The 226628-nt window shown below is 73.3% G+C and carries 219 protein-coding genes, 3 tRNA genes and 2 pseudogenes (2 of these 224 only partly in view); 136 read left to right on the top strand and 88 right to left on the bottom strand.

Annotation, left to right across the window (positions count from 1 at the left end; translation table 11 throughout):
- The 10 genes from COO58_RS03525 to COO58_RS03485 form a co-directional block, all read left to right on the top strand.
- Nucleotides 1-232, top strand: the end of a protein-coding gene (locus COO58_RS03525; RefSeq protein WP_098746069.1) for a hypothetical protein. The gene continues 260 nt to the left of window position 1, outside the view; 232 of the gene's 492 nt are visible here — the last part of the coding sequence; the start codon falls outside the window, past its left edge; its stop codon occupies nucleotides 230-232.
- A gap of 35 nt (nucleotides 233-267) precedes the next feature.
- A complete protein-coding gene (locus COO58_RS03520) occupies nucleotides 268-891 on the top strand; it encodes an RNA methyltransferase (protein WP_091582631.1) in 624 nt (207 codons plus the stop codon).
- Between the two features lie 89 nt (nucleotides 892-980).
- Nucleotides 981-1679, top strand: a complete 699-nt coding sequence (locus COO58_RS03515; protein WP_342672789.1) for a TFIIB-type zinc ribbon-containing protein — start codon at nucleotides 981-983, stop codon at nucleotides 1677-1679.
- A gap of 118 nt (nucleotides 1680-1797) precedes the next feature.
- A complete protein-coding gene (locus COO58_RS30080; RefSeq protein ID WP_013283898.1) occupies nucleotides 1798-1956 on the top strand; it encodes a hypothetical protein in 159 nt (52 codons plus the stop codon).
- 6 nt (nucleotides 1957-1962) lie between these two features.
- Entirely contained in the window at nucleotides 1963-2835 is an 873-nt protein-coding gene (locus COO58_RS03510) for a PH domain-containing protein (protein WP_091582625.1), read from the top strand.
- A 103-nt stretch (nucleotides 2836-2938) separates the two neighbouring features.
- The gene (locus COO58_RS29855) at nucleotides 2939-3769 is read left to right on the top strand and encodes a SigE family RNA polymerase sigma factor (protein ID WP_141561848.1); all 831 of its coding nucleotides are present in this window, start codon (nucleotides 2939-2941) and stop codon (nucleotides 3767-3769) included.
- On the top strand, nucleotides 3769-5052 hold the full coding sequence (locus COO58_RS03500; protein ID WP_098743789.1) for a hypothetical protein: 1284 nt from the start codon (nucleotides 3769-3771) through the stop codon (nucleotides 5050-5052). The genes COO58_RS29855 and COO58_RS03500 overlap by 1 nt, the downstream gene beginning before the upstream one ends.
- Nucleotides 5053-5062: 10 nt before the next feature.
- Nucleotides 5063-5929, top strand: coding sequence for a PHP domain-containing protein (locus COO58_RS03495; protein ID WP_098743787.1), 867 nt, complete (start codon nucleotides 5063-5065; stop codon nucleotides 5927-5929).
- A 31-nt stretch (nucleotides 5930-5960) separates the two neighbouring features.
- Nucleotides 5961-6575: a MarC family protein gene (locus COO58_RS03490; protein WP_091582616.1), complete on the top strand. Its 615-nt coding sequence runs from the start codon at nucleotides 5961-5963 to the stop codon at nucleotides 6573-6575.
- A 132-nt stretch (nucleotides 6576-6707) separates the two neighbouring features.
- On the top strand, nucleotides 6708-7553 hold the full coding sequence (locus tag COO58_RS03485; protein ID WP_255292680.1) for a PD-(D/E)XK nuclease family protein: 846 nt from the start codon (nucleotides 6708-6710) through the stop codon (nucleotides 7551-7553).
- 6 nt (nucleotides 7554-7559) lie between these two features.
- Here COO58_RS03485 and COO58_RS03480 read toward each other — a convergent pair whose 3' ends face one another.
- Both COO58_RS03480 and COO58_RS03475 read right to left on the bottom strand, forming a co-directional pair.
- Complete coding sequence (locus COO58_RS03480; RefSeq protein ID WP_098743784.1) at nucleotides 7560-8411, bottom strand: oxygenase MpaB family protein; 852 nt, start codon at nucleotides 8409-8411, stop codon at nucleotides 7560-7562.
- 35 nt (nucleotides 8412-8446) lie between these two features.
- A complete protein-coding gene (locus COO58_RS03475; protein ID WP_098743783.1) occupies nucleotides 8447-8875 on the bottom strand; it encodes a Fur family transcriptional regulator in 429 nt (142 codons plus the stop codon).
- A gap of 162 nt (nucleotides 8876-9037) precedes the next feature.
- Between COO58_RS03475 and COO58_RS03470 the strand changes: the two genes are divergently transcribed.
- On the top strand, nucleotides 9038-9520 hold the full coding sequence (locus COO58_RS03470; RefSeq protein ID WP_098746067.1) for a DUF2231 domain-containing protein: 483 nt from the start codon (nucleotides 9038-9040) through the stop codon (nucleotides 9518-9520).
- A gap of 6 nt (nucleotides 9521-9526) precedes the next feature.
- Here the strand turns inward: COO58_RS03470 and COO58_RS30590 are convergent, their stop codons facing one another.
- Nucleotides 9527-10156 (bottom strand): hypothetical protein, encoded by a 630-nt coding sequence (locus COO58_RS30590; protein WP_245666905.1) that lies wholly within the window; start codon nucleotides 10154-10156, stop codon nucleotides 9527-9529.
- Nucleotides 10157-10270: 114 nt separating this feature from the next.
- Between COO58_RS30590 and COO58_RS30075 the strand changes: the two genes are divergently transcribed.
- Nucleotides 10271-10447 (top strand): hypothetical protein, encoded by a 177-nt coding sequence (locus COO58_RS30075; protein WP_172967859.1) that lies wholly within the window; start codon nucleotides 10271-10273, stop codon nucleotides 10445-10447.
- A gap of 21 nt (nucleotides 10448-10468) precedes the next feature.
- On the opposite strand, the gene COO58_RS03460 is transcribed toward COO58_RS30075, so the two are convergent.
- Both COO58_RS03460 and COO58_RS31190 read right to left on the bottom strand, forming a co-directional pair.
- The gene (locus tag COO58_RS03460; protein ID WP_098743781.1) at nucleotides 10469-10951 is read right to left on the bottom strand and encodes a flagellar biosynthesis protein FlgA; all 483 of its coding nucleotides are present in this window, start codon (nucleotides 10949-10951) and stop codon (nucleotides 10469-10471) included.
- Nucleotides 10952-11130: 179 nt separating this feature from the next.
- Nucleotides 11131-11433 carry an FmdB family zinc ribbon protein gene (locus COO58_RS31190; protein WP_342672792.1) on the bottom strand — a complete coding sequence of 101 codons (303 nt, stop codon included), beginning with the start codon at nucleotides 11431-11433 and terminating at the stop codon, nucleotides 11131-11133.
- Here COO58_RS31190 and COO58_RS31185 point away from each other — a divergent pair.
- Complete coding sequence (locus tag COO58_RS31185; protein WP_342672793.1) at nucleotides 11363-11512, top strand: hypothetical protein; 150 nt, start codon at nucleotides 11363-11365, stop codon at nucleotides 11510-11512. The genes COO58_RS31190 and COO58_RS31185 overlap by 71 nt on opposite strands.
- 34 nt (nucleotides 11513-11546) lie before the next feature.
- Here COO58_RS31185 and COO58_RS03450 read toward each other — a convergent pair whose 3' ends face one another.
- Entirely contained in the window at nucleotides 11547-12194 is a 648-nt protein-coding gene (locus COO58_RS03450; protein WP_091582599.1) for a 5-formyltetrahydrofolate cyclo-ligase, read from the bottom strand.
- 82 nt (nucleotides 12195-12276) lie between these two features.
- Between COO58_RS03450 and COO58_RS03445 the strand changes: the two genes are divergently transcribed.
- From COO58_RS03445 to COO58_RS03420, 6 genes are all read left to right on the top strand, one after another.
- A complete protein-coding gene (locus COO58_RS03445) occupies nucleotides 12277-14466 on the top strand; it encodes a diguanylate cyclase (RefSeq protein ID WP_176558731.1) in 2190 nt (729 codons plus the stop codon).
- Between the two features lie 9 nt (nucleotides 14467-14475).
- Nucleotides 14476-15465: a UTP--glucose-1-phosphate uridylyltransferase gene (locus COO58_RS03440; RefSeq protein ID WP_098743779.1), complete on the top strand. Its 990-nt coding sequence runs from the start codon at nucleotides 14476-14478 to the stop codon at nucleotides 15463-15465.
- Nucleotides 15462-16775 carry a gephyrin-like molybdotransferase Glp gene (gene glp, locus COO58_RS03435; RefSeq protein WP_091582594.1) on the top strand — a complete coding sequence of 438 codons (1314 nt, stop codon included), beginning with the start codon at nucleotides 15462-15464 and terminating at the stop codon, nucleotides 16773-16775. The genes COO58_RS03440 and glp overlap by 4 nt, the downstream gene beginning before the upstream one ends.
- Nucleotides 16776-16883: 108 nt before the next feature.
- Nucleotides 16884-17525, top strand: coding sequence for a GNAT family N-acetyltransferase (locus COO58_RS03430; protein ID WP_091582591.1), 642 nt, complete (start codon nucleotides 16884-16886; stop codon nucleotides 17523-17525).
- A 179-nt stretch (nucleotides 17526-17704) separates the two neighbouring features.
- Nucleotides 17705-18487 carry a hypothetical protein gene (locus COO58_RS03425; protein ID WP_176558730.1) on the top strand — a complete coding sequence of 261 codons (783 nt, stop codon included), beginning with the start codon at nucleotides 17705-17707 and terminating at the stop codon, nucleotides 18485-18487.
- 185 nt (nucleotides 18488-18672) lie between these two features.
- Nucleotides 18673-18746, top strand: a tRNA-Ala gene (locus COO58_RS03420).
- A 349-nt stretch (nucleotides 18747-19095) separates the two neighbouring features.
- Here COO58_RS03420 and COO58_RS03415 read toward each other — a convergent pair.
- Both COO58_RS03415 and COO58_RS03410 read right to left on the bottom strand, forming a co-directional pair.
- Nucleotides 19096-19629, bottom strand: a complete 534-nt coding sequence (locus COO58_RS03415; RefSeq protein WP_098743778.1) for a hypothetical protein — start codon at nucleotides 19627-19629, stop codon at nucleotides 19096-19098.
- Nucleotides 19630-19790: 161 nt separating this feature from the next.
- Complete coding sequence (locus tag COO58_RS03410; protein ID WP_098743776.1) at nucleotides 19791-20177, bottom strand: VOC family protein; 387 nt, start codon at nucleotides 20175-20177, stop codon at nucleotides 19791-19793.
- Nucleotides 20178-20389: 212 nt separating this feature from the next.
- Here COO58_RS03410 and COO58_RS03405 point away from each other — a divergent pair, with 212 nt between their 5' ends.
- Together COO58_RS03405 and COO58_RS03400 are read left to right on the top strand one after the other, a co-directional pair.
- A complete protein-coding gene (locus COO58_RS03405) occupies nucleotides 20390-22504 on the top strand; it encodes a cellulase family glycosylhydrolase (RefSeq protein ID WP_098743775.1) in 2115 nt (704 codons plus the stop codon).
- A gap of 100 nt (nucleotides 22505-22604) precedes the next feature.
- The gene (locus tag COO58_RS03400) at nucleotides 22605-23474 is read left to right on the top strand and encodes an alpha/beta fold hydrolase (RefSeq protein WP_098743773.1); all 870 of its coding nucleotides are present in this window, start codon (nucleotides 22605-22607) and stop codon (nucleotides 23472-23474) included.
- Between the two features lie 6 nt (nucleotides 23475-23480).
- On the opposite strand, the gene COO58_RS03395 is transcribed toward COO58_RS03400, so the two are convergent.
- The 6 genes from COO58_RS03395 to COO58_RS03370 form a co-directional block, all read right to left on the bottom strand.
- Nucleotides 23481-23945 (bottom strand): hypothetical protein, encoded by a 465-nt coding sequence (locus tag COO58_RS03395; protein ID WP_091582574.1) that lies wholly within the window; start codon nucleotides 23943-23945, stop codon nucleotides 23481-23483.
- A gap of 70 nt (nucleotides 23946-24015) precedes the next feature.
- The gene (locus COO58_RS03390; protein ID WP_255292509.1) at nucleotides 24016-24603 is read right to left on the bottom strand and encodes a G5 domain-containing protein; all 588 of its coding nucleotides are present in this window, start codon (nucleotides 24601-24603) and stop codon (nucleotides 24016-24018) included.
- A gap of 475 nt (nucleotides 24604-25078) precedes the next feature.
- Nucleotides 25079-25270, bottom strand: coding sequence for a general stress protein CsbD (locus tag COO58_RS03385; RefSeq protein WP_091582568.1), 192 nt, complete (start codon nucleotides 25268-25270; stop codon nucleotides 25079-25081).
- A 313-nt stretch (nucleotides 25271-25583) separates the two neighbouring features.
- On the bottom strand, nucleotides 25584-26300 hold the full coding sequence (locus COO58_RS03380; protein WP_098743772.1) for a hypothetical protein: 717 nt from the start codon (nucleotides 26298-26300) through the stop codon (nucleotides 25584-25586).
- A 128-nt stretch (nucleotides 26301-26428) separates the two neighbouring features.
- On the bottom strand, nucleotides 26429-27523 hold the full coding sequence (locus COO58_RS03375) for a DUF4352 domain-containing protein (protein WP_098743770.1): 1095 nt from the start codon (nucleotides 27521-27523) through the stop codon (nucleotides 26429-26431).
- A gap of 75 nt (nucleotides 27524-27598) precedes the next feature.
- Nucleotides 27599-28255, bottom strand: coding sequence for a 4'-phosphopantetheinyl transferase (locus tag COO58_RS03370; protein ID WP_091582559.1), 657 nt, complete (start codon nucleotides 28253-28255; stop codon nucleotides 27599-27601).
- 179 nt (nucleotides 28256-28434) lie between these two features.
- On the opposite strand from COO58_RS03370, the gene COO58_RS03365 reads away from it, so the two are divergent.
- The gene (locus tag COO58_RS03365) at nucleotides 28435-28653 is read left to right on the top strand and encodes a hypothetical protein (RefSeq protein WP_342672788.1); all 219 of its coding nucleotides are present in this window, start codon (nucleotides 28435-28437) and stop codon (nucleotides 28651-28653) included.
- Between the two features lie 59 nt (nucleotides 28654-28712).
- Here COO58_RS03365 and COO58_RS03360 read toward each other — a convergent pair whose 3' ends face one another.
- The 3 genes from COO58_RS03360 to COO58_RS03350 all read right to left on the bottom strand — a co-directional run bounded on the left by COO58_RS03360 (nucleotide 28713) and on the right by COO58_RS03350 (nucleotide 32744).
- Entirely contained in the window at nucleotides 28713-29486 is a 774-nt protein-coding gene (locus COO58_RS03360; protein WP_098743769.1) for a peptidase, read from the bottom strand.
- Between the two features lie 2 nt (nucleotides 29487-29488).
- Nucleotides 29489-30778 (bottom strand): VWA domain-containing protein, encoded by a 1290-nt coding sequence (locus COO58_RS03355; protein ID WP_098743768.1) that lies wholly within the window; start codon nucleotides 30776-30778, stop codon nucleotides 29489-29491.
- Between the two features lie 280 nt (nucleotides 30779-31058).
- Nucleotides 31059-32744, bottom strand: coding sequence for a dolichyl-phosphate-mannose--protein mannosyltransferase (locus tag COO58_RS03350; RefSeq protein WP_091582541.1), 1686 nt, complete (start codon nucleotides 32742-32744; stop codon nucleotides 31059-31061).
- Between the two features lie 92 nt (nucleotides 32745-32836).
- Between COO58_RS03350 and rsmI the strand changes: the two genes are divergently transcribed.
- Nucleotides 32837-33676, top strand: coding sequence for a 16S rRNA (cytidine(1402)-2'-O)-methyltransferase (gene rsmI / locus COO58_RS03345; RefSeq protein WP_369700188.1), 840 nt, complete (start codon nucleotides 32837-32839; stop codon nucleotides 33674-33676).
- Between the two features lie 13 nt (nucleotides 33677-33689).
- On the opposite strand, the gene COO58_RS03340 is transcribed toward rsmI, so the two are convergent.
- Nucleotides 33690-34523, bottom strand: a complete 834-nt coding sequence (locus COO58_RS03340) for a hypothetical protein (protein ID WP_255292508.1) — start codon at nucleotides 34521-34523, stop codon at nucleotides 33690-33692.
- Between the two features lie 127 nt (nucleotides 34524-34650).
- Here COO58_RS03340 and metG point away from each other — a divergent pair, with 127 nt between their 5' ends.
- On the top strand, nucleotides 34651-36453 hold the full coding sequence (metG, locus tag COO58_RS03335; RefSeq protein ID WP_091582532.1) for a methionine--tRNA ligase: 1803 nt from the start codon (nucleotides 34651-34653) through the stop codon (nucleotides 36451-36453).
- A gap of 57 nt (nucleotides 36454-36510) precedes the next feature.
- Here the strand turns inward: metG and COO58_RS03330 are convergent, their stop codons facing one another.
- The gene (locus tag COO58_RS03330) at nucleotides 36511-37362 is read right to left on the bottom strand and encodes an alpha/beta fold hydrolase (protein ID WP_091582528.1); all 852 of its coding nucleotides are present in this window, start codon (nucleotides 37360-37362) and stop codon (nucleotides 36511-36513) included.
- A gap of 60 nt (nucleotides 37363-37422) precedes the next feature.
- Nucleotides 37423-38667: a hypothetical protein gene (locus COO58_RS03325; protein WP_091582525.1), complete on the bottom strand. Its 1245-nt coding sequence runs from the start codon at nucleotides 38665-38667 to the stop codon at nucleotides 37423-37425.
- 81 nt (nucleotides 38668-38748) lie between these two features.
- On the opposite strand from COO58_RS03325, the gene COO58_RS03320 reads away from it, so the two are divergent.
- The 6 genes from COO58_RS03320 to COO58_RS03295 all read left to right on the top strand — a co-directional run bounded on the left by COO58_RS03320 (nucleotide 38749) and on the right by COO58_RS03295 (nucleotide 44641).
- Complete coding sequence (locus tag COO58_RS03320) at nucleotides 38749-39654, top strand: TatD family hydrolase (protein ID WP_098743766.1); 906 nt, start codon at nucleotides 38749-38751, stop codon at nucleotides 39652-39654.
- 81 nt (nucleotides 39655-39735) lie between these two features.
- Nucleotides 39736-40605: a 16S rRNA (adenine(1518)-N(6)/adenine(1519)-N(6))-dimethyltransferase RsmA gene (gene rsmA, locus COO58_RS03315; protein WP_098743765.1), complete on the top strand. Its 870-nt coding sequence runs from the start codon at nucleotides 39736-39738 to the stop codon at nucleotides 40603-40605.
- 84 nt (nucleotides 40606-40689) lie between these two features.
- Entirely contained in the window at nucleotides 40690-41643 is a 954-nt protein-coding gene (locus COO58_RS03310) for a 4-(cytidine 5'-diphospho)-2-C-methyl-D-erythritol kinase (protein WP_091582514.1), read from the top strand.
- 64 nt (nucleotides 41644-41707) lie between these two features.
- Entirely contained in the window at nucleotides 41708-43507 is a 1800-nt protein-coding gene (locus COO58_RS03305; RefSeq protein WP_098743763.1) for an ABC-F family ATP-binding cassette domain-containing protein, read from the top strand.
- A gap of 87 nt (nucleotides 43508-43594) precedes the next feature.
- A complete protein-coding gene (locus tag COO58_RS03300) occupies nucleotides 43595-44050 on the top strand; it encodes a DUF4383 domain-containing protein (RefSeq protein ID WP_098743761.1) in 456 nt (151 codons plus the stop codon).
- Between the two features lie 114 nt (nucleotides 44051-44164).
- Nucleotides 44165-44641 (top strand): DUF4383 domain-containing protein, encoded by a 477-nt coding sequence (locus COO58_RS03295; protein ID WP_091582503.1) that lies wholly within the window; start codon nucleotides 44165-44167, stop codon nucleotides 44639-44641.
- Here the strand turns inward: COO58_RS03295 and COO58_RS03290 are convergent.
- Nucleotides 44631-45296, bottom strand: a complete 666-nt coding sequence (locus COO58_RS03290; protein WP_091582500.1) for a TetR/AcrR family transcriptional regulator — start codon at nucleotides 45294-45296, stop codon at nucleotides 44631-44633. The two genes, COO58_RS03295 and COO58_RS03290, sit on opposite strands and share 11 nt — an antisense overlap.
- 77 nt (nucleotides 45297-45373) lie before the next feature.
- Between COO58_RS03290 and COO58_RS03285 the strand changes: the two genes are divergently transcribed.
- The 9 genes and pseudogenes from COO58_RS03285 (at nucleotide 45374) to cysN (ending at nucleotide 53865) form a co-directional block, all read left to right on the top strand.
- Entirely contained in the window at nucleotides 45374-46234 is an 861-nt protein-coding gene (locus COO58_RS03285) for a helix-turn-helix domain-containing protein (protein ID WP_098746063.1), read from the top strand.
- A 15-nt stretch (nucleotides 46235-46249) separates the two neighbouring features.
- A tRNA-Gln gene (locus COO58_RS03280) sits at nucleotides 46250-46321 on the top strand.
- A gap of 76 nt (nucleotides 46322-46397) precedes the next feature.
- Nucleotides 46398-47960, top strand: a pseudogene (gene glmU / locus COO58_RS03275) (bifunctional UDP-N-acetylglucosamine diphosphorylase/glucosamine-1-phosphate N-acetyltransferase GlmU); the annotation flags it as partial.
- 55 nt (nucleotides 47961-48015) lie between these two features.
- A complete protein-coding gene (locus tag COO58_RS03270) occupies nucleotides 48016-48996 on the top strand; it encodes a ribose-phosphate diphosphokinase (RefSeq protein WP_091582494.1) in 981 nt (326 codons plus the stop codon).
- 283 nt (nucleotides 48997-49279) lie between these two features.
- Nucleotides 49280-49972, top strand: coding sequence for a 50S ribosomal protein L25/general stress protein Ctc (locus COO58_RS03265; RefSeq protein ID WP_098743758.1), 693 nt, complete (start codon nucleotides 49280-49282; stop codon nucleotides 49970-49972).
- Nucleotides 49973-50069: 97 nt separating this feature from the next.
- Complete coding sequence (pth, locus tag COO58_RS03260; protein WP_091582488.1) at nucleotides 50070-50660, top strand: aminoacyl-tRNA hydrolase; 591 nt, start codon at nucleotides 50070-50072, stop codon at nucleotides 50658-50660.
- Nucleotides 50661-50735: 75 nt separating this feature from the next.
- A complete protein-coding gene (locus tag COO58_RS03255; RefSeq protein ID WP_091582485.1) occupies nucleotides 50736-51569 on the top strand; it encodes an inositol monophosphatase family protein in 834 nt (277 codons plus the stop codon).
- Between the two features lie 80 nt (nucleotides 51570-51649).
- Entirely contained in the window at nucleotides 51650-52561 is a 912-nt protein-coding gene (cysD, locus tag COO58_RS03250) for a sulfate adenylyltransferase subunit CysD (protein ID WP_091582481.1), read from the top strand.
- Complete coding sequence (cysN, locus tag COO58_RS03245) at nucleotides 52561-53865, top strand: sulfate adenylyltransferase subunit CysN (RefSeq protein WP_091582478.1); 1305 nt, start codon at nucleotides 52561-52563, stop codon at nucleotides 53863-53865. The genes cysD and cysN overlap by 1 nt, the downstream gene beginning before the upstream one ends.
- 87 nt (nucleotides 53866-53952) lie before the next feature.
- Here cysN and galK read toward each other — a convergent pair whose 3' ends face one another.
- The gene (gene galK, locus COO58_RS03240) at nucleotides 53953-55122 is read right to left on the bottom strand and encodes a galactokinase (protein WP_098743756.1); all 1170 of its coding nucleotides are present in this window, start codon (nucleotides 55120-55122) and stop codon (nucleotides 53953-53955) included.
- Nucleotides 55123-55133: 11 nt separating this feature from the next.
- Complete coding sequence (gene galE, locus COO58_RS03235) at nucleotides 55134-56117, bottom strand: UDP-glucose 4-epimerase GalE (RefSeq protein WP_091582472.1); 984 nt, start codon at nucleotides 56115-56117, stop codon at nucleotides 55134-55136.
- A gap of 177 nt (nucleotides 56118-56294) precedes the next feature.
- Here galE and COO58_RS03230 point away from each other — a divergent pair, with 177 nt between their 5' ends.
- From COO58_RS03230 to COO58_RS03205, 6 genes are all read left to right on the top strand, one after another.
- Entirely contained in the window at nucleotides 56295-57311 is a 1017-nt protein-coding gene (locus tag COO58_RS03230; RefSeq protein WP_098743755.1) for a hemolysin family protein, read from the top strand.
- A 33-nt stretch (nucleotides 57312-57344) separates the two neighbouring features.
- Nucleotides 57345-58370, top strand: coding sequence for a tryptophan--tRNA ligase (trpS, locus tag COO58_RS03225; RefSeq protein WP_091582467.1), 1026 nt, complete (start codon nucleotides 57345-57347; stop codon nucleotides 58368-58370).
- 31 nt (nucleotides 58371-58401) lie between these two features.
- Nucleotides 58402-58977, top strand: coding sequence for a 2'-5' RNA ligase family protein (locus tag COO58_RS03220; protein ID WP_245666898.1), 576 nt, complete (start codon nucleotides 58402-58404; stop codon nucleotides 58975-58977).
- A gap of 56 nt (nucleotides 58978-59033) precedes the next feature.
- Nucleotides 59034-59975: a YhjD/YihY/BrkB family envelope integrity protein gene (locus COO58_RS03215; protein ID WP_091582460.1), complete on the top strand. Its 942-nt coding sequence runs from the start codon at nucleotides 59034-59036 to the stop codon at nucleotides 59973-59975.
- Nucleotides 59972-60346, top strand: coding sequence for a GntR family transcriptional regulator (locus COO58_RS03210; RefSeq protein ID WP_091582458.1), 375 nt, complete (start codon nucleotides 59972-59974; stop codon nucleotides 60344-60346). Before COO58_RS03215 ends, COO58_RS03210 begins: the two co-directional genes overlap by 4 nt.
- Before the next feature lie 73 nt (nucleotides 60347-60419).
- Nucleotides 60420-60863, top strand: a complete 444-nt coding sequence (locus COO58_RS03205; RefSeq protein ID WP_091582454.1) for a hypothetical protein — start codon at nucleotides 60420-60422, stop codon at nucleotides 60861-60863.
- A 149-nt stretch (nucleotides 60864-61012) separates the two neighbouring features.
- Here the strand turns inward: COO58_RS03205 and COO58_RS03200 are convergent, their stop codons facing one another.
- Both COO58_RS03200 and COO58_RS03195 read right to left on the bottom strand, forming a co-directional pair.
- The gene (locus COO58_RS03200) at nucleotides 61013-62647 is read right to left on the bottom strand and encodes a glycoside hydrolase family 13 protein (protein WP_091582452.1); all 1635 of its coding nucleotides are present in this window, start codon (nucleotides 62645-62647) and stop codon (nucleotides 61013-61015) included.
- A gap of 266 nt (nucleotides 62648-62913) precedes the next feature.
- Nucleotides 62914-63984, bottom strand: coding sequence for a LacI family DNA-binding transcriptional regulator (locus COO58_RS03195; protein WP_091582450.1), 1071 nt, complete (start codon nucleotides 63982-63984; stop codon nucleotides 62914-62916).
- A gap of 197 nt (nucleotides 63985-64181) precedes the next feature.
- Here COO58_RS03195 and COO58_RS03190 point away from each other — a divergent pair, with 197 nt between their 5' ends.
- The 4 genes from COO58_RS03190 (at nucleotide 64182) to COO58_RS03175 (ending at nucleotide 69928) form a co-directional block, all read left to right on the top strand.
- Nucleotides 64182-65435 carry a maltose ABC transporter substrate-binding protein gene (locus COO58_RS03190; protein ID WP_091582448.1) on the top strand — a complete coding sequence of 418 codons (1254 nt, stop codon included), beginning with the start codon at nucleotides 64182-64184 and terminating at the stop codon, nucleotides 65433-65435.
- Nucleotides 65435-67078 carry an ABC transporter permease subunit gene (locus COO58_RS03185; protein WP_091582444.1) on the top strand — a complete coding sequence of 548 codons (1644 nt, stop codon included), beginning with the start codon at nucleotides 65435-65437 and terminating at the stop codon, nucleotides 67076-67078. Before COO58_RS03190 ends, COO58_RS03185 begins: the two co-directional genes overlap by 1 nt.
- Nucleotides 67075-67974 carry a sugar ABC transporter permease gene (locus COO58_RS03180; protein WP_091582440.1) on the top strand — a complete coding sequence of 300 codons (900 nt, stop codon included), beginning with the start codon at nucleotides 67075-67077 and terminating at the stop codon, nucleotides 67972-67974. The genes COO58_RS03185 and COO58_RS03180 overlap by 4 nt, the downstream gene beginning before the upstream one ends.
- A 142-nt stretch (nucleotides 67975-68116) precedes the next feature.
- Nucleotides 68117-69928, top strand: coding sequence for a glycoside hydrolase family 13 protein (locus tag COO58_RS03175; protein ID WP_098743753.1), 1812 nt, complete (start codon nucleotides 68117-68119; stop codon nucleotides 69926-69928).
- A gap of 93 nt (nucleotides 69929-70021) precedes the next feature.
- On the opposite strand, the gene COO58_RS03170 is transcribed toward COO58_RS03175, so the two are convergent.
- Nucleotides 70022-70609, bottom strand: a complete 588-nt coding sequence (locus COO58_RS03170; RefSeq protein WP_218012334.1) for a TetR/AcrR family transcriptional regulator — start codon at nucleotides 70607-70609, stop codon at nucleotides 70022-70024.
- 97 nt (nucleotides 70610-70706) lie between these two features.
- On the opposite strand from COO58_RS03170, the gene COO58_RS03165 reads away from it, so the two are divergent.
- The 11 genes from COO58_RS03165 to COO58_RS03115 all read left to right on the top strand — a co-directional run bounded on the left by COO58_RS03165 (nucleotide 70707) and on the right by COO58_RS03115 (nucleotide 81845).
- Nucleotides 70707-71699 (top strand): hypothetical protein, encoded by a 993-nt coding sequence (locus COO58_RS03165; protein WP_098743750.1) that lies wholly within the window; start codon nucleotides 70707-70709, stop codon nucleotides 71697-71699.
- 56 nt (nucleotides 71700-71755) lie between these two features.
- Nucleotides 71756-72097, top strand: a complete 342-nt coding sequence (locus COO58_RS03160; RefSeq protein ID WP_098746061.1) for a hypothetical protein — start codon at nucleotides 71756-71758, stop codon at nucleotides 72095-72097.
- A gap of 277 nt (nucleotides 72098-72374) precedes the next feature.
- Entirely contained in the window at nucleotides 72375-73445 is a 1071-nt protein-coding gene (locus COO58_RS03155) for a BMP family protein (protein ID WP_176558848.1), read from the top strand.
- Between the two features lie 204 nt (nucleotides 73446-73649).
- Nucleotides 73650-75203, top strand: a complete 1554-nt coding sequence (locus COO58_RS03150) for an ABC transporter ATP-binding protein (RefSeq protein ID WP_091582421.1) — start codon at nucleotides 73650-73652, stop codon at nucleotides 75201-75203.
- Entirely contained in the window at nucleotides 75200-76558 is a 1359-nt protein-coding gene (locus COO58_RS03145) for an ABC transporter permease (RefSeq protein ID WP_098743747.1), read from the top strand. The genes COO58_RS03150 and COO58_RS03145 overlap by 4 nt, the downstream gene beginning before the upstream one ends.
- 2 nt (nucleotides 76559-76560) lie before the next feature.
- Entirely contained in the window at nucleotides 76561-77841 is a 1281-nt protein-coding gene (locus tag COO58_RS03140; RefSeq protein WP_098743745.1) for an ABC transporter permease, read from the top strand.
- A 91-nt stretch (nucleotides 77842-77932) separates the two neighbouring features.
- Entirely contained in the window at nucleotides 77933-78646 is a 714-nt protein-coding gene (locus COO58_RS03135) for a cytidine deaminase (RefSeq protein WP_176558728.1), read from the top strand.
- Nucleotides 78647-78788: 142 nt separating this feature from the next.
- Nucleotides 78789-80069, top strand: a complete 1281-nt coding sequence (locus COO58_RS03130; RefSeq protein WP_091582407.1) for a thymidine phosphorylase — start codon at nucleotides 78789-78791, stop codon at nucleotides 80067-80069.
- Between the two features lie 110 nt (nucleotides 80070-80179).
- Entirely contained in the window at nucleotides 80180-80860 is a 681-nt protein-coding gene (locus COO58_RS03125; protein ID WP_098743744.1) for a DUF4272 domain-containing protein, read from the top strand.
- A gap of 264 nt (nucleotides 80861-81124) precedes the next feature.
- Nucleotides 81125-81460 (top strand): hypothetical protein, encoded by a 336-nt coding sequence (locus tag COO58_RS29850; protein WP_141561847.1) that lies wholly within the window; start codon nucleotides 81125-81127, stop codon nucleotides 81458-81460.
- 115 nt (nucleotides 81461-81575) lie between these two features.
- Nucleotides 81576-81845, top strand: a complete 270-nt coding sequence (locus COO58_RS03115) for a hypothetical protein (RefSeq protein WP_091582394.1) — start codon at nucleotides 81576-81578, stop codon at nucleotides 81843-81845.
- Between the two features lie 123 nt (nucleotides 81846-81968).
- On the opposite strand, the gene COO58_RS03110 is transcribed toward COO58_RS03115, so the two are convergent.
- Together COO58_RS03110 and COO58_RS03105 are read right to left on the bottom strand one after the other, a co-directional pair.
- Nucleotides 81969-82820 carry a putative RNA methyltransferase gene (locus COO58_RS03110; protein WP_098743741.1) on the bottom strand — a complete coding sequence of 284 codons (852 nt, stop codon included), beginning with the start codon at nucleotides 82818-82820 and terminating at the stop codon, nucleotides 81969-81971.
- A 3-nt stretch (nucleotides 82821-82823) separates the two neighbouring features.
- Nucleotides 82824-83321: a MarR family winged helix-turn-helix transcriptional regulator gene (locus tag COO58_RS03105; RefSeq protein ID WP_091582388.1), complete on the bottom strand. Its 498-nt coding sequence runs from the start codon at nucleotides 83319-83321 to the stop codon at nucleotides 82824-82826.
- A gap of 56 nt (nucleotides 83322-83377) precedes the next feature.
- Here COO58_RS03105 and COO58_RS03100 point away from each other — a divergent pair, with 56 nt between their 5' ends.
- From COO58_RS03100 to COO58_RS03085, 4 genes are read left to right on the top strand one after another with little or no spacing between them, the layout of a single operon-like run.
- Entirely contained in the window at nucleotides 83378-84004 is a 627-nt protein-coding gene (locus COO58_RS03100; protein ID WP_091582384.1) for a YitT family protein, read from the top strand.
- Nucleotides 83992-84561 carry an NADPH-dependent FMN reductase gene (locus tag COO58_RS03095; protein ID WP_091582381.1) on the top strand — a complete coding sequence of 190 codons (570 nt, stop codon included), beginning with the start codon at nucleotides 83992-83994 and terminating at the stop codon, nucleotides 84559-84561. Before COO58_RS03100 ends, COO58_RS03095 begins: the two co-directional genes overlap by 13 nt.
- Nucleotides 84558-84971 carry a PPOX class F420-dependent oxidoreductase gene (locus COO58_RS03090; protein ID WP_091582376.1) on the top strand — a complete coding sequence of 138 codons (414 nt, stop codon included), beginning with the start codon at nucleotides 84558-84560 and terminating at the stop codon, nucleotides 84969-84971. Before COO58_RS03095 ends, COO58_RS03090 begins: the two co-directional genes overlap by 4 nt.
- Before the next feature lie 47 nt (nucleotides 84972-85018).
- Nucleotides 85019-86095, top strand: coding sequence for an adenosine deaminase (locus tag COO58_RS03085; RefSeq protein ID WP_091582371.1), 1077 nt, complete (start codon nucleotides 85019-85021; stop codon nucleotides 86093-86095).
- On the opposite strand, the gene COO58_RS03080 is transcribed toward COO58_RS03085, so the two are convergent.
- A complete protein-coding gene (locus COO58_RS03080) occupies nucleotides 86096-86533 on the bottom strand; it encodes an ATP-binding protein (protein WP_255292507.1) in 438 nt (145 codons plus the stop codon).
- 360 nt (nucleotides 86534-86893) lie between these two features.
- On the opposite strand from COO58_RS03080, the gene COO58_RS03075 reads away from it, so the two are divergent.
- The 4 genes from COO58_RS03075 to COO58_RS03060 all read left to right on the top strand — a co-directional run bounded on the left by COO58_RS03075 (nucleotide 86894) and on the right by COO58_RS03060 (nucleotide 92018).
- On the top strand, nucleotides 86894-90541 hold the full coding sequence (locus tag COO58_RS03075; protein ID WP_098743738.1) for a nitrate- and nitrite sensing domain-containing protein: 3648 nt from the start codon (nucleotides 86894-86896) through the stop codon (nucleotides 90539-90541).
- Entirely contained in the window at nucleotides 90538-90942 is a 405-nt protein-coding gene (locus COO58_RS03070) for a roadblock/LC7 domain-containing protein (protein ID WP_013283992.1), read from the top strand. Before COO58_RS03075 ends, COO58_RS03070 begins: the two co-directional genes overlap by 4 nt.
- Before the next feature lie 100 nt (nucleotides 90943-91042).
- Nucleotides 91043-91423 carry a DUF742 domain-containing protein gene (locus tag COO58_RS03065; RefSeq protein WP_013473970.1) on the top strand — a complete coding sequence of 127 codons (381 nt, stop codon included), beginning with the start codon at nucleotides 91043-91045 and terminating at the stop codon, nucleotides 91421-91423.
- Nucleotide 91424: 1 nt separating this feature from the next.
- Nucleotides 91425-92018, top strand: coding sequence for an ATP/GTP-binding protein (locus COO58_RS03060; protein WP_091582358.1), 594 nt, complete (start codon nucleotides 91425-91427; stop codon nucleotides 92016-92018).
- Between the two features lie 116 nt (nucleotides 92019-92134).
- Here COO58_RS03060 and COO58_RS03055 read toward each other — a convergent pair whose 3' ends face one another.
- The 3 genes from COO58_RS03055 to COO58_RS03045 all read right to left on the bottom strand — a co-directional run bounded on the left by COO58_RS03055 (nucleotide 92135) and on the right by COO58_RS03045 (nucleotide 96922).
- Nucleotides 92135-93355, bottom strand: a complete 1221-nt coding sequence (locus COO58_RS03055) for an ABC transporter substrate-binding protein (protein ID WP_098743736.1) — start codon at nucleotides 93353-93355, stop codon at nucleotides 92135-92137.
- 122 nt (nucleotides 93356-93477) lie between these two features.
- Nucleotides 93478-95892, bottom strand: a complete 2415-nt coding sequence (locus tag COO58_RS03050; RefSeq protein ID WP_091582350.1) for a transposase — start codon at nucleotides 95890-95892, stop codon at nucleotides 93478-93480.
- A gap of 40 nt (nucleotides 95893-95932) precedes the next feature.
- Nucleotides 95933-96922, bottom strand: coding sequence for a DNA primase (locus COO58_RS03045; RefSeq protein WP_091582347.1), 990 nt, complete (start codon nucleotides 96920-96922; stop codon nucleotides 95933-95935).
- Between the two features lie 116 nt (nucleotides 96923-97038).
- Between COO58_RS03045 and COO58_RS03040 the strand changes: the two genes are divergently transcribed.
- Entirely contained in the window at nucleotides 97039-97380 is a 342-nt protein-coding gene (locus COO58_RS03040) for a PadR family transcriptional regulator (protein WP_091582343.1), read from the top strand.
- 6 nt (nucleotides 97381-97386) lie between these two features.
- On the opposite strand, the gene COO58_RS03035 is transcribed toward COO58_RS03040, so the two are convergent.
- The 10 genes from COO58_RS03035 to deoC form a co-directional block, all read right to left on the bottom strand.
- A complete protein-coding gene (locus COO58_RS03035) occupies nucleotides 97387-98076 on the bottom strand; it encodes a permease prefix domain 1-containing protein (RefSeq protein ID WP_091582340.1) in 690 nt (229 codons plus the stop codon).
- Nucleotides 98077-98132: 56 nt separating this feature from the next.
- Nucleotides 98133-100010 carry a thiol reductant ABC exporter subunit CydC gene (gene cydC, locus COO58_RS03030; RefSeq protein WP_098743734.1) on the bottom strand — a complete coding sequence of 626 codons (1878 nt, stop codon included), beginning with the start codon at nucleotides 100008-100010 and terminating at the stop codon, nucleotides 98133-98135.
- Nucleotides 100007-101689: a thiol reductant ABC exporter subunit CydD gene (gene cydD, locus COO58_RS03025; protein WP_098743733.1), complete on the bottom strand. Its 1683-nt coding sequence runs from the start codon at nucleotides 101687-101689 to the stop codon at nucleotides 100007-100009. The genes cydC and cydD overlap by 4 nt, the downstream gene beginning before the upstream one ends.
- Nucleotides 101686-102693, bottom strand: coding sequence for a cytochrome d ubiquinol oxidase subunit II (locus tag COO58_RS03020; RefSeq protein ID WP_098743732.1), 1008 nt, complete (start codon nucleotides 102691-102693; stop codon nucleotides 101686-101688). Before COO58_RS03020 ends, cydD begins: the two co-directional genes overlap by 4 nt.
- A gap of 10 nt (nucleotides 102694-102703) precedes the next feature.
- Nucleotides 102704-103951, bottom strand: coding sequence for a cytochrome ubiquinol oxidase subunit I (locus COO58_RS03015; protein ID WP_098743731.1), 1248 nt, complete (start codon nucleotides 103949-103951; stop codon nucleotides 102704-102706).
- Nucleotides 103952-104054: 103 nt separating this feature from the next.
- Nucleotides 104055-104960: a M56 family metallopeptidase gene (locus COO58_RS03010; protein WP_098743730.1), complete on the bottom strand. Its 906-nt coding sequence runs from the start codon at nucleotides 104958-104960 to the stop codon at nucleotides 104055-104057.
- A 10-nt stretch (nucleotides 104961-104970) separates the two neighbouring features.
- Nucleotides 104971-105474: a BlaI/MecI/CopY family transcriptional regulator gene (locus tag COO58_RS03005; RefSeq protein WP_091582323.1), complete on the bottom strand. Its 504-nt coding sequence runs from the start codon at nucleotides 105472-105474 to the stop codon at nucleotides 104971-104973.
- Between the two features lie 216 nt (nucleotides 105475-105690).
- On the bottom strand, nucleotides 105691-106515 hold the full coding sequence (locus COO58_RS03000) for an aldehyde dehydrogenase family protein (RefSeq protein WP_091582320.1): 825 nt from the start codon (nucleotides 106513-106515) through the stop codon (nucleotides 105691-105693).
- The gene (locus COO58_RS02995; protein ID WP_098743729.1) at nucleotides 106508-107938 is read right to left on the bottom strand and encodes an aldehyde dehydrogenase family protein; all 1431 of its coding nucleotides are present in this window, start codon (nucleotides 107936-107938) and stop codon (nucleotides 106508-106510) included. Before COO58_RS02995 ends, COO58_RS03000 begins: the two co-directional genes overlap by 8 nt.
- 5 nt (nucleotides 107939-107943) lie before the next feature.
- Entirely contained in the window at nucleotides 107944-108903 is a 960-nt protein-coding gene (gene deoC / locus COO58_RS02990; protein WP_091582313.1) for a deoxyribose-phosphate aldolase, read from the bottom strand.
- A gap of 145 nt (nucleotides 108904-109048) precedes the next feature.
- Between deoC and upp the strand changes: the two genes are divergently transcribed.
- Entirely contained in the window at nucleotides 109049-109681 is a 633-nt protein-coding gene (gene upp / locus COO58_RS02985; RefSeq protein WP_091582308.1) for a uracil phosphoribosyltransferase, read from the top strand.
- Between the two features lie 120 nt (nucleotides 109682-109801).
- Nucleotides 109802-110476 carry a GPP34 family phosphoprotein gene (locus tag COO58_RS02980; RefSeq protein WP_098743728.1) on the top strand — a complete coding sequence of 225 codons (675 nt, stop codon included), beginning with the start codon at nucleotides 109802-109804 and terminating at the stop codon, nucleotides 110474-110476.
- A gap of 83 nt (nucleotides 110477-110559) precedes the next feature.
- Here COO58_RS02980 and COO58_RS02975 read toward each other — a convergent pair whose 3' ends face one another.
- Both COO58_RS02975 and COO58_RS02970 read right to left on the bottom strand, forming a co-directional pair.
- Nucleotides 110560-112224, bottom strand: a complete 1665-nt coding sequence (locus COO58_RS02975) for a phospho-sugar mutase (protein ID WP_098743726.1) — start codon at nucleotides 112222-112224, stop codon at nucleotides 110560-110562.
- 49 nt (nucleotides 112225-112273) lie between these two features.
- Nucleotides 112274-114283 carry a serine/threonine-protein kinase gene (locus COO58_RS02970; RefSeq protein ID WP_098743725.1) on the bottom strand — a complete coding sequence of 670 codons (2010 nt, stop codon included), beginning with the start codon at nucleotides 114281-114283 and terminating at the stop codon, nucleotides 112274-112276.
- A 203-nt stretch (nucleotides 114284-114486) separates the two neighbouring features.
- On the opposite strand from COO58_RS02970, the gene COO58_RS02965 reads away from it, so the two are divergent.
- Complete coding sequence (locus COO58_RS02965; protein WP_098743723.1) at nucleotides 114487-116070, top strand: methylmalonyl-CoA mutase; 1584 nt, start codon at nucleotides 114487-114489, stop codon at nucleotides 116068-116070.
- A gap of 559 nt (nucleotides 116071-116629) precedes the next feature.
- Nucleotides 116630-117889, top strand: a complete 1260-nt coding sequence (locus tag COO58_RS02960; RefSeq protein WP_091582289.1) for an amidohydrolase — start codon at nucleotides 116630-116632, stop codon at nucleotides 117887-117889.
- Here COO58_RS02960 and COO58_RS02955 read toward each other — a convergent pair.
- Nucleotides 117846-118805: a DUF4349 domain-containing protein gene (locus COO58_RS02955; protein ID WP_091582284.1), complete on the bottom strand. Its 960-nt coding sequence runs from the start codon at nucleotides 118803-118805 to the stop codon at nucleotides 117846-117848. The genes COO58_RS02960 and COO58_RS02955 overlap by 44 nt on opposite strands.
- A gap of 122 nt (nucleotides 118806-118927) precedes the next feature.
- Between COO58_RS02955 and COO58_RS02950 the strand changes: the two genes are divergently transcribed.
- The 4 genes from COO58_RS02950 to COO58_RS02935 are packed head-to-tail and all read left to right on the top strand — an operon-like array spanning nucleotide 118928 to nucleotide 122348.
- Nucleotides 118928-119557 (top strand): MBL fold metallo-hydrolase, encoded by a 630-nt coding sequence (locus tag COO58_RS02950; protein WP_091582279.1) that lies wholly within the window; start codon nucleotides 118928-118930, stop codon nucleotides 119555-119557.
- 3 nt (nucleotides 119558-119560) lie between these two features.
- Nucleotides 119561-120559: a hypothetical protein gene (locus tag COO58_RS02945; RefSeq protein ID WP_091582274.1), complete on the top strand. Its 999-nt coding sequence runs from the start codon at nucleotides 119561-119563 to the stop codon at nucleotides 120557-120559.
- 43 nt (nucleotides 120560-120602) lie between these two features.
- On the top strand, nucleotides 120603-121343 hold the full coding sequence (locus tag COO58_RS02940) for a hypothetical protein (protein WP_091582270.1): 741 nt from the start codon (nucleotides 120603-120605) through the stop codon (nucleotides 121341-121343).
- A gap of 42 nt (nucleotides 121344-121385) precedes the next feature.
- Nucleotides 121386-122348, top strand: a complete 963-nt coding sequence (locus COO58_RS02935; protein WP_098743722.1) for a GNAT family N-acetyltransferase — start codon at nucleotides 121386-121388, stop codon at nucleotides 122346-122348.
- Nucleotides 122349-122422: 74 nt separating this feature from the next.
- On the opposite strand, the gene COO58_RS02930 is transcribed toward COO58_RS02935, so the two are convergent.
- Entirely contained in the window at nucleotides 122423-122878 is a 456-nt protein-coding gene (locus COO58_RS02930; RefSeq protein WP_046566454.1) for a gamma-glutamylcyclotransferase, read from the bottom strand.
- A gap of 165 nt (nucleotides 122879-123043) precedes the next feature.
- On the opposite strand from COO58_RS02930, the gene COO58_RS02925 reads away from it, so the two are divergent.
- A complete protein-coding gene (locus COO58_RS02925) occupies nucleotides 123044-124447 on the top strand; it encodes an NAD(P)H-quinone dehydrogenase (RefSeq protein WP_091582260.1) in 1404 nt (467 codons plus the stop codon).
- 49 nt (nucleotides 124448-124496) lie between these two features.
- On the opposite strand, the gene COO58_RS02920 is transcribed toward COO58_RS02925, so the two are convergent.
- Nucleotides 124497-125234, bottom strand: coding sequence for a YafY family protein (locus COO58_RS02920; protein ID WP_098743720.1), 738 nt, complete (start codon nucleotides 125232-125234; stop codon nucleotides 124497-124499).
- 92 nt (nucleotides 125235-125326) lie between these two features.
- Between COO58_RS02920 and COO58_RS02915 the strand changes: the two genes are divergently transcribed.
- Together COO58_RS02915 and COO58_RS02910 are read left to right on the top strand one after the other, a co-directional pair.
- Nucleotides 125327-126229: an NAD(P)H-binding protein gene (locus COO58_RS02915; RefSeq protein ID WP_091584213.1), complete on the top strand. Its 903-nt coding sequence runs from the start codon at nucleotides 125327-125329 to the stop codon at nucleotides 126227-126229.
- 42 nt (nucleotides 126230-126271) lie between these two features.
- Complete coding sequence (locus COO58_RS02910) at nucleotides 126272-126655, top strand: VOC family protein (RefSeq protein WP_091582247.1); 384 nt, start codon at nucleotides 126272-126274, stop codon at nucleotides 126653-126655.
- A 31-nt stretch (nucleotides 126656-126686) separates the two neighbouring features.
- Here COO58_RS02910 and COO58_RS02905 read toward each other — a convergent pair whose 3' ends face one another.
- From COO58_RS02905 to COO58_RS02890, 4 genes are all read right to left on the bottom strand, one after another.
- Nucleotides 126687-127295 (bottom strand): DUF998 domain-containing protein, encoded by a 609-nt coding sequence (locus COO58_RS02905; protein ID WP_098743718.1) that lies wholly within the window; start codon nucleotides 127293-127295, stop codon nucleotides 126687-126689.
- A gap of 93 nt (nucleotides 127296-127388) precedes the next feature.
- On the bottom strand, nucleotides 127389-127721 hold the full coding sequence (locus tag COO58_RS02900) for a helix-turn-helix transcriptional regulator (protein ID WP_091582238.1): 333 nt from the start codon (nucleotides 127719-127721) through the stop codon (nucleotides 127389-127391).
- On the bottom strand, nucleotides 127718-128086 hold the full coding sequence (locus tag COO58_RS02895) for a type II toxin-antitoxin system RelE/ParE family toxin (protein ID WP_091582234.1): 369 nt from the start codon (nucleotides 128084-128086) through the stop codon (nucleotides 127718-127720). Before COO58_RS02895 ends, COO58_RS02900 begins: the two co-directional genes overlap by 4 nt.
- Before the next feature lie 119 nt (nucleotides 128087-128205).
- On the bottom strand, nucleotides 128206-128814 hold the full coding sequence (locus COO58_RS02890) for a DedA family protein (protein WP_091584210.1): 609 nt from the start codon (nucleotides 128812-128814) through the stop codon (nucleotides 128206-128208).
- A gap of 502 nt (nucleotides 128815-129316) precedes the next feature.
- On the opposite strand from COO58_RS02890, the gene thrS reads away from it, so the two are divergent.
- Nucleotides 129317-130534 carry a threonine--tRNA ligase gene (gene thrS, locus COO58_RS02885; protein ID WP_091582230.1) on the top strand — a complete coding sequence of 406 codons (1218 nt, stop codon included), beginning with the start codon at nucleotides 129317-129319 and terminating at the stop codon, nucleotides 130532-130534.
- 79 nt (nucleotides 130535-130613) lie between these two features.
- On the opposite strand, the gene COO58_RS02880 is transcribed toward thrS, so the two are convergent.
- From COO58_RS02880 to COO58_RS02865, 4 genes are all read right to left on the bottom strand, one after another.
- Nucleotides 130614-132674, bottom strand: coding sequence for an ABC transporter ATP-binding protein (locus COO58_RS02880; protein ID WP_098746059.1), 2061 nt, complete (start codon nucleotides 132672-132674; stop codon nucleotides 130614-130616).
- 206 nt (nucleotides 132675-132880) lie between these two features.
- A complete protein-coding gene (locus COO58_RS02875; RefSeq protein WP_098743717.1) occupies nucleotides 132881-134614 on the bottom strand; it encodes an ABC transporter ATP-binding protein in 1734 nt (577 codons plus the stop codon).
- Nucleotides 134608-135129 carry a MarR family winged helix-turn-helix transcriptional regulator gene (locus COO58_RS02870; RefSeq protein WP_098743715.1) on the bottom strand — a complete coding sequence of 174 codons (522 nt, stop codon included), beginning with the start codon at nucleotides 135127-135129 and terminating at the stop codon, nucleotides 134608-134610. Before COO58_RS02870 ends, COO58_RS02875 begins: the two co-directional genes overlap by 7 nt.
- Nucleotides 135130-135191: 62 nt before the next feature.
- Nucleotides 135192-135629, bottom strand: a complete 438-nt coding sequence (locus tag COO58_RS02865) for a MarR family winged helix-turn-helix transcriptional regulator (RefSeq protein WP_172968031.1) — start codon at nucleotides 135627-135629, stop codon at nucleotides 135192-135194.
- A gap of 138 nt (nucleotides 135630-135767) precedes the next feature.
- On the opposite strand from COO58_RS02865, the gene COO58_RS02860 reads away from it, so the two are divergent.
- Nucleotides 135768-137390, top strand: a complete 1623-nt coding sequence (locus COO58_RS02860) for a DHA2 family efflux MFS transporter permease subunit (RefSeq protein ID WP_098743712.1) — start codon at nucleotides 135768-135770, stop codon at nucleotides 137388-137390.
- 179 nt (nucleotides 137391-137569) lie between these two features.
- On the opposite strand, the gene COO58_RS02855 is transcribed toward COO58_RS02860, so the two are convergent.
- Complete coding sequence (locus tag COO58_RS02855) at nucleotides 137570-138013, bottom strand: DoxX family membrane protein (protein WP_098743710.1); 444 nt, start codon at nucleotides 138011-138013, stop codon at nucleotides 137570-137572.
- 89 nt (nucleotides 138014-138102) lie between these two features.
- Between COO58_RS02855 and COO58_RS02850 the strand changes: the two genes are divergently transcribed.
- The gene (locus tag COO58_RS02850) at nucleotides 138103-138651 is read left to right on the top strand and encodes a TetR/AcrR family transcriptional regulator (protein ID WP_091582208.1); all 549 of its coding nucleotides are present in this window, start codon (nucleotides 138103-138105) and stop codon (nucleotides 138649-138651) included.
- A gap of 4 nt (nucleotides 138652-138655) precedes the next feature.
- Here COO58_RS02850 and COO58_RS02845 read toward each other — a convergent pair whose 3' ends face one another.
- The gene (locus COO58_RS02845; protein WP_091582203.1) at nucleotides 138656-140095 is read right to left on the bottom strand and encodes a GuaB1 family IMP dehydrogenase-related protein; all 1440 of its coding nucleotides are present in this window, start codon (nucleotides 140093-140095) and stop codon (nucleotides 138656-138658) included.
- 125 nt (nucleotides 140096-140220) lie between these two features.
- Nucleotides 140221-141972, bottom strand: a complete 1752-nt coding sequence (locus COO58_RS02840) for a biotin carboxylase N-terminal domain-containing protein (protein WP_091582198.1) — start codon at nucleotides 141970-141972, stop codon at nucleotides 140221-140223.
- A 133-nt stretch (nucleotides 141973-142105) separates the two neighbouring features.
- Here COO58_RS02840 and COO58_RS02835 point away from each other — a divergent pair, with 133 nt between their 5' ends.
- The 4 genes from COO58_RS02835 (at nucleotide 142106) to COO58_RS02820 (ending at nucleotide 146040) form a co-directional block, all read left to right on the top strand.
- The gene (locus COO58_RS02835; RefSeq protein ID WP_091582194.1) at nucleotides 142106-142699 is read left to right on the top strand and encodes a PadR family transcriptional regulator; all 594 of its coding nucleotides are present in this window, start codon (nucleotides 142106-142108) and stop codon (nucleotides 142697-142699) included.
- A 121-nt stretch (nucleotides 142700-142820) separates the two neighbouring features.
- Nucleotides 142821-143780: an ATP-binding cassette domain-containing protein gene (locus COO58_RS02830; protein WP_091582191.1), complete on the top strand. Its 960-nt coding sequence runs from the start codon at nucleotides 142821-142823 to the stop codon at nucleotides 143778-143780.
- 17 nt (nucleotides 143781-143797) lie between these two features.
- Nucleotides 143798-144553: an ABC transporter permease gene (locus COO58_RS02825; RefSeq protein WP_091582186.1), complete on the top strand. Its 756-nt coding sequence runs from the start codon at nucleotides 143798-143800 to the stop codon at nucleotides 144551-144553.
- Nucleotides 144554-144669: 116 nt separating this feature from the next.
- Nucleotides 144670-146040 carry a sugar MFS transporter gene (locus tag COO58_RS02820; RefSeq protein ID WP_098743709.1) on the top strand — a complete coding sequence of 457 codons (1371 nt, stop codon included), beginning with the start codon at nucleotides 144670-144672 and terminating at the stop codon, nucleotides 146038-146040.
- A 66-nt stretch (nucleotides 146041-146106) separates the two neighbouring features.
- Here COO58_RS02820 and COO58_RS02815 read toward each other — a convergent pair whose 3' ends face one another.
- Genes COO58_RS02815 through COO58_RS02805 form a run of 3 tightly spaced genes read right to left on the bottom strand, consistent with a single transcriptional unit; the run spans nucleotide 146107 to nucleotide 148471 of the window.
- The gene (locus COO58_RS02815) at nucleotides 146107-146760 is read right to left on the bottom strand and encodes an O-methyltransferase (RefSeq protein ID WP_098743707.1); all 654 of its coding nucleotides are present in this window, start codon (nucleotides 146758-146760) and stop codon (nucleotides 146107-146109) included.
- Between the two features lie 9 nt (nucleotides 146761-146769).
- A complete protein-coding gene (locus COO58_RS02810; RefSeq protein ID WP_098743705.1) occupies nucleotides 146770-147426 on the bottom strand; it encodes a nucleoside triphosphate pyrophosphatase in 657 nt (218 codons plus the stop codon).
- Nucleotides 147427-147436: 10 nt separating this feature from the next.
- Nucleotides 147437-148471 (bottom strand): S8 family serine peptidase, encoded by a 1035-nt coding sequence (locus COO58_RS02805; protein ID WP_255292677.1) that lies wholly within the window; start codon nucleotides 148469-148471, stop codon nucleotides 147437-147439.
- Between the two features lie 845 nt (nucleotides 148472-149316).
- Here COO58_RS02805 and COO58_RS31180 point away from each other — a divergent pair.
- Nucleotides 149317-149940, top strand: a complete 624-nt coding sequence (locus COO58_RS31180; protein WP_176558727.1) for a hypothetical protein — start codon at nucleotides 149317-149319, stop codon at nucleotides 149938-149940.
- Here COO58_RS31180 and COO58_RS02790 read toward each other — a convergent pair.
- Complete coding sequence (locus tag COO58_RS02790; protein WP_091582168.1) at nucleotides 149913-150368, bottom strand: hypothetical protein; 456 nt, start codon at nucleotides 150366-150368, stop codon at nucleotides 149913-149915. The genes COO58_RS31180 and COO58_RS02790 overlap by 28 nt on opposite strands.
- A 101-nt stretch (nucleotides 150369-150469) precedes the next feature.
- Entirely contained in the window at nucleotides 150470-150682 is a 213-nt protein-coding gene (locus tag COO58_RS02785; RefSeq protein WP_091582164.1) for an acyl-CoA carboxylase subunit epsilon, read from the bottom strand.
- Between the two features lie 91 nt (nucleotides 150683-150773).
- Between COO58_RS02785 and COO58_RS02780 the strand changes: the two genes are divergently transcribed.
- Nucleotides 150774-152762, top strand: a complete 1989-nt coding sequence (locus COO58_RS02780) for a serine/threonine-protein kinase (RefSeq protein WP_098743702.1) — start codon at nucleotides 150774-150776, stop codon at nucleotides 152760-152762.
- 88 nt (nucleotides 152763-152850) lie between these two features.
- On the top strand, nucleotides 152851-153063 hold the full coding sequence (locus COO58_RS02775; RefSeq protein WP_091582158.1) for a hypothetical protein: 213 nt from the start codon (nucleotides 152851-152853) through the stop codon (nucleotides 153061-153063).
- Nucleotides 153064-153143: 80 nt separating this feature from the next.
- Here the strand turns inward: COO58_RS02775 and COO58_RS02770 are convergent, their stop codons facing one another.
- On the bottom strand, nucleotides 153144-153896 hold the full coding sequence (locus COO58_RS02770; protein ID WP_091582155.1) for a GH25 family lysozyme: 753 nt from the start codon (nucleotides 153894-153896) through the stop codon (nucleotides 153144-153146).
- 127 nt (nucleotides 153897-154023) lie between these two features.
- Entirely contained in the window at nucleotides 154024-154212 is a 189-nt protein-coding gene (locus COO58_RS02765) for a hypothetical protein (RefSeq protein ID WP_369700167.1), read from the bottom strand.
- Nucleotides 154213-154282: 70 nt separating this feature from the next.
- Between COO58_RS02765 and COO58_RS02760 the strand changes: the two genes are divergently transcribed.
- The 4 genes from COO58_RS02760 to COO58_RS02745 all read left to right on the top strand — a co-directional run bounded on the left by COO58_RS02760 (nucleotide 154283) and on the right by COO58_RS02745 (nucleotide 157564).
- On the top strand, nucleotides 154283-155026 hold the full coding sequence (locus COO58_RS02760; protein ID WP_098743700.1) for a M50 family metallopeptidase: 744 nt from the start codon (nucleotides 154283-154285) through the stop codon (nucleotides 155024-155026).
- Nucleotides 155027-155158: 132 nt separating this feature from the next.
- Nucleotides 155159-156142 (top strand): ketopantoate reductase family protein, encoded by a 984-nt coding sequence (locus COO58_RS02755; protein WP_098743699.1) that lies wholly within the window; start codon nucleotides 155159-155161, stop codon nucleotides 156140-156142.
- Nucleotides 156143-156204: 62 nt separating this feature from the next.
- Complete coding sequence (locus COO58_RS02750) at nucleotides 156205-156705, top strand: SigE family RNA polymerase sigma factor (protein ID WP_091582142.1); 501 nt, start codon at nucleotides 156205-156207, stop codon at nucleotides 156703-156705.
- Nucleotides 156698-157564 (top strand): hypothetical protein, encoded by an 867-nt coding sequence (locus COO58_RS02745; RefSeq protein ID WP_091582138.1) that lies wholly within the window; start codon nucleotides 156698-156700, stop codon nucleotides 157562-157564. Before COO58_RS02750 ends, COO58_RS02745 begins: the two co-directional genes overlap by 8 nt.
- A gap of 48 nt (nucleotides 157565-157612) precedes the next feature.
- On the opposite strand, the gene COO58_RS02740 is transcribed toward COO58_RS02745, so the two are convergent.
- Nucleotides 157613-159196 (bottom strand): acyl-CoA carboxylase subunit beta, encoded by a 1584-nt coding sequence (locus tag COO58_RS02740; RefSeq protein ID WP_091582135.1) that lies wholly within the window; start codon nucleotides 159194-159196, stop codon nucleotides 157613-157615.
- A 73-nt stretch (nucleotides 159197-159269) separates the two neighbouring features.
- On the opposite strand from COO58_RS02740, the gene COO58_RS02735 reads away from it, so the two are divergent.
- Together COO58_RS02735 and COO58_RS02730 are read left to right on the top strand one after the other, a co-directional pair.
- Entirely contained in the window at nucleotides 159270-160142 is an 873-nt protein-coding gene (locus tag COO58_RS02735) for a biotin--[acetyl-CoA-carboxylase] ligase (RefSeq protein WP_091582133.1), read from the top strand.
- Between the two features lie 142 nt (nucleotides 160143-160284).
- Nucleotides 160285-160854 (top strand): PH domain-containing protein, encoded by a 570-nt coding sequence (locus tag COO58_RS02730; protein WP_091582131.1) that lies wholly within the window; start codon nucleotides 160285-160287, stop codon nucleotides 160852-160854.
- A 50-nt stretch (nucleotides 160855-160904) separates the two neighbouring features.
- On the opposite strand, the gene COO58_RS02725 is transcribed toward COO58_RS02730, so the two are convergent.
- Nucleotides 160905-161606 (bottom strand): GtrA family protein, encoded by a 702-nt coding sequence (locus COO58_RS02725; protein ID WP_091582129.1) that lies wholly within the window; start codon nucleotides 161604-161606, stop codon nucleotides 160905-160907.
- Nucleotides 161607-161669: 63 nt separating this feature from the next.
- A complete protein-coding gene (locus tag COO58_RS02720) occupies nucleotides 161670-162560 on the bottom strand; it encodes a GtrA family protein (protein ID WP_245666890.1) in 891 nt (296 codons plus the stop codon).
- A gap of 136 nt (nucleotides 162561-162696) precedes the next feature.
- Here COO58_RS02720 and COO58_RS02715 point away from each other — a divergent pair, with 136 nt between their 5' ends.
- The 4 genes and pseudogenes from COO58_RS02715 to COO58_RS02700 all read left to right on the top strand — a co-directional run bounded on the left by COO58_RS02715 (nucleotide 162697) and on the right by COO58_RS02700 (nucleotide 167508).
- Nucleotides 162697-164538: a phosphoenolpyruvate carboxykinase (GTP) gene (locus tag COO58_RS02715; protein ID WP_098743697.1), complete on the top strand. Its 1842-nt coding sequence runs from the start codon at nucleotides 162697-162699 to the stop codon at nucleotides 164536-164538.
- A 40-nt stretch (nucleotides 164539-164578) separates the two neighbouring features.
- Nucleotides 164579-165368, top strand: a pseudogene (locus COO58_RS02710) (hypothetical protein).
- A 168-nt stretch (nucleotides 165369-165536) separates the two neighbouring features.
- Nucleotides 165537-166706, top strand: coding sequence for a geranylgeranyl reductase family protein (locus COO58_RS02705; RefSeq protein WP_098746055.1), 1170 nt, complete (start codon nucleotides 165537-165539; stop codon nucleotides 166704-166706).
- Between the two features lie 31 nt (nucleotides 166707-166737).
- A complete protein-coding gene (locus COO58_RS02700) occupies nucleotides 166738-167508 on the top strand; it encodes an isoprenyl transferase (RefSeq protein ID WP_091582120.1) in 771 nt (256 codons plus the stop codon).
- Nucleotides 167509-167612: 104 nt separating this feature from the next.
- On the opposite strand, the gene otsB is transcribed toward COO58_RS02700, so the two are convergent.
- From otsB to COO58_RS02685, 3 genes are all read right to left on the bottom strand, one after another.
- Nucleotides 167613-168437 (bottom strand): trehalose-phosphatase, encoded by an 825-nt coding sequence (gene otsB / locus COO58_RS02695; RefSeq protein ID WP_091582117.1) that lies wholly within the window; start codon nucleotides 168435-168437, stop codon nucleotides 167613-167615.
- Between the two features lie 70 nt (nucleotides 168438-168507).
- Entirely contained in the window at nucleotides 168508-168861 is a 354-nt protein-coding gene (locus tag COO58_RS02690) for a hypothetical protein (RefSeq protein WP_091582114.1), read from the bottom strand.
- A gap of 163 nt (nucleotides 168862-169024) precedes the next feature.
- Nucleotides 169025-169465, bottom strand: a complete 441-nt coding sequence (locus COO58_RS02685; protein ID WP_091584191.1) for a helix-turn-helix transcriptional regulator — start codon at nucleotides 169463-169465, stop codon at nucleotides 169025-169027.
- A gap of 264 nt (nucleotides 169466-169729) precedes the next feature.
- Here COO58_RS02685 and COO58_RS02680 point away from each other — a divergent pair, with 264 nt between their 5' ends.
- The 6 genes from COO58_RS02680 to COO58_RS02655 all read left to right on the top strand — a co-directional run bounded on the left by COO58_RS02680 (nucleotide 169730) and on the right by COO58_RS02655 (nucleotide 175068).
- Nucleotides 169730-170071 carry a hypothetical protein gene (locus COO58_RS02680; RefSeq protein WP_091582110.1) on the top strand — a complete coding sequence of 114 codons (342 nt, stop codon included), beginning with the start codon at nucleotides 169730-169732 and terminating at the stop codon, nucleotides 170069-170071.
- Nucleotides 170072-170111: 40 nt separating this feature from the next.
- Nucleotides 170112-170540, top strand: a complete 429-nt coding sequence (locus COO58_RS02675; protein WP_091582105.1) for a hypothetical protein — start codon at nucleotides 170112-170114, stop codon at nucleotides 170538-170540.
- Nucleotides 170541-170815: 275 nt separating this feature from the next.
- Nucleotides 170816-172231: a PhoH family protein gene (locus COO58_RS02670; protein ID WP_091582101.1), complete on the top strand. Its 1416-nt coding sequence runs from the start codon at nucleotides 170816-170818 to the stop codon at nucleotides 172229-172231.
- 313 nt (nucleotides 172232-172544) lie between these two features.
- On the top strand, nucleotides 172545-173234 hold the full coding sequence (locus tag COO58_RS02665; RefSeq protein ID WP_176558725.1) for a lytic transglycosylase domain-containing protein: 690 nt from the start codon (nucleotides 172545-172547) through the stop codon (nucleotides 173232-173234).
- Between the two features lie 102 nt (nucleotides 173235-173336).
- Nucleotides 173337-173996, top strand: coding sequence for a rhomboid family intramembrane serine protease (locus COO58_RS02660; protein WP_091582094.1), 660 nt, complete (start codon nucleotides 173337-173339; stop codon nucleotides 173994-173996).
- Between the two features lie 103 nt (nucleotides 173997-174099).
- On the top strand, nucleotides 174100-175068 hold the full coding sequence (locus tag COO58_RS02655) for an NAD(P)/FAD-dependent oxidoreductase (protein WP_098743694.1): 969 nt from the start codon (nucleotides 174100-174102) through the stop codon (nucleotides 175066-175068).
- An 11-nt stretch (nucleotides 175069-175079) separates the two neighbouring features.
- Here COO58_RS02655 and COO58_RS02650 read toward each other — a convergent pair whose 3' ends face one another.
- The gene (locus tag COO58_RS02650; RefSeq protein ID WP_098743692.1) at nucleotides 175080-175772 is read right to left on the bottom strand and encodes a TetR/AcrR family transcriptional regulator; all 693 of its coding nucleotides are present in this window, start codon (nucleotides 175770-175772) and stop codon (nucleotides 175080-175082) included.
- Nucleotides 175773-175912: 140 nt separating this feature from the next.
- Between COO58_RS02650 and COO58_RS02645 the strand changes: the two genes are divergently transcribed.
- Nucleotides 175913-176842 carry an NAD-dependent epimerase/dehydratase family protein gene (locus COO58_RS02645; RefSeq protein ID WP_098743690.1) on the top strand — a complete coding sequence of 310 codons (930 nt, stop codon included), beginning with the start codon at nucleotides 175913-175915 and terminating at the stop codon, nucleotides 176840-176842.
- On the opposite strand, the gene COO58_RS02640 is transcribed toward COO58_RS02645, so the two are convergent.
- Together COO58_RS02640 and glpX are read right to left on the bottom strand one after the other, a co-directional pair.
- Nucleotides 176839-177810 (bottom strand): DMT family transporter, encoded by a 972-nt coding sequence (locus COO58_RS02640; protein WP_091582073.1) that lies wholly within the window; start codon nucleotides 177808-177810, stop codon nucleotides 176839-176841. The two genes, COO58_RS02645 and COO58_RS02640, sit on opposite strands and share 4 nt — an antisense overlap.
- Nucleotides 177807-178838 (bottom strand): class II fructose-bisphosphatase, encoded by a 1032-nt coding sequence (gene glpX, locus COO58_RS02635; RefSeq protein WP_091582068.1) that lies wholly within the window; start codon nucleotides 178836-178838, stop codon nucleotides 177807-177809. Before glpX ends, COO58_RS02640 begins: the two co-directional genes overlap by 4 nt.
- Nucleotides 178839-178998: 160 nt before the next feature.
- Here glpX and COO58_RS02630 point away from each other — a divergent pair, with 160 nt between their 5' ends.
- The gene (locus tag COO58_RS02630) at nucleotides 178999-179739 is read left to right on the top strand and encodes a DUF4245 domain-containing protein (RefSeq protein ID WP_098743689.1); all 741 of its coding nucleotides are present in this window, start codon (nucleotides 178999-179001) and stop codon (nucleotides 179737-179739) included.
- A 91-nt stretch (nucleotides 179740-179830) separates the two neighbouring features.
- Nucleotides 179831-180673 (top strand): hypothetical protein, encoded by an 843-nt coding sequence (locus tag COO58_RS02625; protein ID WP_091582060.1) that lies wholly within the window; start codon nucleotides 179831-179833, stop codon nucleotides 180671-180673.
- Between the two features lie 94 nt (nucleotides 180674-180767).
- Here COO58_RS02625 and COO58_RS02620 read toward each other — a convergent pair whose 3' ends face one another.
- Both COO58_RS02620 and xseA read right to left on the bottom strand, forming a co-directional pair.
- Complete coding sequence (locus COO58_RS02620) at nucleotides 180768-180980, bottom strand: exodeoxyribonuclease VII small subunit (protein ID WP_091582057.1); 213 nt, start codon at nucleotides 180978-180980, stop codon at nucleotides 180768-180770.
- 13 nt (nucleotides 180981-180993) lie between these two features.
- Nucleotides 180994-182214 (bottom strand): exodeoxyribonuclease VII large subunit, encoded by a 1221-nt coding sequence (gene xseA / locus COO58_RS02615; protein WP_098743687.1) that lies wholly within the window; start codon nucleotides 182212-182214, stop codon nucleotides 180994-180996.
- Between the two features lie 98 nt (nucleotides 182215-182312).
- On the opposite strand from xseA, the gene COO58_RS02610 reads away from it, so the two are divergent.
- Together COO58_RS02610 and COO58_RS02605 are read left to right on the top strand one after the other, a co-directional pair.
- Nucleotides 182313-183299: a 4-hydroxy-3-methylbut-2-enyl diphosphate reductase gene (locus COO58_RS02610; protein ID WP_091582050.1), complete on the top strand. Its 987-nt coding sequence runs from the start codon at nucleotides 182313-182315 to the stop codon at nucleotides 183297-183299.
- Nucleotides 183300-183337: 38 nt separating this feature from the next.
- Nucleotides 183338-183742, top strand: coding sequence for a hypothetical protein (locus tag COO58_RS02605; protein WP_091582047.1), 405 nt, complete (start codon nucleotides 183338-183340; stop codon nucleotides 183740-183742).
- Between the two features lie 72 nt (nucleotides 183743-183814).
- Here the strand turns inward: COO58_RS02605 and COO58_RS02600 are convergent, their stop codons facing one another.
- Together COO58_RS02600 and COO58_RS02595 are read right to left on the bottom strand one after the other, a co-directional pair.
- The gene (locus COO58_RS02600) at nucleotides 183815-187117 is read right to left on the bottom strand and encodes a S8 family serine peptidase (RefSeq protein ID WP_091582044.1); all 3303 of its coding nucleotides are present in this window, start codon (nucleotides 187115-187117) and stop codon (nucleotides 183815-183817) included.
- Between the two features lie 148 nt (nucleotides 187118-187265).
- Nucleotides 187266-188444, bottom strand: a complete 1179-nt coding sequence (locus COO58_RS02595) for a DNA recombination protein RmuC (RefSeq protein WP_098743686.1) — start codon at nucleotides 188442-188444, stop codon at nucleotides 187266-187268.
- Between the two features lie 55 nt (nucleotides 188445-188499).
- Between COO58_RS02595 and COO58_RS02590 the strand changes: the two genes are divergently transcribed.
- Nucleotides 188500-189291: a hypothetical protein gene (locus tag COO58_RS02590; protein WP_091584187.1), complete on the top strand. Its 792-nt coding sequence runs from the start codon at nucleotides 188500-188502 to the stop codon at nucleotides 189289-189291.
- A gap of 81 nt (nucleotides 189292-189372) precedes the next feature.
- Here COO58_RS02590 and ppc read toward each other — a convergent pair whose 3' ends face one another.
- Together ppc and COO58_RS02580 are read right to left on the bottom strand one after the other, a co-directional pair.
- Nucleotides 189373-192159 carry a phosphoenolpyruvate carboxylase gene (gene ppc, locus COO58_RS02585; RefSeq protein WP_098743684.1) on the bottom strand — a complete coding sequence of 929 codons (2787 nt, stop codon included), beginning with the start codon at nucleotides 192157-192159 and terminating at the stop codon, nucleotides 189373-189375.
- Nucleotides 192160-192283: 124 nt separating this feature from the next.
- Nucleotides 192284-193321 carry a hypothetical protein gene (locus COO58_RS02580; RefSeq protein ID WP_091582032.1) on the bottom strand — a complete coding sequence of 346 codons (1038 nt, stop codon included), beginning with the start codon at nucleotides 193319-193321 and terminating at the stop codon, nucleotides 192284-192286.
- An 85-nt stretch (nucleotides 193322-193406) separates the two neighbouring features.
- Between COO58_RS02580 and COO58_RS02575 the strand changes: the two genes are divergently transcribed.
- Entirely contained in the window at nucleotides 193407-194447 is a 1041-nt protein-coding gene (locus COO58_RS02575) for a S66 peptidase family protein (RefSeq protein ID WP_098743683.1), read from the top strand.
- 22 nt (nucleotides 194448-194469) lie between these two features.
- On the opposite strand, the gene COO58_RS02570 is transcribed toward COO58_RS02575, so the two are convergent.
- Both COO58_RS02570 and COO58_RS02565 read right to left on the bottom strand, forming a co-directional pair.
- Nucleotides 194470-195381, bottom strand: coding sequence for a cyclase family protein (locus COO58_RS02570; RefSeq protein ID WP_091582024.1), 912 nt, complete (start codon nucleotides 195379-195381; stop codon nucleotides 194470-194472).
- A 264-nt stretch (nucleotides 195382-195645) separates the two neighbouring features.
- Complete coding sequence (locus COO58_RS02565) at nucleotides 195646-196560, bottom strand: AraC family transcriptional regulator (RefSeq protein ID WP_141561846.1); 915 nt, start codon at nucleotides 196558-196560, stop codon at nucleotides 195646-195648.
- Between the two features lie 131 nt (nucleotides 196561-196691).
- On the opposite strand from COO58_RS02565, the gene mfd reads away from it, so the two are divergent.
- The 4 genes from mfd to COO58_RS02545 all read left to right on the top strand — a co-directional run bounded on the left by mfd (nucleotide 196692) and on the right by COO58_RS02545 (nucleotide 204324).
- A complete protein-coding gene (gene mfd, locus COO58_RS02560) occupies nucleotides 196692-200348 on the top strand; it encodes a transcription-repair coupling factor (RefSeq protein ID WP_098743679.1) in 3657 nt (1218 codons plus the stop codon).
- A 215-nt stretch (nucleotides 200349-200563) separates the two neighbouring features.
- Nucleotides 200564-201355 carry a hypothetical protein gene (locus COO58_RS02555; protein WP_091584184.1) on the top strand — a complete coding sequence of 264 codons (792 nt, stop codon included), beginning with the start codon at nucleotides 200564-200566 and terminating at the stop codon, nucleotides 201353-201355.
- A gap of 2 nt (nucleotides 201356-201357) precedes the next feature.
- Nucleotides 201358-202350 (top strand): nucleoside triphosphate pyrophosphohydrolase, encoded by a 993-nt coding sequence (locus tag COO58_RS02550; protein WP_098743678.1) that lies wholly within the window; start codon nucleotides 201358-201360, stop codon nucleotides 202348-202350.
- 354 nt (nucleotides 202351-202704) lie between these two features.
- Nucleotides 202705-204324 (top strand): DUF885 domain-containing protein, encoded by a 1620-nt coding sequence (locus COO58_RS02545; protein WP_091582012.1) that lies wholly within the window; start codon nucleotides 202705-202707, stop codon nucleotides 204322-204324.
- 4 nt (nucleotides 204325-204328) lie between these two features.
- On the opposite strand, the gene nudC is transcribed toward COO58_RS02545, so the two are convergent.
- Nucleotides 204329-205177: an NAD(+) diphosphatase gene (gene nudC / locus COO58_RS02540; protein WP_098743676.1), complete on the bottom strand. Its 849-nt coding sequence runs from the start codon at nucleotides 205175-205177 to the stop codon at nucleotides 204329-204331.
- Nucleotides 205174-205866 (bottom strand): hypothetical protein, encoded by a 693-nt coding sequence (locus COO58_RS02535; RefSeq protein WP_098743675.1) that lies wholly within the window; start codon nucleotides 205864-205866, stop codon nucleotides 205174-205176. Before COO58_RS02535 ends, nudC begins: the two co-directional genes overlap by 4 nt.
- A gap of 213 nt (nucleotides 205867-206079) precedes the next feature.
- Between COO58_RS02535 and eno the strand changes: the two genes are divergently transcribed.
- The 15 genes from eno (at nucleotide 206080) to COO58_RS02460 (ending at nucleotide 218785) form a co-directional block, all read left to right on the top strand.
- Nucleotides 206080-207363: a phosphopyruvate hydratase gene (gene eno / locus COO58_RS02530; RefSeq protein ID WP_091582000.1), complete on the top strand. Its 1284-nt coding sequence runs from the start codon at nucleotides 206080-206082 to the stop codon at nucleotides 207361-207363.
- Between the two features lie 29 nt (nucleotides 207364-207392).
- Entirely contained in the window at nucleotides 207393-208028 is a 636-nt protein-coding gene (locus tag COO58_RS02525; RefSeq protein WP_091581996.1) for a septum formation initiator family protein, read from the top strand.
- Nucleotides 208029-208050: 22 nt separating this feature from the next.
- On the top strand, nucleotides 208051-208608 hold the full coding sequence (locus tag COO58_RS02520; RefSeq protein WP_091581991.1) for a DUF501 domain-containing protein: 558 nt from the start codon (nucleotides 208051-208053) through the stop codon (nucleotides 208606-208608).
- 1 nt (nucleotide 208609) lies between these two features.
- Nucleotides 208610-209122: an amino-acid N-acetyltransferase gene (locus tag COO58_RS02515; RefSeq protein WP_091581987.1), complete on the top strand. Its 513-nt coding sequence runs from the start codon at nucleotides 208610-208612 to the stop codon at nucleotides 209120-209122.
- A gap of 42 nt (nucleotides 209123-209164) precedes the next feature.
- On the top strand, nucleotides 209165-210094 hold the full coding sequence (locus COO58_RS02510) for a Ppx/GppA phosphatase family protein (protein ID WP_091584179.1): 930 nt from the start codon (nucleotides 209165-209167) through the stop codon (nucleotides 210092-210094).
- Between the two features lie 79 nt (nucleotides 210095-210173).
- The gene (locus COO58_RS02505) at nucleotides 210174-210506 is read left to right on the top strand and encodes a PadR family transcriptional regulator (protein WP_091581984.1); all 333 of its coding nucleotides are present in this window, start codon (nucleotides 210174-210176) and stop codon (nucleotides 210504-210506) included.
- Entirely contained in the window at nucleotides 210503-211417 is a 915-nt protein-coding gene (locus tag COO58_RS02500) for a hypothetical protein (protein WP_098743673.1), read from the top strand. The genes COO58_RS02505 and COO58_RS02500 overlap by 4 nt, the downstream gene beginning before the upstream one ends.
- Before the next feature lie 259 nt (nucleotides 211418-211676).
- The gene (locus tag COO58_RS02495; protein ID WP_091581978.1) at nucleotides 211677-212363 is read left to right on the top strand and encodes a dienelactone hydrolase family protein; all 687 of its coding nucleotides are present in this window, start codon (nucleotides 211677-211679) and stop codon (nucleotides 212361-212363) included.
- A gap of 19 nt (nucleotides 212364-212382) precedes the next feature.
- Nucleotides 212383-213096: a uracil-DNA glycosylase gene (locus COO58_RS02490; RefSeq protein WP_098743672.1), complete on the top strand. Its 714-nt coding sequence runs from the start codon at nucleotides 212383-212385 to the stop codon at nucleotides 213094-213096.
- Between the two features lie 20 nt (nucleotides 213097-213116).
- Nucleotides 213117-213848 carry a DUF4129 domain-containing protein gene (locus COO58_RS02485; RefSeq protein ID WP_098743670.1) on the top strand — a complete coding sequence of 244 codons (732 nt, stop codon included), beginning with the start codon at nucleotides 213117-213119 and terminating at the stop codon, nucleotides 213846-213848.
- Nucleotides 213845-214426, top strand: coding sequence for a hypothetical protein (locus tag COO58_RS02480; RefSeq protein ID WP_098743668.1), 582 nt, complete (start codon nucleotides 213845-213847; stop codon nucleotides 214424-214426). The genes COO58_RS02485 and COO58_RS02480 overlap by 4 nt, the downstream gene beginning before the upstream one ends.
- Nucleotides 214426-215424 (top strand): MoxR family ATPase, encoded by a 999-nt coding sequence (locus COO58_RS02475; RefSeq protein ID WP_091581964.1) that lies wholly within the window; start codon nucleotides 214426-214428, stop codon nucleotides 215422-215424. The genes COO58_RS02480 and COO58_RS02475 overlap by 1 nt, the downstream gene beginning before the upstream one ends.
- Entirely contained in the window at nucleotides 215424-216788 is a 1365-nt protein-coding gene (locus tag COO58_RS02470; RefSeq protein WP_098743666.1) for a DUF58 domain-containing protein, read from the top strand. The genes COO58_RS02475 and COO58_RS02470 overlap by 1 nt, the downstream gene beginning before the upstream one ends.
- On the top strand, nucleotides 216785-217348 hold the full coding sequence (locus COO58_RS02465) for a hypothetical protein (RefSeq protein WP_091581956.1): 564 nt from the start codon (nucleotides 216785-216787) through the stop codon (nucleotides 217346-217348). The genes COO58_RS02470 and COO58_RS02465 overlap by 4 nt, the downstream gene beginning before the upstream one ends.
- A 102-nt stretch (nucleotides 217349-217450) precedes the next feature.
- Nucleotides 217451-218785, top strand: a complete 1335-nt coding sequence (locus tag COO58_RS02460) for an NAD(P)/FAD-dependent oxidoreductase (RefSeq protein WP_091581952.1) — start codon at nucleotides 217451-217453, stop codon at nucleotides 218783-218785.
- Between the two features lie 53 nt (nucleotides 218786-218838).
- On the opposite strand, the gene COO58_RS02455 is transcribed toward COO58_RS02460, so the two are convergent.
- Entirely contained in the window at nucleotides 218839-220677 is a 1839-nt protein-coding gene (locus tag COO58_RS02455; protein ID WP_098743665.1) for a hypothetical protein, read from the bottom strand.
- Between the two features lie 90 nt (nucleotides 220678-220767).
- Here COO58_RS02455 and COO58_RS02450 point away from each other — a divergent pair.
- From COO58_RS02450 to COO58_RS02435, 4 genes are all read left to right on the top strand, one after another.
- Nucleotides 220768-220848: transfer RNA gene (locus COO58_RS02450), tRNA-Leu, on the top strand.
- 107 nt (nucleotides 220849-220955) lie between these two features.
- On the top strand, nucleotides 220956-221789 hold the full coding sequence (locus COO58_RS02445) for a Bax inhibitor-1/YccA family protein (protein ID WP_091581944.1): 834 nt from the start codon (nucleotides 220956-220958) through the stop codon (nucleotides 221787-221789).
- 125 nt (nucleotides 221790-221914) lie between these two features.
- On the top strand, nucleotides 221915-222673 hold the full coding sequence (locus COO58_RS02440; protein ID WP_098743663.1) for a Bax inhibitor-1/YccA family protein: 759 nt from the start codon (nucleotides 221915-221917) through the stop codon (nucleotides 222671-222673).
- Between the two features lie 17 nt (nucleotides 222674-222690).
- Entirely contained in the window at nucleotides 222691-223011 is a 321-nt protein-coding gene (locus COO58_RS02435) for a hypothetical protein (RefSeq protein ID WP_091581936.1), read from the top strand.
- Between the two features lie 275 nt (nucleotides 223012-223286).
- On the opposite strand, the gene COO58_RS02430 is transcribed toward COO58_RS02435, so the two are convergent.
- The 3 genes in view from COO58_RS02430 to COO58_RS02420 are tightly spaced (at most 58 nt apart) and all read right to left on the bottom strand, a layout consistent with a single transcriptional unit that may run on beyond the window.
- Nucleotides 223287-224771, bottom strand: a complete 1485-nt coding sequence (locus tag COO58_RS02430; RefSeq protein ID WP_091581933.1) for a CYTH and CHAD domain-containing protein — start codon at nucleotides 224769-224771, stop codon at nucleotides 223287-223289.
- Between the two features lie 40 nt (nucleotides 224772-224811).
- Entirely contained in the window at nucleotides 224812-226074 is a 1263-nt protein-coding gene (locus COO58_RS02425; RefSeq protein ID WP_091581929.1) for an acetyl-CoA C-acetyltransferase, read from the bottom strand.
- Nucleotides 226075-226132: 58 nt separating this feature from the next.
- Nucleotides 226133-226628: the 3' portion of an SGNH/GDSL hydrolase family protein gene (locus COO58_RS02420; RefSeq protein WP_091581925.1), read on the bottom strand. 320 nt of this gene lie beyond the right edge of the window; 496 of the gene's 816 nt are visible here — the last part of the coding sequence; its start codon lies beyond the right edge, outside the window; it ends in the stop codon at nucleotides 226133-226135.

Below are 226628 nucleotides of genomic sequence, written 5' to 3'. Positions count from 1 at the left end.
CGACGGGGCCGCCGTCCGGGACGAGCGCCTCACCGACCTGGTCGACCTGCTCGCCGCCGCGCGGGCCGCGGTACGGGTGCTGCGCCGCCGCGCCGATCCGGCGGACTCGGCCGCCTACCGGCAGTGGGTGGAGTCGGTGGCGGCCCGGGTGTGCCGGGCCGACGACCTTCCGCCGAGTCCCGCCGACCGCCGGTTTCTGGACCGGTTGGGCGGGGCGCTCGACCTGCGCTGACCGCCGGCGCCGGCGGGCCGTACCCTCTGCAGACCGTGACCGACGACCAGCTCGACGTGGGTGTGGGGCCCTGGCCCGGTGACCCGCCGGACGACCCGCGCTACGACCCGGAGCTGCTCGCGGCCGGCGACCGGCGCAACGTGGTCGACCGCTACCGCTACTGGCGGCGGGAGGCCGTGGTGGCCGACCTGGACCGGCGGCGGCACGACTTCCACGTGGCGATCGAGAACTGGCAGCACGACTTCAACATCGGCACCGTGGTCCGCAACGCCAACGCCTTCCTCGCCGCCGAGGTGCACATCGTCGGGCGGCGCCGGTGGAACCGCCGGGGCGCCATGGTGACCGACCGCTACCAGCACGTCCGGCACCACCCGACGATCGAGGAGTTCGTCGCCTGGGCGGCCGGGGAGCGGCTGCCGGTGGTCGGGATCGACAACCTGCCCGGCTCCCGGCCGCTGGAGACCAGCGTCCTGCCGCGCCGCTGCGTGCTGCTCTTCGGCCAGGAGGGCCCGGGGCTGTCCCCGGTGGCCCGGACGGCCTGCGACACGCTGTTCTCGATCGCCCAGTACGGCTCCACCCGTTCCGTCAACGCGGGCGTGGCCAGCGGCATCGCCATGCACGCGTGGATCCGGTCGCACGCGGGTCCGCCGCCGGACTGACGCGCCGCGGGTCCGCCGTCGGGCGGAAATCCCACGCCGGTCGGCCCGCCCCGCTTGACGCCTCGCCGGCCCGGGGTGACGGTGAGGACGTGACTGTCGCGGTGAGTTGTCCGAAGTGCGCGGGCCCGGTACGCGAGCCCGACCTGATGCACGGCGAGTACCGGTGCCTGCGCTGCGGGCCGGTCGCGCCCCTGCACGTGCCGGAGCACATCGGCGCCGAGATCATGGCCAGCGTGGTGGAGCGGGTGGCCGCCGACGGGGAGCCGGCCGACCGGCCCGGCATGCCGCTGTGGTGTCCGTGGCCACTGCCGCCGGGCTGGACGCTGACCGGGGTGGCCTGGGCCGGCGACGACCGGGCCGGGGTCCGCGCCACCGTGGTCGCCTGCGCCGGCCCGGCCCCGCTCGACGGTGGACCGGCCGACCTGATCTTCGTCGCCGAGGAACCCGGCGTCGGTCTCGGTTCCCGCTTCGCGGGACTGCCCGGCCCCGACCCCGGCCCGCAGGTCGAGGAGGCGCTGACCGATCCCGGCCCTGGTCACCCCGAGCGTCTGCCGCACGCGAAGATCCGGGTGGGCGGCCATCCCACTCCACTGTGGCTCGTCCGTTCCGAAACGGATCGAAGTGCGTACGCCGGCGAGGCTCGGGGAATGTGGCTCCATGCGATAGCCTGGCCGGCGAGTGCGGGTCACCTCCTCGCGGAAGAAGTCGTGCTGCACGACCTCACCGAGTGGACACCGCCCGAACTCGTGTACGGCGCACCGTCCCCGTACCTGCACGGGCAGGCCTGACCGGCCGGCACCGGCGAGTCGGGGAGCGGACGCAGATATTCACGGACAGACACCATGCTGATACTCTGGGTGCCGCTGCGGTAAACGGACCCGGCGCCGCGCGAGAGGATGGCCCGCTATGGTCAAGAAGGTCCTCACCTGGGCCGGCATCGCATTCTTGATCTTCTTCGTTGCGTACCGGCCCAACTCCGCCGCCGACGTCTTCAAGTCCCTGGGCGGCGGCATCATGGACATCGCACAGGGCTTCGGCGACTTCTTCACCAACCTGGTCGCCTAACCGCACATGGGAAGCCCCTCCGGTCCACCCTACGACCCGGACGATCCCGACCGGGCACGCCGGGAGCGCGACACCGAGCCGATCCCCCGGATCGACCCGGACGACGGTCCCGGTTACGGCGCCGGCCCCGCCTACGGCGGCGGACCCTCCCTGTCGGACGACGCCGCCTTCGGCGACGGACCCGGCTACGCGGGCGAGGGTCGCTCCGGTCGTGGCTGGGCGCGCGACCCGGAGGGCTACCCGGAGCAGCCGATCTCCGAGGAGGAGCTGGCCGGTCTCCGGGCCGACGCCTCCGGCATGGCGCCCCGCCGGGTGCTGCCGATGGAGGACGAGCCGAGCGCGCTGGCGGCCCGCTACCTCTTCCCGACCGAGCGCTTCCGCGGCGAGTGGAAACGCCACTGGGTGCACCTGACCACGCCGATCATCGTCGGCGTCGCGGCCACGTTCGTGCTCGGCTACCTCTCCGGCTTCCTCGCCGGGCGGGACGTCGGCGCGCTCACCACGGTCGCGGTGCTGCTCTGGTTCGGGGTGATGGGCTGGGTCGCCTGGCGGGTCGCCGACTGGTGGTACGACCGCTTCATCCTGACCAACAAGCGGGTGATGGTCGTCAACGGGATCATCACCCGGCGGGTCGCGATGATGCCGCTGGTCCGGGTCACCGACATGAAGTACGAGCAGACGCCGACCGGCCGCGCCCTCAACTACGGCACGTTCGTGCTGGAGTCGGCGGGTCAGGAGCAGGCGCTCCGCGAGATCAAGAACCTGCCCAACCCGAACGAGCTCTACCTGCGCGTGGTCGAGGAGATGTACGAGCCGCAGGCCGTGGAGGCGCGGATCGGCAAGGAGCAGGACGAGGCGAAGGCCGACGACGGCGCCTGAAACTTTTCGTCCGAACATCGGATGAAGTGCACACCTTTTGCCGACGTGACCACCCGTCCAGCCATGGGAGCCTGCCAGGCAGGACGGGGGCGCGGAGGTGAGCGTGGCGAGCAGGGATCCGCTGGAGGAGGAGTTCCGCGAGTTCGTCGCGGCCCGCTCCGGCGCCCTGCTGCGCACGGCCTACCTGCTGGCCGGCGACTGGGCGACCGCCGAGGACCTGCTCCAGACCGCGTTGACCAAGACCTACCTGGCCTGGAAGCGGCTCGGCGGAATCGACGCCATCGAGCCGTACGCCCGCCGGGTCCTGGTCAACACGTCCACCAGCTGGTGGCGTCGCCGGTGGCACGGTGAACGGCCGACCGAGGTGCTGCCGGAGCGGGCCGGTGTCGACGAGATCGAGCAGCAGCTCGACCGGGACGCGCTCTGGCGGCACCTGCAGGCGTTGCCGGCGCGGCAACGGGCCGTGCTGGTGCTGCGCTTCTACGAGGACATGTCGGAGGCGCAGACGGCGGCCCTGCTGGAGATCTCGCCGGGCACCGTCAAGAGCCAGACCTCCCGGGCGCTGAACACCCTGCGCCGCCGGCTCGGCTCGGAGACGGCCCTGGGTCTGCCGACCGATCCGGTCGAGCGGTCCGCCGAACCGGTCGTCCGCGGCGCGCCCGCCCCGAGCGGGCCGCGCACCCGGCCCGCAGCGACCCGCCAACCCGCCGCGCCGGCCCCCCGCGTCCCGGCCGGTTCCGCCGGCCGCCCCGACGTGTCAGCGGCCCCCCGCACCCCGGCCCGAGCGGTCGGTGCCCCGGCGTCCCGCGCCCCGGCCGAGCCGGTCGGTGCCCCGGCCGAGCCCGCCCGGCGGCCCGCCGAAGCCGCCCGCCCGGCGTCGCCGCAGGTCGCCGCGCCGGTCCGTCCCGCCGTCCCGGTCGCGGCGGAGACCTGATGAGCGGCATCCGACAGCACGCCGACAACCGGACGGGCGGCCCGGAGCGTCCATTCCCCGTGAGCGAGGACGAGCTGGAGCGGGCGCTGCGGGACACGCTGTCCCGTCAGGTCGCCACGCCCCGACCTCTCGGCGCCGACCCGGCCGGCGCGGCGATGCGCCGGGCCCGCCGCGCCGGCCGCCGTCGCGCGCTCACCGGGCTGGCCCTCGCCAGCGTGGCGACGGTCCTGGTCACCGCCGGGATTGCCCAGATCACCGGGCCGGCGGGGACCGGCGGCACGCCCACCGTGGTGCTCGGCGACCCGCCCGGGTTCTCCCCGTCCCCGTTCCCCTCGGAGTCCACGCCGACGACCCGGTCCGGCTCCGTCCGCGCCGAACTCGACCTGCTCGTCGACGGCTGGCTCGAGGCCAGCGGCGGCGAACGGCGGGCGCTGACCGGGGTGGATGGGGTCGAGCGGGCACAGCGCGTCCACGACCAGGGCGGCTGGCTGGTGACCTCGGCGGCCACCGCGGCCGGCCGTACCCTCTGGTGGGTGCCGCCGACCGACCGCACCACGCCGCAGGTCATGCTCGCCGCGGCGGACGCGGTCGCGATCTCCGCCGACGGTCGGCAGGTGGCCTGGCGGGACGGCCCGGAGCTGATCGCCGCCGGGGTGGTCGCCGGGCAGCTCATCGCGCCCGTCCGGGTGACCGCGCCGGCCGGCGTGGTGCCGGTCGGCTTCACCGGCGACGACGTGCTCCTCCGGCAGCCCGACCAGGGCGGGATGAGCGTCTGGCAGCGGGCCGCGGGCGGCCTGCCGGGCTCGGCGAACCCGGACGTCCACGCCGTCTACGGGGCCCGGCCGGACGGCCGGCTGGTCGGCCTGGTCACCGCCGGCGCGGCGCGGCAACCCTGCCTGGCGCTGCTCGACCCGGCACGCGGGCTCGCCCCGGTGCGGACGGGCTGCGGCGCGAAGCCGGCCGTCGACGGCCTCGGCGGTGTCTCGCCCGACGGGCGGTGGCTCCTGGTGAACGGCGCCGGAGACGCCGCCCAACTGGTCGACCTGACCGACCTGGGGGCCACCCCGGCGGCCCACCCGGCGGGCCCCGCGCTCTCCGGCGCGGTCGCCTGGTCCCGGGCCGGCGTCGCGTTGCACGTGGACGCCGCGGGCGAGCTGGTCCGGGTCGAACCCAAACGGGTGCTGGCCGGCGAGAAACCGACCCCGTCGGCGGTCTCCGGGGTGACCACGGGCACGCGACCCGTCGTGGTGGCCGACGTCCCCACCCCGCCCGACGGGGCGTAGCGTCGGGCGGGTGAGCGCCTCCGCCCGCATCGACCTGCACACCCACTCCACTGCGAGCGACGGCACGCTCCGCCCGGCCGACCTGGTTCGGGCCGCCGCCGACGCGGGCCTCGACGTGGTGGCGCTCACCGACCACGACACCACGGCGGGCTGGGCGGACGCGGTCGCCGCCCTGCCGCGCGGCCTCACCCTGATCCGCGGCGCGGAGCTGTCCTGCCGCTGGTTCGGTGTCGAGCCGGCGATCCCGCTGCACCTGCTCGCGTACCTCTTCGACCCCGACGAGCCCGAGCTGGCCGCGGAGCTGGCCCGGGTCCGGCGGGCCCGGGAGGAGCGGGGCGAGCGGATCGTCCGGCTGCTCCAGGCCGACGGCATCCCGGTGAGCTGGTCGGAGATCCTGGCCGGCGCGGCGGGCGGCACGGTCGGCCGCCCGCACATCGCCCAGGCGCTGATCCGCGCCGGCCTGGTCGCCACCACCACCGAGGCGTTCGGCCCGGACTGGCTGGGGGAGCGGTACCGGCTGCCGAAGGACGACATCGACGTGTTCCGCGCCGTGGCGCTGGTGCGGTCGGCCGGCGGCGTGCCCGTCTTCGCCCACCCGAGGGCCAGCCGGCGCGGCCGGATCGTGCCCGACGACCTGATCGTGCAGCTGGCGGCGGCCGGCCTGGCCGGCCTGGAGGCCGACCACGAGGACCACAGCCCGGCCGAGCGGGAACACGTCCGGCGGCTCGCCGCCGAGCTGGGACTGCTGGTCACCGGCTCGTCGGACTTCCACGGCACGCACAAGACCGTGCGGCTCGGCGCGTTCACCACGGGGCCCGAGGCGTACGAGCGGATCGTCGGGCTGGCCCGGGGGGTGACCCCGGTCGCTTCAGGCTGAAGCGTTCCGACGGCACCGCTACCGTGTCCGCGTGGATCTCAAGCTCTTCGGCGAGGTCTTCGTGACCCTGCTGGTGATCGTCGACCCGCCCGGAATGATGCCCATCTTCCTCGCGCTCACCGGGCCGCTGCCCGCCCGCGACCGGAACCGGGCCGCCTGGCAGGCCGTCGCGCTGGCGCTCGGGGTCATCGTGATCTTCGCGGTGGCGGGGCAGACCCTCCTGGCCTACCTGCATGTCGACCTGCCCGCGTTGCAGGCCGCCGGCGGTCTGCTGCTGGTGCTGGTGGCGCTGGAGCTGCTGACCGGCAAGGCGGACGACCCGAGCCAGCAGGTCACCTCGAACATCGCGCTGGTGCCGCTGGGCACCCCACTGCTGGCCGGTCCCGGCGCCATCGTGGCCACCATGCTGTTCGTGCAGCGGGCCGGCGGCGTCGCCGACTATGTCGCGATCGCCCTGGCCATCGTGGCGGTGATGGTCGCCGTCTGGGTGGTGCTGCGCTTCTCCGGCGGGATCGTCAAGGTGCTCCGCCCGGGCGGCATCGAGGTGCTGACCCGGATCGCCGGCCTGCTGCTGGCCGCCATCGCCGTGCAGCTCATCGCCGACGCGATCGCCGCCTTCGTGACCGAATACCTCAACAACGCCTGAGCCGGCCGGCCGCTGTCGCACCCGGATGGCAGGATCTCAGGCGTGCGACGACCCTCACCGACCGGACGACCCGCCGGCGGCCGGCCGCCCCGGCCCCGCGCCGAGCAGGCCGAGCAGCTCGGCTTCGAGGGCATGCCGGAGCGGCTCTTCGTCTGCACCCCCAGCAAGCTCGGCGCCTACGCCGACTGCCCCCGTCGCTACCGCTTCGCCTACGTGGACCGCCCGGCCCCGCCCAAGGGGCCGCCGTGGGCGCACAACTCGCTCGGCGCGAGCGTGCACACCGCGCTCAAGAACTGGTATGCGTCGGCCCCCGACCGCCGCCGCCCCGAGGTGCTCGGCACCCTGCTCAAGGGCACCTGGGTCCGCGAGGGCTACCGCGACGACGAGCAGGAGCGCGACGCCTTCCGGCGGGCGCTGGCCTGGCTGGAGTCCTACGTGGCGGGCCTCGACCCGGCCGACGAGCCGGTCGGCGTCGAGCGGGTGGTCGCGGTGAAGACCGCGGTGCTGGCGTTCAACGGCCGCACCGACCGGATCGACTCCCGCCCCGGCCCGGACGGCCGGCCCGAGCTGGTCATCGTCGACTACAAGACCGGCCGCACCGGGCTGGACGCCGACGACGCGCGCGGCTCGCAGGCGCTCGCGCTCTACGCGTACGCGGCGGAGCGGGTGTTCCGCAAGCCGTGCCGCCGGGTCGAGCTGCACCACCTGCCCACCGGCACGGTCGCCGCGCACGAGCACACGCCCGAGTCGCTGCACCGGCAGCTCAGCCGCGCGGAGGACACCGCCCGCGACATCATGGCCGCCGAACGGGCGGTCGCCGACGGGGCCGATCCCGACGCGGCGTTCCCCACCGAGCCGGGGCCCCGGTGCGGCTGGTGCGACTACCGGCGCACCTGCCCGACCGGCGCGCAGACCCCGGGCAAGGAACCCTGGTCCGCCGTCGACCGCCTCGCCGAGCCGGTCGGCGACGCCGACTGAGGCGTCTCAGGCCGCCGTGAGACGGGCGGCGCGCTCCTTGGCGGCCTGCTGCAACGGCCCCTCCCGGTAGCGCCGGGGCACCGCCGCCAGCGCGAGTCGCAGCGCCCGCACGCCCAGGTCCGCCGACATCGCGGTGGTGGGCAGGCCGAGCCCACCGTAGAGCCGCAGCGCCCAGGCCGGCAGCAACCCCAGCGCGGTCCCCGCGACCCCCAGGTAGGCCCAGCGTGGCGGACCGAGCGTCAGGCCGAGCCGCACCGGCAGGCTGAGCTTCCACGGGATCGGTGGCGCGGTGAGGAACAGCGCCGTCTCGGCCGCCTCCCGGGTCATCCGCAACTGCGGACGGACGTCCCGGTAGTAGGCAGCGACCTCGGCGGCGGTGCCCGGCACGTCGGTCGGGTCCAGCCCCACCAGGGCCGCCGACCGGCGCTGCTCGGCGTAGTAGCCGTCCACCTCGTCGTCGCTCAACGCCAGCCCGGCCCGCCGGGCGGTGCTCACGAACGACTCGACCTCGGTGACGTGCACCCAGCGCAGCAGGTCGGGGTCGTCGACGCGGAACTCCTCGCCGGTGAACGGGTCGGTGGCGCGCATCCGGGCGTGCAGCGTGCGCAGCCGCCGGCCGGCCGCCTCCGCGTCGGCGGTGGTGCCGTAGATCGTCGTCGCCACGTAGTTCGCCGTCCGGACCAGGCGGCCCCAGGCGTCGGAGCGGTAGTTGCTGTTCTGCGCGACACCGGCCATCGCGCGCGGGTGCAACGCCTGCAGGTAGAGCGAGCGCAGGCCGGCGACGATCAGGATCGGCTCCTCGTGCACCTTCCACGTGACCGACCCCGGACCGAACAGGCCGAGATCCTCGGTGTCCACCGGTCAAGAGTGCCACGCCGGGCGCGGGCGCCTCGTCAGACGTCGGCGGAACTGCGGCACTGGCAGGCCGGGCAGAGCCCCCAGAAGGTCACTTCCGCCTCGTCCAGCTCGAAGCCGTGCGCCACGTTCGGGTCCAGGCAGGGCGCGCTGCCGACCGCGCAGTCCACGTCGGCGATCTCGCCGCACCCGCGGCACACCACGTGGTGGTGGTTGTCGCCCACCCGCGCCTCGTAGCGGGCCGGACTGCCGGCCGGCTCGATCCGGCGGGACAGGCCGGCCCGGGACAACGCGCCGAGCACGTCGTAGACCGCCTGGGTGGAGACCGAGTCCAGCCGCTGGCGGACCCGCCGGGTGATCTCGTCGACCTCCAGGTGACCGCCGCCGGAGAGCACGTCGAGCACGGCGAGGCGGGGCCGGGTGACCCGCAGGCCCCGCGACCGGAGCAACTCCTCACCCGTGGACATGGATCCATGACAGCACGGGGTCGGCGGGCCGACAAGCGAGCGTTCTTCGCGGGTGGTCGGGGCCACAGCGTGAACCGGAACGGTGCGGAACGCGTGTGTCGAAGTAGGCCACGCTTCGTCGTACGCTGACCGCGCGGTTCCACCCACTTGCCGGAGGTGTCGGTGTTCAGGGAAGTCAACGGTCTCCCGGGCCACGTCCTGGTCATTCACGCCGCGGTGGTGCTCGTGCCGCTGCTGGCGCTGCTCACCGTCGCGTACGGGGTGCTGCCCCGCTGGCGGCCAAGGCTGGACTGGGCGGTGGGCGCGCTCGCCGTGGTCACCCCGATCGTCACCTGGGTGGCGACGGAGTCCGGCGAGGAACTGGAGGAGGCGCTGGAGTCGCGGGGCTACCCCGCCGAAGGGCTCCAGAAGATCCACGAACATTCCGAGTACGGGGAGACGCTGCTCTGGTTCACGCTGGGCCTGGCCGTCGTGGCGCTCCTGCTGCTGCTGGTGACCAGCCACTTCACCCGGGACCGGAACCTGCCCCGCTGGCTGCCCCTGGCGCTCACCGCCGTGGCGGCCGTGCTCGCGGTCTTCGCGCTGGTGTACGTCTACCTGACCGGCGACAGCGGCGCCAAGATGGTGTGGGACGGGATCGTCTGACGCCGGTCAGAACAGCACGCGCGAGCACAGCAGGCAGGTGAGCAGCACCAGCACCGCGCCGACGACCGCGCCGACGCCGTAGGTGACCCGCTGGGCGCGCTGCTCCGCCTGGTCCATGGCGGCCATGTCCTGCGGCGGGAGTTGTCGTGGCGGTGGCGTCCGCACGTGCACCGGCGGCCGCCAACCGGGCGGCGGAGGGGTGCTCGGCGGTGGCCCGGCGTACCCGGCCGGCGCCTGGTTCCCGGACGGGTCCGGCAGTTCGCCGGCCGTCGCGGCCCAACCACCGGGCGCGGCCGGGTCCGGCCGGGCCCAGGGACTCTCGATCGCCCCCTCGCGGGACCACGGGCTGGTGGACCCGGCCGGTGCGGCCTCCGCTGTGGCGGTCCCCGCCGCGCCGGTGACCGGCTCCGGCTCGGCCGCTGCGGCACCCTGCCCCTCCCGGGGCGGGCCGGCTTCCGGTGTACCGGTCGGCTGCGCCGGGACCGCCGTCTCGTCAACGCCGGCCGGCTGCTCCGTCATCGCGGTCTCGTCGGTGCCGGCCGGCTGCTCCGTCATCGCGGTCTCGTCGGCGTCGGCCGGATGCTCCGGGCGTCGCCAGGTCTCGTCGTCGGGGCTGCCACCGCTCGGCGTCGTCACGCCGTCCGACGCTACCAACGCCCCGGCCGCTCGGCCGCCCGACGCGGCGACGTCGGCTCGCCCGCCCGCGTCGCGGCGGACCCGTCCGGCCGGGCGGCGGTATCGTTGTCGCTCGTGACCGACCCCGGCATCCGGGTCCCGCGCGGCGACGACGACCGCGTGGTCGACCTCAGCGACGATCTCGTGGTGCTGCCCGAGCAGACCACCGACGACACCGACCACGGCTGGGGCGAGCGCCCCGGCCGCGACGACGACTGGCTGCTCGCCGAGCGCCCGCCGCACTGGGGCTGACCCGAGCGGGCCCGGCCGGCGTCAGCCGCGTACCACGACGGCGAAGCGGCTGCCCTCGGGCAGGCCGACGGCGCGACGCGCCTGCTCCGGCGGAAGCGCCAGATAGAGCGCCGAGGTGCCGTCGACCGCCCCGGCCGCGCCCACCACGTCCAGCACCAGCGCGCGCGGGGCGACCACCGTCGGCTCGGCCGACCCACCGGCCGGCACGACGAGCAGATCCACCCGGGCGCCCGGTCGCAGCACCGCGAGGGCGGCCGGCTCGGCCAGCCGGACCGGCACCCCGACCGCCCCGGCGGGCAGTGCCGGCGCTCCCGGGGGCGGCGTGCCCGCCCCGGCCGTGGGGCCGGCGGCCGGCGCCGGACCGGGCGGGCAGCCGGTCGGGCTCTGGAACACGGCGGCGGCCAGCCCGAGCAGCACCGCGACCGCGGTCACCCGCAGCAGGGTTCGGCGCCGGGGCAGACCACGCCAGCGAACCGGACGCAACGTCCCCTCGTCACCCGCCACCGTCGTCCCTCCCGCCGACCGGACCGTCGCCCAGGAGGCTAGGCGCGCCCACCCGTCACGCGCCGTCCCTGTGGACAACCCGGCGCCCTGTGGACAACCGCCCGTCGCGCCCCTCGACCGAGTGGGCACGCGAACGTGGCCGCCCCCGTACGGGAGCGGCCACGGTCGAGGAGCGTGGGTCAGGTGGAGCTGGACGCCGCCGGCGTCTTGCTCGCCGAGGAGCCCGACGTCGAACCGGACGACCCCGAGGACGACGAGCCGGACGAGGACGAACCGGACGACGAGGACGAGGAGTCGGACGACGAGGACGACTCGGACTTCGCCGGCTTGCTCGCGGCGGCGGTGTCGGAACCGGACGAACGCGAGTCCGTGCGGTAGAAGCCGGAGCCCTTGAACACGATGCCGACGGAGTTGAAGAGCTTGCGCAGCCGCCCCTCACACGCCGGGCACTCGGTCAGCGGCTCGTCCGAGAAGGACTGCACCGCCTCGAGCTGGTGGCCGCACGCGGTGCAGGCGTACTGGTACGTGGGCACGTTCTCCTCCGGATCTCAGACGGCCTGACTGGCACTCGTGGTCTTCGAGTGCCAATGGTGCGTCATCGCACCCGGGTTCGTCCAGCGGAAGCGCCCGGGCCCACACCCGGCACCGCGACCAGCCCGTCGGACGGGGTGATCACCCAGTGCACCGGGCGGTCGTGCGGTCCGGTGGGAACCGAGGTCACCAGCTCGCCGTCGTGCAGCAGCGCCACGGTCGGCACGCCGGCCGGCACCCGGGCCAGCGCCCGGTCGTACGAGCCGCCACCCCGGCCGAGCCGGACGCCCCGGCGGTCCACCGCCAACGCCGGCACCACCACCAGGTCGGCCCCGGCCACGGCGGCGCGGCCCAGGGGCGGACCGGTCGGCTCGCGCAGGCCCCGCCCGGCGGCGCGCAGCGACTCCCGGCCGGTCCAGGCGGCCCAGTCCAGGTCCAGGTCGTCGCGGAGCACCGGCAGGAGCAGCCCGGCGTCGGCCGGCAGCGCCGCCCGCAGCACGTCGGGCAGGTCGTCGCCGCCGGGCTCGGAGGCCACCGGCACGTACGCGGTCATCCGGGCCGGGCGCAGCCGGCGTACCAAGGCCACCAGCTCGGCCTGCACGGACGCCGCGGCCTCGGCCCGGCGTGGCGGGGACAGCGACCGACGCGCGGCGAGCAGCGCGACGCGCAGCTCCCGCTTCGCCTCGTGCACGTCATCCGAAAATTTCGGCATGCAACACTCCTGACGCAACGCTTGCCTACCGGTCGCTCTGTGTCAGCATCGCACCAAGGGGCGCGGAACTTCCGGGGGGAAGATGACGCTACGTGGGCGGTTGACGGCGGCGTTCCTCGTGGTGGTCCTCGGCCCCGTCCTGCTCGGCGCGTTCTTCGTCGGGGCCACGCTGAGCGCGGTCGACCGCAGCCGCGCCAGCGAGCGGCTGGGCCTGGCCGCGGCCGGCGTGCGCACCTCGGTCGACGCGCTCTGCCAGCAACTGCGTGCGGCGGCCGACGCGGTCGCGCTGGCCGCCGACCCGCTCGGCCGGTCGCGCGTCGCCGACCAGGTGGTCGGCCGGGGCCTGGCCGCCGCCGTCCGCATCGCCGACCCCGCGGGGGACACCCGCTACGCCACCGCCGGTGGCCCGACCCGTCCGTGGCAGGACTGCGCCGGTCCGCCCGCCGGGCCGGTCGGCGCGCTCGCCGCCGAGGTCCGGCTCCGCGACCCGGCCGGCGCCGACCTGGGCGCGGTCGCCGCCGCACAGCCCGTCGACCCGGCCTTCGTGGCGCGGCTCGCCGCCGTGACCGGCGTCGGGGTCACCCTCCTCGACGACCCCGGGCGGATCACCCACACGACCGAGGACCAGGGGGTACGCGCAGCGGTGCTGGCCGCCGCCCGCAGGGCGGACGGGGACCGGGTGACCGGGACCGGCGACGGTCGCTACGTGCGCCGGGTGGGGCCGTCACCGGGGCAGCCGTTGCCGCTGGTGCTCTCCGTGCCCGGCGAGCGGCCGCCCGGCCTGTACGGCGGACTGCTCGCGGCCGTCGCGCTGGCCGCCCTGCTGGCCGTGCTGGCCGCCTGGCGGCTGGCCCGGGTGACCACCCGGCCGCTGGTCGAGCTGGCCGGCGCGGTGGACCGGGTGGCGCACGGCGACCTGACCACCCGGGTGCCGGTGCGCAGCCGGGACGAGATCGGCCGGCTGGCCGACGCGTTCAACCGGATGACCCGGGAGACCGGCAGCTACGTGGCGGCGCTCACCAGCAGCCGCGACCAGCTCCGCAACCACCTGGCGGTGCTCGGCGACACGCTGGCCAGCACGCACGACCTGCAACGCATCCTGCGGGTGATCCTGGACAGCGCGATCGCCGCGACCGGCGCCCGGGCCGGCGCGGTGCTGCTGCTCGACGGCGACGGCGTGCTGGTCGGCCAGTGCGTCGAGGGGCTGACCGGACGCTGGCCGACGGGTGAACCAGCCGACCCGGCGACGCTGCGGGTGCCGGTGGGCGCCGGGGTGGTCGGCGCGGTCGCGGCGACCGGGGAGCCGCTGCGCGGCCGGTGGGCGCCGCCCGACGCGCCGGCCGGGGAGCCGTCCTGCGAGACGTACGTGGCGGTGCCGTTCGCCGCCCCGGGCGCCGCCGAGTCGCGCGGCCCGGACCGGCCGGGCCACCCGCCGGCCGACGGCGACCCGCCCGCCCCGCCCGGTGGGGCGCTCGGCGTGCTGGCCCTCTACGACCGGCTCGGCGGCCACGAGTTCGACGACGACGACCTGGTCACGCTGCGGACCTTCGCCGGCCACGCGGCGGTGGCGGTGGAGAACGTCCGGGTGCACGAGGAGGCGCAGCGGCTCTCCCTGACCGACCCGCTGACCGGGCTGTGGAACTACCGCTACCTGCGCGAGTCGATCCGGCGAGAGGTGGAGCGGGCGAACCGGTTCGGCCGGATGCTCAGCGTGCTCGCCCTGGACCTGGACCGGTTCAAGGACGTCAACGACACCTGGGGGCACGCCGCCGGGGACGCGGTGCTGGTCGAGTTCGCCCGCCGGGTGCGCGGCGTGATCCGCGAGGTCGACCTGGCGTTCCGGCAGGGCGGCGAGGAGTTCGTGGTGCTGCTGCCGGAGACCGACGCGCGCGGCGCCACGATCGTCGCCGAGCGGCTCGGCGCGGTGGTGCGGGACCAGCCGGTGCCGGTCGAGGGGCACGGCGACGAGCCGGTCCGGGTGCCGGTGACGGTCTCCATCGGCATCGCCGTCTACCCGGACCACGCCGCCGGCGGCCAGCAGGTGTTGGACGCCGCCGACGACGCGCTCTACGCGGCGAAGGCCGCCGGCCGGGACGGCTACCGCCTGGCCCCGGTCCCGGATCCGGCTCCCACGCAGGAGATTCCGGTGGTGGCGGCCACGGTCAGCCCGCCGGACGGACTGCCCCGGGCCGGCACGGCGGACCCGACGGGCACCGCACAGGGCGGCGCGTCTTCCGGTCCTCACCCGCCGCGGCAGAGCCGTGGCCGATAGTCTCGCGGCATGTCGGAGCACTCAGCGAACCCCTCAGCGGCCCCCGGTCGCTCCCGCGCGGTCAAGGCCGTCATCCCGGCCGCCGGCCTGGCCACCCGGTTCCTGCCGGCCACCAAGGCGGTCCCGAAGGAACTGCTGCCGGTCGTCGACCGGCCGGTGCTGCAGTACATCGTCGAGGAGGCCACCCAGGCCGGCATCGGCGACGTGCTGCTGATCACCGGGCGGGGCAAGACCTCGATGGTGGACCACTTCGACCGGCGGCCGGACCTGGAGGACCGGCTCGCCAAGAAGCCCGAGCTGCTGGCCGCGGTCAAGCGCACCGAGGAACTGGCCGCCGTCTACACGGTCCGCCAGCCGGAGCAGCTCGGCCTGGGCCACGCCGTCGGGTACGCCGAGTCGCACGTCGGCGACGCGCCCTTCGCGGTGCTGCTCGGCGACGAGTTCGTCAAGCCCTCCGAGCCGCTGCTGCCGGCCATGCTGGAGCTGCAGGCCCGCACCGGCGGTGTGGTGCTCGCGTTCTTCGAGGTCGACCCCGCCGAGACCAGCCGGTACGGGATCGCCTCCGTCGAGCCGGCCGGGTCGGAATACGCCGACATCGCCGAGGTCGTCAAGGTCACCGGCATGGTCGAGAAGCCCAGCCCGGAGGACGCCCCCAGCAACCTCGCCGTCCTCGGCCGGTACGTCCTCCCCGGGAAGATCTTCGACGCGATCCGGCGCACCGAGCCGGGCAGCGGCGGCGAGATCCAGCTGACCGATGCGATGGAGCTGCTGCGGACCGAGGGCGTGCCGGTGCACGCCATCGTCTACCGGGGCACCCGCTACGACACCGGCATGCCGCTCGGCTACCTCCAGACCGTGGTGCAGATCGCCGCCGAGCGGGAGGACCTGGGCGCCGAGTTCCGCAAGTGGCTGGCCGAGTTCGTCAACAAGGGCGACGAGACGGTCACCGACGCCATCCTCAACGGCCTGCGTGACACGTCCGGCGGTGCCGATACATGACCGCGACGGCCGACGCCGAGGCGGCCGCGAACGAGTTGACGCCGCTCGCCGACTACCTGGGCAGTGTGCTGCGCAGGTTACGCGCGCTGCCTCCGCTCGACCTCGACCTGACCCAGGCGTACGGCAACGTGCTCGCCGAGGACGTGGTCGCCCCGCACTCCTACCCCGCCTTCGACCAGGCGGCGGTGGACGGGTACGCCGCGCGCTGGGAGGACATCTCCGGAGGGAGCCGGGGGCCGGGCTATGTCCCGGCCCCCTCCGGTATGCCCGGCGGGCGCAGCATCCGGCTCAACGTGGTCGGCGACCTGGGCGCGCCGAGCTGGCGACCGGTCCGGCTCACCCCCGGCTCGTGCTTCTCGGTGGCGGCCGGCGCGCCGCTGCCGATCGGCGCCGACGTGGTGGTGCCGGTGGAGTGGACCGACCAGGGCATGGCCGCCGTGGAGATCTTCCGCGCCCCCAAGCGGGGCTACGGCCTGCGTCGCGCCGGCGAGGAACTGGTCGCCGGCACGCTGCTGGCCCGTGCCGGCGCGTACGTCTCGCCGGCCCTGGTCGCCGTGTTCGCGGCCACCGGCATCGGCCACGTGGTGGTACGCCCGAGCCCCCGGGTGGTCATCGTGGCCACCGGCGACGAGCTGGTGGACGTGGGCCGGGGCAGCCAGCCCGGCCAGGTGGTGGACACCAATTCGCACGCGTTGACCGCGGCGGCGGCCGAGGCGGGCGCGCTCGCGTACCGGGTGGGGATCTGCGACGACGACCCGGAGGCGCTGCGCGGCCTGCTGGAGGACCAGACGCTGCGCGCCGACCTGATCATCACCACCGGCGGCACCGGCACCGGCCCCGGCGACATGGTCCGCCGGATCCTGTCCCGCCGCGACGGCGGCCGGGCCGGGCCGGTCACCTTCACAGAGGTGGCCCTCTATCCCGGAACCGCCCTCGGGTTCGGTACGGTCGGCGCCGAGGAGGTGCCGGTGGTGTGTCTTCCCGGTGAGCCCGGCGCGGCGCTGATCGGCTTCGAGGTGCTGGCCCGCCCGGCCATCCAACTGTTGGCCGGCGCCGAGCCGGTGTTCCGGCCCAGCGTCCGCGCGCACCTGCTGGAGACGGTCTCGTCGCCGGTGGGGCTGCGCGAGTTCCGGCCCGCGCACGTGGCCGAGCGACGGGGCGGCGGCTACACCGTGCAGCCGCTGGCCGGCGGCCCGTTCACGCTGTCCGGCCTGGCCGAGGCGAACGGCCTGCTGGTGCTCGGCGAGCGGGTCCAGACCGCCGCCGCGGGGTCCACGGTGGACGTGTTGTTGCTGGACAGGCGCCGGTGAGCGCGAGGAGTGAGCTTGCGAGCCCCGCAGTCGCGAGCGGACGGCTGGCCCGGTGAGCGCGAGGAGTGAGCTTGCGAGCCCCGCAGTCGCGAGCGGGAGGTTAGCTCCGTGAGGTTCCGGCGGGCGCCGGGGTGGCCGGCGGTGCTGGTGGACGGTCCGGTGGTGCTGCGGCCGTACCGTCGGTCCGACGCCCTCGCCTGGTCCGAGATCCGCCGGGCGAACCGGAGCTGGCTGGCCCCGTGGGAGTCGCATGTGCCGGGCAGTTGGGACGAGACGAACTCTCCGGCCGCGTTCCGGCTGGTCCACGCCGACCAGCGCAGGTCGGCGCGTACCGGAGACGGGATGCCGTTCGCGGTCTGCCTGCGCGAGGACGGGCGGGAGCGGCTGGTCGGGCACCTCAACGTGGGCAGCATCGTGCGGCGGGCGTTCTGCTCCGGGTACGTGGGCTACTGGGTGGACTCCCGGGTGGCCGGTCGTGGCGTGATCCCGACCGCTGTGGCGCTCGCCGTGGACCACGCGTTCGGCCCGGGCGGCCTGCACCGGATCGAGGTGAACATCCGGCCGGAGAACGTCCCCTCCCGGCGGGTGGTGGAGAAGCTGGGCTTCCGGGAGGAGGCCTACCACGTGCGCTACATGCACATCGACGGCGCGTGGCGGGACCACATCGGATACGCGATGACCGGCGAGGAAGTGGCCGCCGAGGGCGGTCTGCTGGCGCGGTGGCACCGCGTACGTGACACCCGGCGGTGACGCGTTCGGACCGTGACCGCCCGGCGCGGCGCACGGTGAACCGGGTCGGCGGCCCGTAACCTCAAGTAACTGCAAGCTGTGGCAAGCGCTGCCCGCCCGCACGATGTGCGCCGTTAACGACGGTCGACGGAAGAAGTTGCGGCCGTGTGGCGCTCGCCCCGAACTTGGTGACGGGAGGGGTGAGGGTGCCCACGTCGGTGCTCCTCGCCGTCCTCGCCGCCGCCGGTCTGCTCGCCCTCGCTCCGGCGCTGGTCCGCCGGTACGACGCCACCGAGCGGCTGGTGGCGGAGCGGGCGCAGTCGACGGCGCGGGTGCTCCAGCGCCAGCGTCGACGCCGCACCGTGCCCGGGCGGCGACCGCTGCACCCGCCGCGCGCCCTCGTGGTCACCCTCAGTGAAGACTCGGACACGGGCAGTCTCGCCCGGCCGGTCTCCGCGCCGCCCGTGCGGCGCCGCTCCGGCCGGCTCCGGCCCGTCTCGGCCGTCCCGGCGCAGTCCCGCCGACGGCACCCGCCCCGGCGTCGGCACACCCCCGCCGTCTACCGGCGTCGCCGGGTGCTCGCCGCGCTGCTGCTGCTCAACCTGGTCGAGCTGGTCGGCGTGGTGCTGGTCGGCCCCGGGTTCTGGATCAGCGTCTCGGTGACCGGCGCGTTGCTCGTCGCGTACGTCGTGCACCTGCGCCAGCGCGCCCTGGCCGAGCGCCGGCGGCGGCGCGCGGAGGCCCGGGAGGCCGCCTGGCTGGCCGCCCGCCAGGCCGAGGTACGCCGTGAGCAGGCCCGCCGAGCGGCGGCCCGGCGGGAGGCGCAGCGCCGGCTGGCCGCCCAGCGCGAGGCGGTCCGGCGTACGGCGATGGGCCTGGACCGCCCGGCGGACCTGCCCCCGGCCGCGAGCGGTGGCTCGGTGTCCTACCGACGGGCGGGTGGCCTGCGCGGCCGCCCCTACCAGTCCGGCCGCGGCGCCTGACCTTTCTTGATCGACTCCAGTTCGGGGAAGTGGCGGTGTCCCAGTGCGCCGGATGCCTTCACTTCCCCAACCTGACGCTGCCGGGTCCGGTGGGGTGATTCGCGCGCCGGGCGTGCGACCTGTTAGCCTTGTCGCCGACCCGCCCGGTGCGAGCCGGGTGGGATCAACGCTGGTTCGCCAGCGGAGGGGCTGTGGCGCAGACCGGTAGCGCACCTCGTTCGCATCGAGGGGGTCAGGGGTTCAAATCCCCTCAGCTCCACCCAGTTCGAAGGCCGTTCCCGCTCGTCGGGGGCGGCCTTTTCGTTCGTGTGCAGCAGTGCGGCCCAGCAGCCGGTGATCGCTGGTCCGGCAGCGGTGTGGGGAGTGTCGCGAGGTAGATCAGCCTCTGCCCGTCGTGGATCGTGCAGCGCCGATGCCGACGGCGTTCCAGGTGCTCCAGGCCGCGAATTGCTCAGGGCGCTCGTCGAGTCGCCTTCAGGAGCGCGGATGGCTGCCGCGAGACGCAACGATGGCAATCGTCTCGCGGCAGCAGTCCGTCGCGCATCCGGTGATTCCGATCGTGCGTCGAATCAGCGGCCAGCGGATGCGTCGGCGGGTGAGGCCGATTGTCAGGTGGTGCACATCTGCCGTGTCTGCGAGAAGTACGTGTCCTGGTAGAAGAGGTCCGGCCAGTCCGGCGAGTAGGGATCCGAAAGATAGAAGGTGCCCAGACCCTGCACCGCCCTGCCGCAAGAGAAGGACCTGGTGGGGCCGAAGCATGCGGTCTCGTACCCGTTGCTCAGGAGAGTGTTGTTGCAGTAGGTCGTGTCTACCTGGTTGCCGCTCGTGATCAAATAGTTGATCGCATCGAACTTGATCGAGTTGCCGGAGTAGTTCTTGATGATGAGGGCGGGCTGAGTCAGGTTGCCGTTGACGATGATGCATACGGCCACGGTGACGGTGCCCGCGCGGTAGTTCAGGGTCCGGTAGTTGCACGTCCACTTGCTCGTCAAGGTGAATGACTGCCAGTTGGCGGACTGGGTCGCGGCGCTTGCCGCCGTGGCCGTGACCGCGACTGTGCCGGTGGAGAAGGTGAGGGCGGCGACTATGGCCGCTGCCAGCCGGAAGCGTGGTCGGCGGGAGCTGTTCCGATGGGTGGACACCAAACCTCGTCCTTCTCTCTGGAAACGCGCTCGAACAAGTGGCCGCATCGTATCGGCCGCCCTCGCTGTATGGGGGGCACTGTTTTCGCCGCAGGTACCACCGACGACCGCGAGGGCACTGTCGACGATGGCTGGCTAAGCGATCAGGGCCCCCGCGGGTCTCATGTCGGCCCGCGGCTGTCAGCTCCGTCCGGCTGCCACAGCTGGACGACGTTGCCCTCCGGGTCGCGCAGGCTGGCGAACCGGCCGTTCGGGTATTCCTCCGGGTCGACCTCGACGGCGATGCCCGCGCCGCGGAGTTGGGTGACCATGGCGTCCAGGTCGGCGACCCGGAAGTTGAGCGACCAGGAGTGCTCGGCACCGCCGACGTGCTCGGAGTCCGGAGGCATGGCCGCCAGGACGGTGGGGCCGGCCTGTTGCCACCAGGAGGAAACCTCGTAGGACTCCGGCGCCAGGTCGACCCCGAGGTGGGTGGCGTACCAGCGGTTGACCCGGTCCGGGTCCTGGGCGCGGAAGAAGACCCCGCCGATGCCCGTCACACGTTCCACTGTGTCTCCCCTCGATCGCGGTGTCCTCGCACCTTACGGGCGGGTCGTCGCGGCCGGTCGCTACCGCGCCGACCGCGATTGCTTCGCGAACGCCCGCCAACATCTATCAGCACCGATTGACAATGTTTGGAATCCAAACTTACTCTCGCGCTGGGCGGGTGCGCGCCCCGCCTGTCCCGTCCACGCGCACACCCCACCACGAAGGAATCCCGATGCTCGGCTTTTCCCGTACCGCGAACCGGGCCCGATTGCGGGTCGGCCTGGTCGCGGCGACCGCCGCGACGCTCGTGGCCGGCACCGCCCTCCTGGCGACCAACGCCCAGGCGGCGGCCGGCTGCCGCGTGAGCTACACGACCGCCAGCCAGTGGGCCGGCGGCTTCACCGCCAACGTCTCCGTCACCAACCTCGGTGACCCGGTCAACGGCTGGAACCTGCGCTGGACGTTCCCGTCCGGCCAGCAGGTCACCCAGGCGTGGAACGCCACGGTCACCTCCTCCGGCGCCCAGGTCACCGCCACCAACGTCAGCTACAACGCCGCGATCCCCACCAACGGCAGCGTCTCGTTCGGCTTCAACGGCTCCTGGTCCGGCGCCAACACCGCGCCGACCTCGTTCTCGCTCAACGGGGTGGCCTGCACCGGCGGCGTCGGCGGGACCACGCCGCCGCCCACCACCACGCCCCCGCCCACCACGCCGCCCCCGACCACCCCGCCCCCCACCACGCCGCCGCCGGCCGGCAACGCGATGGCGGCGGTGGCCGCCATGCAGCCCGGCTGGAACCTCGGCAACTCGTTCGACGCCGTCGGGGCCGACGAGACGGCGTGGGGCAACCCGCGGGTGACCCAGGCGCTGCTGGACAACGTGCGGGCGCAGGGCTTCAACAGCATCCGGATCCCGGTGACCTGGAGCAACCACCACGGCGGTGCGCCGAACTACACCATCGACGCGGCCTGGCTCAGCCGGGTACGCGAGGTGGTCGGCTGGGCCCTCGCGGACGGCTTCTACGTGGTGATCAACATTCACCACGACTCGTGGCAGTGGATCAACACGATGCCCACCGACCGCACCACAGTGCTGAACCGCTACAACGCGCTCTGGACCCAGATCGCCGCCGCGTTCCGGGACAGCTCGTCGAAGCTCGTGTTCGAGAGCGTCAACGAGCCGCAGTTCACCGGCAGCTCCGGCGACGCGCAGAACGCCAGCCTGCTCAACGAGCTGAACACCTCGTTCCACCGCATCGTCCGCCAGTCCGGCGGTGGCAACGCCACCCGGCTGCTCGTCCTGCCGACCCTGCACACCTCCGCCGAGCAGGCCCGGGTCGACGAGCTGACCAGCACGTTCAACTCCCTGAACGACCCGAACCTGATCGCCACCGTGCACTTCTACGGCTACTGGCCGTTCAGCGTGAACATCGCCGGCGGCACCCGGTTCGACGCGACCGTGCAGCAGGACCTGACCGACCAGTTCGACCGGGTCCACAACGCCTTCGTCACCCGCAACATCCCGGTCATCATCGGCGAGTACGGCCTGCTCGGGTTCGACCGCCACACCGGTACCATCGAACAGGGCGAGAAGCTCAAGTTCTTCGAGTTCCTCGGCCACTACGCGCGCAGCCGCAAGCTGACCACCCAGCTCTGGGACAACGGCCAGCACTTCGACCGGACGTCCTTCGTCTGGAAGGACCCCGAGCTGTTCGCGCAGATCAGGTCGAGCTGGACCACCCGCTCCGGCACCGCGTCCAGCGACCAGGTGTACGTGCCGCGCACCGGCTCGATCACCGCCAAGAGCCTGACGCTCAACCTGAACGGCACCACGTTCCAGGGGCTGCGCCAGGGCACCACCGACCTGGTCAACGGTACCGACTACACGATCTCCGGCAGCACCCTCACGCTCACCGCGTCCGCGCTGACCCGGCTGGTCGGCTCCCGGGCGTACGGGGTGAACGCCAACCTCCAGGCCCGCTTCTCCGCCGGCGTGCCGTGGCGGATCAGCATCATCACGTACGACCCGCCGGTGCTCGGCAACGCCACCGGCCCGGCCAGCGGGTTCACCCTGCCGGCGCAGTTCCGGGGCGACCAGCTGGCCACCATGGAGGCGAAGTACGCCGACGGCAGCAACGCCGGCCCGCAGAACTGGACGTCGTTCAAGGAGTTCGACGTGACCTTCGCACCGGACTACAGCAGCAACACGATCACGCTGAAGCCCGAGTTCTTCGCCGAGGTCAACGACGGCCAGCGGGTCACCCTGACGTTCCACTTCTGGAGCGGCACCACGCTGACCTACCACGTCACCGAGTCCGGGGGCACCGTCACCGGTACGGTGAGCTGACCGCGACGGCGCGGCTCGCGGCGGTGGGCGTCGACACCGCCGTGAGCCGTGCCTTTCGCGCCGGCCGATGACTTTCCGGCCCGACGCCGGTCGACAGGGCATGACCACACAGACGCTCCAGACACCCGAGGTCGACCTCGTCTACGACGTGCACGAACCCCGCGCGGCCGCCGGCGCGCACCGGCCCCTGTTCATGATCGGCCAGCCGATGTGCGCCGACGGCTTCACCGTGCTGGCCTCGCACTTCCCGGACCGCACCGTCGTCACGTACGACCCGCGCGGGCTCGGCCGCAGCGTGCGCAAGGACGGTCGCACCGACGCCGTGCCCGAGGTCCAGGCCGCGGACGTACGCGCCGTCGTCGACGCCCTCGGCGCGGGTCCGGTCGACATGTTCGCCAGCAGCGGCGGGGCGGTGACCGCGCTCGCCCTGGTGGCGGCGTACCCGGGCACGGTGGCCACGCTGGTGGCGCACGAGCCGCCGCTGGTCGCGCTGCTCCCCGACGCCGAGGCCGCCGCGCGGGCCACGGCCGCCTGCCAGGAGGCGTACGACAGGCGCGGCTGGGGCGCCGGCATGGCCGCGTTCATGGCCATGACGTCCTGGCGGGGCGAGTTCACCGACGACTACTTCGCCCGGCCCGCGCCGGACCCGGCCGCGTTCGGGCTGCCGACCGCTGACGACGGCACCCGGGACGACCCGCTGCTCTCCGACCGGTCCACCGCGATCACCAGCTACCGGCCGGACGTCGACGCGCTGCGCGTGACGCGTACCCGGGTCGTCCTCGCGGTCGGCGAGGAGTCCGCGGAGACCCTCACCGCGCGCACGACGGCGGCGGCGGCCGAGCTGCTCGGCGGGCGGCCGGCGGTCTTCCCCAGCCACCACGGCGGCTTCCTCGGCGACCAGGGCGGCTACGCCGGCAAGCCGGACGAGTTCGCCGCCCGGCTCCGGGAGATTCTCGACGCCTCGGCCTGACCGGGCTCAGGCGCGGCGCAGGTCGGCGACCATGACCGGGTAGGGGCCCGCCGGCGTGTCCGGGTCCGCCTGGTCGGCGGGCACCACGTTCTCCATCCGCAACCGCACCGTCGTCGGGTCGGCGGCGTCGAGGGTGATCCGCCACCCCCAGCCGCCGCCGTACTCGGCGGACAGCTCGACCTCCGGCACCCCGCCCGTCGTGCCGGCGAGCGTCATCGCGGTGGGCTGCTGGTGCCACGAGTCGCCCCACCAGGCGGCCAGCGAACCCGGCTCGTCCCCGGCGGCGATCACGAGCAGCCCGTCCTGCGGCCCGTCCGTCGGGTGCGCCCACGAGTACGACACCGTGGTCAGGTGACCGCCGGCAGCCGTCGCCACGGTCAGCGTCGCGGGCGACTCGGCGAGCGGGTCGGCCGGCATCAGCCGGAAGCCGTTGGTGCCGGTCCAGGATCCGGTGGCGTCAGCGAGAACCATCGGGCCAGCATAGGGGCGAGGGAGCCGCCCGACCGTCCTCAGGCGAGTGTCGTACCGGGCTTCCGCGGGATCAGTCGCAGCCGATCCCGTCGCCGTCGCGATCCAGGTCGTAGATGTCGCTGCCGATGACCCGGACCGGACCGGTCACGTACGCCGGACCGTCGCCGCTGCCTCCGGAGCAGTCCACGTCGCTCGCGATCGGCACGCACGCTCCGCTGTAGTTCGGGTCGCACTGGCGCGTCTGCTTGGTGCCGACCGCGACCACCTGCGTGACCGGCTGCTTCGTGACCACGGACCGGAGCAGCTTCTTCGAGGTCTGCACCCCGTCGGTGACGGTCACCTGGTAGGTGAGGGTACGGATTCCCGTGACGCCGCGAGTCCGTACCTTCTTGGTTCCCTTCGCGAGGGTGGGGTCCTTGACCGTCCGGGTGGTATAGGCGATCTTCGCGGTCGAGGTGACGGTCCTGATCTGCACCTGAGGCGACGGAGAGGCGCTCGGGCTCACCTCGGTCGGGGTCGCGGTCGGCGTCGAGCTCGGTAGATCAACGACCGCCGGTGCCGGTGCCGCCGCCTCGACTTCGCTCGGCGCGGACGTGGTGGGTGCGGCATCCTTCTGGCCCGGTCCGCCCGGGGAGTCGGTGGCGGCGCCGATCGCCACACCGCCGCAGCAGCACAGCACGACCACGCCCGCGGACACGACCGCGACCTTGGCTCCGCTGGAGAGTCGGCGCCACCACGACTGCCTCGGCGCCGGGTACGTCGGGCCGAACGGAACGGGCCCCGGGTGGTGCGGTGATGGGTTCGTCACGCACCACAGTCTGCTTGCGCGCACAACGATTGCCAGCGGTCAATCGGAGCGCTCCCAGGCGACGCTCCGGCAGCAGGTCAGAACGATGAGTCGCGGGATCCGGACCAACCGGCGGGACCCGTGCGCACCCGGCCGACCGGCGACTCCGGCCGGTAGGTCGCACGCCGCCCGCCCGTCCGACAGACACCCGACCGATCGGCCCGGCCGACCCCGCCCCACCTACCCCAATCGTCGCCTTCCCGGGGCGGGCTGCCGCAGATCTTGGTACGAAACGGCCCTCAGGGGGACCGTTTCGTACCAAGATCTCAAGCGGGCCGAGGGTCGATCAGCTGGAGAAGTCGTCCCGGGCGTCGCGGGCGTCTTCCTGGACGTGTTCGCCGGGACGATTGCCCCGGACCTCGTCCAGTTCCCGCACGCGGTCGGCCTCGGCGCGTTCGTCCCGGTTCAGGTTGCCCAGCTGTGCCCGCGCCGGGCCGGCCAGGTCCTCCAGGTCGTCCTTCGCACGCTCGACGCTCATCGCCGCCTCCCCGGATCGTCGTGCGGCCACCGTCGCCGCCTGTCCCGGCCGCGTCCCCGCTGGCCCGGTCGGCAAACCCGCGCACCCACGCGCCCCGGGCGGCACGCCCGCGCACCCACGCGCCCGGGCGGCCCACCACGCACCCACGCGCCCGGGCGGCCCACCGCGCACCCACGCGCCCGGGCGGCCCACCGCGCACCCACGCGCCAAGGCGGCACTCACCGCACCGGTCGGCGAGCCAGCGCGTCCGGCGCGTCCCCCCACGACTCCGGGCGTCCACCACGCCTGGTCCGGCGGTGTGAGGTGGGGACGGCTACCCGGGCGGCAGCGCGGCGGTCAGGTCGGCGGCGTGCCGCAGCGCGTCGGCCAGCCGGTCGCGCAGCTCCTCGTCCAGCGGCACCGCCCCGGCCCGGCGCAGCCACTCCCGCGCGTCCTCCGGCCGGTCGAGCACCAGGGCCACTTCGGCGCGGTAGACCAGCGCCTCGACGTGCGTGGCCGGGTCGTCGGCGGCGTCCGGGCGGGCCAGCGCGCCGTCGAGGATCCGGACCGCCTGATCCGGTCGGCCGCGCGAGTCGGCCTGCACCACGGCGTTGCGCAGCGCGCGGGCCAGCCCGCCCCGGTCGTCGGTGTCGGGAGCGGTGGCGCGGCCCACGAACCGGATCCAGTTGCCGCCGGGGTCGACGATGCTGAACCCGGAGTGCCCGTCCTGGTTGGCGCGGGGTCGGGGCCGGGTCATCCGGGGCACGCCGGAGACGAGCACCTTTCCGTAGGCGGCGCGCAGGCCCGCGGCGAAGGCGCGGTGGATGGCGACCAGGTCGTCCACCACGACCAGACAACTGCCGTACGAGGTGGCCGGGTCGAACTCGGGCATGCCGAAGAAGTGCAGGTTCAGGTCGTCCCGGCGCAGGGCCAGGTAGGGGTTCGGCCGCTCCTGCCGGTGCGTGACCTGGAAGCCGAGGGCCTGGTAGAAGGGCGCCACGTCGTCCAGGGAACGACACGGCAGCAGCGGGATCGTGGTCTCGTGGGCCATGCGCCGAGCGTGGCAACCGGCGGTGGGCACGTGCACATGGAAATGTCCGGACGGCCCGGCGGGACCGCCCGAACGGACACGGGGGCCGGCCCCGGGCGGGACCGGCCCCCGTTCGGGGTCACGCGGGGTCAGGGCTTCCAGGACCCGGCGGTACGCAGGTGGTGCTCGTACTCGACGACGCCGTTCTGGTCCTTCACGTCGAAGATCAGCTGGCCGCTGCGCTTGGAGCCGGCGGGCAGGTTGTTGCCCGAGGTCATCAGCTTGCCGCAGCCGGAGAAGGCCCCACCGATGCCGTTCTCCTCGGTGCCGTCCGCCGCCTTCCAGGTGAAGAAGAACGGGTTGATCGACCCGGTGCCCTTGGTGACCTCGGCGGTCACGTCGGCGATCAGGAAGGTGCCGTTCTTCGGGCCCGGCATGAATTCCCGGCACGCGGCGCTCTTGGTCCGGAAGTTGCCGACGGTGATCTCGACGGTGCCCTCGTCGTCGTTGACGATCAGCTTGTCGCCGGCGGGCATGTTGAAGGTCTTGTCGTCGGTCGTGCCCGGCTGCGGCGTGTTGGAGGTGTCGCCGGTCGGGGTGTCACCGATCGGGTTGCTGTAGGTGACGCCCGGAGTGGGCAGCGTGTCGATCGCTTCCTTGGTCTTCTTCGCGCCACTGTAGATCGCGAAGATGCCACCGCCGCAGCAGAGCAGCAGCATGACCGCCGCCACGATGCCGACCGTGATCCAGACGTTCTTGCTGGACTTCTTGGCCGGCGGCCCGAACGGCTGCCCCGGCGGGGGCGGGTACGGCCCGGACGCCGGGTACTGCCCGGGCGGCGGCGGGTAGGGCGGCTGCCCACCGGGCGGCGGGTAGCCACCCGGCGGCGGGTACGCGCCACCCGGTGGCGGATACGACGCGCCCGGGGCCGGCGGCGCGGGCGGGTACGCCTCGGTCGGCGCCGGCGGCTGGTACGACGGGTACGCCTCGGTGGGCGCGGCCGGCGGCTGGTACGACGGGTACGCCTCGGTCGGCGCGGGCGGCGGCGGGTACGGCGCGCCGGAGGTCGGCGGCTGCGGAGCGTACGGCGCGCCCGAGGTCGGCGGCGTGCCCGGGGCGGGCGGCGGCGCGTACGGGCTGCCCGACACCGGCGGCATCGGCGCGGTGGGAAACGCCTGTGTGGGCGGTTCCGGCGGCTGCTGGTTCGGGTCCTGCGACCCGGACGGAGGCTGAGGGTGGCTCACCGTACTCCTTGGGCACCTTCGGGATTTTCAGTCGGAACGACGGTACAAGCCGGCGGCAACCAGACCGTCAGGCCCTCACCGACGTGGCAGAACGGCGGCGGTGCGGACCAGATCGTCGTCGACCGCGAACCGACCGGTCATCGAGGGCGGCGGATCGGCCACCGGGGCGGCGGCGAGCCGGGCCGGCGCGATCTCCGCCCGGAACGTCCCCGCGTCGAGGTCGAGCGTGACCCGCGCGTCGGGGAAGCCCAGCCAGGTGCCGACGACCGGGTGCCAGATCTTGTAGACGGTCTCCTTGGCGCTGAACACCACCGTCGGCCAGGGCAGCCCGGCGGGCAGGCGGGCCAGCTCCGCCTCCTCGTCGGGAAGGCACACCTTCCGCCGTACGCCGGGGGAGAGTGCCCGGTGCCGCTCGGCGTCGATGCCGACCGCGCGCAGGTCGGCGGCGCGGGCGACGGCGGCGGCGCAGTAGCCCTCGGTGTGGGTGATCGCGCCGACCACGCCGGGCGGCCAGACCGGGGCGCGGTCGGGGCCGGCGGGCACCGGCGTGGGCGGCAGCCCGAGCGCGGTGAGCGCCCGGCGGGCGCACATCCGGCCGGCGGTGAAGTCACGCCGGCGGCTGGGCACCGCGCGGTCGCCCAGCCCGGCCAGCTCGGCCGGCAGCAGCTCGCCGGACCAGTCGGCCGGGCCGGCCACCGCCACGGCGACGGTGGACGGCAGCAGGTCACGCACGAGCGGCGGTGGGTGACGGGGACACTCGGTGAACGTACCGTAACGCGGGAGCGCGCTGCGGCGCTGAACCAACGTCGCGGGGGAGGCAGCGTCCACACACCACTGGTACGAACTGGAAGGAGTCGCCGATGACGCCCGGTGCGGAGGCGTCGGAACCACGGGCCGGCGAACATGTCCCCGTGACCCCCGACTGGACCTGCGGCTCGTGCGGCGACGACTGGCCGTGCGCCACGAAACGCCACCATCTGCTGCACGAGTACGAGGTCGACCGGGCGTCGTTGAGCGTCTACCTGGGCTCGTGTCTCGCCGCCGCCACGCACGACCTGCGCGCCGCGCCGGTCACCGCGCTCCAGGACCGGTTCATCGGATGGGTGCCCCGCGGCCCGCGGACGTTCTAAGCAGCTCGGCGCTCCCGGTGGCCGCCGCGTCGGGTTCACGGCGGCCACCGGTCGCGGTTCTAGGGGCGGCGGGGCCGGCGGGTGAGGGCGAAACCGGCCACGCCGGCCACGGCGGCGAGCACACCGCCCACGCCGGTCCAGACCCAGCGCGAGCCGGCCTCGGGGAGCCAGCCGGTCAGGTCGGTCTCCTCCTCGGCCACCGGCTCGGGCGTCGGCTCGGCGGTCAGCAGCGTCCCGGCCCGCGTGTTCGGCACCAGGGGCGCGGCCAGCTCACCGTCGTCGCCGGAGGCGCCGCCGGAGTCGGCGGCGCCGACCAGCATGTCCACCTCGATCGGCAGACCGAGGTCCGGCTCGGGCAGGTCGGTGACGGAGAGCCGGACGTAGTAGGTGCCGGGCAGGGGGTCGCCCGACCACGGCTCGGCCCACGGCCGCACCCGCCGCAGCGTGCAGCCGAGCGTCACGCTGGTCGCCGCCGTGTCCGCGGTGGGGGTCTGCGCGCCGGCCGTGCAGGCCTGCCGGCGGCGAAGTCCGTCGAAGACGTCGACCGTCCAGGTGGACGCGCCGCTGCGTCGCTTGGGGAAGGTGACCGTGACGCCGACCTCGTGGACCTGGCCGGCGTCGGCGCGGAACGACCAGTACAGGTGGTCGCCGGTGGAGGCGCCCACCCGTACCGGCTGGTCGGCCGTGACGGTGGGGGCGGTGAGGAACGAGGTGCCGGCCTTGGTCACGGTGGTCGCGCCCGGCGACGGGCTGGGGGCGGCGAGGGCCGCGGCCGGGGTGAGGGCCAGGCCCGCGGCGGCGGTCGCCGCCACGAGGCGAATCGGGGTACGCATCCTCAGTTCTCCCTCCACGTGGCCACCCACCAGCGGGTGAGCAGGCCGGCGAGCAGCCCGGTGACCAGGCCGGCCACGGTGAGCAGGAGCAGCAGGACCCAGCCTCGGCCGAGGTCCGGCCCGTCCGGGGCGGGGGAGGCGGCGACCACGTCCACGGTCAGCTCGACCGGCATCCCCGGTTCGGCCCGGGTGCCGGCCCGGGCCGCGAACGAGTTGCTGACCACCAGGCAGACGGTCCGCACGGCCTGCGTCCCGTCGGGGGTCGGCTCCGGGCTCGCCGCGTCCTCCTCCTCGGCGGCCGACCAGCGCAGGCCGGCCGAGACCACGTCGGTGCGCCCGCTGCCGGCGTCGACGCCGCGGACCAGCTCCCGCCCGTCCGGCGCGGTGGCCCGCAGCAGCACGCCGTAGTCCGGGTTGACCGGGCGGTCCAGCGCGACGCTGACCGAGGCGCGTAGCTCCTGCCCGGGGCGCACCGGCACGCGGTACCAGCGGTGCTCGGAGAACGCCTCCCGGTCGCTGTAGACGCCGGGTGCGAGCAGCGGCGCGCCGTCGCAGGCCGCCGCGCCGCCGACCACGGCCGGGGTGGCCGTGTACGTGTCCCGGGCCCGGTCGACCAGTTGCTTGATCCGGCCGGTCAGCTCGTCGGCGCTCTGCGCCGCCGTGTACGTGCCGCCGGTCGCGCCGGCGATGCAGAGCAGCTGCCGGCGTACCTTCTCGTCCGGGGCCAGGCCCAGCGTGTCGACGACGAGCCGGGTGCCCTGGGCGGCCAGCTCGCGGGCGACCTCGCACGGGTCGGGCGGCGCGCAGGTGTCCTCGCCGTCGGTGATCAGCACGATCCGCCGGGCGGTGCTGCCGGTGCCCAGGTCCTGCGCGGCGGAGCGCAGCGCGAGACCGACCGGGGTGAAGCCGGTCGGTCGCAGCCCGGCGACCGCGGCCTTGGCCGCCGCGCGGTCCACCGGGCCGACCGGCACGATCTGCTGCGTGTCCAGGCAGCCCTGTTTCTTGTCCTTGCCCCGGTAGGTCGCGCCGAGCACCCGGATGCCGAGCTGCGTCTCGTCGGGCAGGCCGTCGACCACCTCGTTGAACGCCTGCTGGGCGACGGAGATCCGGCTGCGCCCGTCGATGTCGCGGGCCCGCATCGAGCCGCTGACGTCGAGGACCAGCTCGACCTTGGGCGGCTCGGCGGCGGGTTCGGTGGTCTCGTCGTCGGCCCCGGCGGGGCTCGGACCGATCATCGCGGTCGCCGCCAGCAGTCCGATGAGGACGGCCGTCGATCGTCTCTTGTTGATCACCGGGCGAAGTGTAGTGAGATCCACTTAGGAAGATCATCCGGGTGGGCCCCTCCCCGGGCGCCCCTCCGTCGGCCCCGCTGAGCTTCCGGAATATGACCCACCGTTAGCTGCCCGATGTAAACCTTTCGGGGGGTGGCGCATTGGTCGGAAATCTGACCCGCCCGCACCCGTTGTGCCGCTGCCGGAGTGTGGTTAAGCTCTGTCTTGCGCGCCCCAATCGCCCGCTTCCCCCGTGGCAGGCGATCGGGGCGCGCTTTTTCGTGCCCCCGTTCGGCCGGGGTCAGATCCAGCGACCGTCCAGCCACATCCGGGCAGACCAGTCGGCATAGGGCAGCAGCCGGCCGACGAACACCGGATAGAAGTAACCGAAGCAGAGCGCCACCAGCAGCACGTAGGCGCCCGCGATGATCCCGCCCACCAGCCGTCGGTCACCGACCTGCTCGGCGCTCGGTGGCGGCGCCGTCGCGGAAACCGGCGCGGGGGTCGCGATCGCGCCGAGCACGTAGACCACCGCGAGCACCAGGAACGGCACCGCCGGCGCGGCGTAGAACGAGAACATCGTCCGCCCGTCCAGCGCGAACCAGAACCAGGGCAGCAGGCCGGCGGCCACGCTGAGCAGGATGGCCCCGGCCCGCCAGTCGCGCCGGGCCAGACCCAGCCAGACGGTCGCGGCCAGCGCCGGCAGGAACGACCACCAGAGCAGCGGGGTGCCCAGCAGCAGCACCTCGGAGGCGCAGCTCGACGCGCCGCAGTTGCCGTCGCCGGACCAGTAGAACGCCACCGGCCGGCCGAGCAGGAGCCACTGCCACGGCCAGGACTGGTACTTGTGCGGGTCGTCGAGCTGCGTGTGGAAGCCGTACGCGGCCTTGTGGTATTCCCACAGATTGATCAGGGGACCGATGACCGGGGTGTCGCTCAGCCCGGGGGTGTTCGGGTAGCGGGCGGCCAGGCGGTAGTAGCCGTCGTCGCTGAGCAGCCACCCCGACCAGGTCGCCACGTAGGTGGCCACCATCAGCACGCCGGCTACCAGCAGCCAGGGCAGCTCGTCGAGGACCGCGTCCCGCCACGGGTGACGGACCCCGGCCGACCGGCGGACCCCGACCTCCCAGAGCAGCACCAGCAACGCGAACGCCGGCACGAAGTAGAGCCCGCTCCACTTCACCGCGCAGGCGCAGCCGAGCAGCACCCCGGCCGCGAACCGCCACCAGGGCCAGTCCCGCCAGCCCGACGCCGGCCGCCCGGCCCGCCCCCGCAGCGTCGGGTCGAGACCCGCCTCCAGCGCCCGCGCCCACCGCCGCCGTCGGGCGTCCCGGTCGAGCACCAGCGCGCCGAACGCGGCCAGCACGAACAGCAGCAGGAAGATGTCGAGGATGGCCGAGCGGGACAGCACCAGGTGGAAGCCGTCCAGCGCGAGCAGCAGGCCGGCCGCGCAGCCGAGCACCGTGGACCGGAACATCCGCCGGCCGATGCGCACCAGCAGCAGCACCGACACCGTGCCGGCCAGCGCCGCGCCGAAGCGCCAGCCGAACTCCGGGGCGGTCGTCACGAGGTGTCCCGGCACGGAGATGTTGGTCTCCGCGTCCTGGTAGCCGAAGGCCCACTCGCCGAGCCCGATCAGCCACTTGCCCAGCGGCGGGTGGACCACGTACGACGGGCCGTTGTCCTTGTAGTTCCACTCGACCCCGCGGTCGATGAGCCCGTACGCGTCCTTGGCGTAGTAGGTCTCGTCGAAGATCTTGCCCGGCGGGTGGCTGAGCCCGACGAAGCGCAGGATCGCGGCGATCGCCACCACCACCCCGGTGGCCAGCCAGGCCTGCCCCCGACCGATGCGGTCGTCGACGGTGGCGAGCCGGCGGCGGACGGCGGCCGGGATCCCACCCCCGCCGGTGTCGCCCGGGGAGCCGGTGGCCCGGTCGTCGGGAGAAAGCTCGGCGTTCGCGCTCTGTGCTGTCGACGCACTCGTCACCCGGCGATCGTAGGCTGCGAGGGTGCCCGGTGGCGTACGTCGTCTCCGAAATTGGTACGACCGTCGATGAGGGAGCGCACGCCGTGGGTGAAATGTCCGAGGTCGGGCGACTGGTGCTGCTCGGTGCGCCACTGGGCAACCCGGCCGACGCGTCCGCCCGGTTCCGCGAGGCGCTCGCCACCGCCGACGTGGTCGCCGCCGAGGACACCCGGCGGCTCACCCGGCTGGCCCGCGACCTGGACGTCACGGTGCCCGGCCGGATCGTCTCCTACTTCGAGGGCAACGAGGAGCGGCGTACCCCCGAACTGGTCGACGTGCTGACCGCCGGCTACACGATCGCCCTGGTCACCGACGGCGGCATGCCGAGCGTCTCCGACCCCGGCTACCGGCTGGTCCGCGCCGCGCTGGACGCCGGTGTCCCGGTGACCGCGGCCCCCGGGCCGAGCGCGGTCACCACCGCGCTGGCGCTGTCCGGGCTGCCCTGCGACCGGTTCTGCTTCGAGGGTTTCCTGCCCCGCACCCCTGGCGCCCGACGGTCCCGGCTGCGCGCGCTCGCCGCCGAGGAGCGCACGCTGGTGCTCTTCGAGGCGCCGCACCGGATCACCGGGGCGCTGGCCGACCTGGCCGAGGCGTTCGGCCCGGACCGGCCCGCCGCGCTCTGCCGGGAGCTGACCAAGACCTACGAGGAGGTGGTCCGCCGGCCGCTCGGCGAGTTGGCCGAGTGGGCCGCCGCGGGCGACGTGCGCGGCGAGATCACGTTGGTGGTGGCCGGCGCGTCACCGCAGCCGGCGGCCCGGCCGGACGACGAGACGCTGCGCGCCGCGGTCGACGAGCGCGAGGCGGCCGGGACGTCCCGGCGGGACGCGATCACCGAGGTCGCGACCACGTACGGGCTGCGTCGCCGCGAGGTCTACGAGATCGTGCACCGCTGATCGGCGGCCCGCCTCACCAGGCGGCGGCGAGGAAGCCGACGGTGATCAGCAGCGGGCCGGCCAGCGCCAGCCCCACCGCCCAGCGCCGCTGCCGCTCGTCCGCGAGCCGGGTGGCGCCGGTCCACCGGGGGATCGCGGCGGCGCAGCCCGCCACCAGGGCCAGCCCGAGCAGCCACCGCAGGTGCCGGCCGGGCCCGGTGTCCGCGTAGGCGGTGGAGCCCTGCGGCCCGGTCATCCGGGCGGGCAGCGTGCTGCCGGTGGCGGTGCGACCGGCCGGCACGCCGCTGACCCGCACGCCGTGGGCCTGGAACCGGTCGCCGTCGGCCAGGAAGATCCCCCGGCAGCGCTGGGTGAGCCCACCCCCGACACACTCGGTGATCATCACCGTGCCGCCGGTGGAGTGCCCCACCGCCAGCCAGAACGGCCCGGCGCTCACCCAGGCGAAGAACGCGGCGAGCAGGCTCAGCGTCAGCAGCGCCGCCAGACCGGCGGGCGGATCCGGCGGGTGGGCCGGGCGGGCCGGCTCCCGGCGGGCGCGGGGGCGACCGGTCCGGCGACGCGGTTCGTCGCGCAGGGGCGTGCCGTCCCAGTGCACCTTCTCGATCGGCGCCCAGACGGCGGCGTCGTCGCCCGCCGGCGCGCCCCGGCGTTGCCACCGGGGCTGCCGCACCGGCACCCGGCGGGGCACGGCGTCCACCGGCGCCCCGGTGGTCGGCTCCACCTCGACCGGCGGGTCCGTCGGGTCGAGCCGGGGCTGCGGGGCGACCGGCGCGCCGGTCGCCGGCCGCGCGGCCCGCGCGGCCGCCGACGGCTCCGGTGCCGCTGGTCTACTGGTCACGACGTTCATTTCACACCGCCGCACCGGGCTCGCCGGGCAGCTCAGGCCGCGTGTCGGCGACAAATCGGGCGTACGGCGGGAACGGCCGGCCTATTGGTTCGCGGGTGCCCCGGAGCACTCACTAGGCTTGACGCTCATGAGTCACGTTCTCGCCGCGGTCGCCTGGCCCTACGCCAACGGCCCGCGCCACATCGGCCACGTATCCGGATTCGGCGTTCCCTCCGACGTCTTCGCCCGGTACATGCGGATGGCCGGCCACGACGTGCTCATGGTCTCGGGCACCGACGAGCACGGCACCCCGATCCAGGTGCAGGCCGACGCCGAGGGCGTCACGCCGCGCGAGCTGGCGGACCGCTACAACCGGGTGATCGCCGAGGACCTGCGGGCGCTGGGCCTGTCCTACGACCTGTTCACCCGGACCACCACCCGCAACCACTACGCGGTGGTGCAGGAGCTGTTCACCGGGCTCTACCGCAACGGCTACATCGTCCCGAAGGTCACCACCGGGGCGATCTCCCCGTCCACCGGCCGCACCCTGCCCGACCGCTACATCGAGGGCACCTGCCCGATCTGCGGCTACGACAGCGCGCGCGGTGACCAGTGCGACAACTGCGGCAACCAGCTCGACCCGATCGACCTGATCAACCCCAAGTCCAAGATCAACGGCGAGACGCCGGAGTTCGTGGAGACCGAGCACTTCTTCCTCGACCTCCCCGCCCTGGCCGACGCGCTGCGGCAGTGGCTCGACAGCCGGGACGGCTGGCGGCCCAACGTGCTGCGCTTCTCCCGCAACCTGCTCGACGACCTCCAGCCCCGGGCCATCACCCGCGACCTGGAGTGGGGCGTGCCGATCCCCCTCGACGGCTGGCAGGACCGGTCCGACAAGCGGATCTACGTCTGGTTCGACGCGGTCATCGGCTACCTGTCCGCCTCCATCGAGTGGGCCCGCCGCTCCGGCGACCCGGAGGCGTGGCGCAGGTGGTGGTCGACCGACGGCGAGGGGAAGGACGCCCGCTCCTACTACTTCATGGGCAAGGACAACATCGTCTTCCACTCGGTGATCTGGCCGGCCCTGCTCGGCGGCTACTCCGGCGAGGGTTCCCGCGACGGCGAGCCCGGCGACCTGGGCCGGCTCAACCTGCCCACCGAGGTCGTCTCCAGCGAATACCTGACCATGGAGGGGCGGAAGTTCTCCTCCTCCCGCAAGGTGGTCATCTACGTCCGGGACTTCCTGGAGCGCTACGACGCCGACGCGCTGCGCTACTTCATCGCGGTGGCCGGCCCGGAGAGCAACGACACCGACTTCACCTGGGCCGAGTTCCTCCGCCGCAACAACGACGAGCTGGTCGCCGGCTGGGGCAACCTGGTCAACCGGTCCGTGTCGATGGCGGCGAAGAACTTCGGCGCGATCCCGCCGGTCGACCCGGCCGGGCTCACCGACGCCGACCGGGCGCTGCTGGACACCGCCCGCGCCGGTTTCACGGTGGTCGGCGACCTGATCGCCCGGCACCGGCAGAAGCAGGCCATCGGCGAGGCGATGAAGGTCGTCGCCGAGGCCAACAAGTACCTGTCCGAGCAGGCGCCGTGGAAGCTCAAGGGCGACGACGACAAGCCCCGGATGGGCACCATCCTGCACGTCGCGCTCCAGGTGGTCAGCGACGCCAACACGCTGCTCACCCCGTTCCTGCCGCACTCCGCCCAGAAGATCCACGAGCTGCTCGGCGGCACCGGCACGCACGCGCCGATGCCGGTCATCGAGGAGGTCGACGACCTCGACGGCGGGCCGGCGTACCCGGTGCTGACCGGCGACTACACGGTCGGGGCGCGCTGGGAGTCCGTACCCCTGGAGGTGGGCCGGCCGCTCGCGGCGCCGAAGCCGGTGTTCCGCAAGCTCGACCCGTCCGTCGTCGACGAGGAACTGGCCCGCCTCGCCGGCTGACCGCGTACGCGTGACCGCGGCCCCGGGGGATCCCCGGGGCCGCGGTTGTCCGCCCGGTCAGGCGGTCGCCATGCTCGGCTTGCCGATGAACTCCATGATGGCCTTGTTGACCTCGGTCGGATGCGTCCACGGCGTGCCGTGCGGCGCGCCCTTGAGCGTGACCAGCTTGGCGTCGGACAGCATGTTCACCAGCCGCTGACCCGTCACCGGGTACGGCAGCACGTTGTCCTTGTCGCCCTGGATGATCAGCACCGGCACGTCGATGTTCGGCAGGTCACCGCGGAAGTCGGTCTGCCAGGCGTCCACCGAGTCGTGGGTGCCCTTGGCCGACGCCTGCGCGCCGATCTGCCAGTGCGCGTGGTAGGCCTCGTCGCTGACCAGCTTGCCCCGGTTCTCGCTGGCGTTGAAGAACGCGTCGCAGAACTGGGTCAGGTAGGCGAACCGGTCCTGGATGATCGCCTTCTGGAACCCCTCGAACAGGCTCTTGTCGACGCCCTCCGGGTCGTCGGGCGCCTTCAGCAGATACGGCGCCAACGGGGCCATCATGACCGCCCGGTCCACCCGGTCCGACCCGTACGCGCCCAGGTAGCGGGTGACCTCACCGGTGCCCATCGAGTGCCCGATCAGGATCGCGTTGCGCAGGTCCAGCTCGGTCATCAGCACGTCGAGGTCGGCGGCGAACGTGTCGTAGTCGTAGCCGAAGGCCGGCTGCGCCGAATTCCCGAAACCGCGCCGGTCGTACGTGATCACCCGGTATCCGGCGGCGAGCAGCGGACCGCTCATCTTCTCCCAGGTCGCCCCGTTGAACGGGAACCCGTGGATCAGCACGATCGGCTGACCGGAGCCGTGATCCTCGTAGTACAGGTCGATGGGTGCGGAATTCTCCGTACCGACGGTGACGAAAGGCATGTCGGAAACATCCTCCTGCGTGGGGCCTCGGACGCCCACGCCTTCCCGACCAGCCGCCGTCTATGCGCCCCGCTGCGGATACGGCAGATCCACCACCCGGTCGTCGGCCAGCTCCGCGCCCGGCGCCCACACCTCGTAGACACCCCGTTCGTGACACTGCGCCCCGGTCGCTGCCACCGCGTCCGGATCCGGACGGGACAGCCGCAACCGCGACCACCCCGCCTCCTCCCGCAGCACCAGACAGGGGACCCCACGCCAGGACGCCGTGCGCAGCCGCCGCGCCGCCGCCTCCACCGGATAGCGGGCCGCCCGGGTCATCGCCAGCACCCGGAACCCGCCCGGCTGGTCGGCCACCGCCTCGTACTCCGTCCCGCCGTACGCGCCGACGAGCTGGGTGGAGCGCGGCGCGTCACCGGTCGGCACGTACTCCTGGTCGGCGGAGAGACCGGGCACCGCGGCCAGCAGGTGCCGCCACTGCGGGCCGGCCAGACGCAACCAGCCGCGCTGCTCCGCCTGGTAGGTGTAGAGCACCACCTCCACCCCCTCGGCCGGATAGGCCAGCAGCGTGGCGTTCGCCGGCATCGGCAGGTCGGCGAAGTCCCGGGTGACGAACTCCGGGACGAGCTGGGCGTTGCTCGGCACGAACCCGGTGCCCAGCACCGGCGGGCCGAGCCGGTCCCGCGGCGGCAGCGCGGTCAACCCCCGGTGGGCCGCGCCGACCGGGACGTCGTAGTCGGCCGGGTCGGCGGCCCGCCAGCGCAACGCGTACGCCACGTCGCCGCCCTCCGGGTCGCCGCGCAGCACCGCCATCCCCGCCGGCGTCCGCAGGTGCGCCACGTCGTGCTCCCGGTAGCAGAAGCCGTGCGGCAGCCAGCCCCGCACGTAACCGGCGAGCTGCCGCGCGGACAGCACCTTCACCATCCGGGTGCCCGGCCGGATCACCGCCGACGCGCGGACCGCCGCCAGCGTCGGGTCACCGGCCGCCCCCGGCTGCTGGCTGAGCTGGTGCACGTACGCCCAACCCCGGTCACGGTGCAGCGGCATCAGCAGCGGCGGGTCCGCGTCCTCGCTCGGCTCGGCCGCCCCGTGCACCGCGCCCACCTCGGTCGCGTGGACGAACCTGCGCCACGGGTAGGCCAGCCCGGGCCGGGGGCACCACTCGAAGCCGGGGGCCTCGTCGGCGCTGAACAACTCGTACGCGGCGCCCCGGGCGATCTCCTCGGCCGGGTGCACGCGACCGTCGTACGTCACGCGCAACCCGGTCCGCTCGGAGGCGGCCCCGCCGGTCTGGTCGGTGACGGTCACCCCGGGACGCTAAGCCGGCCAGATGTTGACCGTGTGAACAGCCGGTGGCGGTCCGGGAACGTCGGCCCCGGCGGGTGTGTGATGCTGGCCGCGATGACCGAGCAGACCGAGACCCGCAAGCAGCGCGCCGCCCGCCGCGCCGGCGAGTTCCCGCCCGCCCCCGAGCCGCTGCCCCGCCCCGTGCTGGACAGCCACACCCACCTCGACATCACCGTCGGCGAGTACGGGACGCCCGGCGGCGCCACCACCACCGGCGACGACCCGGTCGCCGCCGCGATCGCCGTCGCCGCGCAGGTCGGGGTCGACCGGCTCGTCCAGGTCGGCGTGGACGTCGAGTCGTCCCGGTGGGGCGCCGACGTCGCCGACCGGTACGCCCCGGTGCTGGCCACCGTGGCGCTGCACCCCAACGAGGCGCCCCGCCTGGCCGACCTCGACGAGGCGCTGCGCGAGATCGAGGCGCTGGCCGGCCGGGACCGGGTCCGGGGCGTCGGCGAGACCGGCATGGACTTCTTCCGCACCGGCGACGCGGGGCGGGCCGCGCAGGAGGAGAGCTTCCGCGCGCACATCGCCATCGCCAAGCGGCACGGCAAGGCGCTGGTCATCCACGACCGCGACGCCCACGCCGACGTGCTGCGCATCGTCGACGACGAGGGCGCGCCGGACACCGTCGTCATGCACTGCTTCTCCGGCGACGCCGACTTCGCCCGCGAGTGCGTCCGCCGCGGCTTCCTGCTCAGCTTCGCCGGCACCGTCACGTTCGGCAGCGCCGCCGCGCTGCGGGAGGCCGCCGCCGTCACCCCGCCGCAGCAGATGCTGGTGGAGACCGACGCCCCCTACCTCACCCCGATGCCGCACCGGGGACGGCCGAACGCGTCGTACCTGATCCCGCTGACCGTCCGGTTCCTCGCCGAGACCACCGGCGCCGACCTGGACACCCTGTGCGCGGCCATCTCCACCAACGGTGACCGAGCATTCGGCCCCTGGTGAAAGGAGGGGGCCCTTCTTAACACCAGGCGATAAGAAGGGGCCCCTCCTAACGGCAACACCCAGGCGCTTACGCTACGGGGCGTGACCGGACTCCTCGGCCCGGCGGAGATCCGGGAACTCGCCGCGCGGCTCGGCGTCACGCCGACCAAGAAGCTCGGCCAGAACTTCGTGCACGACCCGAACACCGTCCGCCGGATCGTCACCGCCGCCGGGCTGACCCCGGACGACGTGGCGCTGGAGGTCGGCCCCGGGCTCGGCTCGCTCACCCTGGCCCTGCTGCCGGTGGCCGCGCACGTGCACGCCGTGGAACTCGACCCGACGCTCGCCGCCGCGCTGCCGGAGACCGCCGCCCGGTTCGCCGGCCCGGACGCCGCCCGGCTCACCGTGCACCCCGCCGACGCGCTGCGGGTCACCGCCGCCGACCTGGCCGACCCGGCGCCCACCGCGCTGGTGGCGAACCTGCCCTACAACGTGGCCGTCCCGGTGGTGCTGCACCTCCTCGCCGAGCTGCCCACCCTGCGCCACGGCCTGGTCATGGTGCAGAAGGAGGTCGCCGACCGGCTCGTCGCCGGACCCGGCTCCAAGGTCTACGGCATCCCCTCGGTCAAGCTCGCCTGGTACGCCCGCTCCCGCTCCGCCGGCAAGGTCCCGCCGAACGTGTTCTGGCCGGTGCCCAACGTCGACTCCGGCCTGGTCGCGTTCACCCGACGCGAACCGCCCCGCCCGGACGTACCCCGGTCGGCCGTCTTCGCCGTGGTCGACGCCGCGTTCGCCCAGCGGCGCAAGACGTTGCGGGCCGCCCTGGCCGGTTGGGCCGGCGGCGCGGACCGGGCCGCCGCGGCGCTCACCGCGGCCGGTGTCGACCCGGGCGCACGCGGCGAGTCACTCACCGTGGAGCAGTTCGCCGCCATCGCCGCGTCGGCCCCGGACGCCTCCGCCGGCGCCCAGTAGGCTGGCGCCGTTGCCCGACCCCGCCGAGGAGCTGACCGTGCAGAAGCCGTTCGACATCCGCCTGCGCCCACGGGAGCTCACCCGGTGACCGAGGCCTGGCGACCGGAGGACGAGGACGGGCAGCGGCGCGGGGCCAGCGGTCCGGTCAAGGTGCGGGTGCCCGCCAAGGTCAACCTGCATCTCGGGGTGGGACCGCTGCGGCGCGACGGCTACCACGAGCTGAACACCGTCTACCACGCGATCTCCATCTACGACGAGCTGACCGCCCGCCGCGGCGACACGCTCACCCTGACCATGGAGGGCGAGGGCGCCGGCGAGCTGGCCCTGGACGACTCGAACCTGGTGATGCGGGCCGCGCACGCCCTCGCCGGCTACGCCGGTGTCGCCCCGCACGCCCGGCTGCACCTGCGCAAGCAGATCCCGCTCGCCGGCGGGCTGGCCGGCGGCAGCGCCGACGCGGCCGCCGCGCTGGTCGCCTGCGACGCGCTCTGGGGCACCGGCCTGTCCCGCGACGAACTGGCCGGCATCGCCGCCGACCTCGGCTCCGACGTGCCGTTCCTGATCCACGGCGGCACCGCGCTGGGCACCGGCCGGGGCGAGGCGGTCAGTCCGGTGCTGGCCCGCCCCACCTCCTGGCACTGGGTGGTGGCCGTCGCCGACGGCGGCCTGTCCACCCCGGCCGCCTACCGCGAACTCGACCGGCTGCGCGACGCCGGCACCGCCGGCGAGCCGCTGGGCAGCACCGACGCGCTGCTCGGCGCGCTGCGGCAGCGGGACCCCCGGGTGCTGGGCGCCACGCTCGGCAACGACCTGCAGGCCGCCGCGCTGACCATGCGTCCCGCCCTGGCCGCGACGCTCAAGGCGGGCGAGGCCGCCGGCGCGCTCGCCGGGATCGTCTCCGGCTCCGGACCGACCTGCGTGTTCCTCGCCGCCGACGCCGCCGACGCCGGACGGATCGCCGCCGAGCTGACCGCCGCCGGGGTGTGCCGGGAGGCACGGGTCGCCCACGGCCCGGTCGCCGGCGCCCGCGTCGTCTGACGCCCCGTACCCTTGACCCAGGCGTCCCGGCCCCCGGGGCGCCTGAGTCATGAAGGGTGGGTCTGTGGCCAACATCGTCAACCTGGACCGGGTGTCCAAGGGGTACGGCGCCGCCGGGCCGCTGCTCACCGACGTCTCGCTCGGCCTCGACGACGCCGACCGGGTCGGCGTCGTCGGCCTCAACGGCGCCGGCAAGTCGACCCTGCTGCGGTTGCTCACCCGCACCGAGGAGCCCGACGACGGCCGCGTCACCCACCGCCGGGACCTGCGGGTGGCCTGGCTGCCGCAGCGCCTGGATCTGGCCCCCGACCTCACCGTGCGGGACGTCGTCCTCGGCACCGCCTGGCTAAACGAGAGCATGGGCGCCGAGCACGAGTGGGCCGGCGACGCCGGCGTCCGGGCCATCCTCGACGGCCTCGGCATGCCCCACCTCGGCCTCGACACGCCGGTCGGCCCGATGTCCGGCGGCGAGCGCCGCCGGGTCGCGCTCGCCGCGCTGCTGGTCCGCGACGCCGACCTGCTCGTCCTCGACGAGCCCACCAACCACCTCGACGTCGGCGGCGTCGACTGGCTGGCCCGGCACCTGGTCAGCCGCAAGGGCGCGCTCGTCGTGGTCACCCACGACCGCTGGTTCCTGGACGCCGTCTGCACCACCACCTGGGAGGTCGCCGACCAGACCGTCCGGGCGTACGAGGGCGGCTTCGCGGCGTGGACGCTGGCCCGCGTCGAGCGGCAGCGGGTCGCCGCGGCCACCGAGGCCCGCCGGCAGAACCTGCTCCGCAAGGAGATCGCGTGGCTGCGCCGGGGCGCGCCGGCGCGCACCTCCAAGCCCAAGTTCCGCATCGACGCCGCCAACGCGCTCATCGCCGACGTGCCGGAACCGCGCGACACCATGTCGCTGCAACGGCTCGCCACCGCCCGCCTCGGCAAGCAGGTGTACGACCTGGAGCACGTCCGCCTGCACGCCGGCCCCAAGGAGATCCTGCACGACACCACCTGGCAGGTCGGTCCCGGCGACCGGGTGGCGATCCTCGGGCGCAACGGCGCCGGCAAGACCACCCTGCTGCGGATGCTGGCCGGGGTGACCCGCCCCGACGGCGGCCGGTTCGCCGCCGGGCAGACCGTGCGGCCGGCGTTCCTCTCCCAGGAACTCGCCGAACTCCCCGGCCACCTGCGCGTCCTGGAGGCGGTCGAGGAGGTGGCCCGGCGGGTCCAGTTCGGCGACCGCGAGATCAGCGCCTCCCAGCTCGCCGAGATCTTCGGCTTCGACGACCGGCGGCTCTGGACGCCGGTGAGCGACCTGTCCGGCGGTGAGCGCCGCCGCCTCCAGATGCTGCGGCTGCTCGCCGGCGAACCCAACGTGCTCCTGCTCGACGAGCCCACCAACGACCTGGACACCGACACGCTCGCCGCGCTGGAGGACCTGCTCGACTCCTGGCCCGGCACCATCGTGGTGGCCAGCCACGACCGCTACCTGATCGAGCGGGTCACCGACGTCGCGTACGGCATGTTCGGCGACGGCCGGCTCGTGCACCTGCCCGGCGGCGTCGACGAGTACCTGGCCCGCGCCGCCGCGGCCGGCGGCCCGGCGCCCGCCGACCTCACCCCCGGCACGGCCGCCCCGGCCCGCGACGGCATGTCCGCCGCCGAGGTACGCGTCGCGAAGAAGGAACTCACCCGGCTGGAGCGGCAGATCGCCAAGTTGGAGCAGAAGGAGGCGGGCCTGCACGAGCAGCTCGCCGCCAACGCCACCGACTACGCGAAGGTGGCCGAGCTGGACGCCCAGCTCAAGGAGGTGCGGGCCGAGCGGGACCGCACCGAGGAGACCTGGCTGGCCCTGGCCGAGGAGCTGCCGGCCGGCTGAGCATGGGGGGTGTGCGGCGTCACTGACCGGCGTACGCGACAATCAGCGGCGGAACCCTCGTCCGAACGGTCTTTTGGAGACGCAGAGATGGCCCACACCCCCGTCAACCACCCCGCGCGGCCGATCTACCGGGCGATCGGCGGGCTCGTTGGTCTGTACTTCGTCGTCTTCGGCGGCCTCGGCATCATCGCCAGCGCCGGCAACGACTTCTTCGCGCAGGACGACACCAAGGTCCTCGGCCAGGGCACCAACATGGGCTTCTCGCTGCTGTCGGTGCTCATCGGCGTGGTGATCCTGGTCGGCACCGCGATCGGCCGCAACCTCGACGTGGCGATCAACCAGTGGCTGGCCTACACCCTGATGGCCATCGGCCTGGCCGCGCTCGCGTTCCTCCAGACCGACGCCAACATCGTCAACTTCTCGATCATGACGGTGATCGTGGTCCTGACCCTCGCGCTGGTGCTCCTGATGGTCGGCATGTACGGCAAGGTCGGCACCGACGACGAGCACGAGGCCTGGCAGAAGGCCCGCCTGGTGCTCTGACCCGATCCACCCCGAAGGCCCGGCGTGCGCGCCGGGCCTTCGGCGTTTTCCGGTACGGGAACCGGCGCCCCGGGTGACAATTGCCCCGAATCAGTCAGATGGCTGGAGGGCTCCATGGCGCACTTCCCGGTGAACCATCCCGCGCGACCGCTCTACCGGCTGCTGTCCGGGCTCATCGGTCTCTACATCCTGGTCTTCGGGGTCTACGGCGTCTTCCAGACCTGGGGAGACGGGCTGTTCGGTCGGGACAGCAACTGGGCCCTCGGACTCCGTACCAACCTGGCCTTCTCGCTGGTCTCGGTGATCTTCGGCGCGGTCCTGATCGTCGGCGCGTCCCGCCGGAACAACCTCGGGCACTACATGAACCTCACCGCCGGCGCGGTCTTCCTGGTCACCGGCATCCTGATGATGTCCGTGCTCCAGACCTCGGCGAACTTCCTGAACTTCTCGATGTCCACCGTCATCGTGTCGCTGCTGTTCGGGCTGATCCTGCTCGCCACCGGCCTGTACGACAAGGTCGGACCGCCGGAGCACGCGGAGGAGGAACGCCGCCGCCGCTACCACCCGGTCGCCGAGAGCCCTAACCCCTGATCGGGCCCGGCTTCGACTCCAGGTGCGACAGGCCGTTCCAGGCCAGGTTCACCAGGTGCGCGGCCACCGTCTCCTTGCGCGGCTTGCGCACCTCCAGCCACCAGCGCCCGGTCAACGCCACCATGCCCACCAGCGCCTGGGAGTAGAGCTCCGCCAGCTTCGGCTCATAGCCCCGGCTGGAGAACTCGGCGCCGAGGATGTGCTCCACCTGGTGCGCGACGTCGTTCATCACGCTGCTGAAGTTGCCCGTCGCCGACATCAGCGGCGACTCACGGACCAGCACCCGGAAGCCGCTGGTCTCCTCCTCGATGTAGGTGAGCAGCGTCAGCGCCGCCTGCTCCAGCAACTCGCGCGGGTGGCCCGCGGTCAGCGCCGTGGTGATCCGGTCCAGCAGCGAACGGACCTCCCGGTCCACCACCACCGCGTAGAGCCCCTCCTTGCCGCCGAAGTGCTCGTAGACCACCGGCTTGGAGACCTTCGCCCGCGCCGCCACCTCCTCGATCGAGGTGGCGTCGAACCCGCGCTCGGCGAAGATCTGCCGAGCGATCGAGATCAACTGCTCGCGCCGCTGCGCCGCGGACATCCGCACCCGGGACGGCTTCGCCGCCGGGACGGCCCGTCGGCGAGAGCGGTCGCTACCGGGAACATCGGTCACCCGACCCATCCTGCCAGGCGCTGCTCACCTGGGCCGACCGGTCGGTCGGTGTCGTACGTACGTTCTAATCTGTGCCGATGACCGATCCGCTCGCCGCCGAGGCGCGCCGTCTGCGCGTCGAGGAACAGCTCTCCGTCGCCGAGATCCGGGCCCGGCTGGGCATCGGTCGTGATCGCGTCTACACGCTGCTGCGCGGTGTGCCGCCCCCCGAACGGACCCGCCGACCCCGTGCCCGGGACGACGACCGTGCCGAGGCCGTGCGGTTGCGCGCGGCCGGCCGGTCGGTCAACCAGATCGCGGAGCAGCTCGGCGTGGCGAAGTCGACGGCCTACCAGTGGGTGCGGCACCTGCCGCTGGATCCGGACGAGGCGACCGCCGAGCGGCGTCGCGCGCACTCCAAGGCGATGACGGACGCCCGCTGGAGCGCCTACCGGGAGTCGCGGGACGCGGCGCAGGCTGCCGAGCATGCCCGGGCGGCGGGTGCGGTCGGCGGCCTCGGGGAGCGGGATCTGCTGCTGCTGGGCGCGGCGATCTACTGGTGTGAGGGGGCCAAGTCCAAGCCGTGGCGGCGGCCGGTGACGGTGCAGTTCGTCAACAGCGACCCCGGTCTGCTGGCCCTGTTCCTGAGGTTCCTCGACGTCTGCGGCGTGGACCGGGCGGTGCCGACCTACCGGGTGAGCATCCACGAGTCGGCCGACGCCGAGGCTGCCGTCCGGTGGTGGGCGCAGCGGTTGCGCCTCCCTGCGGATCGGTTCCGCCGGACCGTGCTCAAGCGGCACAACCCGACGACGGTGCGGCGGAACACCGGCGACACCTATCACGGGTGCCTGGTGATCACTGTGCCGCGCAGCCGTGCGCTCTACTGGCGGATCGAAGGTATGATCTCCGAGCTGTTCCGGATCGCGGACGAGGATCGAGCCCAAGAGGGCGACCCGTAGGTCTTGACACGGCAATGGGGTGTGGGGTAACGGCAACCCGCAGGCCTTTGGAGCCTTGAGCTCCTGGTTCGAATCCAGGCACCCCAGCTCATCCGCCGGATCGCCCGTGGGCGGACGGCGTTTGTGTGGCCGGATGCGAATTGTGGCGAGCCGCGTGGTTAGCATGACCGCGAGACTGTCGCCGTCCCGACGGGAGCACGTCGTGTCCCAGCCCCACCTCCGCACCGTTGTCGTGCTCGCCGCCGGTGAGGGCAAGCGGATGAAGTCGTCCCTGCCCAAGGTGCTGCACCCACTGCTCGGCCGTACCCTGCTCGGTCACGTCCTCGCCGCGGCCGGGCCACTGGGCGCCGACCGCACGGTCGTCGTGGTCGGCCACGGCGCCGACCAGGTACGGGAACACCTGACCGAGGTCGCGCCGGCGGCCACCCCGGTGCTCCAGGAGCGGCAGCTCGGCACCGGGCACGCGGTCCGGATCGCGCTGGACGCGGTGCCGGAGGCGACCGGCACGGTCGTGGTGATCAACGGCGACGTGCCGCTGCTGCGGCCGGCGACCGTCGAGGCCCTGGTCGAGGCGCACGAGGGCGCGGGCGCGGCGGCGACCGTGCTGGCCGCCGAGGTGCCCGACCCGACCGGGCTGGGCCGGATCGTGCGGGACACGCAGGGCCAGCTGGAGCAGATCGTCGAGGAGCGGGACGCCACGCCGCAGCAGCGCGCGCTGCGCGAGATCAACGCGGGCATCTACGCGTTCGACGTGGCCCAGCTGCGGGAGGCGTTGGGCAAGCTGTCCACCGACAACGACCAGGGCGAGGAATACCTGACCGACGTCTTCGCCCTGCTGCGGGACGCCGGCGAGCCGGTGGCGGTGCACTGCGCCGCCGACCACGTGGAGACGCTCGGTTGCAACGACCGGGTGGAGCTGGCCGGGCTGCGCCGGCTGCTGCGCGACCGGGTCAACGAGGGCTGGATGCGCACCGGCGTGAGCATCCTCGACCCGCACACCACCTGGATCGACGTGACGGTGACCGTGGAGAAGGACGCGGTGATCGACCAGAACACCCAGCTCCAGGGCGCCACCGTGGTGGGCGCGGGCGCGCTGGTCGGGCCGGACACCACGCTCGTCGACACCGTGGTGGGCGAGGAGGCCAGCGTGGTGCGCAGCCACGCGGTGGGCGCCGAGGTGGGCCCACAGGCCAGCGTCGGGCCGTACGCGTACCTGCGGCCGGAGTCGCGGCTGGCCCGCAAGGCGAAGGTCGGCACGTTCGTGGAGACCAAGAAGGCGTCGATCGGTGAGGGCTCGAAGGTGCCGCACCTGTCGTACGTGGGGGACGCGACGATCGGCGAGCACAGCAACATCGGCGCGGCGACGGTCTTCGTCAACTACGACGGTGTGCGCAAGCACCACACCACCATCGGCAGTCACGCGCGTACCGGGGCGGACAACATGTTCGTGGCGCCGGTGCGGGTGGGCGACGGCGCGTACACCGCGGCCGGTTCGGTGATCATCGCGGACGTGCCGCCGGGCGCGATGGCGGTGGCGCGGGGTCAGCAGCGCAACGTGGAGGGCTGGGTGGTGCGCAAGCGGTCCGGCACGGCCGCCGCGGAGGCGGCGCAGCGGGCCCGCGAGGGTGCGTCGGAGCCGGGTGTGGCCGCAAGCGAAGGTGACTGACTCCACGGGGACCGCCGGGCCGTGGGTGGACCGGTGAACCCGGGGGATACTGCAACCGAACAGTCCCCGGCCCACCGCCGCCGGGTACCACCGACATACGGGAGCAGACGGGCCCATGGGCAGCATCGTCGCCGAGAACCGCAAGAGCCTGATGCTCTTTTCCGGACGGGGTTTTCCGGAGCTGGCCAAGGAGATCGGTGAGGTGCTCGGCGTCGCGCCGACGCCGGCCGACGCGTACGAGTTCGCCAACGGTGAGATCTTCGTACGGTTCAAGGACTCGGTCCGTGGTTCGGACGCCTTCGTGGTGCAGTCCGTGACGCACGGCGTGAACACCTGGGTCATGGAGACCCTGATCATGGTCGACGCGCTGAAGCGTGGTTCGGCCAAGCGGATCACCGTGGTGCTGCCGTTCTACCCCTACTCGCGGCAGGACAAGAAGCACCGCGGCCGGGAGCCGATCTCGGCGCGGCTGGTGGCCGACCTGCTGAAGACCGCGGGCGCGAACCGGATCCTGACGGTGGACCTGCACACCGCGCAGATCCAGGGCTTCTTCGACGGCCCGGTGGACCACCTGTTCGCGATGGACGTGCTGGCCGAGTACGTGGAGCACAAGTACGCCGGCCGCCCGATGACGGTGGTGGCGCCGGACTCGGGCCGGGTGCGGGTGGCGGAGCGCTGGACGGACCGCTTGGGCGGTTGCCCGCTGGCGTTCATCCACAAGACGCGGGACCCGATGAAGCCGAACCAGGTGGTGGCGAACCGCGTGGTCGGTGAGGTCGAGGGTCGGGTCTGCCTGATCGTCGACGACATGATCGACACCGGTGGCACGATCACCAAGGCGGCCGACATCCTCAAGGAGTCGGGGGCGGCGGAGATCGTGGTGGCCTCGACCCACGCGCTGCTGTCCGACCCGGCGACCGAGCGGTTGAAGAACAGCCCGATCAGCGAGGTCGTGGTGACGAACACGCTGCCGCTGCCGCCGGAGAAGCAGCTGGACAAGCTGACCGTGCTGTCGATCGCCCCGCTTCTGGCGCGGGCGATCCGGGAGGTCTTCGACGACGGTTCGGTGACCACCCTGTTCGGTGGCCTGAGCTGATGGCGGGCCCGGTCGCCGGCGTGGTCCGGCGGCCGGGCCGTTGCCCTGCGCGCCGGCCGGCGCGGTGATATGGGGGACTGCCGGAAAGCCCGGAATCCGCTCGGGTAGACTGGTGCGGTTGCCACGGCGAGGGTGCCCGGCGGGCTGCTGACAAGCACCGCACGGAGGCGCCGTCATCGACGCGGTGCTCCGGGCGGTCGTTCATGACCTTGAGCCCCAGCGAGCCCCTCGCCCAGCACCGCCAGACGACAAGCCGCCGCAGCGAAGCATCAGGAGTTTCCCCGTGTCCGAGGTAAAGATCAGCGCCGAGCCCCGTACCGAGTTCGGCAAGGGTGGTGCCCGTCGTACCCGCCGGGCCGGCAAGGTGCCCGCCGTGCTGTACGGCCACGGCGAGAAGCCCAAGCACATCGCGTTGCCGGCGCGTGACTTCGCCGCCGCGATCCGCAAGGGCGGCGCGAACCAGCTCTTCGCGATCGAGGTGAGCGACGGCACCCAGGTGCTGGCGCTGCCGAAGGCGATCCAGCGTGACCCGATCAAGGACACCTTCGAGCACGTGGACCTGCTGCTGGTCCGGCGCGGCGAGAAGGTCACCGTCGAGGTCCCGGTCCAGCTGACCGGCGAGGCCGCGAAGGACACCCTGATCGTGCACGACCACGACACCCTGTCGGTGACCGCCGACGCCACCAAGGTGCCGGACCACCTGGAGGCGTCGATCGAGGGCGCCGAGCCGGGCACCACGATCACCGCCGCCGACGTCGAGCTACCCTCGGGCGTGGAGCTGGCCACCGACGAGGAGACCGCTGTCGCCTCGGTGACCGCCGCCCCGACCGCCGAGCAGCTCGAGGCCACCCTCCCCGAGGTCGAGGTCGCCGAGGACGAGGCCGAGGCCGAGGTCGGCGAGGAGACCGCCGAGGGCGAAGAGGGCACCCCGGCCGAGGGCGAGCCGGCTGCCGAGGAGCCGAAGACCGAGGCCTGATCGGCCCGCAGGCTGTGCGACAGGCGTCCCCGGTTCCCGGGGGCGCCTGTCGGCGTATCGCCAGGGGGGTCGTGGGGAAGAGCGGAAGGGACGTGGCGTGACGGACGAGGCGGGGCCGTGGCTGGTGGTCGGCCTGGGCAACCCGGGTCGGGAGTACGCGGCCAACCGGCACAACGTCGGCTTCATGGTGGCCGACCTGCTGGCCGCCCGGGTGGGCGCGAAGTTCGGCCGGCACAAGCGGGCGGTGGCGGAGGCGGCCGAGGGACGGCTGGGGTTCGGCGGCCCGAAGCTGGTGCTGCTGAAGCCGTTGACCTACATGAACCTTTCCGGCGGCCCGGTGGCCGGGCTGGCCCAGTTCCACAAGATCCCGCCGGCCCGGGTGATCGCGGTGCACGACGAGCTGGACATCCCGTACGGGCAGGTGCGGGTCAAGTGCGGCGGCGGCGAGGGCGGCCACAACGGGCTGCGGTCGATGTCGAAGTCGCTCGGCACGAAGGACTACGTCCGGGTGCGGTTCGGGATCGGTCGTCCGCCCGGCCGGCAGGATCCGGCGGACTACGTGCTGTCGGACTTCTCCGCCGCGGAGCGCAAGGAGCTGGAGTTCCTGGTGGACCGCGCGGCGGACGTGGTGGAGTCGGTGGTCACCAAGGGTGTGGAGCCGACGCAGAACCTGTATCACGGGGGTTGACCGGCAGGTCGCTCGCCGGCCGGTAGTCTGCGCCTTTGCGACGGGAGCGAAGGCAGCGACGGGAGCGAAGACACCATGGGCAGTCCTCCGATGATCGACGGCGCGTTCGCGCGCTGGCTCGCGTCGCGGGCCGGGCAGGCGCTGATGGCCCTGCGCGCGGAGATGGGCTTCGCCGACGCCGGGGCGTTGCGGTCCGCCGGCGACAAGATCTCGCACGATCTGATCCGCACCGAGCTGGCGCGGTGGCGCCCGGCGGACGCGGTGCTGTCGGAGGAGGACGAGGGGTCGCGGCTGGCCTGGACCGCCGAGGTGAGCGACGAGGCGATGCCCCGGTTGACCGCGGACCGGGTGTGGATCGTCGACCCGCTGGACGGCACCCGGGAGTACGCCGAGGACGGGCGCGCGGACTGGGCGGTGCACGTGGCGCTCTGGTCGCGGCACGCGCCCTCGCCGCACGGTCTGGTGGCGGGGGCGGTGGGACTGCCGGCGCAGCACCGGGTGCTGGGCACCGACTACCCGCCGGCGTACCCGCCGATGCGCTTGGAGGCGGCCACGGCGGCCGGCGCGCGGACCATCCGGTTGGCGGCCAGTCGTAGCCGTCCGCCGGTTTTCCTGACCGATCTGGCAGAGGACGTCGGCGCTCATCTGGTCCCGATGGGCTCGGCGGGCGCGAAGATCGCCGCCGTGGTGACCGGCGAGGTCGACGCGTACATCCACGCGGGCGGTCAGTACGAGTGGGACTCCGCCGCTCCGGTCGCTGTGGCGACGGCCACCGGATTGCATGCTTCCCGGATCGACGGTTCTGCGCTGGAATACAACGGGGCCGACCCTCGCCTACCCGATCTGCTGGTCTGCCGCAAGGATCTCGCGGGTCGGTTGCTTGCAGCGCTGCAGCGGCATTCCGGGTAACCTGAGCAATCTTCTTCACGACTCCGACCGGAAAGGTCTGGAATCCCGATGTGCGGATCCGAGCGAATCGAGTTCGTGTCATGACGTCCCCCGCCGCGTACCAGGTGTCGCACCTCGACGCGCTCGAGGCGGAGAGCATCTTCGTGATGCGCGAGGTCGTCGCCGAGATGGAGCGGCCGGTGCTGCTCTTCTCCGGCGGCAAGGACTCGATCGTGATGCTCCGGTTGGCCCAGAAGGCGTTCGCCCCGGCCAACATCCCGTTCCCGGTGATGCACGTGGACACCGGGCACAACTTCCCCGAGGTGCTCGACTACCGCGACCAGCGGGTGGCCGAGCTGGGCCTGCAGCTCATCGTCGCCAGCGTGCCGGAGGCCCTGAACAAGGGCATGGTCCGCGAGTCGGCCGACGGCATGCGCAACCGCATCCAGACCCCGGTGCTGCTCGACGCGGTGGAGAAGCACCGGTTCGACGCGCTCTTCGGCGGCGCCCGGCGGGACGAGGAGAAGGCCCGGGCCAAGGAGCGGGTGTTCAGCTTCCGCGACGAGTTCGGCCAGTGGGACCCGAAGAACCAGCGCCCGGAGCTGTGGTCGCTCTACAACGGCCGGCACCACCCCGGTGAGTCGATCCGGGTGTTCCCGCTGTCCAACTGGACCGAGCTGGACGTCTGGCACTACATCGCGCGGGAGCGGATCCCGCTGCCGTCGATCTACTACGCGCACGAGCGCGAGGTGATCGAGCGCGACGGCATGTTCTACGCGGTCAACGAGTTCTTCCGGGCCCGCGCCGGTGAGCAGCCGTTCAAGGCCCAGGTGCGGTACCGGACCGTGGGCGACGCCTCCTGCACCGCGGCGGTCCGCTCGGACGCCGACACGGTGGAGAAGGTGATCGAGGAGGTGGCCGCCACCCGGATCACCGAGCGCGGCGCGACCCGCGGCGACGACCGGGTCAGCGAGGCCGCCATGGAGGACCGCAAGCGAGAGGGCTACTTCTGATGAGCGTCGAGACTGTGGCGCCGGCCGAGGCCGACGCGTCGGCCCGGCCGATGGACCTGCTGCGGTTCGCCACCGCCGGCAGCGTCGACGACGGCAAGTCGACCCTGATCGGCCGGCTGCTGTACGACACCAAGTCGCTCTTCAGCGACCAGCTCGCCGCGGTCGAGGCGGTCAGCGCCGCGCGGGGCGACGAATACACCAACCTGGCGCTGCTCACCGACGGCCTGCGCGCCGAGCGGGAGCAGGGCATCACCATCGACGTGGCGTACCGCTACTTCGCCACCCCGCGGCGGAAGTTCATCATCGCCGACACCCCCGGGCACATCCAGTACACCCGGAACATGGTCACCGGCGCCTCCACCGCCGATCTGGCGCTGATCCTGGTGGACGCGCGCAAGGGCCTGGTGGAGCAGTCCCGCCGGCACGCCTTCCTCTGTTCGCTGCTGCGGGTGCCGCACCTGGTCCTGTGCGTGAACAAGATGGACCTGGTCGACTGGTCGCAGGAGGTGTTCGAGCGGATCGCCGACGAGTTCACCGCGTTCGCCGCGAAGCTCGACGTGCCGGACCTGACCGTGGTGCCGATCTCCGCGCTGCGCGGCGACAACATCGTCTCCCGCTCCGAGAACATGCAGTGGTACGAGGGCCCGTCGCTGCTGCACCACCTGGAGCGGGTGCACATCGCCTCCGACCGCAACCTGGTCGACGTGCGGTTCCCGGTGCAGTACGTGATCCGGCCGCAGTCCACCACCGTCACCGACTACCGTGGCTACGCCGGCCAGGTGGCCTCGGGCGTGCTCAAGCCGGGCGACGAGGTGATGGTGCTGCCGTCGGGCTTCACCAGTCGCATCGCCGCGGTGGAGACCGCCGACGGGCCGGTGGACGAGGCGTTCCCGCCGATGTCGGTGACGGTCCGGCTGACCGACGAGATCGACATCTCCCGCGGTGACATGATCTGCCGGCCGAACAACGCGCCGATGGTCGCGCAGGACATCGAGGCGATGGTCTGCTGGATGGACGAGAGCCGGCCGTTGCAGGTCGGCGGCAGGTACGCGATCAAGCACACCACCCGTACGGCGCGGACGATCGTGCGGGAGCTGCACTACCGGCTGGACGTCAACTCGCTGCACCGGGACGAGTCGGCCGGCGAGCTGAAGCTCAACGAGATCGGCCGGGTGCGGCTGCGTACCACCGTCCCGTTGCTCGCCGACGAGTACCGGCGCAACCGCACCACCGGCGGGTTCGTCATCATCGACGAGGCCACCAACCGGACGGTCGGCGCCGGCATGATCGTCGAAGCCGGCTGACCCTGGCGTAAGGAAGGGCCCCTTGTTAACAGTGAGTGTTAACAAGGGGCCCTTCCTCTACCGCAGGCGTTAATAGGGGGCCCTTCCTTACAAGCGGGTCGCGCCGCCGGCGGGCTGGACGGTGAGCGTGCCGGGGGCGGCGAAGCCGCGCTCGGCGTACGCGGCGGCCACCGCCTCGGCCACCGTGTCGGCGGCGTCCGCGTCGACCAGGGCGAGCACGCAGCCGCCGAACCCGCCGCCGGTCATCCGCGCGCCGTGGGCGCCGGCGGCGAGCGCCGCCTCGACCGCGGTGTCGACCTCCGGCACGGTGATCTCGAAGTCCTCGCGCATCGAGGCGTGCGACGCGGTCAGCAGCGGGCCGATCTCGCGGACCCGGCCGGCGCGCAGCAACGCGACCGTGTCGAGCACCCGCTGGTCCTCGGTGACCACGTGCCGGACCCGGCGGCGGGTCTCGTCGTCGTCGAGGCGGGCCAGCGCCGCGTCGAGGTCGGCGGTGGGTACGTCGCGCAGGGCGGCCACGCCGAGCGTCGCGGCGGCCCGCTCGCAGCTCTTGCGCCGGGCGGCGTACTCGCCGTCGGCGTGCCGGTGCGGGGCGCGGCTGTCCACGACCAGCACGGCCAGCCCGGCCGCGGCCGGGTCGAACGGGATCTGCTCGACCTCCTCGGTGCGGCAGTCGAGGAAGAGCGCGTGCCCTTCCCGACCCCGGATCACCGCGGACTGGTCCATGATCCCGGTGGGCGCGCCGACGTAGTCGTTCTCGGCCCGCTGGGCGAGCCGGGGCCAGCGCTCGGCGGGCAGGTCCAGCGCGCCGAGGTCGACCAGGGCGGCCAGCACGGCCGACTCGATCGCGGCCGACGAGGAGAGCCCGGAGCCGACCGGGACGTCGGAGGCGATGGCGAGGCGCGCGCCGGGGACGTCGAGGCCGGCGGCGCGTAGCGCCCACACCACCCCGGCCACGTAGGCGGCCCAGCCGTCGACCCGGCCGGGGTCGTCGGCCTCCTCGGCCCCGAACTCCACCGGCTCGTCGTCCAGCTCCGACCAGACCGTCCAGCGCCGGTCCGGCCCGGGCGCCGCGGCGACCACGGTACGCAGCGGCAGCGCGAAGGGCAGCACGAAGCCGTCGTTGTAGTCGGTGTGCTCGCCGATCAGGTTGACCCGCCCGGGAGCCGCCCAGCGGCCCGCCGGCTCGGCGCCGTACCGCTGCCGGAAGCCGGCGGTGGCGCGGTCGGTGACGTCGCCGCGGCGACCGTCACCCACGCTCGCGGGGCTCACGCGGGCCGACCGACGTGCTCGCGGTAGAACGCCCAGGCGTCGCCGACCATGTCGTGCAGCGTCGGCTTCGCCGGCGTCCACCCGAGTTCGTCGCGGGCCAGGGCGGACGACGCGACCAGTTCGGCGGGGTCGCCCTCGCGGCGCGGCGCCACCTCGACCGGCACCGGGTGGCCGGTGACCTCGCGGACCACGTCGACGACCTGCCGGTTGGTGAAGCCGTTGCCGTTGCCCAGGTTGTAGATCCGGTGCCGGCCCGGGGTGGCCGCGTCGAGGGCGAGCAGGTGGGCGCGGGCCAGGTCCTCGACGTGGATGTAGTCGCGCACGCAGGTGCCGTCGACGGTCGGGTAGTCGTCGCCGAAGAGTTGGAGCTTCTCCCGGCGGCCGGCGGCCACGTCGAGGGCGATCGGGATGAGGTGCGTCTCCGGTTCGTGCCGTTCGCCGATGGCGAGCCCGTCGTGCAGGTAGGCCCCGGCGACGTTGAAGTAGCGCAGCGAGACGGCGCCCAGGTCGTGCGCGACCGCCTCGGAGGTGAGCGCCATGTCGACGGCCAGTTTCGTCGCGCCGTAGGTGTTGGTGGGGGCCTTGACGGCGGTTTCCGGGATGGGCAACTCGGTGGGGTTGCCGTAGACGGCGGCGGTGGAGGAGAACACCATCCGGGGCACCCGGGCGGCGCGGACCGCGTCGATCAGGGCGAGTGAGCCGACGGTGTTGGTGTGCCAGTAGAGCTCCGGCTTGATCATCGACTCGCCGGCGGCGATCAGCGCGGCGAAGTGCAGCACGCCGTCGAACCCGGCGTCGGGGGTGAGCACCCGGGCGGCCTCGTGCACCGACAGCTCGACGTGCGTCGCCTCGGGGGCGAGCGCCTCGCGGTGGCCGGTGCGCAGGTCGTCCAGCACGGTCACCTGGTGGCCGTGGTCGAGCAGCATCCGGGTCACCACGCTGCCGATGTAGCCGGCGCCGCCGGTGACGAGCAGTTTCACGTGAGGTCCTCCTCCGCCTGGCCGCGTTCCGCGTCGGCCGTCCGTGATCACCCTACGGCCGACGGCTGTGCCACCGCTGTCGAGTGAGCCTCCCTCCATTCCATCACAATCCATCAGGGTTGAACAGATCCGAACATTCGGGCGGGCGGACGGTGTCCGCTGTCTACCATCCTTGTCATGCGGGAGGCAGGTGGTCCCGGGCCTCGGCGGCGACCGCCGGGGCGGCCCCGGCGCGAACCCGGCCCGCTCGCCCGGACCGTGGCCCGCCTCGTGGTCCGCGCCGCCGACGGCGCCACCCGCCTGGTCACCGACCTGCTCGGGGCGAGCCCCACCGCCGGCCGCGAGCGGATCAGCGAGGCGGAGCTGCGCGACCTGGTCGCGGCGAACACGCTGCTCGACCCGGACGAGCGGCGGATCATCGACGAGGTGCTGGTGGCCGGCGCGCGGCTGGTCCGCGAGGTGATGGTGCCCCGCACCGAGGTGGTCTTCCTCGCCGCCGGCCTGCCCGTGGCCGCGGCGCAGCGGCTGGTCCGCGACGACCCGCACACCCGCTACCCCGTGGTCGACGGCACCCACGACGACGTGGTCGGCCTGGTGCACCTGCGCGACGTGCTGCTGCGCCCGGGCCCGGACGCCCGGGCCACCGTCGGCGAGCTGACCCGTGAGGTCAAGCGGCTGCCGGACAGCAAACGGGTGCTCGCGGCGCTGACCGAAATGCGCCGCGAGGGCCACCACCTGGCCGTGGTGGTCGACGAGTACGGCGGCACCGCCGGCATCGTGACCTGCGAGGACCTGGTCGAGGAACTGGTCGGGGAGATCCACGACGAGGGCCACGGGCCGCCCGACGCCGAGCCCGCCGGTCTCCCTGCCGTGGTCGACGGTCGGCTCAACCTGACCGACTTCGCCGAGCGCACCGGGGTGCCGTTGCCCGCCGGCCCGTACGAGACGGTCGGCGGCTACGTGATGGCCGCGCTGGGCCGGCTGCCGGTGGCCGGCGACGAGGTGCCGGTGGCCGTCGACCCGGTCGACGGATCGGGACCGGCCGATCCGGAGGGCTGGCTGCTGCGGGTGCTGGCGCTCGACGGCCGACGGGTGTCCCGCCTGGTGGTCTCCGCGGCGCGGCTGCCCGAGCCCCGGCGCGAGGTCAGCGGCCCGCCGCCGGCCGTACCCGCCCGACCCGCCGGCCCGTCATGACGGACGCCGGGGCTTGCTGACAGAATTGCCGCCATGTCCGACGTACCCGCCCGGCCGCGCGTCTTCTCCGGCATCCAGCCGACCGCCGACTCGTTCCACCTCGGCAACTACCTGGGCGCGCTGCGGCACTGGGTGGCCCTGCAGGAGAGCCACGACGCGTTCTACTGCGTGGTGGACCTGCACGCGATCACCGCCGGGCACGAACCGAAGGTGCTCAAGCAGCGCAGCCGGGTGGCCGCCGCGCAGCTCTTCGCGCTGGGCATCGACCCGGACCGCAGCACCCTGTTCGTCCAGTCGCAGGTGCCCGAGCACCCGCAGCTGGCCTGGGTGCTCGGCTGCATCACCGGCTTCGGCGAGGCCGGCCGGATGACCCAGTTCAAGGACAAGTCGCAGAAGCAGGGCAGCGAGCGGGCCAGCGTCGGCCTGTTCACCTACCCGATCCTGCAGGCCGCCGACATCCTGCTCTACCAGGCGAACGCGGTGCCGGTCGGCGAGGACCAGCGGCAGCACCTGGAGCTCTCGCGCGACCTGGCCCAGCGGTTCAACTCGCTGTTCGGGCCGACCTTCACGATGCCCGCCCCGCACATCGTGAAGGACACCGCGAAGATCACCGACCTGCAGGACCCGACGGCCAAGATGTCGAAGTCGTCCTCCTCGCCGGCCGGGATCATCGACCTCCTGGAGGATCCGGCCCGCTCGGCCAAGAAGATCCGCTCGGCGGTCACCGACACCGGCCGCGAGATCGTCTTCGACGCCGAGGGCAAGCCGGGCATCTCCAACCTGCTGACCATCTACTCCGCGCTCTCCGGCCGCGGCATCGACGACCTGGTCGCCGCGTACGACGGCAAGGGCTACGGCGACCTGAAGAAGGACCTCGCCGAGGTGGTGCGGGAGTTCGTCACGCCGATCCAGGCGCGCACCAACGGCTACCTGGACGACCCGGCCCAGCTCGACAAGCTGCTCGCCCGGGGCGCGGAGAAGGCCCGGGCGGTGGCGGCCGAGACGCTGCGCACCGCGTACGAGCGGGTGGGCTTCTTCCCGCCGGTACGGTTCGAGTAGCGGCCCGGGCGGGGCGGGAGTGACGCAGTCGGTGGCCGGAGGGACGGCGCGCAACGTGGCGGGCGGTGACGCGGCGCGGGACGGCGGCGACACGATCCAGATCGGGATCGCGGTCGACGTCCCCGAACCGTGGGGCGGGCAGCTCACCCGCCGCCGGATCTCCGCCGGCGACCCGCAGGCGGTCCCCGCGCACGTCACCCTTCTCGGCCCCACCGAGATCCCGGTACGCGCGCTGCCGGCCGTCGAGGAGCACCTGGCCCGGGTGGCGGCCACGCACCTGCCGTTCACCCTGCACCTGCGCGGCACCGGCACGTTCCGCCCGGTCACCCAGGTGGTGTTCGTGGCGGTGGCCGCCGGGATCAGCGAGTGCGAGCTGCTCGCCGCCGCCATCAACTCCGCCCCCGAACTGCGCCGGGAAGCGCGCTTCCCCTACCACCCGCACGTGACGGTGGCCCAGGACGTGCCGCCCGAGGTGCTGGACAAGGCGTACGAGGACCTGGCCGACTTCTCCGCGCTGTTCGAGGTGGACGCGTTCACGCTCTTCTCGCACAGCGGGGCGACCCGGTGGCAGCCCCGCCGCGACTTCCGGCTCGGCGGCCCGCGCTGAGCACTCGGCCGGCCGGGCCGCCTCCGCCGGGAGCGGGGATCGGCGAGGATGACGGAGTGAACGTCTTCGGCCGGATCGAGACGGCCATCGGGCGCCGTATCGACGCGGCTCGTGGTCGCTCGTCGGTCTTCGACCACCTCTGGCTGGCCGGGACGCTCTACGCCGACCTGATGGCCGGCCGGCTCGCCGCCGCCATCGCCTACTACGGGTTCTTCGCCGTGTTCGCGCTCGCCCTGGTCGCGTACTGGATCTTCGGCGCGGTGCTGCGGGACAACGAGGAGGTCAGCCGCGCGGCGGCCGACTTCCTGCGGGACAACCTGCCCTTCCTCGACCCGGCCCAGATCTCCGAGAGCAGCAACACCGTCGGCGTGGTCGGCCTGGTCATCCTGGTCTTCACCGGCATCGGCTGGGTGGAGGCGATCCGTTCCTCGCAGCGCCTGATGTACGGCTTCAACCAGCAGCCCGGCAACCTGGTGGTGCGCCGGCTGGTCGACCTGGGCGTGCTGGTCGCGGTCTTCGTGCTGCTCTTCGTCTCGGTCGCCGCCGTCGACGCGCTGGAGTCGCTGCTGCGGTTCCTGCTGCGCAGCACCGGCTCGGTGGGCCTGACCACGGTCAGCGCGGTGCTGAGCGTGCTGGTCAACGCCGTGCTCGCCGCCGCGCTGCTGCTCGCCGTGCCCCGGCTGCGGATGAGCCGGCGGCGGCTGCGCCCGGCGGTGCTGACCGTCGCGGTCGGGATCACGCTGCTCAACACCGTGGGGCGCTACTACGTGGTCCGCACCGAGCGGAACCCGGCGTACACGGTGGTGGCGACCGCCGTGGGGCTGCTGCTCTACCTCTACCTGCTCAACCAACTGGTGCTCTTCGGCGCCGCGCTCGCCGCCACCAGCCGCTACGGCCGGGTGGTCGACCTGGCCGAGGGCGGGGCGCGGGAGGTGGACGTGGAGGCCGACGTGCTCGACGAGGAGACCGACCCGGGCACCCCCGGAGGCGGCGGATGAGCGCCCGGATACGGATCGACGCCGGGTCGGCCACCCCTCCGTACGAGCAGGTGCGCGCGCAGCTCGCGGCGATGGTGGGGGACGGGCGCCTGGCGGTGGGCACCCGGCTGCCCGCGGTCCGGCAGCTCGCCGCGGACCTGGGGCTGGCGGTGAACACCGTGGCCCGGGCCTACCGGGAGCTGGAGGCCGCCGGCCTGGTCGAGACCCGGGGTCGGCACGGCACCGTGGTGGCCCCGGGGCGGGACGACGCCACCGACCGGCTGCACCGTGCCGCCGCGGACTACGCCGCCGAGGCGCGTCGCCTGGGCGTCCCGCCGGAGCGGGCGCTCGCCCTGGTCCGTGCGGCGCTGGACGCCGGTACGCGTGGCTGAGAGCGGTCGCCTGAGCGGGGAGAGTCGGGGGATTGCGCTCCCCGGTCGTGCGGGCAACGACGATGATGGGCCGGTGGGCGCACTCGTGACACTGGACCTGCCGGACGACTCCCCGATGCTGGGCCTGCCGTGGATCATCACGTTCGCCCCGCTCGGGCCGGAGGACGAGTGGGAGCCGGTGGTCTGCGGGCCGTACGAGCGGCCGCACGCGCTCGCGCTGGCCGAGGCCGTGGTGGCCGAGGAGCAGCTGATGGCGGTGGTGGAGCCGCTGCTGCCGGCGCTGACGCCGGAGGAGATCCGGGGCGAGATCGCCGCCGCGCAGATCGCCGCCGCGGACGAGGCGGCCCAGGCCGACCAGGCGGATCTCTACGGTGACTTCGAGGACGTCATCGACGAGGAGCTGGAACTGGCCGCCGAGCGCCGGCCGGAGCCGGAGCCGGCCAACCCGCCGGACTCCGACGAGGTGCGCGCCGGGTTCGCCCGGATCGCCGCGCTGCTCACCGCCAAGGGCGGCTGACGACGAGGGTCCCCGATGGACACCGGCCCCCCGGGAGCGGACTCCCGAGGGGCCGGTACCACCTCACCCCCACCACAAGGGGTCGGCAGCCCAGCCGCCCGTCGGCGCGGAGCACAACGGACGACCAGGTCGTTGGCGGGTTACCCGGCTCAGCGCCGTTCGAACCACGCAGCTGCGTCCACCGGCAGGACGTGCCCGTCGCCCTGCTCGGTGAGATCGGCGCTGGCGACGAGCGGCCGGCCGAAGCCGGTCACCGTCACGTCGGCGCCGCTGATGTTGACCACGCAGGTCAGCTCGGTGTCCCCGGCGGTGCGGCGGAACGCCAGCACGCCGGGCTCGGTCTCCAGCCAGGTGATGCCACCGAGGCCGGCCAGCGCCGGGTGCGCACCGCGGATCCGCAGCGCGGCCCGGTAGAGCTCCAGCGTCGAGGAGGGCGTGCCGGTCTGCGCGGCCACCGAGAGGGACCGCCAGGTCGCCGGCGCCGGCAGCCAGCTCAGCTCGCTGCCGTCCGGCCCGAAGCCGTACGGGGCCAGCTCGCCGCTCCACGGGATCGGCACCCGGCAGCCGTCGCGGCTCTCCCCGGTGCGCCGGAACGCCGGGTCCTGGCGCAGCTCGTCGGGGAGGTCCAGCACCTCCGGCAGGCCCAGCTCCTCGCCCTGGTAGACGTAGGCGCAGCCGGGCAGCGCGAACATCAGCAGCGCGGCGGCGCGGGCGCGGCGCAGGCCGACCTCGCCGTCGCCGTACCGGGTGACGTGGCGCTGCCGGTCGTGGTTGGAGAGCACCCAGGTGGTGGGCGCGCCGACGATCGTCGACTCGGCGAGCGCGGTGTCGATCACCTTGCGGAACGAGTCGGCCGACCAGGTGGCGTCGAGGAAGTCGAAGCTGAACGCCTGGTGCAGCTCGTCCGGGCCGATGTAGCGGGCCAGCCGCTGCGGGGTCTCGGCCCAGGCCTCGGCGACCGCCATCCGACCGCCGGGGTAGCTGTCCAGGATGGGCCGCCAGGCGCGGTAGATGTCGTGCACCTCGTCCTGGTCGAAGTAGGGCAGCCGGCCCTTGCCGAGCAGCTCCGACTGGCGCTGGCCGGTGGTCATCGAGTTGAAGCCGACGTCCGGCAGGCCCTCGGCCTTGATCATCCCGTGCGCCACGTCGATCCGGAAGCCGTCCACGCCGCGGTCCAGCCAGAAGCGCAGGACGTCCTCGAACTCGGCCCGCACCTCGGGGTGGCGCCAGTTCAGGTCGGGCTGGGCCGGGTCGAACAGGTGCAGGTACCACTGGCCGTCGACCACCCGGGTCCACGCCGGGCCGCCGAAGATGCTCTCCCAGTCGTTCGGGGGCAGCTCGCCCTGCTCGCCCTTGCCGTCGGCGAACAGGTAGCGCTCGCGCTCCGGCGAGCCCGGACCGGCGGCGAGCGCCGCGGCGAACCACGGGTGCGCGCTGGAGGTGTGGTTGGGCACCAGGTCGACGATGATCCGCAGGCCCAGGGCGTGCGCGTCGGTGATCATCTCGTCGAAGTCGGTCAGGTTGCCGAAGAGCGGATCCACGTCCCGGTAGTCGGACACGTCGTAGCCGGCGTCGACCTGCGGCGAGGTGTAGAAGGGGGTCAGCCAGAGCGCGTCCACGCCGAGGTCACGCAGGTAGGGCAGGCGCTGCCGGATGCCCTGGAGGTCACCGACACCGTCGGAGTTCGCGTCGGCGAAGCTGCGGACGTAGACCTGGTAGACGACCGCGGACCGCCACCAGTCGTCGTCGGCGGCCAGCGGCGTGGGGGTGGGGGCAGAGGTCATCGGATGTCGATTCCCGTTCTGTGGTGGCGCAGGGTGTCTGAGCAGGATGCCGCGCCAGCTCTGCAAGAGTCAAGCATTCCTTGCGCAAGAAATGACACCGATCACCTCCCCGCCAGGAGGATCACGCTTCCACCCCCGTCCCGCATCCCGGGACACCCCGCGCAGAGCGCCGCCCCCGAGCGCACCCGCGATCTTGCAGTTGCGGCCCGTGACTCGCGGCTTTCACCCCTTCTGTCGGGGCCGAAACTGCAAGATCGACGGGGTGGTCAGGCGGGGACGGCCAGGGAGGTGGGGGCGGGGCGCTGGCGTTTGGGGGCGGTCGCGGGGCGGGTCACCGCGGTGGAGCCGCGTACCACCAGCTCGGGGCGGAACAGGTACTCGGAGTTGGGGGAGGGGTGGCCGTTGATCTCGTCGACCAGCGCCCGTACCGCCGCGACCGCCATGGCGGCGACCGGCTGGCGCACGGTGGTCAGCGGCGGGTCGGTGAACGCCATCAGCGGGGAGTCGTCGTACCCGACCACGGAGATGTCCTCGGGCACGGACAGGCCGCGCTGGCGGGCCGCCCGGATCGCGCCGAGCGCCATCAGGTCGGAGCCGCAGACCAGTCCGGTGGCGCCGCGCTCGATCAGCCGGCCGGCGGCGGCCTCGCCGCCCTCCACACCGAACAGGGACAGTTCGGTCAGCTCGGTCAGGTCCTCGTCGGAGATGTCGGTGAGGCGCCCCATCGCCGCCTTGTAGCCGGCGACCTTGCGCTGCACCGGGACGAACCGGTCCGGGCCGGTGATCAGGCCGATCCGCCGGTGCCCGAGCGCCACCAGGTGGGCGACGGCGAGTTCGGCGGACTCCCGGTCGTCGCAGGAGACGAAGGGCGCGGGGATGCCGGGGGCGTAGCCGTTGATCATGACGATCGGCAGCGGCCGGGCGAGCAGGGTGCGGTAGCGGTCGTGGTCCGCGGCCGTGTCGGCGTGCAGGCCGGAGACGAAGACGATGCCCGATACCTGGCGGTCCAGCAGCATCTCGACGTACTCGTCCTCGCGGACGCCGCCGGGGGTCTGGGTGCAGAGCACCGGCGTGTAGCCGGTCGGGGCGAGGGCGGACTCGATGATCTGGGCGAACGCCGGGAAGATCGGGTTGTCCAGCTCGGGCACGACCAGGCCGACCAGCCCGGCGCTGCGCTTGCGCAGCCGGGCCGGTCGCTCGTAGCCGAGCACGTCGAGGGCGGTGAGGACGGCCTGCCGGGTCTCCGGGGCCACTCCGGGGCGGTCGTTGAGCACCCGCGACACCGTGGCCTCGCTGACTTCGGCCTGTTGGGCGATGTCGGACAGTCGAGCGCGCATGGCGGCACTTTAGCTCAACGGCAAAGTCTTGCGTACACTTCTGCAAGCCCTTCCATTCTCTGCAACCTCTTGCTAACGTCCCCGCAACATGCGAGAGCAGCGGCGCAGCACCCCCGCGCCGGTCAGCAAGAACTTTCAGAGGTTTCCACTGGTGGTCGCCCTTCCCCCGGCGGGCCACCATGACGACAGGAGTACCGATGCGCATCCGTACCGCGGGTGTGGTCGCCGTCCTCGGCCTGGCGCTCGCCGCGTCCGGCTGTGGTGACAGCGGCAGCGACAAGCCGGCCGCCGAGAAGTCCGCCGACAAGGCGACCGGCGGCAAGCTGGTCATCTGGGCCGACGACAAGCGCACCGCCGCCCTCAAGCCCTTCGCCGAGGAGTTCGGCAAGGAGAACGGCGTGACCGTCGAGGTCCAGGCCGTCTCCAAGGACCTGCAGACCAACTTCGTCACCGCCTCCCAGCAGGGCAGCGGCCCGGACGTCGTGGTCGGCGCGCACGACTGGATCGGCAACATGGTCCAGAACGGTGCCATCGACCCGGTGCAGCTGCCGGCCGAGCAGAAGAGCGGCTTCAACGAGACCGCCATCAAGGCCGTCACGTTCAACGGCCAGCTCTACGGCGTGCCCTACGCCACCGAGAACGTGGCCCTGCTCCGCAACACCGAGCTGGCCCCCGAGGCGCCGAAGACGATCGAGGACCTGGTCGCCACCGGCAAGAAGCTCAAGGCGGAGAAGAAGGCCAGCGAGATCCTCTGCCTCCAGTCCGGCCAGAACGGCGACGCGTACCACATCTACCCGCTGTACACCTCGGGTGGCGGCTACCTGTTCGGCACCGCCGCCAACGGCGACTACGACCCGAAGGACCTGGGCGTGGGCAAGCCGGAGTCGATCGCGGCCTTCCAGAAGATCGCGAAGCTCGGTGAGAAGGGCGACGGCGCGCTGAAGCGCTCCATCACCGGCGAGAACTCGATCGCCACCTTCACCGGCAAGAAGTGCGCCTTCCTGGTCTCCGGCCCGTGGGCCGTGGCCGACGCCAAGAAGGCCGGCATCAAGTACGACATCTCCCCGGTCCCCGGCTTCGCCGGTGGCAAGGAGGCCCAGCCGTTCGTGGGCGTCCAGGCGTTCTACGTGGCCGCCAAGGGCAAGAACAAGGCCCTGGCCCAGGAGTTCGTCACCAACTACGTGACCAAGCCCGAGCTGGCCGTCGCGCTGTACAAGGCCGAGCCGCGCCCGCCGGCGCTGACCGCCGCCTTCGACCAGGTCAAGGGCGAGGACGCCGACCTGGCCAAGTTCTCCGAGGCCGGCAAGAACGGCCAGGTGCTCCCGGCGATCCCGGCCATGGCCGCGATCTGGGACCCGTTCGGCAAGGCGGAGGCCGCCATCATCGGTGGCGCCGACCCGGCCAAGACGATCACGGCCGCTGGCAAGACCATCCAGGGTCAGATCAAGTAATGAGCGCGCCGCTGTCCGGCCCGGGGTCTGCCACGCAGACCCCGGGCCGGGAGCCCGCCCGCCCCGGGCTCCCGCGCACGTCCCGTACCGCGCGGAACCACGCGCCGATCACCGCGACCGGCCTCGTCGTCAAGGTGGTCCTGCTCGGCCTGGTGGCCGGGATCGCGATCTGGGCGGCGTTCCCGCTCATCGAGGCCGAACAGTGGATCGGGCTGGGTGTCCTGGCGGTCACCACCGCCGGCCTGTTCTACCTCTACCTGAGCCGCCGGCACATCCCGGCCAAGTACCTGGTCCCCGGCACGCTCTTCCTGATCGCCTTCCAGGTCTTCCCGGTGCTCTACACCGCGAGCACCGCGTTCACGAACTTCGGCGACGGCCACCGGGGCAGCAAGGACGACGCGATCGTCGCCATCCAGACCTCCTCGGTGAAGCAGGTCCCCGGCTCGACCGAGTACAACCTCAGCATCGCCACCAAGGGCGACCCGGCCACCGGCCCCCTGGTGTTCCTGCTCAGCGACCCGAAGACCAAGGAGGTCTTCGCCGGGGACGCGGGCGGGCTGCGCAAGCTCGACGCCGGTGACGTCACGGTCAGCAGCCTCAGCGGCAAGGTCACCGCCGCCGACGGCTACACCGTGCTGAACATCGGCCAGGCCAGCGGCCGCAGCGACGCGATCACCGCGCTGATCGTCCCCACCGACGGCGGCGCCATCCGCTCCAACGGCCTCACCCGGGCCTACGAGGGCAAGGCGGCCCGGGCGTACGACGCCGGCTGCGACTGCGTCAAGGACAGCGAGACCGGCAAGACCTGGAGCGCGGACGAGAAGGTCGGCTCCTTCGTCGCCGCCGACGGCGAGCGGCTCACCCAGGGCTGGAAGGTGAACGTCGGGCTGAAGAACTTCAGCGCCGTGCTCACCGACCCGAACATCTCCAAGCCGTTCTTCGGCACCCTGGCCTGGAACTTCGCGTTCGCGATCGGCTCCACCGGCCTCACCTTCCTGCTCGGCATGGCCATCGCGCTCGCCCTGCACTCGCCCCGGATGAAGGGCACGAACTTCTACCGGGTGCTGCTGATCCTCCCGTACGCGATGCCGTCGTTCGCGATGCTGCTGGTCTGGCGGGACATGTTCAACACCGACTTCGGCCTGGTCAACAACCTGTTCGGTCTGGACGTCGACTGGTTCGGCGGCTCCTGGTCGGCCCGGATCGCGGTGCTGCTGGTGCAGCTCTGGCTCGGCTACCCGTACATGTTCCTGGTGGCCACCGGCGCGTTGCAGGCCATCCCGCGGGAGCTGACCGAGGCCACCTCGGTCGACGGGGCGACGCCCTGGCAGTCGTTCCGGGCGGTCACCCTGCCGCTGCTGCTGGTGGCGCTCTCGCCGCTGCTGATCGCGTCGTTCGCGTACAACTTCAACAACGTCAACGCGATCCTGTTCACCACCGAGGGCGGGCCGTTCGCGCCGGACAACCCGCGCAACGGCGCCACCGACCTGCTGATCACCTACACCTACCGGTTGGCGTTCGGCGCGCAGGGCGCCGAGTTCGGCCTGGCCGCCACCGTGTCGATCTTCATCTTCGCGATCGTGGCGACGGTGTCGGCGATCAGCTTCCGGCGCACCCGCAAGCAGGAGGAGGTGTACTCGTGACCAGCATCGCGGAAACCCCGGTGGCCAACCGCAACGCGGCCGGCCGGGCGCGCAGCCGGTGGTTCGCCCAGGTGGGCTGGCGGCACCTGGTCGGGGTGCTGGCGGTCGTGTTCAGCCTCTTCCCGATCCTGTTCGTGATCTCGGCGGCGCTCAACCCGCTCGGCACGCTCTCTTCGACCGAGCTGCTGCCGACCGGGGCGTCGCTGGAGAACTTCACCAACCTGTTCGACCGCACCGCGTTCGGCCACTGGTTCCTCAACTCGCTGCTGCTGGCGGGCGTGGCCAGCTTCGCGTCGATCTTCCTGTCGGCGCTGGCCGCGTACGCGTTCTCCCGGATGCGGTTCGCCGGGCGCCGGGTCGGCCTGCTCACGCTGCTGCTGATCCAGATGTTCCCGCAGTTCCTGGCCATCGTGGCGATCTTCCTGATCTTCACCACGGTCACCGACCTGTACCCGGCGATCGGCTTCAACACCCCGTGGGGCCTGTTCCTGCTCTACATGGGTGGCGCGCTGGGGGCGAACACCTGGCTGATGAAGGGCTTCTTCGACACGCTGCCGAAGGAGCTGGACGAGTCCGCGACCATGGACGGCGCCTCGCACGTGCAGGTCTTCTTCCGGATCATGCTGCCGCTGGTGGCGCCGATCCTGGCGGTGACCGGCCTGCTCGCGTTCATCGGGTCGATCAACGAGTTCATCATCGCCAACGTGTTCCTCACCAACACCGAGTCGAAGACCCTCGCGGTCGGCATGTACGGCCTGGTGGCGGGCGAACGCAACAACAACTTCGGGATCTTCGCGGCGGGCACGCTGCTCACCGCGATCCCGACGGTGCTGGTGTTCCAACTGCTCCAGCGCTACATCGTCTCCGGCCTCACCTCCGGAGCCGTCAAGGGCTGAGCCTCCTCGGCTCACGCTGCGGCAAGGGCGTCGTGTCGGCGTACACCGGAGCGGTTCTCGGGCGGACCGCCGCGGTCGGGTGACACCGACCGCGGCGGGTGCCCGCCCCACTCCCTGTCGGTACGACGCGAAAGGCACCACCATGTCCCTGCAACCGCACCACGACGGGTCCGCCACCTACGTCCCGGAGCAGGAGCCCGCGCTGGGGCAGACCGTTCCCGTGTTCGTCCGGGTGCCCGCCGGCGCCGGCGTCCGCCAGGTGCACCTGCGCACCACCGGCGACGGCGAGCCGCACTTCGCCGAGGCGGTGGTCGACCGCACCGCCGACGGTGACGTGTGGTGGCGGGCCGACGTCGAGGTCCGCAACCCGGTCAGCAACTACCGTTTCCTGCTCGACGGCGACCGCGGTGCCCATTGGCTGAACGCGGCCGGCACGGCCGCCCACGACGTGCCGGACCACGGCGACTTCAAGCTGGTCAGCTACGCGCCGCCGCCGGCCTGGGCCCGGGACGCGGTGATCTATCAGATCTTCCCGGACCGGTTCGCCCGCTCGGCCGCCGCCGGCACCCGGACCGCGCCGGACTGGGCCATCGCGTGCGACTGGGACACCCCGGTGATCGGCCGTGGCCCGGAGACGCCCCGCCAGTTCTACGGCGGCGACCTCGACGGGATCACCGAACGCCTGGACCACCTGGACCGGCTCGGCGTCAACACGGTCTACCTCACCCCGGTCTTCCCGGCCCGCTCCAACCACCGGTACGACGCGTCCAGCTTCGACACGGTCGACCCGCTGCTCGGCGGCGACGCCGCGCTGGCCCGGCTCGCCGACGCGGTGCACGCCCGGGGTTGGCGGCTGCTCGGCGACATCACCAGCAACCACACCGGCGACGCCCACGACTGGTTCACCGCCGCCGTTTCCGACGTGCACGCGCCCGAACGCGAGCTGTACTACTTTGACCTGCCCGGACAGGACTACGAGTCCTGGAACGGGGTCAAGTCGCTGCCGAAGCTCAACTGGGGCAGCGCGGAGCTGCGCCGCCGGTTCGCCACGGCCGAGGACTCGCTGCTGCGCCGCTGGCTGCGCCCGCCGTACGGGCTGGACGGCTGGCGGGTGGACGTGGCGAACATGACCGGCCGGCGGGGCGCCGACGCCTACACACACGAGGTGGCGCGGCTGCTGCGTGAGGTGGTCGCCGAGACCCGGGCGGACGCGTTGCTGCTCGCCGAGCACGGCCACGACCACACCGGTGACCTGGACCGGGACGGCTGGCACGGAACGATGAACTACGTCGGCTTCACCGACCCGGTGTGGTCCTGGCTGCGCGCGGGCGACGACCCGGTGCCGAACTTCCTCGGCACCCCGGGCGGGGTGCGGCGGCGGGACGCGGGCGCGGTCCTGGCGACCATGAACACCTACCGGTCGCTGGTGTCGTGGCGGTCGTACACCCACTCGTGGCAGCTGCTCGGCTCGCACGACTCGGCCCGGATCCGCACGGTGGTCGGTGACGCGGCCCGGCAGGAGGTGGCCGCCGGCCTGCTCGCCACCATGCCCGGCACGCCGGTGGTGTTCGCCGGGGACGAGCTGGGGCTGACCGGCACCAACGGGGAGGGCTCGCGGACCCCGATGCCGTGGCACCGGCCGGAGAGCTGGGACCGGCGCACGTTCGACGCGTACCGGTCGTTGCTGGCGCTGCGCCGCGACGAGCCGGCGCTGCGGCACGGCGGCCTGCGCTGGGTGCACGCGGACGCGGACACGCTGGTGTTCCTGCGCGAGGCGCCGACCGGCACGGTGCTGGCCCTGGCCCGCCGCGCCCCCGGCGCCCCGGTCCGCCTGACCGGCCTGCCCGCCGGGGAGAACCTCTACGGAGGTGCCCCCGCCCTGCGCCCCGACGCCGAGGGCACGGTGACCCTCCCCGCCGACGGTCCCACCTTCCAGGTCTGGCGCCTGGCCTGACCCGTCCGGCTCCGCGATCTTGCAGTTGCGGCCCGCTTGATGCGGCTTTCGCCCGTTGTGTCGGGGCACCAACTGCAAGATCGCGGGGTCGGGTCAGCGGAGGAGGGTGCGGGCGCCGGTGAGGTAGGTCTCGCGGTCGGGGGAGCCGGTGAGGATGCGCTGGGTGAAGTAGCCGGGGACCAGGCCGAAGAGGGCCGCGCCGACCGCCTCCGGATCCGCGTCGGGGGGCAGCTCGCCGGCGTCGCGCGCCCGCCTGGCGGCGGCGACGAAGTGGGCCCGTAGCCGGGTGTAGGTGGCCGCGACGAACTCCGCCAGCACCGGGTCCCGCTGCGCCTCGCTCCACACCTGCAACGCCAGCGGCAGCACCCCGTCCGGGCCGAGCTGGGTGTCGACGAAGGTGAGGGCCCGCTCCAGCACCCCGGTCAGCGGCAGCGGCGGGTCGGCCGTGGACAGCTCGGCGAAGGTCGCGTCCGCGGTGCCGACCACCGCCTGGGCGATGGCCGTGATCAGGTCGTTCTTGCTCGGGAAGTAGCGGTAGACGGCGCCGACCGAGAGCCCGGCCTCCTTGATCACGTCCTGCATCGAGGTGTGGTGGAAGCCGTCGCGCACGAAGCACCGCCGGGCCGCGTCGAGGATCTGCTGACGGCGGGCGGCGAGGTGCTGCTCGGAGACTCGTGGCACGTCCCACATTCTAAAGCGAACGTTCGTTCTTGACGAAGGCCGCGCGGAGGCGCACGCTCGGTTCAAGAGAACGAACATTCGTTTTAGGGAGACGCCGATGCTCCGGTCCCGCTCGCCCTGGTCCCTCGCCGCGCTGCTGGTCGGCCTGACGGTGGTCGCGCAGGCGCTGCTCGTACCCCTGTTCGCGGCGCCGGCCGCGCACCTCGCGCCGCGCGACCTGCCGGTCGCGGTGGCCGGGCCGCCGCCGGCCGCCGCGGAGCTGGCCGCCCGGCTAGCCGCCGCCCGGCCCGGCGGCTTCGCGGTCACCACGCTCCCGGACGCGGCGGCCGCCGACCGGGCCCTGCGGGGCCGCGAGGTGTACGCCGCGTTCGTGGCCGGCCCGGACGGCGTCGCGCTGCACACCGCGCCGGCCGCCAGCCCCACCGTGGCCGCCCTGCTCACCGAGGCCGCCGGCCAACTCTCCGGCGGCCGCCCGGTGCCGGTGACGCCCGTCGTGCCGGCCGACCCGGACGACCCGCGCGGCGCCGGGTTCGCCGCCGGCTTCCTGCCGCTGGCACTCACCGGCATGCTGGCCGGCGCGCTGCTCACGCTGCTGGTCGCCGGTCGCGTCGCGCGGTTCACCGGCCTGATCGGGTACGCGGTGGTCGCCGGCGGCGTCGGCGTCGCGGTGCTGCACGGCTGGCTCGGTCTCGTCGACGGCGACCCGTGGCGGGAGGCCGGCGCGATCGGGCTGTTCTCGCTCGCCGCCGCCGGCACGGTGGCCGGGCTGGGCGCGTTGCTCGGCCGCGCCGGGATCGGGCTCGGCGCGCTGCTGGTCTTCCTGGTCGGCAACCCGCTCTCGGCGGTCGCCGCCGCGCCCGAGCTGCTGCCGCAGCCGTGGGGGACGGTCGGTCAGTTCCTGCCGGTCGGCGCCGGCGGCACGCTGCTGCGGTCGGCGGCCTTCTTCGACGGCGCGGGGGCCGGTCGGTCGCTGGCCGTGCTGGCCGGATACGCGCTGGTCGGGCTGGCGCTCGTGCTGATCGGCCGCCGGTCCGGCGCGCTCGGCGACACCCCGGTGTCGCGCCCGGCCCGAGCCGAGGTCACGGTATGACGGCACCTCGGCGGGCCCCTACTACAAAGCGTCGTTGATGGGGGAGGATGGCCGGCGTGGAAGCTCTTCGTCTGATCCTTCTCTACGTCCATCTGATCGGCTTCGCGCTGCTGCTCGGCGGCGGGATCGCCCAGTACGTCACCGGCCGACTGCGGATCAACGCCGCGATGCTGTGGGGGGCGGTGATCCAGATCCTGACCGGTCTCGGACTGTCCGCGCCGCTGCGCGACGGGGACGAGCCCGCCCCCGCGAAGCTTGTTACCAAGTTGGTGCTCGCGCTGCTCATCTTCGTCATGGTCTTCTTCTCCCGTAAGCGGGAGTCCGTGAACCGTGGGCACTTCCTTGCGATCATCGGGTTGACGCTGCTCAACGCGGCGGTCGCGGTCTTCTGGCGGTAGTTCGCCGGGAGGTCGGGGAGGCGCCGGAAACGGACGTTCGCGACACCGCCCATCAGGTCTGTCAGCACGAGAAGTGATCTGCCCCACCCAAGGGTTACACCGGGGTAACGGACGCTCAACAGTCGTGCACGATTGTCGGCCGGTGGGTGGGCGCGGGCGTACGCTCCCGTCCGTAACGTGGGACGCCGGCGGCACACCGCAGGCCGGCGCAAGGGCTGCGCACCGCGCACGACGCGGTGGGCAATGGGAAGGAGACGTCTTGCGCTCTGTGCGTGGGATGCGGATCGCCTCCGCCGTCGTGGCGGGTGGCCTCGTGCTGGGCGCCGCCGCGTGTGGTGAGGCTCCGGACGACGACAAGAACGCCGGCGGCACCGGTGGCAAGAAGTTCAGCGCCTGCATGGTGACCGACGTCGGTGGCATCGACGACAAGTCCTTCAACACCTCGGCCTGGAAGGGCCTCCAGGAGGCGAAGAAGGAGAACGACAGCATCGACATCAAGAACGTCCAGTCGAAGGCTGAGCAGGACTACGAGGTCAACCTGACCGGCTTCGTCAACCAGAAGTGCGACTTCATCCTGGCCGTCGGTGGCCTGATGTCGGACGCCACCAAGAAGGCCGCCGAGGCGAACCCGAACCAGCAGTTCGCGATCGTGGACGCCAACCCGGGTCTGGACAACATCTACCCGATGCAGTTCGACACCGCGCAGGCCGCGTTCCAGGCCGGCTACCTCGCCGCCGGGATGAGCAAGACCGGCAAGGTGGGCACCTACGGCGGCCAGCCGATCCCGCCGGTCACCATCTTCATGGACGGCTTCGCCGACGGCGTGGCGTACTACAACAAGGCCAAGAGCAAGAACGTCCAGGTCCTGGGCTGGGACAAGGCCGCTCAGAAGGGTTCCTTCGCGAACTCCTTCGAGAAGCAGGACGAGGGCAAGAAGGTGTCCGACGCGCTGGTCGCCCAGGGCGCCGACATCGTCATGCCGGTCGCCGGCGGCGCCGGTCTCGGCACCACCGCCGCGGCGAAGTCCTCGGGCGGCAAGTACTCGGTCGTCTGGGTGGACATCGACGGCTGCGAGAGCACCCCGGACTGCTCGGCGATCCTCACCACGGTCGTCAAGAACATCCCGGAGGCCGTCAAGGAGGCCGTGCTGAAGGCCGCCGGTGGCGAGAAGCTGCAGGCCAAGCCGGGCTTCGTGGGCACGCTGGCCAACACCGGCGTCTCCATCGCGCCGTACCACGACTTCGACAGCAAGGTCCCGGCGGACCTGAAGGCCGAGGTCGACAAGATCAAGGCGGACATCTCCGCCGGCACCATCACGGTCACCTCGAAGGCCCAGCCGACCAAGTGACCGCTCCGCCGGCCGCCGCGGTGAGATCATCGACGGCGGGGGCCGGCGGGCACCAGCACTGACGATCCGGCCGTCCCGGCGCACGGGGTCCGCACCCCGCGCCTCGGGGCGGCCGGTCACCTTGATCCCCCACACCCCCACCCGGCGCGGTGGCGGCGCGGCAGTGGCTACGCTGCACCATCGCTCGCACTCCAGGAGGTTGCGCTGAGACTCGAACTGCGCGGCATCACCAAACGGTTCGGTGATCTGGTCGCCAACGACCACATCGACCTCACGGTGGAGCCTGGAGAGATCCACGCCCTGCTCGGCGAGAACGGCGCCGGCAAGTCGACCCTGATGAACGTGCTCTACGGGCTCTACCAGCCCGACGAGGGCGAGATCCTGGTCGACGGCAAGCCGCTGAAGCTGAAGGGTCCGTCGGACGCGATCGCCGCCGGGATCGGCATGGTGCACCAGCACTTCATGCTGGTGCCGGTCTTCACCGTGGCCGAGAACGTCATGCTCGGCGCCGAGCAGGTCCGGGGGCCGTTCGCCGGCATCCTGGACCGCCGGCGCGCCCGGCGCGAGGTCGCCGAGGTCTCCGAGCGCTACAACCTCCGGGTCGACCCGGACGCGGTGATCGAGGACCTCCCGGTCGGCATCCAGCAGCGGGTGGAGATCGTCAAGGCGCTCACCCGGGACGTCGACCTGCTGATCCTCGACGAGCCCACGGCCGTGCTGACGCCGCAGGAGACCGAGGAGCTGCTCACGGTCATGCGGTCGCTCAAGGCCGCCGGCAAGTCGATCGTGTTCATCACGCACAAGCTGGGCGAGGTCAAGGCGATCGCCGACCGGATCACCGTGATCCGGCGCGGCAGGACCGTGGGCACCGCCGAGCCGAGCGCCAGCCGGGACGAGCTGGCCGCGCTGATGGTGGGCCGCAGCGTCCGGCTGACCGTGGACAAGAAGCCCGCCGAACCCGGCAAGCCGATCCTGGAGATCGCCGGCCTGGTCGTCGACGACGACCGGCAGGTACGCGCCGTCGACGGCGTCGACCTGACCGTGCGCGCCGGTGAGGTGCTCGGCGTCGCTGGCGTGCAGGGCAACGGCCAGACCGAACTGATCGAGGCGATCATGGGCCTGCGTCCCACGCTCGCCGGCACGATCAGCCTCGACGGCGAGGCGGTGAACGGCTGGTCGACCAAGAAGGTGCTCCGTGCCGGCGTCGGCTACGTGCCGGAGGACCGCAGCGTCGACGGCCTGGTCAAGGAGTTCTCCGTGGCGGAGAACCTGGTGCTGGACATCTACGACCGGCCGCCGTTCGGCAAGGGCCTGTCGCTCAAGCCGGACGCCATCGGGAAGTCGGCGAAGGAGCGGATCGAGCAGTTCGACATCCGTACCTCGTCGGCCGACGCGGCCGTCGGCACGCTCTCCGGCGGCAACCAGCAGAAGGTGATCGTGGCCCGGGAGCTGTCCCGGCCGCTGAAGCTCTTCATCGCCGCGCAGCCCACCCGGGGCGTGGACGTCGGCTCGATCGAGTTCATCCACAGCCGGGTGATCCGCGAGCGGGACGTCGGCACCGCGGTCATGGTGGTCTCCAGCGAGCTGGACGAGGTGATCGGCCTGGCCGACCGGATCGCGGTGATGTACCGCGGTCGGATCATCGGCATCGTCGGCCCGGACACCCCGCGCGAGGAGATCGGCCTGCTGATGGCCGGCATCACGCCCGACACCGCCACCCCGACCGCTGACAGCCCTGCCAACGAGGACGAGGCATGACGAACCCGAATCCGGTCTCGGGCTCCCCGGACAAGGAGCCGGCGACCGAGGCGCAGGAGGCGCGCAGCGAGGCCCGGGCGACGCCGACCGTGCCGGCCGGCGACGCCGAGCGTCCGGTGCCCGCCGCCGCGCCGAAGCAGCCACCGGCCGGGGAGCCCCGGCCCAGCCTGGGCAGGCTCTTCCTGGACAACCTCTGGGCGGCGAACACGGTCACCGTGACGGTGCTCGCGGTGGTGCTGGCCATGCTGGTCGGCGCCGTGCTGATCATCGTCTCCGACCCGGAGGTGCTGGCCACCTACAGCTACATCACCGCCCGCCCGGCGGACGCGTTGAACGCCAGCTGGACCGTGGTCAGCGAGGCGTACGCGAACCTGTTCAAGGGCGCGATCTTCGACCCGGACGCGGTCGGCTTCACCGCCGTCATGGGCCCGATCTCGGAGACGCTGACCTACACCGCGCCGCTGGTCTTCACCGGCCTGTCGGTGGCGCTGGCGTTCCGTGGCGGTCTGTTCAACATCGGCGCCCAGGGCCAGGCCACCATCGGCGTGATCCTGGCCGCCGTCGCCGGCTTCGCGTTGCCGCTGCCGCCCGGCGTGCACCTGCTGGTGGCGCTGATCGCCGGTGCGCTCGGCGGCGCCCTCTGGGGCTTCATCCCGGGCATCCTCAAGGCCCGCGCCGGCGCCCACGAGGTGATCAACACGATCATGCTCAACTACGTGGCGATCTACTTCCTGTCCTGGATCATCGTCCAGAACGGGGTGCAGAACCCCGACCGCGCGGACGCGATCAGCAAGCCGGTCGACTCCTCCGCGCAGCTGCCCCGGCTGCTCGGCGACAACCTGCGGGTGCACGCCGGCATCCTGCTCGCGGTGCTGGCCACCTGGTTCATCGCCTGGCTGCTCAACCGCTCCACGCTCGGCTTCGAGCTGCGCGCGGTGGGCGAGAACCCGGACGCGGCCCGGACCGCCGGCATCAGCGTGACCAAGACGTACGTGCTGGTGATGGCGACCGCGGGTCTGCTCGCCGGCCTCGGTGGCTCGAACATGGTGCTCGGCTCCACCGCCAACGCGTTGACCCCGCTGGTGATCGCGCAGATCGGCTTCGACGGCATCCTGGTCGCCCTGCTCGGCCGCGTGAAGCCGTGGGGCGTGCTGCTGGCCGCGCTGCTGTTCGGCGCGCTCCAGGCCGGCGGCAACCGGATGCAGTCGTACTCGGGGATCTCGCTGGAGCTGGTCACCGTGCTCCAGGCGCTCATCGTCATCTTCATCGCCGCGCCCGCCCTGGTGAAGGCGATCTTCCAGCTCCGGGCGGCCCGCGCCGCCCGGCTGCAGACGAGCCTCGCGAAGGGCTGGTGAGCATGTCCACCACCGCTGTCCCCGAGGTCGCCGTAACCGCGGTCGACGAGGGTTTCTGGACGCGTACCCGCAAGGCCGGGGCCGTCCTGCTGGCGCTGGGTGTGCTCGCGGCCGTGCTGTTCGGCGCGCTCGCCACCGACCAGCAGGCCCGCTTCACGCTCAGCGAGACCGAGGGCGGTGCCGCCCTGGAGATCAACGGCACGATCGGCGCGATCCTGTTCGGCGTCATCGCCGCGGCGGCCGGCGCGGCCCTGCTGGCCGGCGTGCCCAGGCGCTGGTTCACGCTGCTGCTCGGCGCCGGCCTGGTCGCCTTCGTGCTCAGCTTCCTCTGCTGGCAGGTCTCCGCCGCCCCCGAGGGCCGCAACTTCATGCCGCTGGTCAACGTCGTCCGGGGCACGTTCATCCTGGCGTTGCCGCTGATCTTCGGCGCGCTGGCCGGTGTGCTCTGCGAGCGTTCCGGCGTGGTCAACGTGGCGATCGAGGGCCAACTGCTGATGGGCGCCTTCTCCGGCGCGCTGTTCGGCAGCATCTCCGGCAACGTCTGGGTCGGCCTGGTGGCCGCCGCGATCGGCGGCGCGTTCATCTCGCTGCTGCTGGCCGTGTTCGCCATCCGCTACCTGGTCGACCAGGTGGTCATGGGCATCGTGCTGAACCTGCTGGCGGTCGGCATCACCGGCTTCCTCTACGAGCGGCTGATGCAGCCCGACGCGGCGAAGTACAACAGCGCGCCGCGCTTCAGCAACTGGGAGATCCCGTTGCTGAAGGACATCCCGCTGATCGGTCCGGCGCTGTTCCGGGGCAACATCTTCCTCTACCTCGGCCTGCTGCTGGTGCTGGTCATCCACCTGGCCCTGTTCCGCACCCGGTGGGGTCTGCGGACCCGGTCGGTGGGTGAGCACCCGACCGCCGCCGACACGCTGGGCGTGAAGGTGCTGCGGCTGCGCTACCGCAACGTGATCATGGCCGGTCTGGTGGCCGGTGTCGGTGGGGCGTCGTACACGCTGGCGCTCTACTCGTTCACCAAGAACATGATCGGCGGTAAGGGCTTCATCGCCCTGGCCGCGCTCATCTTCGGCCGGTGGAGTCCGACGGGTGCCCTGTTGGCGGCGCTGTTCTTCGGCTTCGCCGACCAGCTCGCCACCTATCTGGGCGCGATCGGCAGCAGCATCCCGAGCCAGTTCCTGGCGATGCTGCCCTACCTGGCGACGATCCTGGCGGTGGCCGGGCTGGTCGGCAAGGTCCGGGCGCCGGCCGCCGACGGCAAGCCGTACATCAAGGGCTGAGCCTCCGCGACGCGACGTGCCCGGCGGGAGGACCCGCCGGGCACCGTCGTCTCCGGCCGCGCCGGTGACCGATCGGCGTGGATTGGGCAGAATGGGAGTCGTGATGGAGATCGACTGGGAGCGGCTGCGGGCCGCCGCCACCGAGGTGATGCGGCACGCCTACGTGCCCTACTCGAAGTTCCCCGTCGGGGCCGCCGCCCTGGTCGACGACGGCCGGGTCGTGGTGGGCTGCAACGTGGAGAACGCCGGCTACGGCGTGACGCTCTGCGCCGAGTGCGGCGTCGTCTCCTCGCTGCACGCCACCGGCGGCGGTCGGATCGTGGCGCTGTCCTGCGTCGACGCGACCGGTGAGCCGCTGATGCCGTGCGGCCGGTGCCGGCAGCTGCTCTGGGAACAGGGCGGGCCGGAGTGCCTGATCGAGGCGAAGAGCGGGCCGCTGCGGATGGCGGAGCTGCTCCCGCACGCCTTCGACGTGGCCGACATCGAGGCGGTGACCGGCGAGCATCCGGTGCCCGTGGTGCCGGACCGGCTGGCCGCCTGGCGCGGCCGGGGGACGGTGTTCGTGCACCCCGACCTGTCCGGCGGGCAGCAGGTCTGGACGACCTACTGGGAGCGGTCGGCCGGGGACGCCGAGGGTGCCGAGACCGGTGTGCTGGAGGAGGGCCCGACCTGGGAGGACCCGACCGGGGCCATCGAGTGGGGGCTGGCGCGGACGCCGCGGGTGGTCGTGGTGGACGCCTCGGGCACGATCTTCTGGGCCGGTGAGGGCGAGCCGCCGTCGGAGATCCCGGTTCGCTGGGGTTGAGGTTGGGGCCTGGGCCGACCGCGCCCGGCTCCGGGCGGTCAGGCTTGATCCCTCCGCCGGGCACGGTCGGCCCAGGCCCGACGTGGGCACCGTGCGCGGAGAATGCGGCCGGCGTTGTCGATCTATTGATGGGAACTCAAAGGTGAGTGCTTTTACGGCGGTTGACGTCATCCGGGCGAAGCGGGACGGGGGTGTGCTGAGCGACGGGCAGATCGACTGGGTGGTCGACGCGTACACCAAGGGGCTGGTGGCCGACGAGCAGATGTCGGCGCTGGCCATGGCGATCCTGCTGCGCGGCATGACCGGCCCGGAGATCGCCCGGTGGACCGCCGCCATGATCGCCAGCGGCGAGCGGCTGGACCTGTCGTCGGTGGCCCGGCCGACCGTGGACAAGCACTCCACCGGCGGCGTCGGTGACAAGATCACCCTGCCGCTGACCCCTCTGGTCGCCGCGTGCGGCGCGGCCGTCCCGCAGCTGTCCGGCCGGGGGCTCGGTCACACCGGCGGCACGCTGGACAAGCTGGAGTCGATCCCGGGCTGGCGGGCGGCGCTGGGCAACGACGAGTTCATCGCCCAGCTCCGCGACGTCGGTGCGGTGATCTGCGCGGCCGGTGACGGGCTCGCGCCGGCCGACCGCAAGCTGTACGCGCTGCGCGACGTCACCGGCACCGTCGAGGCGATCCCGCTCATCGCCAGCTCGATCATGAGCAAGAAGATCGCGGAGGGGACCGGCGCGTTGGTGCTCGACGTGAAGGTCGGCTCCGGCGCCTTCATGAAGAACGTCGACGACGCCCGCGAGCTGGCCCGCACCATGGTCGAGCTGGGTGGGGCGCACGGGGTGCGCACGGTCGCCCTGCTCACCGACATGTCCACCCCGCTCGGCCTGACGGTCGGCAACGCGGTCGAGGTGACCGAGTCGGTGGAGGTGCTCGCCGGCGGCGGCCCGGCCGACGTGGTGGAGCTGACGCTGGCGCTGGCCCGGGAGATGCTCGACGCCGCGGGCCTGCCGGACGCCGACCCGGCCGCCGCGCTGCGGGACGGCCGGGCGATGGACGCCTGGCGGACGATGATCCGGGCGCAGGGCGGCGACCCGGACGCCCCGATGCCGACCGCGCCGGAGGTCGAGGTCGTCACCGCGGCCGAGGACGGCTGGGTGGCCGAGGTCGACGCGTACGCCATCGGGGTGGCCGCCTGGCGGCTCGGCGCCGGCCGGGCCCGCAAGGAGGACCCGGTGAGCGTCCCGGCGGGCGTGGTCCTGCACAAGCGCCCCGGCGATCGCGTGCGGGTCGGTGACCCGCTGTTCGAGCTGCGCGCCGAGCACGCCGAGCGGATCCCGGCGGCGCTGGCCGAGGCGCGTGGGGCGATCCGGGTGGCGGCCGAGGCGCCGGCCGTCACGCCGCTGGTCATCGACCGGATCGGTTGACGGGTTCCGGCTCGGGCCGGCCATGGTGCCGGCCCGGCCGGAGCCGCTATCCTCCCAGGCCAGGGGGACCGACCGGCGGCGAGCCGGGGCGACCAGACAGGGACTGACCGTTGCGCGTATCCGCTCCCGATCCTCGGGCCGTCCGCGAGGCGAGCCTCGACGAGCTGTCCCGGCTGGGTCTTCCGCTGCCGCCGCCGCAGTTCCCGCTGGTGTGGGAGCCGGGCGACGAGATCGAGCTGCGCCCGACCCCGGAGATCGAGGCCCGGATCGCGGTGCTGCACCTGATCCTGGCCCGCTGCTTCGGCATGCCCGCGCAGGCGGCGATGAGCTGGCTGCTCGACTCGCACCTGGTCGAGATGCTGACGCCGCCGGAGTGGCAGTTCGTGATGGGCGGCCGGGGCGACCACCGGTCGTTCGTGCTGCACCACGACGCGCTCTTCTCGCTGGCCTGGGTGCTCGGCCTGACCAAACAGCTGGACCCGACCGTGCCGGTCGACGAACGGTTGGTCGAACGGATGCCGAACCTGGTCACCGGGGAGACGTTCCCGCAGTGGCGGGCCCGGATCCTGGCCGCACCGCAACATCCCGCCGACGCGGCGGCGCTGCTCGACCTGCACTACTGCCTGGACTGGGCCTACCTGGAGACCGAGCGGGCCGGCCGGGCGCTGCCCGGGCTGGTGGACGCCAACGCGATCGGCCAGCGCCGGTGGGCGTTGGAGTGGGCCGTGGTGCTGCGCGGGCCGTACCACGAGGAGCCGCCGGGCTGGGAAGAGGTCGACCTCTCCACCTGAACCGCTGCGACACGGTGGTTCTCGCGCTTTCCCGCCCCGCCGGCCGCGCCGCCGGCGTATCTGATCGCGGTCAATTGTCGGGCCGGCCGGTCGGGCTGCCAAACGAGCGTTAGCGTCGATGGTCCCCGCCTGGACATTACTCCGAGTGAGTGTCGGAGGGTGGCTTCTCAAGTACTTGTGCGTGATCGACAGCGGCTGATACTGTTTCGCCAGTCAAGCGCGGGGGTTATTTTCCCGCAGCTGTTCTGAAAGACGGGGAGGAACATGAAGCTGCGTCGAATCACCATGTCCGCGGTCGCGGGCGTGGCAATTGCCGGTGGCCTGGTCGCGGTGAGCGCGAGCCCTGCGGCGGCCACGCCGCAGAGTTGCTCGCACGCCAAGTACAGCGCCAGCGCGGCGGTCGCCATCTGCAACAGCGGGACCGGCAACTTCCGCTCGGTCGTCTCCTGCCAGTACTCGCCGTACGAGGGTGCGACCCGGTACGTCAACGGGTACGGCCCGTGGAAGGCCGCCGGGTCCGGCTCGCCCTCGTACTCGTACTGCCCCACGGTGAATGGTGTCTACTCCTACTACAAGTCGGATGGCATCCAGATTTCCTGACGAATGCCGCTGCACATTCTGATGGGCGTTTCTGTCGGGAAATTCGGAGGTAGTAATGCGTATTCGTAAATTGACTGCTGGCCTTTTCGCCGCGGCGGCTCTGTCGACGGGTGCGGTGGTCGCCACCGCGGCGCCGGCGCTCGCCACCCCCACCAACTGTTCCTGGGCGAAGTACACGGCGACCTCCATCGTCGCGGTGTGCCACGGCGGCACCGGCCAGTACCGGGCCAGGATCACGTGCCGGCACTACTACGGCGCGGCCGGCGACTACTACTACACCAACGGCTACGGCTCGTGGAAGTCGGCGAGCAGCGGACAGGCGTCGTACGCCTACTGCCCCGCGAGCGGCGAGACCTTCTCCTCGGGCGGTCTCGACCTCGTCTGACCCGGCGGGCCGCCTCGGCGGCCCGACGGCTCGCGGCAACCGACGTGGCGGGCTCGGCTCTCGGCCGGGCCCGCCACGCGCTGTCCAGGGGCGACCAGGACGCGGATCAGGTCGAGGGTCGCGTCAGCGCGGCCGGTGCACGCCCAGCCGGACGGCGAGCGTGACCGGCGCCGGCTCGGGCAGCCCGGCGACCCGGGCGGCGAGCCGTCCCGGGTCGGCGTGCCAGGCGCTGGGTCCCATCCCCACCAGCGTGGTGACCGCGGCGCGGGTCAGCGCCAGCCGGGCCCGGTGCTCGGTGACGGATTCCTCGGCGAAGTGGCCGGCCAGGCTGCCGGCCACCCGGTCGGCCTTGTCGGGGTCCACCCGGAGCAGGTCGAGCGCGTCGACCAGCTCGGCCAGGTGGTCGACGGCGGGGGTGACCACCAGCAGCGCTCCGGCCGGGTCGAGCACCCGGTGGAACTCCGGACCGTTGCGCGGCGCGAAGACGTTCAGCAGCACGGCCACGGACCGGTCGGCCAGCGGTAACCGCTGCCAGGTGTCGGCCAACGCGGCGGCCGCGCGCGGATGGGCCCGGGCCGCGCGGCGCAGCGCCGGCTTGGAGACGTCCAGCGCCAGGCCGTGGGCGTCCGGCAGCGCCGCCAGCACCGCCGCGAGGTAGTGGCCGGTCCCCGCGCCGGCGTCCACCACCAGGGGGTACGGGTCGTCGGGCGCGACGCGCGTCGCGACGGAGGCCAGCGCGGTGGCGACGGTGTCGTAGTGCCCGGCGGCGAGGAAGTCGGACCGGGCGGAGACCATGTCGGCGCTGTCCCCGCTGTGCGGGGTGCGGCCGGCGAGCAGGTTGACGTAGCCCTGCCGGGCGGTGTCGAAGCTGTGCCCGCGCGGGCAACGCAGCGCGCGGGTGGTGCCGGCGGTGGCCTCGGCCAGCGGCTCGGCGCAGACCGGGCAGCGCAGCCGGCCCAGGATCCGGTGGTCCACGGCTCAGCCCGCCGCTTCCGCGCGTCGACCGGCGCCGTCGCCGGGTCGGCCGGCGAGACGGTCGACCACCCGCTGGCTGAGTGTGCCGAGCGCCGCCAGCTCGGCCGGGGTGAGCAGGTCGATCAGGTGGCGGCGGACGGCGGCCACGTGCCCCGGCGCGGCGGCCTCGACGGCCCGCCGGCCGGCCGGGGTGAGGGTCACCACCGAGCCGCGCCCGTCGGTGGCGCACTCCTCCCGGACGACCAGGCCGCGTTGCTGCATCCGGGAGATGTGGTGGGAGAGCCGGCTGCGGGACCAGAGCATCCGGTCGGCCAGCTCGCTGAGCCGCATCCGCTGGTCGGGGGTCTCGGAGAGGTCGCTCAGCACGTCGTAGTCCGGCTCGGAGAGGCCGGCGTCCTGCATCAGCTCACGGGCCAGCTCCAGGTCGAGCAGCCGGCGCATCCGCCGGTAGCCCCGCCACGCGCGGTCCTCCCGCTCGTCGAGCCAGCGCGGTTCGTCCATGCCCCGATCCTAACGGTTGGTTGACATGTCACCAACATGCCGCCTAGGTTGATGACATGTCAACGAAAATGTCGGCCCGGGTGGTCCGGCTGCTCGCCGGCCTGACCCTGTTCGGCGTCAGCGTCGCGCTGATGGTCCGCGCCGACCTCGGCCTCGCGTCCTGGGATGTGCTGCACCAGGGCCTCGCCGCCCGCACCGGCCTGCCGATGGGCCTGCTGGTCAACGGCGTGGCGCTGCTGGTGCTGCTGCTGTGGATCCCGTTGCGGCAGCGCCCCGGCATCGGCACGGTGGCGAACGTCGCCCTGGTCGGGCTGGCCCTCGACGCGACGCTGGCCCTGGTCCCCCCGCTCGACCCGCTCGCCGGTCGGATCGGGCTGCTGGTCGCGGGCATCCTGCTCAACGGTCTCGCCACCGCGCTCTACCTGGGCGCCCGCCTCGGTCCCGGTCCGCGCGACGGGCTGATGACCGGCCTGGCCGCCCGCGGCCTCCCGCTCGGCCCGGTACGCACCCTGATCGAGGTGACCGTGCTGGCGGTCGGTTGGCTGCTCGGCGGGGCCGTCGGTCCCGGCACCCTGCTCTACGCGGTCGGCATCGGTCCGATCGTCGCCTGGCTCGTTCCCCGACTCACCGTGCCGGCCCCGGCCGCCATCCCGACAGGAGTGACCCCACCATGCCCCGCCTGAACGTGATCGTCGCCAGCACCCGCCCCGGTCGGGTCGGACGCCGCATCGGTGACTGGTTCACCGCCGCCGCCGTCCGCCACGGCGGCTTCGACGAGGTGCGCCTCGTCGACCTGGCCGAGGTCGGACTGCCCTTCCACGACGAGCCGCACCATCCGTCGGAGCGGGTCTACCTGCACGAGCACACCCGTACGTGGAGCGCCACCACCGATGCCGCGGACGCCTTCGTCCTGGTGATGCCGGAGTACAACCACGGCTTCAGCGCGCCGCTCAAGAACGCGATCGACTACCTCTACCACGAGTGGCAGCACAAGCCGGTGGGCTTCGTCAGCTACGGGATGACCTCCGGGGGCCTGCGCGCGGTGCAGATGATCAAGCAGGTGGTGACGACCTTGAACATGACGCCGGTCAACGACGCGGTGGTCGTCTTCCTGCGGCAGGCGCTGGACGAGTCAGGTGAGCTGCGCGCCGACCCGGGCCGGGACGAGGCCGCCGCGCTGATGCTCGACCGGCTCGTCCGGCTGGCCGCCGCGCTCGCGCCGCTGCGGGTGACCGCATGAGCGCCCGGCTCTGGGAGCTGTTCGGCGAGCACGGGCGCGGGGTGCTGGCCACCCTCCGCCGGGACGGACGCCCGCAGCTGTCCAACCTCGACTATCTGGCCGAGCCGGGCCTGATCCGTTGCTCCACCACGGCCGACCGGGCGAAGGTGCGCAACCTGCGCCGGGACCCCCGGGCCAGCTTCCACGTGACCACCGCCGACGGCGGGGCGTACGCGGTGGCCGAGGGCACGGTGACGCTCACCCCGCCGGCCGCCGCGACCGACGACGCGACGGTCGACGAGTTGGTCGAGGTCTACCGGCGGATCCGCGGCGAGCACCCGGACTGGGCGGACTACCGGGCCGCCATGGTGGCCGACGGCCGCCTGGTCCTGCGCCTGACCGTCGAACGGGTCTACGGCTGGCGTCCCTGAAGCCGGTCCGGTGCCGGACCGGCACCGCCGGTGACTAGGGTCTGAGCATGGTCGCAATCTCGTACGAGGACATCGTCAAGGTCCCCAAGGCGCTGCTGCACGATCACCTCGACGGCGGCCTGCGGCCCGCGACGATCGTCGAGCTGGCCGCCGAGGCCGGCCACGAACTGCCCACCACCGACCCGGAGGCGCTGGGACGCTGGTTCTCCGAGGCGGCGAACTCCGGCTCGCTGGAGCGCTACCTGGAGACGTTCGCACACACCGTCGCGGTCATGCAGACCGCGCCCGCGCTGCGTCGGGTCGCCCGGGAGTGCGCGCTGGACCTGGCCGCCGACGGCGTCGTCTACGCCGAGGTGCGGTTCGCGCCCGAGCAGCACCTGGAGCAGAACCTCACCCTCGACGAGGTGGTCGACGCGGTGGTCACCGGGTTCCGGGAGGGCAGCGCGCTGGCCGCCGAGGCGGGCACGCCGATCCGGATCGGCACGCTGCTCACCGCGATGCGGCACGCGGCCCGCTCGCAGGAGATCGCCGAGCTGGCGGTGCGGCACCGCGACACCGGGGTGGTCGGCTTCGACATCGCCGGCGCCGAGGCCGGCTTCCCGCCCACCCGGCACCTGGACGCGTTCGAGTACCTCCAGCGGGAGAACTTCCACTTCACCATCCACGCCGGCGAGGCGTTCGGCCTGCCGTCGATCTGGCAGGCGATCCAGTGGTGCGGGGCGGACCGGCTGGGCCACGGCGTGCGCATCGTGGACGACATCACCCCCGGCAACCCGCCGGTGCTGGGCCGGCTGGCGGCGTACGTGCGGGACAAGCGGATCCCGCTGGAGCTGTGCCCGTCGTCGAACGTGCAGACCGGTGCGGCGGCGTCGATCGCCGACCACCCGATCGGGCTGCTGCGCGACCTGCGCTTCCGGGTGACGGTGAACACCGACAACCGGCTGATGAGCGGCACCTCGATGTCGCGGGAGATGGCGCTGCTGGTGGACGCCTTCGGCTACGGCTGGAAGGAACTCCAGTGGTTCACCATCAACGCGATGAAGAGCGCGTTCATCCCGTTCGACGAGCGGCTGCGGATCATCGACGAGGTGATCAAGCCGGCGTACGCCAAGCTGATCGGCTGATCACCGGCGGCGCGGGTGGCCGGCGAGCAGGGCGGCCACCCCGCGCAGCACCTGCCGGGCGCGGGCGGCCTCGGCGCCCAGGCCGGTCTGCCGGCGCAGCACGGCCGGCTCGGTCCGCAGCAGCGTGATCCCGCGCCGGACCAGCACGCGGGGGGCTTTGCGCTGCTCGGCGAGATCGCGGGCGAGCCGGCGCAGGAAGGTCGCGCCTCGCGGGCGCCGCAGCGCGTACGCCCCGGCGAGCAGCCCCCGGCGCCGGCACTCGGCGACGATCTCGGCGGCGAAGATCCCTTCGGCGACGAAAATTGGCGATCCGTCGACGTCGAATGGCCGGGTGGCCACCCGCCGGTCCGCGCCGATCGCATAAACCGGCACTTCGGCCTTGCCCTCCCGGGCCAGTCGGGCAATGGTTTCCACCGCCGTGCCCGCGTCCCAGGACAAGGGGGACTCCCAGTCCACCTGTCCGTTTCGGCGTGGACACGTAGGGTCATCGCCGTCCTTGTAGAAGTCGTCCAGACACAGCACCGGAAGTCCGGTTCGCTGGGCTATGTACGACTTTCCCGAGCCGGAGGGCCCGGCGAGCAGGACGACGCGATGCGGGTGTTCCATTACCTTCAGTGACTCCGGCCAGACGGATTGCTATCAAATTGCATCAACATCTCATCACACCTCCGGCGAGGGACAACCTGGGCTTTCTCTTTGGGAGGCGGCGTGATGGAATCTCGGAGGTCCGACCCGCCGGGTCGGTCGCTCGGCGTTGCCCTCAGGTGACGTCGGACGCGGTTTTGCGAGGGCGGTGACGTGAGCAAACGGCCAACGACGGCGGGTTCCTTCCTGTCGCGGCTGCGCCGGCCGGCGAGTCGGCTGCGCGACATGCCGATCTGGTCCAAGCTCGGTCTGATCATGATCGTGCCGACCATCGCCACGGTCGTGGTGGGCACCAGCGGTCTGGTCGACCACCTGGAGACGCTCAACAATGCCAACCGGGCCGGCGACCTCGCCAGCCTGATCGGCTACTCGGGTGACCTGGCCGACACGATGCAGGACGAGCGGGTCGGTTCGGTGCTCTTCCTCGGAGCGAAGGAACTCCAGACCCGGGCGCAGTACCAGGAGGCCTACAACCGGGCCAACCAGCGGGTGGACCAGGCCAAGGGCCCCTACCTGCGCCAGCGGGGCGAGATCGACGACCTGCCGCGCAACTTCGAGGCCCGGCTGGACGAGATCGACGACCAGCTCAAGGACCTGCCGGCCACCCGCAGCCAGGTGCTGAACGGCAAGCTCAAGATCGACGAGGCGGAGAAGGCGTACGAGCGCCTGATCAACGATCTGCTCTCGATCCGTGACTCGGCCACCCAGCTCGCCGGTGACAACGACCTGAGCGACCGGATGCGCGCCGCCGCCGCGGTCGCCCGGCAGAAGGAATACCTGGCCCAGCGCCGGGTGGTCGTGCACCAGGCACTCACCCAGGGGCAGTACAGCCCCGCGCTGCGCGAGCAGTTCATCGCCAGCGGCACCGCCCAGGCGCAGGCCCTCGCGACGTTCCGGTCGGTGGCCACCCCGGCCGACGCCGAGTTCTTCGACCAGACGGTCGAGGGACCCGACCTGCGTAAGGCCGACAACCTCACCGGCTTCATGTCGGCGAACAACAGCGGCTCGATGAAGAACGCGCCGTTCGGGCCGGACCAGTGGGACCAGGCGATGGTCGGCAACGCCAAGCTGATCCGCACGGTCGAGTCCCGGCTCGACGGCAACGTGGTCCGGCAGGCCGACGAGCTGCGGTCGGACACGCAGCGCCAGGTGTTCCTCGAGACCGGCCTGCTGCTCACCATGCTGCTGCTGGCCATCCTCTTCGCCTACCTGGTCGCCCGGTCGATGGCCCGCTCGCTGCGCGACCTGCGTCAGGGTGCCCTCTCGGTGGCCCAGTACGGCCTGCCGCAGGCGGTGGCCCGGCTGCGCGACCCGCAGGTGACCGGTCAGCTCTCCCCGGTGCAGCTGGCCAACCAGATCGCCGAACCGCTGCCGGTCCGCAGCAAGGACGAGTTCGGTCAGGTGACCGAGGCGTTCAACGCCGTCCACCTGGAGGCGGTCCGCACCGCGGCCGAGCAGGCCGCCCTGCGCGCCTCCGTCGCGACCATGTTCGTCAACCTGGCCCGCCGCTCGCAGATCCTGGTCGACCGGCTGATCGGCCACCTCGACCGGCTGGAGCGCGGCGAAGAGGACCCGGACCGGCTGGCCGAGCTGTTCCAGCTCGACCACCTGGCCACCCGGATGCGCCGCAACGACGAGAACCTGCTGGTCCTCGCCGGTGCGGACTCCACCCGTGTGCAGCGCGAGCCGGCCGCCCTGATCGACGTGCTCCGCGCCGCCCAGTCCGAGGTCGAGCACTACACCCGGATCGAGTTCGGGGTCATCGACCGCGACATCGAGGTCGCCGCGCACGCGGTCAACGACCTGGTGCACCTGGTCGCCGAGCTGTTCGACAACGCCACCGCCTTCTCGCCGCCGGACTCGAGCGTCATGGTCGAGGCCCGTCGGGTCGGCGACCGCGCCTCGCTCTACGTGGAGGACCGCGGCATCGGGATCAGCTCCGAGCAGCTGCGCGACCTGAACGAGCGGCTCGCCACGCCGCCGCAGGTGGACGTGGCGGTCTCCCGGATGATGGGCCTGGTCGTGGTCGCCCGGCTGGCGTCCCGGCACGGCGTCAAGGTCGAGCTGCGGCCCGCCGCCGACCGGGGCACCGTCGCCGACGTCACGATGCCCACCTCGGTCCTGGTGCCGCGCGCCCTCGCCGGTCGTGGGATGCCGGCCCCGGCGCTGCCCGCCGCCGGCCCGCAGCAGGGCGGCCCCACGCCGGCCTTCGGCGCCCTGGCCGCGCTCGGCAACGGCCCGCACACCCCGCCCCCCGCGCCGCACCCCGGCGCCTCCGGCAACCAGGTCACGCTCGGCGGGCGTTCCTTCGACCCGGGCCACCGCAACGGCTCCGGCACCCCGGCCAACGCCGGCGGCGGTCGTGCCATGCCGGCCTGGTCCGACCTCACCGGCGCCAACGCCGGTGGCGGCGACGGCTACGCCCCGCGGGCCGCCAACGGCCAGCCGGTCGACCCGCTGCCCCAGCGGCGCAACCCGGCCGAGGGCGACCCGGCCACGACCGGTCAGCAGCCGGCCATCCCGCGGCAGCTGCCCAGCAGCCCGGAGGCGCGGCCCTACAACCCGCCGCCGGTGTCGGCCCCGCCGGTCCCACCGGTGTCGGCCCCGCCGCTGCCGCCGGTCTCCGGCGCGCCGGTCTCGGGCAACCCGTACGCGAACAACCCGTACCCGGGCCGTCCCGTCTCGGCCGCTCCGGTCTCCGGTCACCCGGTCTCCGGCGACCCGTACCAGGGCCGTCCGGTGTCGGCCGCGCCGGTCTCCGGCTACCCGGTCTCGGGTCACCCCGTCTCGGCCGCGCCGGTCTCCGGCCAGCCGACCGCGGGCTACCCGGTCTCCGCCCCGCCGACCGACCAGTTGCCGTCGCGTCCGGTCCCGTCGACGTCCGCTCCGCACGTGGGCGCCCCGCCGGTCTGGCCGCCGGTCGCCCCGGCGACCCCGGCGCCGGCCCCCGCCATGCCGGAGCGGCTGCCCGCCGGCATGGACATGACCACGGAGTTGCCGCGGGTCCCGCGTACGGAGACGCCGTCGATGGCGCCGCAGCAGCCCGCCACCCCGCCGGCGGCCCCTCAGCCGGCGGCCGCCCAACCGGCGTCGGCCCCCGCACCGCGCCAGGCCGCGCCGCAGCAGCCCGGCAACCGTCAGCGGTACGCGGACGAGACGATGGAGCTGCCGATCTTCCGGGAGCTCGAGTCGGCCTGGTTCCGCACCCGCCGGCCCGGGCCCAACGAGGAGGCGGCGGCCCCGGCCGGGCCGGCCAACGGCGCCGCGACCCAGCAGTTCGCCAAGGTGGACACCGCCGGCCGGGCCGTGCCGCAGACCACACCCGCAACGACAGGTAACACACCGATGGCACACACTCCGACGGCCGGCGGAGCCCCGCGTGACAACGGCACGGCGAACGGCAACGCCCGTCCGGCGTACGCCGGTGGGCTGCCCACCCGGCAGCCGGCGTCGCCGCAGCAGCCCTCGCCGTGGCAGACCGCGGCCGACGACGGTTGGCGGGCCGCCTCGGCCGCCACCGAGGTGCCGGTGGAGGAGACCACGCAGAAGGGTCTGCCGAAGCGGACGCCGATGGCGCAGCTCGTGCCGGGCAGCATCGACAAGCCGTCGCCGTCGTCGCAGCGGCGGACGCCGGAGGGTGTCCGCGGTCTGCTCTCGGCCTACCATCGGGGCGTGCAGCGGGGGCGGAACACGACCGACAGCAACACGACCGGCCCGGAGGGCACTCCGGGCGGGCAGCAGTCCTCGCAGTCTGGCTCAGGCCCGGTGGCCGGGAGCGGGCAGAAGGAGCAACAAGGATGACTACTACGCAGGATCTCGGATGGCTGCTCGCCAACTTCGCCGACCGGGTGCCCGGTGTGGCGCACGCGGTCGCGGTCTCGGCCGACGGCCTGCTTCTCGCCTCGTCCCGTGACCTCCCGCGGGACCGCGCCGACCAGCTCGCGGCGATCGCGTCCGGCCTGGTCAGCCTGACCCAGGGCGCGGCGCGCTGCTTCGAGGGCGGAGCGGTGCTGCAGACAGTCGTCGAGATGGACAACGGCTTCCTGTTCCTGATGTCCATCTCGGACGGCTCGTCGTTCGCGGTGCTCGCGGCGCGTAGCTGCGACGTTGGTCAGGTCGGGTACGAGATGGCCCTGCTCGTGGACCGGGTGGGCGACGCCCTGACGCCGCAGCCGCGTACGGCTGTGGGGATGATGGGCTGAATGACGCGCTGGCCGGTGGGTCAGGAGCGGGAACAACTACGACAGCGACGGATGCCACCGGGGCGAGCCGGTGCCGGGTGCGAGGGAGGTGAGCGGCGACATGGCGGATCGTGACGAGCCGACGGGAGCGTTGGTCCGGCCGTACGCCGTTACCCGTGGTCGTACCCGTCCCCGGCTCGACATCGCCCTGGAGGCGCTCGTCGAGACGACGGTGCGCGGCCGAGCGGTTGCCACTGGCAATGGTGGTGGCCACGGTCGTGAACACCAGTACATAGCCGCGTTGTGTGACGGACGCGTGCAGTCGCTTGCCGAGATCGCGGCGCGGATGCAGCTTCCGCTCGGCGTGGCCCGGGTGCTCATCGCCGACATGGCGACGGACGGCCTGGTCGCGGTCCACGAGCCGACCATTCTGGACGACTCTGACGACGCGGTGGGCACTGAACTGCTGGAGAGGGTGCTGAGTGGACTTCGCAGGCTCTGACATGTCGCACCGGCCGCCGGTCCCGAGCGGGCGCGTGACGTCGGCGAAGATCGTTATCGCCGGTGGATTCGGCGTCGGCAAGACGACGCTGGTCGGTTCGGTCTCGGAGATCACGCCGCTGACCACCGAGGCGATCATGACCTCCGCCGGCGTGGGCGTCGACGACACCCGGCAGGTGCCGGGCAAGACGACGACCACGGTGGCGATGGACTTCGGTCGTATCTCGATCGACCGTGACCTGATCCTGTACCTCTTCGGTACGCCGGGTCAGACGCGGTTCTGGTTCATGTGGGACGAGTTGGTCCGGGGCGCGATCGGCGCGGTGGTGCTGGTCGACACCCGTCGACTCGCCGACTGCTTCGCCGCGATCGACTTCTTCGAGCACCGGCGGTTGCCGTACCTGATCGCCATCAACTGCTTCGACGGCATGCAGTACCACGATCCGCAGGACGTGCGGGACGCGCTCGCGATCTCCCGCGACGTGCCGGTGGTGCCGTGCGACGCCCGTAACCGGGAGTCGACGAAGCACGTGCTGATCTCGCTGGTCGAGTACGTGCTCACCATGCGGCGCTCGCGGGCCGTCGCGCCCGCCTGACCGACACGCGGAAGCGCCCGGCGGCCATGGGCCACCGGGCGCTTCCTGCCGTCCGTGGTCGAATGCGGTACGCGGTCGCCCGGTGACCGCCCCGCGGGACGGTCACCGGACGACGGTCAGGCGTACCGGGTCCAGCTGCCCTGGGAGACCAGGTAGACGCCGAGCGAGTCGGCCTCCATGCCACCGTGCCGGCCCTCGGTGAAGGCGTAGCCGCCGGCGATGCCCTCGGCCATCTGGGTCTGGAGGAACGCCCGCAACCGGCCCCGGTCGAGGCTCGTCGCCTTCCGCGCCGACGCGGCCAGGAGTTGGAGCGCGTCCGACGCGTACGGGGCGAAGGCGACCGAGGTGCCGTGCCGCTGGGTGTAACGCCGGTCGAAGTCCTGGCGGGCCACCTGCGCGGTGCTGGTGGCGGTCAGGGGGGAGCCGCCCAGGCACGCCGGGTGCACGGCGTACGCCCCCTCCACCGCTGTCGCGTTGGCGCCGCTCACGGTGTCGTCGGCGACCGCCCCGGCGTCGAAGAAGAGCGGGCCGCGGTGACCGGCGCGCCGCAGCTCCCGCGCCGCGTCACCGGAGTCGGGCGCGGTGCCCCAGACGATGACCCCGTCCGGCTCGCCGGCGGCGGCGCGCTCGGCGGCGGACCGGAAGTTCCGTCCGGTCTCCGGCAGCCGTACCGTCCGGACCAGGTCCACCCTGCTGTTGTCGAGCGCGTCCCGCACCGCCCGCACGCCCGAGTCGCCGTGGGGTCCGTCCGCCGCGAGCAGGACCACCCGGCGGATCCGCTGTGATTCGAGCAGGTCCGCCAGCCGGCGGGCCATGTCGGTGCCGTCCGGGGTGAGCTTAAAGCTGAACGTACGCTCCTGGAGCGGGAGCACGATGCGGTCCCCGTAGCCCAGGGACAGGTAGGGCGTCTTGAGCCGCTGGGCCGCCGCCGCGAGGGCCGCGGCGGTCTCACCGAGAACGCCACCGACCAGTGCCTGCGCTCCGGCGCGCGTCAGCTCGGCGGCCTGTCGGGCGGCGACCTCCGGGCTGCCGCCGTTGTCCCGGATGTCCAACCGGATCGACCGGAGCAGGGTGCCGACCTGGATGCCGGTCCGGTTCAGCGACTCCGCCGTGATCTCCAGCGCCCGGCGTTGGAACACGCCGAGCGTCGCGCCGCGTCCGCTCAGCTCCAGGCTCGCGCCGGCGAACAGGTCCTGGTCGCCCGGTGCGCTGCTGGTCCCGCCGTCACCCGGGCGCTGCCCCTGCGGCCCGCAGCCGGCCAGCAGCAGGCTGCCGGCCGCGGCGGCGAGAACGCCCCGACGGGTGAGCACGGTGGAGTCGAATGCCGGTGTCGCCAATGGAGTCGCCTTCCCACCCCGGCGAACAGGCGCCGCCGCTGGTCCGCCGGGTATGTTCCCGGCCGGCCGGACCCGGCGTCAAATCGTCCGGGTGTGGGTAGGAACACGCCGAGGCGTGGTGGTCAGGACCGGTATCCCGCTGAGCGGTATTCGTATTCCCGCTCGTCGTCGCGGTCGCCGGTGTCCCGGCTGAAGTCCCAGCCGCCGGCCGCCTCGCGGCCCGGCCGACCGCCGACCGCGAAGCCACCGATCTCCTGACCGCGACGCCAACCCCGGAAGTAGCCCGTGGTGTTCTCGGCGAGGCTGGCCGCGTTGCGGACGATCCGCAGTGGACGCTCCTCGCGCAGCGGCGAGCCCGGCACCAGGTTGGCCTGGGGGACCCGCTTCGGCAGGCCCGCCTTGGTCTCCGAGCCCACCGACGGGCGGGCGGCCTGCTCGGCGGCCTGCCACCCGGTGTCCGCGGTGCTCGACCACTCCAGGTCCGCCTCGTCGCCGTGCCCGACGAACCAGGCCGACTTGGCCTGCGCGAAGATCAGCAGGTCACCGTCGCCCTCGTCCGACACCGGCGGCGGCCGGTGCTCCTTGGGCGCGGGACGCCGCTCCAACGGCGGGGGCAGCTCGGCGCGGGGTGCCCGACGCGCGGCGTCGGCCGGGTCGACCAGCCGCAGCGGGGGCGTGTCGAGGCCCGGGTCGGTCGGCTGGTCCAGCTCGTTGCGCAGCGCCCGGTCGGCGAGCGGCGGCGGCTCCACCAGGCGCAGCATCGGCGGCTCCTGGGGCAGGTCGTCGGCGAGCCACGGCGGGGTGACCCGTCCCGGGTCGCTCGGCGCGTCCACGCTCCGCCCGTACGGGTAGGCGGGTGCCTCCCGCTCCCGGTCGTTCTGGTCGTCGCCAGTGTTGACCAGCGGCCAGTTGGCGCGGGAGCCCGGCGGGGCGGGTTCCGGCGCGGAGGGGCGCGGGCTCGGCACCGGAACGCTCAGGTCGGTGGCGCTGAACCCGCCGGTCGGCGGCTCCTGGTTGGTCTTGGGGCGCGGCGGGATCACCGTGCGCTGGCGCTCGGCCCGCGCCTTGTTGATCGCGGCGGTGGTCAGCGTCGGGCGGAACGGCTCGCCGGCGTCGGCGGGCGGCACGGCGCCGCGCTGGGACGGGGCGATCGGCGTGATGCCGGGCGGCGGCGGGGGCGGAGCGGAGATCGGTCGGTTCGTCGGACCGTCCACCCGCGACGGCAGGGGTGCGCCGGTCGGCTCGGGGCGGCTCGGGGGAGCCGACATCGGCCGACCCAGCGCCGCCGCCGGGGCGACCGGGGTCGGTGCGACCGGCGGCGGAGCCACCGGCGCGGGCGCGACCGGCGGCGGGCCGAGCGGTCGGGGCGACGGCGGTGCGGCCGGACCGGAGACGGGCTCCGGGCGGCTGCGCCGGCCACCGGGCACGGGCTCGGGGCGGGCTCGGCGACCACCCGGCTCGACGGTGTCGGGGGCCGGCTCGGGGCGGACCCGCCGGAGGGCGTGCTCGACGGTCGGCTCAGGTTCGGCCGGGCGCACCGGACGCAGCCCGGTCGACACGGTCGGGGTCAGTTCGTCCACCTGCTCGCCCCGGCGGGCGGCGGCCCGGCGGCCGGCCACCGGCGCGGGGGCGGCCCGCTCGGCCAGCGCACCCACCAGCGCGTCGCAGCCGGCGTCGCAGGCCCGGACCGACGCGACGGCCTGTCGCACCGTCTCGGCGACGGCGGCGGTGAGCGATCGGTTGACAGTGGCCCGCCGGGGCGTCTCGGAGATGGCGACGCGCAGCGCGGTCACGGCCTCGTCGATCCGGTCGGCGTCGGCCAGGCCGTCGGCGGCCAGCTGCGCAGTCACCGCGTCGGCGGCCACGCCGGCGTCGCGGCCGCGACCGGACGCGCCGGTCAGCATGCCCGGCTCGGGCAGCGCGTCGAGCACGGCCAGGGCGACCGGCTCGGCGGGATCCGGGTACGCGCGCAGCGCCGCCGGATAGAGCTCGCGGAGGACCTCGCGCAGCGTCACCGCGGCCGAGTGCCGCCCGCTGGCCAGTGCCGCGTGCGCGGCCAGAACCTGCTTGTAGCCGGCGAGGTCGCGCGGCGCCGGGAGGGTCACCGCGGACAGCGCGCCCGCCTGCAGGGCCCGGGCCAGCCCGACCGCCCGGCGCTCGACCGGGGAGGACTGCATCTCCTCGAGGGAGTCGTCGTCGGCGAAGCGCTCGGCGAAGTCGTCGACCGAGTCGTCGTCGGCGATCGCCAGCGGCCGGCCGGCGGCACTGAGCAGCGAGGTGACGGTGTGGTCGTCGGAGTCGGCGGCGATCGCCACCCCACTCGGCCCACCGGACCGCTCCACCAGCAGCGCGACCAGCCGGGCGTAGCCGGCGGGCTCGTCACCGATCTCACAGACGTGCAGCAGACGGCCTGCGTCGTCGACCACAGCGGACGTCAGCGTCGTTCCGGCCGAAGCCGTTCGGTCGGCCGGATCTGCCGAGGCCAGACCGCAGTACACGCGCACGAGCGCCACGGCGTCGTCCTCCTCCCGGGACACAGGTCTTGTTCTGCCAGAGACTGATGCTCCCCGCTCCGGGTCAGTCGCGCCAGTCCACAACAGCAGAGATCTTGCCGACAATGGTGCGCCAACCCAAACTTGCGGTTTGTGCCCCGATTTTCTTCAGCCGGCGCCGACCCAGGAAACCACCGATTCCGCCATTGACAGAAGCGCGCAGCGCCTCGTCCAGATCGTCCAGGCTGGAGCCGGCGGAGAGCATGTCGAGCACGGCCGGTAGCCGCAGGGCGTACGACAGGTCACGGGCGATCTCACCGGCTTCGATCAGCAGCGCGGGATCCCAGGCGTCGTGACCGCCGCGAAGGTTCTCCACCACCAGGTCGAGTTCGTAGGTGTCCTCGTCCAGCGGGGCGATGTCGGCCGGTTCCAGCCGTTCGGACAGTTCATTCCAGCTGTCCAGTTGGGACAGGTCGTTGGGCGCACCGGAACGGATGAAAGTGACAAGCGACTCGGGGGTCTTGAACAGCAGCAGCCGGCCCTTGTGGCTGAGGAAGACCGGCACCTCCTCGTCGCCCGCGTCGTCCTCGTCGTCCTCGGCCTCGGCCTCCTCGGCCTCGTCGTCGTCCGTCTCGGCCCCGGCGTCGCCGGTCTTGCCCCGGCGACGTCCCCCGGCGCGGCCGCCGTCCTTCTCCTCGTCCTCGTCGTCCTTCTCGGCGGAGAGGGCGGCGAACTCCTCGTCGAGGATCACCACCTCCTCGTCCTCCTCGGTCTCGACGACCTGACGGCGGGCCAGGAACGGGTCGTCCTCGTCGCGCTCGGCGACGTCGGTCGGGGTCAGCTCGCGCGCCGTCCGGTAGGCCCGGAGCGTGAAGCCGGTGCCGGCGGGAAGGGCGATCTCCACCGGGTCGATCCGCACCTCGTCCCAGAGCGTGCGGTCCGCCGCCGGGCGGTCGACCTCGACCTCGTCTGCTGCGGCCGACGCGTCGGTCTCGTCGAGCTCGGGCTCGTCGGCGTCGGGCCGTTGGGGCGACTGGCGGGCCACGCTGACCTCCGTGTGCGTTCGGTTGCCCACCCGACGGCGTCGCGCCGCCGAGTGACTCTGCGCACATACCCTAGTGGGCGACCGGTTCCGACCGGGAGCCGCACCCCGGTGGCGTCCCGCGCGCCTGACAAGTAGGCTCGCTACACATGAAGGCGCAGGCGCTGCACGGACACCTGGACGCGCTGCTGCTGGCCGTGCTGGAGCGGGGCTCCCTGCACGGCTACGCGATCATCGAGGCGCTGCGGGCCCGCAGCGGAGGCACCCTCGACCTGCCCACCGGCACGATCTATCCGGCGCTGCGCCGACTGGAGCGGGCCGGGCTGGTGGACAGCACGTGGAGCACCGTCAACGGCCGGGAACGACGCACCTACCAGCTCACCGATGCCGGCGGCCGGGCGCTCGCCGGGGAACGCGCGGGCTGGCGCGAGTTCAGCGCCACCGTCGGCCGGTTCCTCGGCGCCGACGAGCCGCCGACCGCGCCGGCCTGACCGGGGTCACCCGGCCGGCCGCGGGACGCGGTTGCTGAGCAGCCACCACCGCGCCGCCCGGGCCAGGGCGAACCAGGCGGCCGAGACCACCACCGCGCCGACGATCATCGGGGGCCAGGTCAGCGCGGCGTCCCAGAGGCGCACCGACCAGCCGAACAGGGCGCCCCCGGCGAGCGCGCCGAGCAGCAGCCCACCGGTCAGCCCGAAGCCGACCGCGCGGGCCGACCGGACCAGCCGCGGCGAGCCCCGCCGGGCGGCCAGCGCGCCGAGCAGCAGCCCCAGCAGGGCCAGCCCGGCGACCACCGCCCAGATGCCGTTCAACGCGGCGGAGAGCAGCAGGTAGCCCGACGGCGGCCGGGGCCCGGCGCTCCAGCTCGACCCCCGCCAGGTCAGGTCGCCGGCGGACATGAGCACCACCGCCACCGCCAGCGTGCGCAGGGCCAACCCGCGCAGCGCCCCGGCGGCCAGCTCGGCCTGGTAGCCGGGCACGAGCTGGGCGGCGCTGCCGAACTCGGCCACCGCCCGCCGCTCGGCCTCCGCCCGCGGCAGACCCCCCTCCCGGTACGCCTCGACGGCGTCCTCCAGCGCGTGCCGCGCCTCGGTCAGCAGGTCGGCCTTGAGCCGGGTCGGCCCGTGCAGCCGCCCGGACAACTCGCGCAGCCGGCCCTCGACCCCTGCCCCCTGATCCACCCGCATGGCACCAGCCTGCCACCGGCGGGCGCGGGTGGCGTCGGGGAAAACCCCGGAACGCGTCAGGGGGCGAGCGCGAGGTAGCCGCGCTCGGCCGCCTCCTGGCGCAGCCACTGCTCCCGGTACCAGCCCGGGCGCGCCACCAGTTCCTCGTGCCGGCCGCGCTGCACCACCCGGCCACCCTCCAGCACCAGGATCTCGTCCAACCCGGCCAGGCCACTGAGCCGGTGGCTGATCAGCAGCACCGAGTGCCCGGCGGGGGTGGCGGCCAGCGCGGAGTCGAGCACCGCGTCGGCCGCCGCCGGGTCGAGCCCCTCGGTCGGCTCGTCGAGCACCAGCACCGGCGGCGCGGCGAGCAGTGCCCGGGCCAGCGCCAGTCGCTGCCGCTGGCCGCCGGAGAGCTGCCCGCCCTGCTCGCCGACCACGGTGTCCCAGCCCTCGGGCTGGTCGCGTACCCAGTCGAGCAGCCCGGCGGCGCGGGCCGCGGCGGTCAGGTCCGCCTCGCCGGCGTCGGGGCGGCCGAGAAGCAGGTTCTCCCGCACCGTCGCGTGGAAGACGTACGCCTCGGCGAGCAGGCCGCCGACGATCCGGGGAAGCCGGTCGGCCGGGTGCTCGGACACCGGTACGTCGCCGACGGTGACCCGGCCGGCGGCGGGGCGTACCGCGCCGGTGAGCGCGGCGGCCAGCGTGCTCTTGCCGGCGCCGCTCGGGCCGACCACGGCCACCCGGCGGCCGGCCGGCAGGTCGAGGTCGAACCCGGCCAGGGCCGGTGCGGCTCCGGCCCGGTAGCGGACCGTCACGTCCTCGAACCGCACGTCGTGGCCGCCGGTGACGGGCCCCGCCGCGCCGACCGGTTCCGTGACGCCGACCGGTCCCGTGACGTCGACCGGTTCCGTCACGGCCGGTTCGGTGAGCAGGTCGGCGACGCGGGCCAGCCCGGCCCGGAGCTGGGTGCGTTGCCGGGCCGCCGCGACCAGGGCGAGCGCCACCTCGACGGCGGCCAGCGTGCCGACGGCGAGGACGCCGACCAGCACCCCGCCCACGCCCGCGCGCAGTGCCACGACCACCACCGCGGCGGCGGTGAGGCCGCCCACCAGCACGCCGGTCGCGTCCACCGCGAAGCCGACGGCGGCGAGCCGGCGCTCCAGCCGGGCCAGTCGCCCGGCCCGCCCCTCGGCGGCGGCCAGGGCGGCGTCGGTCGCGCCGAAGGCGGCCAGGTCGGCGGCGCCGTGGGTGAGGTCGACCGCGTCGACCGCGAGCGCGCCGCGCAGCGGGGCCACCTCGTCGGCGGCCCGGCGGGTGAGCCGGGTGGCCAGCGCGGGCAGTGCCACGCCGGCGACCAGCAGGCCCATCGCGAGCATGCCGGCGGCCGGCGGCGAGATGAGTGCCGCGCCCCCGATCGCGAGCAGGCTGACCAGGGCCGCCGCCGATCCCGGCACGAGCACGCGCAGCAGCAGGTCCTGGGCCGCCTCCACGTCGGAGACCAGCCGGCTCAGCGCGTCACCGGTGCGCCGGTCGACGCCCTCGCGCCGGGCGGCGAGCGCGGCGAAGACCCGGGCCCGGACGTCGGTGATCATGCGCAGCACGGCGTCGTGCCCGGCGAGCCGTTCGGTGTAGCGGAACACGCCCCGGCCGACCGCGAGCGCCCGCACCGCGACGATGGCCACGGTCAGCCGGTCCAGCGGCGGCCGACCGGCGGCGCTCATCAGCAGCCAGGTCGCGGTCGCCATGAGCGCGAGCCCGGCGAACTCGGTCGCCGCGGCGAGCAGCCCGGCCCCGAGCAGGCGGCCCAGGTAGGGCCGGGCCAGACGCAGCACGACCCGCTCCGCGTCCGGGCGGGTGGGCGCCGGCGGTTCCGGCGCCCCGGACGGCTCCGCCGCGACCGAGGTCGGCCCGGCGGGCACGCGCCCCACCGGCGTCACGCCGTCGCCGGCGCTCACCGGGTCACCGCCGGGCCGGTGGTCGTCGGGCGGAGTTCGGTGACCCGGCCGTCCTCGACGCGCAGGATCCGGTCGGCGTCGGCCAGCAGTGCGGGCCGGTGCGCGACCAGCAGCGCGGTCCGGCCGGCGACCAGCCGCCGGGTGGCGCTCAGGACCACCGCCTCGCTGGCGCTGTCCAGCCGGGCGGTCGGTTCGTCGAGCAGCACCACCGGCGCGTCCCGGAGGAACGCCCGGGCCAGCGCGACGCGTTGCCGCTGCCCGCTGGACAGGCCGTGGCCGCGCTCGCCGAGCCGGGTGTCGAGCCCGTCGGGCAGCGCGTCGACCACCTCGTCCAGCGCCGCGTCGGTCACCGCGGCGGCCAGCACGTCGTCCGGGGTGTCCGGCGCGCCGAGCCGGATGTTGTCGGCCAGCGAACCGGCGAACAGGTGGGCCCGCTGCGGCACCCAGGCCAGCTCGCGGCGCCACGCGTCCGGGTCGACCTCGGCCAGGTCGGCGCCGTCGACGGTGATCCGCCCGCTGGTCGGGCGGACGAAGCCGAGCAGCAGGTTGAGCAGCGTGCTCTTGCCCGCGCCGCTGGGCCCGATGACGGCCACCCGGTCGCCGGGCCGGATGGTCAGCGTGACGTCGCGCAGCGCGGTCGTCCGGTCGTACGCGACGGTCACGCCCTCGAAGCGGATCTCGCCGCGGCCGTCCGGGGCCGCGCGCCCGGCGGCGGTGGGTTCGATCGGCGCGTCGGTCGCGGAGAGCGTGAGCGCCTCGTCCAGCGCGGTGAGCCCCTCCATGCTGGCGTGGAACCGGCTGCCGGCCGCCCGCAACGGCAGGTACGCCTCCGGGGTGAGCAGCAGCACGAGCAGCGCGGTGGAGAGTGTGATCCCGCCGCCGAGCAGCCGGATGCCGACCGGCACCGCGACCAGCGCGACGGAGAGCGTGGCGACCAGCTCCAGCACCAGCGCGGACAGGAACGCGATGCGCAGCGTCTTCATGGTGGCCTGGCGGTGGCCGTCGGCCATCCGGCGCACCACGTCGACCTGGGCCCGGGCCCGGCCGAACGCGCGCAGCGTGGGCAGCCCGGCCACCATGTCCAGGAAGTGCCCGCCGAGCAGCGACAGCCGCCGCCACTGCCGCTCGGTGGCGGCCTGCGCCTGCCAGCCGAGCAGCGCCCCGAAGATCGGGATGAGCGGGATGGTGAGCACGATGATCAGCGCCGAGCTCCAGTCCGCGAACACGATCCGGGCCAGCACCGCCGCCGGCACCGTCACGCTCAGCACCAGCTGCGGCAGGTAGCCGGTGAAGTAGGGGTCGAGCGCGTCCAGCCCTCGCCCGGCCAGGGTGGCCAGTTGCCCGGCCCGCCGGCCGGCGACCCAGGTGGGGCCGTGCCGGCCGACCGCGCGCAGCAGGTCCGCGCGCAGCGCCGCCTTGACCGTGGCCGCGGCCCGCGCCGCCACCGTGCCCTGGGCCCAGCTCACCAGCGCCCGGGCGGCCACCGCCGCCACGAACCACGCCAGCGCCGGCCGGTGCAGCCGCCCGTCGATCGCGGTCGCCAGCAGCGTGGCCAGGGCGGTGGCCTGGGCCACCACCAGCAGCGCGGTCAGCCCGCCCAGCACCGCGAGCACGGCGAGGTCGCGCCGGGCCGCGGGGACCCGACGCAGCAGACGCGGGTCGAACGGGCGGCGGTTCACCAGTACACCGGTGCCCGGCCGTCGGTCCGTCCTCGGAACACCCACCAGCACATCGCCTGAAAGCCTAGTAGGGCCGGCACGAGCGGCAGCACCAGCCAGCCCAGCAGCGCCAGCGTCGGGCGGCTCGCCGCCGCGTCGGCGACCGCGAGCGAGGCCGCCGGGTCCGTCGTGGAGACCAGGATCCGGGGCCAGAGCGCGGCCCCGACCAGGGGCGCCGGGAGCGCCAGCGCCGTCGCGGTCGCTGCGAAGGTCACCCCGGCGCGGCCCCGGCGCAGCGCCGCGCGGGCCACCAGCAGGGCCGCCACCAGCGCCAACGGCAGGAGTACGGCGACCGCCGGCCGCCCCACGGCGGCGCGTACCCGGTCGGAGAGCAGCCCCAGGACGGTGGCCGTGGCGACCGCGGTGAGCGCGGCGGGCACCAGGCCGCGGGCGACCCGGGCGAGCGCCGGCGCGTCGGCGGCCGGCAGCCGGAGCGTGAGGAAGGTCGCACCGTGCAGCGCGACCAGCGCCAGCACGGTGAGCGCGGCGGCGGCCACGAACGGGGTGACGAGGTGGCCGGCGCCGGCCACGTGCCCGTCGGCGGTGAGCGGCACCCCCTGGAGCAGCCCGCCGAGCAGGGCACCCCAGCCGAGCGCGGCCAGCACGCTGCCGACCACCACGACCCGGTCCCAGCCGGCGCGGGCGGAGCCGGCGACCGACCGGCTGCGCAGCTGCACCCCGGCGGTCACCAGCACGACGCCGGCCAGCGCGCCGAGCACCGCCGGGTAGAAGCCGGAGAGCAGCTCGCCCTCCAGCGTGGGGAAGGCGCCGAACAGGATGCCGACGGCGGCGACCAGCCAGACCTCGTTGCCGAGGAAGAACGGCCCCACGGCGGTGAGCGTCGCCCGGCGGGCGGCCTGGTCCGCGCGCCGGGCGAGCAGCAGGCCGACGCCGTAGTCGTAGCCGCCGAGCACCAGGTAGGTGGCGAAGAAGAGGCCGAGCAGGGCGTACCAGGCGAGTTCCACGGCGGGCTCCTCAGGCGAACACGGGCTGGTGGTCGGGGTCGGTGTCGGGCGCGGGCGGGCGGCCCAGGGCGGGGTCGAGCGCGCCCCGGGCGGCGTGCCGGGCCATCAGCGTCCAGTTGGTGACCGCGAGCGTGCCGAGCAGCAGGCTGAAGCCGATCAGCGAGGTGAGCATGAGCCCGGGCGACACCGGCGAGACGGCCTGGGCGGTGGGCAGCAGCCCGTACGCCACCCAGGGCTGGCGGCCCACCTCGCGGGCGATCCAGCCGAGCAGCACGGCGACGAAGGGCAGCGGCAGGCCGAGCAGGACCAACCAGAGCGGGAACCGCAGCCGGATGATCCAGTCGCGCCAGAGCAGCGGCAGCAGGAGCCAGACGCAGCCCAGGGCGAAGCCGATCAGGATCATGAAGCCGAGCCCGACGCTGGACAGCACCGGCGGGTCCCAGTCGCCGGGACCGAACCGGGCGGTCCAGTCGGCCACCGTCGCGTCCCGGGCCGGCCCGCCGCCGAACTTGGTGGGCTGGACCTGCCCGACCGGGCCGAACTGGGCGAAGCCGAAGCCCTGGAGAGCGGTCACCGCGAGCGCCGCGGTGACCAGGCCGATCCGCAGCGAGGTGCGGAAGAGCGCGAAGTCGGGGGTACGCCGGAGCAGGTGCCAGGCGCTGACCGCGGCCATCAGCAGGCCGCCGGTGACCAGGCCGGCCGAGACGACGTGGCCGAACGCCATGCCGAACGTGGGGTTGGTGAGCAGTGCGCCGAAGTCGGTGAGGTGGGCGACGCCGTCGCGGACCTCGTAGCCGACCGGGTTCTGGAGCCAGGCGTTCGCCACCATGATCCAGAACGCCGAGGCGTACGCGGTGAGCGCCACGCCCCAGAGCAGCGCCAGGTGCACGCCGCGCCGGAGCCGGTGCCACCCGAAGATCCACATGCCGAGGAACGTGGACTCCAGGAAGAACGCGACGAGCGTCTCGATGGCCAGCGGCGCGCCGAACACGTTGCCCACGTACCGCGACAGCCCGCTCCAGTTCAGCCCGAACTGGAACTCCATCACGATCCCGGTGGCGATGCCGAGCACGTAGTTGATCACGTAGAGCTGGCCCCAGAACCGGGTCAGTCGCTCGTACACCGGCTTGCCGGTCAGGTAGCCGGCCGTCTGCAGCCCGACCAGGAGGGTGACCAGGCCGAGCGTGACCACCACGAACAGGAAGTGGATCGAGGTGGTGGTGGCGAACTGCAGGCGGGCGAGGAGCAGGGGGTCCATGGTCGCGTCTCCCACGGGTTGGCTCGCTTGTCGTAGGAACCCTACACGTAGCTTGCCTACCTATAAGGCGCGCGGCACCCGGAGAAGCCCCGTAGGGGACGCCTCAGCTCAGGAAGAGGGAGACCGGCAGGAACACCAGCGTGCCGGCGACGGCCAGCGCCGTCGCGCCGAGCACCCGCGGCGGGCGGTCCGCGACCAGCAGCCGCTGCACCCGTACGTCGAGGTCACGGTCGCCCAGACCGAGCGTGCCGGCCGGCGTGACCCGGTGCCCGGCGGCGGCGAACCGGCGCAGCGCGCCGGCCAGCGGCTCCTCCGCGTGCAGCTCGCGAGCCTTGTCGTCGGCGCGCATCTCGACCAGCAGCGCCACCCGCTCGTGCGCGTCGCGCACCCAGCGGAACCAGGGCAGCGCCCGGCAGAGCGCGGTGAACGGCAGCAGCACCAGATCGTGCCGCTCCTGGGCGTGTGCCCGCTCGTGGGTCAGCACCGCCGCCAGCTCCGCCGGGTCGAGCAGACTGACCGTGCCGGCGCTCACCACCACCCGGGGCTTCACCCCGGGCAGGCAGTAGGCCGCCGCGCTCGGGTGGTCGAGCACCAGCGCGCCGGGAATCGTCGGGTCGCGCCGGGCGACCAGGGTGAGCAGCTCCCGGTGCCGGCGCTGCGCCCGCACCGCGCCGTGCACGCTGCGCACGGTCGTGGTGAGCAGCACCGCACCGATGCCGAAACCGACCCCGACCAGGCTGAGATGCGCCGCGCCCACACCGGCCGGCAGCGTGCCGTGGGCCAGGTCGTCGGCGAGCGCCAGCAGCGCGCTGCCGGTCGGCCGGTCGTACGCGGCGAGACCGACCGCCATCGGCAGCCCCATCGCGGAGAGCCCGAGCGCCAACCCGACCGCCTGCCAGCAGACGATCGCCACCCGGGGCGCGCGCCACGTCCAGCGCGCGGCGGCGAGGACCTGCGCGGTCAGCCAGCAGGCCAGGATGGTCGCGGCGAAGTGCACGGCGTACGCCACGGCGGCGGCCCTACCGGTCCGTCGCCTCGTCGAGCGCCGGCCCGGCGGGCCGCGGATCCTCGACGCGGTCGGTCAGCCCGGCGCGCCTGGCTCCGGCGGCCCGGTCCGGCTCGGTGCGCCCGGCTCCGGCGGCTCGATCCGGGTCGGTGAGTCCCGCCTCGGCGGCCAGCGCGGCGCGGAGCACGTCCGCCTCCGTGCCGGTGACCGAGCGGGCGAAGCGCACCAGCGCCGCGTCCCGGCTGCCGCCCAGGTCGAGGGCGTCGAGCATGAGCTGGGCGATGTGCGCCTCACGGGTGGCGGCCGGCCGGTAGCGCCAGGCCCGCCCCTCCCGCTCGCGCTGCACCATGCCCTTTCCGGCGAGCCGGTCGAGCACGGTCATCACCGTGGTGTAGGCCAGTTCCCGCCCGTCGAGGGCGTCGGCGACCTCGCGCACGGTCACGCCGTCCGACGTGCCCGGGACCGAGTCCCACAGCACGTCCATCACCGCACGCTCAAGGTCCCCCAGCCGAGTCACCCACCAATCCTACCTCCGGTAGTAGACACCGGGCATCTGCCCAGGGGCCTCCGCACCGGGGCGGGACCCGGCCACCTCGGGGAGCTGGTGTTGATCTCACCGCGCGATCCACACCAGGTCGGCGAAGTGGTGCTGTCCCGCCGGGCGGGATGCGGCCATCTCGGCGAGCTGGTGTGGATCTTGCGGCGGGATCGAGGGCGGGTCGGAGCGCCGGGGTCAGACGCCCTTCGGGTGCCAGACGGTCTTGGTCTCCAGCAGCGTGGTCATCCGGGTCAGACCCGGATCGGCGTGCCAGTCGTGGTCCGCCGGGGCCGGCCGGAGCACCCGCTTGAGGTTCTCCGCGGCCTTGACCTCCAGCTCCGCCGCCAGCTCGGCGTCGGCGACACCGGTCAGGTCGACGGCGTTGACGTCCATGTGCGCGGCCAGCGTCGGCACCGTCTCGGCGAGCCGGCCGGTCAGGATGTTGACCACGCCGCCGGGCAGGTCGGAGGTGGCCAGCACCTCGGCCAGGGTCACCGCCGCCAGCGGCGCCGCCGGGGAGGCGGCCACCACCACCGTGTTGCCGGTGACGATCGCCGGGGCGATCACACTGACCAGACCGAGCAACGCCGGGGCCTCGGGGGCCACCGCGGCCACCACGCCCGTCGGCTCCGGCGCGGACAGGTTGAAGTACGGGCCGGCGACCGGGTTCGCGCCGCCGTAGACCTGGGGGAGCTTGTCCGACCAGCCGGCGTACCAGACCCAGCGGTCGATCGCGGCGTCGACCTCGTCGGCCGGGGCGCCGAGCGCGACGAACTGGTCGCGCCGGCCCTCCAGCATCTCGGCCACCCGGTAGAGGATCTGACCCCGGTTGTACGCGGTCGCCCCGGCCCAGCCCTTCACCGCGGCGCGCGCGGCGACGACGGCGTCCCGGGCGTCCTTGCGGGAGGCCAGCGACACGTTGGAGTCCTGCACGAGATACGACCGTCCCGACTCGCTGCGCGGGAACTTCCCGCCGATGAAGAGCTTGTACGTCTTGCGTACCGCGACCCGCTCAGACATTGAGGTACCCCTCCAGCCCGTGCCGGCCGCCCTCGCGACCGTAACCCGACTCCTTGTAGCCGCCGAACGGCGAGGTCGGGTCGAACTTGTTGAACGTGTTGGCCCAGACCACGCCGGCGCGCAGCCGGTCGGCGGTCCACAGGATCCGGGAACCCTTGTCGGTCCAGATGCCGGCCGACAGCCCGTACGGCGTGTTGTTGGCCTTCTCGACGGCCTCCGCCGGGGTGCGGAAGGTGAGCACGGACAGCACCGGGCCGAAGATCTCCTCGCGGGCGATCCGGTGCGCCTGGGTGACCCCGGTGAAGATGGTCGGCGCGAACCAGAAGCCGCGCTCGGGCAGCTCGCACGGCGGCGACCAGCGCTCCGCCCCCTCGGCGGCGCCGATCTCGGACAGCTCGCGGATCTTCGCCAGCTGGGCGGCCGAGTTGATCGCGCCGATGTCGGTGTTCTTGTCCAGCGGGTCACCGACCCGCAGCTGGGCCATCCGGCGCTTGAGCGACTCCAGCACCCGGTCGGCGACCGACTCCTGGACCAGCAGCCGGGACCCGGCGCAGCAGACGTGCCCCTGGTTGAAGAAGATGCCGTTGACGATCCCCTCGACCGCCTGGTCGATCGGGGCGTCGTCGAAGACGATGTTGGCGGCCTTGCCGCCCAGCTCCAGGGTGAGCTTCTTGCGGGTGCCGGCGACCGCGCGGGCGATGGCCTTGCCCACGTCGGTGGAGCCGGTGAACGCGACCTTGTCCACGCCCGGGTGCTCGACCAGCGCGCGGCCGGTGTCGCCGGCGCCGGTGACGATGTTGACCACGCCGGCCGGCAGGTCGGCCTGCTGGCAGATCTCGGCGAACAGCAGCGCGGTCAGCGGGGTGGTCTCGGCCGGCTTGAGCACCACCGTGTTGCCGGCGGCCAGCGCCGGGGCGATCTTCCAGGCCAGCATGAGCAGCGGGAAGTTCCACGGGATGACCTGCGCGGCCACGCCGAGCGGCTTCGGGTCGGGGCCGAAGCCGGCGTAGGGCAGCTTGTCCGCCCAGCCGGCGTAGTAGAAGAAGTGCGCGGCGACCAGCGGGAGGTCGACGTCGCGGGACTCCTTGATCGGCTTGCCGTTGTCCAGCGACTCCAGCACGGCCAGCTCGCGGGAGCGCTCCTGGATGATCCGGGCGATCCGGAACAGGTACTTGGCCCGGTCCCGGCCCGGCATCGGGCCCCACACCTTCTCGTACGCCTGGCGCGCGGCGCGGACCGCGCGGTCCACGTCCTCGTTGCCGGCCTCGGCGATCTCGGCCAGGACCTCCTCGGAGGCCGGGTTGACCGACTTGAAGCTGCCGCCGTCGGTGGGGTCGACGAACGCGCCGTCGACGAACAGCCCGTACGAGGGCTTGATGTCCACCACCGAGCGGGACTCGGGGGCGGGTGCGTATTCGAACATCGCGTTCAGTCCAGGGTGAAGTAGTCGGGACCGGCGTAGACGCCGGTCGTCAGCTTGGTGCGCTGCATGAGCAGGTCGTTGAGCAGGCTGGACGCGCCGAAGCGGAACCAGTCCGGGTCGAGCCAGTCCGGGCCGACGGTCTCGTTGACCATGACCAGGTACTTGATCGCGTCCTTGGTGGTCTTGATGCCGCCGGCCGGCTTGACGCCGACCTGCCGCCCGGTGGCGGCGCGGAAGTCGCGGACCGCCTCCAGCATCACCAGGGTCACCGGCAGCGTGGCCGCGACCGGGACCTTGCCGGTGGAGGTCTTGATGAAGTCGCCGCCGGCCAGCATGGCGAGCCAGGAGGCGCGCCGCACGTTGTCGTAGGTGGCCAGCTCGCCGGTCTCCAGGATCACCTTGAGGTGCGCGTCCCCGCAGGCTTCCTTGGTGGCCACGATCTCGTCGTGGACCTCGGAGTAGCGCCCGGCCAGGAACGCGCCCCGGTTGATCACCATGTCGATCTCGTCGGCGCCGGCCGCGACGGCGGCCCGGGTGTCGGCGAGCTTGACCTCCAGCGGCGCCTGACCGGACGGGAACGCGGTCGCCACGCTGGCCAGGTGCACGCCGGATCCGGCGAGCACCTCGGCCACGTGCGGGACCATCGACGGGTAGACGCAGACCGCGCCGACGTGCGGGCAGCTCGGATCGGACGGGTCGGGCCGCACCGCCTTGGCCGCGAGCGCCCGCACCTTGCCCGGGGTGTCCGCGCCCTCCAGCGTGGTCAGGTCGACCATCCGGATCGCCAGGTCGATCGCCTCGGCCTTGGCCGTGGTCTTGATGGATCGGGTGCCGAGTTGTGCCGCCCGCTGCTCCGCGCCGACCTGGTCCACGCCCGGCAGGCCGTGCAGGAAGGTCCGCAGAGCGGTCTCGGATCGTCCCAGCTCGGAGAGGTCCGACCGGGCCGACGTCGCTGTCGCCGTCATGCCCCGAATAGTACGCACCCGCGAGTCGAGTGATCTTGGTCACGCTGAAGTGGTCCGGGGGTAGGCGCAAGCCGCACGTGAGCGGCGTCGCTGGTCGGGCCGCACCCGCCGTGCGCCGGGCCGGGGACCGGTAGGTTGAGCGATCGTGGACGTACACGTCATTGACCATCCGCTCGCCCAGTCGCGGCTGACCGCCATGCGGGACGCCCGGACCGACTCGGCGTCGTTCCGGGCCGCGCTGCGCGAACTCACCACCATGCTGGTGTACGAGGCCGCGCGCTCCTTCCCGGTCGAGAAGTACTCGATCCAGACCCCGGTCACCGACACCGAGGGCACCCGGTTGGCGAACCCGCCGCTGCTGGTGCCGGTGCTGCGCGCCGGCCTCGGTATGGCCGACGCCGCGCTCGACCTGCTGCCCGAGTCGTCGATGGGCTTCGTGGGCCTGGCCCGCGACGAGGAGACGTACGAGCCGCGGGCGTACATGGAGTCGCTGCCCCGGGACCTGAGCGGCCTGCCGGTGCTGGTGCTCGACCCGATGCTGGCCACCGGCGGCTCGCTGGAGCACTGCTGCCGGCTGCTCGCCGACCGCGGCTGCACCGACATCACCGTGCTCTGCGTGCTGGCCGCACCGGTCGGCATCCAGCGGCTGGAGCAGTCCGGCCTGCCGTTGCGCCTGGTCACCGCGTCGATCGACGAGGGCCTGAACGACCGGATGTTCATCGTCCCGGGCCTCGGCGACGCCGGCGACCGGCAGTTCGGCGGCATGCCCCGGTTCTGACCCGTCGGCACCCGCGCGCAGAGGGCCCGTTCCGTCCCGGAGGGGCCCTCCGCCGTAGGAAGCGGGTGGCACCGGCGAGTTGATGCGCGGGGGTGCGGGGAGGCGCTAGCGTTCCGGGCCATGACTGGTGTTGCGCTCGCCGAGGAGCTGCTGCTCCTCGCGTATGACGACGAAACCGGCAAGGCCACCATGCCGCGGATCAGCCTGGACCTGGGCATGGCCGCCGCGGTGCTGGTCGAGCTGGCCCTGGCCGGGCGGGTCGCGTACGTGGACGGGAACCTGGCGGTGGTCGACCCCGCGCCGACCGGCGAGCCGATCGCGGACGCGGTGCTGGCCAAGATCGCCGCGGACACCCCGCACACGCCCTCGTCCTGGGTGCAGCGGCTGCGGCACGGGCTGCGCGACCGGATCCTCGGCGACCTCTGCGGCCGGGGCGTGGTCCGCGACGTGGACGAGACCGAGCTGGGCTTCATCCACGTGCACCGCTACCCCGTGGCCGACGCCTCGGTCGAGGCGGACATCCGGCGCCGGCTGGCCGACGCGCTGACCAGCGGGCAGCTCCCGGACGAGCGGACCGCGGCGCTGGCCACCCTGGTCGCGGTGCTGCGGATGGAGCCGGCGCTCGGGCTGACCGGCGCCGCCGCCACCGACGCCGGCAAGCGCCTGGAGGAGATCGCGGCGGGCGCCGGTTTCTCCGGCACGGTGAGCCTGGACGACAGCGTGGTACGTCCCTCGGTGAGCCTGGTCATCGCCGCCCTCGGCCAGGCCGTCGACGCCGCCCTCGGCAAGCGGTAAGGAAGGGCCCCCTTTTAACGCCTCAGGTAGAGGAGGGGCCCCTTGTTAACGCCAGGCGTTAAGAAGGGTCCCCTCCTTACATCTCAGAGGCCGAGTGCGGCGGCGATCTCGTTGCGCAGCTCGGTGACGGCGGCCCGGGCGCGGCGCCGGGCCGCGGTGACGTCGCCGTCGGTCACCGGCTCCACCACCTCCAGGTACGCCTTGAGCTTCGGCTCGGTGCCGGAGGGCCGGATCACCACCCGGGCGGCGTCGGTGCGCAGGATCACCACGTCCGCCTCGGGGAGCAGGTCGGTCGCCTCGGTGACCGGGTGCCCGAGCAGCGCGGCCGGGGTGGCCGCCCGCACCCGCGCCATCGAGTCCGCGATCACCCGCAGGTCCTCCACCCGGACGGAGAGCTGGTCGGTGTGGTGCACGCCGAACTCGGCGGCCAGCTCGTCCAGCCGGTGGGTGAGCGTACGACCCTGGGCCTTGAGCCCGGCGGCCAGCTCGGCGACGGTCAGCGCGGCGGTGATGCCGTCCTTGTCCCGGACGTGGCCGGGCGCGACGCAGTAGCCCAGCGCCTCCTCGTAGCCGTACACCAGCGGCTCCCGGCCCCCGCCGGCCCGGACGATCCACTTGAACCCGGTCAGCGTCTCGTCGTAGGGCAGCCCCCGGGCCTCGGCCATGGCCCGCAGCAACGTCGACGACACGATCGTGGTGGCGTAGAGGCCGGTCACCCCGCGCCGCATCAGGTGGTCGGCGAGCAGCGCGCCCACCTCGTCGCCGCGCAGCATCCGCCAGGACCCGGCGTCGCGTACGGCGACCGCGCAGCGGTCCGCGTCCGGGTCGTTGGCGATGGCGATGTCCGCGCCGGTGCGGTCGGCGAGCGCGACCAGCAGGTCCACCGCGCCCGGCTCCTCCGGGTTCGGGAAGCTCACGGTCGGGAACGCCGGATCCGGCTCGGCCTGCTCCGGCACCACGCCGGGCACGCCGAAGCCGGCCCGGGCGAACGCGGCGGTCAGCACCACGCCACCCACCCCGTGCAGCGGCGTGTACGCGACCTTCAGGTCCCTCGGCCCGGCCGGGTCCACCACCGCGGCGGCCCGGTCCACGTACGCGGCGACCAGGTCGTCGCCGAGCACCTGGCCGGCCGGGCCGAGCGGCACCTGCGCGAGCGGGCCGACCGCGCGGATGGCCGCCTCGATGCCGGCGTCGGCCGGCGGCACGATCTGCGCCCCCGCGCCCAGCTCGCCGCCGAGCTGCGCGCCCAGGTAGACCTTGTAGCCGTTGTCCTGCGGCGGGTTGTGGCTGGCGGTGACCATCACGCCGGCGACCGCGCCGAGCTGCCGGACCGCGAACGCCAGCACCGGCGTGGGCAGCGGGCGGGGCAGCAGCAGCGCCGGGCGGCCCGCGCCGGTGGCCACCTGCGCGGTGCGCTCGGCGAAGGCGCGCGACCCGCGTCGGGCGTCGTACCCGATCACCAGCGGGCCCTCGCCGCCCTGGGCGGCGAGCCAGCCGACGAGCCCGGCGGCGGCCTGGGTGACCACGGCGAGGTTCATCCCGTTCGGCCCGGCGCGCAGCGGGCCGCGCAGGCCGGCGGTGCCGAAGGTCAGCGGGCCGGCGAAGCGGTCGGCCAGCTCGCCGGCGGTGCCGGGCAGCCCGTCGAGGACGGCGCGCAGCTCGTCCCGGTCGGCCGGGTCGGGGTCGTCGGCGAGCCAGCTCTCGGCTCGCGCGCGAAGGTCGTCAAGGTCAGTGGTGTCCGCCGCCATGGCCTCTTGATAGCACGGCGACGGATCACCACTGGCCGTCGGCCTCGACTCAGTTGTCCGCCGTGAGCTGGAACGAGCCGACCATCGCGTCGAAGATCGGCTTGCTCTCGGCGAACCGCGCGTCGGTGGAGGAGAGGTAGAACGAGTAGACCTTGCCGTCCTTGACCAGGCCCCGCCAGATGCCGTGGCGCATGGCCTCGCCCTCACCGCAGGTGTATTCGAGCTGGCCCGCGGTCTGCCCGGCGAGCGGCTGCTCGGAGACGGACACCTCGGTGTAGGGCGCGGGGCAGTTCTTGCTCTTGGCGCTGTTCTTCTTCAGGTTCCGCGAGGCGAACTCGGCCCAGCTGATCGAGGTGCCGCCCCACTCCTCGGCGATCACCCGCACCTTGCGGCCCTCGTCGTTCGGGTCGACGTAGTCGACGTAGAGGCCGCCGGTCTGCTGCTGCCAGCCCTTGGGCACCTTGATGGTGACGCCCTTGACGGTCCGCTCCTGCATCTCCGGCGCGGCGGCCGCCGAGGTCGACGGCAGCGCGCCCACGATCGGCGGGGGAGCGTCGTCGCCGCCGCTGGTCAGCGCGATCACGCTCACCAGCAGCACCACGGCCAGACCGCCCGCGGCGGCGAGCTGGACCTTGCGCGGCCACGCCTTCACGCGGCCGAGCAGGCCCTTCACCCCGCCGGGCGCGTCGGCCGGCGCGGTGGCCGACGTGGTCCACGGCTGGCCGGTGCCCGGCACCGACCACTGCGCGCCGCCGCCGTACACCGGCTGGGTGGCGTCGGCGCCGCCGCCGTAGGTGGTCGGGGTGCCGGTGGGCACGCGCTGGGTGGCGTCCGCGCCGGCACCCCGGCCGAGGCGGACGGTGGCGTCCGGCGAGATGTGCTGGGTGGCCTCGGGAGCGCCCGGCCCGGACATGGCGCCGGTGGGCGTGTGCAGCGGCCCGGCCAACGCGTCGGCGCTCGTCTCGTCGAGCGCCGCGTCACCCGCCGTCGTGGCGCCGGGGCGCTCGCCGCGACGCAGCGCGGCCAGCCGGTCGGTCAGCGACTCGCCCGGGCCGATCATCGCCCGGCCGCCGATCTGGCCGCTCGGCTTCGGCTCCGGGGCGACCGGCGGCGGGGTGGTCGGGCGCGGCACCGGCACCACGGCGTACGGGTCGGTGACCGAGTTGACCGCGGTCGCGGTGCTGGTCAGCGGGCCGGCGAGCAGCTCGCGCAGCATGGCCCGGGCCCGGTGCACGTCCATCCGGCGGGCCGGGTCCTTCTCCAGCAGGCCCATCAGCACGCCGGTGAGCGGGCCACTGCGCTGCGGCGTGGCGGGCGGGTCCTCGACCACGGCGTGCATGGTCTCGATCGGGTCGCCCTTGTCGAACGGGGGCCGCCCCTCCACCGCGGTGTAGAGCGTCACGCCGAGCGAGAAGAGGTCGCTGGGCGGGCCGAACTCCTGGCCCATGGCCCGCTCGGGGGAGATGAAGTGGGGCGAGCCGAGCACCATGCCGGGCGTGGTGAGCTGCACGTCGGTGGGCATCCGTGCGACGCCGAAGTCGGTCAGCACGCAGCGGCCGTCGGTGCAGATGAGCACGTTGGCCGGCTTGACGTCGCGGTGCAGCACGCCGATCGCGTGCGCCACCTCCAGCGCGCCGAGCAGCGCGATGCCGATCTTGGCGACCGCGCGCGGCGCGACCGGCCCGTCCTCGATCACCATGTCGGCGAGGCTGCGGGCGTCCAGCAGCTCCATCACGATCCACGGCCGGCCACCCTCGGTGACCACGTCGTAGACCTGCACCACGGCCGGGTGCTGGATCGCGGCGGCGGCGCGGGCCTCGCGCAGCGTCCGTTCGTAGAGCGCGTCGCGGTCGCTGGGGGCGAGCCCCGGCGGGAGGACGACCTCCTTGACCGCCACGTCGCGGCGCAACAGGGTGTCTGTGGCCCGCCAGACCGTGCCCATGCCGCCGTTGCCCACCGGGGAGCGCAGCGAGTAGCGACCACCGATGGTGGTGCCGGGCGCCGCGCGTCCAGTGGGGGGACTGGCCGGTCCGCCGCTCCACGTCGGAATCTGAGTCACAGAAAAGCCACCGGGGGATATCGAGGGGGCTGGGACACAACCCCTCTATCTTGCTGGTTCCGACGCCCGATGCGAAACCCGACGCGGCGGGCGTTTACCTACTCGACGGTATGTGGCCAGCTACTCACCTCCGGTGGGCCGCCACCGCCCGGTGTGCGGTATCCCTCACCCATCGAGCGGCGGCCGCGTCCTACCATCCGGTAATGAGCGATGCGCGGTCAAGCGAGTCGGGTTTCCCGATCAAGGGCGTCTACACGGCGGCCGACCTTCCGGCGGACCTGGACTCCCGGCTGGGCGAGCCCGGCGACTACCCGTACACCCGTGGGGTCTACCCGACGATGTACACGTCCCGGCCGTGGACCATGCGGCAGTACGCCGGCTTCGGCACCGCCACCGAGAGCAACGCGCGCTACCACCAGCTGCTGCGCGCCGGCACCATGGGCCTGTCCGTCGCGTTCGACCTGCCCACCCAGATGGGCTACGACTCGGACGACCCGATCGCGCACGGCGAGGTCGGCAAGGTCGGCGTGGCCATCGACTCCATCGAGGACATGCGGACGCTCTTCGGCGGGATCCCGCTGGACAAGGTCTCCACCTCGATGACCATCAACGCGCCCGGCTCGGTGCTGCTGCTGCTCTACCAACTGGTGGCGGAGGAGAACGGGGTGCCCGGCACCGCGCTCAACGGCACCATCCAGAACGACATCCTCAAGGAGTACATCGCCCGCGGGACGTACATCTTCCCGCCGAAGCCCTCGCTGCGGCTGGTCGCGGACACCTTCGCCTACTGCCGGACCGAGGTGCCGAAGTGGAACACCATCTCCATCTCCGGCTACCACATGGCCGAGGCCGGCGCCTCGCCCGCGCAGGAGATCGCGTTCACGCTGGCCAACGGCGTGGAGTACGTCCGGGCGGCGCTCGCGGCCGGGCTGGCCGTGGACGACTTCGCACCCCGGCTGTCGTTCTTCTTCGTGGCCCGCACCACGCTGCTGGAGGAGGTCGCCAAGTTCCGCGCGGCCCGTCGCATCTGGGCCCGGGTGATGCGCGACGAGTTCGGCGCGAAGAACCCGAAGTCGATGATGCTGCGGTTCCACACCCAGACCGCGGGCGTGCAGCTCACCGCCCAGCAGCCCGAGGTCAACCTGGTCCGGGTGGCGGTGCAGGGGTTGGGCGCGGTGCTCGGCGGCACCCAGTCGCTGCACACCAACAGCTTCGACGAGGCCATCGCGCTGCCCACCGAGAAGGCCGCCCGGCTGGCGCTGCGGACCCAGCAGGTGCTGGCGTACGAGACGGATCTCACCGCCACCGTCGACCCGTTCGCCGGGTCGTACGTGGTGGAGGCGATGACCGCCGAGCTGGAGACGGCGGCGAACGAGCTGATGGACCGGGTGTTCGACCACGGCTCGGCGGTGGACGCCATCGAGGCCGGCTTCCAGAAGCGCGAGATCGAGCAGTCCGCGTACCGGATCGCCCAGGAGATCGACTCGGGTGAGCGGGTGGTGGTCGGGCTCAACCGGTTCCAGATCGACGAGGAGGAGCCGTACGAGCCGCTGCGGGTGGACCCGACGATCGAGGCGGCGCAGGCGGAGCGGCTGGCCAAGCTGCGCGCGGAGCGGGACTCGGACGCGGTCGAGCGGGCGCTGGCCGAGCTGCGCGCCGCGGCCGAGGGGGACACGAACGTGCTGCACCCGATGAAGGCGGCGCTGCGCTCCCGGGCCACGGTCGGCGAGGTGTGCGGGACGCTGCGCGACGTGTGGGGGGTCTACCGGCCGACCGACCGGTTCTGACCTGGGCGGACACGCTCTGGCGGCGTACGGTGGAAGCCTCCCCGCACGCGGCGGGCGATGCGGCCCGGCGCGGATCCCTCCCCGGGCGACGCCGCCCGGGGCGGTGCCGACGCGTCCGCGGGCAGTGTGGCCGTGACCGTGGCGCGTGTGCGATTCGGGAATGCGGGTAACCCGAACGGGGGAACGGGACGGACAGCCTGTGCGGTCGTTCGGCGGACAGTCATGTCACCGTCGGGAGTCGTCCGGCAGCCGACTGTTGTCGCGCAATTGTCGGAGCGGCAGTTAATTGCCGCGACTAATGCGACAATTCGGAACGACGACCGGTATTTGGTGACCGATGAATCGGTTACGCGTTGTAGGAGGTGGGGGGCAGATGACGGCGTCCGACCGCGATCTACCTGCTGTCCCGCAGATATTCGAGCCCTCCCACCAGGGCATTCGTGACGCTGCGCGGTCCGACCGCTACGCGAAAGATGTTGCGCAGCGTCACCGCCGGAGGTCTAGGCTGTCTGCTGTTCTCCCCGAAGATCCATCCATCTCTAGTGATCGAGAATTCGACGTGACGAGTGCGTTGACGCTGCCTTCCGGTGGCCCGCTGGCGTCGTCCCGGCCCGAGACGCCGACCGGTTCCCAGCCCCTGCCCTTCGAGCTCGACCATCTGCTCGCGCTGCGGGTACCCGGCCTCATCGAGACCCGCCGGCACATTCACTCGCACCCGGAACTGTCGGGCGAGGAATTCGAGACGGCCGCGCTGGTGCACCGGGAACTCTCGCTCGCCGGGCTGAAGCCGCGCCTGCTCCCCAAGGGCAACGGCGTCATCTGCGACGTCGACGGTCGCCCGGACGGGCCGGTGATCGCGCTCCGCGCCGACATCGACGCGCTGCCGCTGAGCGACCCGAAGGACGTGTCGTACCGGTCCACCGTGGAGGGCGTCTGCCACGCCTGCGGCCACGACGTGCACACCTCGGTGATGCTCGGCGTCGGCATGCTGCTCGCCCAGTTGGCCGACCTCGGTCAGCTCGACGGCCGGGTGCGGCTGATCTTCCAGCCGGCCGAGGAGATCCTGCCCTGCGGCTCGCTGGAGGTCATCGAGGCCGGCGGCCTCGACGACGTGGTGCAGATCTTCGCCTTGCACTGCGACCCCAACCTGCCGGTGGGCAAGGTCGGCCTGCGGGTCGGCCCGATCACCGCCGCGGCCGACAACGTCACCGTCCGGCTCACCGGTCCCGGCGGGCACACCGCCCGCCCGCACCTGACCGTCGACCTGGTCGACGCGCTCGGCCGGCTCGTCACCGAGGTGCCGACGCTGATCAGCCGCCGGGTGCCGGCCAACAGCGGGCTGCTGCTGGTGTTCGGCCACGCCTCGGCCGGCACCCGCTACAACGTGATCCCGTCCGAGGCGTGCGCCGCCGGCACCCTGCGGGTGATGGACCGCGACACCTGGGACCAGGCGCCCAAGATCGTGGCCCAGGTGGTGCGGGACGTGCTCGCGCCCACCGGCGCCACCGTCGACCTGGAATACCTGCGCGGCCGGCCGCCGGTGACCAACGACGCCCGGGCCATCGGCGTGCTCACCGCGGCCACCGCGTCGGCGCTCGGGCCGGAGGGCATCGCCGAGACGCCGCAGAGCATGGGCGGCGAGGACTTCTCCTGGTACCTGGAGCACGTGCCCGGCGCGCTCGCCCGCCTCGGCGTCGGCCGGAGCGGGCCCAACGTGGACCTGCACCGGGCCTCCTTCGACGTGGACGAGCGCGCCATCGAGGTGGGCGTACGCCTCATGGTCCAGACCGCGCTGCGGGCACTGGCGGCGGCGCGCTGACCGGACCGCCGGTCGGCCCGACCGGCGCCGGCGGCTGCGGCCCGCCGGGCGGCGGCGTCCGGCGGCCCCGCCGGCGTCGCCACCGCAGCAGCAGCCACAGCGGTACGCCGATCACCACCGCGAACGGCAGGACCGCGCCGAGCACGGTGAGAAGCACGCGCACCGAGGTGAGGAAGACCGTCCAGCCGCCGCCCAGCCCGGTCAGGAAGCCGAGGTCGGCCTCCTCCTCGGCGGTGCTGGCGTCCCGGCCCAGGAACGTCACGGTGATGGTGGACAGCGCGGTCAGGTCGGCCAGTCGACGCTTGCGGGCCTCCAACGCGGCCAGGTCGGCCTGCCGGGTGCCCACCTCGTTCTCCAGGGCGACCAGCTGGTCCACCGAGCTGGCCTGGGCCAGCAGCTTGCGGGCGCTCTCCACCCGGGCCCGCTGGGTGGCGATCCGGGCGTCCAGGTCGACCACCTGCTCGGTCACGTCCTCGGTGCGGATCTCCCGGCGCTCCTGGCGGCCGAACCCGGCCAGCTGGTCGATCACACCGGCGAACCGGTCCGCCGGCACCCGCAGCGTCAGCACCGCCCGCGCGTCCGCCGACTCGCTCGACCGCCGGTCGCCGCCGACGAAGCCGCCGGCCGCGGTCACCGCCGTGGTCGCCTCCCGTGCCGCGGTGTCCACGTCGTCCACCCGGACCTGCATCGTTCCGGTGTAGATGATGGACCGCTGGTCCACCCGCAGGTCGGCGCCGCCGGTCCCGCCCGGGGCCGCCTGGTCCCGCTCCGCTCCGGCGTCCCCGCCGCCCTCCGCCGCCGGCGCCGCCGCGTCGTTGCTGCCACTGTCCCCGCCCGCGCTGCACGCCCCCACGGCCAGCACCGCGGCCAGGCCCACGGCCACCAGGGCCACGCCCCGGAGTCGTCGTCCGCCCATTCCCCGCTCCGATCGTCGACGGCCCCGCGAGCCGGGGCCGATACCTCGGACGCGACGCGTCGTCGCGCCGGTTCCGGCAGACTGCGCTGAGGACATCACGATTCGATAATCGAGGAGTCACGATGCAGGTCACCAAGTTCACCCACTCCTGCCTCCGGCTGGAGCACGACGGGGGAGTGCTGGTCGTCGACCCCGGCGTCTTCAGCGAACCCGAGGCGCTGGACGGGGCGGACGCGGTGCTGATCACGCACGAGCACCCGGACCACGTGGACGTCGCCGCGCTGACCCGGGCGCTGGAGCGCCGGCCGATCCAGGTGAACGGCCCCGCCTCACTCGCCGGCGTGCTCGGCGACGCCGCCGAGGCGCTCGTCGTGGTCGCACCGGGCGAGTCGTTCACCGCCGCCGGCGTGCCGGTGCGGACGTACGGCGGGCAGCACGCGGTCATCCACCCGGACATCCCCGTGATCCAGAACATCGGCTACCTCTTCGACGAGGTCGTCTACCACCCGGGCGACGCGCTGTTCGTCCCCGACGACGTCCAGGTGGACACGCTCTTCGCCCCGATACACGCGCCCTGGTCGAAGTTCTCCGAGGTGCTCGACTTCATCCGCGCCGTCGCCCCCCGCCGGGCCTACGCGCTGCACGACGGTCTGCTCAACGCCAACGGCTTCGGTGTGCTCGACCGGCAGTACACCGCGATGTCGAACACCGACTACCGCCGTCTGGAGCCCGGTACCCGGATCGACGCCTGAACCGTGCCCGGCCCCCCTGCCGACGTGGTCCGGCGGCTCTACGCCACGCCCCCGGACCGGTTCGTCGCGGCCCGGGACGCCGCGGTGGCGGAGGCGCGCCAGGCCGGCGACCCGCGTACCGCCCGGGAGATCGGGCGGCTCCGCCGGCCCACGGTCGCGGCCTGGCTGGTCAACCTGCTCGCGATCCGCCGGCCCGAGCTGGTCGCCGACCTGACCCAGCTCGCCGAGGCGCTCCGCGCCGCCCAACGCGACCTGCGCGGCGGCACGCTCCGCGAGCTCTCCGCGCAGCGGCGCGCCGTCGTGGGCGCGCTGGTCGCCGAGGTACGCCGGCTGGCCGCCGCCGAACCCGCCGCGCCCCCGGCCGGGAAACTGCCGCTGGGCGAGGTGGAGGCGACGCTCAACGCCGCGCTCTCCGACACCGAGGTGGCCGACCAGGTACGCGCCGGCCGGCTGCTGCGGGCCAGCCACTACGCCGGGTTCGGTGAGGTGCCCCGCCCCCAGCTGCGGCTGATCACCGGCGACGACGAGGAGCCCACCCAACCCGAGCGCGCGGGCAGGTCCGGCGTACCGGAGCGGGCCGGGAAGTCCGGCGTACCGGAGAAGGCGGGGACGTCCGGCGTACCGGACCGGGCGGCCGAGGCGCGCCGGGCGCGCGAGGAACGGGCGGCGCGGGCCGAACGGGCCAAGCGGCGGCGGACGGCCGCCCGCGAGCTGGAGAAGGCGCGCGCGGAGCTGGGCCGGGCCGAGGCGGAGCTGTCCGGGGCCGAACGGGCCGAGCGGGACGGCGCCGCGACGTTGGACCGGATCGAGACCGAGCTGGCCGAGCTGGAGCGCCGTCGGGCGGCGGCCGAGCAGGAGCTGAGCCGGGCAAAGCTGGCCCGCCGGGGCGCGGAACGCGCGCTCAGCGCCGCCCGGCGGCGCGCCGGCGAGGTGGAGGGCGTCCTGGAGGCGCTCGACGCCGAAGAGGGGGATGCCATGGAGGGTGATCACGAGGCAGACTGAGCGTGATGAGCGGCCACGGTGGACGGACGGCGGGGGGTCACCGATGACCCCGGAGCAGGTGGCCGCCGCGTGCAAGCCGCTGGCGCTGGAACTCGGCGAGGCGTTCTCCCGCTGCCCGTCGACGCTGCGCCGGGCCCGGCTGCTCGGCATCTCCGGGTGGGCCTTCTACATCACCGGCCGGGCCGGCGCGCTCGGCGACGTACGCGCCGAGACGGTGGCCGCCGCGCTCGGCTTCATCGCCCCCGAGGCGGTCGCCGACGGCTGGGACGCCGCCGCGCGGACCGTCCCGCCGCTGGAGGTCGCCGCCGCCAACCTCGCCGAGTGCTGCCGCTGGGGCGCGGCCCGGCTGGGTGGGAGTCCCGAGGTGTCCCGGCTCGCCGGGCTGCTCGGCCGGGCGGTCGAGGCCGCCGACGGCAGCGCCATGCCGCTCTTCGCCGCCTGGCGCGCCATGCCGGTGCCCGACCCGTCCCCCGGCGCCCGGGCCGCCGTCGGGCTGCTGCTGCTGCGCGAGCACTTCGCCGGGGCCTACCTGCTGGCCGTGCGGGCGGCCGGGCTGACGCCGCTGGAGGCGGTGCTGGCCGGGCCGGAGGGGGAGGCGGGGGCCGCCGCCTGCGGCTGGGCCCCGCCCTACCCGCCGGTCGGGCCGCTGGTGCGGCGGCGGCTCTGGGCCGAGGCGGTGACCGACCGCCTGGTGTCCCCGGCGTTCCGCGCGCTCGGCCCGGTCGAGGGCACCGAGCTGGTCCACCTGCTCACCGCCGCCCGGCCGCGCGCCCGGGGCGGATAAATGGGAGGCGTCCCGGCCGGCCCGGCTGCCAGGATCTGCCCCGTGACGCTCCCCGCCGGCTGGACCGCCCGCCGCCCCACCCTCGACGACGTGCCCGCGATCCTGACGGTGGTGCACGCCGCCGACACGTTCGCCGTGGGCTACCCCGACTTCGACGCGGACGACGTACGGGACGCGCTGACCGCGCCCTTCGTCGACCCGGCGCGGGACTCCTGGCTGGTCACCGACCCGGACGGGGTGGTGGTCGGCTGGGCGATCCTGAGCAACCCGACCGGGGTGGGCCGGGAGTTCGTCGAGGTCTACGTGGACCCGGACCACGGCGGGGACCTGCGCGCCCCGCTGCTGGCCCGGCTGCTCGCCCGGGTCGCCGAACGGGCCGCCGAGCGGGGCCGGTCCGCGCTGACCGCCCGCACCGCCGTCTTCGCCCCGGAGACCCGCTGGGCGGGTGAGCTGGTGGAGGCCGGGTTCACCCGGGTCAAGCGGTACGTCCGGATGACCCGTTCGCTGGCCGACCTGCCCGCCGAGGCGGCGCCACCGGCCGGGGTGACGATCCGGCCGCTGCGCGCCGACGACGAGAGCGACCTGCGGCTGTTCCACCGGATCCACGACACCGCGTTCCGGGACACCCCCGACCACGAGCCGCTCGACTTCGCGCGGTGGCGGGAGCTGCTCCCGTCCAGCGGCAAGGTCTGGGACGAGTGGCTGCTGGCCGAGGTCGACGGCGAGCCGGCCGGGGCCCTCCAGTCCTCCGACCAGGCGCTCGACCAGGGCATGGGCTGGGTCCGGACGCTCTCGGTGCTGCCCGCCCACCGGCGGCGCGGGGTGGGCGCGGCGCTGCTGCGCCGGGCCTTCGCGATCTACGCGACGAAGGGCCGCGAGGGCGCCGGGCTGGGCGTGGACCTGGCCAACCCCACCGCCCCGGTCACCCTCTACCGCTCCGTCGGGCTGGTGGAGGAGCGCTGGACCGACATGTACGAGCGGAACGTGCCCGCCCCGCAGGTGTGACCCGGGACCCCCGCGTCGGGGTCGCCGAGCGGGCCGGTGTCCGTCCGGCGCACACTGGAGGGGTGGGAGACGCGCTACGCGGACGCGGTGCCGGTGGGGCGGGACCGCAGCTCGGTGACGTAGTCGTCCGGCGCGCCCGCCTTCTCCGCCGCGTTCGCGATCTCCGACAGGTACCACGACGTCGGCAGCCCGCCCTCGTAGCCGTCGAAGACGTAGACCCACGCGGTCACGTCCCCGTCCAGCGTCGAGACGCGCACGGTGAGCCGGCGGTAGGTCTCGGCGGTCACGCCCTCGATCTCGTCGAGCTGGGCCGCGTCGTACGGGTGGATGTCGTAGAGCGCCACGAAGACCCGGTCACCGGGGGACTCCACCACGGTGCTGACCGAGCCCTCCCAGCCGATGACGTCCTCGCCCGCGAAGGTGAGCCGCCACCCCTCCAGCCAGCCGGTGCCCACCATCGGCGAATGCGGGCAGTAGGCGCGCATGCGAGCGGGGTCCAGGTTTGAGCCGTAAGCGGCGTAGAGACGCACGGCGACGACGATAGCCCGGTCGGCCGGTGGGGGAGAATACGACGGTGCGTGTCGGACGCGACGGGGAGAAGAAAGTCACTGTGAGCACAGACGAGGGGCGTTTGCCGTGAGCGCGAGGAGTGCAGCGGAGCGGAGCCCCGCAGTCGCGAACGAAGGGACGGCTCTGTGAGCCAGATCGTGATCATCGGCGGCGGGCCGGCCGGGTACGAGGCGGCCCTGGTCGCCGCCCAGTTGGACGCCGATGTCACCGTGGTCGAGGCGGCGGGCGCCGGCGGCGCCTGCGTGCTCTCCGACTGCGTGCCCTCCAAGACCTTCATCGCCAGCTCCGAGGTGGTGACCGGCTACCGGGACACCGAGGAGTTCGGGGTGCACTCCGACGGCCTGGAGGCGGTCACGGTCGACGCCCGGGCGGTGCACGAGCGGGTCAAGCGGCTCGCCCTGGCTCAGTCCGCCGACATCCACACCAAGCTGATCAAGGCCGGGGTCGAGTTCGTCGCCGGCACCGCGCGCCTCGGCGAGGACGCGCTCGGGCACACCCACCGGGTGATCGTCACCCCGGCCGGCGGCGGCGAACCCTACTCGATCGAGGCCTCGACGGTGCTGGTCGCCACCGGCTCGACCCCGCGTCAGCTCCCCACCGCCGTGCCGGACGGCGAGCGCATCCTGACCTGGCGGCAGGTCTACGACCTGCCCGAGCTGCCCGAGCACCTGATCGTGGTCGGTTCCGGCGTCACCGGCGCGGAGTTCGCCAGCGCCTACCTGGCCATGGGCGTCCAGGTCACGCTGGTCTCCAGCCGCGACCGGGTGATGCCGCACGAGGACGCCGACGCCGCGATGGCGATCGAGCGGGTGTTCCGCAACCGGGGCATGAGCATCCTCAACAACTCCCGCGCCGAGGCGGTCCGCCGTACCGCCGACGGGGTGGAGGTCGTGCTCTCCGACGGTCGCCAGGTCACCGGTTCGCACGCGCTCATCGCGGTCGGCTCGATCCCCAACACCGCCGACCTGGGCCTGGCGGAATACGGCGTCGAACTGTCCCGGGGCGGTTACGTCACCGTCGACCGGGTGTCGCGCACCAACGTGCCCGGCATCTACGCCGCCGGCGACTGCACCGGCGTGCTGCTGCTGGCGAGCGTCGCGGCCATGCAGGGCCGGATCGCCATGTGGCACGCGCTCGGCGAGGCGGTCCGGCCGCTGCGGCTGCGTACCGTCGCGGCGAACGTGTTCACCGACCCGGAGCTGGCCACCGTCGGTGTCTCGCAGGACGAGGTGGACGCCGGCAAGACCCCGGCCCGCCAGGTGATGCTGCCGTTGTCCGGCAACGCCCGGGCGAAGATGGACGACCTGGCCGACGGTTTCGTCAAGCTGTTCTGCCGGCCGGCCAGCGGCCAGGTCATCGGCGGCGTGGTGGTGGCGCCCAAGGCCAGCGAGCTGATCCTGCCGATCACCATGGCGGTGGAGAACAACCTCACCGTCAACGAGCTGGCCCAGACCATCACGATCTACCCGAGCCTGTCCGGCTCCATCACCGAGGCCGCCCGGCAGCTCATGCTCCACGAGCTGGAGTGAGCGTGGGTCTGATCCGCGTCACGAGCGGCCAGCCGACCGGCATCCACCCCTAGCTCCGCTCACCTCCGCCCCCGCGTGCTCCGGCCGGGCTCCGGCCGAAGTCGGTGGCGAGCCAGCGACCGGCGGAGGCGTCGGGGAAATCGGGCGCCTCGTCACCGGTGGCCACGACCTCCAGGTCGTGCACCCGGTCGAGTCGGAAGACGCGCCAGTCGTCGCGGTCGACGTCGTAACCGATGAGGTACCAGCGACCGCGACGGTGGACGTGGCGGTGGGGGATCAGCAGGCGGGTGGTCGGCCGGTCGTGGTCGTCGCGGTAGGTGAACCGGACGCTCCGGCCCTGGGCCACCGCGTCGGCCACGACGCCGACCGCGCGGGCGTTGATGCCGGGGTCGTCGATCTCCGGAACGGTGACGGCGAGCATGGTCGCTGCGGCCCGGCGACGTAGGGCGCGGGGCAGCACCCGGTCGAGCTTGGCCAGCGCGCGGGCCGGGGCGTCGTCGCCCGGCATGGCGCCCTCGATCAGGCGGAGCCCCGCCACCACGCAACTGATCTCGTCGGGGGCGAACAACAGTGGCGGCAGTGCGACGCCGGGGACCAGGCGGTAGCTGCTCCCGGGACCGGGGCGCGCCACCACGCCGTAGCCGAGCCGGCGCAGCCGGTCGGCGTCGCGTCGCACGGTCCGCCCGCTCACCCCGAGGCGGCCGGCGAGTTCCTCGACGGTCCAGCCGGAGCGCGAATGGAGCAGGGCGAGGAGCAACAGCGTCCGCTCGGTGGGGTCGTCGGCCATGGCGTCACCATGTCAGAAGTGGCGGACGCCAGACGGCCGGCACTGCTTCTAGCGTGGTGATCGTCCGCCCGACCCGATCCGAGGGAGTGCCGATGACGATCGCCGTGACGACTCCGACGGGCAATGTGGGCCGCCACGTGGTGGCCATGCTGATCCGCGCCGGTGTCCGGCCACGGGTGCTGGCCCGTCGGCCGGAGCGGCTGAAGCCCGACATCCGCGCGGAGGTGGAGGTCGTCGCGGTCGACCAGCACGACGTCGACGCCGTGGTCGCGGCCACCGCCGGCGTCACCGCGCTGTTCTGGGTCGATCCGCCGCCCGCCGGTGACGACCCACTCGCGGAGTACGCGCGGGCGACCGACAGCGTGATCCGGGCGGTGCGGGAGAACGGCATCGGCCGGGTCGTCTTCCAGAGCAGCGTCGGAGCCGAGAAACGGCACGGCGTCGGCGAGATCGACGGGCTGGCCCGGACCGAGGAGGCGCTCGACGCCACCGCCGCGTCGGTCACCCACCTGCGCTGCGGCATGTTCTTCAGCAACCTGGAACTCCAGGTCGACGCCATCCGCAGCGGGACGATCCCGGTCCTGCTGCCGGTGGACCACGCGATCCCGTGGGTCGCACCGCGCGACATCGCCGAGGTCGCCACCACCAGGCTCCTCGCCGACGCCTGGACGGGACGGTGCGTACGGGCGGTGCACGGGCCCGCCGACCTGACCTGGACCCAGGTCGCCGAGACCGTCACCGCCGTCACCGGCCATCGGCTCCGGGTCGAGCGGATCTCCGACGACTCGATGCGTGAACTGCTCTCCGCCGCCGGTATGAGCGAGGCCCGGATCGAGGCCCTCATCGGGATGTCCAGCGGGATGCGCGACGACTTCACCCCCGAACAGGCGCGCACCGTGCACACGAGCACGCCCACCACCCTGGCCTCGTGGGTCGGTGACGTGCTGGCCCCCCTACTGGACGGTCAGGGCCCCGGTGACCGTCGACGCCCGTAATGCCGTTGTCACCCACGTGCCGACCTGTGAAGGATCAACCCCATGGCCTCTCGTACCTCCAACTTCTGCTTCGACGCGATCGACCCCTACGCGCAGGTGACCTGGTGGTCGGCGGTGCTCGACGACTTCCAGCTGCTCAACCCGGAGGAGATGGGGCCCGACGACGACGAGTGCTGGCTGGTCGGTCCCGACTCCAGGGAGATCATCTTCGCCCGCGTCCCGGAACCGAAGACGGTGAAGAACCGGATGCACTTCTGCCTCCGCCCCACCGACCGCAGCCGTGAGGAGGAGGTGGACCGCATCCTCTCGCTGGGCGCCACTCTCGTGACCGACCTACGCGACGGGCCGTCGAAGGGCTGGGCCGTGCTCGCCGACCCCGAGGGCAACGAGTTCTGCGTCCTCACCCGCCACGTCCCCGAGGGCTAGCCGGGCAACCACGCCGTTCCGGCCCGCCGGCTCATGTTCCACGAGCCGGCGTGAGCGCGGCGACCCGCGTCAGGTGCAGGGCGACGGTGGTCAGGAGGGCGGTCTCGGCGAGGATCAGGAGTCGCTCGGCCAGTCCGATCAACGCGCGGTCACCGGGGTAGGCGGACCAGATCATCGCGGCGGCCAGCAGCAGGCTCGCCACCGTCCACGCGCGTAGCCAACCGGCGGGCGCGGCGCCGAGCCGGCGGGCGAGCAGCCAGCCGGCGACCGGCAGGGCCAGGAACGACAGGACCGACGCGTACCGGTGCACGTAGGCCGCGGTGTCCATGGGCAGGCCCGGCTCGTTCGTGGGCACCACGGCGGCGGCCAGCAGCCCGGCCGACCAGGCGACCAGCAGCACGACCGCCGCCCGACCGGCGCCCGCCCGGCGCAGCGCGGGAAGGAGTACGGCGCTGGCCACCGCGAGGACCGCCATCGCGGTGTCGATGACGCCGCCCCGGTCGGAGACGGCGAAGTCGCTGACGGTCAGCGACCAGGGACTCAGGTCGTCGTTCACCTCGAGGTGACCGATCACGGCGAGCACCGCCGCCAGGGCGATCCCGCCGAGGGCCAGCAGGCCGCTTCTCCGGGCTCCACGCATGGGCCCAGCCTGTCGCCGGAACGACCCCAGGCGGATCCGGGACCGCCACCCACTTCGATCCCCGGGTCGTCCCCTAGCGGAAGCCGCCCGGCGTCACGCCACGTCGAGCCGGATGTTGCCGATCCTGGCCACGACGTCGAGGTGGCCACCCAGCCCGGTCACGTAGGCGCGGAGGATCTCCAGATTGACGCTCTCGCCGTTCTCGATCTGGCTGATCCGGGCCTGGGACAGGCCCGCCGCCTCCGCCAGTTGAGCCTGTGTCATGCCCAGCTGCTTCCGGATCTCCGCCAGTTGGGCGCCACTGACCGCGGCCAGCATCTGTTCCCTGAGTCGTCCACGCCGGGCCACCCGGTCGGCATCGTCCCAGGAGGGGTCGACCCCCCGGGCCTTCGCCTTGACGTCGCGCCAGTTCGACCCATCGCTCATGACTGATCTTCCTTCAAGCTGATCAGGTGCTCCTGGAACCGTTCGTCCGCCAACGGGACGGCGTTGCGGTACCAACTCTGCCACTGCCCCGACTTGTCCCCGGCCACCAGGAGCACCGCCTCGCGGAGCGGATCGAACGCGAAGATCATGCGAACCTCCGACGTGCCGGTGGAACCCGGTCTCAGCTCTTTCATGTGGTGGTAGGTGCTGCCCCTGAGTCGATCGACCAGCGGCCGGCCCAGCGCGGGACCGTGCTCGGCCAGCAGGTCGAGCGCCTCGCTGACGAGGTCAGCGGTGCACGGGTCGTCCGCGCACAGGCCGAGGAACCGGTCTTCGACAGCAGGATGGAGCCGGATCTCCCACACAGCCCAAATATAAGCAGAGCTTATACGTGCCGGTGCCCCGGACACGCCGGAGCCGCGGAAAGAATCCGACGCCCGGTCGGTGGGGCGTCCGGCGGAGATCCTGGGTGGCCGCGCGAGGGTCAGTCGGCGGGGGCCTCGGTGCGTGTCTGGCGGGTGCTGATCCAGGTCATGGCCCAGCCCGCCCCCGCGAACCCGGCCGCCGCCAGCCCGCCGATCAGCAGCAACCGCCACGCCGACTCGGTCAGTGCCGTGCCGCCCAGGTGACCGACGAGCGTGCCGTAGCTGGCCCAGCCGGTGGCCGCCGCCGCCTCGTAGGTCAGGAACAGTCGGTACGGGTAGCGGCTGCGGCCGGCCGAGAAACACGCCGCCATCCGGCCGCCGGGCACGAAGCGGCAGAGCAGGATCACCAGCGGTCCGGGCTCGCGCAGTCGGCGGGTGGCCCGGGCGACGGCGCGGCGGGCCCGCCCCGGCGTGGCGTGCCGGGCTGCCCGGCGGGCCGGTGCGGTGCGGCCGAGCACATAGCAGGCCAGGTCACCGACGAAGACGCCGACCGCGCCGACCGCGATGGTGAGCGGCAGGTTGAGCCCGCCGTAGACGGTCAGCGCACCACTGGTGATCATGACGACCTGGGTCGGCACCACCGGGACGAAGGCGTCGGCGACCAGCAGCGTCAGCAGCAGCGCGTACGCCCACATGGGCGACGCGACGTCAGAGATGAGTTCGGCCACGACCGCCACCTCGCCGGAGTTCCCCGTTCGACCGCACCGAGCCTGACGCCGTGTCCCGCGTCACCGCGACCGGCCCTGCCCCGTGGTGACCGTCGACACCGGTGGGCCGTCGATCTGCAACGAGGCGACCCTTCCCCGGGTGACGGACAACCGGTGCGACGTGCGTCGAGCGGGGCGGCGGATTCACGCTCACCGGCGTACCGTTGACGGGACGCGGCACCGGAGCCGTCGGGTCCCCCGTTCTCGATGCCCGGGCCGCCGCGGGTCGCCGGCAGGTCCCGTGCCGGCGACCCGCTCCCACTCCCCGAAACTCACGTGCGCCGTCGACGTCCGCGCGCCTACCGTCGGGGCATGCGGAGTGCTGAGGTGACCACGACGCCGGGTGTTCCCGGCGCGCCGCACTGACGTTTCCGTCGACGAGGCCCCGGGGCGATCCGCTCCGGGGCCTCGCGGCGTCCCGGTCCCGCTCGCCTCCGGGTCGTACCCGATCAAGGAGAGCGACATGATCGACCACCGCAGGCTCGGCCGGGAGCTGGAGCTGTTCGTCTCCGACCCGCTCGCGGGCGCCGGGCTGCCGATCTGGCTGCCGGCCGGCGCCGCCGCCCGGCACGCCGTCGAGGAGTACGTACGGGAGTTGGAGCGTCGGGCCGGCTACCGGCACGTCTACTCGCCGCCGCTGGGCAAACGGGAGCTGTTCGAACGCTCCGGGCACCTGGGCTACTTCGCCGACGACATGTTCCCGCCGATGCGGTTGAGCGCCGACGACGAGTTCGTGCTCCGCCCGGCGCTCTGCCCGCACCACGCGCTGGTCTTCGCCGCCCGGGGCCGGTCCTACCGGGAACTGCCGCTGCGCGTCGCCGAGCTGGGCGGGATGTATCGGGCCGAGCGCTCCGGGGTGCTCGGCGGGCTGTCCCGGGTGCGGGCCATCTCGCTCAACGACGCACACAACTTCTGCGCGCTGGAGCAGGTCGGCGACGAGGTGCGGGAGATCCTGCGGCTGATCCGCGAGGCGCACGCCGCCCTCGGCGTCCGTCCGGCCGGGTTCCGGTTGTCGCTGCGCGGGCCGGACCAGCGGTACGTCGGCGACGACGCCGGGTGGGCGCGGGCCGAGGAGCTGCTCCGCGCCGCGCTCGACGGGGTGGACGTCACCGAGGCGCCGGGCGAGGCCGCGTTCTACGGCCCGAAGATCGACATCCAGATCGTGGACGCGGGCGGCCGGGAGTCGACCATCTCCACCGTCCAGCTCGACTTCGACAAGCCGGAGCGGTTCGACCTGTCGTACACCGACTCGGACGGGCGGCGGAAGCGGCCGGTGATGGTGCACCGGAGCCTGGTGGGCAGCATGGAGCGGCTGTTCGCCTACCTGATCGAGGTGCACGAGGGCGCGTTCCCGGCCTGGTACGCCCCGGTGCAGCTGGTGCTGCTCCCGGTGGACGACGCGCAGGCCGACGCGGTCCACCGGCTCCGCCGCGAGGCGGAGGCCGCCGGTCTGCGGGCCGAGGTCGACGAATCGGGCTCGCTGGGCGCGCGGATCCGGGACGCGGCCCGCCGACGCGTCCCGTACGTCGGGGTGGTCGGTGCCCGGGAGGCGGCCGACGGGTCGGTCTCGCTGCGCCTGCGCGACGGGCGCGGTCTCGCCCCGATGCCCGCCGCCGCGGCGGTGGGGCTGGTCGGCGCGGTGGTCGCGAGCCGGTCGCCCGACCTGCTCCCGCCGGCCTGAGCCCGGCCCGACGCCGGGGTCGCCCGGGTGACGTGCCGTCACCCGGGCGGCCGGTGTCGCAGGTGTCGCCGGTTCCATGTCAGTTCCCGACCGGCGCGCCGGTGGGCCGGACCCCGGCCGGCGGACCGCCCGGCGTCGGCGCGGGCACCTCGTCGGAGATCACCGCGCCGGTGAACTGGGCCCGGTAGAGCCGGGCGTACGCGCCACCGGCGGCGACCAGCTGGTCGTGGGTGCCCTGCTCGACGATCCGACCCTGCTCCATCATCAGGATCAGGTCGGCGTCGCGGATGGTGGAGAGCCGGTGCGCGATGACGAAACTGGTCCGGTCGGAGCGCAGCGCCGCCATGGCGCGCTGGAGCAGCACCTCGGTGCGGGTGTCCACCGAGCTGGTCGCCTCGTCGAGGATCAGCAGCGACGGCTCGGCCAGGAACGCCCGCGCGATGGTGATGAGCTGCTTCTCGCCGGCGCTGACGTTGCTGCCCTCCTCGTCGATCACGGTGTCGTAGCCGTCCGGCAGGCTGCGGACGAAGCGGTCCACGAAGGTCGCCCGGGCGGCGGCGAGGATCTCCTCCTCGGTGGCGTCCGGCCGCCCGTAGGCGATGTTGTCCCGGATGGTGCCGCCGAACAGCCAGGTGTCCTGGAGCACCATGCCGATCCGTCCGCGCAGGTCGTCCCGGCGCAGGGTGCTGATGTCCACCCCGTCCAGCGTGATCCGGCCGGCGTCCAGCTCGTAGAACCGCATGACCAGGTTGACCAGGGTGGTCTTGCCGGCGCCGGTGGGACCGACGATGGCCACGGTGTGCCCGGGCTCGGCGACCAGGGAGAGGTCGTCGATCAGCGGCTTGTCCGGGTCGTAGCGGAACGAGACGTGTTCGAACTCGACCCGGCCGTGCGGGTCGGCGATCCGGGCCGGCTCGCCCGGGTCGGCGCTCTGCTCGTCGGCGTCGAGCACGGCGAAGACCCGCTCCGCCGAGGCCACCCCGGACTGGAGCAGGTTGGCCATCGACGCGACCTGGGTGAGCGGCTGGGTGAACTGCCGCGAGTACTGGATGAACGCCTGCACGTCGCCGAGGCTCATCGCGCCGGAGGCCACCCGCAGCCCGCCGACCACCGCGATGGCGACGTAGCTGAGGTTCCCGATGAAGAACATCGCCGGCATGATGATCCCGGAGACGAACTGGGCGCCGAAGCTGGCCTTGAACAGCTCCTCGTTCTTGGCGTGGAAGGCGGCCTCGACCTCCTTCTGCCGGCCGAACACCTTGACCAGCTCGTGCCCGGTGTAGGCCTCCTCGATCTGGGCGTTCAGCTCACCGGTGTGGGTCCACTGGGCGATGAACTTGCGCTGCGACCGCTTGGCGATCTGACCGGTGACGATCACCGACAACGGGATCGCGACCAGGGCCACCGTCGCCAGCAGCGGCGAGATCCAGAACATCATCCCGAGTACGCCGACGACGGTCAGCAGCGACGTGAGCAGCTGGCTCAGCGTCTGCTGGAGGGTCTGCGAGATGTTGTCGATGTCGTTGGTGACCCGGCTCAGCAGCTCGCCCCGCGGCTGCTTGTCGAAGTACGGCAGCGGCAGCCGGTTGAGCTTGTCCTCCACGTCGGCGCGGAGCCGGAACACGGTGCGCTGCACCACGCCGTTGAGCACCCAGCCCTGCGCCCACATCAGCACGCTCGCGGCGACGTAGAGCGCGACCGCGAACGCCAGCACCCGGCCCAGCCGGTCGAAGTCGATGCCCGCGCCGGGCACCACGTCCATCCGGGCCAGCATGTCGGCGAAGTTGCCGTTGCCCGCGGCCCGGGCCGCGGCCACCGCCGCCTCGGTGCTGGTGCCGGCCGGCAACTGCCGCCCGATCACCCCGTTGAAGATCAGGTCGGTGGCGTGCCCGAGCACCTTCGGCCCGATCACGCTGAGCCCGACGCTGGCCAGCGCCAGCGCCAGCACGCCGACGAGCTGGATCCGGTACGGGCGCAGCCGGCCGAGCAGCCGCCGCGCCGACGGCCCGAACCGCATCGCCTTCTCGGCCGGCATGCCCATGTTCATGTGTGGCGGGCCGCCGGGCCGCCGTCCGGCCGGAGGCAGCCGCTTCGGCTCGGCCTGCTGCGGTACGGCGCTCACGGGGCGCTGGCCGGGCATGTTCTCACGGCCCTCGCTGCGCTCGGTGCGTTCGCTCATGCCGTGCTGGCTGGGCATGTTCTCACGGCCCTCGCTGCGCTCGGTGCGTTCGCTCATGCCGTGCTGGCTGGGCATGTTCTCACGGCCCTCGCTGCGCTCGGTGCGTTCGCTCATGCCGTGCTGGCTGGGCATGTTCTCACGGCCCTCGCTGCGCTCGGTGCGTTCGCTCATGCCGTCACCTCCGCCGTCTGCTGGGACGCCACGATCTCGGCGTACGTCGGGCAGTTCTCCAGCAGTTCGTCGTGCCGTCCCATCCCGACGACACCCCCGTCCTCGAGCACGATGATCTGGTCGGCGTCGACGATCGTGGAGACCCGCTGGGCCACGATCACCACCGCCGCGTCCGCGGTGACCGGCCTGAGGGCGGCCCGCAACCGGGCGTCCGTGCCGAGGTCGAGTGCGGAGAAGGAGTCGTCGAAGAGATAGATCTCCGGCTTGCGGACCAGCGCGCGGGCGATGGCCAGGCGTTGCCGCTGGCCGCCGGAGACGTTGGTGCCGCCCTGCGCGATCGGTGCGTCCAGTCCGCCCGGCATCTCGGCGACGAAGTCGCGCGCCTGGGCGATCTCCAGGGCCGCCCAGAGGTCCGCGTCGGTGGCGTCCGGGTTGCCGTAGCGCAGGTTGCTCGCCACCGTGCCGCTGAACAGGTACGGCCGTTGCGGCACCAGCCCGATCCGCCGCCACAGCTCGTCCGGGGCCAGGTCGCGCACGTCCACGCCGTCGACCAGGACCGCGCCGGCGGTCGGGTCGACCAGCCGGGGGATCAACGTCAGCAACGTGGTCTTGCCGGCGCCGGTGGACCCGATGATCGCCGTGGTGCGGCCCGGCCGGGCCCGGAACGAGATGTCGCGCAGCACCGGCGCGGTGGCGCCCGGGTACTGGAAGCCGGCGCCGCGCAGCTCCAGCTCGCCGTGTCCGGCGACCTCGGTCACCGGGTCGGCCGCCGGCACCACCGAGGAGTCGGTGTCCAGCACCTCCTCGATGCGTTCGGCGCAGACCGCCGCCCGGGGCACCATCATCAGCATGAAGGTGGCCATCATGACCGCCATCAGGATCTGCATCAGGTACTGCAGGAACGCGGTGAGCGCGCCGACCTGGATCTCCCCGGAGTCGACCCGGGCCGCGCCGAACCAGAGCACCGCCACGCTGGAGACGTTGAGCACCAGCATCACGATCGGGAAGATCAGCGCCTGGAGTCGGCCGATGCGCAGCGCGGTCGCCGTCAGGTCGGCGTTGGCCCCCTGGAAGCGGTCGGTCTCGTACGGCTCGCGGACGAACGCCCGGACCACCCGGATGCCGGTGATCTGCTCGCGCAGCACCCGGTTGACGGTGTCGATCCGGGTCTGCATGAGCCGGAAGCCCGGCACCATCCGGCGGATGATCAGGCCCAGCGCGACGGCCAGCACCGGTACGCAGACCAGCATCAGCCAGGAGAGGCCGACGTCCTCGCGCAGCGCCATCACCACGCCGCCGACGCTCATGATCGGCGCGGCCACCAGCATGGTGCAGCTGAGCAGCACCAGCATCTGCACCTGCTGGACGTCGTTGGTGTTGCGGGTGATCAGGGACGGCGCGCCGAAGCGGGCCACCTCGCGGGCGGAGAAGCGGTTGACGTGCCCGAAGATCGCCCTGCGGACGTTACGGCCGAAGCCCATCGCGGTCTTCGCGCCGAGGTAGACCGCGGCGATCGAGCAGGCGATCTGGAGCAGGCTGACCACCAGCATCCAGCCGCCCGTCCGCAGGATCTGGTCGGTGTCGCCGCGGGCGACGCCCCGGTCGATGATGTCGGCGTTGAGGCTGGGCAGGTAGAGCGAGGCCATCGTGCCGACGAACTGGAGCGCCACCACGGCGGCCAGCAGTCGTCGGTACGGGCGCAGATGTGTGCGGAGCAGGCGGATCAGCACGGATGTCTCCCCGTCGGCGACTCGGTGTCGGACTCGCTGTCCCGGTTCAACCGACGGAGGTCCCCGTCGGACATGCCGGTGATGATTTCGGTCAGGAATTCGCGGATGACGGCGCGCTTGGCCGGGTCGGCGTCGACCGACGTCAACGGCCGGTCGCTGTGGATCAGGTCGATGATCGCGCGGGCGTGCTCCTGGCCCTTGTCGGTGAGCGTGAGCTGGACGGCGCGCCGGTCCTCCGGGTTGCGCCGCCGGCTGACGAAGCCGTCGCGTTCCAGAGTGTCGACGATGCCGGTGAGGGTGGCGGGCCGGACGAAGCACAGCTCCGCCATCTCGCGGTGGGTGATGTCGCCGGCCCGCAGCAGGATCATCAGCACCCGCATGCCGGCGGAGGTGAGGCCGTGGTGCTCGGCCAGGTAGCGCCCCCAGTGCTGCTCGACGACGTGGCCGGCGATCGAGATCAGCCGGCCGAGCGGCGCCTGTTGCAGCGCGTCGGGGTAGCGGACGAGCGGTCCCATGTTCACGGGCGTCAGATTAGCCCCCGAACCATCAGGTCCCAAACTAATTTCTGAGAGTGCCCTCAGCCACGCTCGGTCCGGGCGCGGGGCGGCTCGTCCGGCGCGGTGGCGACGTACTCCCGCATCACCTCGGCGACCTCGCGCAGGAACGTGGCGGTGGCCTCGGCCTGTTCGGGGGTGAGTCGGGCGACCGCGCGGTCGACGCCGACCAGCATGGGCCGCAGCGCCTCCAGCACCTCGCCGACTGCGTGCTCGGTCACCTGGAGGGTCAGGCGCCGGCGATCGTGCGGATGCGGGGCGCGGGCGACGTGTCCGGCCTGGACCAGCCGGTCGACGAGCGTGGTGGCGGAGGCGGAGCGGATGCCCAACCGGTTGCCCAGCTCGACCGGGCCCAGCGGCTCGGGGCTGGAGATCAGGTGGTCGATGGCCGCGGCGTCGGTCGCGCCGATGCCGAGGCGGCGGGCCAACGCGGCTCGGGTGTCGCCGGCGACCCGGAGCATCTCACGCAGCGCCCGGGCGGCCTCGCTGCTCGGCGGCCGGCCGGCGGGCGTGGCCTCTCCGGTTGACGGCGACCCCTCCACGGGTTAAAGCTAGCACCTCAGGTAGCTAGAAAATCTAGCTAAAGCGGGAGGGGTGCCATGCGCGGCGACGGGCGCGGACGTTGGTTCGGGCTGCTGGCCATCAGCCTCGGCGTGGCGATGATCATCGTGGACGCCACCATCGTGAACGTCGCGGTGCCGCAGATCATCCGGGACCTGGACATCACCTCGACCGACGCCCAGTGGGTGCAGGAGGCGTACACCCTGGTCTTCGCCGCGTTGCTGCTGGTCGCCGGCCGCTTCGCCGACCGGTCCGGGCGGCGGCGGATGTTCGTCGCCGGCGTGGGCGTCTTCGTGGTGGCCAGCGTGCTGGCGGCGCTCGCCGGCTCCGGCGAGGCGCTGATCGGCGCCCGGGTGCTGCAGGGCATCGGTGGCGCGATGATGCTGCCCACCTCGCTCTCCCTGCTCAACGCCAACTTCACCGGCCGGGAGCGGGGCATCGCTTTCGCCGTCTGGGGCTCGACCATCGGCGGCGCGGCGGCGCTCGGCCCGTTGCTCGGCGGTTGGCTCACCACCACGTACTCCTGGCGGTGGGCGTTCGGCATCAACGTCCCGGTCAGCCTGGCCGTGATCGGGGCGACCCTGCTGCTGGTCGCCGAGTCCCGGGACGACCGCGCCGAACGCGGGGTCGACCTGCTCGGCGCGCTGCTCTCCGTGGTCGGCATGACCGGCGTGGTCTTCGCGCTCATCGAGGGACGCACCTACGGCTGGTGGGAGCGGGAACGGCCGTTCAGCCTCTTCGGCCTCGACTGGACCGCCTCGATCTCCCCGGTGCCGGTGGCCGCGCTGGCCGGGCTGACCGCACTCGGGGTCTTCCTGGCCCAGCAGGTCCGCCGCAACCGCACCGGGCGACCCGCGCTGCTCGACCTGTCGCTGTTCGGCATCGGCTCGTTCCGCAACGGCATCCTGGCCGCGGCGATCGTCAGCCTGGGCGAGTTCGGCCTGCTCTTCGCGCTGCCGCTGTGGTTCCAGAACGTGCTCGGCTACAGCGCCTTCCGCACCGGCCTGGCGCTGCTGCCACTCGCCGTGGGCAGCTTCCTGGCCAGCGGCATCGGTGCGCCGCTGACCCAGCGGTGGGGCGCGGCCCGGGTGGTCCAGTTGGGCGTCGCGGCCGAGCTGGTCGGCGTCGCCGGACTGGGCTTCGTGGTGGCCCCGGACACCCGCTGGTGGGCGCCGCTGGCGTTCCTCTTCGTCTACGGCATCGGCGTCGGTCTCGCCACCGCCCAGCTCACCGGCGTCTCGCTGGCCGAGGTGCCGGTCCGGCGCAGCGGGCAGGGCTCCGGACTGCAGAGCACCGCCCGGCAGGTCGGTTCGGCGCTCGGCATCGCCGTGCTCGGCACCGTGCTCTTCGCCGGCCTCGGCGGCCTCCTCGGCGACCGGCTGGCCGACCAGCCCGGCCTCGACCCGGCCGGTCGGGACCAGGTGGTGAGCGCGGTGAAGGAGAGCGCCGGCGCGGCGATCGGCGGGCTGGCGGCGGATCCGCGTACCGCGCCGATCGCCGAGGAGGCGAAGGCGGCCTTCTCCGACGCCACCCGGTACGCCGCCTTCACCGCGGCCGGGTTCCTGCTGGTCGGCCTGCTCGCCTGCCTGCGCCTGCCGAGCGTGCGCGCCGGGGTGACCGGGGACGCCCCGCCGGCCGGGGCGGAGCCGGCGCGGGTCTGAGGCCGGGGCGTGCCTGCTGATCCGGGTCGGCAGGCACGCCGTTCTCCGGGCGGTCCGGCGCCCCGCCCGCAGCCGTCGGGCGGCTGCCCGGCACCGCACCGCAGCCCGGCACCGCACCGCAGCCCGGCACCGCGGGCGCGCGGACGGCGGATGTGTACCGGGCGCGGCCGAGGGTGCGGTCAGCCGCCCAGGGCGACCGCGAGCGCGGCGGCCACGAAGACGAGCTGGAGCGCCGTCCGGGTGGCCAGCGGGGTGACCGGTCGGCCGGCGAGCGTCAGCCGGCGGCGGGCGGCCGAGACGTTGGCCGGGAACATGGCGAGCATCAACAGCGCCAGGCCGGCCGCGGCCCAGCGCGCGGTCGCCGGCGGCAGCAGGGCGACCGCGCCGCCGAGTTCCAGCACGCCGGTGAGCGTGACCAGCAGGTCCGGCCGGGGCAGCGCCGGCGGAACCATGGCGATCAGGTCCGCCCGCCGGGACGCGAAGTGGGCCGTGCCGGTCAGCACGAGCATCAGCGCCAGGCCGACCCGCAGCGCGGGATGCCAGCCGTCTAGCGCGTCCACGCCGAGCAGGCCGGCGATCCGGGCCACGGCGGTGCCGGTGAGGAGTGCGATCAGGGGTGCCACGGCTCATCCCTCCGTCGAGAGCAATCTTGTCAGCGACAAGATTGCTGGCATGGATGCCATCTTGTCAATGACAAGTTAGGGTGGGGGTCATGACGTCCTCCGGCTCCTACCACCACGGGGACCTGCGCCGGGCGCTGCTGGCCGCCGCCGTGGACGCGATCGCCGAGTCCGGGCCGGCCGCGCTGAGCCTGCGCGACCTCGCCCGCCGGGCCGGCGTCTCGCACGCGGCGCCCGCGCACCACTTCGGTGACAAGGCGGGGCTGCTCACCGCGCTCGCCATCCAGGGCTTCGACAAGCTCGGCGAGGCGCTGCGGGGGGCGGGCGACGACTTCCGGGAGAGCGGCGTCGCGTACGTCGTCTTCGCGGTCCGGCACCGCGCGCACTTCGAGGTGATGTTCCGTCCGGACCTCTACCGGGCCGACGACCCGGAGCTGGTGGCGGCCCGGCAGCGGACCGGGGAGCTGCTGCGCGGCGGGGTGGCCCGGCACACCGGCCGGGAACCCGACACGGACGCGCTGGCCGCCTGGTCGATCGCGCACGGCTTCGCCGAGCTGTGGCTGGCCGGCGCCCTCCCGTCCCGGGTGGGCGCCGACCCCGAGCCGGCCGCTCGTGCGGTGGTCGGCCGGCTCTTCTCCTGAGCGGTCACCAGCTGGTCGGCAGCGGCATCCCCTCGGTGTAGCCGGCGGTGCTCTGCACGCCGACCAGCGCCCGCTCGTGGAACTCCTCCAGGCTGCGTGCGCCCGCGTAGGTGAACGCGCTGCGTACCCCGGAAATGATCTCGTCGATCAGGTCCTCGACGCCCGGGCGGTTCGGGTCCAGGTACATCCGGGCCGAGGAGATGCCCTCCTCGAAGATGGCCTTGCGGGCCCGGTCGAACGCGCTGTCCTCGGCGGTCCGGGCGCTCACCGCCCGCGACGAGGCCATGCCGAAGCTCTCCTTGTAGCGCCGGCCGTCGGCGTCGGTGTAGAGGTCGCCGGGGGACTCGTAGGTGCCGGCGAACCAGGAGCCGATCATCACGTTCGAGGCGCCCGCGGCCAGCGCCAGCGCCACGTCCCGCGGGTGCCGTACGCCGCCGTCGGCCCAGACGTGCCGGCCCAGCGAGCGGGCCGCCGCGGCGCAGTCGAGCACCGCGGAGAACTGCGGTCGGCCCACGCCGGTCATCATCCGGGTGGTGCACATGGCGCCCGGCCCGACGCCGACCTTCACGATGTCCGCGCCGGCCTCGACCAGGTCGCGTACGCCGTCCGCGGTGACCACGTTGCCGGCCGCGACGGGGACCCCCGGGTCGAGCTTGCGTACCGCCCGCAGCGCCTGGAGCATCCGCTCCTGGTGGCCGTGCGCGGTGTCCACCACCAGCGTGTCCACCCCCGCCTCCAGCAGCGCGGCGGCCTTGCCGGTGACGTCGCCGTTGATGCCCACCGCCGCGGCGATGCGCAGCCGGCCCCGGTCGTCCACCGCCGGCCGGTAGAGCGTGGCGCGCAGCGCGCCCTGCCGGGTCAGCACGCCGACCAGGCGGCCCTCGCCGTCCACCACCGGCGCGAGCCGCCGCCGGCCCGCCGACAGCCGGTCGAATCCGGTACGCGGGTCCGCGTCCGCCGGCACGGTGTGCAGCTCGGTGGACATCACGTGCCGCAGCTGGGCGAAGCGGTCCACCCCGACGGTGTCCGCCTCGGTCACCACGCCCATCGGCCGCCCGTCCGCGTCGACCACGACGACCGCGCCGTGGGAGCGCTTGGGCAGCAGGTGGATCGCGTCGCCGACGGTGTCGGTCGGACCGAGCGTGATCGCGGTGTCGTGCACCAGGTGCCGCTGCTTGACCCAGCCGACGACGTTGGCCACGACCTCGATCGGGATGTCCTGGGGGATCACCGCCACGGCGCCGCGCCGGGCCACCGTCTCGGCCATCCGCCGGCCGGCCACCGCGGTCATGTTCGCCACCACCAGCGGGATGGTGGTGCCGGTGCCGTCACCGGAGGACAGGTCGACGTCGAGCCGGGAGCCCACCTCCGAGCGGTTGGGCGCCATGAAGACGTCGTTGTAGGTCAGGTCGTGCGCGGGGACCGCGCCATGAAGGAACCGCACCCGAACATCATTCCCGCCCCGGCGCGCTCCCGCCCCCGGTGGTGGCAAGGACCACCCGGCCCCGCGCTGTTAAGAAGGGGCCCCTTCTCTACCGCAGGCGTTAAGAAGGGGCCCTTCCGTACACCTCAGGCGATGGTGCAGATCGCCGCGCCGGCGGTGATCACCGCGCCCACCTCGGCGGCCAGCCCGCTCACCGTGCCGGCCTTGTGCGCGTGCAGCGGCTGCTCCATCTTCATCGCCTCCAGCACCACGACCAGGTCGCCCTCGGCGACCGTGTCGCCGTCGGCCACGGCGATCTTGACGATGGTGCCCTGCATGGGGGAGGTGAGCGTGTCACCGCTGACCGCGGCGCCCGCCTTGCCCCCGCCACCCCGGCGGGCCGGCTTCTTCGCGGCGGGCGCGGCGGTCGCCGTAGCCGCGCCGAGCCCGGCGGGGAGGACAACCTCCAGCCGCTTGCCGCCCACCTCGACCACGACGGTCTCGCGCTCGGCCGGAGCCTCGGCGGCGCCGGCGGCGGCGGTGAAGGCCGGGACGGTGTTGTCGAACTCGGTCTCGATCCACCGGGTGTGCACGGTGAACGGCTCGGCGGTGAACGCCTCGTCGCGGACCACCAGGCGGTGGAAGGGCAGCGCGGTGGCCATGCCCTCGACCACCATCTCGTCGAGCGCCCGGCGGGCCCGCTCCAGCGCCTCGGTGCGCGTCTCACCGACGATGATCACCTTGGCCAGCAGCGAGTCGAAGTTGCCACCGATCACGTCGCCGGCCGAGATGCCGGTGTCGACCCGGACCCCCGGGCCGGACGGCAACCGCAGCGCGGTGACGGTGCCCGGGGCGGGCAGGAAGTTGCGGCCCGGGTCCTCGCCGTTGATCCGGAACTCGATGGCGTGGCCGCGCGGCGTCGGGTCCTCGGTGATGCGCAGCTTCTCGCCGTCGGCGATGCGGAACTGCTCGCGTACCAGGTCGATGCCGGCGGTCTCCTCGGTCACCGGGTGCTCCACCTGGAGCCGGGTGTTGACCTCCAGGAAGGAGATGGTGCCGTCCGCGCCGACCAGGTATTCGACGGTGCCGGCGCCGTGGTAGCCGGCCTCCCGGCAGATCGCCTTCGCGCTGTCGTGGATCTGCGCGCGCTGGGCGTCGGTGAGGAAGGGCGCGGGCGCCTCCTCGACCAGCTTCTGGTGGCGGCGCTGGAGCGAGCAGTCGCGGGTGCCCACCACGATCACGTTGCCGTGCTGGTCGGCCAGCACCTGCGCCTCGACGTGGCGCGGCTGGTCCAGGTAGCGCTCGACGAAGCACTCGCCCCGGCCGAACGCGGCGACCGCCTCGCGGGTGGCCGACTCGAACAGGTGGGGGATCTCCTCCATGGTGCGGGCGACCTTGAGGCCGCGCCCGCCGCCGCCGAAGGCCGCCTTGATGGCGACCGGCAGCCCGTGGTCGACGGCGAACGCCATCACCTCGTCGGCGTTGCCCACCGGGTCCGGGGTGCCGGGCACCAGCGGCGCGCCGGCGCGCTGCGCGATGTGCCGGGCGGTCACCTTGTCGCCCAGGTCGCGGATCGCCTGCGGGGTGGGGCCGATCCAGGTCAGCCCGGCGTCGAGGACGGCCTGGGCGAAGTCGGCGTTCTCGGAGAGGAAGCCGTAGCCGGGGTGCACGGCGTCGGCGCCGGCGCGGGCGGCCACGTCGATGAGCTTGTCGATGCGCAGGTAGCTGTCCGCCGCGGTGTCGCCGCCGAGCGCGTACGCCTCGTCGGCGAGCGTGGCGTGCAGGGCGTCCCGGTCGGAGTCCGCGTAGACGGCGACGCTCGCCAGGCCGGCGTCGCGGCAGGCGCGGATGACGCGGACGGCGATCTCGCCGCGGTTGGCGATGAGAACCTTGCGCACCTTGGGGGCTCCTCCCGGGAGGTCGATGCCGGGAGTGTATCGGCCGGCATGCTGGCCCTAACGATCGCTCAGTGTGGGATGTGGCACTGTAGTCAAACTTGGCTATTACGCTTGTCCCGTGTCGGCGACGCGGATGATGATTCTGGGCCTGGTCAGGTGGATGCAGCCGGTGCACGGCTACGACGTGCGCCGCGAGCTGCTGAGTTGGAGCGCGGACAAGTGGGCGAACGTCCAGCCCGGTTCGATCTACCACGCGTTGCGCAAGCTCACCGACGAGGGGCTGCTGCGGACCGTGTCGGTCGAGCAGGTGGGCGCCCGTCCGGCCCGCACCACGTACGAGGTGACGGCGAAGGGCGAGGACGAGTTCGAGACGTTGCTGCGGGCCCAGTGGTGGCAGGTCCAGGAGTCGCCGGACCCGTTCGTGGCGGCGTTCTCGTTCCTGCCGGCGATGCCGCGCGACGAGGCCGCGGCGGCGTTGCGCAACCGCGCCAACCTGCTCCGCGCCGGCGTCGAGTCGATGCGCGCCTCGTTGGACTCCGACTGGGTACGCAACCGCAAGCCGGTGCACGTCGGATGGATGTTCGAGCTGTGGCTGGCCCGGGCCGAGGCGGAGACGGCCTGGTGCGAGCGGATCGCGGAGCGGATCGAGTCCGGTGTGTCCTACCTCCCCGCGGGGATGGAGCAGGCGGAGGGTTGGTCGGGCTGGACGGACGGGGACAAGAAATAATCAACGTTGACTAGAAGAGTTATATCGCGTTAGCCTCGGCAGGAGCCGCGGGGGAGTCGTGCGTCCTCCCTGCGGACGATCGGCGGCCGGTCACGTCCGGCCCGGACGACCAGGAGCAGAAATGATCGAGACCAGGGGGCTGCGGAAGTCGTTCCGCTCCCGCGCGGGTCGCGAGACGAAGACCGTGGACGCGGTCCGTGGCGTCAACCTCGACGTCGCCGAGGGGGAGATCTTCGGCTTCCTCGGGCCCAACGGCGCCGGCAAGACCACCACGCTCCGGATGCTCGCCACCCTCATCGAGCCGGACGGCGGCGAGGCCACCGTCGCGGGGGCCGACCTGCGCAAGGACCCGGCCGGGGTGCGCCGGCGGATCGGCTACGTGCCCCAGGGCGGCAGCACCTGGGACGAGTCCACCGCCCGCGAGGAACTGGTGCTCCAGGCCCGCCTCTACGGCATCTCCAAGGCCGACGCCCAGCGGCGCGCCACCCGCGCGCTGGACGCGTTCCAGCTCACCGAGTACGCCGACCGCAAGTGCAAGACCTACTCCGGCGGCCAGCGCCGGCGGGTCGAGATCGCGCTCGGCATCATCCACGAGCCGAAGATCGTCTTCCTGGACGAGCCGACCACCGGCCTCGACCCGCAGAGCCGCGCCCACATGTGGGACGAGATCCGGCGGCTGCGCACCGAGGGGATGACCGTCTTCATCACCACGCACTACCTCGACGAGGCCGACGCGCTCTGCGACCGGATCGCGATCATGGATCACGGCGAGGTGGTCGCGGAGGGCACCCCGGCCGAGCTGAAGCGCGAGATCTCCGGCGAGGTGGTGATCGTCGGCCTGGACGCCGCGACCACCCCGCACGCCGCCCAACTGCTCGACACCGAGGCGTACGTGACCAAGCTGGAGACCGCCGACGAGGGCGGCCTGCGTCTCTACGTCGACGAGGGCGCCGTCGCCATCCCGCAGGTGCTGCGCCGCCTCGACCACGCCGGGGTGGAGCTGCGCTCGATCGAGCTGCACCGACCCAGCCTCGACGACGTCTTCCTCACCAAGACCGGCCGCTCGCTGCGCGAGTCCTGACCCCCGGAGAGACTGTCATGAAACTCGCCCGCGACACCTGGCTGATCTTCCAGCGCCAGGCGCAACTGCTGCTGCGCAACCCCGTCTGGGTCTTCGTCGGCGTCTTCCAGCCGGTGATGTACCTGCTGCTCTTCGCCCCGCTGCTCAAGCCGGCCCTGAACGCGCCCACCCAGGCCGCCGCGTACAAGATCTTCGTACCCGGTCTGCTCGTGCTGCTGGCCATCTTCGGCGGCCTCTTCCAGGGCTTCGGCCTGATCGCCGAGCTGCGCGCCGGGGTGATCGAACGCTCCCGGGTCACCCCGGTCAGCCGACTCGCCCTGCTGCTCGGCCGATCGCTGCGCGACGTGGTCTCGCTGATCGCCCAGGCCGTCATCATCACCCTCCTGGCGCTCCTGTTCGACCTGCGCGTCTTCATCGGCTACCTGCTGCTGGCCTACCTGATGCTCGCCCTGATCGCGCTGATGACCTCGGCCGTCTCCTACGGCGTCGCGCTCAAGGTCAAGAGCGAGGACGCGCTCGCCCCGCTGATGAACACGGTCGCCCAGCCGGTCCTGCTGCTCTCCGGCATCCTGCTGCCGCTCACCTTCGCCCCCGGCTGGCTCCAGGGCGTGGCCAAGTGGAACCCGTTCTCCTGGGCCGTCGACGGCACCCGCGCCCTCTTCGGCGGCGACCTGGGCAACGACAAGGTCTGGCAGGGGCTGTTGATCACCACGGTGCTCGCCGTGGCCGGCGTGGTCTGGGCCGCCCGCCAGTTCGCCCGCAGCGTGAGATGAAAGGAAGGGCCCCCTATTAACGCATTCGGTAGAGGAAGGGCCCCCTCTTAACACCCGGGGAGAGCTGCCTCTCACTCAGGGCGGGGTGCCGGTCGGGCGCGCGTAGCGTCGGGCCGGTGCCTCGCCTCACCCGTGACCGGACCACCTGGCTGACCTACGCTCAGCTGGGCCTCTGGGGCTTCTTCCTCTACGGGTTCGGCCCCGTCGTACCGCTGCTCCGCGACGAACAGGGCACCAGCGCCGCCGTCGCCGGCCTGCACAGCACCGGCATCGCGGTCGGCGCGCTCGCCGGCGGCGCGCTGTTCGCCCCGGTCGCCCGCCGCTACGGCCGGGGCCCGGCCATCTGGCTCGGCCTCGCCGGCGTGGCCGCCGGCGTCACCACGCTCGGCCTGCTCCACCCGCTGCCCGCCACCATCGCCGCCGTGGCGGTCGTCGCCACCTTCGGCATGATGGTGATCAGCGGCGTCAACGTGGTGCTCACCGCCCGGCACGGGCCAGCCGCGCCCGCAGCGCTCACCGAGGCCAACGCCGCCTGCGCCGGCATGGGCATCCTGGCGCCGCTGACCATCGGCGTCACGGTGGACGCCGGCCTCAGCTGGCGACCGGTGATGGCCGTCGAGGTCGGGCTGATCACGCTGGTCGCGCTCGCCGCGTTGACCTTCCGGGTACGCCTGCCGCACGGCGCCCCCGCTACCGCGGCTGCCGCCGCCCCCGTTGGCGCCGCCCCCGTTGCTGCCGCGCCCGTTGGCGTCGCTCCCGCGCCCGTTGCCGCCGCGCCCGTTGCCGCCGCTGTCGCTCCCGCTGCCGTGGCTCCCGCCGCTGTCGCTTCCGGGCCGCGCGAAATCTCGCTGAGTTCTGGTCCGGGCGGAACCGCGCGTCGCCAAGTTCCCGACGCCGGGACGCGGGTGACGTCGGCGCGGTTGCCGAGGGCGTACTGGATCGCCTGGGTTCTGATGTCGGTCACCGGCTCGATTGAGGTCTGCCTGTCGCTCTGGACCGCCGACGTGCTCCGCGACCACGCCGGACTGAGTGCCGGCGGCGCGTCGGCGGGTGTCGCGGCGATCGTCTGCGGCATGTTCGTCGGCCGGGCCGCCGGTGGCCGGGCCGCGCTGCGCTGGCCACCGGTGCCGCTGCTGCTCGGCGCCCTCACCGTCTCACTCGCCGGGTTCACCCTGTTCTGGGCCAGCCCGATCGGCTGGCTGGCGGTCACCGGCCTGGTCGTGCTAGGGCTGGGCAACGCCCTCCACTACCCGCTGGCGATCTCCATCGCGCTCGCGGCCGCCGGCACGGCCACCGATCGGGCGGCGGGCTGGTCGTCGTACTCGATGGGGGTTGGTTTCGGGATCGCGCCGGTCGTGCTCGGCTGGGTGGCCGACGGCGTCGGCCCGCACCTGGCCTTCCTGCTGCTGCCCGCGTTCATCGCGGTGGCCGTGCTGCTGACCGTGCGGCTGGGCCGGGCCCTTGCTCCCGGTGTGGCGCCCGCTTGATCGACTCCACTTCGCCGAGGTGGCGGTGTCCGGCGTGCCTCGATACCGCCACTTCGGCGAACTGGTTCAGGGCACCCGGGCGAGCGTGACCCCGTCGGCGATCGGGAGCATGACGGCCTCCACCCGGACGTCGGCCAGGACCTCGTCGTTGAACGCGGCGATCGCCCGATCGTCCGCGTTGCGCGGGGCGAGCACCCGACCGGCCCGGAGCGTGTTGTCCACCGCGATCACCGCGCCGGGACGCATCCGGGGCACCAGCTCGTCCCAGTAGACCGGGTAGCCGACCTTGTCCGCGTCGATGAACGCGAAGTCGAGGTGACGCTCCCGGGGCAGCTCGCGCAGCCCGTCCGCGGCCGGCCCGATGCGCAGCTCGATCCGGTCCTGTACCCCGGCGCGGGCCCAGTAACGCCGGGCCACGTCGGTGTACTCCGCCGAGATGTCGAAGCAGGTCAGTCGACCACCGTCGGCCAGCCCCCGGGCGATCGCGAGTGAGGAGAGACCGGTGAACGTCCCCACCTCCACCGCCTGCCGCACCCCGAGCAACCGGGTCAGGAAGGTCAGGAACGCCGCCTGCTCCGGAGCGACCTGCATGTCCGCCTCGGCCGGAAGGGCCGCCCGGGTCTCCTCGGCCAGGTCGCGGACCACCTCGTCGGGGGCGGACCCGTGGGCCACCAGATAGGCGTGCAGTTCCGGGGTCAGCGGTAGCGGCTTCGTGCTCATGCCCGGACGTTAGCCGAGATGCTCGATCTCCTGGCCCCCCGGCGCGACCTTCGTCCACAGATCGACGATGCGAAGGTCCAACTCGGCGAGGAGCCGACGCAACAGGGGCAGAGACAGACCCACCACCGTGCCCGGGTCGCCCTCGATGCCGGCCAGGAACGCTCCGCCCAACCCGTCGATCGTGAACGCGCCGGCCACCGCCAGCGGCTCGCCCGTCGCCACGTACGCGGCGATCTCCTCGTCGCTGATGTCCGCGAAGTGCACCGTGGTCGAGGCGACCGCCTCCTCGCGCGACTCGTGCACCACGTCGATCAGGCAGTGCCCGGTGTGCAGCACGCCACTGCGCCCACGCATCCGCCGCCACCGCCGAGTGGCGTCCGCCGCGTCCGCCGGCTTGCCGAGAATCTCCCCGTCGAACGCGAGCACCGAGTCGCAGCCGAGCACCAGCGTGCGCTCCTCCGCGGTGGACCGCAGGCGACCGAGTACGGCCTGGGCCTTCAGCCGGGCCAGCTCGAGACACAGGTCCTCGGCCCGCTCGCTGACCACCAGCGACTCATCAACACCACTGACCAGCACGTCGGGTTCGATCCCGGCGGCCTGGAGCAGCTTGCGGCGGGCGGGACTCTGCGAGGCGAGCACGAGACGCAACGGCACGGAGTTCAGCACCCCGCCGACGCTACCGGCTGATTCTCGGTGGCGGGTCGTCGGCACGTCGTCGACGACGCCAGACGAGGTAGGCGCCGCCCGCCGCCAGCAGGGCACCCAGGGTCGCGAGCCCTCGGGCGGTGCCGTTGTCGCCACGGGCGTCGGGTGCGGCGGCGGTCGGGGCCGGGGCGGTGACGCCGGTCGACTCGAAGCCGAGCGGAGGGACGTCGGCGGTGAGCGCGGCGACCAGATCGATCACCCCGTAGCCGTACTGGTCGTCGCGGCCAGGTGGTCCCTTGTCGACGGCGGTCGCGGTCAGTCGGTGCGCGACCTCTGCGGCGGGGAGGCTGGGGTATTTGGAGCGGATGAGCGCGGCGGCACCAGCCACGATCGCGGTGGCATCGGACGTGCCGGTGCCGACCCGGTAGCCTCCGTTAAGCCCGGTGCTATAAATGTTTACAGCGGGAGCAACGACATCGATCTCCGGCCCGCTGACCGAGATGGCGGCATGGTTCCCATTGCGATCAACTCCACCAACCGCGATAACGCCCGGCTCGCTAGCTGGATAGCCGACGAGTGAAGACGTGCCTATATTGCCGGCGGCCGCGACAATTGTAACATTCGCTTGAATGGCGGCCTTGACGGCACGTTGCAGATGAGCATCGGGAGCGCCGGTTGCGGAGACGCTGATTACCTGTGCGTGACGGGAAACGGCGTAATCTATTCCTTCTGCGAGTGCCTCAGAAGTCCCGTCTCGATGGGCGGGAGATGAGTAAATTGGGAGAATTTTGGCCCTCGGCGCGATGCCCAGCGCTCCGATCGAGGAGTTCTTGGCGTGAGCGGCAATCAGTCCGGCCATCCCGGTTCCATGGCCATCTGTATCGCTTAACCCATTACCCGATCCGCCCGGGATAATGTCGGTGCCTGGTACCAAGCTGCCTGCGAGGTCGGGGTGCGGGCTCACGCCGCTGTCAGGCACTGCGACTACTACGCCCTCACCTTGGCTTAGAGCATGAGCCTCGAGTGCATGCAAGGACTTCAGGTGCCACTGGCGCTCTTCTTCTATCGCGGAAGTGTTGCTGCGAAGATGGAACGGCTGGCTGGTGGAAGCTAGCGCGTACGTGGCTGTAATGATCCAGAGCCACGCAATCCTCACCGGTTGAATCCAATTGCCGGACCTGGGTCTATAGGCCCTTCATCCTCAGGGGCTTTGACGACGGGGTCGACCCCCTCCTCCGTCTTCCAAGGGCTATCAGGATCCGAGGTGCTTCTGGTTCCGGGCTCTAGACGCCTGGATGCTCGGTTGCACGGACCGAAGGTGCCAGGACTGGCTGCGGCAGGGCTGCCACCTAGTGGATGGAAGCCTCCCATATTGGCTTGCTGGATTTGGCGCCCGATACCTGGTCGTGAACCGGCACCTCCGGTGGGAGCAGTTCCGGCTGCGCCGCCTCCAATTACGCCACCGATGGGATTCACCCGACGAGGAGAGCCGGCGGAAGGGGGTGTCAGTCCGTGAGGACTTCCTCCTATCAGGCCTCCGAGCGGTGGGCGTGAAGGAGTGCCGGGGGAAGCCGGACCCGAACTTGCGCCTCCACGAATCGGCTCTCCCAACGGAGAGGGCCGAGAGGCTGGAGGCGGCGTGGAAGGCCTGGGGCCTGTGGGGATGACTGGGCTGGCACCCACCGTTGGTGAAACGCCTGGTGAAGCCGTCGGACCCGTTGGCGGAGCTAGCGACGGTGGCGGACTAAGAGTCGAGCTTGCACCGCCGAGGACGGGGCCAACGCTAGGCGCTGTTGGCATAGGAGTTGGGCGCACCGCTGTGCGGGGATCACGCGGCTTGCTTGCGGCAGTGGTTGAAACCGCTACGGGGATAATGGGGGGGATCGTGGGCGCCGGGCTCTCGGATCCTGCGTGGACCTCATCGACCTTTGGAACGGGCCTCTGCGGAGGCTGGCGCAGCATGACCTGGGCCTGCTGGAGTTCTCCGCTCAATCCCGTCATCAACCCGCGTGCCCTGACGTTCAACCGCTCCAGGTCGTCGTCCGTCACCGGGGGCCGCTCCGGAAGCCGGCTGCCCGCCACCGCCTTCGGGTCGGCGACCGTCGTCTCGTACGCCTGCTTCTGTCGCAGCTTGGTCGCGTACTCGTCGTAGAGCGGTCGCAGTTCGGTGCGGGCGCTGCCGATGGCGCGCGCGGCGGCGGCCAGCGCGTCGTAGTTCGCGGCGGCGGCGTCGTGGGTGTGCTGTACGCGTTCGATGAGCTGGTCGAGTTCGGCGACGTACGCCCGCGCGGCCGCGTTGGTCTCGGGCGGCCACGCCTCGGCGAGCCCTCGCCGGTATTCGCGCAACCGGCTCAGGTGCGCCAGGGCCAGGTCGCAGACCTTCCGCCAGCCGGCGACCTGCTTCCACTGGCCGGTGGTGTCCTGGTCCTGCAGGCACGCCCACATGCTGGAGACGTCCATCAGCTGCCAGTCGGTGAGCCCGGCGGTGCGTCCGCCGCCCCGTTCGATCACGGCAGGACCACCTGCTGCCCCTGATCGGGTGCGGTGGGGTCGGCCAGGGGCGGCGTCGGACGGGTGACGGCGGTGGACGGGGTGGTGAGCGCCCGTTCGACGTCGGCGACCCGGGCCGAGGAGAACGCGTCCGCGTCGCCGTAGTGGGCGGCGATCCGGCCGGCGGCGTCGGCCAGCCGGCCGGTGGCGGGGGCAAGGTCCCACACCGCGCTCACGGCGGCCTTCTGGGTCTCGTGGTGGGCCTGCATGAACTGCACCAGCTCGACGAAGGCGTCGGCCGGGTTGGGCACCGGGGCCTTCATGTCGTCGGCGATGTACGACAGGTGGGGGGAGTAGTTGCGCGTGACCTCGTCCTGCAGGCGGTCGGCGAACTCGCGCATCTGTCGGATGTCGGCCTCGATGCCGCCGTAGTCGCGCAGCCAGCCGGCTGGCCGGTCGTCCTCCGGGATCATCGGACCTCCCTGCCCGTCACCGCACGGTTTCCCTGAGTGAGGTTAATGGCTCCGCGCGGATCCCGGCAGTCCCGGTACGGGTCCCGTACGCGGGGAAGGTTTCAGCGGGGGAGACCTGAGGCGCGCCACGCGCCGGGACCGGCGATCGGGCTCGCGCCGGCCGGGCGGGCGCTGCGGGACCAGTGCGAGACGGCGGCCGGCGCGGCGGCCGCGACCGGCCGGGTGCGCACGACGATCGCGCCGACCAGAGCGGCCAGCTCCTCGGCGGTGGGCACGCCACGGACGATCCGGAACATCGGCTCTTCGGCAGACATGGGCCCAGGGTACGCGTCCGGAACTCGACCTTCGTCGCACAGTGGCGTGCCGGCGGTGTGTGCGTCGGGGCGGCCGGGTACGGTTTCAGCGATGTCGAACGCGCTCCCCCAACTCGTCGCCGACCGGTACAGGCTGCTGTCACCGCTCGGCCAGGGTGGCATGGGCCGCGTCTGGAAGGCGCGGGACGAGGTGCTGCACCGGGACGTGGCCATCAAGGAACTGGTCCCGCCGCCCGGCCTCACCCCGGAGGAGCGCCGCGAGATGCGGGAACGCTCACTGCGTGAGGCGCGGGCCATCGCCCGGCTCAACAACGTCAACGTGGTCCGCATCTTCGACGTGCTGCGCACCGACGGCGACCCGTGGATCGTCATGGAATACGTCGCGTCGAAGTCGTTGCAGGACACCATCGCCGAGGACGGTCCGGTCTCGGTGGCCAAGGCGGTCGAGATCGGGCTGGGCGTGCTCGGCGCGCTGAAGGCCGCGCACAAGGCCGGGATCATGCACCGCGACGTCAAGCCGGGCAACGTGCTGCTGGGCGAGGACGGCCGGGTGGTGCTGACCGACTTCGGCCTGGCCACCATTCCCGGCGACCCGAACGTGACCCGCACCGGCATGGTGCTGGGCTCGCCCGCGTACATCTCGCCCGAGCGCGCCCGCGACGGCACCGCCGGTCCCGAGGCCGACCTCTGGTCGCTCGGCGCCACGCTCTACGCCGCCGTCGAGGGCAAGTCGCCCTACGCTCGCCCGTCGGCGATCGCCACGCTGGCCGCGCTCGCCACCGAGCCGCTGCCGCCGACGCGCAACGCCGGGCCGCTCAAGCCCGTCCTCCAGGGCCTGCTGCGCAAGGACCCGGACGAGCGGATCACCGCCGAGGTGGCGGAGCGCATGCTGCGCAAGGCCGCCGGTCGGCGGGCCAAGGGCATTTCACTGCTGGACGGCGTACGCCGGCCGGGGCCGAACGGTCCCCGCCTGCCGCGACCGCCGCTGGTGCCCGCGCCGCGCCCGGCCGACGAGGCCGAACGCGCGGACAGTTCGGCCGCCGGCGCGGTCGCCGCCACCGGGGGCGCGGCGGCAGCCGCCGCTGACCCGACGGCGAAGGTGCCGGCGCCCACCTCGGACGCCGGCCCGACCGCGAAGGTGACCCCGCCGACCGCCGAGCCGACGACGAAGCTCGACCCCACCCCGCCGGTCGACGAGACCCGGGTGGACGACGCCGACCCGGCGCTGGACGAGACCCGCCTCGACGGCGAGCCCGTTCCCGCCGCCCCGGCGCAGCGCCCGGCCCCGCCGGTCAGCCCCGCGCCACTGAGCGCCGCGCCGGTCAGCCCCGCCTCGTCGACCGGGCGGGCCACCGTGCTGCCCGGGACGAAGACGGCGCCGAACCGGCGCAACCTCCTCATCGGCGCGCTGGTGCTGGTGCTGCTGGTCGGCTTGGCGGTGGCGCTGCCGCTGCTCAACAACGGCGACGACTCCGGCGACGGCGGTCAACCGACGGCCGGCAGCTCGGTGGGGTCGGCGGCCCCGCCCGCGCCGAGCGCCAGTGCCGCCCCGCCCAGCGCGAGCGCCTCGCCGAGCAGCCCGTCGACCAGTCCGTCCCCGTCGGCCAGCCCGTCCGCGTCGGGTTTCGTGCTGCCGTCCGGCTGGCGCTACTACAAGGGCTCCAACGGCTTCCAGGTCCCGATCCCGAACGGTTGGCAGGCCCGGCCCGGCAACAACCAGGTCGTGCTCTACGAGACCGGCGGTGCCCGCCGGGTGCTGTTCATGCAGTGGACGGACCGGCCGGAGAAGGACGCGCTCGCCGACTGGCGGGAGCAGGAGCCGTACCGGCGCTCGCGCGTCAACAACTACCAGCTGGTCGACATCGTCCCCTGCAAGGGCTACTACCGCACCTGCGCCGACTGGGACTGGCTGGAGACGCGTGACAACGGCACCCGCTTCCACGTGCGCAACCGGGGCGTGGCGACGGCCAGCAACCGGGGCTACGCGCTGCGCTGGGAGGTGCCGGCGAAGGACTGGGAGGCCAACCTCGCCGCCTTCGACGTCATCACCAAGGGCTTCAAGCCCGACCGCGTCAACTGACTCGGGAATCCTGCCGTCACGAAACGTGTTCGCATGGCTTTCCGTCCTCGGGGGTATGGACACCTCTGACGACGGAAGGAGGTGCGACATGGGTTACCGACGCAGGGACACCGGCACCCGGCTGGCACTGTGGATGCTCGTCGCGCTCGGGGACGTCGTGCTGCTCCTGGTCAGCGCCGGCCTGTCCGCGCCGGTCGCGATCCTCGGCGTGCTGACGCTCACCCTCGCGGGGGTGGCGGCGTGGCGCTGGACCCGCCGCACGGCGGTGCCCGTGCCGGCCACCGCACGCCGCCGGGCCTGACCGGGCGACGACGACCCCGACGGTACGACGACAGCGGGACCGCCCCGTGGCGAGGCGGTCCCGGTGACGACGGGCGCGGGTCAGGTGTTGTTGGCCAGGGCGATCAGCCGGCTCCGGTCACCGTTCCAGTAGTTGCGGTCGACGTTGCCGCTGATCCCGGAGACGCTGCCGGTGCTGGTGTACTGCCAGAAGCTCCACACCGGCGCGCCGGCCGGCAGGGTGCCGGGCGAGCTGGCCCAGCGGGCGAGCCACAGCGGGTGGTTGGCCCACGGGCCGGTCCAGCTGCCGGTGCACTGGTTCCACCAGCTCGTCGTGGTGTAGATGACCGCGTACCGGCCGGTGCGGGACCGGTAGGTGTTGAGGAAGTCCTGGATCCAGTTGCGCATGCCGGTGGTGCTCAGGCCGTAGCAGTAGCCGCCGCTGTAGGGGTTGCCCTCGATGTCCAGCGCGGCCGGCAGGGTGCGGCTGTCGGCGGACCACGCGCCGCCGTTGCTGGCCAGGTAGTTGGCCTGGGTCGAGCCGGCGGAGATGTTGGGCCGGGCGAAGTGGTACGCCCCCCGGATCACGCCCGCGTTGTAGGCGTTGACGTAGTTCGAGTTGAAGTTCGGGTCCTTGTAGCTCGTGCCCTCGGTGGCCTTGATGAAGGCGAACTGGATGCCCGCGTTGCGCACGCTGGTCCAGTTGATGCTGCCCTGGTAGCGGGAGACGTCGATCCCGGGCGTGGTCGCGGCGGCGGCCGGTCCGGCGGTCGCCACGAGGGCCGCGGCCGCGGTGGCGGCGACGGTCAGGCCGGCGGCGAACAGCCGGCGTACGGAGAACCTGGTGTGGGCCATGGATGCCTCCAGAGGACGTCTACTGATTGACGCCCATCTTTGGAGTTAAGTGCCCTAGATCGCAATAGGGTGCAAGGAAATTTTCATCGACGGTTGTCGTGATCCCAGGTGATGGGGTGGTTCCGGATCAGCGGAGGGTGCCCGGGTCTATCGCCCAGCGGAACGGCTCGGTGACGCTCAGCGTCTCACCCGCCTTGGCCACGGCGTCCTCGACGTAGTGACCCCCGTCGAGCCGGTGCAGCCGCAGCGAGCGGCTGTCGTCGTCCTGCTCGACCAGCAGACAGAACGGGATCCGGGCGATCGCGTAGAGCTGCATCTTGACCAGCCGGTCTCTATGAGACGCGGCCGGTCGAACGACACGGCTCGGGGCGGTAGGCTCCCCGCCCATGCCCCTGATCGACGGCCTGACCACGCTCTGGGACACGCTGACCAGCGCCCAGCCGGACCCACCACCGCTGCTGGTGGTGCTCACCGCCGTCGTGGCGGTCGCGGTGGTGGCCGCCCGGGTGCCCTGGCGGATCGCCCGCAACGCGGTGACGATCGCGCACGAGGGCGGCCACGCGCTGATGGCGCTGCTCACCCGCCGCAAGCTGCACGGCATCCGGCTGCACTCGGACACGTCCGGGTTGACGCTCTCCGCCGGTCGTCCCGACGGGCCGGGCATGATCCTCACGCTGCTCGCCGGCTACGTCGCCCCGTCGCTGCTCGGCCTCGGCGGCGCGTGGCTGCTCGCGGGCAACCGGATCACGCTGCTGCTCTGGCTGGCGGTGGCGCTGCTGCTGGCCATGCTGGTGCTCATCCGCAACCTGTTCGGCGCGCTGTCGCTGCTGGTCACCGGCGGCATCGTGCTCGCCGTCTCCTGGTACACCCCGCCCGAGGTGCAGGCCGCCTTCGCCTGGACCTCGATCTGGTTCCTGCTCGTCGGCGGCGTGCGACCGGTGTTCGAGCTGCGACGTCAACGCAGCCGGGGCCGGATGCCCCAGTCGGACGCCGACCAGCTCGCCCGGCTGACGCCGTTCCCGCCGCTGTTCTGGGTGGGGTTCTTCCTGCTGGTGGCGCTCGGCGCGCTGGTCGCCGGCACGCTGCTGCTGACCGGTCCGCTCCTCGCCGACGTCGGCCTCACCGGCTGACCCGTTCCGACCTGACCCGGCACGTCCCGGCCCGACCCAGCCCGGGCCGGCCTGGCACGGCGGACGGCGATCGCGGCCCGGACCGACCGCGCCGGACAGCGGCCCTCGCCGGGACGGGGCAGAATCGGACGAATGCGATACGTGATCATCGGGGCGGGCGCGGTCGGCGGCACCATCGGCGTACTCCTCGCCGACTCCGGCCGGGACGTGACGCTGGTGGCGCGCGGCGCGCACCTGGACGCGGTGCGGGAGCGGGGCCTGACGCTGCGGACGCCGGAGCGGACGGTGACCGGCCGGCTGCCGGCGGTGGCCGGCCCGGACGGCGCGCCGCTGCCGGCCGACACCGTGCTGGTCCTGACGGTCAAGTCGCAGGACACCCAGGCGGCGCTGACCGCGTGGGCGGACGCCCCGGTCGAGGGCGGCGGAACGGCCGCCGAGCGGCTGCCGGTGCTTCTCGCCCAGAACGGCGTGGCGAACGAGCCGGCCGCGTTGCGCCTCTTCGCCCGGGTGCACCCGGTCTGCGTCTGGCTGCCCGCCACCCACCTGGAGCCGGGCGTGGTCGTCGCCAACGGGCACCCCCATCCCGGCATGCTGCACCTCGGCCGCTACCCGAGCGGCGCCGACGACACCAGCCGGGCGGTCGCCGCCGACCTGACCGCCGCCGGCTTCGTCGCCCCGGTCCGCGGCGACGTGATGCGCTGGAAGTACGGCAAGCTGCTGGTCAACCTCGGCAACGGCCTCCAGGCGTTGCTCGGCCGGGACATGCCGGAGTCGCTGTCGACGCGGGTGCGCGCCGAGGGCGAGGCGGCGTTGGCCGCCGCCGGCATCCCGCACACCAACCGCGACGAGGAGGCCGCCGAACGTGGCGACCTGGTGGCCTACCGGCCGGTCGACGGGGAGGACCGCGCCGGCGGCTCCACCTGGCAGAGCCTGGCCCGGGGCGCCGGCTCGGCCGAGACCGACCACATCAACGGGGAGATCGTGCTGCTCGGGCGGTTGCACGGGGTGCCCACCCCGGTCAACGCGGCCGTGCAGGTAGCGGTCCGCCGGGCGGTCCGCGAGCGGATCCCGGCCGGCGGGTTCCCGGTGGCCGAGCTGGAGAAATTGGTCGGCTGAGCGGGCAACCGCACCCGGTGCGCCAGGCGTCTCTCCTGCGACCGTCACGGGGGAGGTAGCAGGTGCCGGACGTCGACGGGTTCGACGAGTTCTACCGGGGGAGCCGGCAACGGCTGCTCGGTTTCGTCTACGTGCTCACCGGCAACCTCGCCGAGGCGCAGGACGCCGTGCAGGAGGCGTACATCCGGGCCTGGCAGCGGTGGTCGACGGTGCGCGGGTACGACGACCCGGAGGCCTGGCTGCGGGTGGTGGCCAGCCGGATCGCGGTGAGCCGGTGGCGCAGCCTGCGCAGCCGGGCCCGGGCCTACCTGCGACACGGTGCCGAGGAGAGCGTGCCCGGCCCGAACACCGACACGCTCGAGGTGGTGGCGGCCCTGCGGCGTCTGCCGGAGGAGCAACGCGTCGCCATCGCGCTCTACTACCTGGTCGGCATGCCGGTCGCCGAGGTGGCCCGGGAGACCGAGGCCCCGGTGGGCACGGTCAAGGCCCGGCTGTCCCGGGGGCGTGCCGCCCTGGCCGAACTGCTCACGGTCGTGGATCTGGAGGAGCCCGCCGATGCGTGACGACGACCCGGCGTTCATCGACCTGATGCAGCGGGAGCTGCACACCGTCCGCTGGCCGGAGCCGGCCGAGCTGCGGGCCCGCGCCCGCCGCCGCAGCCGCCGCACGGTGGCCGCCGCGGCCGCGGCGGTGCTGGCGCTCACCTCCGGGGCCGCGTTCGTGGCGGCCGACCGTGGCACCCCACCGGTGCCGGCCGCGGCCAGCCCGTCGGCGACCGCCTGGCGCGCCACCGACGTGCCCGCCGACGCGCTGCTGCAACCGTCGGACCTGCGTCCGGCCGTCACCACGCCGTGGAGCGAGGCGTACCTCGGCGAGGAGATCCGGCTGGACCGGATGCTGGAGGTCTGCCGGCAGGACCAGGGCCTGGGGACCGGGTGGACGAGGTCCCGCTACTCGCGGTCGGTGAGCCTCGTGCGGGAGCGGCGCGGCACCGGTGGGCAACCGGAGGGGCAGGTGCTGGCCTCGCAGGACCTCCACCGGCTCGCGCCGGAGGACGGGGAGCGGCTGTTCGACGGGCTGCCCGCGCTGCTCGCGCCCTGCCGCACGTGGCGGGCCACCGGCCCGGTCGAGTGGCGGAACCGGACGGTGCAGGCGGAGGTCGTCCACTCCTGGCAGGAAGTCGACCGGGGCTTCGCCGGTGACGAGTCGGTGATCCTGCGGCACACCGTCGAGCGGGCCCGGCGCCTCGACACCGGGGCGCCGATCGGTGACCCGAGTGGGCCGAGGGAGCAGGCGGTGGTGCGGGTCGGCGACCTCGTCACCGTGCTCTCGACCAGGGTGGACGGCAGCGAGGCGGAGCTGCGCGAACTCGCCCGGGTCGCGGTCCGGCGGATGTGCGTCGCCGCCCACCCCGGCTGCTGACACGTCGGCGCCCCCGCCGCTCTCCCGGCAGGGGCGCCGACGGCGTGGTCACAGCGGGATGTTGCCGTGCTTCTTCGGCGGCAGCGTCTCGCGCTTGGTGCGCAGCACCCGCAGCGCCCGGACGATCTGGGTACGCGTCTCGTGCGGCGGGATCACCCCGTCCACGTATCCGCGCTCGGCGGCGATGTACGGGTTGGCCAGCGTGTCCTCGTACTCGGCGATCTTCTCCGCCCGGACCGCGGCCGGGTCCTCGGCGTTGGCCAGCTCGGAGCGGTAGAGGATGTTCACCGCGCCCTGTGCGCCCATCACCGCGATCTGCGCGGTCGGCCAGGCGAAGTTCAGGTCCGCGCCCAGGTGCTTGGAGCCCATCACGTCGTACGCGCCGCCGTACGCCTTGCGGGTGATCACGGTGACCTTGGGGACGGTCGCCTCGGCGTACGCGTAGATGAGCTTCGCGCCCCGGCGGATGATGCCGTCCCACTCCTGACCGGTGCCGGGCAGGAAGCCGGGCACGTCCACGAACGTCAGCACCGGGACGTTGAACGCGTCGCAGGTGCGGACGAACCGGGCGGCCTTCTCGGACGCGGCGATGTCCAGCGTGCCGGCGAACTGCATCGGCTGGTTGGCGACCACGCCGACCGGGCGGCCCTCGACCCGGCCGAAGCCGACCACCATGTTCTGCGCGTAGAGCGGCTGCACCTCCAGGAACTCGCCGTCGTCGAGCACGTGCTCGATGACCCGGTGCATGTCGTACGGCTGGTTGGCCGAGTCCGGGATCAGCGTGTCCAGCTCCCGGTCCTCGTCGGTGATCGCCAGCTCGGCCGGCGCGTCGAACACCACCGGCTCGTCCAGGTTGTTCGACGGCAGGTACGACAGCAGCGCCTTGACGTATTCGATCGCGTCCTCCTCGTCCGTGCCGAGGTAGTGCGCGTTGCCGCTGCGGGCGTTGTGGGTGCGGGCGCCGCCCAGCTCCTCCATGCCGACGTCCTCGCCGGTGACCGTCTTGATCACGTCGGGGCCGGTGATGAACATGTGCGAGGTCTGGTCGACCATCACGGTGAAGTCGGTGACCGCCGGGGAGTAGACCGCCCCGCCCGCGCACGGGCCCATGATGAGCGAGATCTGCGGGATGACGCCGCTGGCCCGCACGTTGCGGAAGAAGATCTCGCCGTAGAGGCCGAGCGAGGCGACGCCCTCCTGGATCCGCGCGCCGCCGGAGTCGTTGATCCCGACCACCGGGCAGCCGATCTTCATGGCCAGGTCCATCAGCTTGACGATCTTCTCGCCGAAGACCTCGCCCAGCGAGCCGCCGAAGACGGTGAAGTCCTGCGCGAAGACGCAGATCTGCCGGCCGTCCACGGTGCCGTAGCCGGTCACCACCCCGTCCCCGTACGGGCGGGTCTTCTCCAGCCCGAAGTTGGTGGAGCGGTGGCGGGCGAACTCGTCCAGCTCGACGAAGGAGCCCTCGTCGAGGAGCATCTCGATCCGCTCCCGGGCGGTCTTCTTGCCCCGCGCGTGCTGCTTCTCGACCGCGCGTGCCGACCCGGCGTGCACCGCCTCGTCGAGCCGTCGCTCCAGGTCCGCCAGCTTGCCGGCGGTCGTGTGGATGTTGATCCCGGTCTCGGTAGTCACCCGTGGAATATAACGATGGTTCAGGTGCGTGAGGTTGTGCAGTGCGCCTCACCCCGGGCCGTAGGCTGGCGGGATGCCCGGCTCGCCGTACACCGACCTGGACCGACCGCCGCTGTCGGCGGCCCGGCTGCGCCGCGCGCTGGTCGCGCCGCACGGGCCGTGGCGCCGGCTGGAGTTGCTGGCGGAGACCGGCTCGACCAACGCCGACGTGGTGACGGCGGCGCGGGCCGGCGAGCCGGAGGGCCTGGTGGTGGTCGCCGAGCGGCAGACCGCCGGCCGGGGCCGGCGCGGCCGGGTCTGGCAGTCGCCGCCGCGTGCCGGCATCGCGGCCAGCGTCCTGCTCCGGCCGGGCGAGGCGGTCGCCGAGCGCGGCTGGGCGCCCGTGCCGGCCACCGGGTACGGCTGGCTGCCGTTGCTGGCCGGCGTCGCGCTGGTCGAGGCGGTACGCCGGCTGGCCGAGGTGGACGCCCGGCTGAAGTGGCCGAACGACCTGCTGGTCGACGGCGCGAAGTGCGCCGGCGTGCTGGCCGAGGCGGTACCCGGCGACGCCGCCCAACCGCCGGCGATCGTGGTCGGGGTCGGCCTGAACGTGACGCTGCGCGCCGACGAGCTGCCGGAGAACCCGACCGGCCTGCCGGCCACCTCGCTCCGGCTCGCCGGCGCCACCGCCACCGACCGGGACCCGCTGGTGCGGGCGCTGCTGCGCGCGCTCGCCGACTGGTACGAGCGCTGGCGCGACGCCGGTGGTGACGCGGTGGCCAGCGGGCTGCGCGACGCGTACCTGGGCGGGTGCGCCACGGTGGGCCGCCAGGTGCGGGTCTTGCTGCCGGACGGCCGCGAGGTGCACGGCACGGCGACCGGCGTGGACCCGGACGGGCAGCTCCTGGTGGACGCGGCCGGTGAGACGCTCCGTCTCGCCGCCGGCGACGTGCTCCACCTGAGGTGAAAGGAAGGGCCCCCTATTAACGCCTCCGGTAGAGGAAGGGCCCCCTCTTAACACCCACGGGGCAGCCGCCCGCGCGGCCGATGCCGCCGGGGTGCGCCGGCCGGTTACGGTCAGCGCGTCCGGTTCTGCGAGGAGGTTCGAAGTGGCGTTCCCCGAAGACGTGCTCACCGAGGACGAGCACGTCGTGCTGCACCTGCACCCGCACTGGAAGGCCCTGATCCGGCCGATCCTGGTGCTGGTGCTCACCGTCGCGGCGGTGGTCGCGGGCTGGGTCCTGCTGCCCGACGGCGACGGCGGCACCATCGCGCTCTACGCCATCGCCGGGCTCGGCCTGGTGCTGGCGTTGTGGTGGGGGCTCTGGCCGTTCCTGGTCTGGCGCACCACGCACTACCTCTTCACCAACGAGCGGGTGCTGCTCCAGGAGGGGGTGTTCTCGCGCAACCGGCGGGACCTGCCGCTGACCCGGATCAACGACCACGCCATGCACCAGAAGTTCGTCGAGCGGATGCTCGGCTGCGGCACGCTCACCATCGAGTCGGCCGGCGAGCGGGGCCAGTCGGTGCTCGCCGACGTACCGCACGTGGACAGGGTGCAGACGAAGCTCTACGAGCTGGTCGAGGCCCAGCACGACAAGCACAGCCTGGGTGACGGCGAGATGCGCGAGATCCTGGCCGACATGGCCGAGGGCAAGCCGCTGCGCGACCCGTCCTGACGTACGCCGCGGCCCCCGTCCGGGTGGGCGGGGGCGGCGAGGTCGGTCGGTCAGCGGCGGGCGCGCCGCGGTTGGAGCTCGGCGGCGAGTTCCGCGTCCAGGTCCGCGCCGAGGGCGCCGCCCAGGCCGGCGTCGGCCGGTGCGGTACGCCCCTGGGGCGGGGAGTAGTCGGCCACCGCCCGCCCTCCGGCGCCCAGTGGCGGTTCCTCCTCCTCCAGCTCGCTGACGGACTCGGCCAGCTCGGCCACCGGGTCCATCTCGGCGACGTTGTCCCACTCGTCGCGTGGCACCGAGTGCCAGGTCTCCTCGGCGTGCTTCGGCACCGGCTGGAAGACGAACGTGCGGTAGGACCAGAAACGGAAGAGCGTGGCCAGCAGGACACCGATCGTCTTCGCCACGTTGAGCGCCAGCAGGCCGTGGACGCCGAGGCCGTACTTGGCCAGGGCCAGCACACCAAGTTCGATGAGCAGGCCGGCGCCGTTGAACAGGAAGAACAGGGCGTATTCGCGCCGTAGCGCCGATTTCGGTCGATCGCGGTACGTCCAGTGACGATTCATCAGATACGACGTGATGGTCGCGACGATCGTCGCGATCACTGTCGCCTTCAGCTGGCCGTCGCGAAAAACCGTGAGTGCCAACGCATTGAACACCGCGTAATTGATGACGGTGTTGATGCCGCCGACGATGCCGAATTTGAGCGCCTCGTGGATGAACTTCTGCCAGCGCTCGGGCAGCAGACGGACTCCAGGCATGCGGAACACCTTAGGGCAGTGGGCAGGGCCGGCTGGGCCCGGCGGGTCGGGATGGGCGGTGGGTCACGCCCCGGACTCTCGGTCGTGGCTCGTTGCCGGAACGGGGGGAGTTCCCGCCTCGACGAAGACGAACCGTCGGTAGGACCAGAACCGGAACAGTGTGCCCAGGCCGGTGCCGACGATGAAGCTGGCGATGTTGTCGGCCAGCGGGGTCTGGAACACCCCCGGCCAGATCGCCCCCAGGCCGTAGCGGCTGATCGCCAGGCAGGCCACCGCGATGCCGAGGCCCACGCCGTTGAAGAAGAAGAACAGCGCGTACTCGCGGGCGGGGTTGGACCGTTGGCGGTGCCGCCAGGTCCAGAACCGGTTGCCGAGGAAGGCGATGGTCGCGGCGATGACGGTGGAGATCGTCTTGGCCGCCAGGGGCGGCATGCCCCGACCGCTCGCCAGATAGTTGAAGAGGGCGAAGTCCACCAGGAAGGCGAAGCCGCCGACGGTGGCGAACTTGCTCAACTCGTGGATCAGGTGGCCGAAACGGTGGAGGAGAGCCCCGATCGGACCCCGACGGGTCTGCGGGGCACCCGGTTGGTCCCCGGTCATCGTCGCGGCCACCCGCCGAGAGTACCGGTTGCACGGTAGGGGGACCGACCGCAACGGCGAGTCGGCCGGGGCAACTTGGACGCCGGCGTTCCGCTCGGTCCTCCCCGCCGGCGAGCCGCCGCCCTTTTCGGTGGTCCGTGAGCAGAGCGTAACCGGCTGTACGAATGTGTGGAGCACATCACGGAATCGCCTTTCGTGACATCCCCGTGTGCATCCGCGGATCGGACGTCGTGACCGGACGGGTGGCGGACCGGGCCGGCGAAGGTTCACCGCAGGATTTGCGTGAAACTGCGCGCGAAAGCGGGTATCAGATCGCGATGCCGCAGCGTGGCCGTACCTTGTGCAGTTCTTCACAACCAGTCCCACTGACTGGCGAGGCAGCCCGGTTTACGCTGAGCCCAATCCCAGGTTTCCACGACGGCGGCGCACTCGCCCGCCAGAGCTCGTGCATCCCATAGATCGGTCAGCGTCGACCACAAGGAGATGTGACATGGTTGCTCCGGCTACTGTTCGGGGTATCGATCAGGCCCCGACGTCCCACCCCAAACTGCTCTCCTGGGTACGTGAGGTCGCGGAACTGACCACCCCCGACCGCGTGGTCTGGGTGGACGGGTCCGACGAGGAGTGGCGTCGCCTCACCGACGAACTCGTCGACAACGGCACCCTGGTCCGGCTGAATCCCGAGAAGAAGCCGAACTCGTTCTACGCGCGGACGGACCCGACGGACGTCGCCCGGGTCGAGGAGCGCACCTTCATCTGCTCCGTCGACGAGGCGGACGCCGGCCCCACCAACAACTGGATGGCGCCGGCCGAGATGAAGCGGACGATGACGGACCTCTACCGCGGCAGCATGCGCGGTCGCACCATGTACGTCATCCCGTTCTGCATGGGGCCGGTCGAGGCCGAGAACCCCATGTTCGGCGTCGAGATCACCGACAGCCCGTACGTGGTCGCCTCGATGCGGATCATGACCCGGATGGGGTCGTCGGTCCTGGAGGCGATGGGCGACGACGCCGACTTCGTGCACGCGCTGCACTCGATCGGCGCGCCGCTGGCGCCCGGCCAGCAGGACGTGGCCTGGCCGTGCAACGAGACCAAGTACATCTCGCACTTCCCGGAGACCCGGGAGATCTGGTCCTACGGCTCCGGCTACGGCGGCAACTCGCTGCTCGGCAAGAAGTGCTACTCCCTGCGTATCGCCAGCGTGATGGGGCGGGACGAGGGCTGGCTCGCCGAGCACATGCTCATCCTCAAGATCACCTCGCCCGAGGGCAAGGTCTACCACATCGCCGGCGCGTTCCCGTCGGCCTGCGGCAAGACCAACCTCGCCATGCTGGAGCCGACCATCCCGGGTTGGAAGGTCGAGACCATCGGCGACGACATCGCCTGGATGCGCTTCGGCCCGGACGGCCGCCTCTACGCGGTCAACCCGGAGTACGGCCTGTTCGGCGTCGCGCCCGGCACCGACTGGAAGACCAACGCCAACGCCATGCGCACGCTGGACCGCGGCAACTCCATCTTCACCAACGTCGCGCTCACCGACGACGGCGACATCTGGTGGGAGGGCATGGGTGAGCCGCCGGCCCACCTGATCGACTGGAAGGGCAACGACTGGACGCCGGAGAGCGACAACCTCTCCTCGCACGCGAACAGCCGGTTCTGCACCCCGATCACCCAGTGCCCGATTCTGGCCGAGGACTACTACGACCCGAACGGCGTGCCGATCGACGCGATCCTGTTCGGCGGCCGGCGGCGGGACACCGTCCCGCTGGTGACCGAGGCACGCGACTGGGTGCACGGCGTCTACATGGGCGCGACGCTCTCCTCGGAGACCACCGCCGCCGCGTCCGGCGCGGTCGGCGTGGTGCGGCGCGACCCGATGGCCATGCTGCCGTTCATCGGCTACCACGCCGGTGACTACTTCCGGCACTGGATCGAGATGGGCAAGGGCGCCGACGGCGACGAGGCCAAGCTGCCCAAGATCTACTACGTCAACTGGTTCCGCAAGGACGCCGAGGGCAGCTTCCTCTGGCCGGGCTTCGGCGAGAACTCCCGGGTGCTCAAGTGGGTCATCGAGCGCCTGGAGGGAACGGCCGACGCGGTGGAGACCCCGATCGGCATGGTCCCGGCGCAGGACGCGCTGGACGTCGAGGGCCTCGACATGACGCCCGAGGACGTCCGGATCGCCCTGAAGGTGGACCCGGAGGAGTGGCGCAAGGAGCTGCCGCTGGTCACCGAGTGGTTCGAGAAGTTCGGGGACAAGCTCCCCGGCGTGCTCTGGGCCGAGCTGGACGCGCTGCGCGCCCGGCTGGACGCGGAGCCGCAGAAGTAACAGGTGTGCCGGTTGCCCGCACCGGGCAACATCGGATGCCATGAGGACGGCCGCCGAACCTGTCGAGGTCCGGCGGCCGTCCGCCGTCCGGGCGCTGACCACGCTGCTCGCCGAAGGAGTTCGGCCTCGCGGTCCGCACGGGCTGGGCGATGCTCCGGTCGCTGGGCTTCGTGCTGCTGATCGGGCAGGTGAACAAGGGCCGGGTGGGTGCCCGGCCGTTCGGGCTGATCCTCGCGGTGACCACGATCTTCGCGGTCGGGCGGCTGATCGTGCCCCGGGAAGGGGTGCCCGCGCTGCCCGGCCTGGTCGGGTTCGCCGCGCTCAGCGCGCTCTGTGTCGCCGTGGTGGTGCTGCTCTACCGCTCCGACGCGGTCCGCGCCCACCTGGTCCGGCACCGCAAGGGCCTGGTCGTCGAGGGCGGCACCATCTCCTGGCGGGAGGTGGTGCCGAAGCGCCCGCAGGCGAACGGCTGGCTGCTCACCGCCCGGGTCGCCGCGTTCACCTACAGCCCGCTGATGCTGGTGCCGGCGCTGGTGGCGACCGGGTCCGTGCTGGACGGGCGGATCGCCGCCGTACCCGCCCTGTTCCTCTGGTTCGGCGCCGGCATCGCGGTCAGCTACGCGGTGCTGTTCTGCACCGCGTTCCTGCTGCGCGGCCGCGGCTGGGCGCGCCGGGCGCTGGTCGTCGTCACGCTCGGCGTGCTCGCGCTCGACCTGCCGCTCTGCTGGTGGCTGCTCGGCGTCGACGGCCTGATCCGCGACGGCGCCCCCTTGCTGACCGCCGCCGCCCTCACCCTCTACTCCCTCCACCGCACCACCCCCACCCCCTGACCCACGTCCTGCCCGCCCGCCTCGTGCGGGGGAGCGCGTCGATCATGAGGTTGGCGGCGGTCGGGGAGATCGAACGTGCCGCCAACTTCATGATCGACGAAGTGGGGGTGGCGCGGTGCGGGGGCGGGGGGAGGGGTGCCGGGGGAGGATGTGGGGGTGGTGGGCGCGGTGTGGGACGTCGTGGTGGTGGGGGCGGGGCCGGCCGGGGCGGCGGCGGCGCTCGCGGCACGGCGGGCGGGCGCGGCCCGGGTCCTGCTGCTCGACCGGTACGACTTCCCACGCGACAAGGCGTGCGGGGACGGCATCGCCGCGCACGCGTTGGACGTGCTCGCCGAGCTGGGCGTGACCGACGCCGTCGACGGATACCCGCCGCTGCCCGCGCTGCGACTGGTCGGGCCCGGTGGCGGCACGGTGGCCCGGGCGCTTCCCCGGCCCGCGTACACGGTGCCCCGGAAGGTGTTCGACGCGCGCCTGGTCCGGGCGGCGGTCGAGGCCGGGGTGGAGCTGCGGCGGCACACCGTCCGCGCGGTGGAGGTGGGCGCCGACCGGGTGGTGCTCGACGGGGACCTGGCCGGTCGGGCGGTGGTCGGCGCGGACGGCGCCGGGTCGGTGCTGCGCCGGGCGCTCGGGCACCCGGTGAACCCGGACCGGCACCTCGCGCTCGCCATCCGGGGCTACGCGCCCGCGCCGCCCGGCCCGCCCGAGCAGCTCATCGTCACGTCGGCGGAGCGCTGGCCCGCGTACGCCTGGGCCTTTCCGATCGGGGACGGGCGCGCGAACGTCGGGTACGGGGAGGTGTTGCGCGGTGAGCCGTTGACCCGCGCCCACCTGGTCGACCGGATGGCCGCGCTGCTGCCCGGCACCGACCCCGCCACGGTGACCGACCTGCGCGCGCACCACCTGCCGCTCTCCACCCACCGGCCGGCGCCCGGGCGGGGCCGGGTGCTGCTGGCCGGCGACGCGCTGTCGTTGATCAACCCGTTCACCGGTGAGGGGATCTTCTACGCGCTGCGCTCCGGCGCCCTGGCCGGTGCGGCGGCGGCGGCCGGCGCGCCCGCCGACGCGGCCCGTCGGTACGCCGCCGCGCTGCGCGCCCGGCTCGGCGTCCACCTGCGGCACAGTTCGGCGGCGGCCTGGCTGGCCCGGCGCCGGTGGGTGGTCGACGCGGTGATCGGGGCCGCCGGTCGGGACGAGCGGGTCTACCGGACGGTGGTGGAGCTGGGGCTCGGCGACGGGCGCCTGGACGCCCGCACGCTCGCCGCCGTCGCGGCCGGGGTGCCGCGCCCGCGTGGGGCCGGGAACGACCGGCCGTCCCGCGATGCGCCACCGCGGCACTGATCTTTCCGCGGGGTCGCTACCCTGCAAGGTGATGACTCTGCGGAAACTTCTCTACTCCGTGTACGAGCGCCGGCTCACGGCGAAGCTCGCGGGCAGGCCCGTGCCCGCACACGTCGGCGTGATGTGCGACGGCAACCGCAGATGGGCCCGGGAGATGGGCTTCGTCGACCCGAACGACGGCCACCGGATGGGCGCCGAGCGGATCAAGGAGCTGCTCCGCTGGTGCGACGCCGCCGGCGTCGGGCACGTCACGCTCTGGCTGCTCTCCACCGACAACCTCTCCCGGCCGGCCGCCGAGCTGGACCCGTTGCTCCAGATCATCGAGGACCTCACCACCGAGCTGGCCGAGGAGGGCAACCCCTGGCGGCTGCGCATGGTCGGCGCGCTCGACGTGCTGCCCGCGCCGCACGCGGCGGCGCTGAAGGCGGCCGAGGAACGCACCCGGGACCGCGACGGCGGGGCCCAGGTCAACATCGCCGTCGGGTACGGCGGGCGGCGCGAGATCGCCGACGCGGTGCGGTCGCTGCTGCTGGAGCACGCGGCGAACGGCGGCACGATCGAGGAGCTGGCCTCGTCGATCGACGTCGACCACATCTCCGAGCACCTCTACACCAAGGGGCTGCCGGACCCGGATCTGATCATCCGGACCAGCGGGGAGCAGCGACTGTCCGGCTTCATGCTCTGGCAGAGCGCGCACTCGGAGTTCTATTTCTGCGAGCTGAACTGGCCGGACTTCCGCAAGGTCGACTTCCTCCGCGCCCTGCGCTCCTACGCCACCCGCCAGCGCCGCTACGGCGTCTGACCCGCCCTTCTCCCGTCGATCGTGCACATTCGGCCCCGACAATGCGGGTTTTGTCCGTTATGCCGGGGCGGCAAGTGCACGATCGACGAGGAGGGGCGGTCGAGTCAGGTGAGGTGGGGGAGGGCGGCCTCGAGGAAGTCGCCGAGGGCGGCGGGGGAGTCCAGGGTGAGGTCGGCGGCGTCGGCCACCTCGTGACCCGTCTCCGGGTTGGCGACGGCCACGCACACGCCGAGGAAGTCCGGGTCGGTGGCGGCGCGGGCGCGCAGCGCGGCGAACGCCTTGATGTCGGAGACGTCGTCGCCGAAGTACCAGGCGCCACCGGCGTCCCGCACGGCCTCGCCGATGACCATGCCCTTGTCCCGGTCGACCGGGGGCTTCAGCTCCAGCACCATCCGACCGGCCTGGCAGCGCAGGCCGAGCCGCTCGGCCTGGCTCCGGCCCCACTCCTGCACCAGGTCGCCGAGCTGCGGGGCGGTGCGCCAGTGCAGCGCGACGGAGAGCCGCTTGAACTCCACCAGTGCGCCGGGCGGCAGCTCGGCCCGGGCCTGCTCGGCCAGCTCGGCCATGGTCGGCACCCAGGGCAGCGCGGCCGGCTCGGTGACCGTCTCGCCGCCGGAGTGGCTGTGCTCCAGGCCGTAGAGCCCGTAGAGGTCCACGCCGTCGAGGCCGCCCAGGTGGTCGCGGAGGAACTCGACCGGTCGCGCGGAGACGATGGCGATCCGGCGTACGCGGGGGGCCAGCGCCTCCAGCGCGGTGAGCACCTTCGGCGCGGGGCGGACCGCGGTGGGATCGTCGTCGACCGGCGCCAACGTGCCGTCGAAGTCGAAAAAGAGCACCACGTCGCGCACGCGGGCGGCGGTCGCACGCCAGGCGTGCTCCGCGTCCAACGGGGTCTTCGGCTGCTGGTTGCCCAGATTCAACGGCGGCACGCGCGACAGCGTACCCCGCGCCGGGCGGCGTATTCGTGGCCGAGATGTGACGTCGGGACGACGTGGGAGGTCAGCGTTCGGCGGCTCCCCGTCCCCGGCGCCCGAACGGCACCACGGCCGCGTCCTGTCCGTGGCTGAGCAGGTAGCCCTCCACGAAACCGGTGTTCCGGTCGCCGGTGTGCGCCTCGATCTCGTTGAGTCGCGCCACCAGGAACTCGGTGAGCGCGCTGACCCGGTCGTTGAGCCGATCGTGCAGCTCGGCCACGACGGCGAGGATCACCGCGGTGCCGGCCGTGGTGAGCGCGAGAAGATTGGCGACCAGGGGAAGCTGTCCGCCGTTCAGTACGCCGACCACCACGTTGCCGGTCACGCACGATGTCACCGACACCACCGCGACCACGACTGCCAACCATTTCAGGGTCATGGACAGACCCCTCCTTCTGTCCCGCAGGGCTGGGTTCGGCTGTGTCCCGTCCCCCCGCCGACGACGAGCCCCTAGCAGTACAAACGTGGACGCTAGCCGGTCCGATCCGTCCCCGCGGCGAAACGATCGGGTCTGACCTTCCGTTCTTTCGCCATTTGAGGAACTACCCGGCCTGTTTACCTCTATTTCGGACAACGGCCGGGAGAGTCGGGCGATATGCGAGGTAACGAATGGTTTCTCGAATGTGGAACTTCTCCGCGTCGGAGACGTTCGGGTCGACCAGTCGGCGCAGCAGTGCCTCGACGTCCGGGTCCATCGGGGGTGGGGTGGGGTCGGCGCGGGGGCCGGCGGCCCGGTCCCAGCCGAGCGCGACGAACGCGGCCGCCGGGTCGAGCCCGAGGCCCTCGCAGAAGGCGACCACCCGCTCTGCCTCGGGGTCGCTGGCCCAGTCGCCGCGCACCCAGCGGTTGATGGTCTGGCGGGAGACGCCGGTGCGCCGGGAGACCTCGGTGCCGCTCCACGCCCGCATCGCGCGGGCGTCGTCCAGCGCGCGGCGGACGAAGGTGGCGAAGGCGATCTTCCGTGCGTTGGCCGTCTCGGTCACCCCGTGACGGTACGGCCAGTCGGCCGCGTCGGGCCGGCTCGGCACGCTGCTGTCACGCCGACGTGACGCTGTCGCGGGTTTTCCGGTAAACGATCCAGAGCTGCTCCTGAGGGGTGTCACCCGGGCAGAATAGATGGACACGAGTACGGCGGCAAACGGACGAAAAGCTGATACTGTCACGCTCATGAGACAACTTACGGTGTGTCACGTGCTTGAGACGACGAGTGCTCACATGCGTCACTCCGCGGGTGCCGAGGGGGTCTCGTGACCGAGCTCGCGACCCGCGCCCAGGCGTTCGGCCTGATCGCGGACGGGGTCTCCGCCGGGCTGAGCGCGCCGTGGCGCGTCTACCTCGCCCGGGGCTGTCGCTACCTCTCGCTCAGCGTCGGTGACCGCGAGGAGTGGGACGCCTGGCGTACCCACCTCGGCTGCCCCGAGCTGAGCGTGCGCGTCTACGACTCCGGCGGCGAGATCCGCCGGGCGTCCGTCGCCGAGGTCATCCTCGACGGCTGCCGGATCAGCGTCGAACTGGTCGAGGAGGTCAGCACCGCCGACCTGGAGCGGCTGCTGGTGGTCGACCCGCTGCCCGGGGCGGACGAGCGATGAGCCGGGGCGCCACGCCGTCCCGGACGGCGGAGGTGACCCGGTGAGCCCCTTTCTCGCCGTGGTCCTCGTCCTGGTGCTCGGCTCCACCTGCTACGCCGCCGGCCGGTTGCACGGTCAGCTCAGCTACCGGATCGGCTACCGGTTCGGCTACCGGCAGGGCTACTTCGACGGCGACCGGGGCGCCTGGAACCGCCGGCGCCGGGACGCGCAGGCCGCCATCGCCTCGGCGCTCGCCGGCCCGGCGCCGACCGTGGTGACGTCGGTCGGGCGCGCGGCCACCCCGTTCGCGGGCACCGCCGTCCCCACCGCGGTCACCGGGCGCACCGGCTCCGCCCCGGCCGTACGGGTCACCGCGACCGCCCAGCTCGGCGGCGTGGCGGCCCGGCCCGGCACCACGTACACCGGGTCCTCGTTCGGCGCCGCCGGCGCCGGGCCGAGGGCCGGAACCCTGGTGCGACGGCAGGGCTGAGGCGACGGAGCTCCGGCCGGGGTGCGCGCAGGGGGCATGCATCCCGGCCGGTTCCGGGCACGTTCACCTCCCCGACGGGCGTGATCCACGTCCACCCCTAGCCGCGCGGCCCCGGTGCGATTAGCGTCTAGGCATGGCACGGGGTTTTCCCGGGCCAGCCGGACAGCCCGGACCTGCGACGACTCGCGCACGGGGCCCGCATCCGACCCCGTGCCCGCCGGGCGCCGGAAGAGGCGGAACTCGGGTGGCCGGGTGCCCATCCGCGGAGCAGGCCTGTGACCACTCGCCGTACCCCCGCCGGTGCCGACCAGACCCCGGCCGCGACCGCCCCGACCCGCCGGACCACCCGCGGCCGCCGCAGCGCCGCCGCGGCGGTCCCCGCCGCCGAGGAGCCCCGACCAGCCGGCCCGGCCTTCGTCCTGGACACCTCGGTCCTCCTCTCCGACCCCGCGGCGTTCCACCGCTTCGCCGAGCACGAGGTGGTGCTGCCGCTGGTGGTCATCTCCGAGCTGGAGGGCAAGCGGCACCATCCGGAGCTGGGCTGGTTCGCCCGGCAGTCGCTGCGCATGCTGGACGAGCTGCGCGTGCGACACGGCCGGCTGGACCGGCCGGTGCCCGCCAACGACCAGGGCGGCACGCTCCGGGTGGAGCTCAACCACACCGACGACGGGGTGCTGCCGCCCGGGTTCCGTAACGAGTCGAACGACGCGCGGATCCTCTCGGTGGCGCTCAACCTCGCCGCCGAGGGGCGCGAGGTGACCCTGGTCAGCAAGGACATGCCGCTGCGGGTCAAGGCGGCCTCGGTCGGCCTGCACGCCGACGAGTACCGGCACGGCCAGGCCAGCGACCCCACCTGGACCGGGATGGCCGAGCTGGAACTCTCCGAGGAGGAGATCGGTCGGCTGTACGCGGGCGAGGCGCTCGATGTCGACGCCGCCGCCGGCCTGCCCTGCCACACCGGCCTGGTGCTGCAGTCCGGGCGAGGCTCGGCGCTCGGCCGGGTGTTGCCGGACAAGACCGTGCGGCTGGTCCGCGGCGACCGCGAGGCGTTCGGCGTGCACGGGCGCTCGGCGGAGCAGCGGGTGGCGCTCGACCTGCTGCTGGACGAGTCGATCGGGATCGTGTCGCTGGGTGGGCGGGCCGGCACCGGCAAGTCCGCGCTGGCGCTCTGCGCGGGCCTGGAGGCGGTGATGGAGCGTCGCCGGCACAAGAAGGTGATCGTGTTCCGCCCGCTGTACGCGGTCGGTGGCCAGGAACTCGGCTACCTGCCCGGCTCGGAGTCGGAGAAGATGTCGCCCTGGGCCCAGGCCGTCTTCGACACGTTGGGCGCGGTGGTGCACGAGCACGTGCTGGAGGAGGTCACCTCGCGCGGGCTGTTGGAGGTGCTGCCGTTGACCCACATCCGCGGCCGGAGCCTGCACGACGCCTTCGTCATCGTGGACGAGGCGCAGTCCCTGGAACGGGGCGTGCTGCTCACCGTGCTGTCCCGGATCGGCCAGGGTTCCCGGGTGGTGCTCACCCACGACGTGGCGCAGCGGGACAACCTCCGGGTCGGTCGGCACGACGGGGTGACCGCGGTGATCGAGGCGCTGAAGGGGCATCCCCTCTTCGCGCACGTCACGCTCAGCCGATCGGAGCGTTCTCCGATCGCCGCGATGGTCACCGATCTGCTGGAGGACATCCCGGGCTGACCCCCCTGGTACGCCCGCTTTTGCCCGCATTTTCGATGTGGCGCAGATCACATTTGCCGTCCGTGGTTTCCCACCGGCCTCACCCTGCGCAATGGTGTTCATCGAGCGCCACCGACAACTCCGGTGCCGAACACGGCCCGGAGCCCCATACGCACCGGCAGCATCGTCGAGCCTTCTCCGCCACGACGGCGGGAGCCACGGGACGCCGGCGCGTCGGCCTCGACCGTCGGGTCGGGGCGCTCACGGCACCCGCACCCGGCCGCACCCGGCCGCGCGGCGTGCCGTGTCCCTGCCCCCGACGAAGGGAAACTTCGTGAGTCGGCTGTGGAGCCGGTTCGGCGCCCGTACGGCCGCTGTCGCGCTGCTCTCCGTGGGCGTCGCCGGTGGTTACTACCTGGGCGAGGATCGCCAGACCCAGCAGCAGGGCCTGACCGCGCAGGTCGGGCTCGAGGTCGACCGGACGGAGTACGCCTACCAGCGCGACCGGCAGGCCGAGCACCGTGTGACGACCTCCCGGCAGCGGGCCGCCGAGTACCAGGCCAAGCTGCGGGCCGCCGCGGCGGCGAAGGAAGCCGCCGAGCGGGCCAAGCAGGCCGAGGCGGCCGCCGCCAACCGCAAGAAGGAGCGGGACGCGGCCAAGGCCGAGGCCGAGGCCAAGGCCAAGCCGTACGACGGCCCCATCCCGGCCTCGTGCGAGGAGTTCAGCGGCAACCGCAAGATCGGTTGCGCCATCATGCTCGACGAGGGCTTCGGCATCGACCAGTTCCCCTGTCTGGACAAGCTCTGGACCAAGGAGAGCGGCTGGAACCACAAGGCGTACAACGCGGGCTCCGGCGCGTACGGGATCCCGCAGGCCCTGCCGGGCAGCAAGATGGGCTCGGTGGCGGACGACTGGAAGACCAACCCGGCCACCCAGATCAAGTGGGGCCTCGGCTACATCGAGGGCCGGTACGACAACCCGTGCGGCGCCTGGCAGAAGTCGCAGAGTTCGGGCTGGTACTGACCGATCGACCGACGGCGGAACGGGCGGGAGTCCGCCCGTTCCGCCGCCGTCGTTCCGCCGCTCGAGTGGCGGACGGCCGCGTTTGCTGATAGCTCTTGACAGGTGACCTGGCACGACGGCCCTCGCGGCGGCGACCCCCACCGGTTCGGCACGGATGCGTTCTACGCGGCGCTCGGCCGGGCCTTCGTCGCCATGTGCGCGGTGGTGCCGGTGCTCTTCCTCGTCGAGGCGCTCGACGTGGGCCTGCGCCTCGACCTCGACGTCACCGCGGGCATCATCCCGCACCGGATCCAGGGCCTGGACGGCGTCTTCTTCTCGCCGTTCCTGCACGCCGGCTGGAACCACCTCTACAGCAACAGCATCCCGCTGATCCTGCTCGGCACGTTCGTGCTGGCCGCCGGCACCCGGCGGTTCCTCTGGTCCACCATGGTGATCATCCTGGTCAGCGGCCTGGGCGTGTGGTTCACCGGTTCACCCAACTCGGTGGTGGTCGGCGCGAGCGGCGTGATCTTCGGCTACCTCGGCATCCTGCTCACCCGCGGTGTGGTGGAGCGGAGCTGGTGGAACTTCGCCGTGGTGCTGCTGGTCGGCCTGCTCTACGGCTGGCAGCTGCTGGGCATCCTCCCCACCGACGAGCGGATTTCCTGGCAGGGGCACCTGTTCGGGCTGCTCGGCGGCGTGGTCGCCGCGATCCTGTTCCGCCGCCGCGTCGAGACCGGCACGCCGGACCGGCTCGGGTCACCCCCGGTCACGCTGCCCTGACGACGCGTCGAACCGTCCGCGGGACGTGCTTGCCCGCGCCCGTCCGCCCGCCTACCGTCGGCATCAGCACCGGTTGATCCCTGGCGGAAAGTGACGGTACGCCATGCGCGAGGTCGATGTCGCCGTGATCGGGGCCGGCCCCGCCGGGCTCTTCGCCGCCTACTACGCCGGGTTCCGCGGGCTCTCGGTGGCCGTGATCGACGCGCTGCCCGAACCGGGCGGACAGGTCACCGCCATGTACCCGGAGAAGCTGATCCTCGACGTCGCCGGCTTTCCCGCGATCAAGGGGCGGGAGCTGGTCGCGAACCTGGTCGCCCAGGCCGCGCCGTTCCACCCCGACTACCTGCTCGGCGTACGCGCGGAGAAGCTCTCGTACCTGGACGGGCGGCCGGTCCTCGGGCTGGCCGGCGGTGAGCAGCTGCGCTGCGGCGCGGTGGTGGTCACCGGTGGTCTGGGCAGCTTCACACCCCGGCCGTTGCCGGTCGCGGACACCTTCACCGGTGGCGGCATCGTCTACTTCGTGCCGCAGCCGACCGAGCTGACCGACCGGCACGTGCTCATCGTGGGCGGCGGCGACTCGGCCTTCGACTGGGCGGCCACGCTCGCTCCGCTGGCCCGCTCGGTGACGCTCGTGCACCGGCGGGACCGCTTCCGCGCGCACGCGGCCACCGTCGAGCGGGTCCGCGCGCTGCCGGTGCGGGTCGTGGTCAACGCCGAGGTGAGCCGGCTCTACGGGGAGGACCACGTCACCGGCGCCGAGCTGACCGTGCGCGGGGGCGCGGCGGAGACGCTGCCGGTGGACACGGTGGTGGCCGCGCTCGGCTTCACCGCCGACCTGGGCCCCCTCGCCGAGTGGGGGCTGAGGCTCGACCGGCGGCACATCCAGGTGGACAGCGCCATGGCCACCAACCTGCCCCGGGTCTTCGCGGCCGGGGACATCACCGAATACCCGGGCAAGGTCCGGCTGATCGCCACCGGCTTCGGCGAGGCGGCCACCGCCGTGAACAACGCGGCCGTCGCCATCGACCCGACCGCGCACCTCTTCCCCGGCCATTCCTCCGACGGCACCTGACCGGCGGCCGATCAGTCGGTGGGCAGGCCGACCAGGTCGGCCATCAGGCCGATCTGGTGGTCGAAGTACTCGTCGCGGTGCGGCAGGGCCCGGTTGATCCGGCCGAACAGCTCGAAGCTGATCAGCCCGAAGAGCTGGGTCCAGCCGGCCATGCCGCGGGCCAGCAGCGCGGGCGGCAGGTCCATCCCGAGCAGCGCGACCAGTTCGGCGACGTCGGCGCGCAACGGTTCGGGCAGGTCCTCGGCGGGCGGCGCGAGCTGGCCGGAGGCCACCCCGTCGCGCAGGATGCCGACCAGTGTCGTCGGGGGCCGCTGGGCCGGCGCGACCGTGTCGTCCGGAGCCGCGTAGCCGGGCACCGGGCTGCCGTAGAGCAGGGCGTACTCGGCGGGGTGGGCCAGCGCCCAGGTGCGGGCGGCCCGGCAGGCGGCCAGCCAGCGTCCGCGCAGGTCGGCCGGGTCGGCGGCGGCGTCGGCCGTCTCGACCGCGTCGCCCAACGCGGCGTACGCCTCCAGGATCAGCGCGGTGAGCAGGTCGTCCCGGCTGGGGAAGTAGCGGTAGATCGCCGAGGAGACCATGCCGAGGTCCCGCGCGACGGCGCGCAGGGAGAGGTTCGCGCCGTCGGTGGCCAGGTGGCGGCGGGCGACGGCCTTGATCTCATCGATCATCCCGGCACGGACCCGGGCGCGGAGCGAGGGAGCGACCATGGCTCCCACTGTGTCACGGATGAGAGCGCCAATCAAAAGCGAGAGCACTGCTCTTGACGGAGTCGCCGATCCGCGTCATGCTCTTCTTCGAGAGCGCTGCTCTCGATTCGGATAACTGCTTCAGAAGAGGTGGACCTGCCATGGCCCTGCACGTGATCGTCGGCGCCGGACCCGTCGGCACCGCCACCGCCCGGCTCCTCGTCGACCAGGGCGAGCGGGTGCGGGTGGTCACCCGGCGCGGCACCGGCCCGGAGCACCCGGCGGTCGAGCGGGTGGCCGCCGACGCCGCCGACACCGACCGGCTGACCGCGCTGACCGAGGGCGCGGCGGCGCTCCACAACTGCGCCAACCCGGCGTACCACCGCTGGCCGCTCGACTGGCCGCCGCTGGCCGCCGCGCTGCTCACCACCGCCGAGCGCACCGGCGCGGTGCTCGCCACCGTCGGCAACCTCTACGGGTACGGCCCGGTCGACGCGCCCATGACCGAGTCGACGCCACCGGCCGCCACCGGGGTCAAGGGCCGGGTCCGCAACCGGATGTGGGCCGACGCCCTGGCCGCTCACCGCGCCGGTCGGGCCCGGGTCACCGAGGTACGCGGCTCCGACTACATCGGCGTCGGCGGCACCTCGCTGGCCATGATGGTGCTGCCCCGGGTGCTCGCCGGGCGACGGGTGTTCCTCCCCGTCGACTGGGACGCCCCGCACACCTGGACGTACGTTCCCGATGTCGCCCGTACCCTGGTCGCCGCCGCGACCGACCCGCGGGCCTGGGGTCGGGCCTGGCACGTGCCCAGCGCGCCGGCGGTGTCGATGCGGGACCTGGCCGACCGCACGGCCGCCCGGGCCGGCGCGCCGGCGCCGAAGCTGACCCGGATGCCCTACCCGGTGCTCTGGCTGGCCGGCGTGGCCAACCCGTTCGCCAGGGAGCTGCGGGAGACCGCGCACCAGTTCGCCCGGCCGTTCGTGCTGGACTCCACCGCCGCCACCGCCACGCTCGGCATCGAGGCGACCCCGCTGGACCGGGTCGTCGACGAGATCGTCGACACCCTGCACGCCCCGACCGCGCGTTAGGCGCGGCGGGGCGGGGAGAGGGCGGCGACCAGGACGGCCACCAACGTCAGCGCCGCACCGAGCAGCGTGTTCAACCCGGGGTGCGAGGCGGCGGTCGGCAACACCACGTCCAGCAGCACCGCGCCCACGATCTGCCCGGCGATGGTGGCCAGGCCGAGCAGCAGCACCCCGGTGAACCGCACGAGGGCGGCGGCCAGCGCGATGAACACGATGCCGATCGGGCCGCCGACGTAGAGCCACGGCTCGCTCGGGAAACCGCCCGCCGGCCGGCCCCGCACCGCCACGTCCACCGCGAACGTGGCGAGCAGCGCCACCGTGCCGACCGCGAAGTTGACGAGCGTGGCGGTCATGGCGCTGTCCGCCGCCGCGCGGACCCGCCCGTTCACCGCCTGCTGCCAGGCGATGCCGATCCCGGCGGCCAGCGGCAGCAGGGCCAGTGCCAACGCGCCGGGGTCGCCGAGGCGGTCGCCCACCGCCAGCAGCACGGCCAGCACGGTGAGCACCGCGCCGACCAGCCGGTTCGGGGTGACCGCCTGGCGGCCGGTCGGCCCGATGCCGGCCCGGTCGACCAGCAGGCTGCTACCGGACTGCCCGGCCACCACGGCGACGGTGAACACGGCCACGCCGAGCGCGCCGATGGTCAGTCCCTGCGTCGCCACCAGGAACGCGCCGCACACCCCGCCCAGGCACTGCCAGGGGCGCAGGGCGCCGGTACGCAGCGCGCCGCGCAGGGCGGCCAACCCCCGCCGCCCCCCGGGCGTGACCGGGACCAGCACCAGCAGGATCAGCAGACCCAGGCCGAACGAGACCACCGCGGCGGCGATCCCGTCGGCCAGGCGTACGCCCAACTCGCCGTTGATCCGGGACTGCACGGCCACCAGGACGCCGGAGCCGGTCGCCAGACCGACCCCCGCGATCCGCCGACCGGTCGACAGCGTCGGCGGCGCCGCCGTCCCGGTCGCGCTCACTCCTGCTCGGCCAGCGGGCGCCCGTCGAAGTCGACGGACGAGTAGAGGGCGAGCTTCTCCAGGCGGTGGTAGGAGTCGATGACCCGGATCGTGCCGCTCTTGGAGCGCATCACGATCGACTGGGTGTACGCCCCACCGGCCCGGTAGCGCACGCCGCGCAGCAGGTCGCCGGAGGTGACCCCGGTGGCCACGAAGAAGCAGTTGTCGCCGGTCACCAGGTCGTCGGTGAACAGCACCCGGTCCAGGTCGTGCCCGGCGGCCAGCGCCTTCTCCCGCTCCTGGTCGTCCTTCGGCCAGAGCTTGGCCTGCATCATGCCGCCCATGCACTTCAACGCGCAGGCCGCGGTGATGCCCTCGGGGGTGCCGCCGATGCCCATCAGGACGTCGATGTCCGACTCACCGCGGGCGGCGGCGATCGCGCCGGCGATGTCCCCGTCGGAGATGAACCGGATGCCGGCGCCGGTGCGCCGGATCTGCTTCACCAGGTCGTCGTGGCGCGACCGGTCCAGCACGCAGACCGTCACCTCGGCGGTGTCGGTGCCCTTGACCTTGGCGATCCGGCGGATGTTCTCGACCACCCCGGCGTCGATGTCGACCACGTCGGCGTACATCGGGCCGACCGCGAGCTTCTCCATGTAGAAGACCGCGCTCGGGTCGAACATCGCGCCGCGCTCGGCCACCGCGAGCACGGCCAGCGCGTTCGGCATGCCCTTGCTCATCAGGGTGGTGCCGTCGATCGGGTCGACCGCCACGTCCACCTCGGGACCGGTCCCGTCGCCGACCTCCTCGCCGTTGAAGAGCATCGGGGCGTTGTCCTTCTCGCCCTCACCGATCACCACGACACCGCGCATCGGGATCGAGTTGATCAGCTTGCGCATGGCGTCGACGGCCGCGCCGTCACCGCCCTCCTTGTCGCCCCGGCCGACCCAGCGCCCGGCGGCCATGGCCGCGGCCTCGGTGACCCGGACCAGATCGAGGGCGAGGTTGCGGTCGAGATCCTGGGGTGTCCGCGTCCTGGTGGTTGTCATGGCGGCTTCCTCCTCGCGACGTTGCGGGGTGGACCGGCGGGAGTGCGGCCGTCGCCGCCGCCGGTTTTGTCGCTGATCCTCACACGATCTCAGGTTCGCCGCCCCGGCGGGGCGGAGGAGGCCAGGATCACGCTCCCCGGACGGCTGCGACAATGGTCGGGTGGAGCCCGCACAGCCTGCCGACCGTCCGCCGACCGACGCGACCCCGCCGGAGGGTCAGCCGCCGGTCCGACCGGGAGCCGGCGCGACCCCGCCGCAGGGGCAGCCGGCGCTGGTCGAGCCGCCCACCGACCGGGGCGAGCCGGCCCTGGTCGACCCGGCGGGGGACGACGCCGGCCGGGCCGAGACCGTCGCCGGGGACCGGCCCGCGCCGTCCGCCCGCAAGGAGAAGACCCGCTCGGAGCGGTCACCGAAGGACATGGTGCTGTCCCTGCTCGTGCTGCTGGTGCCGATCGCGCTGCTGATCGCGTTCTACCGGGGCTTCCTCGGCGGCGACTCGCCGGTCACCGTCGACCCGGCGCCGGCGCTGGAGCAGGCCCGGGCGGCGAACGTGTTCCCGGTGAGCCAGCCGACCGGGCTGGGCGACGACTGGCGTACGGTCAACGCCCGCTTCCGGACCGAGGCGGACGGCGCGACGCTACGGATCGGATACGTGACCCCCGAGGGCCGGGGCGCGCAGCTGGTGGAGAGCAACGTGCCGGCGGAGAAGCTGCTGCCGGCCGAGCTGAGCGAGGGCCGGCCGCAGGGCCCCGCGGACCTGCCCGACGGGCTGAGCTGGCAGCGGTACACCGCCCGCGGCAACGAGCAGGCCCTGGTCCTGCTGGAGCCGAACCGCACGGTCATCGTGGTCGGCGACGCGGGGGAGACGGAGCTGCGCAAGCTCGCCACCTCGCTGCGCTGACACGCACGGCCGGGTGACGCGGGATTGCGCAACGCCACTTCAGGGAACAGACGGGACATCGAGCCCGGACGACCCACCTGGAGAGGTTGACGTGAAGATACGACGCTTCAGCGCCACCGCGTTCGCCGCGGCGCTGCTCATTCCCGGCCTGGCGGCCTGCAACAGCAACGGCACCGGAACCTCCGACGCCTCCGCGACCCCGAGCGCCTCCGGCAGCGTCGCCCCCAGCGCCAGCGGGTCCAGTAGCGCGGCCAAGCAGGCCCTGCTCGACTCCACCAACGCGATCCGCGAGGGGAACTTCCGGTTCACCATGACGGGCGCCGGTTCCACCGCCGAAGGGCAGGTGCACGAGCCCAGTCAGAGCGCCGAGATGCGGATGACGATCGGTGACCCGTCCTCGGACCTGATGATGAAGCTGGACCTCATCCACGCCAAGCCGGACAGCTGGGTCAAGCTCGACCTGGGCGGCACGGCGGCCGCCAAGATCCCCGGCGTGAAGAACCTCAACCTCGGCAAGTACCAGCACCTCGACCAGAACCGGATCAAGGGCAACCGGGCACTGGGCTTCGACTTCGAGAAGGTGGACCCGGCCGGCAGTGCCGTGCTCACCCAGGGCGTCACCGACGTCCGGCAGACCGGCGAGGGCGCGTACGAGGGCACCGTCGACGTGTCGAAGGCCGCCGAGGCGGGCTCGCTCGACCCGGCCGTGATCACCGCACTCGGTGCGCAGGCCCAGTCGGTGCCGTTCACCGCCAAGGTCGACCCGCAGGGCCGGCTCAGTGAGATGGTGCTCAAGATCCCGGCCGCCGGCCAGAGCGCCGCGCAGGATCTGAAGATCACCTACACCGACTACGGCAACGCCGCCGCGGCCCAGAAGCCGCCGGCCGACCAGGTCGTCGAGGCGCCGCCGGAGTTCTACAACCTGTTCAGCTGACCGGCGCTCGCTGTCCCGGGAGGTGGGCCCGCCTCCCGGGACCGCTCGGCCCTCCCGGCGGAGGGCCGAGCGGCGCGCGCAGGCGGGCCCACGGTCACTCCTCGGTCTTCTGCCGGGCGGTGTCGATGCGGGCGCGAGCGCCGTCCAGCCACCGCTGGCAGACGCCGGCGAGCTGCTCGCCCCGCTCCCAGAGCGCCAGCGACTCCTCCAGCGAGGTGCCGCCCGCCTCCAGCCGCTCCACCACCGAGGCCAGCTCGGCGCGGGCCTGCTCGTAGCTGAGCTGCTCGTCCTTGGTCTTCTCAGTCATCCGTACCATTTCCTCAACCGTCGACGGTGGCGGTCAGCTCGCCCTCGGCGAGGCGTACCCGCAGTGGATCGCCCTTGGCCACCTCGGACGCCGCGCGGACCACGTGGCCGTCGCCGCGCTGCACGATGGCGTAACCGCGGTCGAGCGTGGCCGCGGGGGAGAGCGCGCGCAGCCGAGCGAGAGTGTGGCGCAGGTCGTCGGCGGCGCCGCTCAACCGGTGGTCCAGGCACCGGCCGGCGCGGTCCCGCAGCGCGGTCACGTCGACGGCCCGCTGGTCGACCATCACCTGCGGTCGGGCCAGCACCGGACGGGAGCGGAACAGGTCGAGCCGGTGCTGCTCGCGGTCGACCAGATTGCGCACCGCCCGCTCCAGGCGCGACCGGGCCTGCCCGATGAGGCGGACCTCCTCGGTCAGGTCGGGCACGATCCGTTTCGCCGCGTCGGTGGGGGTGGAGGCGCGCACGTCGGCCACGTAGTCCAGCAGCGGCGCGTCGGTCTCGTGGCCGATCGCGCTGACCACCGGGGTGCGGCAGGCGAAGACCGCCCGGCACAGCGCCTCGTCGGAGAAGGGCAGCAGATCCTCGATGCTCCCACCGCCCCGGGCGATGACGATCACGTCGACCGTCGGGTCGGCGTCGAGCGCCTTGAGCGCGCCGACGATGTCGGGCACGGCGCTCGGCCCCTGCACCGCCACGTTGACCGTGCGGAACTCGACCGCCGGCCAGCGGCGCCGGGCGTTGGTCAGCACGTCGCGCTCGGCCGCCGAGGCCCGCCCGGTGATCAGACCGACCCGACCGGGCAGGAACGGAGGGCGCCGCTTGCGCGACCGGTCGAACAACCCCTCCGCGGCGAGCAGCTTCTTGAGCTTCTCCAGCCGGGCCAGCAGCTCACCCAGGCCGACCTGGCGGATCTCGTCGGCGCGCAGGCTGAGCGTGCCCCGCGCGGCATAGAACTCGGGCTTGGCGTGCAGCACGACCCGGGCGCCCTCACGCAGCTCCGGAGCGCCCGCGTCGAGCACGTCCCGGTTGGTGGTGACGGTCAGGCTGAGATCGGCCGAGGGGTCACGCAGGGTGAGGAAGACGGTGGTGGCGCCGGGACGGCGGCTGATCTGCGCCACCTGACCGTCGACCCACACCCAGCCGAGCCGGGCGATCCAGGCGCCGACCTTCTGGCTGACCACCCGGACCGGCCACGGCTCCTCGGACGTGCTCCGCCCCGCCTCACCCGCGCTCACCCGCCCACCCTACGGCCCGGGACCGACATCGCCGGCGAGCCCCGACCCTGCTCCGGTCGCGCTCCGGCCGGCCGGAGGCGGCCACGTACCATGGGCGGGTGACTGACGCTGAGACGACTCCCCGGACCGGCAAGCGCGTGCTCCTGGCCAACCCCCGCGGCTACTGCGCGGGTGTGGACCGGGCGGTGCAGACCGTCGAGGAGGCGCTGAAGCTCTACGGCGCGCCGATCTACGTCCGCAAGCAGATCGTGCACAACAAGCACGTGGTGCGGACGTTGGAGGCCAAGGGCGCGATCTTCGTGGAGGAGAACGAGGAGGTGCCGGAGGGCGCCACCGTCATCTTCTCCGCCCACGGCGTGGCCCCCGAGGTGTACGAGCAGGCCAAGGAGCGCTCGCTCCGGGCGATCGACGCCACCTGCCCGCTGGTCACCAAGGTGCACCACGAGGCCCGACGGTTCGCCCAGCAGGACTACGACATCCTGCTGATCGGCCACGAGGGGCACGAGGAGGTCATCGGCACCGCCGGTGAGGCCCCCGCCCACATCCAGCTGGTCGACGGCCCGGACGGGGTCGACAAGGTCACCGTGCGCGACCCCGAGAAGGTGGTCTGGCTCTCCCAGACCACGCTGTCGGTCGACGAGACGCTGGAGACCGTGGCCCGGCTCAAGCAACGGCTGCCGCTGCTCCAGTCGCCCCCCAGCGACGACATCTGCTACGCGACCTCCAACCGTCAGCACGTGGTGAAGGAGATCGCCCCGGAGTGCGACGTGGTGATCGTGGTCGGCTCGCGCAACTCGTCGAACTCGGTCCGGCTGGTCGAGGTGGCGCTGGACGCCGGCGCCCGCGCCGGTCACCTGGTCGACTTCGCCGACGAGATCGACGACGCCTGGCTGGAGGGGGCCCGCACCGTGGGTGTGACCTCCGGCGCGAGCGTGCCCGACGAGTTGGTCCAGCAGGTGCTCGCGCGCCTGGCCGAGCGCGGCTTCGCCGACGTCGAGGAGGTCACCACCGCCGACGAGCGGCTGACCTTCTCGCTGCCGCAGGAGCTCAAGCGCGACATGAAGGCCGCCGCGGCGCGCGGCTGACCGGGAACGGATCGGCCGCCCGCCGCGTCCAACCGACCATGAAGACTCCTCGGACGGTGCTCGTCGCCCTCCTCGCCGGTGTCGCGCTGACCGCCTGCGCCGGACCCGGCGACGAGCCCGCCAGCCCCAGCCCGACGGGAGCCGCCCCGGTGACCAGCCAGCCCGATCCCGTGCCCAGCGTGACGCCCAGCCGCCCGAACCCGACCTGGAAGGGCGGCCCGTCCACGCCACCCGGCGTCGGTGGCACCACCATCACCGGCACGATCCGGGCCGGTGTGGAGCCGAACTGCCTCCTGCTCGACGACCACCTCCTGGTCGGCGGTCCGCGCGACCTGCTCAAGGCCGGTGCCAAGGTGGAGGTCACCGGCCGGCCCGAGCCGGGCATGATGACCACCTGCCAGCAGGGCACCCCGTTCGTGGTCGAGTCCGCCCGCCCGGCCTGACCCCGTCTCGCGGAAAAGGCGGAAGCCCGCCTCCCTCGTCGGGAGGCGGGCTTCCGTGTTACGACAGGTGACTCAGTTCACCGCGTTGATCTCCACCGAGCCACGGCCGACGACCGCGCCCTCGACGGTGGTGACGGCCATGTCACCGAAGAGCTCCCGACCGGCGGCCGGGGTGCTCAGCGCGGTCACCGAACCGGTCAGGGTCGCGGTGCCGCCGTTGGGCAGGAACAGCGGCGTGGACGGCGCGGAGAGCGAACCCAGCGCCGGGGACGCGAACGAGTCCCGGTAGTCGTACGCCGTGCCGCCCGCGGCGACCGCGTAGCCCTCGATGACCACCCGGTACGTGGCGGCGACCGGGTTGTTCAGCGTGACCGCCTCCTCCGAGTCGCCGTCGGCCGACCGGCCCACCTCGGTGGCGCCGCGGAAGATGTACAGGTCCAGGTCGGCGCCCAGGTCGGAGGTGTTGCCGATCCGGGCGGAGAACGAGGTGGTCCCGGCCGGGATGTCCACCGTGTACTCCTGCGTGGCGCCCTCGGTGATGGTCGGCCGCTCGGCGCGGACGCTGGACAGCGGCCCACCGACGCCGGTCACCCGGACCGGGCCGAACGTGTTGGTCAGGCTCCAGCTCACCGGGGTCGGCGTGCCGGCGGTGACCGCCGGCAGCTGGACCACGGCCGGCTCGACCTTCACGCCCTGCACCCGCGCCTGCAGCTGGAACGGGTTGTCCAGCGCCGGCGACGTGCGCCGCGACTCCACCTCGATCTCCCAGACACCCGGGATCGGGTTCTGGTAGTCCCGCTCCTGCGGCTTGCAGGCGGCGGCGTCGGAGAAGTTGGTGTAGCAGGCGGTGCTCGCGGTGCTCTCGACCGGCACGCCGTACGGGTTGATGGCGATGAACCGGGTCTGCGAGCCGGTCGCGATGCCGGACAGGTTGACCTGGAGCGCGCCCGCACCCTGCGGAACCGTGACGAAGTACGAGGTGAAGCTGTTCCGCTCGACCGAGCCCTCGGCCGAGAAGGAGTAGGCCGGAGCGCTCACCGCGTTGGAGGCGACCACGACGGTGGCGACCTCGAAGTCGACCACCGAGGTGGCCGGGTCGTCGACGGTCAGGATCGCGCCGTGCGCGCCGGTGGTCATCGGCTTGGCCTTCACCTGGACGGTGACGGTCTTGTTCAGCGGCAGCCACACCTCGGAGCGGACGGAGAAGGTGCCGTCGTTGCCGCGGAGGCCGAGCAGGTGCTTGACGCTCTTGTTCGGGCCGCTGGTCCGGGTCAGCTTGACGTCGTAGGTGCGGCTCTTCTTGACCGTCTGGCCACCCCGGTCGGCGGCGCACCGGTTGTAGATGCCGGTGCCCACGTTCGGGTTCGGCACGAACGTGCCGGAGTCCCGGTCGTAGCGGGTCAGGTTCGGCGACAGCTCGGTGCAGACCGCGGCCTCAGAGGTGTACGTGCGGGTCTGCACGCCGGCGGCCAGCAGGTTCCACGCGCCCGGCACGTTGAACATGCCGTAGCCCTGGGCGTACGTCGGGACGTCCGCGATCGGCTTGGCCGAGGTGTAGACGGCCCGGCGCAGAGCGGCCGGGGTGACGCCCGCGCCGGTCGCCTTGGCGGCCGACAGCAGCAGCGCGGCGGCGCCGGTGGCCTGCGGGGAGGCCATCGAGGTGCCGTTCAGCATCTGGTAGCCCGGGGGCAGCGGGTAGCCCGCCTCCGGCACCGGGTTGCCCGCCTGCCAGGTCGGCGCGGTGGAGATGGCCGAACCGGGAGCGGAGATGTTCGGCTTGAAGCCGCCGTCCTCGCGCGGGCCGCGGGAGGAGAAGTTGAACAGCGCGTTCTCCTTGCGGACCACCGAGCCGTAGTTGGCCAGCCAGGTGTCCTTGCTGATGTTCGCCGCGACGCTGACCACGTCGGTGGCGACCGACGGGTCGCCGACCGTGTTCAGGCCCGGGCCGGAGTTGCCGGCCGAGATGAACAGCTGCACGCCGTACGTGTTGATCAGGTCGTTGTAGAGGACGGCCCGGGCGTTGGAGCCGTCGTTCAGCGCCGGCAGGCCACCGATCGACATGTTCACCACGTCGACCTTGCGGTTGACCACGAGGTCCACCATGCCGGTGGTGAGCGCCGCCGCGGTGCAGCCGCCACCCCAGGAGCAGGCGCGGGCGGAGACCAGCTTGGCACCGGGCGCGGCGCCGTCGAAGGCGCTGTTGCCCAGCATGTCGTTGGCGGCGGTGATGCCGGCGACGTGGGTGCCGTGGGTGCTCTCGATGATGCCGATGTTGACGTAGTCGACCAGGCCGGGGCCGCCGACCGGGGTGGTGTCGACGTTGCGCCGGAACTCGACCACGAACGGGATCTGCTCCCGGACGGCGGTGGCCGGGTTGTCCGTGCCGAAGTGGCCGACCTGGAACTTCTCCTTGTACGGCCGCATCACCTCGTCGTCGGTGAAGTCGCGGTTCTGGTTGACGTCCACCCGGATGTCGCCGTTGGCCGGGTTGTAGAGGATGCCCCAGGAGTCGGTGGTGTCGCCGTCGCGGTTGACGTCACCGGCCGGGTCGCTGCCCGCGGTGATGGACTCGCGGAAGGTGTTGAACCGGTAGGTGCCGGCCGGCGCGGTCCAGGTCAGGGCCGAGGCGCCGGTGCCCGTGGTGAAGGTGGGGCCGCTCACCTCGGTGATCATCGCGCGCCAGGTGGCGTCCTCGAGCGGATCGGTCGCGGTGACCCAGTCGACGATCTTGCGCTCGCCGGTGGTGGTCTTCTGCAGCGCCGGCTGGTCGAGGTCCACACCGGAGTCCATGATGCCGATGGTGACGCCGCGGCCGTCCCACGTCGGGTGCGCGGCCTTGAAGGCCTCCGCGCCGGTCTCGTTGGTCGGCATGTACGGGTTGACCGCGCCGGTGTCCCCGCCGGGGCCGGCCAGCGTCTCACCCTGCTCGGCGGCCTTGGCGCCGTTCGGGGCGGCCTCCGGTGCCGGGTCGGGGAGCTTGATGGTCTCGTCGAGGTCGACGGCGGCGACGCCGGGCAGCGTGGCGGCCTTGAGCGCCTTCGCGGTCGGCACCTTGGCCAGCACGTAGCCGACCTGGTCGTACCGCTGGCTGACGGTGGCGCCGAGACCCTTGAGCCCGTCGACGACCTTCTTGGCCGAGCCCTTCCGGGCCGCGATGATCATCGTGACGGTCGGCGCGTTCTTCGCCTCGGCCGCGTCGAGCAGCTTGGCGTCGTGGGCGCCCAGGGCCTTCGCCGCGGTCGGCTGCGAGGGCTGGGGGGCGGGGGCCGCGCTCGCGGTCGCGGCGCCACCCCCGACGGTCATGGCGCCGGCCGCGAGGACCGAGGCGAAGAGCGCGGCGGAGGGGCGCCGGCTCCGATTGCGGGGTTGACTCACGTTCTCTTCCTCCAGAGAACAGGGCCCTTCAGAAGACAGGGCACGTGTGACGCAGATCCTTCGTGCCGTGACGAGATGTGTCACTACCCGGGATCGGTTTGTGACCACTCCGTGACACGGATCGGCCGTCGTCGTCACGTGCGCCGTGTTAAACGTCGATGTCTGCTGACCGTTCGGCCGATGTGGACGGCCGGCCCAGCAACTCGGGCGCCTGCGGCTGACGGGGGGCCAGCTCGACCTGCGCCGGCGTGGGCAGCTCGTCGTCGGAGACGCCCAGCTCGGCGAGCTTGCGGGCGCTGACCAGCACCCGGGCCTCCAGGGAGCCGACCGCGCGGTTGTAGGCCGTCACCGCGCCGCTCAGCGAACTGCCCAGCTTGCCGACGTGGTCGCCCAGGGTGGACAGCCGCCCGTAGAGCTCGCGGGCCAGCGAGTGGACGGTCGCCGCGTTGCGCGCCAGCGCCTCCTGCCGCCAGGAGTAGGCCACCGTGCGCAGCAGCGCCACCAGCGTGGCCGGCGTGGCCAGCACCACGTTGCGGGCGAACGCGTGCTCCAGCAGCGTCGGGTCGCGTTGCAACGCCACGTCGAGGAACGGGTCGGCCGGCACGAACAGCACCACGAACTCGGGGGTCTGGTCGAAGGCCGACCAGTAGGACTTGGCGGCGAGACCGTCGACGTGCGCCCGCAGGTGCCGGGCGTGCGCGTCGAGGTGGGTGTCGCGCCCGCGCTCGTCGCGCGCCTCCATCGCGGTCAGGTAGGCGTCGAACGGCGCCTTCGCGTCGACCACCACGGTGCGCCCGCCGTGCAGGCGCACCAACAGGTCGGGGCGGACCCCCTGCTGGTCGGTGGCGGCGGTGACCTGCTCGCTGAAGTCGCAGTGCTCCAGCAGGCCGGCCGCCTCGACGATCCGCCGGAGCTGGTGCTCGCCCCACCGGCCACGCACCTGCGGCGCGCGCAGCGCGGCGACCAGCTGCTTGGTCTCGGTGCGCAGCTCGCCGGAGACCGCGCTCATCGAGCGCACCTGCTCACGCAGCTCGGCGTAGGCGTCGACCCGGTCGCGCTCCAGCTCGGCGACGCGTTGCTCGTAGCGGCGGAGCGTGTCGTGCAGCGGCGCCACCGCGCGCGCCACCGCCTCCTGGGACTGCGCGGTCGCCTCGTAGCTGAGCGCCCGCATGGACTGCTCCAGCCGCCCCTCGCCGGCCTGGGCGGCGGCCAGCGTCGCCTCCAGGCGGGCGACGTCGGCCGCGGCCCGCCCGCGGGCCGCCAGCCAGCCCACCGCGCCGCCCGCGGCGAGGCAGAGCACCACCACGGCCAGCGTCGAGAAGCTCATGGCAGAAAGCTTGCCAAACGGGTACGACGTGCGCGCGCTGGGTACGTTCGAGGTCATGGAAGTTGCCCTGTGGGTGTTCCTGATCGTGATGCTCGGAGGTGCGCTGGTGTTCTGGCGGTGGGGGAGCAGGTCCCGTCGGGCCGACGAGATGGCGGACGCCCGCGCCGAGGCGCAGCGCTGGTACGAGCGGCTGGGCGGTCAGCTGATGAACCTGCACGGGGACGCCCCGGCGGTCCGGCAGGCGCTCGCCGACGCCGGTGAGCGGTACAACGCGGCCGGCTCGCAGCTGGAGCAGGCGCGCACCCCGCACCAGTTCGCGCTGGCCCGGGAGACCGCGCTGGAGGGGCTGGCGTACATCCGGGCGGCGCGGACGGCGATGGGCATCGACCCGGGCCCGGAGCTGCCGCCGCTGGCCGCCGCCCGCGGCGCCGGCATGCTCACCAAGGAGCGCGAGGTCGACGTACAGGGCCAGACGTTCCGCGCCGGCCCGCAGCCGGGGAACCGGACGCCCTACTACTACCCCGGCGGCCACATGCAGGGCCGGCCGGTGCCGGCCGGCTGGTACTCGACGCCGTGGTGGAAGACCGCGCTCGGAGCGGGCGCCGGCGTGCTCGGCGGCATGCTGATCGCGGACGCGCTCTTCTCGCCCGCGTTCGCCGACCCCGGGTACGACGCCGGCTACCAGGAAGGCTTCGGCGACGGTCAGGACTTCGGCGACCAGGGCGGCGACATGGGCGGTGGGGATATGGGCGGCGGTGGTGACTACGCCGGAGGCGACTTCGGCGGTGGCGGGGACTTCGGCGGCGGCGACTTCGGTGGCGGAGATTTCGGCGGCGGCGACTGGTAGCGCGTGCCGCGCGCCGAGCGCGTGGTTAAGAAGGGCCCCCTCTTATGCACGAGGCGTTAAGAGGGGGCCCTTCCTTACACCTCAGCCGGTGTTGCGCATGCCGGCGGCGATGCCGTTGACAGTGGTCAGCAGCGCCCGCTCCAGCGCCGTGCCGTCGTTCGGCGCCCGTCGGCCGCCCGGCGCGGTCGCCACCGCCCGGCCGGCGGCGCCGGACTCGCGGTACTGCCGCAGCAGCGCCACCTGGAGGTGGTGCAGCGGCTCCAGGTACGTGTCCCGCACGGCGAGCGTGCGCTGGAGGACCGGCGAGTTCTCCAGCAGGGCCGGCGAGGCGGTGACCGCCAGCACCTCCCGCTTGGTCAGCTCGTACTCCTGCTCGATCGTCGAGAAGATCGGGTGCAGCTTCTTCGGGACCAGCGTCTCGACGTAGCGGCGGGCGATGCTCAGGTCGGTCTTGGTCAACATCATCTCGACGTTCGACAGGAACGTGCGGAAGAAGTGCCAGTTCCGGTTCATCTCGGCGAGCACGTCGGCCAGGCCCGCCTCCCGCGCGGCGGCCAGCCCGGACCCCACGCCGAACCAGCCCGGCACGATCTGCCGGGTCTGGGTCCAGCCGAACACCCACGGAATGGCCCGCAGGCCGGACAGGCCGGCGCCGGTGTTCGGGCGCTTCGCCGGCCGGGAGCCGATGTTCAGCGCGCCGAGCAGCTCGGTCGGGGTCGACGCCCAGAAGTACGCCGGCAGGTCCGGGTCCTCGACCAGGGACCTGTAGGACCCGAAGGCGGCCCCGGACACCACGTCCATCGCCGCGTCCCAGCGCTCCAGCATCTCGGCCGGCTGCCGGGGCGCGGTGTGCAGCAGCGTGGCCTGGAGCACGGCGGCCACGGTCAGCTCCAGGTTCTCCCGGGCCAGCGCCGGCAGCGTGTACTTGTCGGAGATGACCTCGCCCTGCTCGGTCACCTTGATCGCGCCGTCCAGCGTGCCGTAGGGCTGGGCCAGGATCGCGTCGTGGGTGGGGCCGCCGCCCCGGCCGACCGTGCCGCCCCGGCCGTGGAACAAGCGCAGGTGCACGCCGTGCCGGGCGGCCACGTCCCGCAGCGCCCGCTGGGCCCGGTGGATGGACCACTGGCTGGTGGTGATCCCGGCCTCCTTGTTGGAGTCGGAGTAGCCCAGCATCACCTCCTGGACGTCACCGCGCGCCGCGACCAGCGCCCGGTAGGCCGGCAGCGACAGCAGCTCGTCGAGCAGCTCGCCGCCGGCGTTCAGCTCGGCCGGGGTCTCCAGCAGCGGCACGATGCCGATCCGGGCCCGCCCGCTGTGCACGTCGACCAGGCCGGCCTCGCGGGCCAGCACCACGGCGGCGAGCACGTCGTCCACGCCCAGGGTCATCGAGATGATGTAGGACTCGATGACCTCGGGGCCGAACCGGTCCTGCGCCTCGCGGATCGCGGAGAACACGTCGAACGTCTTGCGCGCCGCCTCGGTGAGCGGGCTGTCCTGGGTGGAGAGCGGCCGGCGGCCGGTCAGCTCGTCGGCGAGCAGCTTGGTGCGCTCCAGCCGGGTCAGCGACGGATAGTCGGAGACCTCGCCGACCGCCTCGTAGAGCTGGGCCAGCACCTCGTGGTGCTTCTCCGCGTGCTCCCGGATGTCCATGGTCGCCAGGTGCAGCCCGAACGCGGAGACGGTACGGATGGTCGAGGCGAGCCGACCCACGGCGGTGAGCTGCCCGGAGTTGCGGGCCAGCGACGCGCGCAGCAGCTCCAGGTCGGCGATCAGCTCGGTCGAGCCCTGGTAGTCGCGGCCCGGCACGTGCGGGGTGCCGGCGCGCAGCCGCTCCCGGGTGTTGGCCAGCTTGGCCTTCACGCAGCGCGCCTTGAGCCGGTAGGGCTCCTCGGCGTTGACCCGGCGGAACCGGGGCGCCACCTCGGGCAGCGCGTCCAGGTCCTTGGCCAGGCTGGCGGAGAGGTCGAGCGAGACCGCGCGCAGCCGGCGGGAGACGCTGACCTCGCTGATCAGCTCGTCCATCGCCTTCTCGGTGGCCTCGATGCCGTGCTCGTGCTGGATCCGCAGCACCTCGCGGGTGACCGTCGGGGTGACGAACGGGTTGCCGTCGCGGTCGCCGCCGATCCAGGTGCCGAAGGTCAGCGGGCGGGCGGTCGGTGAGGTCTCCACGCCGAGCGTGCGCAGCGTGTCGGCGAGGTCGTCGAGGACCTGCGGCGCGGCCTCGGCGTGCAGGTCGCGCAGGTAGTAGATGGCGTTGCGGGCCTCGTCGGTCGGGTCCGGCCGGTCGAGCCGCAGCTCGTCGGTCTGCCACATCAGGTCGAGCAGCTCGGCGAGGCGGCGGTTGGCCGGGCCCTCGTCGCTGGCGCCGTAGAGGATCGCGTTGGCGGTCTCGGTGTCCAGCTCGTCCGCCACCGCGCGCAGCTTGGACAGGATGGAGCGGCGGGCCGCCTCGGTGGGGTGGGCGGTGAAGACCGGGCGTACGGCGAGCCGGCGGGCCGCCGCGGCGATCTCCTCGGCCGGCACGCCGCGCTCGGCGATCATCTTGGCGGCCTGGTCCAGCCAGCCGCCGTGGGTGGCGCGCCGGCGACGCAGGTCGCGGGCGCGGTGCACCTGCTCGGTGATGTTGGCCAGGTGGAAGTAGGTGGAGAAGGCGCGGGCCAGCTTCGTGCCGGTGGTGACGTCGAGCCCGGCGAGGCGCTGGGCCGCGGCCGGCGCGTCGGAGCGGACCTGGGCGCGGATCTCCTCGACCAGGTCGAGCAGCGGCCGGCCCTCCTGACGGGCCAGGGTCTGCCCGAGCAGCGTGCCGAGGCGGCGGATGTCGGCCCGGAGAGCGGCGTCGGGGCCGTCGTGGTCGTGCTGGTCGGTCACGGTTGCGCTCCTTACGCGAGGACGAAGGACAGCGCTGTCCGACTCCCCTGGATGGTATCCGCGTGGGCCCCGACGGCAGGAGGGGGACGGCGTGATGATCTGCACTCTGGGACGGGCCGGCAGGTCAGCGCTCGGCCGCGGCGTGCCGTCCCGAACCGGTCCGCGCGGCGCGTCGGCGGGCCCGGAACATCGTGGCGGTGAGCAGACCGGCCAGGCCGGCGACCACCCAGACCAGCAGCCCGGTCAGTGCCCAGCCGCCGCCCCGCCAGTCGAAGTAGATCGCCGACTTGAGCAGGTCGGTGGCGAGCCCGGGGACGTTCCAGCGGTGCATCCCGCGCAGGAACGGCGGCAGGAACTCGGGCGCGTAGATGCCCCCGGAGCCGGGGTTGCCGAGCACCACCAGCAGCAGGATCACGATGCCGGTGCCGAGCAGCCCGAGCCACGCCTGCACGGCCGACGCGACCATCCCGGCGGCGAACGCGGCGAGCGCGCCCACCACCGCGATCGTGCCCACGTCGTGCGGGAAGACGTCCAGCACGGGCCCGACCAGCACCGCCCCGATGACGCCGAGCAGGACGGAGTGGACGGCGAGCGTGGCGATCCGCAACCCGGCCCGGCGCAGGCTGCCCGGGCTGGTGCCGAGCGAGATGCCCAGCGCCGTGGAGGCCAGGTAGCCGCCGAGGACCACGCCGACCGCCAGGTAGAACGGGACCAGGCCGCGCGGGTCGCCGCCGGAGACCGGCACCTCGTCGGTGACCGCCAGCGGCACGCCGGCCTGCCGGGCCGCCTCGGTGAACACCTCGGTGACGAGTTCGGTGGCGGCGGGCGCGCCGGCGCTGGCCGTGGCCAGGGTCAGGCCGCCGCCCGGGGCGGAGCCGAGCACGGCGTACACCGAGCGGTCGTTGAGGCCGTCGTCGGCACGTTCCCGGCTGTCGTACCCGACGGGTTTGACGATGTCGGTGCGGGCGCGGACGGCCGACATCACGGCCTGCGCCTGCTGGTCGGTCGTCACCACGGCGACCGGCACGTCCTTCGGGTCCGGCTTGTGCAACGCGCCGACGTAGGCGGCGATGAACGCGCTGGCCAGCGCCAGGGTGCCGAGGACCAGCGCCGCCGTGCGGGGCAGCCAGTCCCGGGTACGCAGCTCCGCCTCGTCGTCCACGGGCTCAGCCTATTGCCGGCATATGCCCGGCTCGTGGCGTTTCGCGGGGCGGAAATCGCTGGTGCCGGCCGATAGCGTTCGGATCATGACGCCGCCGCGCTATCCCACCAAGCCGAAGCCGGGCGACCGGGTCGCCGTCGTCTCACCCTCCGCCGGCCTGCCGGGCCTCTTCCCGCACGTGTACGAGCTGGGCCTGCGCCGGCTCCGCGACGAGCTGGGGCTGGAGCCGGTGGAATATCCGACCACCCGGCGGATGGGCGCCGACCCCCGGGACCGGGCCCGGGACCTGACCGCCGCGTTCGCGGACCCGACGATCACCGCGGTGCTCGCCACCATCGGCGGGGACGACCTGATCACGGTCACCCCGTTCCTCGACGACGAGGTGATCCGGGCCAACCCGAAGCCCTACTTCGGCTACTCCGACAACACCAACGTGCTCAACCACCTGCACAGGCTGGGAATCGTCGCCTACCACGGCGGCTCGGTGCTGGTGCACCTCGGCCGGCCGGGCAGCCCGCACCCGCTGACGCTCGACTCGCTGCGCGCCGCGCTGTTCACCTCCGGCTGGTACGACCTGGCCCCGGCCGCCGACTGGGGCGACGAGACGCTCGACTGGGGCGACCCGCGGACGTTGACCGAGGAGCCGCCGATGCTCCCGGGCGAGGGCTGGCGCTGGCACGGGCCGGATCGGGTCGTGACGGGCCGGACCTGGGGCGGCAACCTGGAGATCGTGCACTGGTTGGCCGCCGCCGACCGGATCCCGTCCGCCGCCGAGCTGGCCGGCTCGGTGCTGCTCGTGGAGACCTCGGAGGAGATGCCGCCGGCCGAGGAGGTCTTCCGGATGGTGCGGAACCTGGGCGAGCGCGGGCTGCTCGCCGGCTGCCCGGCGATCGTGGTCGGCCGCCCCAAGGCGTGGAACTTCGACCGCCGACTGTCGGTCCCGGAGCGGATGGCCTGGGCCGAGGAGCAGCGGGCGGCGATCCTGCGGGCGGTCGGGCCGTACGCCGACGACCCGGTGGTGGTCTTCGACGTCGACCTGGGTCACACCGACCCGCAACTGATCGTTCCGTACGGCGGGGAGATCCGGGTGGACGCGGTCGAACGCCGCATCGCGGTCCGCTACTGACGCCGGCCCCGCTCCGGCCGGGTCAGTCGTCGAGGACGGCGAAGGCGCGGACCGGGAAGGTGCCCATGCCGGCCACCCTCGGCGGGGCGGCGGTGAACCGGAATCCGGTCGGCGGCAGCGCGCCCAGGCCGGTCAGGTGCTCCACGATCGGGATGCCGGCGGCCAGCAGGGCGCTGTGCGCCGGTCGTTCGCCGGCCGCCGCCGGGGTCATGTCGTCGATGTTGATCGAGTCGATGCCGACCAGCGCCGCGCCGGCCTCGACCAGCCAGTCGGCGCCGTCGGCGGTCAGGTAGGGCGCCAGCGGGCCGGCGTACGCGTCGGTGCCGAAGTGCGCGTCCCAGCCGGTGTCCAGCAGAACCGCCCGCCCGGTGACCTCGTAGGGGGCGAGGAGCAGCCGGTCCACCGCCCGGGTGCCGGCCGGGACGCGCACCACCAGGCCGGGCAGGTCGGCCAGCCGGTCCAGCGGGATCCCGGTCAGATCGGGCCCGTCGGCCCAGCGGTGCGACGGCGTGTCGACGTAGGTGCCGGTGTTGGCGATCATGTCGATCCGCGCGACGTGGAACTCGACGCCCGGCGCGTACCGCTCCCGGGACGCCTCCCGGGTCAGCCAGTCGGTGATCCGCGGCCCCGGCCAGCCCGGCAGCGTGACCAGGCCGTCGGTGATCTCGTGGCTCAGCTCGACCAGGCGCCGCCCGCCGGGGGCCGCGGCGGCGACGCCGCGCCCGCCCTTGTGCGGCTCCTCCACCACGGTCCGGTTGCTGATCCGCACCTCGCCGACCATGAGCAGCCCGAGGTGCCGCACGAGCAGCGCCGCCAACTCGTCGTCGGTGATCCCGGGGCCCGGCACGTCCAGCCGGAACCCTTCGGTACGCAGCCCACCGCCGTTGGCGAAGCGGACCTCGGCGTCGAAGACCGCCCGGTATTCCCCCGTCATGTCTCCACCGCACCATGTCGACGCGCCCCGGTCAAGATCATGGGGGAGGTGCCGCAGGGGGGGGAGTGCGGCACCTCCGCGGCACGCCGTGAACCGGCGGCGCAGGACCGGCTTCGGGTGTCGGGCCTCCCCGAACAGGCCCGCGTACCCCTGGCCGGGTCGCCATCTCCCCATGGCGACCCGGGCCGGGCTGACGGGATCCATCCTCGCCGGACCCGACCGGGCGGTTCTTGAAGAATCTTGCTCGGATCGTCGAGCGAACGTTCAGGCGGCGTCCAGGTCGGCCTCGCCGGCGGCGAAGAGCCGGCGCAGCCGGGCCGGCGGGTGCCCCACCTGCTCCCGGACCACCCGGGTCAGGTGCGCCTGGTCCGCGAAGCCGTACGTGGCGGCGACCTCGCCCAGCGGCGGGCCGTCGCCGTCGGCCAGCACGTCCAGCAGGGAGCGGACCCGCAGCCGGTTCCGGTATGCGGTGAGACTCTGCCCGGTGACCCGCTGGAACACCCGGCTCAGGTGGTGCGGTGAGCAGCCCACCTGGGCGGCGACGTCGGTCAGTCCGAGCCGGGAGTCGGACGCGGCCAGCACCTCGCGCGCCCGGTCGGCCAGCCGGCGGTGCGCGGCGAGCGTGGCCGGTCGGCGTCGGACCGCCCGTTCGATCTCGGCTCCCGGCTCGCCCGCGCCGACCGGGCTGGCCGCCAGCAGCCGGCCCAGGAAGCGGTGCACCCGCTCGGTGAACTCGAACCGGTCCAGCCCGGCCGCCGCGCGGGCCACCAGCATCCGGTGCTCCAGGTCGAGCCGCTCGTCGACGCTGCCGTCCCAGCCGCGCCGACCCAGCCACCGGTCGGTGTCCGGCCGCTCGCCGAGCAGCTCCGGGGACAGCTCCAGGCAGGTGTAGACGTCGCCGTCACCCAGCGGGTGCGCGGCGTACATCTCGTCGCCGGGGCGGGTGAGCAGGACCGAGGTGGCGTCCACCACGCTGACCTGGCCGTTGAGCCGGCGCAGGGAGACCCCCGAGCGGCCGAGGAAGACCCGGTGCCCCAGGTCCCGCGCCGGCCCGTGCCAGCCGGGGTCCTCGACCACGCACCGCACCTGGTAGAGCAGCATGCCGGGGGCGACCCCTAGGACCCGCCAGCGGCCCGGCGTGGTTCGGGTCCGGGGATCACTACCGACCTGTTCCGGCATTGCCCCTCCCCTTCCGGCCTACGCGGTGCCACCGGAGATTGTCCCCGGCGCGGGATAGTCTCGACAGGTGCACCCCCCGTCCGGCTGGACGCGGGGTCCTCGTCGTGTCGAGCCGCTGGAAGTGATCACTGATGCTCACCGGACTCTTCTCCGCCGCCCTGGCCGACCCCGGGCTGGCCCGGGCGCGTGACCTGGCGCGCTCCGGTGCCGCCCGGGTCGACGGCCTCGACCTCACCGCCCCCGCCGCGCTGCGCCCGTTCGCGGTGGCCGCCGTCGCCGCCGACGAGCCGGCCGGCGGCGCGGGCCGGCCGGTGCTCGCGGTCACCGCCACCACCCGCGAGGCCGACGACCTGGCCTCCGCGCTGGGCAGCCTGCTGCCGCCGGAGCAGGTGGCGGTCTTCCCGTCCTGGGAGACGCTGCCGCACGAGCGGCTCTCGCCCCGCTCCGACACGGTCGGGCGGCGGCTCGCGGTGCTGCGCCGGCTGGCCCACCCCGACTCGGCCGACGCGCACGGGCGCACCGGGCCGCTGCGGGTGGTCGTGGCGCCGGTGCGGTCGCTGCTCCAGCCGCAGCTCAAGGGCCTCGGCGACCTCGAACCGGTGCAGCTCGCCGCGGGCGACGAGGCGGACCTGGAGGAGGTCGCGCGCCGGCTCACCGACATGGCGTACGCCCGGGTCGACCTGGTCACCAAGCGCGGCGAGTTCGCGGTGCGCGGCGGGATCCTGGACGTCTTCCCGCCGACCGACGAGCACCCGTCCCGGGTCGAGTTCTGGGGCGACGAGGTGGAGGAGATCCGCACCTTCGCCGTCGCCGACCAGCGCACCATCGAGGGGGTCGCGCAGCTGTGGGCGCCGCCGTGCCGGGAGCTGCTGCTCACCCCGTCGGTCCGGAAGCGGGCCGCCGCGCTCGCCGCCGAGCATCCCGAGCTGGCCGAGATCCTGGACAAGCTGGCCGAGGGCATCCCGGTCGAGGGGATGGAGTCGCTGGCCCCGGCCCTGATCGGCGCCGACGCGCTGGAGTTGCTGGTCGACTGCATGCCGGCCGGCACCCACCTGCTGCTCTGCGACCCGGAGCGGATCCGCACCCGGGCGCACGACCTGGTCCGTACCTCGGAGGAGTTCCTCCAGGCCAGCTGGGCCGCGGCCGCCGTCGGCGGCCAGGCCCCGGTCGACCTCGGCGCCGCCGCCTTCAAGACCCTGGCCGAGGTACGCACGGCGGCCCGCGCCCTGGGCCAGCCCTGGTGGACGCTCGCCCCGTTCGGTCTGGTCGAGGCCGACGCGGCGCCGGCCCGGCAGCCCTGGGAGGACGCGCCGACGGAGGTCGACGTCACCCCGGACGACGCCATCGCGGTGACCCTGGCCGCCCAGCCCGCTCCGCTCTACCACGGCGAGACCGCCCGGGTGGTCGACGACCTGAAGCGCTGGGCCGGTGAGGGCTGGTCGATCGCGCTGGTCTTCGAGGGCCACGGCCCCGCCCAGCGGGCCGTCGAGGTGCTCCGCGACGCCGGCCTCGGCGCCCGGCTCACCGAGGAGGTGCCCGCCGCGCCCGCCCCGGGCGAGGTGCTCGTCTCCTGCGGCTGCCTGACCGCCGGGTTCGTCGACGAGGCGTCGAAGTTCGTGCTGCTGACCGGCGACGACGTCACCGGCGGCCGGGGCACCTCCACCCGCGACATGCGCAAGATGCCCAGCCGGCGACGCAACACCATCGACCCGCTGGAGCTGAAGGCCGGCGACTTCGTGGTGCACGAGCAGCACGGCATCGGCCGCTACGTCGAGCTGGTGCAGCGCACGGTCAACGGCGCCAGCCGCGAATACCTGGTCATCGAGTACGCGGCGAGCAAGCGCGGCCAGCCCGGCGACCGCCTCTTCGTCCCCACCGACCAGCTCGACCAGCTCTCCCGCTACGTCGGCGGCGAGCAGCCCACGCTGCACAAGATGGGCGGCTCGGACTGGCAGAAGTCCAAGGCCCGGGCGCGCAAGGCGGTCCGCGAGATCGCCGCCCAGCTGATCCAGCTCTACGCCGCGCGCAAGGCGTCCAAGGGGCACAACTTCGGTCCGGACACCCCCTGGCAGCGGGAGCTGGAGGACGCGTTCCCCTGGCAGGAGACGCCGGACCAGATGGCCGCCATCGAGGAGGTCAAGCGGGACATGGAGCAGACCGTCCCGATGGACCGGCTGATCTGCGGCGACGTGGGCTACGGCAAGACCGAGATCGCGGTCCGGGCGGCGTTCAAGGCGGTGCAGGACGGCAAGCAGGTGGCGGTGCTGGTGCCCACCACCCTGCTGGTGCAGCAGCACTACAACACGTTCGCCGAGCGGATGAGCCAGTTTCCGGTCAACATCCGGCAGCTCTCCCGGTTCCAGACCCCGAAGGAGTCCGAGCGGACGCTGGAGATGGTCGCCGACGGCAGCGTCGACATCGTCATCGGCACCCACCGGCTGCTCCAGGCGGCCACCCGGTTCAAGCAGCTCGGGCTGGTCATCATCGACGAGGAGCAGCGCTTCGGCGTCGAGCACAAGGAGCACCTGAAGACGCTGCGCGCCTCGGTCGACGTGCTCGCCATGTCGGCCACCCCGATCCCCCGGACGCTGGAGATGGCGATCACCGGCATCCGGGAGATGTCCACCATCGCCACCCCGCCGGAGGAGCGGCACCCGGTGCTGACGTTCGTCGGGGCGTACGACGACCGGCAGGTGGCCGCCTCCATCCACCGTGAGCTGCTGCGCGACGGGCAGGTCTTCTACCTGCACAACCGGGTCGAGTCGATCGACCGGGCGGCCCGCCGGCTCCGCGAGCTGGTGCCCGAGGCCCGGGTGGCGGTGGCGCACGGCCAGATGGGCGAGGAGGCGCTGGAGAAGGTGATGGTCGGCTTCTGGGAGAAGGAGTTCGACGTCCTCGTCTGCACCACGATCGTCGAGTCCGGCATCGACATCCCCAACGCCAACACGCTGATCGTCGAGCGCGCCGACCTGCTCGGCCTGGCCCAGCTGCACCAGATCCGGGGCCGCGTCGGCCGGGGCCGGGAGCGGGCCTACGCCTACTTCCTCTACCCGGCGGACAAGCCGCTCACCGAGAACGCGCACGAGCGGCTGGCCACCATCGCGCAGCACACCGAGCTGGGCGCCGGCATGTACGTGGCGATGAAGGACCTGGAGATCCGGGGCGCCGGCAACCTGCTCGGCGGCGAGCAGTCCGGCCACATCGAGGGCGTCGGCTTCGACCTGTACGTCCGGATGGTCGGCGAGGCCGTGTCCGCCTTCAAGGGCGAGAGCACGGAGGAGGAGACGGAGGTCAAGGTCGACCTGCCGATCGACGCGCACCTGCCGCACGACTACGTGGCGGTGGAGCGCCTGCGGCTGGAGATGTACCGCAAGCTCGCCGAGGCGCGCGACTCCGAGCGGCTGCGCGAGGTGGTCGCCGAGATGACCGACCGCTACGGCGAGCCGCCCGCGCCGGTGCAGAACCTGGTGGCGGTGGCGCGGTTCCGGCTGCTGGCCCGCCGCTACGGCCTCACCGACGTGTCGATGCAGGGCAAGCACATCCGGTTCGGTCCGCTGCCGCTGCCCGACTCGAAGCAGATGCGGCTCAAGCGCTACCACCCGGACTCGGTCTACAAGCAGGCGCTAGACCAGGTCAGCGTGCCGCGACCGAGCACCCGCCGGATCGGCGGCGAGCCGCTGCGCGACCAGGCGCTGCTGGAGTGGTGCGGTCAGCTCCTCTCCGACGTCCTGGGCGAGCCCGAGGAGCTGGCCGGTTCTGCCAGCCCCGCAGTGGCGAGCGGCCGGTGACACAGCGAGCCCGAGGAGCTGGCCGGTTCTGCCAGCCCCGCAGTGGCGAGCGGCCGGTGACACAGCGAGCCCGAGGAGCTGGCCGGTTCTGCCAGCCCCGCAGTGGCGAGCGGGCGGTGACACAGCGAGCCGGCGGCGGCGCAGCCGGCCGGGGTGGGGGCGCGGTGAGGTGGGCGGCGTCACAGCCGGGTACGGGGCGTGAGAGAGTGACCGTCATGCGTGCTCGCCGTCTCCTCGCCGCCACCAGCGTCGCGGCCCTCGCCGCGCTCTCCCTCGCCGCCTGTGGCCGGTCCGCCCCGGACGTCGCCGCCTACGTCGGTGACCGGACCTACTCCGTCGACCGGGTGGACACGATCCACGACGAGGCCCAGACCGCGTACGCGGCCTCGGTGCGCGACGCCGCGGCGCAGCAGGGCGCGACCCCGTCGCCGGAGCAGCTCAAGCTGAACGTGGACCGCCAGGACGTCCTCAACCTGCTGATCGGCATCGACCTGGGCAAGCGGGTCGCCGAGGAGAAGAAGATCCCGGTGCAGGACCAGCTCACCGCCGAGCAGCTCGGCAAGGAGCTGGGCGTGCCCAACACCGAGTACGCGACGCTCGCCGCCGAGTGGTACGACCTCTACCTGGCCCTGGAGCGCGGCCTGCCGCCGGCGGAGCTGAGCGACGGGTCGCGGACCGACCTGTACGACGCGCTGGTCAAGGCCGGGGTGGCCCCGGCCGGGTGGTCGGCCGAGGAGCAGCGCAAGCAGTTCGCCGAGGCCGCCTTCACCCGGCAGGTCGGTGCGGTGAGCGTGGCGCTGCGGGACGAGGTGCGCAAGCTCGACGTGACCGTCAACCCGCGCTTCCCGACGTTGGAGATCCCGGCGCTGCTCCAGACGCAGGGCGGGTTCCGCCAGTACGACCTGCCGTACGTGGACGGCGCGGACCAGGTGACCGACGTCTCCACCCCGGAGCCGGAGTCGACCGGGCCGGAGTCGGTCGAGCCGAACGCGTCGGTGGCGCCCTGAGCATGACGGCACGCATCGTCCTCCTGGTCACCTCGCCCCGGCTGCCCGCCGGCCTGCTGACCTCGGCCGCCTGGGACGCCGTACGCTCCGCGCCGGTCTTCGCCGGCGCGGAGAGCGAGCTGACCCGGGTGGTCCGGATGGCCGGCGCCGAGGTGAGCGTGCTGACCGAGGGCGCGACGCAGGCGCTGCTGGACGCGGTGTCGGCGCACGGTGGCGCGGTGTGGCTGGCCGGCCCGGCCGGTGACGAGCCGCTCGCCCGCGAGCTGGGGTTGCGGCTGGCCCGCGAGCCGGGCCTGGCCGAGTTGGAGCTGATGTACGGCTCGTGGGACCCGCCCGGCGCCCGGCTGCTCGACGCGGTCGAGGTGATGGACCGGCTGGCCTCGCCCGGCGGCGACCCGTGGAAGCGGGCGCAGACCCACCGCAGCCTGGCCGGGTTCCTGCTCGAGGAGTGCTACGAGGCGTACGACGCGATCAGCGCCGACGACACCGACGCGCTGCGTGAGGAACTGGGCGACGTGCTGCTCCAGGTGCTGCTGCACGCCCGGCTGGCCGAGAACCTGCCGGAGGGCGAGAGCTGGACCGTCGACGACGTGGCCGGTGGCCTGGTCGACAAGATGGTGCGGCGCAACCCGCACGTGTTCTCCGGCGAGCGGGCCGGCTCGATCGAGGAGATCGAGGCGAACTGGGAGCGGATCAAGCGGGCCGAGAAGACCCGCGACTCGGTGCTGGACGGCATCGCGTTGAGCCAGCCCGCGCTGGCCCTGGCCGCGAAGATCCTGGACCGGGCCGGCCGGGTCGGGCTGGCCGTGCCGCCGCCGCTGGCCGAGTCCCAGGTGGACGCGGAGGCACGCCTCGGCGCGAGCCTGCTGTCCACGGTCGCCGCCGCCCGGCAGGCCGGAATCGACCCGGAGGCGGCGCTCCGGCGCGCCACCCTGGCCTACGCCGAAGCCGTCCGAGCCGCCGAACACCCCACCCCCACCAACCCTCCCGCCTGACCCCCACCCCCGCGATCTTGCACTTGCGGCTCTCCCGACGTCGCAAACACCCCATTCGCCGGGGCGCGAAGTGCAAGATCGCCGAGGCTGTCCGCCCAGCCCGGCCCCATCGACCAAGCCCCGCCGGGAAGCGGGACTCGCGGCCCACATCGCAGAAAGGCGGTAGGAAAGTACCCCTATAGGGGCCGTTTCCTACCAAGATCTACCGCGCTCGGCCGGGGCGGGGGGCCAGATTCGGTGACCGAGGAGCTTGTGTCGGGAGGGGCGCCGGGGGAGACGCGAAGTCCTTGATCAATGCGACGGCGGGGGCAGTGGGAGGGCGGGGCCCGGCGGCGCGGTCGGTAGGGTTTCGGTATGGAAGCGTTCGTGCCGCTGGCGGAGCGGATCGTCGAGGCGTTGCTGGAGAGCCGGCCCGGGCTGGCCACCGCCGCCGGAGACCACCGCTACGACGACCGGCTGCCCGACCTCTCCGCCGACGCGCTCGCCGCCGACCAGGCGATGCTGAAGGACGCGGCCGACGCGCTCTCCGAGATCGACCCGGACACGCTCGACGTCGAGGAGAGCGTCGACCACGCGCTGCTCAGCAGCCTGGTCGACCGCGGGCTGTTCGAGGCGACCGAGATCCGCGGCCACGAGTGGGACCCGCTGCGCCACAATCCCGGCCCGCTGCTGCACGCGTTGCTGGCCCGCCCCTACGCCCCGGTCGAGGAGCGCCTGACCCACCTGGCGGGGCGCCTCGCCGCCGTACCGGACGCCCTGGCCACCGCGCGCGCGACGCTGCGCGACATGCCGCGGATCCACGCCGAGACGGCGGTCGGGCAGTTCACCGGCACGGCGGCCCTGGTCCGCGACGAGGTGCCCGCGCTGCTCGCCCAGGCGCCGGCGCTGCGCGACCGGGTCGGCCCGGCCGCCACGGCGGCGATCGCCGCGCTGGACGAGTTCGTGGCCTGGCTGCGTCTCGGCCTGGCCGCCGACGCGGGTCCCGGGCGTGACCCCCGGCTGGGTCGGCGACGCTGGGAGGCGCGGCTCTGGCACACGCTCGACACCGAGCTGGGCGCCGCCGAGGTCCAGCGCCGCGCCTGGGCCAACCTCGACCGGGTCACCGAGGAGATCCGGGCGGCGGCCGTCGAGCTGGTCGGCGGTCCGGCCGACGACGAGACGGTACGCCGGGCGCTGGACCTGCTGGCCGCCGAGCACCCGGACGACGCCACCATCGTCGACCTCGCCTCCGTCACGCTCGACGAGGCGAGTGACTTCGTCCGCCGGCACGACCTGGTGAGCCTGGTCGACGACCCGTGCGTGATCCAGGAGATGCCGGAGTTCGCCCGGGGGGTGGCGGTGGCCTACTGCGACTCGCCCGGCCCGCTGGAGACGGCCGACGTGCCGACGTTCTACTGCATCGCGCCCACCCCGGCGGACTGGCCGGCGCAGCGGGTCGAGTCGTTCTACCGGGAGTACAACGACCACATGATCCGCAATCTGACCGTGCACGAGGCGATGCCGGGTCACTTCCTCCAGCTCGCCCACGCGCGGCGCCACGCCGGGCCGACCCGGGTGCGCGCGCTCACCGAGTCGGGTGTGTTCATCGAGGGGTGGGCGGTCTACACCGAGGAGCTGATGGCCGGGCTCGGCTTCGGTGGGCTGCCGGTGCGCCTGCAACAGCTCAAGATGCAGCTCCGGATGACCATCAACGCGCTGCTCGACCAGCTCGTGCACTGCGACGACCTGCCCGAGTCGGAGGCGATGGCGCTGATGACCGGGCGCGGCTTCCAGGAGGAGGGCGAGGCGGCCGGCAAGTGGCGGCGCGCGTTGCTCACCTCCACCCAGCTCTCCACCTACTTCGTCGGCTACAGCGAGATGGCCGACATCGCCGCCGCGCGACCCGCCGACGTGCCGGTCCGGGAGTGGCACGACGCGATGCTGGCGCACGACTGCCCGCCCCCGCGTCACCTGCGTACGCTGCTGGGGCTCTGACGGGTCAACCGCGCGCGACCACCGCGTCGATCAGCCAGCGGGACAGGGAGTACGCCGGCGGCAGCTCGGCCGGTAACGCGTCCACCGGGAACCAGCGGGCCTCGGTCAGCTCCGCCCGGTCGACCACCGGCTCCGCGGCCGGATCGGTCACGGTGGCGATGAAACCGGCGAGCAGCGTGCCCGGCCCGGACAGCGCCCACGGCTGGCTGTCCACGTACGCGGGGCGGTCCAGCGTCAGGCCGACCTCCTCGGCGACCTCGCGGTGCACCGCCGCCTCCAGCGACTCGCCCGCCTCGACGAAGCCGGCGACGAGCGCCCACAGCTCCGTCGGCCCGTGGGCGTGCCGGACCAGCAGAAGCTCGCCCGGGCGGGTGATCGCGGTCAGCACCGCGACGGAGAGCGGCAGGTAGCCGGTCAGCCCGCACGTCGGGCAGCGCCGCGCGGTCTCGCCCGGCACGTCGGCCAGCTCGGCCCGGCAGGCCCCGCACCACCGGTGCGTACGCCGCCAGGTGACCACGGCGAGCGCGCGCCCCGCCAGGTCCGCTGCGGCGGCGGGTAGTTCGGCCGCGAGGCCGCGCCAGCTCCGCCACCGGCCGGGCAGGGAGTCCGGGTCGCTGACCTCGGTCGCCCAGGCCGGCACCCCGTCCAGCGCGCCGACCGCCACCCAGCCGGTCCGGGCGGGCAGTTCGCCGATCCGCGGCAGTCGACCGTCGGCGCCGGTCAGCAGCTTCCGTCCGGCCACCGCGAGGGCCAGGTCGTCCGGTTCCGGCGGCCGCGCGTGGTCGGCGACGGGACGGAAGCCCGGTGCGTCGGCGGCGCGGGACGTGGGGCTTCCGGTGCCGCCGGGGTTCACGACGTGGTGGTGCGGCGGTCGACCACGCCGGCGCCGGCCGGCACCGCGAACGCGGCGGCCTCGACCGTCTCGGTGTAGCGGCTCAGCGTCATTTCGGCCGGCTTGCCGTCGAGCCGGCCGGTGAAGCTGCCCAGCACCCCCTCGTTGGTCACGCAGGCGGTGAAGCGTTCCCCGGCGTTCGTGACGTCGACGCAGGTGGCGTGGTGCCCGGCCAGCGTGGTGTCGCTCTGCGTGATGACCGCCTCGGGCCGCAGCGCGGCGTCGGTGAGTAGCCGGATCACCGCCGGCGGGGTGACCAGGCCCTGCTTGCGGGCCTCGTCGTAGACGATCACGGACGGCTTGCCGGCGGTGAGCAACGGCGGGGACACGGTGCAGGAGGTGCGGGTGGCGGTGCTCGCGCACCGGGTCACCGCCTCCTGGGTCACCGTGATCTTGCCGCCGGGCCAGGTGTAGGTGGAGCGGAGCGGCTCCTCGGTCTGGGCGATCGAGGCGGTCCGCCCGCCGTCGAGCTGGTATTCCGCGGCCCAGGTCTGCTCCAGCGCCCGGTCCATCCGCGCGGCGAGGTCGTTGACCAGATCGGCCCGCCCGAGGGCGACCCCCGCGTCGTCCAGGGCCTGGCATCCGGTGACCGAGAGCGACACGATGACCGAGGCGGCGAGCACACGGAGAGTCGTCGAGGCGGCAGGCATGATGCCCAGCCTTGTCGATCGACGCAACCTCTCGCAAACCCGTTGCCGGTTGACGCCCGGTAATCCGGGAATGTCCGTCTCAGCTCGCGCCGTGGGGTCCGCCCCGAGCGGCGTACGGGAGGGCGGGGACCGATACGCTGCGTTCAACACCTGCCTCAGCCGCACCGTCGCGGCCCATACCGGACCGGAACCACACAAACGAGGAGCGACTCAGTGGCAACCATCGAGGGAATCGTCGCCCGGGAGATCCTGGACTCGCGGGGCAACCCGACGGTCGAGGTCGAGGTCGGGCTCGACGACGGCACGATCGCCCGCGCCGCGGTGCCGTCCGGCGCCTCCACCGGCGCCTTCGAGGCGGTCGAGCTGCGCGACGGTGACAAGGACCGCTACCTGGGCAAGGGCGTCGAGAAGGCCGTCGCCAACATCGAGGACCGGATCGTCGACCAGCTCATCGGCTACGAGGCCAGTGAGCAGCGGCTGATCGACCAGAAGATGATCGACATCGACGGCTCGGACAACAAGGGCGAGTTGGGCGCCAACGCCATCCTCGGCGTCTCCCTGGCCGTGGCGAAGGCCGCCGCCGGCAGCGCCGAGCTGAGCCTCTTCCGCTACCTGGGCGGCCCGAACGCGCACCTGCTCCCGGTGCCGATGATGAACATCCTCAACGGTGGCGCGCACGCCGACTCGAACGTCGACATCCAGGAGTTCATGATCGCGCCGATCGGCGCGCCGACGTTCCGGGACGCGCTGCGCTCCGGCGCCGAGGTCTACCACGCGCTGAAGACGGTGCTGAAGAAGAAGGACCTGTCGACCGGGCTCGGTGACGAGGGCGGCTTCGCCCCGAACCTGCCCACCAACGCCGCCGCGCTGGACCTGATCGCCGAGGCGGTCGAGAAGGCCGGCTACCGGCTCGGCACCGACATCGTCTTCGCGCTCGACGTGGCCGCCACCGAGTTCTTCGACAACGGCAGCTACACGTTCGAGGGCAGCGCCAAGAGCGCCGAGGAGATGAGCAACTACTACACCAAGCTGGCCGGCGACTACCCGATCGTGTCCATCGAGGACCCGCTGGCCGAGGACGACTGGAGCGGCTGGGCCACCCTGACCGCCGCGCTGGGCGACCGGATCCAGATCGTCGGCGACGACCTGTTCGTGACCAACCCGCAGCGCATCGCCCGGGGCATCGCCGAGCAGGCCGCCAACGCGGTGCTGGTCAAGGTCAACCAGATCGGCTCGCTCACCGAGACGCTGGACGCCGTGGACCTGGCCCACCGGGCCGGCTTCCGGTGCATGATGAGCCACCGTTCCGGCGAGACCGAGGACACCACCATCGCCGACCTGGCGGTCGCCACCGGCTGCGGGCAGATCAAGACCGGCGCGCCGGCCCGCTCCGACCGGGTGGCCAAGTACAACCAGCTGCTCCGGATCGAGGAGGAGCTGGCCGACGCGGCGCGGTACGCCGGCGCCGGCGCGTTCCCGCGTTACCGTTCGGCCTGAGGCCGACGCTCCGGGGGAGGGGTGTGACGATGCAGCAGCGCCGCACACCGGGTGGCCAGCGCCCCGCCCGTCGGCCGGGTCAGGCCGGCCGGGCGGGCGGTGCCCGGGTCCGGTCCACGGCCCGTGACGGCGGCGTCCGCGCCGAGCAGCGGGCCGCCGGCCGGTCACCCGGCACGTCCCGCGCCACCGACGGCGTACGCTCCGCGAGCCGCCCGGCCGCGGCCCGGCGTACCGCGGCCGGTGGCGCGGTCAAGCGGCTCACCGCACCCCAACCCCGGCGCTTCACCGGGCGCGCCACCGTGCTGTTCGCCGTGCTGATCGCGCTCGCTTTGGCATACACCTATCCGGTCCGGGTCTATCTGGACCAGCAGGCCGACATCGAGCGGATGGAAGCCGCGCAGGCCGCGCAGCGGGCCGAGATCGAGCGGCTCACCGCCGAGGCGGCCAAGTGGAAGGACCCGGAGTACGTCAAGACGCAGGCCCGGGAGCGCTTCTTCATGGGCAAGCCCGGCGAGACGCTGCTGGTGGTGCTCTCCGACCCGGACGGCGCCGCCAAGGACGCCGGCAAGGGCGCGAAGGCGGGGGCGCCGAAGCCGCCCGACCCCTGGTACGACACCCTGTGGTCGAGCCTGCAGGCGGCCAACGCCGAGCGCCCCGACAAGTGAGCACCACACGAGAGGTCCTGTTGTGAGCGTCGAACCACCGCTGGAGCCGGCGGCGGACTCCGTACCCCTGCCGGAACGTCAGCCGGCCACCGAGGCCGACCTGGCCGCGGTGGCCGCGCAGCTCGGCCGCCCGCCCCGCGGCACCCGGGCGGTGGCCCACCGCTGCCCGTGCGGCCTGCCCGACGTGGTCGAGACGACGCCCCGGCTGGCCGACGGCACGCCCTTCCCGACGCTGTTCTACCTGACCTGCCCGCGGGCCACGGCGGCGTGCAGCCGGCTGGAGTCGGCCGGGCTGATGAAGGAGATGGCCGACCGGTTGGCCGAGGACCCGGAGCTGGCCGCGCGGTACCGGGCCGCGCACGAGGACTACCTGGCCCGCCGGGAGGCGATCGGTGAGGTGCCGGAGATCGCCGGCATCTCGGCCGGCGGCATGCCGGGACGGGTGAAGTGCCTGCACGTGCACCTGGGCCACGCGCTCGGCGCCGGCCCGGGGGTGAACCCGTTCGGCGACGAGACGCTGGCGCTGGTGGAGAAGTGGTGGGCCGCCGGCCCCTGCGTGGACGTGCCCACGGCGGAGTGAGGTGAGCACCGTCGACGAGGTCGTGGTCCGCCGGGCCCGCACCGGTGACGTACGCGGGATCCGCCGGCTGGTCGACACCTACACCGACGACCGGCGGCTGCTCAGCAAGGCCACCGTGACGCTCTACGAGGACGTGCAGGAGTTCCGGGTGGCGGTCACCGGAGACGGCACGGTGGTCGGGTGCGGCGCGCTGCACGTGATGTGGGAGGACCTGGCGGAGATCCGCACGGTGGCGGTCGACCCGTCCTGCCGGGGTCACCGGATCGGGCACCGGATCGTCGGCGAGCTGATCGACGCGGCGCGGGAGATCGGGGTCGCGCGGATCTTCGTGCTCACGTTCGAGACCGGCTTCTTCGGCAGCTTCGGGTTCCGCGAGATCGACGGCGCGCCGGTCCCGCAGCCGGTCTACGAGCAGTTGCTCCGCTCCTACGACGAGGGCGTGGCGGAGTTTCTCGACCTGGAGCGGGTCAAGCCCAACACCCTGGGCAACAGCCGCATGCTCCTCCGCCTCTGACCGGGGCCGGGCTGCCGTAGGGTGGCAGCCGTGAGCGCGCGCGTGGCTGCCATCGACTGTGGGACCAACTCGATCCGACTGCTGGTCGCGGACCTGCCGGATCCGTCCGCGGGGGAGTCGGCGCCGCTGGTGGACGTGAGCCGGCGGATGGAGATCGTCCGGCTGGGGCAGGGGGTCGACCGCACCGGCCGGCTCGCGCCGGAGGCGATCGAGCGGACCCGGGTGGCGCTGGCCGACTACGCGGCCGAGATCGAGAAGCTCGGCGCCGACCGGGTGCGGATGTGCGCCACCTCGGCCTCACGCGACGCCTCCAACGCCGGCGACTTCCGCGACATGGTGGAGCGCACCCTCGGCGTGCCGCCGGAGGTGGTGACCGGCGACGAGGAGGCCCGGCTGTCGTTCACCGGCGCGGTCCGTGGCCTGCCCGCCGACGCCGAACCGCCGTACCTGGTGGTCGACATCGGCGGCGGCTCGACCGAGTTCGTCGTCGGCACCCGCACCGAGGGTGTGCGCGGCGCGATCTCGGTGGACATCGGCTGCGTCCGGATGACCGAACGGCACCTGCACGGCGACCCGCCGACCCCGGCGCAGATCGCCGCCGCCGAGGCGGACGTCGCGGCGGCGGTGGACCGGGCGCTGGCCGCCGTGCCCGGCCGGGAGGCCGCCACGCTGGTCGGGCTCGCCGGCTCGGTCACCACAGTGGTGGCCCTGGCCGAAGGGCTCCGGGAGTACGACCCGGGCCGGATCCACCACGCCCGCGTCCCCTACGAGCGGGTGGCCTCGGTGACCGCCTACCTGCTCGGCGCGACCCGGGAACAGCGGCTGGCCGAGCCGGTGATGCATCCCGGCCGGGCCGACGTGATCGGCGCCGGCGCGCTGGTGCTCCGCGTGATCATGGAGCGGGCCGGGATGCCCTCCGTCGTCGCCTCCGAGCACGACATCCTCGACGGCATCGCCTGGAGCCTCGCCTAACTCCCACCCCGCCGCATCGACCGTTGCCGGCGGGGTGTCTTGTTGACGGTATTCCGTAATGCGCACTAGTGTGCGGAGCGTGGATACGACGCAGCTCCTCAAGGGTGTCCTCGACCTCGCGGTGCTCGCCGTGCTCAAGGACGAGGACGGGTACGGCTACGACATCCTGCGCCGGCTGCGCGAGGCGGGCCTGACCGAGGTCGGCGACGCCTCGGTCTACGGCACGCTGCGTCGGCTCTTCGCGGCCGGCCTGCTGACCACGTACGTGGTGCCGAGCGAGTCCGGACCGCACCGCAAGTACTACTCGTTGAACGCCTCGGGGCGGGACCAGCTCACCCGCTCCGGCAAGACCTGGCGCTCGTTCGCCACCACCATGGACGCACTGCTCGACGATCGGGGGATGGCGGCATGACCGTCACTGGGCAGGAGATCACGGACTACGTCGACCGGGTGCGGGCCGCGCTCGCCGACCTGCCGCCGGCTCGGCGGGACGAGTTGACCGAGGACCTCGCGGAGCACCTGGCCGAGGTCGCCGCCGAGGGCGAGGGCGCCCTGGTCGACCGGCTGGGCCCGCCGGAGGCGTACGCGGCGGAGCTGCGGACCGCGGCGGGCGCGGAGCCGGGCGGGCGGCCGGTCCGCCTGCGCCGGCTGTCCGCCGCGCGCGACAACGCGGTCACCCAGCTGCGCCTGCTCGACCGCCAGCTCGGCCCGGTGCTCGGTCACGAGACGGTGAGCGACTTCCTGCGACCGCTACGCCCGGCCTGGTGGTTGGTACGCGGCTGGCTGGCCGCCCTGCTCGTGGCCGCGATGACGGACGGGCAGGTCGGCCTGGTGCCGCGGCTCGGCACCAACACCTCCGCCGGGTTGCTGGTGCTCATCGGCGCGGTCGTCGCGTCGGTGTGGTGGGGCCACCGTTCCGCCGGCCTCACCGGGTGGCCGCGACGGCTGCACCACCTGGGCACCGCCGCGCTGCTGTTGTTCTCGGTCGCCGTGCTCGCCGAGGTGGACCAGCGCGCCGGCGGCGGCAGCCCCGCCGACTACGAGCAGGTGGCGGTGGATCGCCGGTACGACCGGATCGAGGACGTCTTCGTCTACGACCAGCAGGGACGCCTGATCCGCGACGCGCAGCTCTTCGACCAGAACGGCGTGCCGATCCGGCTCGGCTGGCCGAACTGCCTGGACTCGTCCGGCGCCGTGCCGGCGCCGCGCAACGCCTACCCGTACTGCCCGGAACTGGCACCGTTCGGGCCGCCGGAAGCGCCGTCACCCGCCCCGCCCGCGCCGACCGAGAGCGCCACGCCCGCGCCGACGCCGACGCGCTGAGTCTGGCCGCGCCGGTCGGTCCGGTCCCGGCACCCACGATCCACGCCTGTCGAGCTGAGTCGCTGACGACATCAGCTCGACAGGCGTCTCGACGCACGCACGCCGCCGCGGAAGGTGCTCCCGCCCGGCGGGTCGACAGGAGGTGAATGCCACTGTTCTTCCGTCTTCCCCGGGCCGGTGACCGCGTGGCACGCTACCGGCACGTAACACCCAACTGTGCGACCAGCCAACGATGACTGACCGCTAGGAGGACGGGCCCATGGGCGAGATGGTGAGCTTCACCGGCAACGGGGGGACGAGCGAGGGGTATCTCGCGATACCCTCCGGCGGTGCGGCGAGCCCGGCGGTCATCGTCATTCAGGACTGGTGGGGTCTGGTGCCCCACGTGCGGGCCGTGGTCGACCGCTTCGCCGACGCCGGTTTCGTCGCCCTCGCGCCCGACTTCCGGCACGGCGGCCCGGCCAGCAAGCCGACCGAGCCGCGGCAGATGCTGAACAGCACCCAGATGGACGAGGCGGCGAGCGACATCGCGGCCGCCGCCGAATACCTGGCGAGCCGGCCCGAGGTCGCCGGCAAGGTGGGCTGCGCCGGCTTCTGCGCGGGCGCCAGCCTGGCCCTGTGGTCCGGCACCTTCTCCGAGCGCATCGTCGCCACCGCCGGCTTCTACCCCCGCCTGCCCTGGGAGGGCATGGCCACCGACTGGGCCGGCTACGCGGGGAAGGCCTCCCTCATCCACTGCTCCGAGGCCGACGGCCTCTCCGCCGCCGACGGGGTGCAGAGCGTACGCCGGTCCATCGAGGCCGCCGGGGGGACCTGCCAGACGTTCGACTACCCGGGCACCGCGCACGCGTTCTTCAACGAGGACCGGCCGGAGCACTTCGACCAGCGGGCCGCCGCCACCGCCTGGGCCCGCACCCTGGAACTGTTCCGGGCGAAGCTTGGCTGAGTCGCGTACCCCCGGCGAGGTGGTCGCCCGCGCCGCGCGGGCGACCGACCTGACCGACCTCGACGGCGCGGTCAACGACTGCTTCGCCTGCCCCCGCCTGGTGACGTGGCGGGAGGAGGTGGCCCGGGTCAAGCGGGCCGCGTTCCGCGACCAGGACTACTGGGGACGGCCCGTGCCCGGCTTCGGCCCACCGGACGCGCGCATCGCGATCCTCGGCCTGGCGCCGGCCGCGCACGGCGGCAACCGCACCGGGCGGATCTTCACCGGGGACCGGTCGGGGGACGTGCTCTTCGCCGCGCTGCACCGGGCCGGGCTGGCCAACCAACCGACCAGTGTGTCCGCCGACGACGGCCTCGCGCTCCGTGACACCCGCATCTTCGCCGCCGTGCGGTGCGCCCCACCGGACAACAAGCCCACCCCGGCCGAGCGGGACACGTGCGCGCCGTGGCTGCACCGGGAGGTCGAACTGGTACGCCCCAGCGTGCGCGTGGTGGTCGCGCTGGGCGCGTTCGCCTGGGCCGCGTGGTGGCCGGTGCTGCGGCACGTGTACGGGCAGCGCCCGCCCACACCGCGCCCGGCGTTCGGCCATGGGGCACACTGGTCCGGCGAGTCGGTGCCGACGTTGCTCGGCTGCTATCACGTCAGCCAGCAGAACACGTTCACCGGCCGGCTCACGCCGGCGATGCTCGACGACGTGTTCACCCGGGCGAAGCACCTGGCCGGGGTGGACTGAGGAACACCTGAGGCGGTGGGATGGACTTCGGCGTACTGCGCCGGTGGTGGCCGGTCGCGGCGGTGACGGCGCTGCTCGCGGTCGCCGCGCTCGCCGCCGGGCACTCGGCCATCGGCGCCAGCCGGATCCCGCCCGCCGCCGACACGATCCCGTACGTGCCGGAGTACCCCTCGGAGACGCCCTCGTTCCCGGTCGAGCCCCGGCAGGCCGGCGAGCAGACGTCCGGCGGGATACCGGACTGGCTGGTCACCGTCGCCATGGCGCTGCTCGCCGCGGTCGTGCTGGCCGTCGTCGGATACGTGCTCTGGACGGTCGTCGGCGGCGCGCTGCGGCGGACCACCCGCGCGGTGCCCGCGCAACGGGCCCGGCGCACCGCCGCGGGCACCGCCCGCGAGGTGATGGCGGCCCTGGACGCCGGACTGGTCGAACTGGACGACCGGTCCACCGACCCGCGCACCGCGGTGATCGCCTGCTGGGTCCGCCTGGAGGAGGCGGCCGAGGAGGCCGGCGTGCCGCGGCACACCGGGGACACGCCCACCGACCTGGTCGGTCGGCTGCTGCGCGGTGACCCGGCGGCGGGCATCCCGGCCATCGCCAGCGCCGACGTGCTGGACGGTTTCGCGCACGTCTACCGGGAGGCCCGCTATGCCACCCACCCGGTCGACGAGCGCACCCGGGATCAGGCCCGGGCCGCGTTGCGCCGCCTGCGCGGCGAGCTGACCAGCGTGGTGGCCGGGGAGGTCCCGGCATGAGCACCAGCATCGACGACCTGCTCGCGTTCGGCGACGAACCCGCCGTGGAGGCCGAGCGACCCTCGGGCGGCCGGGCGCGCTGGCTGCTGCGGACCGCCGCGGTGACCGCCGCCGTCGTGGCGGTGGTCATGGTCGCGTTGAGCGCCGTCGGCCTGCGGGTGCCGATCTGGATCATCGTCGCGGGGGTGCTCGCCGTGCTCGCCGTGCGCCGGGTCACCGCCGCGCTCTCGCCCCCGCCCCCGCCCCGCGCCGGCGTCCGGACCGCCGTCGGGGAGGAACCGGGCACCTGGAACTGGTCCTCGCGGGACGCGTTGCGTACCGCGATCAACGGGTGGGAGCGTCCGTTGGACTGGTGCGGCGGCAACCGCGAGCGGTTCACCGAGCGGGTACTGCCCCGCCTGGGCGAGCTGGCCGACGAGCGGCTGCGCCAGCGGCACGGGGTGACCCGCGAGTCCGACCCGGCGCGGGCCCGCGCGCTGCTGGGCGAGCAGCTCTGGACGTTCCTCGGCACCCCCGCCCGCCGCCCACCGTCGCCGCGCGACCTCGCGGCGATCGTCGCCGAACTGGAGAAGATCTGATGAACGACGTGGACCGGAGCATGCCCCCCGCCGAGGTGGGCCGGCTCGCCCGGGCCGTCCTGGACGCCGTCGGCACCGTCGTGGTGGGCAAGCGCGAGGCGCTGGAACTGGTCCTGGCCGGCATCCTCGCCGGCGGTCACGTGCTGCTGGAGGACCTGCCCGGCCTGGGCAAGACGCTCACCGCGCGGTCCTTCGCGCAGGCGCTCGGGCTGGACTTCCGCCGGCTCCAGTTCACTCCGGACCTGCTGCCCGCCGACGTCACCGGCTCCTTCCTCTACGACCAGCGCACCGGTGACTTCTCCTTCCGCGCCGGGCCGGTCTTCACCAACCTGCTGCTCGCCGACGAGATCAACCGGACGCCGCCGAAGACCCAGTCGGCGCTGCTGGAGGCGATGCAGGAGAAGCAGGTGTCGGTGGAGGGCGTGACCTACCGGCTGGACGAGCCGTTCCACGTGCTGGCCACCGCCAACCCGATCGAGTACGAGGGCACCTACCCGCTGCCCGAGGCGCAGCTCGACCGGTTCCTGCTGCGGGTCTCGTTCGGCTACCCGAACCACGACGAGGAGTGGGAGGTGCTGCGCCGGCGGGTCGCCCGCCGCCGCGAGGAGGCCGAGATCACCCCGGTGGTGGACGCCGGCACGCTGCGCGCCATGCAGGCCGCGCTGGAGGACGTGGTCGTCGAGGACTCGGTCGGCCGGTACATCGTGGCGCTCACCTCGGCCACCCGGGACCACCCGTCGGTGCTGGTCGGCGCGTCCCCGCGCGGATCGCTGGCGCTGCTGCTGCTGTCCCGGGTGCGGGCGGTGCTGGCGAACCGGGACTACGTGGTGCCGGAGGACGTGAAGGCGGTGGCGGCGCCCGCGCTGGCGCACCGGATCACGCTGCGGCCGGAGATGTGGCTGCGCCGGGTCGATCCGTCCTTCGTGGTCGGTGAGGTGCTGGAGTCGACGCCGGCCCCGGCCAGCGGCGCGCTGCCCAGCTACGCCGCCGGGCGCTGATGGACGCCCGGGCCGAGCCGGCGAGCGGTTGGGCGCCCACCTGGGCGCTCGGCCGGGCCGTGCTGCTCACCGGCGTCCTGCTCGTCGCCGGTGTGCTGCTCGGCCGGATCGACTTGGTGGTGCTGGCCACGCCGTTCGCGCTGGGCACCGCGTACGCGCTGCGCCGCCGCCCGGCCGCGCAGCCGGAGCTGGAGCTGGGCGTCGGGGACACCCACCTGGTCGAGGGCGGGCCGATGGCCGCCACCGTGTCGGTCACCAATCCCGACCTGGTCGGCTACGACATCGCGGTGGTGCGTACCCGGATGTCCCGGTGGCTGCGGGTGGAGCAGGTCGGCTTCGGCGGCGCCGGGCTGGACGTGCGCGACTCCGGCGGCGCGGGCCGTCCGTTCGTCACCTCGGTGCCCCGGGGCAGCGCGGTCGACCTGGAACTGACCGGCACCGCGCTGCGCTGGGGTCGGCACCCGATCGGCCCGGCCGGGGTGCGGGTCGCCGCCGCCGACGGGCTGCTGGTGTCCCGCGCGGTGATCACCGACCCGATCCGGGCCCGGGTCTATCCGCGGACCGAGCCGTTCGACGCGGTCGAGGCGATGCCCCGGGCCGCCGGGCTGGTCGGCGCGCACCGGTCGCGGCGCCCGGGGGAGGGCGGCGAGTTGGCCGGCGTACGGGTCTTCGCGCCCGGTGACCGGCTGCGCCGGGTCGACTGGCGGGTGTCCCTGCGCGCCCGTCAGCTGCACGTCGCGGCCACCCTCTCCGACCGGGACGCCGAAGTGGTGGTGCTGCTGGACGTGCTGGCCGAGGCGGGCCGTTCCGGTGGGGTGGGCGGCGCGGCGTCGGTGCTCGACACCACGGTCCGGGCCGCGGCCGCGATCGCCGAGCACTACCTGCACCGGGGCGACCGGGTGGCGCTGCTGGAGTACGGCCCGACGGCCCGGCGGCTGCGCCCGGCGACCGGTCGGCGGCAGTACCTGACCGCGCTGGAGTGGCTGCTCGACGTGCACGCCGAGTCGTCCCCGCACGAGCCGTACGACCAGGTCTTCGGCCCGCAGGTGCTCTCCTCGGACGCGCTGGTGGTGGTGCTCACCCCGCTGCTCGACGAGCGGTCGGCCCAGATGCTCGCCCGGCTGGCCCGGGGCGGGCGGTTCGTGGTGGCGGTGGACACGCTGCCGACCGAGCTGCCGGTGCCTAAGGAGCGTGGGTGGGCCGAGGTGGCGTACCGGCTGTGGCGGCTGGACCGGGACACGATGATCGGCCAGCTCCGCGAGCACGGGGTGCCGGTGGTGCGGTGGGCCGGCGCCGGCAGCCTGGACGAGGTACTGCGGGACGTGGCCCGGCTGGCCACCGCACCGAGGGCAGGTTTCTCATGACCGACGCGCTGGTCGAGCGGGTGCGGGCGGTGCGGTACGCCGCCGCCCGGGTCAGCCCGCTGCCGCTGCTGGTGCGTGGCGGCATCTTCCTCGTCGTGCTGGCCGGCTTCCTGCTCGCGTACCCGGTGCAGGCCCTGACCCCGCGGTCGCTGCTGGCGCTGACCATCGCCGCGGTGCTGCCGGCGGTCGGGCCGAGGCGGGTCTGGCCGACGTTCACCGCGCTGGTGACGGTCGCCGGCTGGCTGCTGGCCACGCTCGGCTTCGACCGGCCGCCGGCGCTGTGGCGGTTGCTGGCGGTCGCCACGTTGCTCTACCTGGCGCACACGCTCTGTGCGCTCGCCGCGCTGCTGCCCTACGACGGGTTGATCGACCCGGACCTGGTGCTGCGGTGGCTGGCCCGGGCCGGCGGCGTGGTGCTGGCCAGCGCCGTGGTCGGCATCGTGCTGGCCTGGCTCGGCGGGGTCGGCGGGTCCGCGGGCTCGCAGGTGGCGACGGTGGTGGGGCTGCTGGTCGCGGTGGGGCTGAGCGCGCTGCTGGGGTGGCTGCTGCGTCGCAGGTGACGGGACACCCCGGGACGTTGCGCAGGTCACACGGGTTGTGCTCCGTCACAGATGGGGGTCTCGCGCGGGATTACCGGAGCCCCCCGGGGAAAGATAGATGACGTGAATCCGAAGCGGATCCTTGTCGTGGGTGCCGGGCACGTGGGCCTGTACGCCGCTCTGCGCCTGTCCAAGAAGCTGAGCTCCCGTGAGGCCGAGGTCGTCGTCGTCGACCCCCAGCCGCACATGACGTACCAGCCGTTCCTCCCGGAGGCTTCGGCGGGCAACATCTCCCCGCGGCACGCCGTGGTGCCGTTGCGGCGGGAGTTGCGCAAGTGCACCGTGGTGGCCGGCACGGTCACCCGGATCGACCACGACCGGATGACCGCCGTGGTGCAGCCGATCAGCGGCCCGGCCCGGGAGATCCCGTACGACCACGTGGTGGTCGCCCCCGGCTCGGTGTCCCGCACCCTGCCGATCCCCGGCCTGCACGAGAACGGCATCGGGTTCAAGACCATCGGTGAGGCCATCTTCCTGCGCAACCACGTGCTGGACCGGCTCGACGTGGCGGCCGCCACGACCGACCCGGCGGTCCGCAGCCGCGCGTTGACGTTCACCTTCGTGGGCGGTGGCTACGCCGGCATCGAGGCGCTCGCCGAGATGGAGGACATGGCCCGCGACGCGCTGCGCTACTACCCGGAGCTGAAGCCCGAGGAGATGCGCTGGGTGCTGGTCGAGGCCACCAACCGGGTGCTGCCCGAGGTCGACCGGGACATGGGCGCCTACACGGTGCAGCAGCTGCTGAAGCGCAACATGGACATCCGGCTGGACACCCGGCTGGAGTCGTGCGTCGACGGCATCGTGAAGCTCTCCGACGGCGACAGCTTCCCGTCCGACACCATCGTCTGGACGGCCGGCGTGAAGCCGTCGCCGATGCTGGACGCGACCGACTTCCCGCGCGACGAGCGGCGCCGGATCACCTGCCGGCCGACGCTGCAGGTGGTGGACGGCGACCGGGTGGTCGAGGGCGCGTGGAGCGCCGGCGACTGCGCCGCGGTGCCGGACCTGACCAAGGAGCCGGGCAACTTCTGCTCGCCGAGCGCGCAGCACGCGGTGCGGCAGGCCGCCCGGATGGCCGACAACATCGCGAACGTGATCCGCGGGCGCGAGCCGGTCGACTACAAGCACAAGCACGCCGGCAGCGTGGCCAGCCTCGGCCTGCACAAGGGCGTGGCGCAGGTCTACGGCGTGAAGATGACCGGTTGGCCGGCGTGGTTCATGCACCGGACGTACCACATGTCGCGGATCCCCTCGTTCAACCGCAAGGTCCGCGTGGTGGTCGACTGGTCGCTGGCGTTCTTCCTCAAGCGTGAGGTGGTCGCGCTGGGCCAGCTGCACGACCCGCGTGAGGAGTTCGCCGAGGCGTCCGCCCCGCCGGTCGGCGCGGCGCGCGTCTGATCGAACGGAAAGGGCCCTTCCCGTACGGGAAGGGCCCTTCGCCGTGTCCGGGGTCAGAACCGCCAGGTCCACGCGTCGGCGATCCGGGTGCCGGGGCCGAAGAGCTGCTCCAGGGTGCGGCGCAGCAGTTCCGCGTGCGGCGCGTCGTCGGTCACCGCGACGCAGGTCGCGCCCCAGGACTCGACGTCCCGGGCGGCCTGCCGGCGTTGCCGGTCACCGACCACCGGAGCCACGCCGCGCCGGGCCACCTCGGCCAGCAGGGCCGAGGTGGGCCGCTGCCAGGTGCCCATGGTGGCCGTGCCGCCCTCGCCGTACGGGCCGATGAAGAAGCCCTCCGGCATGCCGAAGGCGACGTCGGCGGCGGTGGCCCAGCGCATCGGCCACGGGTCCTTCGGGGTGGCCGTGGGCACCGGCACCAGCACCCCGCCGGGGCGGACGCACTGCCGCCAGTGGCCGCCGGTGACGAACTCGGGCAGCGCCGGCCGGTCGACGGTGGGCAAGGGGGTGGGGAAGACGCTGAGCAGGGCGGCGCCGACCGCGACCGGGACCAGTCGGCGGGCGGGGCCGGAGTCGTGTCGGGCCCGGTGCACGGCGAGCGTGAGCAGGGTGCCGACCAGCGGCAGCACCACCAGCGCGAAGCGCATCGGCAGCGCGCCGTCCACCACCGGCAGGCCGGCCAGCAGCGCGTACGGGCCGGGCACGCCGGTTCGCTCCCCGCCGACCACGACCTCCGGGCCGAGCGCGAGCGCGGCCGCCACCAGCCCCGCGGCCACCACGGCGACCACCAGCGCGCGGCGGCCCATCCAGACCGCGCAGCCGATGGTGACCAGCAGCAGCGGCCAGCCCAGGAACGTGGTGAACTCCGCCGGCCCGGTGGTCAGCCGGGCCGCCTCCGGGCTGCCGAACACCGTCAGCGCGGAGAGCCGGGTCCAGCCGGTGAGGTCGGCGGAGAAGTAGGCCGCGGGGAACATCCCGTCCGCGACGCCCTGCGGCCCGGCGAACTGCACCCAGAGCGGGTACGCCAGCACCACCAGCGCCAGCCCGCCGGCGCAGAGCAGACCGCCGGCGAAGGTGGGCAGCGCCCGCCGGAGCAGGTCCCGGTCGGCCATCCCGTACGCCACGGCCATGACCGCCAGGGTGAGCGCGGTGAGGAAGAGCACCTCCTCGCCGACGAAGACCTGGACGGTGGCCACGACGGCCAGCCCGACCGCGGAGGAGGCCGCCCGCCGCCGGTCCGGCCCGTCCGGGCGCCCGGCCGGATCGGCGGCGCGCAGCAGCCGGACCACCAGCCAGACCAGCACCGGGACCAGCCACTGCGCGGTCATGTGCAGGTGGCCGTTGCTCTGCGAGACCATGCCCGGGCCGAAGCCGCAGACGGCGGCGCCGAGCGCGGCGGCGAGCGGGCCGGCCCGCAGCGTGCGGGTGAGCAGCAGGTGCCAGGCGAACGCGGTGCCGGCCATGTTCCCGGCGACCAGCAGGGCGAACGTGACCGGCGCGCCGAACGCCGCGGTGACCGGGGCGAGCAGCACACCGAGCGCGACGACCGAGGTGTTGGCCATCAGGTTCACCCCGTCCGGCGCGTTCAACCGGTCGGTGACCAGGCTGAACTCGCCGCGCAGGGCGCGCGCGTCGAGCGCCAGGAACCACTCGTACAGGGTCTGGTCGGCCGGGTTGAGGGCGAGCATCCGGGTGCCGGGCGACGGCCACAGGCCGTGGGTGAGCCAGCCGGCGAGCGCCACGAACAGGAACCCGACGACCAGGTCCGCCCGGCGCCGCCGGACGGCGGCCCGTAGCCGGGTCGCCCGGCCCGCGCCGGCCGGCGCGGGGTGGACCGCCTGGTCACGGTCGGGCCCGGGGGCCGTGCGGGCGGCGCTGCTCACGGCGTCGACCATATCGGCCGGGCCCGCCGGGGTACGCCGGGCGGCGGCGCAGCCGCTACGGTGAGATCTGCACCCGCGCGTGTCGGCGCGCCGGTGTCACCCGCCCGGGTGGTGGAACGGCAGACACGGCCGCCTTAAAAGCGGCTGCCGCAAGGCGTGCGGGTTCGACCCCCGCCCCGGGCACGAACTCTCAGCTTTCCCACAGCTTGGCGCGACGTGCCGTGTTGTCGGCCCGTCTACCCTGGAGACGCACGTCTACGTGCGATCGACCTCTGAGGGAGGCCTGAGAAGTGAAGACCTCGAACCCGGTGCTCGCCCGGCTCGGCCAGGCGGCCGAGCGTGAGCGGGCGGCCGGGTACGCCCAGCCCGGGCCGTACGGTCAGCCCGGATACCCCCAGCAGTACCCGCCGCAGCAGCCCTACCCGGGCGGCTACGGCCAGCCGGTGGCCCCGCCCGCCGTGACCCCGATGACCCTCGACGACGTCGTCGTCAAGACGGTCCTCATGCTCGCCCTCCTCGGGGCCTCGGCCGCCGCGGCCTGGGTGCTCGTGCCGGACGCGCTGGTCGGCGTGGCCTGGATCGGCGCGGCCGTGGTCGGCCTGGTGCTCGGTCTGATCATCTCGTTCTCCCGGATGGCCAACCCGGCGCTCGTGGTGGCGTACTCGATCATCGAGGGCGTCTTCGTCGGCATGGTCAGCAAGGCCTTCGAGACGCTCTACGACGGCATCGTGCTCCAGGCCGTGGTCGCCACCTTCGGCGTCTTCTTCCTGATGGCGATGATCTACAAGGCGCGGATCATCCGGGCCACCCCGAAGTTCGCCCGGATCATGGTGGCGGTGATCGCCGGTCTGTTCGGCGTGATGCTGGTCAACCTGGTGCTGTCGCTGTTCGGCGTCAACACGCACCTGCGCGACGGCAGCCCGCTGGCCATCGGCTTCAGCCTGGTCTGCATCGTGGTGGCGTCGCTGAGCTTCGTGCTCAACTTCGCCGACATCGAGGAGGGGGTCCGGATGGGCCTCCCGCAGCGCTACGCCTGGACCGCCGCGTTCGGCATCGTGGTCGGCCTGGTCTGGCTGTACATCGAGATCCTGCGGCTGCTCAGCTACTTCCAGGGCGACGACTGACCGTCCCGCCCGTCCCGCGACGCCCGCCTGCCGCTCCCGCGGCGGCGGGCGTCGCCGTTTTCCCGTCCCCACCGGCCCACCCGGGGCAGAGTGGGATCCGGGTACGTCGGCGGGAGGAGGCCACGGTGCGCAGTGCCAACCCGGTGCTCGACCGGCTGGACGACGTCGGTCGCACCGAGCGGCAGGTGCTCGGCGTCGAGGCCGGCGACGCGATGACCGTGGCCGACGTGGTCGCCCGGACGGTGGGCCTGCTGCTGCTCACCGGGGCCACCGCGGCGGTGGCCTGGTTCGTGGTGCCGCAGGCCGCGTGGATCTCGGCGGCGCTGGCCGGCAGCGCCCTGGCCAGCCTCGCCCTGGTGCTGGTCATCTCGCTCAAGCAGATCACCAACCCGCCGCTCATCGTCGGGTACGCGGTGCTCCAGGGACTGCTGCTCGGCGTGGCGAGCCGGGCGTTCGAGCTGGTCTACCCGGGCATCGTGGCGCAGGCCGTGGTCGGCACGTTCGGCGTCTTCCTCGGCATGGCCCTGCTCTACCGGGCCCGGTTGATCCGGGCCACCCCACGGCTGGCCCGACTGGTCATCGGCACGCTCGTCGGGATCGTGGCGCTCGGCCTGGTCAACCTGCTCGCGTACCTGTTCACCGGGCGGCAGGGGGTGGCGGTCTACAGCCTCAGCGGCCGGGTGGGCTGGTTGCCGTACGTCTTCTCCGTGGTGGCGATCATCGCCGGTGCGCTCGGCTTCGTCCTCGACTTCGACCTGGTGGAACGGTCCGTCCGCAACCGGCTGCCCCGCCGCTACGCCTGGTACTGCGCGTTCGGGCTGCTGGTCGGCCTGATCTTCCTGTACTGGCAGATCCTCCGCCTGCTCAGCTACGTGCGCCGCTGACCGTAAACTGTGCGGCGATGAGCGCAGCGGAACTGGACCGGGCGGTGACCCTGCTGGTCCGACAGGTCGGGCACTGGCAGCAGCCGCGCTGGTCGGCGCCGGCCGAGGGGGGCAACGTGTCCCGGGCCGACCTGGTGCACAAGCTGGTCCAGGAGATCGCCAACCTGGCCGCCGACACCGCCGGCGAGCCGCGCCGCGACGTGCCCCGGCTGCCCAGCGACCTGGCCCTGCCCGACCAGCTCCGGGTGGTCGCCGCCGACCTGGCCCTGGCCGGCCCACCGGAGCCCGTGCTGGCCGACGCCGCCGCCGCGGTGACCCGCACCCGCGCCACACTCTGATCGCCGTTCCGGGTGACCCGGCGCGCTTGCCGGACGGTCGCGGGTCAGTGCCTTTCGAGCTGATATCAGAAACGAATCAGCGCGGGCTGTGCCCTTGGCGGGAACACGCTTTGCGCCGCGGTGGGCGCACGCTTCGTGAGGTGGGCGCACGACTCTCGCGCGGTGGACCGCGCGACGTCGGGACCGCGGTCGAACCGAGTCGTTTCCGATATCAGGTCGAAAGGCACCGAGAAGCGGTAGCGCCGCCTCCCGCGCCGGCTCTGCACCGGCCCCGGTCATCCCCGCAGCCAGCGGCGGACCTTGCGCCGTCGGGCCCGGTCCCGCGCCCGGATCACCGCCGGCCGGTCGTGCCCGGCGGCCTCGGCCTGCCGGGCGTGCAGGAGGCCGTAGGTGAAGGTGTTCTCGCCCTCGGCGTACGCCTGGAGGGCCTGCCGCCGCAGCACCTCCCGGGTCACCACCGAGTCCTGGTGCGTGCCGAGCAGGTCCTGGAGCGCCTTGAGCCGCTTGACCAGCCGGGCGGCCGGCCTGCCCACGGCGGGCTCGCGGACCTCGACCGCGTACCGGGCCGCCTTGTACTTCTTGCGCGCCTCGTGCAGCGCGAGGTCCCCGGCCGGCCCGGCGACGGCCGACGCCGCGTCCAGCCGGTCGTCGGCGCGGCGCAGGGCGCGGCGGATCCGACGGTCCACCCAGCGGCGGTCGACCTCGGCGGCCGGGGCCTCGACCAGCTGGTCCAGCCGGGCCAGCAGCTCGGGGTAACGGTCGGAGTCCAGGGCCGTCCGCAGCGCGGTGGTCGACCGGGCCAGGTCGGCGGCGAAGCGCTCGCCGACGCGCGCGGCGACCGGGCCGAGCACCAGCTCGTCCGGCAGCTCGTGCACCGCCGTGTCGAGCCGGGCGGCCATCACCTGGACGTCGCGTACCCGGCCCAGCTCACCGCCGAGCCAGCGCAGCTCGGCGCGGACCGCCTCGCTCTCCCGCCGGTCCCAGAGGCCGCGGAACGTGCGCAGCGTGGCCCGCAACCGGCGGACCGCCACCCGCATGTCGTGGACCGCGTCCTCGTCGCCCTGGTACGCCGCCGCGTGGTTGCCGACCAACGCGTCCCGCTGCTCCCGGGCGTACCCGAGGACCGGTCCGGCCGCGCCCTCGGGCGCGCGGTCGTCGAAGCGGGCGAGCCGCGCGGCGACGGCGCGGTGGGACTTGCTGACCGGCACCTCCCGGGCGCCGGCCGCGCGCAACCGTTCCGCCACCGCGTCGAGCAGCCCGTCGTCGCCGTCGACCAGCTCGACCTCGATCTCGTGCCAGGTCTGCGTGGTGCCGTCCACCAGGTCCTCGGACCGGACGTCGTCCTCGGCCACCTCGGCCAGCACCCGACCGTCCGCGTCCCGCAGCCGCCGCTCCCGACGGTGGTTCACGACCCGGGCGGCCGGGGCGACCGGCCGGCCCCGGGACGCGCCCCGGATCAGCGCGACCAGCTCGGCGGGCGGCCCGGCGTCGGACTCCCCGGCCGGGAACTGGTGTTCGACGCGGGCGCCGCCGACCGCGCCCACCTTGAGGTGCCAGCCGGCGTCGTGCCCGCCGGTACGCCGTCGCAGCGCGTGCCCGCTGCGCAGCAGCCGCAGGTCGTCGGTGTCCCAGTAGACCGCGTCCAGATCCGAGACGGTGGCGTCGGACATGGTCACGACGCCACCGCACCCGGTCAGGTCGGGCAGCCGGAAACCCTCGTCGCCGGAGTACTTGCGCTCGCGTTCCACGACGGTCGCCATGCGGCCTCCCGTACCCGGCCCGCCATCCGGCGAACCGGACTCAGCCCAGTCGTTCGAGCACCATCGCCATGCCCTGGCCGCCGCCGACGCACATGGTCTCCAGACCGATGGTCTTGTCGTGCCACTCCAGCGCGTTGAGCAGGGTGCCGGTGATCCGGGCGCCGGTCATGCCGAACGGGTGACCGACGGCGATCGCGCCGCCCATCACGTTCAGCTTCTCCTCCGGGATGCCCAGCTGCCGGTACGAGGGGATCACCTGGGCGGCGAACGCCTCGTTGATCTCGACCAGGTCGACGTCGTCGATGGTCATGCCGGCCCGGCGGAGCGCCTGCTTCGACGCCTCGACCGGGCCCAGGCCCATGATCTCCGGGGAGAGCGCGGTGACACCGGTGGAGACGATCCGGGCCAGCGGGGTGAGCCCCAGCTCGGACGCCCGCTCCGCGCTCATGATCACCACGGCGGCGGCGCCGTCGTTCAGCGGGCAGCAGTTGCCCGCCGTGATCCGGCCGTCCGGGCGGAACACCGGCTTCAGGCCGGACACGGCCTCCAGGGTCACCCCGGGACGCGGACCGTCGTCGGTGCCGACCACGGTGCCGTCCGGCGTGGTGACCGGGGTGATCTCCCGGGCCCAGAAGCCGTCCGCGATCGCCTTCTCCGCCAGATTCTGGCTACGGACGCCGAACGCGTCCATGTCCTCGCGGGTCACGTCGTACACCTGGGCCAGGTTTTCCGCGGTCTGACCCATGGTGAGGTAGATGTCCGGCAGCTGGCCGGCCTCCCGCGGGTCGGTCCACACCTCGGCGCCGGCCTGGGTGCGGGCCTGCGACCGCTCGCGCGCCTCGGCGAAGCGCGGGTTCTCCCAGCCGCCGCCGACCAGCGCCTGCGCCTCCGGCGGCAGGGTGTCGGAGTTGCCCCGGGCGTACCGGGAGACCATCTCCACACCGGCGGAGACGAACACGTCGCCCTCGCCGGCCCGGATCGCGTGCATCGCCATCCGGGTGGTCTGCAGCGACGAGGCGCAGTAGCGGGTCAGCGTGGCGCCGGGCAGGCCGTCCAGGCCCAGCAGGGTGGACACCACCCGGGCCATGTTGAAGCCCTGCTCGCCGCCGGGCAGGCCGCACCCCAGGTAGAGGTCGTCGATGGTGGTGGGATCGAGCCCCGGGACCTTGTCGAGGGCGGCCTGGACGATGGTGGCGGCGAGATCGTCCGGGCGGACCTCCCGCAGGGAACCCTTGAACGCGCGGCCGATGGGGGACCGGGCGGTGGCGACGATGACGGCGTCGCGGGGCGACTCAATCGGCATGAACCAACGTTAACCCGCGGGTAACTTGCCGTGGAAGCCGCGCGGCGGGCGGGAAATGTCACCCCGCCGGCGGGCGGCGGTGATGTCGGAACGCGACCGCCGCGGCGGCCTCGACCGCCGGGAGCAGCGCGTGCGCCCAGACCCGGTAGCCGTCGGCGGACGGGTGGAAGCCGTCGTGGCAGAGCGTGCCGGCATCGGCCCGGAACACCGGGCCGGTCTCGGTGCCCAGGTCGACCACGGTGCCGCCGGCGTCCAGCACGGCGGACGTCTGGGCGCGGGCCATCCGTCGACCGGACCAGGCGAGCACCTGGCGCAGCGGGGCGGCGACGGCGCGGACCGCGCCGAGGTCGGGACAGGTGCCCACCACGACCTCGACGTGCGCCTCCCGCAGCCGGCGCACCGCCGAGCCGAGATAGGCCGCCGCGTCGGCCGGGCGGGCCAGCGCGGTCGCGTCGTTCGCGCCGATCAGGACCACCGCCACGTCGGGGCGCTCACCGAGCAGGGCCCGGGCCACCTGGGTGGCCAGGTCGGTGGCGCGGGACCCGGAGACCCCG

The organism is Micromonospora sp. WMMA1996, from assembly GCF_002573675.1.
Lineage (GTDB): Bacteria > Actinomycetota > Actinomycetes > Mycobacteriales > Micromonosporaceae > Micromonospora > Micromonospora sediminicola.
Note: the sequence above shows the minus strand (reverse complement) of the source record. Positions and strands in the feature narration are given on the sequence as shown.

What these genes read in the sequence shown, in the direction of transcription:
- COO58_RS02830 (WP_091582191.1), top strand. Translation starts at nt 142,821, where the DNA reads ATGATCGAGACCAGGGGGCTGCGGAAGTCGTTCCGCTCCCGCGCGGGT.
- COO58_RS02645 (WP_098743690.1), top strand. Translation starts at nt 175,913, where the DNA reads ATGGCCCTGCACGTGATCGTCGGCGCCGGACCCGTCGGCACCGCCACC.
- COO58_RS03185 (WP_091582444.1), top strand. Translation starts at nt 65,435, where the DNA reads ATGAGCGCGCCGCTGTCCGGCCCGGGGTCTGCCACGCAGACCCCGGGC.
- COO58_RS02425 (WP_091581929.1), bottom strand. Translation starts at nt 226,074, where the DNA reads ATGCCGATTGAGTCGCCCCGCGACGCCGTCATCGTCGCCACCGCCCGG.
- COO58_RS03485 (WP_255292680.1), top strand. Translation starts at nt 6,708, where the DNA reads ATGCCGGAGCGGCTCTTCGTCTGCACCCCCAGCAAGCTCGGCGCCTAC.
- COO58_RS02915 (WP_091584213.1), top strand. Translation starts at nt 125,327, where the DNA reads ATGACGATCGCCGTGACGACTCCGACGGGCAATGTGGGCCGCCACGTG.
- COO58_RS02725 (WP_091582129.1), bottom strand. Translation starts at nt 161,606, where the DNA reads ATGCCTGGAGTCCGTCTGCTGCCCGAGCGCTGGCAGAAGTTCATCCAC.
- COO58_RS02865 (WP_172968031.1), bottom strand. Translation starts at nt 135,629, where the DNA reads ATGCTCCGGGTCGCCGGCGACACCCGAGCCGCGTTGGCCCGCCGCCTC.
- COO58_RS02900 (WP_091582238.1), bottom strand. Translation starts at nt 127,721, where the DNA reads ATGAGCGATGGGTCGAACTGGCGCGACGTCAAGGCGAAGGCCCGGGGG.
- COO58_RS02455 (WP_098743665.1), bottom strand. Translation starts at nt 220,677, where the DNA reads ATGGTCGACGCCGTGAGCAGCGCCGCCCGCACGGCCCCCGGGCCCGAC.
- COO58_RS02700 (WP_091582120.1), top strand. Translation starts at nt 166,738, where the DNA reads ATGACTCTGCGGAAACTTCTCTACTCCGTGTACGAGCGCCGGCTCACG.
- COO58_RS03285 (WP_098746063.1), top strand. Translation starts at nt 45,374, where the DNA reads ATGACCGATCCGCTCGCCGCCGAGGCGCGCCGTCTGCGCGTCGAGGAA.
- COO58_RS03320 (WP_098743766.1), top strand. Translation starts at nt 38,749, where the DNA reads ATGCTGGCCGCGATGACCGAGCAGACCGAGACCCGCAAGCAGCGCGCC.
- COO58_RS03165 (WP_098743750.1), top strand. Translation starts at nt 70,707, where the DNA reads ATGCTCCGGTCCCGCTCGCCCTGGTCCCTCGCCGCGCTGCTGGTCGGC.
- COO58_RS02555 (WP_091584184.1), top strand. Translation starts at nt 200,564, where the DNA reads ATGCGTGCTCGCCGTCTCCTCGCCGCCACCAGCGTCGCGGCCCTCGCC.
- COO58_RS02965 (WP_098743723.1), top strand. Translation starts at nt 114,487, where the DNA reads ATGAGCGATGCGCGGTCAAGCGAGTCGGGTTTCCCGATCAAGGGCGTC.
- COO58_RS03060 (WP_091582358.1), top strand. Translation starts at nt 91,425, where the DNA reads ATGTCGCACCGGCCGCCGGTCCCGAGCGGGCGCGTGACGTCGGCGAAG.
- COO58_RS02940 (WP_091582270.1), top strand. Translation starts at nt 120,603, where the DNA reads ATGACCCCGGAGCAGGTGGCCGCCGCGTGCAAGCCGCTGGCGCTGGAA.
- COO58_RS03175 (WP_098743753.1), top strand. Translation starts at nt 68,117, where the DNA reads ATGTCCCTGCAACCGCACCACGACGGGTCCGCCACCTACGTCCCGGAG.
- trpS (WP_091582467.1), top strand. Translation starts at nt 57,345, where the DNA reads ATGTCCGACGTACCCGCCCGGCCGCGCGTCTTCTCCGGCATCCAGCCG.
- COO58_RS03405 (WP_098743775.1), top strand. Translation starts at nt 20,390, where the DNA reads ATGCTCGGCTTTTCCCGTACCGCGAACCGGGCCCGATTGCGGGTCGGC.
- COO58_RS02995 (WP_098743729.1), bottom strand. Translation starts at nt 107,938, where the DNA reads ATGTTCGAATACGCACCCGCCCCCGAGTCCCGCTCGGTGGTGGACATC.
- COO58_RS03440 (WP_098743779.1), top strand. Translation starts at nt 14,476, where the DNA reads ATGTCGGAGCACTCAGCGAACCCCTCAGCGGCCCCCGGTCGCTCCCGC.
- COO58_RS02835 (WP_091582194.1), top strand. Translation starts at nt 142,106, where the DNA reads ATGATGATTCTGGGCCTGGTCAGGTGGATGCAGCCGGTGCACGGCTAC.
- COO58_RS02480 (WP_098743668.1), top strand. Translation starts at nt 213,845, where the DNA reads ATGAGCACCAGCATCGACGACCTGCTCGCGTTCGGCGACGAACCCGCC.
- COO58_RS02495 (WP_091581978.1), top strand. Translation starts at nt 211,677, where the DNA reads ATGGGCGAGATGGTGAGCTTCACCGGCAACGGGGGGACGAGCGAGGGG.
- COO58_RS02500 (WP_098743673.1), top strand. Translation starts at nt 210,503, where the DNA reads ATGACCGTCACTGGGCAGGAGATCACGGACTACGTCGACCGGGTGCGG.
- COO58_RS03015 (WP_098743731.1), bottom strand. Translation starts at nt 103,951, where the DNA reads ATGGACCCCCTGCTCCTCGCCCGCCTGCAGTTCGCCACCACCACCTCG.
- COO58_RS03195 (WP_091582450.1), bottom strand. Translation starts at nt 63,984, where the DNA reads ATGCGCGCTCGACTGTCCGACATCGCCCAACAGGCCGAAGTCAGCGAG.
- cysN (WP_091582478.1), top strand. Translation starts at nt 52,561, where the DNA reads ATGAGCGTCGAGACTGTGGCGCCGGCCGAGGCCGACGCGTCGGCCCGG.
- COO58_RS02790 (WP_091582168.1), bottom strand. Translation starts at nt 150,368, where the DNA reads ATGATCCCGGAGGACGACCGGCCAGCCGGCTGGCTGCGCGACTACGGC.
- COO58_RS02770 (WP_091582155.1), bottom strand. Translation starts at nt 153,896, where the DNA reads ATGGCCCACACCAGGTTCTCCGTACGCCGGCTGTTCGCCGCCGGCCTG.
- COO58_RS02850 (WP_091582208.1), top strand. Translation starts at nt 138,103, where the DNA reads ATGACGTCCTCCGGCTCCTACCACCACGGGGACCTGCGCCGGGCGCTG.
- glp (WP_091582594.1), top strand. Translation starts at nt 15,462, where the DNA reads ATGACCGCGACGGCCGACGCCGAGGCGGCCGCGAACGAGTTGACGCCG.
- COO58_RS03475 (WP_098743783.1), bottom strand. Translation starts at nt 8,875, where the DNA reads ATGTCCACGGGTGAGGAGTTGCTCCGGTCGCGGGGCCTGCGGGTCACC.
- COO58_RS02745 (WP_091582138.1), top strand. Translation starts at nt 156,698, where the DNA reads ATGCGTGACGACGACCCGGCGTTCATCGACCTGATGCAGCGGGAGCTG.
- COO58_RS03135 (WP_176558728.1), top strand. Translation starts at nt 77,933, where the DNA reads ATGGGAGTCGTGATGGAGATCGACTGGGAGCGGCTGCGGGCCGCCGCC.
- COO58_RS29850 (WP_141561847.1), top strand. Translation starts at nt 81,125, where the DNA reads ATGAAGCTGCGTCGAATCACCATGTCCGCGGTCGCGGGCGTGGCAATT.
- COO58_RS03270 (WP_091582494.1), top strand. Translation starts at nt 48,016, where the DNA reads ATGGGCAGCATCGTCGCCGAGAACCGCAAGAGCCTGATGCTCTTTTCC.
- COO58_RS03210 (WP_091582458.1), top strand. Translation starts at nt 59,972, where the DNA reads ATGAGCGCCCGGATACGGATCGACGCCGGGTCGGCCACCCCTCCGTAC.
- COO58_RS02815 (WP_098743707.1), bottom strand. Translation starts at nt 146,760, where the DNA reads ATGAGCACGAAGCCGCTACCGCTGACCCCGGAACTGCACGCCTATCTG.
- COO58_RS02620 (WP_091582057.1), bottom strand. Translation starts at nt 180,980, where the DNA reads ATGACTGAGAAGACCAAGGACGAGCAGCTCAGCTACGAGCAGGCCCGC.
- COO58_RS03085 (WP_091582371.1), top strand. Translation starts at nt 85,019, where the DNA reads ATGGTCGCAATCTCGTACGAGGACATCGTCAAGGTCCCCAAGGCGCTG.
- COO58_RS03035 (WP_091582340.1), bottom strand. Translation starts at nt 98,076, where the DNA reads ATGCGGGTGGATCAGGGGGCAGGGGTCGAGGGCCGGCTGCGCGAGTTG.
- COO58_RS02435 (WP_091581936.1), top strand. Translation starts at nt 222,691, where the DNA reads ATGAGCGCAGCGGAACTGGACCGGGCGGTGACCCTGCTGGTCCGACAG.
- mfd (WP_098743679.1), top strand. Translation starts at nt 196,692, where the DNA reads ATGCTCACCGGACTCTTCTCCGCCGCCCTGGCCGACCCCGGGCTGGCC.
- COO58_RS03450 (WP_091582599.1), bottom strand. Translation starts at nt 12,194, where the DNA reads ATGCCGAAATTTTCGGATGACGTGCACGAGGCGAAGCGGGAGCTGCGC.
- COO58_RS02590 (WP_091584187.1), top strand. Translation starts at nt 188,500, where the DNA reads ATGGAAGTTGCCCTGTGGGTGTTCCTGATCGTGATGCTCGGAGGTGCG.
- COO58_RS02880 (WP_098746059.1), bottom strand. Translation starts at nt 132,674, where the DNA reads ATGCCCGGCCAGCGCCCCGTGAGCGCCGTACCGCAGCAGGCCGAGCCG.
- COO58_RS03360 (WP_098743769.1), bottom strand. Translation starts at nt 29,486, where the DNA reads ATGCGTACCCCGATTCGCCTCGTGGCGGCGACCGCCGCCGCGGGCCTG.
- COO58_RS02595 (WP_098743686.1), bottom strand. Translation starts at nt 188,444, where the DNA reads ATGAGCTTCTCGACGCTGGCCGTGGTGGTGCTCTGCCTCGCCGCGGGC.
- COO58_RS03140 (WP_098743745.1), top strand. Translation starts at nt 76,561, where the DNA reads ATGTCCACCACCGCTGTCCCCGAGGTCGCCGTAACCGCGGTCGACGAG.
- COO58_RS02430 (WP_091581933.1), bottom strand. Translation starts at nt 224,771, where the DNA reads ATGGCGACCGTCGTGGAACGCGAGCGCAAGTACTCCGGCGACGAGGGT.
- COO58_RS02905 (WP_098743718.1), bottom strand. Translation starts at nt 127,295, where the DNA reads ATGCGTGGAGCCCGGAGAAGCGGCCTGCTGGCCCTCGGCGGGATCGCC.
- COO58_RS02535 (WP_098743675.1), bottom strand. Translation starts at nt 205,866, where the DNA reads ATGCCTGCCGCCTCGACGACTCTCCGTGTGCTCGCCGCCTCGGTCATC.
- COO58_RS03445 (WP_176558731.1), top strand. Translation starts at nt 12,277, where the DNA reads ATGACGCTACGTGGGCGGTTGACGGCGGCGTTCCTCGTGGTGGTCCTC.
- COO58_RS03330 (WP_091582528.1), bottom strand. Translation starts at nt 37,362, where the DNA reads ATGCCTTTCGTCACCGTCGGTACGGAGAATTCCGCACCCATCGACCTG.
- rsmI (WP_369700188.1), top strand. Translation starts at nt 32,837, where the DNA reads ATGTCCGAGGTCGGGCGACTGGTGCTGCTCGGTGCGCCACTGGGCAAC.
- COO58_RS02465 (WP_091581956.1), top strand. Translation starts at nt 216,785, where the DNA reads ATGACCGACGCGCTGGTCGAGCGGGTGCGGGCGGTGCGGTACGCCGCC.
- metG (WP_091582532.1), top strand. Translation starts at nt 34,651, where the DNA reads ATGAGTCACGTTCTCGCCGCGGTCGCCTGGCCCTACGCCAACGGCCCG.
- COO58_RS30080 (WP_013283898.1), top strand. Translation starts at nt 1,798, where the DNA reads ATGGTCAAGAAGGTCCTCACCTGGGCCGGCATCGCATTCTTGATCTTC.
- COO58_RS03155 (WP_176558848.1), top strand. Translation starts at nt 72,375, where the DNA reads ATGCGGATCGCCTCCGCCGTCGTGGCGGGTGGCCTCGTGCTGGGCGCC.
- COO58_RS03095 (WP_091582381.1), top strand. Translation starts at nt 83,992, where the DNA reads ATGCCCCGCCTGAACGTGATCGTCGCCAGCACCCGCCCCGGTCGGGTC.
- COO58_RS02775 (WP_091582158.1), top strand. Translation starts at nt 152,851, where the DNA reads ATGGGTTACCGACGCAGGGACACCGGCACCCGGCTGGCACTGTGGATG.
- cysD (WP_091582481.1), top strand. Translation starts at nt 51,650, where the DNA reads ATGACGTCCCCCGCCGCGTACCAGGTGTCGCACCTCGACGCGCTCGAG.
- COO58_RS03400 (WP_098743773.1), top strand. Translation starts at nt 22,605, where the DNA reads ATGACCACACAGACGCTCCAGACACCCGAGGTCGACCTCGTCTACGAC.
- COO58_RS02470 (WP_098743666.1), top strand. Translation starts at nt 215,424, where the DNA reads ATGGACGCCCGGGCCGAGCCGGCGAGCGGTTGGGCGCCCACCTGGGCG.
- COO58_RS02910 (WP_091582247.1), top strand. Translation starts at nt 126,272, where the DNA reads ATGGCCTCTCGTACCTCCAACTTCTGCTTCGACGCGATCGACCCCTAC.
- COO58_RS02565 (WP_141561846.1), bottom strand. Translation starts at nt 196,560, where the DNA reads ATGCCGGAACAGGTCGGTAGTGATCCCCGGACCCGAACCACGCCGGGC.
- COO58_RS02920 (WP_098743720.1), bottom strand. Translation starts at nt 125,234, where the DNA reads ATGGCCGACGACCCCACCGAGCGGACGCTGTTGCTCCTCGCCCTGCTC.
- COO58_RS02655 (WP_098743694.1), top strand. Translation starts at nt 174,100, where the DNA reads ATGCGCGAGGTCGATGTCGCCGTGATCGGGGCCGGCCCCGCCGGGCTC.
- COO58_RS02760 (WP_098743700.1), top strand. Translation starts at nt 154,283, where the DNA reads ATGCCCCTGATCGACGGCCTGACCACGCTCTGGGACACGCTGACCAGC.
- COO58_RS02570 (WP_091582024.1), bottom strand. Translation starts at nt 195,381, where the DNA reads ATGACGGGGGAATACCGGGCGGTCTTCGACGCCGAGGTCCGCTTCGCC.
- COO58_RS02475 (WP_091581964.1), top strand. Translation starts at nt 214,426, where the DNA reads ATGAACGACGTGGACCGGAGCATGCCCCCCGCCGAGGTGGGCCGGCTC.
- COO58_RS02650 (WP_098743692.1), bottom strand. Translation starts at nt 175,772, where the DNA reads ATGGTCGCTCCCTCGCTCCGCGCCCGGGTCCGTGCCGGGATGATCGAT.
- COO58_RS03200 (WP_091582452.1), bottom strand. Translation starts at nt 62,647, where the DNA reads ATGACCTCTGCCCCCACCCCCACGCCGCTGGCCGCCGACGACGACTGG.
- COO58_RS02545 (WP_091582012.1), top strand. Translation starts at nt 202,705, where the DNA reads ATGGAAGCGTTCGTGCCGCTGGCGGAGCGGATCGTCGAGGCGTTGCTG.
- COO58_RS02550 (WP_098743678.1), top strand. Translation starts at nt 201,358, where the DNA reads ATGACGGCACGCATCGTCCTCCTGGTCACCTCGCCCCGGCTGCCCGCC.
- glpX (WP_091582068.1), bottom strand. Translation starts at nt 178,838, where the DNA reads ATGACAACCACCAGGACGCGGACACCCCAGGATCTCGACCGCAACCTC.
- COO58_RS03190 (WP_091582448.1), top strand. Translation starts at nt 64,182, where the DNA reads ATGCGCATCCGTACCGCGGGTGTGGTCGCCGTCCTCGGCCTGGCGCTC.
- COO58_RS03070 (WP_013283992.1), top strand. Translation starts at nt 90,538, where the DNA reads ATGACTACTACGCAGGATCTCGGATGGCTGCTCGCCAACTTCGCCGAC.
- COO58_RS03395 (WP_091582574.1), bottom strand. Translation starts at nt 23,945, where the DNA reads ATGGTTCTCGCTGACGCCACCGGATCCTGGACCGGCACCAACGGCTTC.
- COO58_RS02955 (WP_091582284.1), bottom strand. Translation starts at nt 118,805, where the DNA reads ATGGGCGGACGACGACTCCGGGGCGTGGCCCTGGTGGCCGTGGGCCTG.
- COO58_RS02785 (WP_091582164.1), bottom strand. Translation starts at nt 150,682, where the DNA reads ATGTCTGCCGAAGAGCCGATGTTCCGGATCGTCCGTGGCGTGCCCACC.
- COO58_RS02605 (WP_091582047.1), top strand. Translation starts at nt 183,338, where the DNA reads ATGAAGACTCCTCGGACGGTGCTCGTCGCCCTCCTCGCCGGTGTCGCG.
- COO58_RS02975 (WP_098743726.1), bottom strand. Translation starts at nt 112,224, where the DNA reads ATGGCGGCGGACACCACTGACCTTGACGACCTTCGCGCGCGAGCCGAG.
- COO58_RS02860 (WP_098743712.1), top strand. Translation starts at nt 135,768, where the DNA reads ATGCGCGGCGACGGGCGCGGACGTTGGTTCGGGCTGCTGGCCATCAGC.
- COO58_RS02715 (WP_098743697.1), top strand. Translation starts at nt 162,697, where the DNA reads ATGGTTGCTCCGGCTACTGTTCGGGGTATCGATCAGGCCCCGACGTCC.
- COO58_RS03105 (WP_091582388.1), bottom strand. Translation starts at nt 83,321, where the DNA reads ATGGACGAACCGCGCTGGCTCGACGAGCGGGAGGACCGCGCGTGGCGG.
- COO58_RS02735 (WP_091582133.1), top strand. Translation starts at nt 159,270, where the DNA reads ATGCCCGGCTCGCCGTACACCGACCTGGACCGACCGCCGCTGTCGGCG.
- COO58_RS03090 (WP_091582376.1), top strand. Translation starts at nt 84,558, where the DNA reads ATGAGCGCCCGGCTCTGGGAGCTGTTCGGCGAGCACGGGCGCGGGGTG.
- COO58_RS02765 (WP_369700167.1), bottom strand. Translation starts at nt 154,212, where the DNA reads ATGCAGCTCTACGCGATCGCCCGGATCCCGTTCTGTCTGCTGGTCGAG.
- COO58_RS03040 (WP_091582343.1), top strand. Translation starts at nt 97,039, where the DNA reads ATGAAGGCGCAGGCGCTGCACGGACACCTGGACGCGCTGCTGCTGGCC.
- COO58_RS02870 (WP_098743715.1), bottom strand. Translation starts at nt 135,129, where the DNA reads ATGGGACCGCTCGTCCGCTACCCCGACGCGCTGCAACAGGCGCCGCTC.
- COO58_RS03065 (WP_013473970.1), top strand. Translation starts at nt 91,043, where the DNA reads ATGGCGGATCGTGACGAGCCGACGGGAGCGTTGGTCCGGCCGTACGCC.
- deoC (WP_091582313.1), bottom strand. Translation starts at nt 108,903, where the DNA reads ATGACGGCGACAGCGACGTCGGCCCGGTCGGACCTCTCCGAGCTGGGA.
- COO58_RS02485 (WP_098743670.1), top strand. Translation starts at nt 213,117, where the DNA reads ATGGACTTCGGCGTACTGCGCCGGTGGTGGCCGGTCGCGGCGGTGACG.
- COO58_RS02980 (WP_098743728.1), top strand. Translation starts at nt 109,802, where the DNA reads ATGACTGGTGTTGCGCTCGCCGAGGAGCTGCTGCTCCTCGCGTATGAC.
- COO58_RS03385 (WP_091582568.1), bottom strand. Translation starts at nt 25,270, where the DNA reads ATGAGCGTCGAGCGTGCGAAGGACGACCTGGAGGACCTGGCCGGCCCG.
- COO58_RS03230 (WP_098743755.1), top strand. Translation starts at nt 56,295, where the DNA reads ATGCGGGAGGCAGGTGGTCCCGGGCCTCGGCGGCGACCGCCGGGGCGG.
- COO58_RS02825 (WP_091582186.1), top strand. Translation starts at nt 143,798, where the DNA reads ATGAAACTCGCCCGCGACACCTGGCTGATCTTCCAGCGCCAGGCGCAA.
- COO58_RS02950 (WP_091582279.1), top strand. Translation starts at nt 118,928, where the DNA reads ATGCAGGTCACCAAGTTCACCCACTCCTGCCTCCGGCTGGAGCACGAC.
- COO58_RS03300 (WP_098743761.1), top strand. Translation starts at nt 43,595, where the DNA reads ATGGCCCACACCCCCGTCAACCACCCCGCGCGGCCGATCTACCGGGCG.
- COO58_RS03340 (WP_255292508.1), bottom strand. Translation starts at nt 34,523, where the DNA reads ATGAACGTCGTGACCAGTAGACCAGCGGCACCGGAGCCGTCGGCGGCC.
- COO58_RS02755 (WP_098743699.1), top strand. Translation starts at nt 155,159, where the DNA reads ATGCGATACGTGATCATCGGGGCGGGCGCGGTCGGCGGCACCATCGGC.
- COO58_RS02575 (WP_098743683.1), top strand. Translation starts at nt 193,407, where the DNA reads ATGACGCCGCCGCGCTATCCCACCAAGCCGAAGCCGGGCGACCGGGTC.
- COO58_RS03500 (WP_098743789.1), top strand. Translation starts at nt 3,769, where the DNA reads ATGAGCGGCATCCGACAGCACGCCGACAACCGGACGGGCGGCCCGGAG.
- COO58_RS03000 (WP_091582320.1), bottom strand. Translation starts at nt 106,515, where the DNA reads ATGTCTGAGCGGGTCGCGGTACGCAAGACGTACAAGCTCTTCATCGGC.
- COO58_RS03510 (WP_091582625.1), top strand. Translation starts at nt 1,963, where the DNA reads ATGGGAAGCCCCTCCGGTCCACCCTACGACCCGGACGATCCCGACCGG.
- COO58_RS03295 (WP_091582503.1), top strand. Translation starts at nt 44,165, where the DNA reads ATGGCGCACTTCCCGGTGAACCATCCCGCGCGACCGCTCTACCGGCTG.
- COO58_RS03100 (WP_091582384.1), top strand. Translation starts at nt 83,378, where the DNA reads ATGTCAACGAAAATGTCGGCCCGGGTGGTCCGGCTGCTCGCCGGCCTG.
- COO58_RS03145 (WP_098743747.1), top strand. Translation starts at nt 75,200, where the DNA reads ATGACGAACCCGAATCCGGTCTCGGGCTCCCCGGACAAGGAGCCGGCG.
- COO58_RS02780 (WP_098743702.1), top strand. Translation starts at nt 150,774, where the DNA reads ATGTCGAACGCGCTCCCCCAACTCGTCGCCGACCGGTACAGGCTGCTG.
- COO58_RS03380 (WP_098743772.1), bottom strand. Translation starts at nt 26,300, where the DNA reads ATGGCCCACGAGACCACGATCCCGCTGCTGCCGTGTCGTTCCCTGGAC.
- thrS (WP_091582230.1), top strand. Translation starts at nt 129,317, where the DNA reads ATGATCGACCACCGCAGGCTCGGCCGGGAGCTGGAGCTGTTCGTCTCC.
- COO58_RS03255 (WP_091582485.1), top strand. Translation starts at nt 50,736, where the DNA reads ATGGGCAGTCCTCCGATGATCGACGGCGCGTTCGCGCGCTGGCTCGCG.
- COO58_RS02690 (WP_091582114.1), bottom strand. Translation starts at nt 168,861, where the DNA reads ATGACCCTGAAATGGTTGGCAGTCGTGGTCGCGGTGGTGTCGGTGACA.
- COO58_RS02525 (WP_091581996.1), top strand. Translation starts at nt 207,393, where the DNA reads ATGCAGCAGCGCCGCACACCGGGTGGCCAGCGCCCCGCCCGTCGGCCG.